This window comes from Phenylobacterium haematophilum (genome assembly GCF_014196295.1).
GTDB lineage: Bacteria > Pseudomonadota > Alphaproteobacteria > Caulobacterales > Caulobacteraceae > Phenylobacterium > Phenylobacterium haematophilum.
Map to the genome: position 1 here is coordinate 217,288 of NZ_JACIDK010000004.1, position 162,241 is coordinate 379,528.

The 162,241-nt window shown below is 67.7% G+C and carries 149 protein-coding genes, 2 tRNA genes and 1 pseudogene; 64 read left to right on the top strand and 88 right to left on the bottom strand.

Annotated elements, in window-relative coordinates:
- Nucleotides 1-70: 70 nt before the first annotated feature.
- Nucleotides 71-1,000, top strand: coding sequence for a LysR substrate-binding domain-containing protein (locus tag GGQ61_RS15190; RefSeq protein ID WP_183774405.1), 930 nt, complete (start codon nucleotides 71-73; stop codon nucleotides 998-1,000).
- Here the strand turns inward: GGQ61_RS15190 and GGQ61_RS15195 are convergent.
- Nucleotides 997-1,407 carry a hypothetical protein gene (locus GGQ61_RS15195; RefSeq protein ID WP_183774408.1) on the bottom strand — a complete coding sequence of 137 codons (411 nt, stop codon included), beginning with the start codon at nucleotides 1,405-1,407 and terminating at the stop codon, nucleotides 997-999. The genes GGQ61_RS15190 and GGQ61_RS15195 overlap by 4 nt on opposite strands.
- A gap of 256 nt (nucleotides 1,408-1,663) precedes the next feature.
- Between GGQ61_RS15195 and GGQ61_RS15200 the strand changes: the two genes are divergently transcribed.
- Entirely contained in the window at nucleotides 1,664-1,906 is a 243-nt protein-coding gene (locus GGQ61_RS15200) for a hypothetical protein (protein ID WP_183774411.1), read from the top strand.
- Nucleotides 1,907-1,995: 89 nt separating this feature from the next.
- Nucleotides 1,996-2,415, top strand: coding sequence for a hypothetical protein (locus GGQ61_RS15205; RefSeq protein ID WP_183774413.1), 420 nt, complete (start codon nucleotides 1,996-1,998; stop codon nucleotides 2,413-2,415).
- Here GGQ61_RS15205 and GGQ61_RS15210 read toward each other — a convergent pair.
- Nucleotides 2,412-2,798 (bottom strand): hypothetical protein, encoded by a 387-nt coding sequence (locus GGQ61_RS15210; RefSeq protein ID WP_183774416.1) that lies wholly within the window; start codon nucleotides 2,796-2,798, stop codon nucleotides 2,412-2,414. The genes GGQ61_RS15205 and GGQ61_RS15210 overlap by 4 nt on opposite strands.
- Nucleotides 2,799-2,887: 89 nt before the next feature.
- Here GGQ61_RS15210 and GGQ61_RS15215 point away from each other — a divergent pair, with 89 nt between their 5' ends.
- Nucleotides 2,888-3,202, top strand: a complete 315-nt coding sequence (locus GGQ61_RS15215; protein WP_183774419.1) for a hypothetical protein — start codon at nucleotides 2,888-2,890, stop codon at nucleotides 3,200-3,202.
- A gap of 35 nt (nucleotides 3,203-3,237) precedes the next feature.
- On the opposite strand, the gene GGQ61_RS15220 is transcribed toward GGQ61_RS15215, so the two are convergent.
- Nucleotides 3,238-3,567, bottom strand: a complete 330-nt coding sequence (locus GGQ61_RS15220) for a hypothetical protein (RefSeq protein ID WP_183774420.1) — start codon at nucleotides 3,565-3,567, stop codon at nucleotides 3,238-3,240.
- Between the two features lie 87 nt (nucleotides 3,568-3,654).
- On the bottom strand, nucleotides 3,655-4,110 hold the full coding sequence (locus tag GGQ61_RS15225) for a surface-adhesin E family protein (RefSeq protein ID WP_183774423.1): 456 nt from the start codon (nucleotides 4,108-4,110) through the stop codon (nucleotides 3,655-3,657).
- A gap of 303 nt (nucleotides 4,111-4,413) precedes the next feature.
- Between GGQ61_RS15225 and GGQ61_RS15230 the strand changes: the two genes are divergently transcribed.
- The 5 genes from GGQ61_RS15230 to GGQ61_RS15250 all read left to right on the top strand — a co-directional run bounded on the left by GGQ61_RS15230 (nucleotide 4,414) and on the right by GGQ61_RS15250 (nucleotide 10,241).
- Nucleotides 4,414-5,838, top strand: coding sequence for a porin (locus GGQ61_RS15230; protein WP_183774426.1), 1,425 nt, complete (start codon nucleotides 4,414-4,416; stop codon nucleotides 5,836-5,838).
- An 8-nt stretch (nucleotides 5,839-5,846) separates the two neighbouring features.
- A complete protein-coding gene (locus tag GGQ61_RS15235) occupies nucleotides 5,847-6,260 on the top strand; it encodes a DUF202 domain-containing protein (protein ID WP_183774430.1) in 414 nt (137 codons plus the stop codon).
- Nucleotides 6,261-6,363: 103 nt separating this feature from the next.
- The gene (locus tag GGQ61_RS15240; RefSeq protein WP_183774433.1) at nucleotides 6,364-7,611 is read left to right on the top strand and encodes a DcaP family trimeric outer membrane transporter; all 1,248 of its coding nucleotides are present in this window, start codon (nucleotides 6,364-6,366) and stop codon (nucleotides 7,609-7,611) included.
- A 17-nt stretch (nucleotides 7,612-7,628) separates the two neighbouring features.
- Nucleotides 7,629-8,657, top strand: a complete 1,029-nt coding sequence (gene glsA, locus GGQ61_RS15245; protein WP_183774436.1) for a glutaminase A — start codon at nucleotides 7,629-7,631, stop codon at nucleotides 8,655-8,657.
- Between the two features lie 12 nt (nucleotides 8,658-8,669).
- Nucleotides 8,670-10,241: a hypothetical protein gene (locus GGQ61_RS15250; RefSeq protein WP_221221063.1), complete on the top strand. Its 1,572-nt coding sequence runs from the start codon at nucleotides 8,670-8,672 to the stop codon at nucleotides 10,239-10,241.
- 1 nt (nucleotide 10,242) lies between these two features.
- Here the strand turns inward: GGQ61_RS15250 and GGQ61_RS15255 are convergent, their stop codons facing one another.
- The 3 genes from GGQ61_RS15255 to GGQ61_RS15265 are packed head-to-tail and all read right to left on the bottom strand — an operon-like array spanning nucleotide 10,243 to nucleotide 12,952.
- Complete coding sequence (locus GGQ61_RS15255; RefSeq protein ID WP_183774439.1) at nucleotides 10,243-11,388, bottom strand: amidohydrolase family protein; 1,146 nt, start codon at nucleotides 11,386-11,388, stop codon at nucleotides 10,243-10,245.
- A 6-nt stretch (nucleotides 11,389-11,394) separates the two neighbouring features.
- Nucleotides 11,395-12,156 (bottom strand): hypothetical protein, encoded by a 762-nt coding sequence (locus GGQ61_RS15260; RefSeq protein ID WP_183774442.1) that lies wholly within the window; start codon nucleotides 12,154-12,156, stop codon nucleotides 11,395-11,397.
- Between the two features lie 13 nt (nucleotides 12,157-12,169).
- Entirely contained in the window at nucleotides 12,170-12,952 is a 783-nt protein-coding gene (locus GGQ61_RS15265) for a DUF2092 domain-containing protein (protein WP_183774445.1), read from the bottom strand.
- Between the two features lie 228 nt (nucleotides 12,953-13,180).
- Here GGQ61_RS15265 and GGQ61_RS15270 point away from each other — a divergent pair, with 228 nt between their 5' ends.
- Together GGQ61_RS15270 and GGQ61_RS15275 are read left to right on the top strand one after the other, a co-directional pair.
- Nucleotides 13,181-15,109, top strand: coding sequence for a pyrroloquinoline quinone-dependent dehydrogenase (locus GGQ61_RS15270; RefSeq protein ID WP_183774448.1), 1,929 nt, complete (start codon nucleotides 13,181-13,183; stop codon nucleotides 15,107-15,109).
- A 67-nt stretch (nucleotides 15,110-15,176) separates the two neighbouring features.
- Nucleotides 15,177-16,589: an aldehyde dehydrogenase family protein gene (locus tag GGQ61_RS15275; protein ID WP_183774451.1), complete on the top strand. Its 1,413-nt coding sequence runs from the start codon at nucleotides 15,177-15,179 to the stop codon at nucleotides 16,587-16,589.
- A gap of 31 nt (nucleotides 16,590-16,620) precedes the next feature.
- Here GGQ61_RS15275 and GGQ61_RS15280 read toward each other — a convergent pair whose 3' ends face one another.
- Complete coding sequence (locus GGQ61_RS15280; protein ID WP_183774454.1) at nucleotides 16,621-17,439, bottom strand: MipA/OmpV family protein; 819 nt, start codon at nucleotides 17,437-17,439, stop codon at nucleotides 16,621-16,623.
- Nucleotides 17,440-17,606: 167 nt separating this feature from the next.
- Here GGQ61_RS15280 and GGQ61_RS15285 point away from each other — a divergent pair, with 167 nt between their 5' ends.
- The 4 genes from GGQ61_RS15285 (at nucleotide 17,607) to GGQ61_RS15295 (ending at nucleotide 22,250) form a co-directional block, all read left to right on the top strand.
- A complete protein-coding gene (locus GGQ61_RS15285) occupies nucleotides 17,607-18,488 on the top strand; it encodes an aminotransferase class I/II-fold pyridoxal phosphate-dependent enzyme (protein WP_221221064.1) in 882 nt (293 codons plus the stop codon).
- On the top strand, nucleotides 18,437-18,949 hold the full coding sequence (locus tag GGQ61_RS22055) for a hypothetical protein (RefSeq protein ID WP_221221065.1): 513 nt from the start codon (nucleotides 18,437-18,439) through the stop codon (nucleotides 18,947-18,949). Before GGQ61_RS15285 ends, GGQ61_RS22055 begins: the two co-directional genes overlap by 52 nt.
- A 165-nt stretch (nucleotides 18,950-19,114) precedes the next feature.
- On the top strand, nucleotides 19,115-21,310 hold the full coding sequence (katG, locus tag GGQ61_RS15290; protein ID WP_183774457.1) for a catalase/peroxidase HPI: 2,196 nt from the start codon (nucleotides 19,115-19,117) through the stop codon (nucleotides 21,308-21,310).
- Between the two features lie 262 nt (nucleotides 21,311-21,572).
- Nucleotides 21,573-22,250 carry a nitroreductase gene (locus tag GGQ61_RS15295; protein ID WP_183774460.1) on the top strand — a complete coding sequence of 226 codons (678 nt, stop codon included), beginning with the start codon at nucleotides 21,573-21,575 and terminating at the stop codon, nucleotides 22,248-22,250.
- Here GGQ61_RS15295 and GGQ61_RS15300 read toward each other — a convergent pair.
- On the bottom strand, nucleotides 22,247-22,900 hold the full coding sequence (locus tag GGQ61_RS15300) for a glutathione S-transferase family protein (protein WP_183774465.1): 654 nt from the start codon (nucleotides 22,898-22,900) through the stop codon (nucleotides 22,247-22,249). The two genes, GGQ61_RS15295 and GGQ61_RS15300, sit on opposite strands and share 4 nt — an antisense overlap.
- Nucleotides 22,901-23,043: 143 nt before the next feature.
- Here GGQ61_RS15300 and GGQ61_RS15305 point away from each other — a divergent pair, with 143 nt between their 5' ends.
- The 3 genes from GGQ61_RS15305 to GGQ61_RS15315 are packed head-to-tail and all read left to right on the top strand — an operon-like array spanning nucleotide 23,044 to nucleotide 24,752.
- On the top strand, nucleotides 23,044-23,616 hold the full coding sequence (locus tag GGQ61_RS15305) for a CAP domain-containing protein (protein WP_343056156.1): 573 nt from the start codon (nucleotides 23,044-23,046) through the stop codon (nucleotides 23,614-23,616).
- A 51-nt stretch (nucleotides 23,617-23,667) separates the two neighbouring features.
- Nucleotides 23,668-24,114 carry a c-type cytochrome gene (locus GGQ61_RS15310; RefSeq protein WP_183774471.1) on the top strand — a complete coding sequence of 149 codons (447 nt, stop codon included), beginning with the start codon at nucleotides 23,668-23,670 and terminating at the stop codon, nucleotides 24,112-24,114.
- Nucleotides 24,115-24,146: 32 nt separating this feature from the next.
- On the top strand, nucleotides 24,147-24,752 hold the full coding sequence (locus tag GGQ61_RS15315; protein WP_183774474.1) for a peptidylprolyl isomerase: 606 nt from the start codon (nucleotides 24,147-24,149) through the stop codon (nucleotides 24,750-24,752).
- On the opposite strand, the gene GGQ61_RS15320 is transcribed toward GGQ61_RS15315, so the two are convergent.
- From GGQ61_RS15320 to GGQ61_RS15340, 5 genes are all read right to left on the bottom strand, one after another.
- On the bottom strand, nucleotides 24,749-26,944 hold the full coding sequence (locus GGQ61_RS15320; protein ID WP_183774477.1) for a zinc dependent phospholipase C family protein: 2,196 nt from the start codon (nucleotides 26,942-26,944) through the stop codon (nucleotides 24,749-24,751). The two genes, GGQ61_RS15315 and GGQ61_RS15320, sit on opposite strands and share 4 nt — an antisense overlap.
- Nucleotides 26,944-27,357: a hypothetical protein gene (locus GGQ61_RS15325; RefSeq protein WP_183774480.1), complete on the bottom strand. Its 414-nt coding sequence runs from the start codon at nucleotides 27,355-27,357 to the stop codon at nucleotides 26,944-26,946. Before GGQ61_RS15325 ends, GGQ61_RS15320 begins: the two co-directional genes overlap by 1 nt.
- Before the next feature lie 116 nt (nucleotides 27,358-27,473).
- Nucleotides 27,474-29,138 (bottom strand): GMC family oxidoreductase, encoded by a 1,665-nt coding sequence (locus tag GGQ61_RS15330; protein WP_183774483.1) that lies wholly within the window; start codon nucleotides 29,136-29,138, stop codon nucleotides 27,474-27,476.
- A gap of 10 nt (nucleotides 29,139-29,148) precedes the next feature.
- Complete coding sequence (locus tag GGQ61_RS15335) at nucleotides 29,149-29,919, bottom strand: TIM barrel protein (RefSeq protein WP_221221066.1); 771 nt, start codon at nucleotides 29,917-29,919, stop codon at nucleotides 29,149-29,151.
- Nucleotides 29,920-30,195: 276 nt separating this feature from the next.
- Nucleotides 30,196-30,903 (bottom strand): terminase small subunit-like protein, encoded by a 708-nt coding sequence (locus GGQ61_RS15340; protein ID WP_183774489.1) that lies wholly within the window; start codon nucleotides 30,901-30,903, stop codon nucleotides 30,196-30,198.
- A gap of 381 nt (nucleotides 30,904-31,284) precedes the next feature.
- On the opposite strand from GGQ61_RS15340, the gene GGQ61_RS15345 reads away from it, so the two are divergent.
- On the top strand, nucleotides 31,285-32,652 hold the full coding sequence (locus GGQ61_RS15345; RefSeq protein WP_183774492.1) for an AAA family ATPase: 1,368 nt from the start codon (nucleotides 31,285-31,287) through the stop codon (nucleotides 32,650-32,652).
- Nucleotides 32,649-33,518 (top strand): DUF4435 domain-containing protein, encoded by an 870-nt coding sequence (locus tag GGQ61_RS15350; protein ID WP_183774495.1) that lies wholly within the window; start codon nucleotides 32,649-32,651, stop codon nucleotides 33,516-33,518. The genes GGQ61_RS15345 and GGQ61_RS15350 overlap by 4 nt, the downstream gene beginning before the upstream one ends.
- Nucleotides 33,519-33,778: 260 nt before the next feature.
- On the opposite strand, the gene metH is transcribed toward GGQ61_RS15350, so the two are convergent.
- From metH to GGQ61_RS15380, 6 genes are all read right to left on the bottom strand, one after another.
- Complete coding sequence (gene metH, locus GGQ61_RS15355; protein WP_183774498.1) at nucleotides 33,779-36,442, bottom strand: methionine synthase; 2,664 nt, start codon at nucleotides 36,440-36,442, stop codon at nucleotides 33,779-33,781.
- 81 nt (nucleotides 36,443-36,523) lie between these two features.
- On the bottom strand, nucleotides 36,524-37,585 hold the full coding sequence (locus GGQ61_RS15360; protein ID WP_183774501.1) for a homocysteine S-methyltransferase family protein: 1,062 nt from the start codon (nucleotides 37,583-37,585) through the stop codon (nucleotides 36,524-36,526).
- On the bottom strand, nucleotides 37,582-38,442 hold the full coding sequence (gene bla, locus GGQ61_RS15365; protein ID WP_183774504.1) for a subclass B3 metallo-beta-lactamase: 861 nt from the start codon (nucleotides 38,440-38,442) through the stop codon (nucleotides 37,582-37,584). The genes GGQ61_RS15360 and bla overlap by 4 nt, the downstream gene beginning before the upstream one ends.
- Entirely contained in the window at nucleotides 38,439-39,371 is a 933-nt protein-coding gene (gene metF, locus GGQ61_RS15370) for a methylenetetrahydrofolate reductase [NAD(P)H] (RefSeq protein ID WP_183774507.1), read from the bottom strand. The genes bla and metF overlap by 4 nt, the downstream gene beginning before the upstream one ends.
- Complete coding sequence (locus tag GGQ61_RS15375; RefSeq protein WP_183774509.1) at nucleotides 39,368-40,339, bottom strand: ArsR/SmtB family transcription factor; 972 nt, start codon at nucleotides 40,337-40,339, stop codon at nucleotides 39,368-39,370. The genes metF and GGQ61_RS15375 overlap by 4 nt, the downstream gene beginning before the upstream one ends.
- Nucleotides 40,340-40,437: 98 nt before the next feature.
- Entirely contained in the window at nucleotides 40,438-41,373 is a 936-nt protein-coding gene (locus tag GGQ61_RS15380) for a 2-hydroxyacid dehydrogenase (protein WP_183774512.1), read from the bottom strand.
- A 51-nt stretch (nucleotides 41,374-41,424) separates the two neighbouring features.
- Here GGQ61_RS15380 and GGQ61_RS15385 point away from each other — a divergent pair, with 51 nt between their 5' ends.
- From GGQ61_RS15385 to ygiD, 3 genes are read left to right on the top strand one after another with little or no spacing between them, the layout of a single operon-like run.
- Entirely contained in the window at nucleotides 41,425-41,937 is a 513-nt protein-coding gene (locus GGQ61_RS15385) for a P-loop NTPase family protein (protein WP_183774515.1), read from the top strand.
- Nucleotides 41,934-43,151: an MFS transporter gene (locus GGQ61_RS15390; RefSeq protein WP_183774518.1), complete on the top strand. Its 1,218-nt coding sequence runs from the start codon at nucleotides 41,934-41,936 to the stop codon at nucleotides 43,149-43,151. The genes GGQ61_RS15385 and GGQ61_RS15390 overlap by 4 nt, the downstream gene beginning before the upstream one ends.
- Before the next feature lie 35 nt (nucleotides 43,152-43,186).
- Nucleotides 43,187-43,978 (top strand): 4,5-DOPA-extradiol-dioxygenase, encoded by a 792-nt coding sequence (gene ygiD, locus GGQ61_RS15395; protein WP_221221067.1) that lies wholly within the window; start codon nucleotides 43,187-43,189, stop codon nucleotides 43,976-43,978.
- On the opposite strand, the gene GGQ61_RS15400 is transcribed toward ygiD, so the two are convergent.
- The 3 genes from GGQ61_RS15400 to GGQ61_RS15410 form a co-directional block, all read right to left on the bottom strand.
- On the bottom strand, nucleotides 43,975-45,246 hold the full coding sequence (locus tag GGQ61_RS15400) for a calcium-binding protein (RefSeq protein WP_183774521.1): 1,272 nt from the start codon (nucleotides 45,244-45,246) through the stop codon (nucleotides 43,975-43,977). The two genes, ygiD and GGQ61_RS15400, sit on opposite strands and share 4 nt — an antisense overlap.
- A 112-nt stretch (nucleotides 45,247-45,358) precedes the next feature.
- Nucleotides 45,359-47,026 carry an energy-dependent translational throttle protein EttA gene (gene ettA, locus GGQ61_RS15405; protein ID WP_183774523.1) on the bottom strand — a complete coding sequence of 556 codons (1,668 nt, stop codon included), beginning with the start codon at nucleotides 47,024-47,026 and terminating at the stop codon, nucleotides 45,359-45,361.
- A 160-nt stretch (nucleotides 47,027-47,186) separates the two neighbouring features.
- Entirely contained in the window at nucleotides 47,187-47,546 is a 360-nt protein-coding gene (locus GGQ61_RS15410) for a DUF8200 family protein (protein ID WP_183774526.1), read from the bottom strand.
- A 93-nt stretch (nucleotides 47,547-47,639) separates the two neighbouring features.
- Between GGQ61_RS15410 and GGQ61_RS15415 the strand changes: the two genes are divergently transcribed.
- Complete coding sequence (locus GGQ61_RS15415; RefSeq protein WP_183774529.1) at nucleotides 47,640-48,227, top strand: TetR/AcrR family transcriptional regulator; 588 nt, start codon at nucleotides 47,640-47,642, stop codon at nucleotides 48,225-48,227.
- A gap of 60 nt (nucleotides 48,228-48,287) precedes the next feature.
- The gene (locus GGQ61_RS15420; RefSeq protein WP_183774532.1) at nucleotides 48,288-48,470 is read left to right on the top strand and encodes a CsbD family protein; all 183 of its coding nucleotides are present in this window, start codon (nucleotides 48,288-48,290) and stop codon (nucleotides 48,468-48,470) included.
- Nucleotides 48,471-48,540: 70 nt separating this feature from the next.
- Here GGQ61_RS15420 and GGQ61_RS15425 read toward each other — a convergent pair whose 3' ends face one another.
- Nucleotides 48,541-50,733 (bottom strand): TonB-dependent receptor domain-containing protein, encoded by a 2,193-nt coding sequence (locus tag GGQ61_RS15425; RefSeq protein ID WP_221221068.1) that lies wholly within the window; start codon nucleotides 50,731-50,733, stop codon nucleotides 48,541-48,543.
- 506 nt (nucleotides 50,734-51,239) lie between these two features.
- On the opposite strand from GGQ61_RS15425, the gene GGQ61_RS15430 reads away from it, so the two are divergent.
- Both GGQ61_RS15430 and GGQ61_RS15435 read left to right on the top strand, forming a co-directional pair.
- Nucleotides 51,240-52,703, top strand: a complete 1,464-nt coding sequence (locus GGQ61_RS15430) for a vWA domain-containing protein (RefSeq protein WP_246370943.1) — start codon at nucleotides 51,240-51,242, stop codon at nucleotides 52,701-52,703.
- Between the two features lie 209 nt (nucleotides 52,704-52,912).
- Nucleotides 52,913-54,049 carry a glycosyltransferase gene (locus GGQ61_RS15435; protein ID WP_183774535.1) on the top strand — a complete coding sequence of 379 codons (1,137 nt, stop codon included), beginning with the start codon at nucleotides 52,913-52,915 and terminating at the stop codon, nucleotides 54,047-54,049.
- A 78-nt stretch (nucleotides 54,050-54,127) separates the two neighbouring features.
- On the opposite strand, the gene GGQ61_RS15440 is transcribed toward GGQ61_RS15435, so the two are convergent.
- Together GGQ61_RS15440 and GGQ61_RS15445 are read right to left on the bottom strand one after the other, a co-directional pair.
- On the bottom strand, nucleotides 54,128-55,357 hold the full coding sequence (locus tag GGQ61_RS15440) for an acyl-CoA dehydrogenase family protein (RefSeq protein WP_183774539.1): 1,230 nt from the start codon (nucleotides 55,355-55,357) through the stop codon (nucleotides 54,128-54,130).
- Nucleotides 55,358-55,371: 14 nt separating this feature from the next.
- Entirely contained in the window at nucleotides 55,372-56,493 is a 1,122-nt protein-coding gene (locus GGQ61_RS15445; protein WP_183774542.1) for an acyl-CoA dehydrogenase family protein, read from the bottom strand.
- A gap of 143 nt (nucleotides 56,494-56,636) precedes the next feature.
- On the opposite strand from GGQ61_RS15445, the gene GGQ61_RS15450 reads away from it, so the two are divergent.
- Together GGQ61_RS15450 and GGQ61_RS22635 are read left to right on the top strand one after the other, a co-directional pair.
- The gene (locus tag GGQ61_RS15450) at nucleotides 56,637-57,206 is read left to right on the top strand and encodes a hypothetical protein (RefSeq protein WP_183774545.1); all 570 of its coding nucleotides are present in this window, start codon (nucleotides 56,637-56,639) and stop codon (nucleotides 57,204-57,206) included.
- A 263-nt stretch (nucleotides 57,207-57,469) separates the two neighbouring features.
- Nucleotides 57,470-58,471 (top strand): LuxR C-terminal-related transcriptional regulator, encoded by a 1,002-nt coding sequence (locus GGQ61_RS22635; protein ID WP_183774548.1) that lies wholly within the window; start codon nucleotides 57,470-57,472, stop codon nucleotides 58,469-58,471.
- Here GGQ61_RS22635 and GGQ61_RS15460 read toward each other — a convergent pair.
- Nucleotides 58,468-59,115: an OmpW/AlkL family protein gene (locus GGQ61_RS15460; RefSeq protein WP_183774552.1), complete on the bottom strand. Its 648-nt coding sequence runs from the start codon at nucleotides 59,113-59,115 to the stop codon at nucleotides 58,468-58,470. The two genes, GGQ61_RS22635 and GGQ61_RS15460, sit on opposite strands and share 4 nt — an antisense overlap.
- A gap of 124 nt (nucleotides 59,116-59,239) precedes the next feature.
- Here GGQ61_RS15460 and pepN point away from each other — a divergent pair, with 124 nt between their 5' ends.
- The 3 genes from pepN to GGQ61_RS15475 all read left to right on the top strand — a co-directional run bounded on the left by pepN (nucleotide 59,240) and on the right by GGQ61_RS15475 (nucleotide 65,063).
- Nucleotides 59,240-61,858 (top strand): aminopeptidase N, encoded by a 2,619-nt coding sequence (gene pepN / locus GGQ61_RS15465; RefSeq protein WP_183774555.1) that lies wholly within the window; start codon nucleotides 59,240-59,242, stop codon nucleotides 61,856-61,858.
- A gap of 80 nt (nucleotides 61,859-61,938) precedes the next feature.
- Nucleotides 61,939-62,439, top strand: a complete 501-nt coding sequence (locus GGQ61_RS15470) for a response regulator (protein ID WP_183774557.1) — start codon at nucleotides 61,939-61,941, stop codon at nucleotides 62,437-62,439.
- A 137-nt stretch (nucleotides 62,440-62,576) separates the two neighbouring features.
- On the top strand, nucleotides 62,577-65,063 hold the full coding sequence (locus GGQ61_RS15475) for a sensor histidine kinase (RefSeq protein ID WP_183774560.1): 2,487 nt from the start codon (nucleotides 62,577-62,579) through the stop codon (nucleotides 65,061-65,063).
- Here GGQ61_RS15475 and GGQ61_RS15480 read toward each other — a convergent pair.
- From GGQ61_RS15480 to GGQ61_RS15560, 17 genes are all read right to left on the bottom strand, one after another.
- Nucleotides 65,060-65,539: a periplasmic heavy metal sensor gene (locus tag GGQ61_RS15480; RefSeq protein WP_183774563.1), complete on the bottom strand. Its 480-nt coding sequence runs from the start codon at nucleotides 65,537-65,539 to the stop codon at nucleotides 65,060-65,062. The genes GGQ61_RS15475 and GGQ61_RS15480 overlap by 4 nt on opposite strands.
- Nucleotides 65,540-65,965 carry a hypothetical protein gene (locus GGQ61_RS15485; protein ID WP_183774567.1) on the bottom strand — a complete coding sequence of 142 codons (426 nt, stop codon included), beginning with the start codon at nucleotides 65,963-65,965 and terminating at the stop codon, nucleotides 65,540-65,542. It lies immediately after the preceding gene.
- Between the two features lie 4 nt (nucleotides 65,966-65,969).
- Nucleotides 65,970-66,512 (bottom strand): RNA polymerase sigma factor, encoded by a 543-nt coding sequence (locus GGQ61_RS15490; protein ID WP_183774570.1) that lies wholly within the window; start codon nucleotides 66,510-66,512, stop codon nucleotides 65,970-65,972.
- A 129-nt stretch (nucleotides 66,513-66,641) separates the two neighbouring features.
- Complete coding sequence (locus tag GGQ61_RS15495; protein WP_183774574.1) at nucleotides 66,642-69,533, bottom strand: bifunctional [glutamine synthetase] adenylyltransferase/[glutamine synthetase]-adenylyl-L-tyrosine phosphorylase; 2,892 nt, start codon at nucleotides 69,531-69,533, stop codon at nucleotides 66,642-66,644.
- 54 nt (nucleotides 69,534-69,587) lie between these two features.
- Complete coding sequence (locus GGQ61_RS15500) at nucleotides 69,588-71,000, bottom strand: sensor histidine kinase (protein WP_183774577.1); 1,413 nt, start codon at nucleotides 70,998-71,000, stop codon at nucleotides 69,588-69,590.
- Nucleotides 71,001-71,015: 15 nt separating this feature from the next.
- Nucleotides 71,016-71,687: a response regulator transcription factor gene (locus tag GGQ61_RS15505; RefSeq protein WP_183774580.1), complete on the bottom strand. Its 672-nt coding sequence runs from the start codon at nucleotides 71,685-71,687 to the stop codon at nucleotides 71,016-71,018.
- A 25-nt stretch (nucleotides 71,688-71,712) separates the two neighbouring features.
- Nucleotides 71,713-73,302: a Do family serine endopeptidase gene (locus GGQ61_RS15510; RefSeq protein WP_183774584.1), complete on the bottom strand. Its 1,590-nt coding sequence runs from the start codon at nucleotides 73,300-73,302 to the stop codon at nucleotides 71,713-71,715.
- A 160-nt stretch (nucleotides 73,303-73,462) separates the two neighbouring features.
- The gene (locus tag GGQ61_RS15515; protein ID WP_183774587.1) at nucleotides 73,463-73,900 is read right to left on the bottom strand and encodes a cytochrome c-type biogenesis protein; all 438 of its coding nucleotides are present in this window, start codon (nucleotides 73,898-73,900) and stop codon (nucleotides 73,463-73,465) included.
- Nucleotides 73,897-75,873 carry a heme lyase CcmF/NrfE family subunit gene (locus tag GGQ61_RS15520; protein ID WP_183774906.1) on the bottom strand — a complete coding sequence of 659 codons (1,977 nt, stop codon included), beginning with the start codon at nucleotides 75,871-75,873 and terminating at the stop codon, nucleotides 73,897-73,899. Before GGQ61_RS15520 ends, GGQ61_RS15515 begins: the two co-directional genes overlap by 4 nt.
- A complete protein-coding gene (ccmE, locus tag GGQ61_RS15525) occupies nucleotides 75,870-76,367 on the bottom strand; it encodes a cytochrome c maturation protein CcmE (protein ID WP_183774590.1) in 498 nt (165 codons plus the stop codon). The genes GGQ61_RS15520 and ccmE overlap by 4 nt, the downstream gene beginning before the upstream one ends.
- Nucleotides 76,364-77,440, bottom strand: a complete 1,077-nt coding sequence (gene ccmI / locus GGQ61_RS15530; protein ID WP_183774593.1) for a c-type cytochrome biogenesis protein CcmI — start codon at nucleotides 77,438-77,440, stop codon at nucleotides 76,364-76,366. The genes ccmE and ccmI overlap by 4 nt, the downstream gene beginning before the upstream one ends.
- Nucleotides 77,441-77,510: 70 nt before the next feature.
- Nucleotides 77,511-78,902, bottom strand: a complete 1,392-nt coding sequence (locus GGQ61_RS15535) for a hypothetical protein (protein WP_183774596.1) — start codon at nucleotides 78,900-78,902, stop codon at nucleotides 77,511-77,513.
- Between the two features lie 89 nt (nucleotides 78,903-78,991).
- Entirely contained in the window at nucleotides 78,992-80,374 is a 1,383-nt protein-coding gene (locus GGQ61_RS15540; RefSeq protein ID WP_183774908.1) for a sensor histidine kinase, read from the bottom strand.
- Nucleotides 80,375-80,376: 2 nt separating this feature from the next.
- Nucleotides 80,377-81,069 carry a response regulator transcription factor gene (locus tag GGQ61_RS15545; protein WP_056015905.1) on the bottom strand — a complete coding sequence of 231 codons (693 nt, stop codon included), beginning with the start codon at nucleotides 81,067-81,069 and terminating at the stop codon, nucleotides 80,377-80,379.
- 8 nt (nucleotides 81,070-81,077) lie between these two features.
- Complete coding sequence (locus tag GGQ61_RS15550; RefSeq protein WP_183774600.1) at nucleotides 81,078-81,407, bottom strand: PepSY domain-containing protein; 330 nt, start codon at nucleotides 81,405-81,407, stop codon at nucleotides 81,078-81,080.
- A 92-nt stretch (nucleotides 81,408-81,499) separates the two neighbouring features.
- Entirely contained in the window at nucleotides 81,500-82,417 is a 918-nt protein-coding gene (locus GGQ61_RS15555) for a DnaJ C-terminal domain-containing protein (RefSeq protein WP_183774603.1), read from the bottom strand.
- Nucleotides 82,418-82,526: 109 nt separating this feature from the next.
- Nucleotides 82,527-82,991, bottom strand: a complete 465-nt coding sequence (locus GGQ61_RS15560) for a YcgN family cysteine cluster protein (protein WP_183774606.1) — start codon at nucleotides 82,989-82,991, stop codon at nucleotides 82,527-82,529.
- Between the two features lie 47 nt (nucleotides 82,992-83,038).
- Here GGQ61_RS15560 and pbpC point away from each other — a divergent pair, with 47 nt between their 5' ends.
- A complete protein-coding gene (gene pbpC / locus GGQ61_RS15565) occupies nucleotides 83,039-85,141 on the top strand; it encodes a multimodular transpeptidase-transglycosylase PbpC (RefSeq protein WP_343056152.1) in 2,103 nt (700 codons plus the stop codon).
- Between the two features lie 42 nt (nucleotides 85,142-85,183).
- On the top strand, nucleotides 85,184-86,986 hold the full coding sequence (locus GGQ61_RS15570) for an ABC-F family ATP-binding cassette domain-containing protein (RefSeq protein ID WP_221221069.1): 1,803 nt from the start codon (nucleotides 85,184-85,186) through the stop codon (nucleotides 86,984-86,986).
- On the opposite strand, the gene GGQ61_RS22640 is transcribed toward GGQ61_RS15570, so the two are convergent.
- Entirely contained in the window at nucleotides 86,983-88,038 is a 1,056-nt protein-coding gene (locus tag GGQ61_RS22640) for a surface-adhesin E family protein (protein WP_183774614.1), read from the bottom strand. The genes GGQ61_RS15570 and GGQ61_RS22640 overlap by 4 nt on opposite strands.
- Before the next feature lie 296 nt (nucleotides 88,039-88,334).
- Here GGQ61_RS22640 and GGQ61_RS15580 point away from each other — a divergent pair, with 296 nt between their 5' ends.
- From GGQ61_RS15580 to GGQ61_RS15605, 6 genes are all read left to right on the top strand, one after another.
- Nucleotides 88,335-90,404 carry an ATP-binding protein gene (locus tag GGQ61_RS15580; RefSeq protein WP_183774616.1) on the top strand — a complete coding sequence of 690 codons (2,070 nt, stop codon included), beginning with the start codon at nucleotides 88,335-88,337 and terminating at the stop codon, nucleotides 90,402-90,404.
- A gap of 74 nt (nucleotides 90,405-90,478) precedes the next feature.
- Nucleotides 90,479-91,489: an ABC transporter substrate-binding protein gene (locus GGQ61_RS15585; RefSeq protein ID WP_183774619.1), complete on the top strand. Its 1,011-nt coding sequence runs from the start codon at nucleotides 90,479-90,481 to the stop codon at nucleotides 91,487-91,489.
- Nucleotides 91,486-92,232: an ATP-binding cassette domain-containing protein gene (locus GGQ61_RS15590; RefSeq protein WP_183774622.1), complete on the top strand. Its 747-nt coding sequence runs from the start codon at nucleotides 91,486-91,488 to the stop codon at nucleotides 92,230-92,232. The genes GGQ61_RS15585 and GGQ61_RS15590 overlap by 4 nt, the downstream gene beginning before the upstream one ends.
- Nucleotides 92,229-92,987: an ABC transporter permease gene (locus GGQ61_RS15595; protein ID WP_183774625.1), complete on the top strand. Its 759-nt coding sequence runs from the start codon at nucleotides 92,229-92,231 to the stop codon at nucleotides 92,985-92,987. The genes GGQ61_RS15590 and GGQ61_RS15595 overlap by 4 nt, the downstream gene beginning before the upstream one ends.
- Nucleotides 92,988-93,036: 49 nt before the next feature.
- A complete protein-coding gene (locus GGQ61_RS15600) occupies nucleotides 93,037-93,684 on the top strand; it encodes a hypothetical protein (RefSeq protein ID WP_183774628.1) in 648 nt (215 codons plus the stop codon).
- Nucleotides 93,685-93,696: 12 nt separating this feature from the next.
- A complete protein-coding gene (locus tag GGQ61_RS15605) occupies nucleotides 93,697-94,794 on the top strand; it encodes a DUF2336 domain-containing protein (RefSeq protein WP_183774631.1) in 1,098 nt (365 codons plus the stop codon).
- Here GGQ61_RS15605 and GGQ61_RS15610 read toward each other — a convergent pair.
- The 5 genes from GGQ61_RS15610 to GGQ61_RS15630 all read right to left on the bottom strand — a co-directional run bounded on the left by GGQ61_RS15610 (nucleotide 94,791) and on the right by GGQ61_RS15630 (nucleotide 99,918).
- Nucleotides 94,791-95,813, bottom strand: coding sequence for a TonB family protein (locus GGQ61_RS15610; protein ID WP_183774634.1), 1,023 nt, complete (start codon nucleotides 95,811-95,813; stop codon nucleotides 94,791-94,793). The two genes, GGQ61_RS15605 and GGQ61_RS15610, sit on opposite strands and share 4 nt — an antisense overlap.
- 89 nt (nucleotides 95,814-95,902) lie before the next feature.
- Nucleotides 95,903-97,279, bottom strand: coding sequence for a hypothetical protein (locus GGQ61_RS15615; RefSeq protein WP_183774637.1), 1,377 nt, complete (start codon nucleotides 97,277-97,279; stop codon nucleotides 95,903-95,905).
- A 185-nt stretch (nucleotides 97,280-97,464) separates the two neighbouring features.
- On the bottom strand, nucleotides 97,465-99,063 hold the full coding sequence (locus GGQ61_RS15620) for a peptide chain release factor 3 (protein ID WP_183774639.1): 1,599 nt from the start codon (nucleotides 99,061-99,063) through the stop codon (nucleotides 97,465-97,467).
- 42 nt (nucleotides 99,064-99,105) lie between these two features.
- Entirely contained in the window at nucleotides 99,106-99,486 is a 381-nt protein-coding gene (locus tag GGQ61_RS15625; protein WP_183774642.1) for a hypothetical protein, read from the bottom strand.
- Between the two features lie 99 nt (nucleotides 99,487-99,585).
- Entirely contained in the window at nucleotides 99,586-99,918 is a 333-nt protein-coding gene (locus GGQ61_RS15630; protein WP_183774644.1) for a DUF1491 family protein, read from the bottom strand.
- Nucleotides 99,919-100,053: 135 nt separating this feature from the next.
- Here GGQ61_RS15630 and GGQ61_RS15635 point away from each other — a divergent pair, with 135 nt between their 5' ends.
- The gene (locus GGQ61_RS15635) at nucleotides 100,054-100,923 is read left to right on the top strand and encodes a hypothetical protein (protein WP_246370945.1); all 870 of its coding nucleotides are present in this window, start codon (nucleotides 100,054-100,056) and stop codon (nucleotides 100,921-100,923) included.
- Here GGQ61_RS15635 and GGQ61_RS15640 read toward each other — a convergent pair.
- The gene (locus GGQ61_RS15640) at nucleotides 100,920-102,341 is read right to left on the bottom strand and encodes a sensor histidine kinase (RefSeq protein WP_343056153.1); all 1,422 of its coding nucleotides are present in this window, start codon (nucleotides 102,339-102,341) and stop codon (nucleotides 100,920-100,922) included. The genes GGQ61_RS15635 and GGQ61_RS15640 overlap by 4 nt on opposite strands.
- 269 nt (nucleotides 102,342-102,610) lie before the next feature.
- Between GGQ61_RS15640 and GGQ61_RS15645 the strand changes: the two genes are divergently transcribed.
- Both GGQ61_RS15645 and GGQ61_RS15650 read left to right on the top strand, forming a co-directional pair.
- The gene (locus GGQ61_RS15645) at nucleotides 102,611-103,399 is read left to right on the top strand and encodes a sensor histidine kinase (protein ID WP_183774648.1); all 789 of its coding nucleotides are present in this window, start codon (nucleotides 102,611-102,613) and stop codon (nucleotides 103,397-103,399) included.
- A gap of 54 nt (nucleotides 103,400-103,453) precedes the next feature.
- Nucleotides 103,454-103,879 carry a SufE family protein gene (locus tag GGQ61_RS15650; protein ID WP_183774650.1) on the top strand — a complete coding sequence of 142 codons (426 nt, stop codon included), beginning with the start codon at nucleotides 103,454-103,456 and terminating at the stop codon, nucleotides 103,877-103,879.
- Between the two features lie 4 nt (nucleotides 103,880-103,883).
- Here the strand turns inward: GGQ61_RS15650 and mopJ are convergent, their stop codons facing one another.
- The 4 genes from mopJ to GGQ61_RS15670 all read right to left on the bottom strand — a co-directional run bounded on the left by mopJ (nucleotide 103,884) and on the right by GGQ61_RS15670 (nucleotide 107,385).
- Nucleotides 103,884-104,375 carry a motility/cell cycle regulatory protein MopJ gene (gene mopJ / locus GGQ61_RS15655; protein ID WP_281372704.1) on the bottom strand — a complete coding sequence of 164 codons (492 nt, stop codon included), beginning with the start codon at nucleotides 104,373-104,375 and terminating at the stop codon, nucleotides 103,884-103,886.
- 213 nt (nucleotides 104,376-104,588) lie between these two features.
- The gene (locus GGQ61_RS15660) at nucleotides 104,589-105,011 is read right to left on the bottom strand and encodes a Ros/MucR family transcriptional regulator (protein WP_056015959.1); all 423 of its coding nucleotides are present in this window, start codon (nucleotides 105,009-105,011) and stop codon (nucleotides 104,589-104,591) included.
- 221 nt (nucleotides 105,012-105,232) lie between these two features.
- Nucleotides 105,233-106,444: a DUF2336 domain-containing protein gene (locus GGQ61_RS15665; protein WP_183774652.1), complete on the bottom strand. Its 1,212-nt coding sequence runs from the start codon at nucleotides 106,442-106,444 to the stop codon at nucleotides 105,233-105,235.
- A gap of 56 nt (nucleotides 106,445-106,500) precedes the next feature.
- A complete protein-coding gene (locus GGQ61_RS15670; protein WP_183774654.1) occupies nucleotides 106,501-107,385 on the bottom strand; it encodes a crotonase/enoyl-CoA hydratase family protein in 885 nt (294 codons plus the stop codon).
- A 140-nt stretch (nucleotides 107,386-107,525) separates the two neighbouring features.
- On the opposite strand from GGQ61_RS15670, the gene GGQ61_RS15675 reads away from it, so the two are divergent.
- From GGQ61_RS15675 to GGQ61_RS15685, 3 genes are all read left to right on the top strand, one after another.
- Nucleotides 107,526-109,064, top strand: coding sequence for an acyl-CoA synthetase (locus tag GGQ61_RS15675; protein ID WP_183774657.1), 1,539 nt, complete (start codon nucleotides 107,526-107,528; stop codon nucleotides 109,062-109,064).
- Between the two features lie 128 nt (nucleotides 109,065-109,192).
- Complete coding sequence (locus GGQ61_RS15680; RefSeq protein WP_183774661.1) at nucleotides 109,193-109,837, top strand: hypothetical protein; 645 nt, start codon at nucleotides 109,193-109,195, stop codon at nucleotides 109,835-109,837.
- The gene (locus GGQ61_RS15685) at nucleotides 109,834-110,322 is read left to right on the top strand and encodes a hypothetical protein (protein ID WP_183774664.1); all 489 of its coding nucleotides are present in this window, start codon (nucleotides 109,834-109,836) and stop codon (nucleotides 110,320-110,322) included. The genes GGQ61_RS15680 and GGQ61_RS15685 overlap by 4 nt, the downstream gene beginning before the upstream one ends.
- 45 nt (nucleotides 110,323-110,367) lie before the next feature.
- Here the strand turns inward: GGQ61_RS15685 and GGQ61_RS15690 are convergent, their stop codons facing one another.
- The gene (locus tag GGQ61_RS15690; protein WP_183774667.1) at nucleotides 110,368-111,927 is read right to left on the bottom strand and encodes an aminoacyl--tRNA ligase-related protein; all 1,560 of its coding nucleotides are present in this window, start codon (nucleotides 111,925-111,927) and stop codon (nucleotides 110,368-110,370) included.
- A 102-nt stretch (nucleotides 111,928-112,029) separates the two neighbouring features.
- On the opposite strand from GGQ61_RS15690, the gene GGQ61_RS15695 reads away from it, so the two are divergent.
- A complete protein-coding gene (locus GGQ61_RS15695; protein WP_183774670.1) occupies nucleotides 112,030-112,479 on the top strand; it encodes a MaoC family dehydratase in 450 nt (149 codons plus the stop codon).
- Nucleotides 112,480-112,540: 61 nt separating this feature from the next.
- Here the strand turns inward: GGQ61_RS15695 and GGQ61_RS15700 are convergent, their stop codons facing one another.
- Nucleotides 112,541-113,365 carry a trypsin-like serine peptidase gene (locus GGQ61_RS15700; protein ID WP_183774673.1) on the bottom strand — a complete coding sequence of 275 codons (825 nt, stop codon included), beginning with the start codon at nucleotides 113,363-113,365 and terminating at the stop codon, nucleotides 112,541-112,543.
- 184 nt (nucleotides 113,366-113,549) lie between these two features.
- Between GGQ61_RS15700 and GGQ61_RS15705 the strand changes: the two genes are divergently transcribed.
- The 3 genes from GGQ61_RS15705 to GGQ61_RS22300 are packed head-to-tail and all read left to right on the top strand — an operon-like array spanning nucleotide 113,550 to nucleotide 116,698.
- Entirely contained in the window at nucleotides 113,550-114,035 is a 486-nt protein-coding gene (locus tag GGQ61_RS15705; protein WP_183774676.1) for a peroxiredoxin family protein, read from the top strand.
- Between the two features lie 39 nt (nucleotides 114,036-114,074).
- Entirely contained in the window at nucleotides 114,075-116,156 is a 2,082-nt protein-coding gene (locus GGQ61_RS22295) for a S9 family peptidase (protein ID WP_246370947.1), read from the top strand.
- Nucleotides 116,153-116,698: a GNAT family N-acetyltransferase gene (locus tag GGQ61_RS22300; RefSeq protein ID WP_343056157.1), complete on the top strand. Its 546-nt coding sequence runs from the start codon at nucleotides 116,153-116,155 to the stop codon at nucleotides 116,696-116,698. The genes GGQ61_RS22295 and GGQ61_RS22300 overlap by 4 nt, the downstream gene beginning before the upstream one ends.
- A 142-nt stretch (nucleotides 116,699-116,840) precedes the next feature.
- On the opposite strand, the gene GGQ61_RS15715 is transcribed toward GGQ61_RS22300, so the two are convergent.
- Nucleotides 116,841-116,914: transfer RNA gene (locus tag GGQ61_RS15715), tRNA-Gln, on the bottom strand.
- A 144-nt stretch (nucleotides 116,915-117,058) separates the two neighbouring features.
- Between GGQ61_RS15715 and GGQ61_RS15720 the strand changes: the two genes are divergently transcribed.
- A tRNA-Pro gene (locus GGQ61_RS15720) sits at nucleotides 117,059-117,135 on the top strand.
- A 79-nt stretch (nucleotides 117,136-117,214) separates the two neighbouring features.
- On the opposite strand, the gene GGQ61_RS15725 is transcribed toward GGQ61_RS15720, so the two are convergent.
- From GGQ61_RS15725 to GGQ61_RS15750, 6 genes are all read right to left on the bottom strand, one after another.
- Complete coding sequence (locus GGQ61_RS15725; RefSeq protein WP_183774681.1) at nucleotides 117,215-117,979, bottom strand: hypothetical protein; 765 nt, start codon at nucleotides 117,977-117,979, stop codon at nucleotides 117,215-117,217.
- An 84-nt stretch (nucleotides 117,980-118,063) separates the two neighbouring features.
- On the bottom strand, nucleotides 118,064-118,375 hold the full coding sequence (locus GGQ61_RS15730; protein WP_183774685.1) for a hypothetical protein: 312 nt from the start codon (nucleotides 118,373-118,375) through the stop codon (nucleotides 118,064-118,066).
- A 120-nt stretch (nucleotides 118,376-118,495) separates the two neighbouring features.
- Nucleotides 118,496-119,731 carry a dipeptidase gene (locus GGQ61_RS15735; protein WP_183774688.1) on the bottom strand — a complete coding sequence of 412 codons (1,236 nt, stop codon included), beginning with the start codon at nucleotides 119,729-119,731 and terminating at the stop codon, nucleotides 118,496-118,498.
- 159 nt (nucleotides 119,732-119,890) lie between these two features.
- The gene (locus GGQ61_RS15740; RefSeq protein ID WP_343056154.1) at nucleotides 119,891-121,294 is read right to left on the bottom strand and encodes an efflux transporter outer membrane subunit; all 1,404 of its coding nucleotides are present in this window, start codon (nucleotides 121,292-121,294) and stop codon (nucleotides 119,891-119,893) included.
- A complete protein-coding gene (locus tag GGQ61_RS15745) occupies nucleotides 121,291-124,515 on the bottom strand; it encodes an efflux RND transporter permease subunit (protein ID WP_183774691.1) in 3,225 nt (1,074 codons plus the stop codon). The genes GGQ61_RS15740 and GGQ61_RS15745 overlap by 4 nt, the downstream gene beginning before the upstream one ends.
- A 24-nt stretch (nucleotides 124,516-124,539) precedes the next feature.
- Nucleotides 124,540-125,688, bottom strand: coding sequence for an efflux RND transporter periplasmic adaptor subunit (locus GGQ61_RS15750; RefSeq protein WP_183774694.1), 1,149 nt, complete (start codon nucleotides 125,686-125,688; stop codon nucleotides 124,540-124,542).
- On the opposite strand from GGQ61_RS15750, the gene GGQ61_RS15755 reads away from it, so the two are divergent.
- Nucleotides 125,687-126,370 carry a TetR/AcrR family transcriptional regulator gene (locus GGQ61_RS15755; RefSeq protein WP_183774697.1) on the top strand — a complete coding sequence of 228 codons (684 nt, stop codon included), beginning with the start codon at nucleotides 125,687-125,689 and terminating at the stop codon, nucleotides 126,368-126,370. The genes GGQ61_RS15750 and GGQ61_RS15755 overlap by 2 nt on opposite strands.
- Here the strand turns inward: GGQ61_RS15755 and GGQ61_RS15760 are convergent.
- The 5 genes from GGQ61_RS15760 to GGQ61_RS15780 form a co-directional block, all read right to left on the bottom strand.
- On the bottom strand, nucleotides 126,367-126,834 hold the full coding sequence (locus GGQ61_RS15760) for an Lrp/AsnC family transcriptional regulator (protein ID WP_183774700.1): 468 nt from the start codon (nucleotides 126,832-126,834) through the stop codon (nucleotides 126,367-126,369). The two genes, GGQ61_RS15755 and GGQ61_RS15760, sit on opposite strands and share 4 nt — an antisense overlap.
- A 145-nt stretch (nucleotides 126,835-126,979) precedes the next feature.
- Nucleotides 126,980-127,330, bottom strand: coding sequence for a MarR family winged helix-turn-helix transcriptional regulator (locus GGQ61_RS15765; protein ID WP_183774706.1), 351 nt, complete (start codon nucleotides 127,328-127,330; stop codon nucleotides 126,980-126,982).
- On the bottom strand, nucleotides 127,317-127,532 hold the full coding sequence (locus GGQ61_RS15770; RefSeq protein ID WP_183774708.1) for a hypothetical protein: 216 nt from the start codon (nucleotides 127,530-127,532) through the stop codon (nucleotides 127,317-127,319). The genes GGQ61_RS15765 and GGQ61_RS15770 overlap by 14 nt, the downstream gene beginning before the upstream one ends.
- 205 nt (nucleotides 127,533-127,737) lie before the next feature.
- A complete protein-coding gene (locus GGQ61_RS15775) occupies nucleotides 127,738-130,767 on the bottom strand; it encodes a TonB-dependent receptor plug domain-containing protein (protein WP_246370950.1) in 3,030 nt (1,009 codons plus the stop codon).
- 311 nt (nucleotides 130,768-131,078) lie between these two features.
- Nucleotides 131,079-132,863 carry a CIA30 family protein gene (locus GGQ61_RS15780; RefSeq protein WP_183774714.1) on the bottom strand — a complete coding sequence of 595 codons (1,785 nt, stop codon included), beginning with the start codon at nucleotides 132,861-132,863 and terminating at the stop codon, nucleotides 131,079-131,081.
- Nucleotides 132,864-133,100: 237 nt separating this feature from the next.
- Here GGQ61_RS15780 and sppA point away from each other — a divergent pair, with 237 nt between their 5' ends.
- Nucleotides 133,101-134,876, top strand: a complete 1,776-nt coding sequence (gene sppA / locus GGQ61_RS15785) for a signal peptide peptidase SppA (protein WP_183774717.1) — start codon at nucleotides 133,101-133,103, stop codon at nucleotides 134,874-134,876.
- 4 nt (nucleotides 134,877-134,880) lie between these two features.
- On the opposite strand, the gene GGQ61_RS15790 is transcribed toward sppA, so the two are convergent.
- The 3 genes from GGQ61_RS15790 to GGQ61_RS15800 all read right to left on the bottom strand — a co-directional run bounded on the left by GGQ61_RS15790 (nucleotide 134,881) and on the right by GGQ61_RS15800 (nucleotide 140,978).
- Complete coding sequence (locus GGQ61_RS15790) at nucleotides 134,881-135,921, bottom strand: aspartyl protease family protein (protein ID WP_183774720.1); 1,041 nt, start codon at nucleotides 135,919-135,921, stop codon at nucleotides 134,881-134,883.
- 179 nt (nucleotides 135,922-136,100) lie between these two features.
- The gene (locus GGQ61_RS15795) at nucleotides 136,101-139,079 is read right to left on the bottom strand and encodes a TonB-dependent receptor domain-containing protein (RefSeq protein ID WP_183774723.1); all 2,979 of its coding nucleotides are present in this window, start codon (nucleotides 139,077-139,079) and stop codon (nucleotides 136,101-136,103) included.
- 222 nt (nucleotides 139,080-139,301) lie between these two features.
- On the bottom strand, nucleotides 139,302-140,978 hold the full coding sequence (locus GGQ61_RS15800) for a peptide ABC transporter substrate-binding protein (RefSeq protein ID WP_183774726.1): 1,677 nt from the start codon (nucleotides 140,976-140,978) through the stop codon (nucleotides 139,302-139,304).
- Between the two features lie 9 nt (nucleotides 140,979-140,987).
- Here GGQ61_RS15800 and GGQ61_RS15805 point away from each other — a divergent pair, with 9 nt between their 5' ends.
- Entirely contained in the window at nucleotides 140,988-141,533 is a 546-nt protein-coding gene (locus GGQ61_RS15805) for a hypothetical protein (protein WP_183774729.1), read from the top strand.
- Nucleotides 141,534-141,536: 3 nt separating this feature from the next.
- Here GGQ61_RS15805 and GGQ61_RS15810 read toward each other — a convergent pair whose 3' ends face one another.
- Nucleotides 141,537-142,436: an ABC transporter permease subunit gene (locus GGQ61_RS15810; protein WP_221221070.1), complete on the bottom strand. Its 900-nt coding sequence runs from the start codon at nucleotides 142,434-142,436 to the stop codon at nucleotides 141,537-141,539.
- Complete coding sequence (gene oppB / locus GGQ61_RS15815; RefSeq protein WP_183774732.1) at nucleotides 142,433-143,356, bottom strand: oligopeptide ABC transporter permease OppB; 924 nt, start codon at nucleotides 143,354-143,356, stop codon at nucleotides 142,433-142,435. The genes GGQ61_RS15810 and oppB overlap by 4 nt, the downstream gene beginning before the upstream one ends.
- A 105-nt stretch (nucleotides 143,357-143,461) precedes the next feature.
- On the opposite strand from oppB, the gene GGQ61_RS15820 reads away from it, so the two are divergent.
- Nucleotides 143,462-143,872, top strand: coding sequence for a TIGR01244 family sulfur transferase (locus GGQ61_RS15820; protein ID WP_183774736.1), 411 nt, complete (start codon nucleotides 143,462-143,464; stop codon nucleotides 143,870-143,872).
- Nucleotides 143,873-143,934: 62 nt separating this feature from the next.
- Here GGQ61_RS15820 and GGQ61_RS15825 read toward each other — a convergent pair whose 3' ends face one another.
- Entirely contained in the window at nucleotides 143,935-144,546 is a 612-nt protein-coding gene (locus GGQ61_RS15825) for a PEPxxWA-CTERM sorting domain-containing protein (protein WP_183774739.1), read from the bottom strand.
- Nucleotides 144,547-144,731: 185 nt separating this feature from the next.
- Between GGQ61_RS15825 and GGQ61_RS15830 the strand changes: the two genes are divergently transcribed.
- On the top strand, nucleotides 144,732-145,355 hold the full coding sequence (locus tag GGQ61_RS15830; protein ID WP_183774742.1) for a TetR/AcrR family transcriptional regulator: 624 nt from the start codon (nucleotides 144,732-144,734) through the stop codon (nucleotides 145,353-145,355).
- The gene (locus GGQ61_RS15835) at nucleotides 145,339-146,088 is read left to right on the top strand and encodes an SDR family NAD(P)-dependent oxidoreductase (RefSeq protein ID WP_183774744.1); all 750 of its coding nucleotides are present in this window, start codon (nucleotides 145,339-145,341) and stop codon (nucleotides 146,086-146,088) included. Before GGQ61_RS15830 ends, GGQ61_RS15835 begins: the two co-directional genes overlap by 17 nt.
- 27 nt (nucleotides 146,089-146,115) lie before the next feature.
- Here the strand turns inward: GGQ61_RS15835 and GGQ61_RS15840 are convergent, their stop codons facing one another.
- Nucleotides 146,116-146,277: a hypothetical protein gene (locus GGQ61_RS15840; RefSeq protein ID WP_183774746.1), complete on the bottom strand. Its 162-nt coding sequence runs from the start codon at nucleotides 146,275-146,277 to the stop codon at nucleotides 146,116-146,118.
- A 65-nt stretch (nucleotides 146,278-146,342) separates the two neighbouring features.
- On the opposite strand from GGQ61_RS15840, the gene GGQ61_RS15845 reads away from it, so the two are divergent.
- Nucleotides 146,343-147,242: an MBL fold metallo-hydrolase gene (locus tag GGQ61_RS15845; protein ID WP_183774748.1), complete on the top strand. Its 900-nt coding sequence runs from the start codon at nucleotides 146,343-146,345 to the stop codon at nucleotides 147,240-147,242.
- Nucleotides 147,243-147,245: 3 nt separating this feature from the next.
- Here GGQ61_RS15845 and GGQ61_RS15850 read toward each other — a convergent pair whose 3' ends face one another.
- From GGQ61_RS15850 to GGQ61_RS15880, 7 genes are all read right to left on the bottom strand, one after another.
- Nucleotides 147,246-147,506 (bottom strand): hypothetical protein, encoded by a 261-nt coding sequence (locus GGQ61_RS15850; RefSeq protein WP_183774751.1) that lies wholly within the window; start codon nucleotides 147,504-147,506, stop codon nucleotides 147,246-147,248.
- A 3-nt stretch (nucleotides 147,507-147,509) separates the two neighbouring features.
- Nucleotides 147,510-147,653, bottom strand: a complete 144-nt coding sequence (locus GGQ61_RS15855) for a hypothetical protein (RefSeq protein ID WP_183774753.1) — start codon at nucleotides 147,651-147,653, stop codon at nucleotides 147,510-147,512.
- An 18-nt stretch (nucleotides 147,654-147,671) separates the two neighbouring features.
- Nucleotides 147,672-148,031 (bottom strand): DUF6481 family protein, encoded by a 360-nt coding sequence (locus GGQ61_RS15860; protein WP_183774755.1) that lies wholly within the window; start codon nucleotides 148,029-148,031, stop codon nucleotides 147,672-147,674.
- Nucleotides 148,028-148,246 carry a hypothetical protein gene (locus tag GGQ61_RS15865; RefSeq protein ID WP_183774757.1) on the bottom strand — a complete coding sequence of 73 codons (219 nt, stop codon included), beginning with the start codon at nucleotides 148,244-148,246 and terminating at the stop codon, nucleotides 148,028-148,030. The genes GGQ61_RS15860 and GGQ61_RS15865 overlap by 4 nt, the downstream gene beginning before the upstream one ends.
- 58 nt (nucleotides 148,247-148,304) lie before the next feature.
- Nucleotides 148,305-148,514 (bottom strand): cold-shock protein, encoded by a 210-nt coding sequence (locus tag GGQ61_RS15870; protein WP_183774760.1) that lies wholly within the window; start codon nucleotides 148,512-148,514, stop codon nucleotides 148,305-148,307.
- Between the two features lie 241 nt (nucleotides 148,515-148,755).
- Nucleotides 148,756-149,109: a hypothetical protein gene (locus GGQ61_RS15875; protein ID WP_183774763.1), complete on the bottom strand. Its 354-nt coding sequence runs from the start codon at nucleotides 149,107-149,109 to the stop codon at nucleotides 148,756-148,758.
- 56 nt (nucleotides 149,110-149,165) lie between these two features.
- Nucleotides 149,166-151,004 carry a long-chain-fatty-acid--CoA ligase gene (locus tag GGQ61_RS15880; RefSeq protein WP_246370951.1) on the bottom strand — a complete coding sequence of 613 codons (1,839 nt, stop codon included), beginning with the start codon at nucleotides 151,002-151,004 and terminating at the stop codon, nucleotides 149,166-149,168.
- Nucleotides 151,005-151,260: 256 nt separating this feature from the next.
- Here GGQ61_RS15880 and GGQ61_RS15885 point away from each other — a divergent pair.
- Nucleotides 151,261-152,440 (top strand): annotated as a pseudogene (locus tag GGQ61_RS15885) (BaiN/RdsA family NAD(P)/FAD-dependent oxidoreductase).
- A 10-nt stretch (nucleotides 152,441-152,450) separates the two neighbouring features.
- Here GGQ61_RS15885 and GGQ61_RS15890 read toward each other — a convergent pair.
- Together GGQ61_RS15890 and pdxH are read right to left on the bottom strand one after the other, a co-directional pair.
- Nucleotides 152,451-153,953 (bottom strand): bifunctional aminoglycoside phosphotransferase/ATP-binding protein, encoded by a 1,503-nt coding sequence (locus tag GGQ61_RS15890; protein WP_183774766.1) that lies wholly within the window; start codon nucleotides 153,951-153,953, stop codon nucleotides 152,451-152,453.
- On the bottom strand, nucleotides 153,950-154,615 hold the full coding sequence (gene pdxH, locus GGQ61_RS15895) for a pyridoxamine 5'-phosphate oxidase (RefSeq protein ID WP_183774769.1): 666 nt from the start codon (nucleotides 154,613-154,615) through the stop codon (nucleotides 153,950-153,952). Before pdxH ends, GGQ61_RS15890 begins: the two co-directional genes overlap by 4 nt.
- A gap of 76 nt (nucleotides 154,616-154,691) precedes the next feature.
- Here pdxH and GGQ61_RS15900 point away from each other — a divergent pair, with 76 nt between their 5' ends.
- From GGQ61_RS15900 to GGQ61_RS15915, 4 genes are all read left to right on the top strand, one after another.
- Nucleotides 154,692-155,399, top strand: coding sequence for a J domain-containing protein (locus GGQ61_RS15900; RefSeq protein WP_183774784.1), 708 nt, complete (start codon nucleotides 154,692-154,694; stop codon nucleotides 155,397-155,399).
- A gap of 33 nt (nucleotides 155,400-155,432) precedes the next feature.
- Nucleotides 155,433-156,557: a chorismate synthase gene (gene aroC / locus GGQ61_RS15905; protein WP_183774799.1), complete on the top strand. Its 1,125-nt coding sequence runs from the start codon at nucleotides 155,433-155,435 to the stop codon at nucleotides 156,555-156,557.
- 136 nt (nucleotides 156,558-156,693) lie between these two features.
- Nucleotides 156,694-157,203: a response regulator gene (locus tag GGQ61_RS15910; RefSeq protein ID WP_183774802.1), complete on the top strand. Its 510-nt coding sequence runs from the start codon at nucleotides 156,694-156,696 to the stop codon at nucleotides 157,201-157,203.
- Between the two features lie 65 nt (nucleotides 157,204-157,268).
- Nucleotides 157,269-157,481, top strand: coding sequence for a hypothetical protein (locus GGQ61_RS15915; protein WP_183774805.1), 213 nt, complete (start codon nucleotides 157,269-157,271; stop codon nucleotides 157,479-157,481).
- A gap of 64 nt (nucleotides 157,482-157,545) precedes the next feature.
- On the opposite strand, the gene GGQ61_RS15920 is transcribed toward GGQ61_RS15915, so the two are convergent.
- Genes GGQ61_RS15920 through queC form a run of 3 tightly spaced genes read right to left on the bottom strand, consistent with a single transcriptional unit; the run spans nucleotide 157,546 to nucleotide 159,330 of the window.
- Nucleotides 157,546-157,926 (bottom strand): 6-pyruvoyl trahydropterin synthase family protein, encoded by a 381-nt coding sequence (locus tag GGQ61_RS15920; protein ID WP_183774808.1) that lies wholly within the window; start codon nucleotides 157,924-157,926, stop codon nucleotides 157,546-157,548.
- 43 nt (nucleotides 157,927-157,969) lie between these two features.
- Nucleotides 157,970-158,602 (bottom strand): 7-carboxy-7-deazaguanine synthase, encoded by a 633-nt coding sequence (gene queE / locus GGQ61_RS15925; RefSeq protein ID WP_183774811.1) that lies wholly within the window; start codon nucleotides 158,600-158,602, stop codon nucleotides 157,970-157,972.
- Nucleotides 158,599-159,330, bottom strand: coding sequence for a 7-cyano-7-deazaguanine synthase QueC (queC, locus tag GGQ61_RS15930; RefSeq protein WP_246370956.1), 732 nt, complete (start codon nucleotides 159,328-159,330; stop codon nucleotides 158,599-158,601). Before queC ends, queE begins: the two co-directional genes overlap by 4 nt.
- A gap of 455 nt (nucleotides 159,331-159,785) precedes the next feature.
- Here queC and GGQ61_RS15935 point away from each other — a divergent pair, with 455 nt between their 5' ends.
- Nucleotides 159,786-162,233 carry a TonB-dependent receptor gene (locus GGQ61_RS15935; RefSeq protein ID WP_183774833.1) on the top strand — a complete coding sequence of 816 codons (2,448 nt, stop codon included), beginning with the start codon at nucleotides 159,786-159,788 and terminating at the stop codon, nucleotides 162,231-162,233.
- Nucleotides 162,234-162,241 lie beyond the last annotated feature (8 nt).

A 162,241-nucleotide genomic window follows, 5' to 3' on the forward strand; every position in this document is an offset into this window, starting at 1 on the left:
CAAAGCGTAAATCGGACGAACGGCGCGCGATGACAAACGCATCCTCCTGCTCTATGCATTAGGAACACTTATGCCAGACATCCTCGCCACCATCCCGCTCAGCGCGATCCGCGTGTTCGAGGCCGCCGCGCGGCTGCGCAGCTTCACCCGCGCCGCGCAGGAGCTGGGCGTCACCCAGGCCGCGGTTAGCTGGCAGGTGAAGGCGCTGGAGAAACGGCTCGACCAGGCGCTGTTCCAAAGGCTGCCGCGCGAAGTGACCCTCACCACCGCCGGCGAGCGGCTGTCGCGCGCCGCCAGCGAGGCGGTCAGCGTCCTGCGTACGGCGCTGCAGGACATCGCCGAGGTCGGCGAAGGCGTGCTGTCGATCACCTCGCTGGCCACCGCCGCCAACCAGTGGCTGGCCCCCCGCATCGGCACCTTCCAGCTCCGGCATCCGTCGATCGCCGTGCGTCTGGACACCTCCACGCGGCTGGTCGATCTCGCGCACGAGAACTTCGACGTCGCCCTGCGCTCAGGCGAGGGCGAATGGCCGGGGATCGAGAGCCACTACCTGTTCCCGCACATCCATGCGCCGCTCTGCACGCCGGCCATGCGCGAGCGGTTGGGCGGCCTGACACGGCCTCAAGACCTGCTGGACGCGCCGCTGATCGGATCGCCGGACGAGTGGGCGATCTGGTTCGCCGCCGCCGGTGTCGGCCGCCAGGACGCCGCCGACATCCGCACGCCGCGGATCATCGGCGACAGCCAGACGCTGGAGGTCGCCTCCGCGCTCGGCGAACAGGGCGTGGCCCTGGCCTGCCCGTTCTTCTTCTCGGCCGATCTCGACTCCGGGCGGCTGGTCATGCCGTTCAAGACCGTCGCCCACTACGGCGGGGCGTACTGGCTGGCCTATCGGGCCGACCGCGCCCGCGCGCCCAAGATCAAGGCGTTCCGCGAGTGGATCCTGGACTGCGTCGCGCAGGACCCGGTCCTGCGCGACTATCCGCGGCGCGAGCCTTAGGACGCCACGCAGGTCGAGAGATTGACCGGGCCGGTCGGAATGCGCTTCCACTCGCCGCCGACCTTCTGGAACTCCGCCACAGCCGAGGTCGGGCGATATTCCGATCGCGCCACGTCCCAGGCTTCCCAGCCCATGGCCGCGCCGATCTTCGCCGTCATGCCGCGCGCCGCCTCGTCGGGGCTCACCTCGCGCAGCCCCTTACAGGCCACCTCGAACGCGCGGCACTGCTCGCCGTCCGGCTTGCCCTTGCATTGCGGGTCGTTGGCCTTCAACTCGGCGTGCCAACCACGGATGGCGACATCCAGGCCGGCGTTCGGGTCGCCGCTCTGCGCCCCCGCCGTCTTCTCGCCGCACGCCGCCAGTCCCAGCGCCGCAGCTGCGAGGATCGCCGTGAAAAATGCTTTCACCGTCTGCTCCGTCCAACGCACGCCCCGAAACGCAGGGCGCAATGGCGGAACGCTTAACTGCGCGAACATGGCGAGCAGATGACGACGAAAGCACAATCGCCGCCATAACCTTCACCATGGGCCGCGGCGCCCAATCAGCAGTCACCGCTCGCGCCCCAGGATCGCGGCCGCGATAAATTTTCATGACCGGGTTGAATTGACTGGATAGCCGCGCCGACTTTTCGCACAACCCCGCAGGAGGGACGGAATCTTGAAGATGACCCGGCGACGGGACAGCAAGGGTTCTGAGATGAAGGTGCTGGCTACGACGGTCTTTATTGTCGCGATCGCCTCGGCGTCCTCCGCCGAAGCGCCGACGTTCGCCAGTCGCGCGCCGCCGACCGCCGCCCAGGCCGGAACGGTGGTGGCGCTGCTCAGCGGCCCGGACTTCACGGTGGTGACCCCGCGTGGAGATCCCTGGAACGCTAGGGCCCTGCCCCGCAGCGGCGAGACTCGCTAACCCATTCAGCCTGCGTTCAGCGGGACTTTGAGATTTTATCGCCTGAACCTGGCCGCGCCCATCTTGGGTCGGGCCAGAAGGAGGCGAGCATGAAAAAGCTCCTGACAGCGACCCTCGCGGCGGTCACCGCGGCCGGCGCGATTGCAGCCAGCGCCGGCTCGGCGCAGGCCGAGCCCTACCGCTACCATCGCGGCCACGACAACAATAACGACGCCGCGGCGGCCGCCATCGTCGGCGGCGTGCTGGGCTTGGCGCTCGGCGCCGCCATCGCCGGGTCGAACAACAAGAACCGTGGCTATTACGACAACGGCTACTACAGCAACGGTTACTACAACAACGGCGGCTATTACGGCGGCCGCTCGCGCGACTATGGCGCCGGCTACTATGGCGGCGGCTACGCCCGGCCGTACGCCTATGGCTACGCCCCGCGCACCTGCGTCAGCCGCGACCGGGTCTACGATCCGTATATCGGCCGCCGGGTGACCATCGAGCGACGCTACGCCTGCTAACCGCCGCTGCGGCGTCCCGAAGCGCCGCGGGCGACCAGCACGGCCGCGAGGCCTGCGGCGCCCAGGCCCAGCGCCAATCCCAGCGAGCGGCGCCGGCGCGGCGCGACGGTGACGCGGTGGATGTGCGGGCCTTCCACCGCCCACCAGGCGCCGGAGGGCTTGTCGAAGCCGTGCTTGGCGTACCGCCCGGTCCACTCGCGGGCGAGGTCGGCGGCCTCTGATGCGGATCGCCCTGTCGCGATGAAACCGCTATCAGGGGTCGTGCGTTTGGGGTCGTCGTCGAGTCTCCAGGTCTCCCGCAGGACGTTGAACACGCGGCCAAGTGGCGCATGTGTGGAGATGGTGGGGCGACGGCGCAGGAAGCGCTCGATAGACTCCGACATGCGCCGGTTAGGCTCCTGTTCGTGGATCGGTGATTCACCGGTGCGATAGTTCTGGAAATTGGCGCCTGTTGGGCGCTTGGATAGTGTTGATGCGTGAATTTGTTGAACTCCGGGGCGCTTCGGGCGCCGCCTACCGCTTCCGGGCTTGGCCGGAGAGCGATCATCACACGCCGACGGCGGGCAATTTCGCCGTTCTGGCGTTTGAAGGGCCGGAGGTGACCATCGTCGGTCTCGGCGTCTGCAGCGACTTGTCGCGCGCCAAGCAATTGGCCCAGACGACCCTTGCCGAAGCCCAGGGTCACCTGTTCACCCGGCTCAACGTCTCGCGCGCGGTCCGCGACTCCGAGCACGAAGATCTACTCGCCGGCCAGCCGGCCGCCCGCACGCTCCACCAAGAAGCCTGACCCGCTCGGCCCCCTCCGCGATGCGGGGGGCGACGTCAGCCGCCGGCCTCGTCCACGACGATCGTCACGGTCTTGCCGCGCGAGAGCGGCTCCCAGCCGGCCGCGACGGCCGAGGCGATCGCCCTCGCCACCAGCGGCCGGGCGATCTGCGAGGCTTGCAGCTGCGGCGCGCCGAACCGGGGCTGCGGCCCCGGCGGAAACTCCACCACCGCTTCGCGCTTGCCGTCCTGGTGGCGCACGGCGATCGCCATGCCGCGCCACTTCGCAGAGTCGCTGGACCATTGCGGTCGCCGGTGGAGCCACCAGACATAGGGCTCTCCGTCGACCTCGATCTCGAACTCGTCGCTTTGTTTGGTCTTCGCCATGGCAGGCAGTTAACCCGGCAAGCGCCTCCAGGCCACCCCGCTACGCCGCCACCGCGCAAGCGCGCCGTGCGTGCGGGAATGTGAAGCCTAGCGCGCGCCCAGCGCGTCGCGGACGACGGTCTGAAAATCGAACACCGACATCTGCTGGCCGGCGATGCGCTGCGGCTTGCCCGTGCAGACCTGCTGCATCAGTTCGAACCGCTCGTCCCCCGGCGCCACGTCTTGCCATTCGCCGGGCGTTTCGACCGACCGCAGGGTCTGACCGTCCGGCGACACGAAGCGGCGGGCGATGTCGCGCGTGCGGCGCATGGCGCAGGAAAACTCCCGGAAGGTCGCCACCATGCTCGCCCCATCCATCGGGGCGGCGACGATCTGGTAGACCCAGGCCTGCGCCATGGCCCCCTCGCGCCGCACGCTTCCGACGTCGTAGACCAGGGCGCTCTGCCCCTTCTTGAAGCTGACGGCCTCGAACGGCGCGGCCTGCGCGCCTCCGGCCAGCAGCGCCAGACCCAATGCGGCCGCGGCCGCCTTGCGATAGCTCATCCCACAGCCCTCCGAGCGAGCGTGGCCCAAACGCGCCCGGTCAAACCGTTCGCGACTGGGACAGTTAACGTTCCACGCTCCCGCCGGGTTCACGATCGGCGCCACCTTCCCCGTCCGGAGCGGCGCCATGGCAAGGGCTAAACGCGACGACGACGTTCCCGAGGGCTGGTTCTCCCCCACCGCCCTGGTTGTGCCAGCGACCGCCAACGCTGCAGGTTATTCCCGCCCAGCCTTCAGGTGTTCGCCCTATGTCGCACGGGCCCCAGTTCTCCGACCCTGCCGATCCCTAGGAGGCCGGCGATCGTGTACGCCCTTGCCACGACAAGCGCCGCGCTCGCCGCGGCGGTTTCGGGCGAACAGGCCCCGGCGGCGCCCGCGACGCCGCCGGCCGCGCCGCCCGCCGACGCCCAGGCCGACGATGGCGGCTTTTCCCTCGGCTCCTTGCTCGACCTCGACTTCCAGCTCGGGCCTTGGACCTTCCACGGCTACCTGCAGTATGACGGCGCGATCTACGATCAGGCCGCCGAAGGCCCGCCGGAAGGCGACTTCCGGCGCGGCGGCGTGCATCTCGGCGATCCCCTGCGCGCGCGCAATCTCAACGACGGCTCCTATCTGCGCCGCGCCCGCCTCGGGTGGGAGGGCTCTCACGGCGACCATTTCGCCTATCGCGCCATGTTCGAGTTCGGCGACGCCGACGAGGCCGGCGAAGCCCGGATCGCCGAGGTCTGGGCCAGCTACCTTCGCAAGCCCTACTCGATCCGCATCGGCGCTTTCTCGCCGCCGACCAACATGGAGGGCGCGACCAGCTCCGACAGCAACCTGTTCCTCGAACGGGCGACCGCCGCGGACCTCGCCCGCTCGCTCGGCGGCGGCGACGGCCGGGTGGGCGTCACGGTCAGGCGCGTCGTCCCCGGCTCGATGATCGCGCTCAGCCTGACCGGGCCCCAGCTCGACGCCGGCGAGGACTACGCGCCGCGGGCGGCGATCCTCGGGCGCTACACCCGGGCCTTCAAGGGGCGGAACGACTATCGCATCCACCTCGGCGTCAACGGAACCTACGTTCTGGCCCCGGCCAGCGAGCAGGACTCCGGCCGCCCCGAACGCTTCCCGGTCCGGTTTCTCAACACGCCGGAGATCGACGTGGACGACACCCCGCTGATCGACACCGGCGAGATCGACGCCGACCGGGCCCAGGTCCTCGGCCTGGAATTCGCCGCCCAGCGCCGGAACTTCTACCTCCAGGCCGAGGGCTTCCTGTTCGGCGTTGACCGCCACGGGCCCGGCGGCGACCTCCGCTTCGGCGGCTACTATGTCCAGGGCAGTTGGATCCTGACCGGCGAGACCCGGCGCTTCGACCAGTCGCTCGCCGCCTTCTCATTCCCCAAGCCGCTCGCCCCGATCGGCAAGGGCGGCTGGGGCGCCTTGGAGCTGGCCTTCCGCTACAGCCTCATGGACCTCGACGACCACGAAGGCGCGGCCGGCCAGCCAACGCCCCTGGGCGGCGTGCGCGGCGGCCGCCAGCAGATCCTCGGCGCCGCGCTGCTCTGGTATCCGCGCCCCCGCGTCCGGGTGATGGCCAACTACCTCCACGTCGATGTCGACCGTCTCAATCCGGCGGGGATCGACGATCCGGCGCCCTTCGGCGCGCCGCCCGCGACGCCCCCGCCCGGCGTCCAGATCGGCCAGACCTTCAACATCCTCGCCGTCCGTATCCGATATTCGTTCTAGGAGGCCCGATGCCCGTCCCTCTCCCCTCCGACGCCGATGCGGTCGCCGCATTGCGGGACACCGCCCTGCGCGACGTCGAGCGCACCATGATCCAGATCGTGCAGACCTCGATCTCGCTGATCGGCTTCGGCTTCACCATCCACGCCTTCCTGCAGAACGCCGACGCCAGCGCGTCGCTCGGCGTCGACATCGACCAGATCGCGCGGCGGATCGGCCTGGCGTTGCTGACGCTGGGCCTGCTGAACCTGGGCTGGGGCCTCTGGAGCCAGTGGCGCTTTCTGGCGGTCGTGCGCCGCCGCCATCCGCTGCCGCCCGGCTCCCCGCGCGGCTACCGGATCCGCTCCACCTTCGTGGTCGCCGGCCTGCTGCTGGCGCTCGGCGCGGCGGCCTTCGGGACCATGATCCTGCAGACCTTCGGATGAACCCTCGCTCTGGTCAGTATTCGACCTGATAGTCACTCATCGGACAGGTCTTCAGAGTGCGGTCACGCTCCACAGGGAAAGAGCGACCAATGGAGGGCTGGTAATGGTGCAATTCTCAGGCATCACAGCGCACCGCAGCGCCTGCGCGGCGACAGTGGCGCTCGGATTGAGCGCAGGCGGCGTGGCGTGGGCTCAAGACGAACCCAACTTCGAAGTCTACGGATTCGCGCAGCTGGATTACGTTCAGGACTTCAAGCGGGTTCACCCCGATTGGGACGCGACCTTGCGCCCCTCGAAGATTCCCACGGTCGACGGCATCTACGGCGACGACGGCCAGGCCGTCATCAGCGCCCGGCAATCGCGCCTCGGCGTCCGGGCCAAGCAGCCGATCGGCGGGCAGGACCTCTTCGTCCGCTTCGAGTTCGATCTCTACGGCGTCGGCGACGACGCCGGGCAGACCACCTTCCGCCTGCGTCACGCTTATGGCGAATGGGGCCCGGTCCTCGCCGGCCAGACGAACAGCCTGTTCATGGACGGCGACACCTTCCCCAACACCATCGACTACTGGGGCCCCAATGGGATGGTGTTCCTGCGCAACCCGCAGATCCGCTTCACCTACAAGACCGGGCCGCACCAGTTCGCCGTCGCGGTCGAGCAGCCGAGCAACGACATCGACCCCGGCAATATCCGCCTCATCGATTCCGACATCGCCAGCGGCCTGCAGGGCGACGAAGAGCTCCCCGACCTGACCGCGCACTGGCGCTACGACGGCGGCTGGGGCCACGTCCAGGTGGCCGGCATCCTGCGCCGCGTGGGCTTCGAAACCGCCGGCACGCCGAACAACGAACCCTCCGACAGCAAGACCGGCTGGGGCGTCAACCTCACCTCGAACATCAAGCTGCTCAAGAAGGACGTCATCCACCTCGGCGCGGTCTACGGCGAAGGCATCGCCAGCTACATGAACGACGGCGGCACCGACCTGGCGCCGGAAGCCGACCGCCTCAACGCCCCTCCGCCGGCCCCCGGCCAGCCGCCGCCCATCGGCCTGCGCGGCGAGGTCGTGCCGCTGTTCGGGATGATGGCCTACTACGACCACTACTGGAACGATCAGTGGAGTTCCTCGATCGGCTACAGCCGCGTGCAGGTCGACAACACCAACTTCCAGGAAGCGACCGCCTTCCAGACCGCCCAGTACGCCTCGGTGAACCTGCTCTACACGCCCTCGGACAAGATCATGATGGGCGGCGAATTCCTCTGGGGCACCCGCGAGGACAAGGACGGCGAGGAAGGCGAGGATTACCGCCTTCAGGTCTCGTTCAAATACGCCTTCTCCAGCAACGACTTCCGCTGATCAGGGAGCACTCGATCATGCAACCCAACGCTTCCCGGCGGGACCTGGCCAAGGCCTTCGCCTTCATGGCCGCCGCCTCCGCCGCCGCACCGGCGCTCGCCCAGACCGCCGCCGGCGGCGACATCGACGCCGCGGTCAAGGCCGCCCACGCCCAGTACAAGACCCTCAACGAAGGCAAGAACGCCGACTACATCCCGGCCCTCGCCCAAGTGCCGTCCCACTACTTCGGGATCGGCCTGGTCACCCCGACCAACAAGTCGTCCTTCGTCGGCGACATCGAGCCGAAGTTCTCGATCCAGTCGATCTCCAAGGTCTTCACCATGGCCCTGGTGTTCCAGGAGTCCGGCGAGGCCCTGATCGAGAACAGTATCGGCGTCGACGCCACCGGCCAGGTGTTCAACTCGATCACCGCCGTCGAGCAGTACAAGGGCAAGGAGATGAACCCCTTCGTCAATCCGGGGGCCATCGCCACCACCGGCATGGTGAAGGGCTCCAGCGCCGACGAGGTCTGGCGCAAGATCCTCGGCATCCACAGCGACTTCGCCGGCCGCCAGCTCGACGTCGATCAGGTCGTCTACAAGTCGGAAGCCGACACAAACCAGCGCAACCGGGCGATCAGTCAGCTGATGTCGGCCTACGAGCGTTTCCCCGGCGATCCGGCCCAGGCCGTCGACCTCTACACGCGCCAGTGCGCCATCGCCGTGAACGCCAAGGACCTCGCGGTCATGGCCGCCACCCTGGCCAACGGCGGCAAGAACCCGGTGACCCGCAAGCAGGTGATCGATCCGCGCCATGTCCCCGGCATCCTGGCGGTGATGGCGACGGCCGGCCTTTACGACGACAGCGGCAAGTGGCTGTTCCACACCGGCCTGCCGGCCAAGAGCGGCGTGGGCGGCGGCATCATCGCGGTCTCGCCGGGCAAGTTCGGCATCGGCACCTTCGCCCCGCCGCTCGACGCGGCCGGCAACAGCGTGCGCGGCCAGCGCGCGATCACCGCGATCTCGAACGCCCTCGACGGCAACCCCTACTCGGTGCGTCCGGTCTAGCTGGAGAAGGTCATGCGTGGCGGGGGTGGAGCGCGTGGAACGCTGGCGGCCGGCTCGGCAAGCGCGGCCCTGCTCCTCGCGGCCAGTTGGCCGCCGTCAGCAGCGGCGGCCGACGAGGCCCAGGCTACCGCGCCGCCGCCGCCGGCGCCCGGCGCCTCGGACGCCGCGCTCGCCGACATCCGCCGGGAGATCGCAGCCCTGAAGGCGGAGTCGGCCGCCGCCAAAGCCGCCGAGGAGGCCCGCGCCCGGCGCATCGACGCGCTCTCGCGCCAGTTCAGCCTGGTGGCCGGCGATCCGGCGGCGCCGACGTCGGCCCCTGAGCTAGCGGCGACGAACGCACAGCCGAACCTCCAGTCCAGCCAACGCGCCGAGGCTCCGCCCAAGGGCGCCAAGTGGGGCGGCTTCGAGCCCGGCAAGGGCGTGATCCTTGTGCGCTCGGACGCTGGCGAGGTGAACCTCGGCCTGGTCAGTTACCTGCGCTATCTGAACCAGCACGGGATGGACCACACCTATACGAGCACCTTCGGCCAGCCCTTCGACGTCACCCCGCGCGAGGACTTCCAGCTCGCCAAGGTGCAGATCACCCTGCGCGGTTGGCTGTTCGATCCGCGGTTCGGCTACAACGCCTATGTCTGGACCTCGCAGACCAGCCAGGGACTTGGCGCTCAGGTGGTCGCCGCCGGCAACATCAACTGGACCTTCAACGAGCACTTCCGGGCCTTCTTCGGGATCCATTCGGTTCCCTCGACCCGCTCGACCAATCGGACCTTCCCGTACTGGCTTCGCAATGACAACCGCCCCATCGCCGACGAGTTCTTCCGCGGCTCCTACACGCAAGGCGTCTGGGCCGAAGGGAAGGTCGTCGACGGCCTCGAATACCGGGTGATGCTGGCCAACAACCTCAGCGCGCTGGGCGTCCAGGCCCGCCAGCTCGACGCCAAGCCCAACACCTGGTCGGCCGCCCTGACCTGGATGCCGACGACCAAGGAGTTCGGCCCGGCCAACGGGTTCGGCGACTTCGAGGAACATCAGCAAGTCGCGACTCTGTTCAGCGCCCACTACACGCGCAGCTCCGAGGACCCGCAGTCGCAGCCGGCCACCGACTCGATCGAAAACACCCAGATTCGGCTTTCCGACGGCACGCTGATCTTCAGCCCGACCGCGTTCGGGACGGGCCGGATCACCGAGGTCCGCTACCAGATGATGGCCCTGGATGCGGCCGTCAAATACAAGGGCTACGCGCTGGAGGGTGAGTACTACGCCCGCTGGCTCGACCCGCTTCAGTACGAGGGAATTCTCCCCCGGGACGACTTCTTCGACCAGGGCTACTCGCTGCAGGCCTCGGCCATGGTCATCCCCAAGACCCTGCAACTCTATGCGTCCGGATCGCAGATTTTCGGTCAGTACGGCGATCCCTGGGACCTGGCCCTCGGTCTCAACTACTTCCCGCTGCAGCGCCGCGATCTGCGGGTGAACGTCATGGGCCTGTGGGTGAAGAACTCGCCGGTCGGCTACACCGCCTATCCGATCCCCGTCGGCGGCAACGGCTTCACCTTCGTCACCGATTTTTCGCTGGCTTTCTGAGCTAACCGCCGGCGCGGCACACCGGCGGCGCGGCGTAATCCAGGTTCAACAGTCGGAAGTAGTTCTCGCCCAGCGCGATGTTGCGGAACGCCTCGTCGTTCAGCCGCCGGTTCACCCGGCTGGTGATCTCCAGTTCCTTCCAATACTGCTCGAACGGCTTCTCGCTGGCGGCGACGAAGTCCGAGCCGTTCAGGATCCGGGTCGGATAGGCGTTGAACAGATCGATGAAGTCCTGCCCGTACTGATAGTAGGCGTTGTAGATCACGTCCCAAGATATATCGAGCATCAGGTTCGGATAGGTGTCCAGCGCCTTGCGCATGATCGCCACGTGCAGCTTGGGATCCATCTTGGTGAGCTCCTTGGAGAGCCCCATGTGCGCCCAGACGATCTTGTTGTTTGGGTAGGCCTTCAGCACGTGCTGCATCAGCGGCACGAACTTGGTCGGCTCGGCGTCGTTGCCGAGGTCGGCGTGCACGGTGAGCGGGATATCCCGATCCCGCAGCACCTTCATGAACGGGCCCCAGCGGTCGATGCTCTCAAAGGTCGGCGGTTCGAAGCCGTTCTTGAGCAGGGCCTGCTTCATGACGTTCACCTCGCCCATCCAGGCGAACATGCCGGGAAACTCGCGGTCGTAGAGCGCGATGGTCTCCACCGCGCCCTCGGGATGGGCCAGGTCCACGAAGGTCATCGATAGGGTGATGTGGACGTTGTCGTGCGGATAGACCTTCACCTCCTGGGCGTTGACGAAGTCGTTCTTGATGCTTGGCCTCGCCGCCACCCCAGGACAGTTCAGATAGTAGGTGCAGTCCGACTTCATATCGAGCGACTGGCCGATGCCCATATAGGTCACGAACCGCACGCCGGCCTTGTCGAAGAACTGGAACAGGGTCGTCGGCTCGATCGCCTGGCCGCCGAACGGCCGGGGATGGAAGTGAGCGTCCGAGACGCCCGTATAGGGCTCGGTCTTGCGGTCGAAGCACTGCGGGCTTGGATTCGACTTTGCGAACGACGCCAGGCTGCGCTTGAAGGTCGGAACCGGCGGGGTCGGGTCAGGCTTCGGAACGGGCTGAGCCGCGGCCGATGCGGCGAGCCCCGCCAGGACCGCGCTCGCCGCCACGGCGGCCCACGGGATGCGCATTCTGGTCATGCTCACCTACTGCGGCGGAGGCGGCGGCTGCGCCGGATCCGGCACCGTGACATAGACGACCGTGTCGCCCTCGTAGCGCGGTTCGTAGTACATGCCGCCACAGGAATAGTACGACCCGTAGTAGGGCGAGCAGCCATAGGGCAGCGCGTAGTACATCGACCCGTAGATCGCCGCCGAGGTCACCGCCGCGGCCGTGCCGAACGCGATGCCGGCGCCGATCGGATGGTCGTCCCAGCCGCCCCAGCCCCAATCGTTGTCGCCATCGATATTGATATCGTTGCCGACATTGATGTCGCCGCGGTTGATATTGTTGTTGTTGCCGCGGTTGCCGTCGCCGCGCGCCGGGAGCTGCCCGGCGCTGGCCCGCCCGCCCTGCCCGGCGTTCGGTCGGTTCCCCGCATAGGCGCCCTGGCCTCCGGCGGGCCGATTGCCCGCATAGCCGCCTTGGCCCGCGGAAGGGCGGCCGCTGGCGTATGCGCCCTGCGCGCCGCTCGTGCGGCCGCCGGAATAGGCGCCCTGCCCGCGGCTGCCGCCATAGCTGCTGCCTCGGCTCATCGAACTGCTCTGCCGGGGAGGCGAGCTCATGCTGCGCGAGGCGCCGCCCATGCTGCCCCGGCTCATCGACGAGCCGCGGCTCATGCTGGACATGCCGCCGCCGCGCACGCCGCCGCCGCCGCGGCCGCGGGCGTAGCTGTCGAACGCCGCCATGCAGACGATCGAGACGATCGCCGTGGCGAGGGTCGCTCGATAAAGACGCGCTTTGGTCATCGCCGCATCCTCCTCAACGCGCCGCCATGAACTTGATCGGCTTGGCGTCCCCCGCGGGCGTGAAGGCGAAATCCTTCTGGGTGTAGACGGGGTTCTCGACCCAGCTCAGCCGCGCCACATAGGTCGGGCCGGTCTCGTCGGTACGGTCGATGATCACCAGCTTCTTGGGCAGCGGCTTGTCGCCCTTCGCGATCCAGATCTGCCAGTCCATGTCCTTTTCGCGGAAGGCGTAGTGCTCGGTCGGCACGCCGTCGATCGTCGCCGGTCCGACGGCGAATCCCGAGATCAGCTTGTCCTCGCGCGTCTTGTCGCCGTTCCAATGGAACAGGTCTTCGAGCGGCAGCGCGATGCCGTACTTGTCGTAGATGGCGTCCAGGGTGGCGATGTTCGTCGCCGGCGCGTCGACCGTTGCGTAGTACTTCAGCTCGGGCGCGGAGACGGTGAACGACTTCCCGTCATAGAAAAACGTCCGCTTCTTGATGTCGCTGTTAAGGTCGATGACGAAGCCGTTGGGGCGGCGGACCTTGTAGTTGGTCACTCCATCCAGTTGCAGCCGCTGACCGTCCACCGTGACGACGTCGATCGTCGAGTTGGCGGTGAGCCCGAACGTCTTCAACGTGTCCAGATAGGCACCCATGCGCTTGAGCGCCTTGAGGGCGTCCTCCTCGACCTCCTGCGGCGGCAGCTCCGCTCCCGCCGCCGGCTTCGCCGCCGGCGCAGGCTGCTGCGCTTGGGCGAGCCCGGATGCTGAAAGTAGAAGCGCTACGGAACTGGCGAGCGCCGAATGGATCCGCATGGTCGTTCTCTAAGGTTCGGCAAGGACCGGCTTGCCGATCCTCCTTGATGAGCGTGATTGTCCGCCCATCAGCCGCCTCTAACCATTGGTAGAATCCCTAGGCGGCGCCTCCCGCGAAGAACTGACTGAGGTCTATTCTTGATGGGAGGCGTCCACCGCTCGCCCCGCCACGCTCGCCGCTTGTCCCAGAGCCCTTTTCGAGGCCGGGACCGGTGCGATCATCGGACCATGATCCCGCGCTTCTCAGTTCCGGCCATCGCCGCCCTCGCCCTCGCCGCCTGCAGCCCGCAAGGCCACGCGCCCGCCCCGGCGCCGGACACCGACTGGCCCCATTACGGCGGCGACGCCGGCGGCCAGCGGTTCTCCCCCGCCGCTCAGATCACCCCGGCCAACGTCCGGGGGCTGAAGGTCGCCTGGACCTACTCCACCGGTCACATGAGGACCCACGCCGACGCGGTCCAACGCGCCGCGTTCGAGGCCACTCCGATCCTGGCCGGCGGCCGGCTCTTCCTCTGCAGCCCCTTCAACGTCGCCAGCGCCCATGCCCCCGGCACGGGCCAGGCGCTCTGGACCTTCGACCCGAAGATTGACGCGGGCGCGCGCTATCCCAACAGCTTCAACTGCCGCGGCGTCGCCTACTGGCGCGATCCCGCCGCCCCGGCGGACGCGCCCTGCGCCGAGCGCATCTTCATGGCCACGAACGACCGGCGGCTGTTCGCGCTCGACGCCGCCACCGGCAAGGCCTGCGCGGCCTTCGGCCAAGGCGGCCAGGTCGACGCCATGCCGGGCGCCCAGCTGGCGCGGTCGGGCGGCGCCCAGATCACCTCCGCCCCGGTGGTGATCGACGGCGTCGTCGTGGTCGGCTCCTCCATCGACGACAACCAGCGGGTTCGCGAGACGCCCGGCGCGGTCCACGCCTTCGACGCGGTCACCGGCGCCCTGCGCTGGACCTACGATCCGCTGCAGGCGGCCGGCCCAGGCGTCGTCGCCGGCGCCGCCAATGTCTGGGCTCCGATGTCGGCCGATCCGGCCCGCGGCCTGGTGTTCCTGCCGACCTCCAGCCCCAGCCCGGACTTCTACGGGGCGGCGCGGCCAGGCGATGCCGCCCACGCCAACTCGGTCGTCGCCGTTCACGCCGCCACCGGTCAGGTCGCCTGGGCCTTCCAGACCACCCACCACGACGTTTGGGACTACGACGTCCCAGCCCAGCCGACCCTGGCCATGCTCGCCTACCGCGGCGGTGCGCTCCGCCCGGCGGTGATCCAGACCACCAAGCAGGGCCTGGTGTTCACCCTCGACCGCGAGACCGGCCGCCCGATCATCCCGGTCGAGGAACGCCCCGTCCCCCAGGGCGGCGAGGTCGGCGAGGTGCTCTCGCCCACCCAGCCGTTCCCGGTGGCGCCGGAGCCGCTCGCCCCCAATCGCATCAGGCCTGACGACGCCTTCGGCCTGACGCCCTGGGACAGGGACGCCTGCCGCAAGCTGATCGCCGGGGCCCGCAACGAGGGGCTCTACACCCCGCCCAGCACCAAGGGGACGATCCTCTACCCGTTCACCGGCGGCGGCTCGAACTGGGGCGGCCTGGCCTTCGACCAACGCCGGGGCGTGGCTTTCCTCAACACCTCCTCGGCCCTGCACAAGGTGACGCTGATCCCCGCCGCCAAGGTCGCCGGAGAGAAGCGGGCCCATCCCGACCTGGAGATCAGCCCCCAGGCCGGCGCGCCCTACGGCATGCGCCGCGAGCTGCTGGTCTCGCCGCTCGGTCTGCCCTGCAATCCGCCGCCCTGGGGCCTGCTCACCGCCGTCGACATGACCACCGGCAAGATCCTCTGGCGCACGCCGCTCGGCACGACCCGCGACCTGGCGCCCGGCTCGCAGCTGGTCATGCGCGGGGTCGGAACGCCGAACATGGGCGGCCCGATCGCCACAGCCTCGGGCCTGGTGTTCATCGGCGCGGCCATGGACGACTACCTCCGCGCCTTCGACGCCAAGTCCGGCCAGGAGCTCTGGAAAGGCCGCCTGCCGGCCGGCGGCCAGGCGACCCCGATGACCTATGTCTGGAAGGGCCGCCAGTACGTGGTCATCGCCGCCGGCGGCCACGCCAAGGGCGACACCCGCCGCGGCGATCAGGTGATCGCCTTCGCCCTACCCGACTAAACCGCCTTGACCGCCGCAGCGTAACGGGCGGAGCGTGGCCCCAAAATTTTGGGAAGGACGCTCCGCCATGACTGCTACGCCAGACTTCAAGCTCCTTATCGGCGGCCAGCTGGTGGCCGGCGACGCGACGATGGACGTCATCAACCCGGCCACCGAACAGACCGTCGCCGTCTGCTCGCGCGCCTCGAAGGCCCAGCTCGACCAGGCCGTCGCCGCCGCCAAGGCCGCGTTCCCGGCCTGGGCCGCGACCTCGATCGACGAGCGCCGCAAGGCGCTGCTGGCCATGGCCGACGCCATCCAGGGCGCCCTGCCGGAGCTGTCGCGGCTGCTGACGCAGGAACAGGGCAAGCCGCTGCAGGCGGCGATGGGCGAGGTGTTCGGCGCGGCCGCCTTCTTCCGCTACTTCGCCACCCTCGACCTGCCGGCCAAGACCGTGCAGGACGACGACAAGGGCCGCGTCGAGATCCGCCGCAAGCCGCTCGGCGTGATCGGGGCCATCGTGCCCTGGAACTTCCCGCTGATCCTGATGGCGTTCAAGGTTCCGGCCGCCCTGCTGGCCGGCAACACCATCGTGCTCAAGCCCGCGGCGACCACGCCGCTCTCGACCCTCAAGATCGCCGAACTGGTCAAGGACCTGGCGCCGCCCGGCGTGCTCAACGTCATCGCCGACGCCAACGACCTGGGCGCTGCGATCACCGGCCACCCCGACATCCGCAAGATCAGCTTCACCGGCTCGACCGAGACCGGCAAGCGGGTCATGGCGGGCGCCGCCGACGCCCTCAAGCGCGTGACCCTCGAGCTCGGCGGCAACGACGCGGCGATCGTGCTGGATGATGTCGACCCGGTCGAGACCGCGCCGAAGATCTTCGCCGCCGCCTTCCAGAACTCCGGCCAGGTCTGCATCGCCGCCAAGCGGGTCTACATCCACGAAAGCATCTACGACGCCATGTGCGACGAGCTGGGCAAGCTAGCAGACGCGGCCGTGGTCGGCGACGGACTGGAACAGGGCACCGAGTTCGGGCCGCTGCAGAACAAGGCCCAGTTCGACAAGGTCCTGGGCTACATCGAAGCCGGCCGCCGCGACGGCAAGGTCATCGCCGGCGGCGAGCGCGCTGGCGACACGGGCTACTTCATCCGCCCGACCATCGTGCGCGACATCACCGACGGCTCGAAGCTGGTCGACGAGGAGCAGTTCGGCCCGGTGCTGCCGCTGATCAAGTTTTCCGACGCCGCCGACGCCGTGGCCCGCGCCAACGCCTCGGACTACGGCCTCGGCGGCTCGATCTGGGCCAAGGACGCCGAGCGCGCCTGGGGCCTGGCGGCCGGCATGGAGTCGGGCACGGTCTGGATCAACAAGCACGCCGACCTGCAGCCGCACCTGCCGTTCGGCGGCGCCAAGCTGTCGGGCGTCGGCAGCGAGCTGGGCGAGGAAGGCCTGAAGGAATTCACCCAGGTCCAGGTGCTCAACATGGCCCGCTGACGGCCGGGCGTCCCCGGCTCCGGCCGGGGACTCACCGTCCCAGCGTGTAGCGCGCGCTGAGGCTGATGCTGAACTGGTCGGGCGAGCCCAACTGCTCGACGATCGGGCTGTCGGCGCTGTCGCCCGTGATCCGGGAATAGGTGGCGATGCTCTCCACGCTCCAGCGCGGCGTCACCCGATACTTCGCGCTGGCCACGACGCCGGGCGACCAGGACATGCCGCTCGGCGAATAGGCGGCGAGCCCCAGCGGGCTGCGCGAAGCCTCCAGCGGGGAGACCGCAAAGTAAGTGCTGGTGAAATCGTCGTCGCCCCAATCGAGCCGCGGCCCGGCGGTCAGCGTCCAACGCTCGCCGCGCGCGACGGCGTCGGCCGCGAAGCTTCCGACCCAGGCCTCATGGCCGCCGAATCCGCGGCGCACCTCGGCCCGCAGCCGCAGCCAGTCGCTCGTCCACCAGTTGACGAAGCCGCCGGCCTCCACGGTCGGATCGATCTTGTCGAACCCACGCAGGTCATCCTCGTCCTTGCGCTCAGAGCGCCAGCGCCCGACCAGGCCGGCCGTCACCGCCCCCCTGCCCAGCAGGCCCAGGCTCACGCCGTCGTCCGGCGCCCCGGTCGGGGTCGGCGCCGCAACGCGCCGCGACAGCACCACCGCGCCGGTGAGCGACGGCTGATAGTCGTCCGATCCGAGATAGTCGGGTGCGTAGCGCACCCCGGCCCTGACACTGTCCAGCGTCCAGCCGAGGACGGTCGGCGCCTCCTGCGCCGCCGCCGGCGACGCCGCGACGGCCGCGATCACCGCGACGAGGCAAGACTTGATAAGCTGGGACGCGACTGAACCTCGAACGCCCATGGCGCACCCTCCGCCAGCTGCCGCTCACCCAACGCACAGCTTCGCCGTTCGGTTGCCGACACCGCGCCCGCCGCAGATTGTCGCCGGTGCGCTGATGCCAGCTTGCGTTCATCTCTGCGATCTAGGATCAGAGCCGTCCGAACCCTGAGTGATCGAACGGAACTCACGTGCGCACCTCCATCGTCCATCCCGGAGCCGACAACCTCCGCTACGAAATCCGCCAGATCGTGGAGGTCGCCAAGGCAATCGAGGCCGCAGGCCAGCCGATCCGCTGGGAGAACATCGGCGACCCCGTCGCCAAGGGCGAACACCCGCCCGCCTGGATCAAGGAGATCGTCGGGCGCGTCGCCCAGGACGACCTGAGCTTCGCCTACTCCCCGACCAAGGGCCTGGACGACACCCGCGCCTACATCGCCAATGAGCGGAACCTGGAAGGCGGCATCCAGATCACCGCCGACGACATCCTGTTCTTCAACGGGCTCGGCGACGCCATCTCGACGATCTACGGTGCGCTGCACCCGTCCGCCCGCGTGATCGGCCCGAACCCAGCCTATCCGACCCACTCCTCGGCCGAGGCCGCCCACGCCGGCGCGCCGCACATCACCTATCGCCTCGATCCGCAGAACGGCTGGAAGCCGGACCTCGCCGACCTCGAATCCAAGGTCGCGGCCAATCCGCATATCGCCGCCATCCTGATCATCAATCCCGACAACCCGACCGGCTTCGTCTATCCACAGGACACCCTGGCCGCGATCGTCGACATCGCCCGCCGCTACGGCCTGTTCCTGATCTCCGACGAGATCTATTCGAACCTCGCCTATCCCGGCTCGGACATGCGCAAGCTGGCTTCGGTGATCGCCAGGTGCCGGCCATCGCCATGCGCGGCATCTCCAAGGAATTCCCCTGGCCCGGCGCGCGCTGCGGCTGGATCGAGATCTACAACCGCGACCAGGACGCCGACTTCGACCGCTTCGCCCGTTCGCTGCTTGAGACCAAGATGCTGGAGGTCTGCGCCACCACCCTGCCCCAGCGCGTGCTGCCGCAGGTGATGGGCGACCCGCGCTACTATCCCTACCTGGAGGAGCGCGTCGGCGCCTATGACCGCCGCGCCAAGCGCGCCGCCCAGGTGCTGTCCGACATTCCCGAGATCACCATCCATCCGGCCCGCGGCGCCTTCTACATGACCGCAGTCTTCCGGCACGGGGCGCTGAACCTCGACCAGTCGCTGCCGGCGCCCGATAGCGCCGCGGCGATCATCGCCCCGCATCTTGGGGCGGCGCTCGACCAGCGCTTCGTGCTCCACCTGCTGGCCGCCACCGGCATCTGCGTGGTGCCGCTCTCCACCGGCTTCAACTCCGACCTGCAGGGATTCCGCTTCACCCTGCTGGAGGCCGACGAAACCAAGTTCGAGGCGGTGCTGACGGACCTCGCCGCGGCTCTGCGCGCTTATCTCGCCAGCGGCCATGCGGCGCTCGACGCCGCCGCCCGGCCCAGCGTCACGGCAGCCTGAAGCCAAGCTGCGCCTCGCCCCGCGCTATCCACGCGCGGGGCGTTTCTATGCTTTTTCCGCAACCCATTGATTGTCTCGATGGAGACGACAAAGTTTTCCCATTAGCCAGCGCGAATTCCTGGGCCTACGCTGCTCGGAAATCGCCGTTATGGGAGGACTTGGGACATGGATGACGCATCCCCGCTGAACGACCCGCGCAAAGAGCGCGGCGCCCTGCGTTCGCTGCTCGGACGCACCAATCGCGACTGGTGGCCCAACCGTCTGTCGCTGGAAATCCTCCGCACCGAAGATCCGATGGGGCCGGACTTCAGCTATGCCGAAGCGTTCAAAAAGCTCGACTATCAGGCCGTCAAGCGCGACCTGACGGCCCTGATGACCGACAGCCAGCCCTGGTGGCCGGCCGATTATGGGCACTACGGGCCGTTCTTCATCCGCATGGCCTGGCACAGCGCCGGCACCTACCGCACCGGCGACGGCCGCGGCGGGGCGGGTTCGGGCCAGCAGCGGTTCGCGCCGCTGAACTCGTGGCCGGACAACGGCAACCTCGACAAGGCCCGCCGCCTACTGTGGCCGATCAAGCAGAAGTACGGCGCCAACCTCTCGTGGGCCGACCTGATGATCCTCGCCGGCAACGTCGCCATCGAGTCCATGGGCGGGCCGGTGTTCGGCTTCGGCGGCGGCCGCGCCGACGTCTGGGAACCCGCGCGCGACGTCTACTGGGGCACCGAGGAGCTGTGGGTCGGCCAGGAAGGCAACGAGACCCGCATCCAACCTGAAAAGAACATGGTGCTGGAGAGCCCGCTGGCGGCGATCCAGATGGGCCTGATCTACGTCAATCCGGAAGGCCCCGGCGGCGTGCCCGACGCCCTGCAATCGGCGCGCGACATCCGCGAGACCTTCCACCGCATGGGCATGAACGACGAGGAGACCGTCGCCCTGACGGCCGGCGGCCACACCTTCGGCAAGGCCCACGGCGCCGGCGACGCCTCCAAGGTCGGGGCCGCTCCGGAAGGCGCCGACATCGCTCAGCAAGGCCTCGGCTGGCAGAGCGGTCACGAAAGCGGCATGGGCGACCACACCATCACCTCGGGCCTGGAAGGCCCCTGGACCCCCACGCCCATCAAGTGGGACAACACCTTCTTCCACATGCTGCTCGACTACGAGTACGAGCTGGTGCGCAGCCCCGCCGGCGCCAAGCAGTGGCAGCCGGTCGGCCAAAAGCCCGAGGACATGGCGCCGGGGGCCCACAGCCCCGACCGCCGCGTCCCGACCATGATGACTACGGCCGACATGGCGCTGAAGATCGACCCGGGCTTCCGCGAGATTTCCGAGAAGTTCCGCGCCGACCCCGCCTACTTCGCCGACGCCTTCGCCCGCGCCTGGTTTAAGCTCTGCCACCGCGACATGGGTCCAAAGGCTCGCTATCTCGGTCCCGAGGTCCCGGCTGAGGACCTGATCTGGCAGGATCCTATCCCGCCCCGCAGCGGTCCGGTCATCGACGCCGCCGACATCCAAGCGCTGAAGGAAAAGATCGCCGCTTCCGATCTTTCCGTCGCCGAGCTGGTCTCGACCGCCTGGGCCTCGGCCTCGACCTATCGTGGCTCCGATCACCGCGGCGGCGCCAACGGCGGCCGCATCCGCCTCGCGCCTCAGAAGGACTGGGAAGTCAATGATCCGCCGAAGTTGGCCAAGGTCCTGTCGACCTACGAGAACATCAAGGCCGCGTTCGACGGAGCCAAGACCGTCTCCATCGCCGACCTCGTGGTGCTGGGCGGCTCGGTCGGGATAGAAAAGGCGGCCCGGGCTGTCGGTCGGAACGTCGAGGTCCCGTTCACCCCCGGCCGCACCGACGCCTCGCAGGACCAGACCGACGTCGAGGGCTTCGCGGTGCTCGAACCGCGGGTCGACGGCTTCCGCAACTATCTGCAGGTCGCCTTCAACGTCCCGACCGAGGAGCTGCTGGTCGACCGCGCCCAGCTGCTGGGCCTCTCTGCGCCGCAGATGACCGTGCTGGTCGGCGGTCTGCGGGTGCTGGGCGCCAACACTGGCGGCTCGAAACATGGCGTCCTGACCGACCGTCCGGGCCAACTGACCAACGACTTCTTCGTCAACCTGCTCGACATGAACACCGCCTGGAAGGAGATCGACGGCCACGGCGACGAGGTGTTCCTCGGCACGGACCGCCAAACCAAGCAGGAACGCTGGACCGCCACCCGCACCGACCTGGTGTTCGGCTCCAACTCCCAGCTGCGCGCCCTGGCCGAGGTCTATGCTTCGGCCGACGCCGGCGACAAGTTCGTCAACGACTTCGTCGCCGCTTGGACCCAGGTCATGAACGCCGACCGCTTCGACCTCGCCTGAGCTCCGGCAGGTTCTGCTGTGTTCAACGCCCCCGACTCCTGTCGGGGGCGTTGATCCCTTTGGCGGCGCGTCCCTCGCGCCGTCGACCGCGTTTGGGGCCCCCGTCCACTTCGCTGGCGTTTCCCACATTCGCACCGGCGGTGTGCGCGCAGCGGCCTGGGCGCGGCGACCACCTCGCCTCGGTCCGAACGCGCCCCATTGGCTTTCGCTGCGGAATGCTGGCAGTTCTCTGCGCCTGCGCTAACGAACCCGAGCACCATCCATGCTGTTTGACGACGTCATCCTCGGCCGCCGGAGCATCCGCGGCTACAAGCCCGATCCGGTTCCGCGCAAGCTGATCGAGGAGATCCTCGCCCTCGCCATGCGCGCGCCCTCGTCGATGAACACCCAGCCGTGGAACTTCTACGTTCTCACCGGCGAGCCGCTCGACAGGATCCGGGCCGGCAACACCGAGCGCAACCTGGCCGGCGTGCCGCATTCGCGCGAGTTCCGCACCGGCGAGCCCTTCACCGGCCAGCACCGCGACCGGCAGGTCGGCGTCGCCAAGCAGCTGTTCGCCGCCATGGGCATAGCCCGCGAGGACAAGGAGATGCGCCAGGACTGGGTGCTGCGCGGCTTCCGCCAATTCGACGCGCCGGTCTGTGTGATCATCACCTACGACCGCGTCCTGGCCGGCAGCGACGACACCCCCTTCGACTGCGGCGCGGTGACCACCGCCCTGGTCAACGCCGCCTGGTCGCGCGGCCTCGGCGCGGTGATCAACAGCCAGGGCATCATGCAGTCCCCGGTGGTCCGCGAACACGCCGGCATCGCCGACGACCAGGTGATCATGAAGGCCGTCGCCTTGGGCTGGCCGGACGATGACTTCCCCGCCAACGCCGTGGTCTCCGAGCGCAAGTCGGTGGCCGAGGCCAGCGTCTTCGTCGGCTTCGACGACTAGGTCGTCCGCTCCGAGGCCTCGAACACCGCCAGCTGGTCGGCGAAGGCCCGCTGGTGGGCCGGCCGCGCCTCGCCGCGGGCGACATAGACGGCCAGGTTCGGATAGTCAGCCAGCAGCTCTGCGCCTGCTGGCCGGCGCAGCACGCTGACCATCATCAGGTCGCCCGCGCTGAACGCCCCGTCCAGCCACTCGGCCTCGCCCAAGCGGCGCGACAACGCCTCCAGCCGGCTCCGCACGCGGGCCTCCAGCATCGGCGCGCGCGCGTCGAACCACGGCTTGTCGCGCTCGACCAGCCGCGCCTGCTCGCGCTCGACGATCGGCGGCTCGACCGTGTTCAGCGCTGCGAACATCCAGCCGATCACCCGGGCCCGCGCGTCCGGATCGGCCGGCAGCAGTCCCTCGTGGCGCTCGGCCAGATGCAGGATGATCGCCCCGGACTCGAACAGCGCCAGCTCGCCGTCCTCGAAGGTCGGGATCTGCCCGAACGGATGCAGCGCCAGGTGCGCCGGCTGTTTCATCGCCGCGAACGAAACCAGCCGCACTTCGTAGGGCTGGCCGACCTCCTCCAGCGCCCAGCGCACGCGCATGTCGCGCGCCAGCCCCCGGCCGCGGTCGGGCGAAGCTTCGAATGCGGTGATGATCGGCGCCATGCAGGTCTCCTTCATTTCCCCGAGGACGAGCCGGCGGTCTGCGTTCCGACACCCTGCGCGCTTTGCCGCAGGGCGCGGCCCCCGCGAACCCCGCTAGAGCTTGGCCGGGGGACATCTATGACTGGAGTTCGTGCGTGGTCACGATGTCCCTTCGTGCGCGTCTTGTCGCGCTGCTCGCTCTGCTTTGCCTGCCGCTTTCCGCCCACGCTCGCGGCCTTGAGGCCGAGGTGCTTGCCGAGCTCAATTACGCCCGCGCCAATCCCGCCCGCTATGCCGACGAGCTGGCCCGAGGCGGCTGGGCGCTGCGGGACGAGGACCCCTATGTGGTCGACGAGGCCATCGCCTTCCTGCTGTCCCAGCGGCCGCTGCCGCCGCTGCAGGCCCATCCGGGCCTGGCCGCCGCCGCCGGCGCCCACGTGCGGGCCCAGGCCCGCCGCGGGTCGGAGGGACACGGGTCCGGGGCCGGCGGCCTCGCCGCCCGCCTCAAGAACCAGGGCGTCTGGGCGGGGATGAGCGCCGAGACCATTTCCTACGGCTACGCCAGCGCCCGCGAGGTGGTGGTCCAGCTGATCGTCGACAGCCGGGTCCCCGGCCGGGGCCACCGCAAGACGATCTTCGGCGCAGGCTACAGCTTGGCCGGCGTCGCCTGCGGGCCGCATTCGGCCCACGGGGCCATGTGCGTGATCGACTTCGCCGGGGCGCTGGCGCCGCGCTAGGTTTTGACGATGGTCTAGGCGCGTGGGCCCCGCGCGCCCTAGACTGCCGCCATGTCCCGCGTCCCCGCTCTCCTTTGCGCCGGTCTGGTCGCCGCCCTGGCGCTCGGCGCCTACGGTCTCCAGCAGATTCCCCGCCCCGTCGAGAACGCGCGCCTGATCGCCTGGCCGCAGACCGCGAGCATGCCGGGCTTCGGCGAAACCGGCGAACTCGGCCCCTCCGAGATCGCCGACCTGACCGAGTACGTCCTGGCCCTCGCCGGCGCGCCGCGCGACCAGGCCGCCGTCATCCGCGCAGTGCCGCTCTATCAGACCCACTGCGCCTCCTGCCACGGCATCGGCGGCGAGGGCGCGGAGATCCTCGGCACGCCGGACCTGACCCGCGGCCAGTTCCGCTACGCGACCGACGCCGAAGGCGTCACCCTGCAGATCTGGCACGGCACGGACGGCCGCGGACCGATGCGCGAGGCTGCGCGGACGCCTTCCCGGCCCAAAGGCTGATCTGCTATGGCCAAGATCCACCGGAGAGCCCGATGAGCGACCTTCCTCGACGCAGCCTGATCGCCGCCGGCGGCCTGGTCCTCGCCGCCCCGCGCACGGCGCTGGCCGCGCCCGGCAAGCCGCGGGTGGTCATCAAGACCCCGCGCGGGTCGATCATCGTCGAGCTCGAACCGCGCAAGGCGCCGCTCACCACCGCCAACTTCCTGCGCTACGTCGACGCCAGGTCCTATGACGGCGGGACCTTCTTCCGCGCCGCGCGCACGCCCGGCGTGCCCAAAGACGGCACCATCGTCGGCGCGCCCGACGCGAAGGTCCGGCCGTTCCCGCCGATCGCCCACGAGAGCACGACCGGGACCGGCCTCAAGCACCTCAACGGCACGATCTCGCTCGGCCGCTTCGCCCCTGGTACGGCGACCAGCAACTTCTTTATCTGCGTCGGCGACCAGCCCTATCTCGACGCCAACCCCAAGGCGGCGGGCGACAACCTCGGCTACGCGGCCTTCGGCCAGGTGGTCCAGGGCATGCCGATCGTCGAGAAGATCCTCTCCCTGCCCACCAACGGCGAGACCAAGTTCAAGGACCAGCGCGGCCAGTGGCTCAAGCCGCCGGTCCCGATCCTGACCATGCGCCGGGCCTAAAAGCCGAACTCGGCGCTGTGCTCGACGCCCTCGCGCACGGTGATCCCCGTCGTCACGCCGTTGCGGTCGAAGACGAACTTGGCCCGCAGCTCGCGCCCAGGCAGCGCCACCGGCTGGGGCGCGCCGAACAGTTCGGGTCGGCCTGACTGCGGCTTCAGGCTCTGGCTGTTCTCGACGCTGATCCCCAGGCTGTCGCGGTGGACGACGCTGATGTCCTGGGTCTGCAGCAGTCGCCGCGAGCTGTCGTTGCGCAGGGTCAGATAGACGTGCACCAGCCGGTCGTCGGCCGGCCGCTCGACGCGGTCGATCCGCACCGACCAGGCGCCGAGCCGCTTGAACGCTCCCGTCGGATCGGGGCGCGGCGGCGGCGGCTCAGGCCGCTGTGGCGGTGCGGGCTGCTGCGGCGGCGGGGCCTGCGGCTCCTGCGGCGGCGACGGCTCGGGCTGCTGCGGTTCCTCAGGCGTCTGCGGCTCCGGCTCCTGATCCATCGGCGCCTCGCCCAGCTGGCGCATGAACAGCCGCCGCCAGGCCGCGCCGCCGGCCTGCGCCAGGGTCGGCAGCGGCGAGGCCCCCGGCTGCTTGGAGGGCAGCGCCTGCCACTGGTTGCCGGCGTCCATCGATCGCACCCAGCCCAGCATCAGATTGTCCGAGCCCAGCGCCACCGCGGCGCCGCGCCCGGCCAGCGCCTTCTCCAGGTCGCGCCGGCCCTGGTCGCTGAGCAGCAGAAGCTTGGTCATCTGCAGGGTGTTGAAGGCCGGCGCGAAGCGTTCGGTCTCCCAGCGCAGCGCCGAATTTCCATAGCCGGCGTCGTCGATCTTCAGCTGCTCGCGGTTGAAGTCGGCCAGGTTCACCGTATGCGCCTGGGCCCCTCCGTGACCGCCGCCGCCCTGCCCCATCACGTCGTCGAAGTGGGCGTGCGGGCGGCTCAGATAGTCCGACCACTTGTCCAGGGTCTGGCCGGTCGCGCCCTCGACCGCGGCGTTGAGCGGCGCGCGCAGGATCTCCTCCAGGACGCCGACGAACACCTCGGGCATCAGCTTGGAGACCGTCTCGATCACCGCGGCGCTGACCTGCACCACGCCGTCGGGCGCGCCGGCCATCGAGAGCATGTGATCGCGCACATAGAGCCCCATCGCGGTCTCGGCCCGATCGAGGTCGGCGCCCGCATCGGCGAACACCAGCGACTTGGCGACCTCGTGGCTGACCGCCGGCCAGGCCTTCAGCCCGCGGTCGATGTCCTCGACCCAGGCCCGGTCGTAGGCCGCGCCCGGCCCGCTGGCAGCCTCGAACGCCGCCCGCTCCAGGCCCGACAGCGTCGCCCGCCTGGCCTCATAGGCTTCGACCCGCGCCTGCACCCGCGTGCGCAGCTGCGAGAAGATCCACGGGACCGAGCGCCCCGTCGCCTCGCCGCGATAGAGCCGGGTCGCCAGTTCGCTGCCCGGCCGCGCGTCGATCATCTCGCGCCAGATGAACTCCTCCACCCCGGCGATCGAGGTGTCCTGGCTGGTCACCGGCAGGTGGACGTTTTCGTAGCGGATACCGCACGGCGTCCCGTCGTCGGGCAGGTCGTCCTGCTTGCGCCGGTCGCACGGCCGGCCGCTGGCGATCCGCGTGGAAAACGCGTTGACCGTGCGCGGCGTCCGCTCGCCGATATAGCCCTCCAGCGTCAGGTGCTTCACCGCGTTCATCGCCGGGTCGAGGGTGAACTCGCCGCCCGCATAGTGATTGACGTAGGTGTGGGCGAACACGTCGCCGGCCGCATGGGTCAGGTAGCCGAGCGCGAAGGCGTTGACCTTCGCATCGTCGCTCTCGACGAAGCCCTTGCGGTGGATCCAGTTCAGCCAGGCGTCGCTGCCGCTCGCCCCGACGCCGCCGGGCGCCGACTCGTCGGGATGGATGATCTGCTGGCCGGTCAGGATGTCGGGATAGGCGTCCGGCCCCAGCACCCCGGCCCGGAACTGCTTGGCCCCGCCCTTCAGCGCCGCCAGCGCCTTGGGGTCGACCTCGAAAGCGCCCAGCGCCCCGGCCGGCTCGCCGGTCTGCGGGTCGACCACGCCCAGCGTCACCTTGCCGTCGAGCGCGTCGCGCATCGCTTCCTCGGCCAGGTAGACGTGGGTCTTGGGCTTCCAGGCCAGGGCCGGGCCGGCCAGGACCAGGCTCAGGGCCGCGCCCGCCAGAACATGCGCCCGCATCAGAACGTGAAGGTCGCCATGTGCTCGCGGCTCTCCTCGACCATGATCGCCACCACCTTGGCGTCCTTGTTGCGGTCGAAGACGTACTTGGCGGCGATCTCCCCGCCCGGCGGCGTCATCGGCGGCGGCGAGTCGAACAGCTTCGGATAGCCGGCGATCGGCTGCAGCCCCTGGCCGCTCTCGACCGTGACGCCCAGGCTGTCCTCCATCAGCAGCGCCACCCGCTCGGTCTGCACCAGCGGCTTGTCGCTGATGTTGCGCAGGGTGACGTAGACGTGGACCAGCCGGTCCTGCGGCGGGTTCTCGATGCGGTCGATCCGCGCGGCCCAGACGCCCAGCGGCTTAAAGTCGGTGGCGGCGGCCGGCTGGGCGATACAGACGGCGAGCGCGGCGAACGCGGCGGCGAATTTCATGAGCGGCGGCTCCAGCTAAGGTCGCCGCGACCCTGCGCTCGCCCGCTCAAGCTTGCAGCGCTGCTGCGCCCGGCCCCGGGCCCGGCGCGCCCAAGCGACCAAGCGCGCCGCTCGTCTTACGAAAACGCCCCCTGCTCGAGCAGGTCGGCGGCGTGGTTCGCGGTCCGCGCCGACAGCGCCATGTAGGTCAGCGACGGGTTCATCGAGGCGCTCGAGGCCATCACCGCCCCGTCCGAGCAGAACAGGTTGCTTACTTCGTGCGCCTGGCCCCAGCCGTTGAACACCGAGGTCGAGGGATCACGGCCCATCCGCGCCGTGCCCATCTCGTGGATGCGGTCGCCGGGCGGCGTCAGGTCGGCGCCGGCCTCCTCCCAGGGGGTGATGTCGGTGCAGCCGGCCGCTTCCAGCATGGCGGCGGCGTCGCGGGCGGCCTCGCGCATCATCACCTGCTCGTTGGCCCCGTGCGCGGCCTCGATGCGCGGCAGCGGGATCCCCCAGCTGTCGACCCGCGAGGCCGACAGGGTCACCCGGTTCTCCGGATCGGGCAGCACCTCGCCGAACGGCCCCAGCGACAGCACCCAGACGCGCCCCTCGCCGTCGGCGCGGCGGATCTTGCGCGCCCCGCCCTGCATGCCGAAGCCGCGCAGGTACGGCTTGTCGGTCTCGGTGATCCCCGAATAGCGCGGAATGTAGATCCCGGTCGGCCGGTCGGCCTGCCAGGGCTGGTCCTCGAAGCCGGGGCGATAGGTCCCGACGATCTGGCCGCAGCCGACGTGGTCCATCAGGTTGCGCCCGACCTGGTCGCTGCCGTTGGCCAGCCCGCGCGGGAACGCCTCGGAGCGCGAGTTCAGCAGCAGCGCCGCCGAATTGATCGCCGAGGCGTTGAGGAACACCATCTTGGCGTCATAGGTCGTGGCGACCTTGCTCAGCCGGTCGATCGCCCGCACGCCGGTCACCCGCCCCGCGGCCGGGTCATAGACCACGCTCTCGACGATGGCGTCGGTGATCACGGTCAGGTTGCCGGTCGCCCGCGCCGCTGGCAGCGTCGCGGCCTGGGTCGAGAACGCCGCCCCCAGCGGACAGCCGTGGTGGCAGCGCACATAGCCCTCGCAGCGCTTGCGCCCCAGGTCCATCTGCGGCTTGGCCACCCGGCTGAGGTTGGCGCAGCGCCCCATCAGGAACCGCCGCGTCGGGAACGCCGCCTCGATGCGGCCCTGGGCGTCCTCCTCGACGCTGTTGAACGGGAACGGCGGCAGGAAGTCGCCGTCCGGCAGCTGCGGAACCTCGTCGTAATTGCCGCTGACCCCTACGAACGCCTCGACGTGGTCGTACCACGGCTCCAGGTCATCATAGCGGATCGGCCAGTCGGTCCCGTGCCCGTCCTTGAGGTTGGACAGGAAGTCGTCCGGCGCCCAGCGATAGGACTGCCGCGCCCAGGTCAGCGAACGCCCGCCCAGGTGATAGCCGCGGATCCAGCGGTACGGCTTTCCCTCGGCCTGCTCGTACGGATAGTCGTGGTCGCTGGCCCAGAACTTCTTGTTCGAGTTGAACATCGCGTAGCTGACGCCGACATAGTACGGGTAGTGCAGCGCCTTCTCGTCGTCCGGGATCTGGTCGTCGCGCCAGCGCAGCCGTCCGGCCTCCTCGTGGCTGTAGTCGGTCCCGTGCTCGATGTTCGGCCCGCGCTCGAGCATCAGCACCTTCAGGCCGCGCTCGCACAGCTCCTTGGCGACCCAGCCGCCGCTGATGCCCGATCCCACCACGATCGCGTCGAACTGCATGCTCAAAACCCTACGCCTTGCCGCCCGGCGCGTCGAACAGCGCCATGGCTTGCGAAAGCGCGGCGATCGGCTCGCCGCGCGGAATGAATTCGTGGCCGACCCATTGGTCGTAGCCCAGATGGTCCAGCAGCCCGGCGATCGCGCGCCAGTTGATCTCCTGGCGGTCGTCCAGGTCGCGCCGCCCGGGCGCCCCGGCCGTATGGACATGACCGATCAACTCGAAGTTGGCCTTGATGGTGCGGCTGAGGTCGCCCTCCATCAACTGCATATGATAGCCGTCATAGAGCAGCTTCAGCGTCGGCGAGCCGACCCCGCGCACCACCTGCGCGCCGAATTCGGTGCGGTCGCACTGCTGCCCCGGATGGTCGACCTTGCTGTTCAGCAGCTCCATCAGCAGCCGCATCCCGGCGCCCTGCGCATGCTCAACCACCGGCCCCAGCCCCTCGACGCAGGCGGCCACGGCCCGTTCATCGTCGCCGTCGCCGAACCGGTTGCCCGCGAACACGATCACCGCCTCGGCCCCGCCCTCCGCCGCCGCATCGATCGTGCGGCGCACGTGGTCGCTTAGGACGCCATGCCGGGCCGGGTCGTTGAAGCCTTCCTCCAGCTTGTGTCCGGTGACGGTGACGATCGACAGCCCCAGCTCGCGGGCCAGCGGCCACAGCTCGGGCGGCAGCATCTCGACGCCCTGCGCCCCGGCTTCCGCCGCCGCGCGCAGGAACGGCGCCGGCTCCACCTCGCGCCCCGCCGTAAACGACCACCAGGCGAAACTCTGCCGCACGTCGCTCGCCTCCTCCCACGCAGCCGCGTCCACCGGCGCCGCCATCGCGCGTCAGTGTCCATACAATCGATTACACGGCAAGAGCCAATGCCAGCGACTCAAGCCGCGCGCCGGTCAGCGCCCCCTTCGGCACGATCAGGTGTTCATGGGTCCCGGTCTTGCTCCGCAAACCGGGATGACAGGCTTGACCGAGACGAGCACCCCCAAGTGTCATCCCGGTTTCGGCTGCAAGCCGAAGACCGGGACCCACCTGATCCATCCGGCAAACCCACACCCCTAAGACCCCGCCTCCCGCCAGCCCCCGCCCGGCTCCTGCACGAAGTTCACCAGCTCGATCCCGAACGGCTGCGGCCCCTCGGCCTCCTCGCCCTCCCCCGCCGGCCCCAGCATCCGCCGCAGCCCGTATTTCTTCGGCTCGATCAGCGCCACCCGCCAGCGCAGCACCTGCACCCGCAGCCGGTCGCCGCGCACCGAGTCCTCGGTCGCCTCCATCGCCACCTCGTAGGCCAGGTCGAAATGCAGGTCGGCGGCGATCTCCTTGGCGCGCAGGTACATCTCGCGGAACCAGTCCTCGCGCCGCGCCCAGCCGAAGATCGAGCCGGCGCACGGCATGTCCGGATCGGCCGACAGCGCCAGCACGCTCTCGCCGCCGGCGATCCTCAAACAGATTTCCTCGGCCAGTTCCGGCGTCAGGATCGAGACGCTGCCCCCGCGCCGCCGCGCGGGCGAGGCCTGGGCCATCATCCGCCGCCAGAGCTTGCCGCTGCCCGGCCGCAGGTCCGCCTCGCGGTCGGCCGCGATCTGCCGGCGCCGGCCCTCCAGCTTGGCGGCCTCGAACGCCGCCCCGAACTCAGGCTCGCGCAGCGCCCAGTCGCGAAACGTCCGCCGCGACGGCATCCCCGGCTCGCGCGCCAGCGCATGCTGGCTCTCGCCCGCCGCCACCCGCGCGCAGATCTCCCGCCCCAGCTCCGGCGTAAACCGCACAGACGCCCGAACCCTGGCCCGCCCCGGGCCTGGCGACAACGAAGGCATCCCGCCCCCACGACAGCAAATGAGAAGGCTTCAGTGTCTCACAGCCACGCCGAAGCGCAAGAACAAAATGGCAACACAGCAATCGAGTCAGTTTTCGGCGCATGCGAAGACCAAACGCGTGGGCATCAGATCCCGCCGGTACGCCCCGGCTCCCCGCCGCCCAGCGTCGACGCCCTCATGGCCAGACAGCTGATGTCGGTCCGAGCACCCCCGATCCGCCCGTCGGAAATCCTGCCTCTTGGCCTGTCGGTGCAAAGGCATCTTCAACAACGACGCGCCATCGTCTAGCTTGCAACTATCCCGACGCCTTCATCTCGGACATCATACTAGAACATGAAACTGCTGAATTTCGTCTGTCGAGGCCTAAATGGCTATCTCGACTTCGACCTATCGTTTCGCAAAGACGTTAGCTTCCTCATTGGGATCAACGGGAGCGGAAAAACCAGCGTCCTCAAAGCAATTATGGCCTTACTCGGACCGGATATCGACTGGCTAATGAATGCCAGATACGACTCCATTTTAGTAGACCTAGAGCATGAGGATGCTCATTTGGTAATATCGGCCATAAAGAGCAATAATAATATACAATTCTCCTTCTCTAATGGCGATGACTTCTCATCCGTTACTATATCTGATGAGATTTATAGAAACAGCCTTCGAATTAGAGAAGACCTATTGCGAGATTCCGATGGCGACTACATTCGAGTAAGGGAGTCGGTTTCCGAGATCACTGAAACGATGGCTCCATTTCAGGCCGTACGGGGACTCCCCACACCAATATTCCTGGGCCTAGACCGGACCAGCCTACCGACGAGCGCAAGAAGCAATCAGCGGCAACGCCGCGCCCCTCCCCCCAAACGAACTCACGCCACACTAAGAGCATTTCTCGACGAGAGCGTTGCCCAAGCAGAAGCGATTGCCATTGAAGCGGCAAAGCAAGCACAGGTTCTTAGAACTCGACGAGCATCTGAACTTCGGGAGCAGATTTTGCTATCTCTATTTTCAGAAGGCGCGTCACGGGGCAGCGCAGATCTTCCACGATCAGTAGATATTCGACGGTACGAAAAGGCACGAAAATCACTAAAGGCCGCCTTCACCGCCCTCGGAATAGATACAGCACGCGTCGAACAAACCATTGACCCGTTCTTTTCAGAGGTAATAGGCGTTGCAACAGCCCTAAGCAAACACAAAAACTTAGAAGTAATCATCGCAAAAAGTGACGACAATACGACCAGAAACTTTATTAGTTGGATGCGACTAGAGCCTCGCGTATCACTTATAAAGGAGATTGAGGAATTTGTAAATAACTTCAACGACGCTGAATCTGAAATATTCAGGCACACAAATCGATATTTATCTATAATGAACTCATTCCTGGAAGATTCCAGGAAGACTTTATCCTTCAAAGAAGACGCCTCACTTATCGTTAAACTGCCATCCGGAGAAATGGCGGACGTTTACCACCTGTCATCGGGCGAACGTCAACTATTTGTTCTCATAACATCATTGATGTTTAACGACGACCAACGCCGCGCGAGCGCTGTTATCATAGATGAACCAGAACTCTCCCTGCACATAAAGTGGCAAGAGATGTTCGTAGATTCATTGCTGGAAGCAAATCCAGATATTCAGCTTATATTGGCGACTCACAGCCCATCCATCATCTTGGATCGCGATGAGAATTGCGTGGATCTGGCATGATGAAGTATTCAGGAAACGCGCGCCGCGCCTACGGCCGCCTGATGCAAGCGTACAACGACATTGATGTATACGTCGAAGACGCAACCTACGTCGGCATCTATGAGCGAGTAATAAATCGCGCACTCCGAGGGCAGGCGAGCGTTAAACGAATTATTCCCCTTGGACCAAGGGAAAAAGTTCTAGAAGCCGCCATGAATGATAATACAATTGGAGGAAGACCGCGCCTATATATAGTGGATGGCGATCTTGATCTAATCTCACAACTTAGACATAAAAAGTCACCGCACCTCCACAGATTAAAAGTCTATAGTTTGGAGAATTTACTCCTGGAGGAGAGCGCTCTAAATGCGTATTGCGCTTTTGCCTGCCCAGGAAAGAGCCTTGAAGCCGCACGTGATCAGATAAATCTGAAGCATGTACTCATCGACCTCGAGATAATGATAAGCCTATACGTTGTTGCCCTTGGAGTAGCTAGACGCTTGGACCTGAGGGACGCGGCCTTTTCTATTGATTTCAAGGACCTCTTCGACGTGGAGGGAGGCAAACACATTCGAGTTAATAGACAGAAGCTGTTCACAAAAACGAACGAGGTTATAAGAAGAATTATAGTACTTACAAGTCGAACCGCCTATCGCGAAGCAAAGACCGACGTGATGCGCACCATCGAACGTCGCGGCTTATCTGGGATAGATTATGTCCCCGGAAAGGCCGCACTTTGGTACATCAACGAGAGAGCTGGGCATGCGAAGGGATTGAGCCTCGGACAACGCGCAGTTGCTTCCTATCTAGCTGACCATTGCTCGTTGGGTAAGGACAGCGTCCTGGCTGCGCGACTACGGCGAGTATCTCGCGGTGTGAAGCGCTGATCACCACATACCCCACGACGTCGCGTCGCGGGCGCAGTACAATTTTGAACATCTGTGCGCTTTTGTTCAGGCCGTTGACGCGCTGAGCGTCAGCGGTCGACCCGCCTCAGATAGTCGCGGGTGCCCGCCGACGACGAGGGCCGGGCGCCGCGAGCGTGGCGAGCGCACGCTTCACTCAAGGTTTCATCTACGTCCTCCGCCCGCCGCACGCTCCGCGGACGGACCAGACGACATGGCAGGTCAAGCGGCCATGCTGAAGCCTACCCCGGCTCGTAATTCAGGATCGGCGCCAGCCAGCGCTCCGCCGTCCGCAGCTCCCACCCCTTCCGCTTCGCATAGTCCTCGACCTGGTCCTTCTCGATCCGGCCGACGCCGAAATAGTGCGCCTCCGGGTGGGCGAAGTAGAGGCCTGAGACGCTGGCCGGCGGGTTCATGGCGAAGCTTTCGGTCAGCTCCATGCCGGTCGCCGCCTCGGCGTCCAGGATCTTGAACAAGGTGGCCTTTTCGGTGTGGTCGGGCTGGGCCGGGTAGCCGGGGGCCGGGCGCACGCCGCGGTACTGTTCGGCGACCAGGGCGTCGATATCGAAGGCTTCGTCCGGCGCGTAGCCCCAGAGCTCGGTGCGGACCTTGCGGTGCATGGCTTCGGCGAAGGCCTCGGCCAGGCGGTCGGCGAGCGCGGTGGCGAGGATGGCCGAATAGTCGTCGCCGGCGTCCTTGAAGCGCTGGGCGACCTCGATCTCGCCGTGGCCGGCGGTGACCGCGAAACCGCCGACATAGTCGGGCTTGCCGCCGACCGGGGCGACGAAGTCGGCCAGGGCGACGTTGGCGCGGCCGCCGTCCTCGCGGCTCTTGTCCTTGGGCATCTGCTGGCGAAGGCTGTGCAGCCGGGTCAGCTCGGCCGAGCGCGTCTCGTCGGTATAGAGCACGATGTCGTCGCCGTCGGCGGCGGCCGGCCAGAAGCCGACCACGCCGCACGCCTCGAACCACTTCTCGGCGATGATCTTGTCCAGCATGGCCGTGGCGTCGCGATAGAGGTCGCGGGCCGCCTCGCCGACCACGTCGTCGTCGAGGATCTGCGGGAAGCGGCCGACCAGCTCCCAGGAGGCGAAGAACGGCGACCAGTCGATGTGGCGGGCGAGTTCGGCCAGGTCGTAGGCGACGAAGCTGCGGGTGCCGAGGAAGCTCGGCTTGGGCGGCGTATAGGCCTCGAAGTCCGGCTGGAAGGCGTTGGCGCGGGCCTCGGCCAGGCTGGCGCGGGCGCGGTTCCCCTGCCCTCTGGCGTAGCTCTCGCGGACCTTGGCGTAGTCGGCGCGGGTTTCGGCGGCGATGCGGTCCTTTTCGCTCGGCGAGAGCAGGCCCGAGACCACCCCGACCGCGCGGCTGGCGTCGAGCACATAGGTGGTGGTCCCGGCCTTGTAGGCCGGCTCGATCTTGACCGCGGTGTGCGTCTTGGAGGTGGTGGCGCCGCCGATCAGCAGCGGGATGTCGAAGCCGCGGCGCTCCATCTCGCCGGCGACATAGACCATCTCGTCGAGGCTGGGGGTGATCAGGCCCGAGAGGCCGACGATGTCGACCTTGTGCTCCAGCGCCGCGTCGAGGATGCGGTCGGCCGGGACCATGACGCCGAGGTCGATGACCTCGTAATTGTTGCACTGCAGGACCACGCCGACGATGTTCTTGCCGATGTCGTGGACGTCGCCCTTGACGGTGGCCATCAGGATCTTGCCGGCGCTGGAGCGCGGCTGGCCTTCCTTCTCGGCCTCCATGAACGGCATCAGGTAGGCGACGGCCTGCTTCATCACCCGGGCCGACTTGACCACCTGGGGCAGGAACATCTTGCCGGCGCCGAACAGGTCGCCGACGACGTTCATCCCGTCCATCAGCGGGCCTTCGATGACGTGCAGCGGGCGCTCGGCGGCCTGGCGGGCCTCCTCGGTGTCGGCGTCGATGTACTCGGTGATGCCGTGGACCAGGGCGTGGCTGAGGCGCGAGGCGACGCTGGCCTGGCGCCAGGCCAGGTCGACGACCTTGGCCTGCCCCTTCTCGCCCTTGTACTTCGGCGCCAGGTCGACCAGCCGCTCGGTGTTGGAGACGTTGGTGCGCTGCGGGCGGTTGAGGATCACGTCCTCGACGGCCTCGCGCAGCTCGGGGTCGATGTCGTCATAGACCGGCAGGTCGCCGGCGTTGACGATGCCCATGTCCATGCCGGCGGCGATCGCGTGGTAGAGGAAGACCGAGTGGATCGCCCGGCGGACCGGCTCGTTGCCGCGGAAGCTGAACGAGACGTTGGAGACGCCGCCCGAGACGCGGGCGTGGGGCAGGTTCTGCTTGATGCGCCGCGTGCCCTCGATGAAGTCGACGGCGTAGTTGTCGTGCTCCTCGATGCCGGTGGCGACGGCGAAGATGTTGGGGTCGAAGATGATGTCTTCGGGCGGGAAGCCGACCTGGTCGACCAGGATGCGGTAGGCGCGCTCGCAGATCTCGTACTTGCGGTCAGCGGTGTCGGCCTGGCCGACCTCGTCGAAGGCCATGACCACCACGGCGGCGCCGTAGCGAAGGCAGGCCTTGGCCTGCTCGATGAACTTGGCCTCGCCTTCCTTCATCGAGATCGAGTTGACGATGCACTTGCCCTGGACGCACTTCAGCCCGGCCTCGATCACCTCCCACTTCGAGGAGTCGACCATAATCGGCACGCGTGCAATGTCGGGCTCCGCCGCCAATAGGTTGAGAAAGGTCCGCATGGCGACGACCGAGTCCAGCAGCCCCTCATCCATGTTGATGTCGATGACCTGCGCCCCGGCCTCGACCTGCTGCCGGGCGACCGACAGCGCGGCGCTGTAATCGCCTTCGACGATCAGCTTCTTGAACTTGGCCGATCCGGTGACGTTGGTCCGTTCGCCGACATTGATGAAGACAGGTCGCATCGCAAATTCCCCGCCGAAGCGGGGACCCAAGCTGAATCAGGTTTGGCCGAAGCCGGGAAGTAACACAGTCCGCGCGAGGACCTAGGCGAGCTCGAACGGTTCGAGGCCGGCGAGGCGCATCGCCGTCGGCCGCTCGGGCGGCTGGCGCGGCGTCAGGCCGGCGACGGCGTCGGCGACGTGACGGATATGGTCCGGCGTCGTGCCGCAACAGCCGCCGAGGATGTTGACCAGCCCCTGCTCGGCCCACTCGTGCAGTTGGTGGCCGGTCTGGTGCGGCTGCTCGTCGTATTCGCCCATGGCGTTGGGCAGGCCGGCGTTCGGATAGGCCGAGACCAGGGTGTCGGCGACGCGGGCCAGTTCGGCGATGTGCGGCCGCATCAGGTCGGCGCCCAGCGCGCAGTTCAGGCCGATGGCGAACGGCTTGGCGTGCTTCACCGAGTTCCAGAAAGCCTCGACGGTCTGGCCCGACAGCGTGCGGCCCGAGCGGTCGGTGATGGTGCCCGAAATCCAGATCGGCAGCGGCTCGTAGCCTTCGTCCTCCAAGTCGAGGATCGCCTTGATCGCGGCCTTACAGTTCAGCGTGTCGGTGATCGTCTCGATCAGATAGAGGTCCACGCCGCCGTCATGCAGCGCGATCATCTGCTCGCGATAGGCCTGATAGACCTCGTCGAAGGTGACCAGGCGAGCGCCGGGATCGTTCACGTCCGACGACATCGACAGCATCTTCGGCAGCGGACCGATCGAGCCGGCGACGAAGCGCGGCTTATGTGGCTCCTTGGCGGTCCAGGCGTCGGCGCGTTCGCGGGCGATCCTCGCGCCCTGATAATTGATATCATAGACCGCCTCGCCGCAATCGTACTCGGCCTGCGCGATGGTGGTCGCCGAGAAGGTGTTGGTCTCGGAGATGTCGGCGCCGGCGGCATAGTACTGGTCGTGCAGGTCGCCGATGATGTCCGGCCGGGTGATGCACAGCAGGTCGTTGTTGCCCTTGAGCTCCTGGGCGTGTCCGGCGAAGCGCTCCCCGCGATAGTCGGCTTCGTCTAGGCCGCGCTTCTGAATCATCACGCCCCAGGAGCCGTCGAGGATGAGGATGCGCTCCTTGGCGATCTGCTTGAGCGCGGCGATACGGTCCTGGCGGGTCATTTCGCGGCTTCCTGTTGCTTGGCGAGATCCTGGCGGAAGGCTTTTTCGCTGGCGGCGATCGTCGCCTGCAGCATGCCTGGATCAATAAAGGGGTTGGGTCCTCCGTCCGCCAGCCTGGCGCGCTTAGCGGACATGCCGAACTGCTCTGCGTGCGGGGCCAAGAAGACGTCGGCCTTCAGCCTGCGCAGCTTGGCGAAGCTCTGCTCGTAGTCGGCCACGATGCCGGGGTACTGCGGTCCCTTGGTCTTGGAGACCAGGCGATTGGCGGCGACGGAGGTGCTGCAATAGAGCACCGCCTCATGGCGCTCGCCGCCGATGGTCACCGGAAAGGTCCAGGTCGTGCAGCCCGCAGTATGCCCCGGCGTCACGTGTGCGGTCAGGGTCCCGCCGCCGAGGGTGACCTTGTCGCCGTCCTTGAGGACGCGATCAACCTTCACCGGCGCGAAGTCGAACGCCTTAACGTCTTCGGAGCCGATGTACTTGCCGCTCTCCAGCGCCTCGCGATCGCCAGCGGAGGCGGCCAGCGTCGCCCCAGTATCCTTCTTCAGCTCGGCTAGGCCGCCGGCATGGTCGAAATGGGCGTGCGTGTTGAGCAGCACCTTCACGTCCGTCGGCTTGAAGCCCAGCTTGGCGATGCTCGCCTCGATCGGCTTGGCGCTCGTCGGCATGGCGCCGTCGATCAGGATGTGCCCCTGCGGCGTCGTGATCAGGAAGGCCGACAGGCCCGCCGTCCCCACGTAATAGAGGTTGTCGGCGATCTGGAACGGCTCGATCGGCTGGGTCCAGTTGGCTGGCGACTGAGCCTGCGCGGCGCTAGCGCAGGTCAGCAGGCCCATCGCGAGAGCGAGGCGCTTCATGCCGCGGCCTCAGCCGGCTCAGTCGGGGTCTCGCGCAGGCCCAGCACCCGGCAGATCGCGTAGACTAGGTCGGCGCGATTGAGCGTGTAGAAGTGGAAGTCCGAATAGCCTTCCTCGGCCAGACGCACGCACATTTCCGAGGCCACCGAGGCGGCGATCAGCTTACGGGTCTCCGGATCCTTGTCGAGGCCGTCGAACAGGTTGCCCAGCCACGCCGGTAGAGGAATGCCCACCGGCCCCGCCATCTTCTTCAGGCCCTTGTAGTTCGACACCGGCATGATGCCCGGCGAGACCGGGATCGTGACCCCAGCCTTGCGCAACTTGTCCATGAAGAACAGGTAGGCGTCGATGTCGTAAAAGAACTGAGTGATCGCTCGGGTCGCGCCAGCGTCGATCTTGGCCTTCAGCACGTCGATGTCGTGATCGATCGACGGGCTTTCGGGATGGATCTGCGGATAGAGGCTGACGCTCACCTCGAAAGGGGCCACGGCCTTGATGCCGGCGGTCAACTCGGTGGCGTTCAAATAGCCGTCCGCACGGGGCACGTAGACGCCGCCGATGTTGCCCGGCGGGTCGCCGCGCAGCGCCACAATGTGCCGGATGCCGGCGTCCCAGTAGGCCTGCACGACCTCGTCGACCTCGGCGCGCGAGGCCTCGACGCAGGTTAGGTGAGCGGCAGGTTTTAGGGTCGTCTCCTTCAGCATCCTGACCACCGTGCGGTGCGTGCGGTCACGGGTGGAACCGCCGGCGCCGTAGGTCACCGAGACGAAGGACGGATTCAGCGGCTCGAGACGGCGGATCGCCTCCCACAGGCTCTCTTCGGCTTCGGGCGTCTTGGGCGGCGAAAACTCGAACGACACGGACGGGCGGCGCGTGTTTCCGGCGGCGGCGCGGGCGACGGGTCCGAGCGCGGTTTCATGAGGGCTCATGCGGCGCTCCTTTGCGGCAGGCGGGCGCGTTCGGCGACCCAGATTTTCACGGTGAGCCCCTCAGCCCGTGCGGGCGGCAGCGCGGTCACGCGGATGTCGGTCAGCCCCGCCTCCTCCAGCCAACGCGCCATCTCCGGCTCGGCGAACCCGAGGCGGCGATGCTGGTGCTGCTCGCGGAGGAATTCGAGGGTATGGGGGGCGAAATCGATGATCAGCAGTCGACCGCCCTCGGCGACCAGGCGCGCGGCTTCGCGCACGGCGGCGGCGGGATCGGCGAGGTAGTGCAGGACCTGATGGACGACCACCAGGTCGGCGCTCTGCCCCGGCAGGCGGGTGCCGAAGATGTCGCCATGGCGCAGCTCGAAGCCTTCAAGGCCGGCCTCAGCGACATGATTACGCGCGATGTTGAGCATCTGCTGGGAAAGGTCGAGACCGATAGCCGCCTCGGCGTGCGGCCCAAGCAGGGTCAGCATCCGACCGGTGCCGGAGCCGAGATCCACGAGCCGCTTGAACGGGCCAGGCCCGACGGCGTCGAGGATAGCCGCCTCAACAGCGTTTTCGGAAACGTAGAGCGAGCGAATCTCGTCCCATCGGGCCGCGTTGCGCGCGAAGTACTCGCCGGCCTCCGCCGAACGCTCGCCGCGCACGGCCTGCAGCCGCTCGGCGTCGCGAACGATGATCTCGTCGGTCGGATCGATCAGCCGCAAGGCCTCGTCGGCCAGGCGCCGGGCATCGCCCGAGGTCACGAGGCGATAGAACACCCAAGCCCCATCGGGGAACCGCTCGACCAGCCCGGCCTCGGCCAGCAGCTTGAGGTGACGCGAGACGCGCGGCTGGCTCTGGTCCAGCACCCGGCACAGTTCCAGAACCGCCAACTCCTCCCCGGCCAACAGCGCAAGAATCCGCAACCGCGTCGGCTCGCCCGCCGCGCGCAAAATATCCACGGCTTGACTCGTGGTGAGCATCATGAGCGCATAAAGATATCTTTATGTCTTTATGTCAAGGCGCTCGCAGTAGGGGAACCCGCCCGGATGAGCCGCTTATAGCATGCGCAGGCGAAGCGCAGTTAGACCGCGCTCATCACGGGTTCGCCGGCAATGAACAGGCGAACGTTCTCCAGCGCCTGACCGACCATTCGCGGAATGGAATCGACCGTCCCGCCCGCGCTGTGCGGCGTTAGCACCGTATTTGGGACGTCGGCCCACCGAGCGACGGGCGTCGGCTCGGTCTCGAAGACGTCCAGCGCCGCCCGACCCAGTCGCCCTTCCTTCAAAGCCGCGATGAGGGCGTCTTCATCGACGATCGAACCGCGCGCGACATTCACCAGCATGCCGTGGGCGCCGAGCGCATCGAGCACCTCGCGGTCGACCGCCTTGCGGTTGGTCTCGTCGGCGCGGCAGGCGACGATCAGGATGTCGCTCGCCTGCGCCAGCGCCGTCAGACTCGCCGCTCGTGGCCACGGCGCTTGGGGCTTCTCGCGCGGGCCCCACCAGAGGATCTCCATGCCCAGCGCCGCGCCGCGCACGGCCACTGCCTCGCCGATTGCGCCGAGGCCCATGACCCCTAGCTTGCGACCGCGCAGGCCCGGACGGTTGCCGACCCGCGGATCGTCGCGCCAGCCCCCGCCGCGCACCACCGCATCGCCGGCCACGATGTTGCGCCACCCGGCGATCAGCAGGCCGATGGCATGGTCGGCGACGTCGTCGGCGTTCAGCCCCTTGGCGTGGGTGACCTCGATCCCCCGCGCGCGGCACCACGGCACGTCAACGCCGTCGTAGCCGACGCTGACATTGGCGATGAGGCCCAGACGCGGCAAGCTCTCAAGAAACTCATGGCTGAGCGGGATTTCGCCGGCATGCACGATCGCCCGCACCTGGTCGGCCTGGCCCGGGACTAGCTCCCACCGACGCGCCACGTCGTAGCCCGCCGCCTCCAGCGCCTGTTGCACCGGCGACAGCATCTGGTGGGAAATCAGGACAAGCGGCCTAGCGGCGTCGGTCATGGGGTTCTCCGAGGTGTGGACGTCCTATAGCCAGGGTCGAGGGAGGCCGTCATGCATCGCGTGGTGATCCTTGGCAATTCGGGCAGCGGCAAGTCCCGCCTGGCGCGCCGGCTTGGCGGCGTCCTCGATCTGCCGGTGGTTCACCTCGACCCGCTCTACTATGGCCCTGGCTGGACCCCTGGTGATCCGACGGTGTTCCGCCAGCGCGTCGGCGAGGCGCTGGCCGGCGAGACCTGGATCGTGGACGGCAGCTTCTTGTCTCTCGTCGGCGATATCACCCTGCCCCGCGCCGAACTGATCGTCTGGCTAGAGCAGCCCCGCTGGCTTGCAATGACCCGGGCACTCAGACGATGCCTCGACCTCTCCGGCGCCGGGCGCGCCGATCTGCCTGATGGCTGCCGCGACACGCCCAGTCGCGAGATGCTGGCGGACATCTGGAACTATGATCGCCACGCTCGCGCCGAGATCGAGCGTCGCCTGGCGCAGCTCGCTCCGTCAGCAAACGTGCGCAGGCTGGCAGGAGACCGCCCGGTAGAGGCCTTCCTGGAAGGCCTCACGCCGTGAACTCGGCTTTCCAACGTCTTTGGGCGGCGCAGGCGATCTCGGCCTTCGGCGCACGCATCACCCGCGAGGGCCTGCCCATCATGGCGGTGATCGCACTGGGCGCGCAGGCCGCGGTCCTGGGAGCGCTGGCCGCCGTCGCCAGCGGCGCGGCCCTGGTGGCGGCGCTGGGGGGCGCGCCGTACGTCGATCGCGCCCGCCGCCGGCCAGTGCTGATCTGGGCCGACCTGCTGCGCGCGGCGCTGCTGGTCTCCATTCCGCTCGCCGCGGCGCTCGGCGTGCTCGGTCTGCCGCAGCTGTTCGTGGTCGCGGCCCTGACGGCGGCGATCAGCGCGATCTTCGAGATGGCCAGCCACGCCTATCTGCCGACCCTGGTCGAACGCGAAGGTCTGGTCGCGGCCAATTCCCGCCTGGCGGCGACCGACGCGACCGCCGAGGTCGGCGGCCCTGCCCTGGCGGGGCTGCTGTTCCAATGGCTCAGCGCGCCGATCGCCGTCGCGGTCAACGCGGCGACCTATGGCGCCTCGGCGCTGTGGCTGGCGACGATCAAGACGCCTGAGCCCGCGCCCTTTAATGGCCCGCGGGAAAACTGGGGCCGCGAATTCACGACCGGCTTACGCATGGCTTGGACCGACCGGCGCGTGCGACCGCTGCTGGTCATGGAGTCAGCGCAGGGACTGTTCGGCGGCGTGTTCAGCGCACTCTACGTGCTCTTCGCCATCCGCACGCTCGGCCTGTCGCCATCCATGCTCGGCTTGGCGATCGCGGCGGGCGGCGCAGGCGCATTGGCGGGAGCAGCCCTCGCGCCGCGCTTGGCGCTCCGGCTCGGCCACGGGCCGGCGATCCTGGCGGCGCTGACCGGCGCCGGGCTCGCCGTGCTGATCACGCCGTTCGCGCCCGCCAGTCCGACGGCGGGCCTAGCGACCCTTGTAGTCTCGCAGCTGATCGGCGACGCGCTGGCCGTGGCCGGCGTCATCCTGGCGGCGAGCCTGCGTCAGGCGATGGTTCCGCAGGCCGCCCTCGCCCGGGTCTCAGGCGCCTTCCTGGCCGGGCCGGGCGCGATGGCCGTCCTCGGAGCGCTGGGCGGCGGGGCGCTCGGCGCCGCCGTCGGACCACGTACGGCCCTGCTGATCGCCGCCCTTGGCTTCGTCGCCCTGCCGCTGATCGGAGCCCTGTCGCCGCTACGGAATTTGCGCGAGATTGACGCGGTCGATTGACCTCGCGCCAAGCGCTACCGATCTAGAAGGGCGTCATGAGCGAACGCGTCCCCCATATGCCGGCGATCTTCGTCGGCCACGGCAGCCCGATGAACGCCCTCGGCGGCGACTATGCGCGAACCTGGCGCCAACTGGGCGACAGCCTGCCGCGCCCGAAGGCCATCCTTTGCGTCTCGGCGCATTGGTACGTCGAGGAGACCGCGATCACAGCGATGAGCCAGCCGCGGACGATCCATGACTTCTACGGCTTCCCCAAGCCGCTCTACGACATCCAGTATCCGGCTCCGGGCGACGCCTGGCTGGTCGAGCGGGTCAGCGACCTGCTGGCGCCGATCCCGGTGCGGCATGACCACGACTGGGGCCTGGATCACGGGACCTGGTCGGTGCTGATGCACATGTTCCCGCAGGCGGACATCCCGGTCCTGCAACTGGCCATCGACCTGCGCCAGTCGGCGCAATTCCACTATGACCTAGGCCGAAAGCTGGCCGAACTGCGCGACGAAGGCGTGCTGATCGTCGGCTCCGGCGATTGGGTGCACAACCTGCGCCTGGCGATCCGGGCCCAAAGCGCCGAGCCGCTCGACTGGGCCGACCGCTTCAACGAGACGGTCAAGGAGCTCATCGCCGTCCGTGACCATGGGCCGCTGATCGACTGGATGAGTCTGGGGCAGGACGCCCGCCTGTCGATTCCGACCGACGAGCACTACCTGCCGCTGCTTTATGTGCTTGGCGCTCAAGGCCAGGACGACGAGGTGCGCTTCTTCAATGACGCCATCGACCTGGGCGCGATCAGCATGACCGGGGTGGTGCTGGGCCGGGCCGCCTAGGCCGCGAAGATCCACCCGGCCGGCAGGGTCGAGGCCTGCACCCCGACCAGGGTCATCTGGGCCTCGCCGACCGTGACCACCGCGTCGGCGCCCTGCTGGGTGACGGTGTAGGTCCCGCCGCCCTCGATCCGCACGCGGTCGCCCTCGGCCGACGAGAAGTCGATCACGCGGTCGACGCCCGCTCCGTCGAAGATCGTGAAGGTGTCGGCGCCCAGCCCCCCGCTCATGGTGTCGGCTCCCCGATCGCCGAACAGCCAGTCGTCGCCGGCCCCGCCGATCATGGTGTCGTTGTCCTGGCCCCCGCGGATCGTGTCGGCCCCGGTGCCGCCGTAGCAGGTGTCGTCGCCCATGTTGCCGTAGACGAGGTCGTTGCCGCCGTCGCCATAGAGCAGGTCGCGCCCCTGGCCGCCGACCACCCAGTCATCGCCGCCGTAGCCGACGACCGTGTCCTCGCCCTGGTTGCCGTGCAGATCGTCGAACTCGTCGCCGCCTTCGAGGTAGTCGTTGCCGTCCTCGCCGCGCAGCATGTTGCGGCCGCCGTAGTCCACGAGGACGTCATCCCCTGCGCCGCCGAAGAAGGTGTCCGAGCCGGTCAGACCAATGAAGGTGTTGCTCGCGGCGTCGCCCCGCAGCACGCCCCCGTGCTGAGATCCCATAAGCGACTCGATGCGGATCAGCTGATCCAGGCCGAAACCGGTAAACTGCGGCCCGGCGATATTGAGATCGATGTTGACGACGCCGGGCGCGGCCGAGAAATCGGCCAGATCATCGTCGGCCCCGCCGTCCAGGACGTCGTCCCCGGGGCCGCCGTCCAGCAGGTCCATCCCGAAGCCGCCGATCAGGGTGTCGTTACCCGCCAATCCAGCCAGAGTGTCGTCATCGAAGCCGCCGTCGATATAGTCGCCGCCTCGGCCGCCGATGATGATGTCCTCGCCGAAGGTCGCGTAGACCCGCGTCCCATAGTGGCCGAGGAAGATCGCCTCGGCGTTGAAGACCCGCACGCCGCCCGGCAGGCCTTCCTGGTTGACCCAGACTTCAAGCGGGACGGTCGCTTGCTCCAGCGAGACGAGGTCCGTGCCCGCGCCGCCGTCGATGCGGTCGAGGCCGGCGCCATCCACGATCAAGTCGTCGCCCGCGCCGCCAAAGAGGGTGTCGTCGCCGGCCAGGCCCTCCAGGGAATCGTTGCCGCTGCCGCCGGCCAGGCTGTCATTGCCCGCGGTCCCGCTCAGCGTCTCGTTGTCCGCGGTCGTAATATAGGCGACGGTCATGCCGCATCCCCCCAGCGACCTGCCCCCGCCCCACGACAAGGCCGCCCCACTGGCAGGTCACGCTGGGTTAGCGTCGCACGTCAAGGCTGCGCAATGCAACCTTGACGCAAGGTCAGCGCGTAAACTTCTGGAACTTGATCCGATGCGGGATCAGGCTGTCGGCGCCCAGGCGGCGCTTCTTGTCTTCTTCATACGCTTCGAAGTTGCCCTCGAACCACTCTACGTGGCTGTCGCCTTCGAAGGCCAGAATGTGAGTGGCCAGACGGTCCAGGAACCAGCGGTCGTGGGAGATGACCACGGCGCAGCCGGCGAATTCCTCGAGCGCCTCTTCGAGATTCTGCAGGGTCTCGATGTCGAGGTCGTTGGTCGGTTCGTCGAGCAGGATGACGTTGCCGCCGGTGGTCAGGGTCTTGGCCAAGTGGACGCGGTTGCGCTCGCCGCCCGACAGCAGGCCGACCTTCTTCTGCTGGTCGCCGCCCTTGAAGTTGAACGAGCCCACATAGGAGCGCGTGTTGATCTCGCGCTTGCCGACCGTGAGGATGTCGAGGCCCTGGGAGACCTCCTGCCAGATGGTCTTGTTGGGATCGAGCGCGTCGCGGCTCTGGTCCACGTAGGACAGCTTCACCGTCTCGCCGAGACGGAAGGTCCCCGAATCCGGCTGCTCCTGGCCGGTGATGATCCGGAACAGGGTCGACTTGCCTGCGCCGTTCGGGCCGATGACGCCGACGATGCCGTTCGGCGGCAGGCTGAACGAGAGGTTCTCGAACAGCACCTTGTCGCCATAGGCCTTCGAGAGGTTGTTGGCCTCGATGACAACGTTGCCGAGGCGCGGGCCCGGCGGGATCTGGATGGTCGAGAAGGTCTGCGCCTGACGCGAGTTCTCCTGCTCGCGCACCATGTCCTCATAGGCTGCCAGACGGGCCTTGGACTTGGCCTGACGGGCCTTGGCGCCCGAGCGCACCCATTCCAGTTCGCGGGTCATGGCGCGCTGGCGGGCCTCGGACTCCGATTGCTCCTGGACGATCCGCTTGGTCTTGGCTTCCAGCCAGCTGGAGTAGTTGCCTTCGTGCGGGTGGCCCTTGCCGCGGTCGAGTTCCAGCGTCCACTTCGTGACCTGGTCCAGGAAGTAGCGGTCGTGGGTGACGAGGATTACGCAGCCCGGGAAGGCTTCCAGGTGATGCTGCAGCCAGGCCACGGACTCGGCGTCCAGGTGGTTGGTCGGTTCGTCGAGCAGCAGCATGTCCGGCTTGGAGAGCAGCAGCCGGGCCAGCGCCACGCGGCGCTTCTCACCGCCCGACAGCTTGTCCACCGGCCAGTCGTTCGGCGGGCAGCGCAGGGCGTCCATGGCCATCTCGACGCGGCTGTCGATGTCCCACAGGTCGCCGGCGTCGATCTTCTCCTGGAGGGCGGTCATCTCCTCCATGAGTTCGTCCGAGTAATCTTCGCCGAGCTTGGCGGCGATCTCGTTGTAGCGGTCGAAGATCTTCTTCTCTTCGCACCAGGCGATGACGTTGCCCCAGACGTTCAGCTGTTCGTCGAGGTGGGGCTCCTGCTGCAGGTAGCCCATCTTCACGCCGTCGGCCGCCTTGGCCTCGCCGTTAAATTCCTTGTCGATCCCGGCCATGATCTTCAGCAGGGTCGATTTGCCCGAGCCGTTGACCCCGACCACGCCGATCTTGGCGTCCGAGTAGAACGACAGCCAGATGTTCTCGAACACCTTCTTGCCGCCGGGATAGGCCTTCGTCAGGCCCTGCATCTGGAAAATATACTGCTGCGCCATGAGGCGTCCGCGCTCGCTCTGCCGAAAAGATCAGGGAATTCGACGAGGGAGATAGCCGCCAGGAGCGGTCGGCGCAACGTGCGGGGCTCTCTGGCCTCCGCAGCGCGCAAGAAAAACGCCGCCCGCCCCGAGCAGGAAAGAGGCGGGCGGCGGGCCGCGCTTATTTCGCGGCGAGTTCCTGGTCGGCCCGGCTCTGGTCGCCCAGCCTGTTGCAGGCGGCGACGTTGCGCTCGGTCATCACGCGACCTCGGCTGTTGTAGCTGGCTAGCGGCCCGAGCGCCGTGGAGACCTTGCGGCACTCCTTCATCAGCGAGTCCAGGCCCGCGCGACGCTCGGAGACGCCCTTGCAGGTGTCGCCTTCGCAGGTCCACTCGATGTCGCCGACGACGGTCTTGGTCGGGGCGGACACCGGCGCCTGGAGCTTGGCGTTGGCGGAGAAACCGGAGCCGGCCGCGGCGGCCGGGGTGGCGATCAAAAGGGCCGCAGCAGTTGCGGCGAGGCAGAGAGCTTGAAATTGCATGTTGCGTCCTAACGACGTAGAAAAGGCACGATCGGTCACTAAGGCTAAAAAGGCACGATCGGTCACTTTTTGTCAAGCGGCGGGAGGCCGGACTTGCGCAAAGGCGACGCCACACGGGCGAGGATCCTGGAAGAGACGGCGCGTCAGGCCGCGCTCAGAGGGTTCGGCGCCGTAAGCCTGAACGACGTGGCCGAGGCCGTCGGCCTGTCGAAGAGCGGCCTGTTCAAGCATTTCGAGTCCAAGGAGGCGATGGAACTGGTCGCCCTGGAGCAGGAGTTCGACCGCTTCGTCGAGTTCGTCTGGGCGCCGGCCGAGGCCCTGCCGCCGGGCCGGGCGCGGCTCGAGGCGATCTTCGAGCGCTGGCTGGACTGGTCGGAAGTCGAGAAGGCGGCCGGCGGATGCCTGATCATGGCCGCCAGCATCGAGCTCGACGACCAGCCGGGGCCGCTGCGCGACCTGCTGCAGAAGCGCGTCCGGCAGTGGCGGCGCACGCTGTCGCGGGAAATGCAGGCCCTGCACGCCCCTCCCCTGCCCGACGAGGAGGTCGCCATGGCCGTCTTCCAGATGAAGAGCTACGTGCTCGGCCACAACGATGCGCGGCGAATGCTTGAGGACGCCGGCGCGCGAAAGGCGGCGCGGGCCGCATTCGGCGCGCTGCTGGATCGCCTCGCCCACCGCTGAGCCGCGGAACGATCGCCGCGCTGCCGCGTACTCCTTCGCACCAGTTGTGAGGAGTACGTGATGCACAAGGATCAGATCAAAGGCGCCGCCAAGGAAGCCACCGGCTCCATTAAGCAAGCCGCCGGCAAGGCGACCGGCAACCGCCGGCTCGAAGCCGATGGCGCTGTCGAGAAGACCGAAGGAAAGATCCAGAAGGGCGTCGGCGACATCAAGGACGCCGCGCGCGACGCGCTGAAGCACTAGCGGCGCCCCAGAACGAAAAAAGGCCGCGCCCAAAGGCGCGGCCTTTCTCATGCCCGATCGGCGGAGCGGGCTAGAAGTCGACCTTCACCGACAGCCAAAGGCGCCGCGGCTCCTGGTTGTTCGTGTACTCCGGTGCATAGGCGACCGGCGCGCCGTACGGCAGCAGGCGCACGAAGTCCTTGTTCAACAGGTTGTAGATCGTGGCGTTGACCGTCACGCGCTCGGTGACCTGGAACGAGCCGCCCACGTGGAACAGGCTGTAGGCCTTGAAGTCGCCGAGGGCGGCGCGAGACGGCGGATCACTGCGGAACCGCTCGCTGCGGTACTCGCCGCGCAGCCAGGCGGTCAGCCGCTCGGTGGCGTTCCAACGCAGGTCGGCATTGGCCATGTGCTCGGGCGTGTCGGTCAGCTTCTGGCCCGCCGACGCGCCGCTCTTCTGCTCGCTGTCGGTGTAGGTGTAGTTGGCGTTCAGCGTCCACGCTTCCAGGAAGCGCAGGCGCATGGCCGCCTCGACGCCACGAGTCTGAGCCTCGTCGATATTCATGCTCTGGCCGAACGTAGCGAACGTCGGGAAGAAGCCGACGTCCACGCAGCCCGACGGCCGCGGCGCACCGGAGTTGTACTGGGCCAGCGTCATTCCGGCGCTGCAGTTCGCGATCGGAACGCCGGTGGCGATCTTGTCCTTGAACTGGTTGTCGAAGATCGTGACGTTCGCCGAGAAGCCTTCCAGGCTGTCGTAGTAGACGCCGATCTCGCTGCTGGTGCTGGTCTCCGGCGTCAGGGTCGGGGTGCCCAGCAGCGGCAGGCGGCCCTGGTTGCCGAAGCCGTTGATTCCGCTGGCCAGTTGCTCCAGGCGCGGGGTCTTGAAGCCCTGGCTGACGCCGCCCTTCACCGTCCAGTGCTCGTTCGGGTTCCAGACGAGATAGGCGCGCGGGCTGAAGTGGCCGCCGAACTTGCTGTGGTCGTCATGGCGCGCGCCGACCGTCAGGGCGAGGGTCTCGGTGAAGCGCCACTCGTCCTCGGCGTAGATCGCCCATTGCTGATGCTCGAAAATACCGGGGGCGACGCCGTCGATCATCTCGGCGTCCCAGTACTGGCCGCCCACGGTGAAGGTGTGGTCGCGCCACCGCGAGTAGAGCTTGGTGTCGAAAATGGTGTTGGTCGATTCTAACGCCCGCGGGCCGCCCGCGCCGGCGACGCCAGGCGGAATGATCCGGCCCTTTGTCTCGGTGATCCCCCGCGAGATGTTGCTCTCCAGCACCCCGAACGGCAGGCGCCAATTGTGCGCCAGGGCGTACTGCTGGCGATTGAACTCCAGAGCGTTGGCGTAGCCGCCGGCCACGGTGTTGGTGCCCATCTGCCCCTTGGAATTGTCGTACCACTGGGTGCCGACGTCCGCGTCAAGCCAGAAGTCCATGCTCTCGATCGGGGTCCAGCTGACCCGCGCGCCGTAGCCGCGAATCTCGCTCTTGGTCGGGCTGCGGCCGAAGCCGGCGACCGGCGTCCACACACCGCTGACGTTCTCGAACGTCAGGCTCGAGGCCTGCCGGTCGACGAAGGAGCCGCGCAGCGTCAGGCCAAGCAGACCTGGGACCAGCGGGCCGCTGGCGTAGACGTTGCCGCCGTAGACGTCGCCGAACTCTTTATCGGACTGGATGGTGCCATCTAGGGTGACCGAACCGCCCCAGGTCTCGCCGACCTTGCGCGTGATGATGTTGACGACGCCGCCCATGGCGTCCGAGCCGTAGAGCGTGGACACCGGCCCGCGCACCACCTCGATGCGCTCGATCGCGCTCACCGGCGGCATGAAGCTGGTCGAGGTTTCGCCAAAGCCGTTCGGCGTCACGCTGCCGGCGGTGTTTTGGCGGCGGCCGTCGATCAGGATCAGCGTGTAGTCGCTGCCCATACCGCGGATGTTGATGTTGAGGCCGCCGGTCTTGCCGACCGAGCCGCCCACATCGACGCCCTCGATGGTCGAGAGCACCTCAGCCAGATTGGTCGCGCGCATCTGCTGCAGTTCGGTGCGGGAGATCACCGTCACGCTGGCCGGCGCGTCGACGATCTTCTGCTCGAAGCCGGCGGCAGTGACGACCACGCCCTCAATGTCGTTGACGTCGCTGGCCGCACTCTCTGCGCTGACCGCACGGGCGGCGGGAGCCTTGCTCCGCTCCCCGCTCTCGACCTCGGCGAAAGCAGCTTCGCCCGCGAAGGCGAGACAAACGCCCGCGCTGGTCCTTATGAGGGCACGGGTAATCGGCGCCAACAAAGCTATCCCCTACACTTAAGCTACATGCGATTTAGTCGCACTAACACGCCAACGCTCAGATGCAATCGCTCCTGAGACCTATTCTCAATATCCTGACGCGGTTGTGATGCCTCGCCCGCGTCGCGATGACGCCGACATTTCGCCGCAGCCGGCGCGCCAAGCTGTGCCATGGACTATCGAGAGGGTTCGCCATGACCGTGCAGAAGATGTTGCGTAGCGCCTCCGTCACCAGCCTGGCGGCCTTGACTGCGCTCTCGTCCCCAGCCGCGCCGCTCGCTCAACAGGCGGTCCGCGACGGTGCGCCCACGCCCGCCGCCTGCGAAGCATTGGGTTACCCCGCCCAGCCGACCGGACATGACGGCGCGCGGCCGCGACAGGCTTATCGCGCAGCCCCCATGCCGCCCCTGCCGCCTGCGCCCTCACCAGTTCAGGCGATGCCGCAGATTCCCCCGCTGCCAGTCCCGCCGGTCCAAGGGAGAATCGCGTCTCCTCAAGTCGAGGAGATGGTCGTCAGCGGATCAGCGACCCGCTCGCGTGTGGACACCGAACGCTATCCAGGCGCCCAGGCCAATCCGATCAAGCGCGTAGCGGAGGAACCGGTCTCCACCTTCTCGGTCGACGTCGATACGGCGTCCTACGCCAATGTGAGGCGGTTCCTGAACGACGGCTCGCGGCCGCCTAGCGACGCCGTCCGGGTCGAGGAGATGATCAACTACTTCGACTACGGCTACGCCCAGCCCGCCGACCGGGCGACGCCCTTCCGACCCTACGCGGCGGTCACCCCGTCGCCCTGGGCCAAGGATCGCCAGATCGTGCACATCGGCCTGCAGGGCTACGATCTGCCGCGCACCAGCGAGCCGCCGCTCAATCTGGTGTTCCTGATCGACACCTCCGGTTCGATGTGGAGCGAGGACCGGCTGCCGCTGGCGATCAAGTCGCTGAACCTGCTGGTCGATCAACTTCGCCCGCAGGACCGGGTAGCCATCGTCGCCTATGCCGGCTCAGCCGGGGCGGTGCTGTCCCCCACCGACGGCCGCAACAAGTTGAAGGTACGCTGCGCGCTCGGCGCCTTACGCGCCGGAGGGTCTACTGCCGGCGGCGAAGGGCTGAAGCTCGCCTATGACCTCGCCAGGCAGAACTTCGATCCGAAGTCGGTCAACCGCGTGATCCTGATGACCGACGGCGACTTCAACGTCGGGGTCGCCGACCCGGCCAAGCTCAAGGATCTGGTCTCCACCAAGCGCAAGGAAGGGACATACCTGTCGATCTACGGCTTCGGCCGCGGGAACTACAACGACGTGATGATGCAGACCCTAGCCCAGAACGGAAACGGGACAGCGGCCTACATCGACACGCTGAACGAGGCCCGCAAGCTGCTGCGCGACGACTTCGCCAGCTCGCTGTTCCCGATCGCCGACGACGTGAAGATCCAGGTCGAGTTCAATCCCGCGAGCGTCAGCGAATACCGTCTCATCGGCTATGAGACGCGGATGCTCCAGCGCGAGGACTTCAACAACGACCAGGTAGACGCTGGCGAGGTCGGATCCCGCGCCTCTGTCACGGCGCTCTATGAGATCACGCCCGCGGGCGTGCGCGGCTCCAGCGATCCCCTGCGCTACCGCTCGGACCGGCCGTCGGCGGCGCCGAGCGCAGCCCGCGAGCTCGCCTACCTGAAGATCCGCTACAAGCTCCCTGGCCAAGCGACATCAAAGCTGATCGAATGGCCGATCGGGGCTCGCGACGCCTTCCCGAGCGTGCAGGCCGCGCCCGAGGCGACTCGGTGGGCTTTGGCCGTGGCCGCCTTCGGGCAAATGCTGAAGGCCGATCCGCGCGTCGATGGGGCCTACGGGTGGAACGACGTCGCCGACCTTGCCCAGAGCGCCCGCGGGGACGATCCCTACGGGATCCGCGCCGAGTTCGTGCAGTTGGTGCGCGCGGCCGGACAGAGCCAGCCGAGGGCCGACTGACCGACCAGTGCGCAGGTCGGTCTGACGAGGCGGCCCTGCGCCAGTCCACCTGCGGCGCAAACGGCGAGAAACCAAATCCCTCCCCCGTTCGTTAGCCCAGGGTCCAAACATGAGGGAGGCGGCGAGTGTTCGACGTCACCGACTCGCGCTCTGAGAATCTGATACGACTCGACCCGACAGAAGCTCCACATTTTGGTGCACCGGGTCGCATGGGTTTCCACCTGATCGACACCACCATGATGTACGCGCCACGCTCTGGCGGCGTGAAGCGCTACCTGCATCAGAAGCGTGACTGGCTGGCCGCGCGCCGCCCTGACATCAGTCACACAATAGTGGTTCCGGGCGCGACCACGGGCCTTGCTGCGCATGGGATCGTCACGGTCGCCGCCGCGCGGCTCCCCTTCGGCGACGGCTACCGGATGCCCGCTTCGACCGCGAAGTGGGAAACCGTAATCCGGATGCTGGAGCCGGACATCATCGAGGCCGGCGACATGTTCGTGCCGGGTCATGCGGCGCTCGACGCCGGCGAAGCTCTAGGCGTGCCGGTGGTCGGCTTCTGCCATACCGATGCGGCCGCGCTGGCCGCCCTGCATTTCGGCGAATGGGCCGAGGCCCCGGCGATGAAGCATTGGGCGGCCACCTTCCAGCGCTTCGACCGCGTCGTCGCCCCAAGTCGGCACATCGCCCAGCGCCTGTCCGAGGCCGGCGTCGAGAAGGTCAGCGTCCAGATGCTGGGCGTCGACACCGAACTGTTTCATCCGAGCCGGGCCGACGGTGAACGACTGAAGCGTCGACTGAACTTGCCTGCCAACGCGCGACTGCTGGTGTTCGCCGGCCGGCCCGCCCGCGAGAAGAACATCGAAAGCCTGATCTGCGCGGTCGAACGGCTGGGCGCGCCATACCACCTGCTGCTGGTCGGCGCGGCCAAGGACGCCCACTACTCGCCGCGAGTGATCCCGATGGGTTACGAGCGCGATCCGGTGAAGCTGGCGGGGATCATCGCCAGCTGCGACGCCCTGGTGCACGCCAACGAGAACGAGCCGTTCGGCCTAGTAGTGCTGGAGGCTCTAGCCGCAGGACTGCCGGTGGTGGGCCCGTCGCGCGGCGGCATCTCCGAATTGATCGACGAGCACGTGGGCCAGCGCGCCGCCAGCGTCGACGCGGCGGGCATGGCCGAGGCGATCGAGGCGCTGTTCGCGCGCGATATGGCCGAGCTGAAGCGCGCCGCCCGCCGCCGCGCCGAGCAGCGTCACCGTTGGGACAACACGTTCGAGGGCCTGACGCGGCTCTATGGCGAGTTGGTCGCCCAGCGCAGCGCCGTCGAGATCGTCCCTCTTCGGGCCTGACCCGTCCAAAAGAAAGGCTCCCCTTGCGGGGAGCCTTCAAGGCCGGCACGCCTCCCAACTCGTCGGCGTCCGGTTTTCTCAACGGCCGGTGGGCATATCCTTGAACGGCACATCCTTGTCGACGCGGATATCACCGGGCAGGCCGAGCACGCGCTCCGCGATGATGTTGCGCAGAATTTCGTCCGTACCGCCCGCAATCCGCAGGCCCGGCGCAAACATCAGGGACCAGTGGAACGCCGCGCTGAGCGGGGCCAGGTCCTCGTCGCTGATGATCCCGTATTGGTCGAGCATTTCGACCGCGGTGTTGGCCAACTCCTGCATCTGCACGGCCGAGATGATCTTGCCGATCGAGCTTTCAGGGCCTGGCGTCTGGCCGCGCGACAGAGCCGTCATGGTGCGGTTGCGCGTGTGCTTCAGTCCCTCGGCCTGGACGTACCAGTCGGCCAACTTCTCGCGCAGCGCCTGATCCTGCAGCGCCGAAGCGCCATCGAGGCCGGGGGTCTTGCGCGCCGTCTCCATGAATTGGCTCCAGCCGGCGCCGGTCGCGCCGCCGACGGCGAGACGCTCGTTCATGAGGGTGACCAGGCTGACCTTCCAGCCATCGCCCTCCGCGCCGAGCCGCTGGCTGTCCTTGACCCGCACATTGGTGAAGAACACCTCGTTGAAGCCCGAGCCCCCGGACATCTGGTGGATCGGCTTGACCTCCACCCCCGGGTCCTTGAGGTCGAGCCAGAACATGGTCAGGCCCTTGTGCTTCGGCACGTCCGGGTTTGTCCGAACGATTACAATCCCATAGTCCGAAAACTGGGCGCCCGTCGTCCACACCTTCTGGCCGTTGATCACCCAGTCGCCGGAGCCGTCATCGACCCGCTCGGCCTTGGTGCGGGAGGCCGCCACGTCCGACCCCCCGGACGGTTCCGAGAACAGCTGGCTCCAAATCTCTTCGCCGCGAATGGCCGGGCCGACGAAACGCTTCTTGGTCTCCTCGTCGGCGAACGTCATCACCGTCGGAAGGCACATGCCCAGGCCGATCTGGAACGGGTTGCCAGGGATCGGGTGCTTGGCCTCCTCCTGGTTGAAGATCACCTGCTGCACCGGCGTGCCGCCCTGCCCGCCCCACTCCTTAGGCCAGGTGATGCAGGCATATCCGGCCGCGGCCTTCTTGGCCTGCCAGGCCTTGGAGGCGGCCATGCCATCGCCACCTTCAGGATCGGCCGAGCCTTCCTGCTTCTTCGGGGCGTTGGCGTCGAGCCAGTCGCGGACCTGCTTGCGGTAGGCGGCTTCTTCGGGAGTGTCGTTGAAATCCATGGTCCTGCTCTCCCTTAGGCAGCTTCGACGTTACGGCGTTCGAGGTGGCTGACGAGGCGCTCCTTCCAGACGCGCGGCGCGCCGGCCACAAGCGAGAGTTGGCGCGAGCGCCGGTAGTGCAGATGGCAGTCCATCTCCCAGGTGAAGCCGATGCCGCCGTGGGTCTGGATGTTCTCCTTGGAGCCGAACCAATAGGCCTCGCTGGCGGCGATCCGTGCGGCGCTGGCGGCGACAGGCAATTCCGGCGCGTTCGTGTTCAGCGCCCAAGCGCCGTAGTAGGCGTTCGAACGCGAGAGCTCGTTCTTGACGTACATGTCGGCCAGCTTGTGCTTGATCGCCTGGTAGGAGGCGATAACCCGGCCGAAGGCGTAACGCTCCATGGCGTACTCTTTGGCCATCTCCAGGCAGCGGTCCGCCCCGCCGGTCTGTTCAAAGGCCAGCAGCACCGCTGCGCGGTCGAAGATCTGCTCCAGCAGTTCGATTCCGTCGCCGGCGCCGCCCAGCCTGCGGGTCGCCGCGCCACTGAAGGTCAACTTGGCGGCGTCGCGGGTCGGATCGAGCGTCTTGACCGCCTCGCGCGTCACCGAAGCGGCGTTGAGATCGACGAGATAGAGGCCGGGCTTGCCGTTCTCCTTGGCCAGCACGAGGGCCAGGTCGGCGATATCGCCGTCGGTCACCGGAACCTTCACGCCGCTGAGCTTGCCGTCGACGACGCTGGCCTGGAGGTTCGAGGCGGTGACGACGCCGGGCCCCTCGGACGTGGCGACCGCACCTATGATCTCGCCAGCGGCGATCTTCGGAAGGAGTTCGGCCTTCTGCTGTTCGTCTCCCGCCAGCATAATCGCCTCGGCCAGGAAGTAGACCGTCGAGGCGAACGGGATCGGCGCGACGGCGCGGCCCAACTCCTCGGCGATCACGCAGAGCTCGAGATGCCCTAGCCCGAGACCGCCGTGCGCCTCGGGAATCGCCGCACCGAGCCAGCCCTGTCCGGCCACCGCCTTCCAGAGATCGGCGTCGTAAGCCTTAGCGTCGTCGTCGAGCACCTTGCGCACCCGCGAGGTGGGGCAGTTGGCGTCGAGGAACTTGCGCGCCTCGTTCTTCAGAAACTTCTGGTCGTCGGAGAAATCGAAATTCATTTCCGCCCATTCCGCCGTCTGTGCGGCCGGTTGATGCTTGCTTGGCGGCCACCATACGCACCCGACGCGCCTTGAAAAGATTGACCTCGCGTCAAGAAATTCAGGGTTTTATGGCCGCTGAACAAGAGCTCCGGAAGGCGCGCATGGCCAAGGCGATCTACCAGCGTAACCAGAAGGTCTGGGTTGAGAGCGTCGGCGTCTGGGCGACGATCGAGAAGATCGTACCGGTCTGGGCCAAGGGTTTTGACGAGCCGGTCCGGGTCACCTACGACGTCGGGCTGAACCGAGAGTTCCAGGCGCACGAGTTGAAGCCTGAACAGGAGAGCGGCGCCGAAGCGCTAGGCGCCGGCGCGCCGCCCTGGCGGCTCATGCGCGCCCGCAACAAGTGGCAGAGCGAAGAGGACGCCGCCCACCACCCCTATCCTGGCACCTATCCTGTGGTGGTGACCGATGCGGCCGACTGGGGCGGCTGGCGCGTGCCGGGCGCCGAGTATGATCGCGATCCGCATAAGATCGAGTTCCAGGCGCGCCTGATCGCGCGCTCCCCGTACTTGCTGGCGCTGGCCCGTGAAGTCGTGCGGCTGGTCGACGAGAGCGCCGGCGACGCGCCGCCCGAGCTGCAGCGCATCGCCGAAGAGATCGCCAAGCTGGACCGGCACTTCCGAGAAGCGCCGACGGCGAGCCCGACTCCCGCCAGGGCGGCCGTGGCCTGAGCGCAGATCCTTGGGGACAGGCTGAGCGCCGGGACGGCAGACCCTGAAGTTCGGGAAGGGCCGCGTCCCCCGACACGGCCCTTTCCTTTTCGGCGATCCGGCGCGGCGCCAACCCGCGTCATTTGAGGCGCCTAGCCCGAACCCCGCAAACCAGCAGCTGGACCGGCTTGAGCAAGTCCTCTTGCTTGTTCACAACAAGTATTGCCGCCCGCGCGCACACCCCTCAATAGTGCAAACGCCCTATGAGCGACTGGAAGGCGGCCGTGCCCGACGATATCCCGCCGAAGTCCTCCGGGCCTTCCTCAGAAGCCGCGCTCAATAGGGCGATCACCCGGATCTACGAGGGTGTCCTCACCCTGCCGTACACGGAGTTCAAGGAGCTCACCCTTCGCCAGCTGCGCGAGGCCCTGCCGTTCGACTCCGGCGTCTGGGCGTCCGGCGCGCACTCGACAAACACCATCCACAGCGTGGCCCTGGTGGACCAGGCGCCGGAAATGCTGATGAACTACGCGCTGAACTGGCAGACACACGACTTCGTGCGCGCTGCCGCCGTCGCCGAGCCCGGCGTGGCGTTCCGCAATGAGGACGTCATGGCGCTGGACGACTATCACCGCACCGCCATCTATCAGGAATTCTCCAGTCCGGCCGGGATCGAGCACGCCCTGGGCGTCGTCCACGCCGATCCGGCCGCGGACCTCGGCGAAATGCTGTTCCTGTTCCGCGCAGATCCGACCGCCGCCTATTCGGACGCCGAGCGCGACCAAATGCAGTTGCTGATGCCGCATCTGGCGACCGCTTGGCGCCAGCGCCAAGCCTTGGCCGCTCATGAGACCAGCGCGGTCCTTCCAGGCCGCAACCATGCGGTGATCGATGACGAGGGCCGACTGCAGGCGGCCGACTCCGGGTTCAGCAGACTGTTGCGCGGCGCGTTTCCGGACTGGACCGGGCCGCTCTTGCCTGCCGAGGTCCGCGCCATCCTGCAGCCTGGCCGGTCGGACCTGGCGGTCGGGGGCCTGGATTTCCACCTGATGCGCAGTCCGGGCCGCAGCATGCTGTCGGCCGACCAGCGCGACGATCAGGGGCTGACGCCAGCGGAGATGCGGGTCGCCCGGCTGTTCGCCGACGGCGCCTCGCATGGCGAGGTGGCTGCGAAGCTGGGAGTACGTCCCGCCACCGTCCGCAACCAGCTCACCTCGATCTATCGCAAGCTCGACATCCATTCGAAGGCCGAGCTTGCGAGGCGGTTCCCGCCGTCAGGAGGCTAGAACTTGTAGCCGAACCCGGCCGACACCACCCACGGATCGAGCTTCACCTTGCTCTTGAGCGCCCCGCCGTTGACCGAGGCGTCGGTCTCGAAGAACACCTTCTTGACGTCCAGGTTGGCGCTCCACGGCCCGTTCAAAGCGACGTCGACCCCCGCCTGCAGCGCATAGCCAAAGCCGTTGTCGATATCGACCTTGAAGCCGTTCTCGTCCTCGCCGCCGTAGAAGATCATGTAGTTGACGCCCGCGCCGACATAGGGGCTGACCTTGGCTTGTGGCGCGAAGTGATACTGCAGCGACACGACCGGCGGCAGCACCCAGGTTTCGTGCACCGCGACGTCAGTCCCGGGCCCAACCGCTTTGACCTCGTGTTGGGTGGTCCCGGCGATGGCCTCGATGGCAAGGTTGTCGGTCAGGAAGTAGGTCAGGCCCAGCGTCGGCATCACGTCGTCGCCGACCTTGGCCTTCAGGCCGCTGTCGGCGCCGCCGCCGGTCAGGATCGGTTCTTCTGCATCGGTGAGGACGCCGCTGATGCGGGCGTTCAGCATCAGCAGTCCCTTTTCCTTGGGCCGGAAGTCCTGCGCGGCGGCGGGCGCGGCGATGGCGAGGGCGGCCCCGAGGGCCACCGCAAAGCGAGCGGTCGTCATGAATATCCCCAAAACTCTTGTGACTATTACCTAGGGAGACATCCCGCCGATCCGGAAGCTGCGCCTTGACCGACCTCAAATCGGCGTACTGGCGGACGGCGCGGCGCGTGGCTAAATGCGCCTCATGCGCACAGACACGCCCCAGGCGATCCGGCTCGCCGACTACACCCCGCCCGCCTTCCTGATCGACGAGGTTCGCCTCGATTTCGACCTTGCGCCGAACACCACCCGCGTGAAGGCCCGCCTGAACGTGCGGCGAAATGGCGAGCACACAGGCCCCCTGGTGCTGAACGGCGAGCGCCTGAAACCGATCTCGGTGGCGTTGGACGGCCGCGTGTTGGCCGAGGACGAGCGTACGATCGACGCCGAATTTCTGACCATTCCCAACGTGCCCGACGCGTTCGTGTTGGAAACCGAGGTCGAGATCGACCCCGAGAATAACAAGGCGCTCGAAGGCCTCTACATGTCCGGGGGCCGCTTCTGCACCCAGTGCGAGGCCGAGGGCTTCCGCAAGATCACCTGGTATCCGGACCGCCCCGACGTGCTGTCGCGCTTCACGGTTCGGATCGTCGCCGACAAGGCGTTCCGTCACCTGCTGTCGAACGGCAACCTGCTCGAGGCCGGCGACCTGCCGGGCGACCGCCACTTCGCGGTCTGGAACGACCCGTTCCCCAAGCCCGCCTACCTTTTCGCCCTGGTCGGCGGCGAGTTGGACGTTCTGGAAGACAAGCTGGTCACCATGACCGGCCGCACGGTCGACCTGCGCATCTTTGTCGACACGGGCATGGCCCCGCGTGCGGCCTACGCCATGGACGCGCTGAAGCGCTCGATGAAGTGGGACGAGGAAGCGTTCGGGCGTGAGTACGACCTCGACCTCTTCATGATCGTCGCTGTCCGCGACTTCAACTTCGGGGCTATGGAGAACAAGGGGTTGAACATCTTCAACTCCTCGCTGCTATTGGCCGATCCCGCCACCGCCACCGACCTCGACTACGAGCGCATCGAGAGCGTCGTGGCCCACGAATATTTCCACAACTGGACTGGCGACCGGATCACCTGCCGCGACTGGTTCCAGCTATGCCTGAAGGAAGGCCTGACGGTCTTCCGCGACCAGAGCTTCTCGGCCGACATGCGCGGCCACGCGGTCCAGCGGATCAAGGACGTGAAGGCGCTGCGCGCGCGCCAGTTCCCCGAGGACCAGGGCCCCCTGGCCCACCCGGTGCGCCCGTCCAGCTACATGAAAATCGACAACTTCTACACGGCGACGATCTACGAGAAGGGCGCCGAGGTGATCCGGATGCTCAAGACCCTGATCGGGGCCGAAGCGTTCCGGCAGGGCATGGATCTCTACTTCGAACGCTGGGACGGCCACGCCACCACAGTCGAGGAATTCATCCGCTGTTTCGCCGAGGTCAGCGGCCGAGACCTGAGTGACTTCTTCGTCTGGTACGAGCAGGCCGGCACGCCGAAGGTGTCACTCGCCCATAGTTACGATCCCGCGGCGCGAACCCTGACGGTGGAGCTCAGCCAATCGACGCCGCCGACCCCGGGACAGCCGGACAAGCGCCCCCTGCCGGTGCCGGTGATCCTTGGCCTGCTAGACGGCGAGGGCCGCACCCTGGCTTTCGAACGGGACGGACAGGCCGTCGACGAGACTCTTATCGTCCTCGACGGCGCCTCCAAAACCGTGACCCTGACCGGCGTCGACGCCGCGCCGGTGGTGTCGGCCCTGCGCGGGTTCTCCTCGCCCGTGACGCTACGCACGGATGCGCGGGCCGCTGATCGCTACGTGCAACTGGCTAGCGACCCCGATCTGTTCAATCGCTGGGAGTCCGGCCAGGAATTGGCCCGCGCCCTGATTATCGCCCGCGCTCAAGGCGGACCGGACGAGGTCGGCGAGGAACGCTTCGCCGAGGCCCTGGGCCGCGCTCTGTCTGACCAGGCCTCCGACCCCGCGTTCAAGGCGCTGCTGTTGTCGCTTCCGAGCGAGTCCGACCTGGCCCTGGCGATCCAGCCGGCCGACCCGGCCGCCATCCACGAGGCGCGCGAAGCCCTGCGCACGCGACTGGCCCTGCACCTGACCGACGATCTCAAGCGTCTGCACATCGGCTTGCAGGAGTTGGGCGAATTCTCGCCGGACGCAGCCAGCGCGGGACGTCGCGCGTTGCGCAACGCGGCCCTGGATCTGATGGCCGCCAATCCGCGCGCCGAGATCGGAGAACTCGCCGACGGCCACTATCGTGCGGCCGCCAACATGACCGACGCCATAGGCGGCCTGTCGGCTCTGATGCTGGTCGGCGGAGAGCTCTACGAGAACGCCCTGGTCGACTTCTTCGAGCGCTGGAAGTCCGAACCGCTGGTCATCGACAAGTGGTTCGCCTTGCAGGCTCGCGATCCCGACGAGTCGGCCCTGGGCCGCGTCATGGGCCTGACCGCCCATCCGGCCTTCGACCAGAAGAACCCGAACCGCCTCCGGGCGCTGGTCTCGACCTTCGCGAACTTCAACCCGGCGCGCTTCCACGATCCGAGCGGCGCCGGCTACCGGTTCCTGGCCGACCAGATCCTGGCTGTCGACGGCTTCAACCCGATGACGGCCGCGCGCCTCGTCGAGCCGCTGGGCGGCTGGCGGCGCTACAAGCCTGAGCTCGGCGCGCTGATGAAGGAGCAGCTGGCGCGCATCGCGGCCACCGACGGGCTGTCAAAAAACGTCTACGAGCTGGCGAGCAAGGCTTTGGCCGACTAGCGCCGTGCCGTCCCCGACCGCAACGAACGGAATGTTTACGTGAATTCCGGAACGTCGGGGACAGGCTTGGAGCGCCCGTCATGTCCATGTCCCTTCACCGGCTGCGCTTCCTGATCGTCGATGACAGCACCCACGCAGCGAACCTGGTGAAGGCCATGCTGCGCGGCTTCGGAGCCAGCCAACTCGACGACGCCCAGACCATCGCCGCGGCCAAAGCCCAGATGCGCGCCGCGCCGAGCGACATCGTCATCCTCGACTACATGCTGGGCGCGGAGGAAGGCGTCGACTTCGCGCGCTGGCTACGCACCGCCCCCGAGAGCCCCGCCCCCTATACGCCGATCATCCTCCTCACCGGCCACGCGGACCGGCCGCGGATCATGGCCGCACGTGACGCCGGCGTGAACGAGTTCTGCGTCAAGCCGATAGCGCCCGCGGACCTGTTCAAGCGCATCGCCTGGGTGATCGACAAAAGCCGGCCCTTCGTCCGCTGCGACAGCTATTTCGGACCCGATCGTCGCCGGCATGATGACCCGAAGTACACAGGTCCCGAACGTCGTGCAGGACAGCGCACGAAACCCTGACGGTAAAGTTAGACGGCCCGTGACGCGACCAGCCCGCTTGCGTAGACTCATCGTTAACGTGAATCGGCGCGCAGAGGAGCGGCTGGGCTTTGGCCAAACGGGGGGGCAAAGACACGGCCGGAGCTCGGCCCGACCGCATGCGCGGCGCCCCAGCGCCGGGCTCGCGGCTGCTTGCCCACCAGGGTTTCGTACGCATCGCCATTCTGTCGACCCTGTTGCTGCTTGCGGTCTACACCGCCGTGGCCGTGGTGCGGATCAGCCGCGAGCCGCAAGCGCAGACGCTTGAGAATGCGGCCCTGCCCAGCCGCGCCGAGGCGCTGGCCGGACGCATCGAGACTGAAGGCGCAACCCTGCGCGGCGGCCTGTTGGCGGCGCGAGAAACCCTGCAGCGCCGGGCCGACCCTCCTCTGGACGCCGCCGAATCCGGTTTGACCGCCGCCTCAGGCGCCGCCACCGCAGTGGCCATCCTCGACGATCAGGGCGTGATTGCGCTGGCCGGAAAGGCGCCTGGCGTCGACTGGCGCGCCCTGACGGCCGAGATCGAACGCGGCAAGACGGCGATATGGTTTGGCGGCTCCGCCCAAGCTTCGCCAGCGATCGCCGCCTCCATCGAGGCCATGACCCCGAAAGGCCGACGTCGCATCGTCGTGATCGGCGATCCAACTCGATTGGGCGCGGCGCTCTCCCCAGACCAGGCGCTCGCCGGCGCCGACGGTCGGATCATCGCCGCGCTCGGCGCGGGGGGACTTTCGCAGGCCCTGGACGTCAACCAGGGCTTTGGCGTTTCCGCCGCCGACCTCAGCCGCGCCAGCGGCCTCCTGAAGGGAGCCAAGCCTGACGGCGCCCCGCTCGACATCGTGGCTCGCCCGGCGATGGGCGGCGCGTTGCTGACCGTGGCGGCCACGCCTTCGAGCGCCCAGGAAGGCCTGTCGGTCAGCCGCGAACTCGCCTGGCTGACCGCCCCGTTGGTGGTCGCCTTTGCGCTCGGACTGCTGCTGCTGAACCAGAGCCGCCGCATCGAGAGCGCCCAGCAGGCCTTCATCGATTCCGAGCAGCGCTTCCGGCTGGCGGTCGAGGCGGCGCGCTGCGGAATCTGGGAATGGGACCTGACCACCGACCAGATGTTCATGTCCGACGTCACTGGCGCCATCCTCGGCTGGGGCGGCGGCGGCGTCGTGTCCGGCCAGGAGGTGCTGGACCGCGTCTCGCCCGACCATCGCGAGCGGGTCCGTCAGGCGCTGTCGACGGCGGCTATGTATGGCGGCTTCGATGTCTCGTTCCGCGTGCCGTCGCTGCAGGGCGGCCGGCCGATCTGGATCGACGCCCGCGGCCAGGCTTTCGCGCGGCCAGGCCACGAAGGGTACTCGCGGATCATCGGCGTGGCCCTGGACGTCACAGAGGAGCGGATGGCCCAGGCCCGCGCCCAGGCCGCCGAGGGCCGGCTGCGCGACGCCATCGAGAGTGTCTCCGAGGCTTTCGTGCTGTGGGACCGCAATGGCCGGCTGCTGCTCTGCAACCAGAACTTCCGTAGCGTCTTTTCGCTTGAGCCGCGTCTGCTGAAGCCCGGCGCGCTACGCGACGAGGTCAGCCGCTTCGCTCAGCTTGCGATTCAGCAGGAAGGCCCGAGCCCCGACGGCCGCAAGGGCGTGCGCGAAGCCCAACTGGCCGACGGCCGCTGGATCCAGATCTCGGAGCGTCGAACGGCCGAAGGCGGCCTGGTGATGACGGCCGCCGACATCACCGCGATCAAGACCCAAGAAGCGGCCCGCCGCCTCAACGAAGAGCAATTACAGCGGGCCGTCGAGAACCTGGAACGCAGCCAGGAACAGCTTTCCGAGCTGGCTCGCAAGTACGAGATGGAGAAGGTTCGCGCCGAGGGGGCCAATAAGGCCAAAAGCGAATTCCTGGCCAATATGAGCCACGAGCTGCGCACGCCGTTGAACGCCATCAACGGCTTCTCCGAAATCATGGTCGGCGAGATGTTCGGCACTCTCGGCGACCCTCGATACAAGGGCTATGCCCAGGACATTCTGTCATCGGGCCAACACCTGCTGGCGCTGATCAACGACATCCTCGACATGTCGAAGATCGAGGCGGGCAAGATGAGCCTGAGGCTCGAGCCCTTGGCGCTAGAGGAAGTGGCCGAGGACGCCGCGCGCTTGGTGCGCAATCGCGCAGAAGCCGCCGGCCTGACGCTCACCATCGACTTCCCGCACCTGCCCGAGGTCGAGGCCGACTATCGGGCGGTCAAGCAGGTGCTGCTGAACCTCCTGTCCAACGCCATCAAGTTCACGCCGCGCGGCGGGCGCGTGACGGTGCGCGCCGAGGGCCGGCGCGATCCGACTGGCGAGAGCATCCGGGTCAGCGTCCAGGACACCGGGATTGGCATCGCGCAGGATGATCTGGCGCGTCTGGCGCGGCCGTTCGAACAGGTGGAGAGCCAGCATTCCAAGACCACGCAGGGCACAGGCCTGGGCCTGGCCCTGACCAAGTCGCTGGTCGAGATGCACGGCGGCATGCTCGACATGCAGAGCGCGCCGGGCGAGGGCACCATGGTGTCGTTCACCCTCCCCCTGCGCCGGGGTGAGGTGGTTCAGCCGGTCGGCGGGTTCGCCGCGGCCTAGCGGGGACGATCCATCGGCGGCTGCGGTCCCCGCGGCCGCTCGGTCAGGCCGCGCGCTAGAACCTTCCGATCATCCGGCGACAGGCCCGCGGCGAAGTCTATGGCGTGGTTTTCAATCTTGCCGCGCGCGTCGGCCTCTTGTGCGCGGATCTCGGCCAGCCGACGCTTGGCGGCGGCCGGATCGAACGGCTCCTTGCCGATTGAGCGCCAGGTGTCCATCCGCGCGGTCCGTGCAGCGCGCATGGCCTCACGCACCTCCACGCTCTGGTCGCGCAGGGCGCGGCGATAGGCCTGTGCCTGGTCCGGCGGCAGGGCATCCCCTGCCCGCCACAAAGGCGGGTTGGGACGCTGGGCCATGTGCGGCCGCTCAGCCCGCACCTTCTGGCCGACAACCAGCCCGCCGGCCACCGCGCCGACCAGGAACAGGTTCAGCGCCAGAGAGCCGAAGAGCGCGATCAGCAGGGATTTGCGGCTCATCTAAACGCCCTCCAACGTCACCAGGCCCGACAAGTCATCATAGTTGCTGACCGCAACGCTCACCGTGTCCTCCGAGGCTGGCGCCTGGGTCAGATCCGATAGCATCACTCCGACGACGAGCCCCGCCGCGCAGGCGGCGGCCAGACCGGCGCCGACTCCCGCGCGAAGGAACCAGGCGCGTAGTCCCCAGCGACGACGCGGGGCGGGGGCGGAGGCGATCACGCAGTCACGCAGCGCGGGGGAGACAGCTATCGGCGCCCATAGATCGAGCGCAGAGTCGAGTTTGCCTGCATCGCCAAGCACGACGCGCGCAAATTCCGGTTCGGCGGCCATCAGCATAGCAGCGGCGTCGCGCTCGGGGGCGGGCCAGCGGGCGATGTCCCCGCCATAGGCCTGGGCCAGTATCTCGAAACGTTCGTGGGTCATCCGATCAAACTCCCACCATGTCCGACAACGCCGCGCGCAAGGCGCGTCTCCCCCGTCCCAATAGGCTTTCCAGGGCCTCGACGCTGACGCCCATCATGGCCGCCGCTTCGATGTTCGAGAGCTCCTGGTAGTGACACAGTACGATCGCCTCCCGCTGTCTGTCCGGCAGGCGCCGCATGGCCGCCGCGACCCGATCCCCGACATCCTTGGCCTCCAGGCCGCGGTCCGGCGCCGGCCCGTCGTCCGGCTGTTCCGGAGGGTTGTCGGTCACAACCTCTCTGCGGCGGCGTAGTCGGTCGTAGCAGAGGTTCAGCGCCACCCGGTGCAGCCAGGTGTCGAACCGCGCACCGCCCGGACGCCAGCCGGGCGCCTGCTTCCACGCCCGTACGAAAGCCTCCTGGGCCACGTCCTCGGCCTCGGCAGGATCGCCCAGCATCCGCCCCGCCAGGGCGAGCAGCCGCGGCAGCTTGCGGGCGACGAGCGCGCGCACCGCCGCCGGGTCCCCGTCGCCCACTCGCGCCAGCAGCTCCTCGTCCGGGTCGCTCAAGCGTCACCTCGCCTGCGAGGGATGGGAGCCTGCAATGTCGTTCAATCGCCGTCACGGCCTCTGTTCTGTCGATGAGCGCAGCTCGCGCCCTGCCGACTGTTCAACGCGCCGCCCCACCTGATCCGTCGCTCACGGCCCGACAATCGTCTCGTAAGCGGTCCGCGCGCCTTTGCGGGCCGTCTCGAGCTTGGTGCGGAGCGCGCGGAAGTCCCGCACATCGCCGGCCCGAGCCAACAACGTTCGGAACGCCTTCGGCTCGTCCGAGGGGTCGGCGTTGTCGCCAAGCGCCACCTTCAACAACTGGGTGAGGTTCTGCTGCAGCGTCCAGGCCTTGCGCAGCGCCGCCAGCGCGTCGGTGGGAGCCAATCCTTCGAAGGCGGCGAGCGCCTCGGCGGTGTTCTGGCGCAGCGGCCCGCCGTCGGCGGCGTGGGCCAGTTGCAGGAACTGAGCGGCGAACTCGATGTCGACCAGGCCCCCGCGCGACAACTTGAGGTCCCACTCTCCCTTCGGCGGCCGTTCCTGCTCCAGCAGCGCGCGCATATCGCGCACGTCTGCGGCTGTGCGGGCGCGATCGCGCGGACGACGCAGGGCGGTCTCGACCGCTCCGGCCGCGGCCTGGGCGAAGTCAGGCGAGCTGGCCCAGACCACACGGGCGCGGGTCAGAGCGAGGAGCTCCCAGGTCTCGGCCTCGCGCTCGTAGTAGTCCTCGAAAGCCGTGAAGCTGACCGCCACCGGTCCCTTGGTGCCGGAAGGACGCAACTGCATGTCGACTTCGTAAAGCTCGCCCTCGCCGGTCGGGGTCGACAGGGCCGCGATCAGACGCTGGGTGAAGCGGCCGTAGAAGACGTCGGCGCTCCACTCCTTCACGGACGAGGCCGCGCCCGGCTCGGCGGCGCGATAGAGGGTCATCAGGTCGAGGTCCGACCCGGCGCTCATCTCACGCGAACCGCACTTGCCGAGCGCGATCACTGCGACCTCGCCCGGGAAATGCCCGCCCAGCCGCTCCGCCTCGGCCAGCGCCGCCGGGGCCAGCGCTTCCATGCAGATGTCGGCGAGATCGGCGAAGGCGCGGCCGGCGAGTTCGGCGCTCGCTGCGCCGCTCATCACCTGCACGCCGACGCGGAACGCTTGCTCGCGGTGAATCCGGCGCACCGCGTCCATCACCTCCTCGAAACCGTCGGCGCGGCTGACCGCGTGGGCCATGACCCTGCGGTCCTCGTCGCTGTCGATGCTGGCGAAGAAGGCTCCGTCGAGCAGCGCGTCCAACGCCGCGGGCCGCCGCGCCAGCGTGCTGGCCAACCGCGGAGCGAAGGCCATCACCTGGACCATCAGCTCGAAGAGCTTCGGCTGAGCCAGGAACAGCGACTGCAGTTGGACGCCCGACGACAGCTTGGAGAAGAACGCCTCGAATCGGGTGAAGGCCGCGTCGGGCGCGCCGCTGGCCTGGGCCGCATCGAGCAGGCGCGGCGCCAACCGCGTGAAGAGCTCGCGCCCGCGCGCCGTCCGGGTCGCCTGGATATGACCGTGGTGCCAGCTGCGGATCGTCTGCGAGATGGCGGCCGGATGTGAGAAGCCCATCCGCGCCAGCGTCGCCAACGTCTCCGGGTCGTCTTCGACCCCTGTGAAGATCAGGCTGCCGAACCGAGACGACAGCTGCTCTTCGTCCGGGAACAGCTCGCCATAGCGCCGGTTCACGGTCTTCAGGGTGCGCTCGATGGCGGTGTCGAAGCTGCGGACGCGATCGAAGCCCGAAAGCGCAGCCACACGCTTGCGTTCGCCGTCGGACTCGGAGAGCCGATGGGTCTGTTCGTCGGCCAGCATCTGGACCCGATGCTCGGCGCTGCGCAGCTGGCGATAGGCCTCGGTCAGCTCGTCGGCGGCCTGGGGCGAAACGTGACCAGCCGCCTCCAGCGCGCGTAACGCATCGAGCGTGCGCGGAGACCGCAGCTCCGGATGGCGGCCTCCCAGGATCAGCTGCTGGGTCTGGACGTAGAACTCGATCTCGCGAATGCCGCCACGGCCGAGCTTGAGATCGACGCCCTTGGCCGTCAGGCGGTCATCGACCTTGTGCACGTGGATCTGGCGCTTGATCGAATGGATGTCGGCGATGGCCGCGAAATCGAGGTTCTTGCGCCAGATGAAGGGCGCCAGCTCGTCGAGGAACGCCTGCCCCCGCTCGATGTCGCCGGCCGCTGCGCGGGCCTTGATGAAGGCCGCCCGCTCCCAGTTTTGGCCGACGCTCTCATAATAGTCGAACGCGGCGGGCGCTGGCACCGCCGGCGGCGTCGAAGACGGATCTGGCCGCAACCTAAGGTCGACTCGGAACACGTAACCATCGCCGGTCTTGTCCTGCATCATATCGGCGAGGCGATGGGTCAGACGCACCGCGAAGGCCTGGCTCTCGACGCCGTCGGCCAACGGCAGCGCTTCCGGCTCGTAGAAAACCGAGATGTCGATGTCGCTGGAGTAGTTCAGCTCGTAGGCGCCGTGCTTGCCCATGGCGATGCAGAACCAGCCGGGAACCGGCCCTTCGTCGCCCTCGCCTAGGCGCGTCATCCGGCCGGCGTCGAGCTCCCCGCGCGCCGCCACGGTGAGGGCCGAGGCCAGGGCTGCGTCGGCGAACCGGGTCAGCGAACCCGTCACCTGGTCAAGGTTCCAAACCCCGCCAAGATCGGCCAGGGCGATGAGCAGATGCGTCTCGGCCTTCAGTTTGCGAAGGCCCGCCTTGGCGGCGTCCCAGTCGGCGTCGGCGAGCGCCGCGGTCCGCTCCAGCAGGTCGTCGAAGCGCGCCTGCGGCTCGCTGTCCAGCAGATCGCGTAGCCGGCCAGGATCTCTGCGCACCAAGCCGGTCAGATAGGACGATGCGCCGAACACCGGCGCTAATGCCGGCCAGGCCCGTTCGAGCTCTGCGCTCCAGCTGTCGCGCGCCGCAGCCTCCTCCAGCACGTTTCGCGCGCGTTCGGCGGCCTTTTCGTCGGCGATCGGACCGCAGGGGCGAATGGCGTCAATCAATCGAGTCATTGAGGAACGACATTAGCCGGCCGACGTGTCCGCGCCACCCACGGCGCGGGAAGATCAGCCAGCCCGCGGCAGGATCAGCGCCACCCTCAGCCCAGGGCCCATCTCGCCCACCTTGCCCGGACCTTCCGACAGCTCAAGCCGTCCGCCGTGCGCCTCGGCGACCGCAGCAACCAGCGAAAGACCGAGGCCGGAGCCCGGTTCGCTGCGGCTATTCTCCAGCCGCACGAAACGTTCGACCACGCGGGCCCGGTCCTCGTCGGGGACGCCGGGCCCGGTGTCGGTGACCGAGAACTCGATCTCGCCCGACGAGCGCCGCCGCACGCGCAGCATGATCGCGCCGCCAGCCGGCGTGTACTTCACGGCGTTGTCGAGCAGGTTGGCCAGCGCCTGGGCCAAGAACTCGCGGTTGCCGCGGACCTGCAGGTTCTTGGCGAACTCGGCCCCGAACTCCAGCCCCTTGTCCTCGCAGGTCGGCTCATAAAGTTCGGCCAGGTCGGCGGCCAGTTCGGCCGGATCGAACAGGTTCTGATCGGGGGCCTGGCCGGCGGCCTGCAGCCGGGCGATCGCCAGCACCGCGCCGAAGGTCTTGAGGACTCCGTCGGTGTCGTCGAGCGCTTGCGCGAGGGCTTCTTCGGCGTCGCCCTTGCCCGCCTCGACGTCGAGATAGGCCGTCTCCAACCGTGCGCGCAGCCGGGTCAGGGGCGAGCGCAAGTCATGGGCGATGGCGTCGCCGGCATGACGGTGGCCCGCCATCGAGCGTTGCAGCCGGTCGAGCATCTCGTTGATGCCTTCGGAGAGCTCATCGAACTCGTCACGAGCGCCGCGCACGGCGGCCCGGGCGTCGAAGTCGCCGTTGCGGACGGCGGCAACCACGTCGTTCAGCGCGCCCATGCTGCGCGAGACGTTGCGACTGACCAGCAGGCCGCCGGCCAAGCCAAGCACGATCACCAGCGCCCCGGCCCCCCAGAGCGCGCGGGTGATCTTCACGACATAAGCTTGGTCTTCGCTGATGTCGGCGCCGACGAACAGGATTTCGCCGCCGCTCAGCCGCTCCTGGATGCCGCGGGCCGGATGTTTCACCAGCCGGCCTTGGGCGTCTGCGTCAGTCACCGAGAAGCTGGCGCGTGTGGAAACACCGACGGCCGCGCCGGCGTCCTCGATCGGCGACTCGGCGATCGAGCCGGATATCCGCGTCCCGTCCGGCTTCATCAACAGGTAGAGGAACGGCCGCTCGCTGGCCGCCCGCTCGATCAGCGACTGGTTCACGGCGTCGACGCCGGCGCGGTCGTAGGCCGCCACCAGCGAGCGCATCTCGCGCGTGATGTTCTGGTCGGTGCGCCGCGTCGCTTCGCCCGCCGTCGCAAGATAGATGTAGGCGAGGAACGCGCTGGCGGCTGCTGCGAACAGCGCCAGGAACAGCAGCGTGAGTCGAAACGGCGTGGTGCGAAAGAGTCTCGGCAGGCGCATGGCGCGCGCCCGATCCTAGGGATCGAGGCGGTAGCCCGCCCCGCGGACAGTCTGCAACATCGCCCGGTCGAAGCCCTTGTCGATCTTCGACCGCAGCCGCGAGACGTGGACGTCGATGACGTTGGTCTGCGGGTCGAAGTGATACTCCCAGACCTTCTCAAGAAGCATCGTGCGCGTCACCGACTGGCCGGCATGGCGCATCATGAATTCCAGCAACTGGAACTCGCGCGGCTGCAGGTCGATCTCCTTGCCCTGGCGGTGCACGGTGCGGGCGATGAGATCCATTTCCAGTTCGCCGACCCGCAGCAGGGTCTGGACCGATCCGGTCTCGCGTCGCCGCGATAGCGCTTCGACGCGGGCGATCAGCTCGACGAAGGCGTAAGGCTTCACGAGGTAGTCGTCGCCGCCGGCCTTCAGCCCCTCGACGCGATCGTTGATTTCGCCAAGCGCGGACAGGAAGAGCACCGGGGTCTGATCGCCCTCGCGCCGCAGCGCCTGGACCATCGAGACCCCGTCCATCCTCGGCATCATGCGGTCGACGATCATGACATCGAACTCGCCGGCCTGGGCGGCGGAGAGGCCCGCCTCCCCGTCGCTGGCGCGAACGCATTCATGACCTGCCTCGGTCAGGCCGCGGTCCATGACTTCGGCCGCTTCGAGATCGTCTTCGACAATCAGTATCCGCATCGACTCAGGCCCCCGTTCGCTCAGCCTAGCCGGATATCTTCAGCGGCAGGAAGGACGTACGGCCGCCGCGATGCACCCCGACCAGGATGCTCTGACGCCCGGCCTTCTTGGCCGCGGTGACCGCCGCCGAGAACTCGGCCGCCGTAGTGACCGGCTCGCCGTTCGCTTGAACGAGGATGTCGTCCTTACGCAGGCCTCGCAACGCCGCGTCCGAGGACTGGTCGACGCTGGCGATCAGCACGCCCTTGAAACCCGGATCGAGGTTCAGGCGCCGGCGCGAGGCTTCGTCGAGCGGAGCAAGCGCCAGACCGAGGACGACCGGCCGCTGGGCCTGGGCCTCGGGCTTGTCGCCGCCGCCGCGGTTCCCGCCGCCCTGCTGGTTGTCGTTCGCCGCGAGTTCGCGCTCGGTCGGTCGAACGCCCGAGCGGATCTCGAGATTCTTGCGCTTGCCGGCTCGCAGCACGTCCAGCCGCAATACGTCGCCCGGCTTGGCCTTGGCCACTTCGCGGGTCAGCTCGGACGAGGTCTTGACGTTGACGCCGTTCACCGAGGTGACGATGTCGCCCGACTGCAGGCCGCCCCGCTCGGACGGACCGCCAGGGGTGACATTGGCGACGATGGCGCCGCGCTGGCTCCCCATGCCTTGAGCCTCGGCCATCTCGGCGGTGAAGTTCTGGATCGAGGCGCCAATGTACCCGCGGGTGATCTTGCCCCCCGAGATCAGTTGCTTGGCGATCGAGTCGGCCACGTCGGCCGGGATGGCGAAGCCGATCCCGACCGAGCCGCCCGACGGCGAGAAGATCGCTGTGTTGACGCCGATCACGCGGCCATAAACGTCGAAGGTCGGGCCGCCCGAGTTGCCCCGGTTGATGGGCGCGTCGATCTGGATGTAGTCGACGAAGGTCTCGCCGATGTCGCGGCCGTAGGCCGAGATGATGCCGGCGGTCGCGGTGCCGCCCAGCCCGAATGGGTTGCCGACGGTGATGACCCAGTCGCCGACGCGCGGCTTGCCGGCGTTCTCGAAGTTCACATACGGAAAGCCGCTGCCCTTGACCTTGAGGACAGCCAGATCGGTCCCCTCGTCGCGGCCGACGACCACGGCGTCCAACTCGCGCTCGTCCTTGAGCACGACCTTGATCTCCTTCGCGTTCTCGACGACGTGATTGTTGGTGACGATGTAGCCGTCGCCCGAGATGAAGAAGCCCGAGCCCGAGGATTGCTGGCTGGGCAAGCGCGGCTGACCACGGCCCTGCCCCTGTTGGCCTTGTTGGCCCTCCTCGTCGTCACCGCCGCCGCCCGGCGGCTGGCGCGGAACGATGTCGAACGGGAAGTTCTCGAAGCCCGGCACTCGGCGCAGGGCCGAGGGGTCAACGTCAGAGGTGACGTTGATCGAGACCACGGCAGGCGAGACCTTTTCGAAGATGTCGGCGAAGGAGAGCGGCGCGCCCGGCGGCGGGGCGAAGATCGGCGCGGTCGACGTGCGCATCAGCAGGCTGCGCTCGACGCTGGAATCGGCACGCGGCTGGTCCGCGAGGTTAGCGCCGGCGAGAGCCGCAGTCGCGACGCCGACGCCCGCCAGCGCGCCGAGGAGATAACCGGTCTTCTTCGAGGTCATAAGCCTTCAATTTCCCTGTGGGCGCCCGGGGTCAGATAGCACGGGCACGTCCCCGACAACCTATGTTCGATGCCAAAGAGCGCAACGTCTCTCAAGTTACGTTTAGGTCACGCTCGGCTCTTCATAGCGTTCAATGTTTGGCGCAATCTTGTCACGCTGCTCAATCGCGCGACAGGTCGTCCAGCCGCGCCGCTTCTTCGGGCGATAGCGCCTCGTCGGCCGGCCGGTTCCGCAGGGTACGGAACAACAGCCACAGTCCCAGCAGCACCACCGCCAGCGGGGCTCCCCAGAGCGCGGCGTTGCCCAGCGAGAAGGCCGGCTTGAGCAGCACGAATTCGCCGTAGCGATCGGTCAGGTGCTTGCGGACCTCGGCGTCGGTCTTGCCAGCCTTTACCTCGTCGCGCACAAGCCGGCGCAGGTCGGCGGCCAGTTCAGCGTTGGAGTCGTCGATCGACTCGTTCTGGCAGACCAGGCAGCGGACCTCGCGGAAGAGTTCGCGCGCACGCGCCTCTTGCGCCGGGTCCGGCAGCCGCTCGGCCGGATCGGAGGCCGCGGCGATGCAGAGCATCGCGCCCACGATCGCCGCCAACCGCTTCATGCCGCCACCGCCTGCTGCTTGCGCCCGGCGCCCAGGCGCAGGCGGCGGTCGGAAAGAGAGACCACTCCGCCGAGCGCCATAATCCCCGGCCCGATGAAGATCAGCAGCGCCCAGGGGTTCCAGTAGCCGCGCACCAGCCAGACAGGCTCGCCGGCGGCGTCGCGACGCTCGCCGAGCACGACGTAGAGGTGGTCGAGACCGCGAGTGCAGATCGCCACTTCGGTCGTGGTCTGGCCGCCAGCTGGGTAGAACCGGCGCTCGGGCTTGGGCGTGCAGATTTGCGCATCGCCCTTGAAGGCGCGCAGCAGGCCGCGTTCAGCCTCGTAGTTAGGGCCTTCGACGCCGCGGATGTCGTCAAGCACCAGGCTGTACTCGCCGAGGTTCAGCCGCCCGCCGATCGGCAGGGTCTCGGCCGCCTCGAGCTTCCAACCGGTCTCGAAGCAGGCTCCGAGCACGAAGACGCCGAGGCCCAAATGCGCCAGGGTCATGCCCCACGCCCCCCGCGGCAGACCGATGAGCCGCCGCCAGGATTCAGCGGCCGGCGCACGGAACATGCGGGTGCGTTCGGCCAGTTCGACCAGCGCCCCGATCACCAGCCAGGCGCCCATCGCCACCCCGGCCGCCGAGAACGCCTTGCGCGGGCTGATCAGGGCGTAGGCGGCTAGGCCGCAGCCGACCGCGATCAGCGCCGCCAACCACAGCCGCTGAACGACGCCTGTAAGGTCGCCGCGCTTCCACGCCAGCAACGGGCCGGCCGGCAGCAGGATCGCCAGGGCGGCCATCAGCGGCGTGAAGGTCAGGTTGAAGAACGGCGGGCCGACCGAGATCGCCTCGCCGGTCGCCGCCTCGCGCATCAGCGGATAGAGCGTGCCCAGCAACACGGTGGCCGTGGCCGCGGCCAGCAGGATGTTGTTCAGCACCAGCGCGCTCTCGCGGCTCACCGGGGCGAAGACCCCGCCGCGGGCGAACAACGGGGCGCGCCAGGCGAACAGGGCGAAGCCGGCGCCGGCCGTGACGCCTAGAATGGTCAACAGCAGCACGCCGCGGGTGGGATCGACCGCAAAGGCGTGCACCGATGTCAGCACGCCCGAGCGCACAAGGAAGGCGCCTAGCATCGAGAAGGTGAACGCCGCCAACGCCAGGAACACTGTCCAGCCAGCCAGCGCTCCACGCTTTTCGGTAACGATGGCCGAGTGCAGCAGGGCGGCTGCGATCAGCCAAGGCATGAAGCTGGCGTTCTCGACAGGGTCCCAGAACCACCAACCGCCCCAGCCGAGTTCGTAGTAGGCCCAGAACGAGCCGAGCGTGATGCCGACGGTCAGGGCGCTCCAGGCCGCAAGGGTCCAGGGCCGCACCCAGCGCGCCCAGGCCGCGTCAACGCGGCCCTCGATCAAGGCCGCGACCGCGAAAGAGAACACCACCGACATGCCGACGTAGCCGACATAGAGCGCCGGCGGGTGGAAGGCGAGCGCCGGGTCCTGCAGCAGCGGATTGAGCGAGCGGCCCTCCACCGGCGCATTGATGACGCGGTTGAACGGGTTGGAAGCGAAGACCGTGTAGGCGAGAAACACTACGCCCAGTAGGCCCTGCACCGAGATGGTCAGGGTTTTGAGGCCCGCCGGGAGATCACGGCCGTAGAGCGCGACGGCTGCGCCGCAACCAGTCAACGCCAAGCACCACAGCAGCATCGATCCTTCGTGGCTGCCCCAGGTTCCGGCCACCCGATACAGCAGCGGCTTGGCGGTGTGCGAATTGGCCGCGACGTTGGCGACCGAGAAGTCCGAGGTCACGAACGCATACATCAACGCCGCGAAGGCGACGAGCAGCGCAACGAACGCGCCGATCGCCGCGCCCTGGCCCGCGCCGGACATCACCGGCGAGCGCCGCCAGCGGGCCAAGCCCCCGGCCAGCGCCTGAGCGACAGACAGCGCCAGGGCCAGCGCCAGCGAGAACGCCCCGATTTCGACGATCATCGTGCGGCCGGTTCCGCCGAATAGCTGGGCGCCGGCGCGCCTTCGCCGCGCCACTCGCCCTGCTCCTTGATGGCCTTGGCGACCTCGCGAGGCATGTACTTCTCGTCGTGTTTGGCCAGCACCTGCTTGGCCTTGAAGTCGCCGTCGGCCTGGAATGCGCCGGTGGCGACGATCCCCTGGCCTTCACGGAACAGGTCCGGCAGATCGCCCGAATAGCTGACCCTGGTGGTCGCCAGCTGGTCCGCAACCACGAACTCCACGCGGCCGTCGGGATGCTTGACGACGCTGCCCGGCTGCACGAGCCCGCCCAACTGGATCGAACGGCCGACCGGCGGCTTCGCCTCGGCCGCCTGGGCCGGAGTGTAGAAGAACGAAATCGAGTCCGAGAGACCCCAAAGGGTCAGGCCGACGGCGAGGCCCAACACGGGCGCGATAGCCGCGACCAGATAGAGACGTCGACGCGCTTTCGGAGATTTGGGCAGCCAGCCGCTCATCGCATCGGTTCCGTCTTCGCCGCCAGGTCCAGCGCCTTGAGGATATCGGCCTTGCCGGCGTATCGCGCCTTGGCTTCCGTCAAAGTCGCATCTCGTTTAGCGGCGTCGCCGAGGACGGCGTACGAACGGACGAGCCGCACCCAGCCTTCGGGATCGTCGGGCTCGGCCTCGAGCTTGGCGGCGAGGCTGGCGACCATGCCTTGCACGGCGGCCATCTGGTCGTTGTCGAACTTCGGCGCCGGCGCGCCTTCCGCCTCGGCGATGACCTGCTGTACTGCGGCGCGGCGGGGATCAGTCGCCGGCAGTTCCGCGGCGAGCGCACGCCAGGCGGCCAGACCCTCGGCGCGCTGGCCGCCGGCGACTTGAGCGCGGGCGAGATGGAAGCGGGCGCTGACCGACTTCGGGTCGCGCTTCACGGCCTCCTGGAAAGCGCGCTGTGCCTGCGGCGAAACCTCGCCCTGCATCTGCACGACCAGCACCTCGCCCAGGCCTTCCCATAGATCGGCGCGATTCGGAGCCAGCTCGATCGCGCGGCGCAGCGCACGCGCGGCGGAGTCGGGATTGTCGGAGGCCATCTCGGCCTGGGCCAGGAAGCTGTAGGCCTCCGGATCGCCACCGCGCTCGGCGATCAGCGACTTCAGCACCACCGCCATTTCGGGCGGGGTCAGTTCCGAGGGATCGGCGCCGCGCCAGGCGGCGACCCGCGCCTTGAACGGCTGGTCCCCCATGCCCGGGGAGCCGACGGCGAAGTAGAGTCCAAGCGCCAACAGCGGCGTCAGGGCCGCGAACGCCAGCACGGTCTTGCGTTGCGAGAGATCGACGGTCCACGGCGCGGCCGTCGCGTCAGAGGCCCCCAGCAGTCGGCGCGCGGCCTCAGCATGGGCGACGGCGCGTTCCGAAGCCGGAATCAGGCCGCGGTCGGCGAGGTCGTCGATTTCGCGAAGCTGGCGGCGGTAGACCGCCGCGGTCGGATCATCGGCGCCGGCGAGCGCCGCCACGCGGGCCGATTTCCAGAGGACGAGACCGGCGCAGAGCGCAGAAAGCACGCCCGCAACCACCCAGAACGCGATCATGGCGCGGCTTTAGCCGAAAGACGCCGGCAGTTCCACAGGTCCGATCCGCGCAGGCCCATTTCAAGCCGGGTTAGAGCGGCCGGGCGGGGTCTTCCCAGGCCGGGCGGGGCGCCGTCAGCGCCCCGAACGCGCTGGCTGCACGACGGCGAACGATCTCGCGCGCTCGCGGTTCGTGAATCAGGCCGGCGAACTCCGCGGCGATCTGCAATCTTAGCGCGGCGATTTCGCGATCCGCCTCCCCTTCCCGCACGCGGGCCAGCACGTCTTCCACGTACTGGTCGAGCGCCTCGCCAGCGGCCTCCATCACTTTTGCGCGGGTGGAGGCGAACCCGCCATAGTTGGCGCTGGCGCGGATGCCCTCGGCGAAGCTGAGCAGGCTGCGGCAACGTTCCACGTGACCTTGATCAGGCGGCGAGCCCAGCTCAGGTTCCGTGACCAGGGCCCGCGCCACCCGCACCTTCTGACTCGGCAGGGCAGCCAACTGCAGCCGCGGCAGTTCTCGAAGCCGCTTCTCGACGACTGAAGCCAGCGACTGCTTCTGCTTCTGGATCCGGCCGCCCCAGCCGCCCTCACGCCCGAGATCGATGGCGTTCTCCAGCTCGGCGACCTGCAAGGTGAGAATTTCGACCGTGGCCGCGGCGGCCTCGCCGGCGGGCGCGCCCCCGTTCAGGTCGAAGGCCGCCACAGACCTCAGGTTCGCGTCGACCGTGTCCATCAGCCGGGTGGCGAACGAGGCCAGCTCCGATCCCGACAGATAGCTCTCGGTCGGGTGATCCATGACCGCCGAGACGATCCGCAGGATGGTCCAGGGCTCGGCGAGCTGAGCGCCGAGCATCTCGAAGAATCGCGGACCAGCGTCCTCGCCCGCGCGGCAGGCGTCACGATAGGCCAGCCGCGCAGCGGCCGCCCGTTCCTGCGTCGTACGGCTGATCCAGTCGGGGAGTTTCTCCGTCGCTCGGCGCACGACCGGCGACATGACCAGGCAGGTGCGCAACGCCGCGCCGCCCCCCGGTCGGTCGGTCTCGATGACGTCCAGCGCAGCCATAATGTCCCGCTGGGTGCGCGCCTCGAGCTCCTCCACCAGTCGGGCGGTCAGTCGATCAAACGCCTCGTTCGACGTTACGCCGGGCTCGTAGTCGGCCATGGCCAGCGCCGCTGTTGCGACGTCCTCGGCCGCGACGTCGCGCAGGCCGCGCCAGAGCATCGGCAGGGCGCGCGGCGGGAAGGCCAGGCGATCGGGGTCGCCCCGTCGGTCGATGAACAACGGCGCGACCGGCTGGAGAGCCTTGTTGCGCAAGTTGCGCTCGGCCACCTCGGCCTCGACAACTCGGCGCACGCCGGCCAGGGCCGTGTCGCCCTCCGCCGCCGCCAGCGCGTTGCGCAGGCCGCTGATGACCTTGTCAGGCGCCCCGGCCACAAGGGTGCGGACGATGTCGATCTTGGCGTCGGGCAGGCCGGCCATTTGGGAAAGCGCTCCAAGCGGGCGCACTTCTCCCGCACAGCCAGACCATCGCGCCGTCGAGTTAAGGCTTTACGAAAAGTCCTGCAAAATCAGGCTTCAGCCCGCGGCAGATCCAACTCAACCAGAAGCCCGCCAAGCCGAGCTTCCCCCAACTTGAGCGAGCCGCCATAGGCCCGCGCCAACTCGTCGATGATCGACAGGCCCAGGCCCGATCCTGGCGCGCTTTCATCGAGCCTCGCCCCGCGGCGCACGACGGCTTCGCGCTCTTGCGGGGTGAGTCCCGCCCCGTCGTCCTCGACGGTCAGGCGCAAGCGCTCGCCCGGCGCCGCGTCGGCGCGGACGCGGACCTTGCCTTTGCACCACTTGCCGGCGTTCTCCATTGCGTTGCCCGCCAGCTCCAGCAGGTCCTGGCGCTCGCCGAGGAAATAGAGGTCGTCGTCGGCGTCCCAATAGATCTCGACGCCCTTGTCCAGGAAGATGCGCTCGAGAGTGCGCGAGAGCTCGTCAAGCACGTCCGCCACCGACGTCCGCTCTCCCGAGCCCTGGGTGCGGGCCGCGGCGCGGGCCCGGCGCAGGTGGTGATCGACCTGCATGCGCATCGCCTCGGCCTGGCTCTCGACCACCTCGGCCAGCGGGCCGCCGGTCTGGCGAGCCTCGGTCAGCATCACCGACAGCGGCGTCTTCAGCGCGTGAGCGAGGTTGCCGACATGGGTTCGCTGCCGCTCGACGACCTCCTGGTTGTGGGCCAGCAGAGCGTTGAGCTCATCGGCCAGCGGCGACAGTTCGCTCGGATAGGCCCGCTGCACCCGCTCGGCCTTGCCGCGGCGCACTGAAGCCACCTCGCGGCGCAGCGCGAAGAGCGGGTTGAGACCGACCCGGACCTGGATGACCACGGCGGCGATCATTCCGACCGCGAGCAACGCGAAGGCGATGGCCGTGGCGGTGATGAAGCCGCGGACGTCACGGTCGACGGGGCTGCGGTCCTCGGCCGCCATGAACACCACCGGCGCGGCGCGGCCCGGCAACTTGGCCTGGGTCGCCATCGCCCGCAGGGGCTCGTTGAGCGGTCCGAAGGTGTCGTAGGAAATCGGCTGGCCAGGCTTGGCGTCCAGGCGACCCACTATGTCCGTCGGCGACTTCAGCTCGCTGTCCCAAAGGGAGCGCGAGCGCACCAGCACGCGCAGCTTGCCGCCGTCTCCCGGCTCGGCGATCTGCCAGTACTTGCCGGAGAACGCGCGCAGAGCTCGTAGGTCAGTCAGCGCTGGCGCCACGACCTGGCCCTTTTCGGCGATGGTCGTACCTGCGGTCAGGTTGTCGATCAGTTCGGAGAGGCCCTGGTCGAAACGGCGCAGCGCGGCCTGCTGGAACAGCAGCGCCAGCACCAGCGCGCAGACGACCAGAACGGCCAGGCTCCAGCCCGCGGCCAGGATCACCAGACGCCTGACGAGCGAAGGCTGGCCGAGCGTCGGCATGGTCACGAGCCGGCCGCCCCGCCCCCCAATTCCTCGGCCGGAGCGGTCAGCCGATAGCCGAGGCCGCGGACGGTCTCGATCCGGTCTGCGCCGATCTTCTTGCGCAGACGGCCGATGAACACCTCAATGGTGTTGGAGTCGCGATCAAAGTCCTGGTCATAGAGGTGCTCGACCAGTTCGGTACGGCTGATCACCCGCCCCTGATGCATCATCAAATAGTGCAGAAGGCGGTATTCGAGGGAGGTGAGCCGCAGCGGCTCACCATTGACGCTAGCGCGGGCGGCGCGCGGGTCGAGGCGCAGGCCGCCGAGCGACAGGCTAGGCGCGGCGTGGCCCGCCGAACGGCGCAGCAGCGCCCGCAGCCGAGCCAGCAACTCCTCGGTGTGGAACGGCTTGGTCAGGTAGTCGTCCGCGCCCGCGTCGAACCCGGCGACCTTCTCGCTCCAGGCGCCGCGCGCGGTGAGGATAAGCACCGGCACAGCCATGCTCTCGCGCCGCCAGCGCTCCAGCACGGATACGCCGTCGACCTTGGGTAGGCCGAGATCCAGGATCACCGCGTCATAGGGTTCGGTCTCGCCCAGGAACTGGGCCTCTTCGCCGTCGGCGGCGTGGTCCACCGCATAGCCGGCGTCGCCGAGCGCCGCCTTGAGCTGGCGCGACAGATCCGGATCGTCCTCGACCAGTAGAATACGCATGGAACTCCTTAGCCGCCCTGGCGCGAGATGATCTGGCCGCTCTGGGCGTCGACCACGAAGATGATCACGCGGCCGTCGTTGGTCTGCCACTGCACGAAATAGGCGGGGCGTCCGCCCGCGTCGCCCTGGGTCGTGTTCAGCTGACGGCCCGGCGTGCGCGAGGCGATGTTGGCGATTACCTGCGACAGCGGCACCTGACGACCGCCGCGCACGGCGTCGCGGGCCGCGTCCTGATCGTGCCTGCCGCCATAGGACGGCCGGCCGTAGTCAGGGTACGGCTGGGCGACCGCCGCAGGGGCGGCCGCCAGCAACGCGGCTATGACAAGGAAGCGTTTCATGAACCGCAGCATTAGATCCAGATCACTGAACCGGGCCTGAATACGAGGTTTATGAAGGCCCACGCCGACGCTGTCACTGGCGGCGGCGAAAACTACCTCTTCCTGGGCGTGTACGGACGCTCTTTTCGCCAACGTTCGGCGAAGCTTTCGAGCTCCTGGTCGGGCTTTTCCGGCAGCATCAGCACGATGCGCGCCAGCAGATCGCCACGCTTGCCCCGGCTGTCCGAAAGCCCCTTGCCCTTCAGTCGGAGCGACTGGCCGCTGTTGGCGCCCTTCGGAATCGTCAGCGTGACTGCGCCGTCAGGCGTGCGCGCGTCGACCTTCCCGCCGAGCACGGCGTCGGGGATCGAGACCGGCAGGTCCATCACCAGCGCCTCGCCCTCTCGGCGGAAGATCGGGTGCGGTCGCATGACCAGTTCGATGAAGGCGTCGCCTGGGCCGCCGCGGCCCGGCGAGCCCTGACCTTTCAGCCGCAGGGTCTGGCCTTCTTCAGCGCCTTTCGGAATTGTGACGTCGATCGTCCGGCCGTCCGAGAAGGCGATGCGCTTCTTGGCGCCATGGATCGCTTCCTCCAGTTCGATCTCCAGCTTGGCCCGCACGTCGGAGCCACGCTGCGAGAAACCGCCGAAGCCGCCGCCTCCGCCGCCCCGCCGACCGAGGATCTCGCTGAACAGGTCGCCGAGATCGCCGCCTTCCATGGTCTCGGAATATCGGCCCTGGCCGCCCCAGGCATTGCCCTGCTGGCCGAACGGTCCCCCGCCGCCCCCAAACCCGCGCATGGTCTCGCGACCGTCGGCGTCGATCTCGCCGGCGTCGAACTTCTTGCGCTTCTCGGCGTCGCCCAGGATGTCGAAGGCGGCGCTGACCTGCTTGAAGCGCTCCTCGGCGGCCTTGTTGCCGGGATTGGTGTCAGGATGATGCTGCTTGGCGAGCTTCCGGAACGCCTTGCGGATCTCGTCAGCGCTCGCGCTGCGAGAGACGCCCAGCTCCTGGTAGGGGTCGCGCGCCAAGGAAGGGTCCTTTCAAACTCGGGAGATAACTACGGGGCACTCAATTAGGCCGTTTAGCGGACGGCGCAAGCCTCTATGTGACATATTTACCACAATCAAAGGGCGCGCCCTAGTCTTCGCCACGCTCCTCCAGGAGATCCCACGCCGCATATTGGATGGCGTCCTCGGGGTCCTCCAAGGTTTCCTCGCTGATGGTCTCGCCGCGGATCGACACGCCAGCCGCGTGCACGCTCTCCGGGTCGCCAGAGACCAGCGGATGCCAGGACGCCAGCCCCCGGCCCTCATTGATACGCCGATAGGCGCAGCTAAGCGGCATCCACTGCAAAGCGTCGATGTTCTGCGGCGTGAGCTTGATGCAGTCCGGCACGTGCTTCTTGCGCTCCGGATAGTTCGTGCACGTGCAGCGTTCGGAGTCGAAGAGCTTGCAGTGCACGCGGGTCGGAAAGACCTCGCCGGTGTCCTCGTCCTCAAAGCGCACCAGGCAGCAGAGCCCGCAGCCGTCGCACAGGCTCTCCCACTCGCGCACCGTCATCTGCTCGAGCGACTTCGTTTCCCAGAAAGGCCTCGAAGCCATGCTACAGGCGCCCTACACAATCCAATTCAAGCCGACCCAGATTACCCGTGACCGACGACAACAACGACCCCAACCGCGCCAAGACGCCTTTCGGCCAGCGCCGGGAGCCGCCAGAGGCTGACCTGACCGGTTCGCCGTCCAAAGGCAAGCGTAGCGGGCGGTCTCTTTTGCGGGCGGTGCTCAAGTGGTCCGTCGTCGCGATGCTGGTGCTGGTCGTCGCCGGCGTGATCGCGGCCGGCGTGGCCTGGAACCACATCAGCAAGACTTACCTGCAGGATCTGCCCCAGGTGCCGACCCGGCAGGAGATTTACGCCTCCAAGCGGGCCCCGGCGATCAAGTTCTACGACATGAACGGCCAATTCATCGCCTCGCGCGGGCCGCAGTACGGTGAGAACGTGCGGCTGGCGGCCCTGCCAGACTATGTGCCGAAGGCGTTCCTGGCGGCCGAGGACCGCCGCTTCTACCAGCACGGCGCGGTCGATCCCTGGGCGATCGCGCGGGCCGCACGCGCCAATCACAAGGCCGGCCGCGTCGTCGAAGGCGGCTCGACCATTACCCAGCAGCTCGCCAAGGGCATGTTCCTCAGTCCTGAGCAGAACCTGAAGCGCAAGATCCAGGAGGCCGCGCTCGCCTACAAGCTGGAGCAGATGCTGACCAAGGACGAGGTGCTTGAGCTCTATCTCGACCGCATCTACTTCGGGGCCAACACTTTTGGCCTGGACGGCGCCTCACGCACCTATTTCGGCAAGCCGGCCACCCAGCTGAACCTTTCAGAGGCCGCGCTGTTGGCCTCGCTGCCAAAGGCGCCGTCGCGGATGGCGCTCCATCACAACATGGACAAGGCGCTGCAGCGCCAGCGTCTGGTGCTTGAGCGGATGCGCGGCGAAAATTGGATCAGCGACGCCGAGATGCGGGCCGCCCGCGCTGCTCCGCCGAAGCTCGCCGCGACCGCCTTGGCGAACGAAGGCGACAACGGCTACCTCATCGACTACGCCCAGGCTGAGGTGCTGCGGATGGTCGGCGAGAACTCGCCCGACCTCAACGTCACCCTGACGGTCGACCCGCGCCTCCAGGCCGCGGGCGCCCAGGTGCTGCGGCGGATCATCGAGGTCGACGGCAAGGCCAGCGGCGCCAGCCAGGGCGCGATGATCGCGCTGGATTCGACCGGCGCGATCCGGACAATGGTCGGCGGCGTCGACTACACCAAGAGCGTCTTCAACCGCGCCGTCCAGGCCAAGCGCCAGCCAGGCTCCAGCTTCAAGCCGTTCATCTATGCGGCCGCGCTGGAAAGGGGCGTGCTTCCCACCGACACCCGCATCGACGAGCCGGTGAAGATCGGCGACTGGGAGCCCAAGAACTACGGCGGCAAATACGCCGGGGCCGTGACCGTCGAGTCCGCCCTGGCCCGCTCGCTCAACACCGTCGCGGTCCAGCTCGGCCAGGAAGTCGGCCCAGAGGCGATCGCCAACCTCGCCGGCCGCTTCGGCATCAGCACCCTGCCGCCGAGCCCGAACCTGTCGGTCTCCTTGGGCGCATACGAAGTCCCGCTGATCGAGATGACCTCGGCCTACCAGGTGTTCCAGCAGGCCGGGAACCGTCTGCGGCCCTACATCGTCGCGCAAATTCAGACGACCGACGGCCAGGTGATTTACACCCACCAGACCTCGTCGCCCGTGCCGGCCTACGACATCCACTGGGCCAGCATGATGGTGAAGATGATGCAGAAGGTGGTGACCAGCGGGACCGGGACGCGGGCCAACTTCGGGCGGCCGGCGGCGGGCAAGACCGGCACCAGCCAAAACTTCCGCGACGCCTGGTTCATTGGCTTCACGCCAGACTACGTCGCCGGGGTCTGGGTCGGCAACGACGACGACAAGCCGATGAACCAGGTGACGGGAGGCCAGGTCGCCGCCGCCATCTGGAAGGATTACATGGTCACGGCCCACATGAACCTGCCGAGCCGCGAGTTCGAATGGCTGCTGCCCGACCCGGAGCCGGTCTACGATGACGACCCGCGCAACGGCTTCTACGAAGGCCTGGCCTACGATTTCGAGACCGCCGAGCGCGACGTCGCCCCGTTGCCGCAGCCGATCCCGATGTTGCCGATCCCGGAAGTCGCCGAGCCGGACATCGAGCCTGCGCCGAACTGAGGGGTCGCCTCGGCGCGCGGCTCCCTATATGTGCAGGCGCCCATGAAGCCCCCCGTTCTCGCCCTCAAGGACGTCCGCCTCGCCGACGGTCCCAAGATGCTGTTCGACGGCGTCGACCTGGCGGTCGAGCCGCGCTCGCGCGCCTGCCTGGTCGGCCGGAACGGCGCGGGCAAGTCGACGCTGCTGAAGATCCTGGCTGGCCAGATCGCCGCCGACGAGGGCGAGCGCACGGTGCAGCCGTCGATCCGCATCGCCTATGTGCCGCAAGAGCCGGACATCAGCGGAGAGACCCTCCTCGACTACGTGATCGCCGGCGGAGCCGAGCCGCACCGCGGTGAAGCGGCGCTGGAACTGTTCGGCATCGACCCAACCAAGCCGACCCAGGGCTTGTCGGGCGGCGAGATCCGCCGCACCGCCCTGGCCCGCGCCTTCGCCGAGGAGCCGGACGTCATCCTGCTGGACGAGCCGACAAACCACCTCGACATCCTCGCCATTGAGACCCTGGAAGCCGAGCTCGCCAACACCCGCGCCGCCCTGGTCATCGTCAGCCACGACCGCGCGTTCCTGGAGCGCGTCACCAACCGCTGCTTCTGGCTTGAACACCGGCGGGTGCGTCGCCTCGAAAAGGGCTTCGCCGCCTTCGACGAATGGGTGGAGCGCATCCTGGCAGCCGAGGCAGAGGAAGGCCGCCGGCTCGATAAGCAGCTGGAGAAGGAAGAGTACTGGCTGCGCCGTGGCGTCACCGGCCGCCGGGCCCGCAACGAGGGCCGTCGGCGGGCGCTGATGGAGTTGCGCAAGACCAAGGTCGAGCGCATGCGCGAAGTGCGCGGCGACCTGTCGATGGGTCTGGCCTCGTCGGGCCTATCAGGCCAACGCGTGGCTGAGGTCAAGAACATCGCCAAGGCGTTCGGCGACCGCACCCTGGTCAAGGACTTCTCGACCCGGATTCTGCGGGGCGACCGCGTCGCCATCGTCGGCCCGAACGGCGCGGGCAAGACCACCCTGGTCAAACTGCTGCTGGGCGAGCTGCCGCCCGACAGCGGCTCGGTGAACCTCGGGGTGAACCTGGAGATCGCCTACATCGATCAGGGCCGCGTCGACCTGAAGCCGGAGATGATGCTGCGCGACGTGCTGACGCCGCTCGGCGGCGACCAGGTCATGGTGCGCGGTCAGCCCAAACATGTGGCGGCCTACGCCAAGGAATTCCTGTTCACCGACAACCAGCTGCGCCAGCCGGTCCGGAGCCTGTCGGGCGGCGAACGCAACCGCCTGCTGCTGGCCCGCGCCCTGGCCACGCCCGCCAACCTGCTCGTGCTGGACGAGCCGACCAACGACCTCGACATGGACACGCTGGACCTGCTCGAGGACCTGCTGGCCGATTACGAGGGCACGCTGATCCTGGTCAGCCACGACCGCGACTTCGTCGACCGGCTGGCCACCTCGACCATCGCGCTGGATGGACACGGCAAGGTCGTCGAGACTCCTGGCGGCTGGCAGGACTTCCTGTCGCAGAACCCAGGCTTCTTCAAATCCGTCGCCGACGGCGCAGCTCAGCCGGCCCCAGCGCCGAAGTCTTCTCCCGCCCCGCGCGTCGAGCCGCCCAAGCCCAGCAAGCTGTCCTACAAGGATCAGCGCCGCCTACAGGAGCTGGACGCGGCCATCGCCGCCCTGCCCGGCAAGATCGCCAAGCTCGAGGCCGACCTGGCCGATCCCAATCTCTACGCGCGCGACCCCGCCGCCTTCGCCAAGCTGAGCGCCGCGCTGGAGTCGGCGCGCCAGGAGCTTTCGGCGTCCGAGGAAGAGTGGCTGGAACTGGAAGAGCGCCGCGAGGCCTTGGCCCGCTAGCGGATGAAGCAGTCGCCCTTCAGGCCGTTGCAGAACGCCTGAGCTTCGGCGCGGGTCTGGAACCCGGTCACCAGCGCCCGGTGGAAGGTCTTGCCGTCGACGACGACGCTGCGCACGGCGGTGGTTAGCGGCGGCGTCACCTTGCCCTTGATCTTGGCCAGGGCCTCGCGCGCCTGAGGCTCGCTGGCCGCGGCCGCGATCTGTACGGCGACCTTGCCGGCGGTCTTGGGCTTTGAAGTCCGGGGTGGGGTCGGCGTGGGTCGAGCGGCGCCTTCGCGCACCGCCGCCGGGGTCAATGGGCGCAGGTCGAGCGCGGGCTGCAACGCCGCTTCCACCGATGCGGCTGCGGGCGGAATCGCCGGAACGGCAGCAAGCCCCGCGCTCGCCGGCCGTGTCCGGCGCGCCTCGACCGACGTGCGCATCGGCGCTTCTTCGGTGGGAACCGGCGGTCCGGCCGGCGGGCTCGGCGCAAGCTCGACGATCTCCAACGGCGCGCTCTTCGCAGGCTTGGCGGGCTTGGCCGGCGCAGGCCTCGGCGCGGGCTTGGAGGGTGCTGGCTTTTCCGACACGGGTGGCGCCGCGGCCATCTGCTGCGCCGGTCCGCAAACCGCGCGGATCACCTGCGCCAGATAGGCGTCGGGCGAGGGCTGCACCCAGCCGCCTGGAACATGGCGGTTGATCGCCACGCCCTTGGCCTGCGGCTCGGTGAAGACGGTCATCTTGACCACCATGTCGCGCCGCCGCACGCAGTCGACGTTTACGGTCGAGCGCATAGAGCGGTAGCCGATCACGCGTTCAGCCTCGTCCGAGATCACCTCGCCCTGCAGGACGACGCCCTCGAACACGCCGCCGCCGTCGCTCGGCGTCCCACGGTTGCGGATCGCCACCACGAGGTCCGACTTGGCATAGACCACGGAGGAAGGTGGGAGACCGCTGGCGGCGACCGCACGGCGTTCGCGCGAGTTGAGCGCGCCATCGCCCTTGTCGGCGTGCGCGCCCTGGGCCAGCGCCAGCGCCGCCAGCGTCACTCCCAACCCGAACCGCGCGCGCACCGTCCCCTCCTTGCTTCGCAACCTCGACCTGCAGGAATTCGCATAGTTCGAGGCCCCGCAACAGGGTCAGCGACGGAACCCTGCGGGGAGCCCCCACACGCTATCCCGCATCGAACTCCACGCTTGGATCCTTGGGGATGACGAGGGGCGTCGTCGCGGGTGACCGCAGCGCCGCCCTCTTGCCATGGGTATCGCCCAATTTTCAGGCGCCTGCGACATACCGTCCCGCCAAGAGCGGCCCTTAAGCGTTTGGTGGGCAAGCAGGGCGCAGCATCGCCGAGACGCGCGGGAAACCCATGACGGCTCGGACCTGGCTCTACAATCTGGCGCTCGCCAGCGGCGTGGCTTTGGCATACGGCGCAAGCATGGCGTTCAGCCTGAACCTGACCCGCGAGGGCGCAGGGATCGCGACCATCTGGTTCGCCGGCGGCATCCTCGCGGCCGGTCTCCTGTTGCTTCCGCGGCGCTGGGGGCTGGCGGCCGCAGCCGCCTGTTTCGCCCTTCAGTTCGCCTACAACCTCATGGTCGGCAACCCGCCCCTGGCGGCGGCGACTTTTCCGACGCTGACGATCGGCGAGGCGGCCGCCACCGCCTGGCTGGCGCGAAAGGTCTGCGGCGAGACGATGCGCCTGACAAGCATGGCCCGGGTGGCCCGCTTGCTCCTTCTCGCCGTCGCGCCCGCCACTGGCCTGACAGCCGTCCTCGCCGCCGATATCTTCACGCTCTACGGCCGCAGTTTCAACACGGTCCTGTCGGGCTGGTTCTACGGTCATGCGCTGGGCATGGCGATCATGCTGCCCGCCTGCCTGATGGTCGTACGGCCGGACATGGTCCGCGACTTCCGCCGGCCGGCGCTGGAGCAGCTCAGCCTCTATGGCGTGGTCGCGGCGGCAAGCTTCATCAGCGTCATACCGGTGCGTTTTCCCTTGTCGCTGCTGCTGTTTCCTCTCATGGCCCTGGTCGCCTTCAGGCTTGGACCGCGCGGTGCGGCAGTCGGCGCAATGATCATGGCCGTGGTCCTCTCCAGCCTGATCGTCACCCTGCCTGGGGCTCCGAGCGGCGTGACCTGGAGCCTGGCGGAACGAACCCGTAGCCTGCAGTTCCTGATCGCCATCAACTTCTTCACCAGCCTGGCCACCGCGATGGTGATCGCCGACCAGAAGCGGATGAAGCGACTGTGGGCGAGCCGCACCCGCATCGCCCGCGCCGCCCAGGGCCGAGCTATGGCCGCCGGCCAGGCCAAGACCGAGTTCCTGGCCACGATGAGCCACGAAATCCGCACGCCGATGAGCTCGATCGTGGGCTTTACAGAGGTGCTGCTCAAGCGCGACGACCTGCCCGAACCCGCCCGTCGCCAGCTGGCGCTGATCGACCGCGCCGGCGCTTCGCTGCTGACTGTGGTCAACGACATCCTCGACTTCTCGAAGGTCGAGGCCGGCGAGGTCGAGCTTTCGCCCACGCCGATCAGCCCGCGCAGCGTCGCTCAGGACGCCCTGGCCATCGTCGCCGAGGCCGCCCGGCGCAAGGGCCTGGATCTTCAGCTCGGCTTCATCGGCCCGGTCGAGGCGCCCGTGATGCTCGACGATCTGCGAGTGCGGCAGATTCTGCTCAATCTACTCTCCAACGCCATCAAGTTTACCGACCGGGGACGTGTGCGTCTCGATCTGCAGGCGATCGAGACGACCGACGCCATGTTGTTGCGTTTCAAGGTCACGGACACAGGACCGGGCGTGCCATCCGAACAGGCCGGGCGCCTGTTCAAGCGCTTCAGCCAGGGCGACTCCTCGGTCAGCCGCACCCACGGCGGCACCGGCCTGGGCCTGGCGATCTGCCGTGGCCTGACCGAACTGATGGGCGGCAAGATCGGCGTCGAGAGCAAGCTAGGCGCTGGCGCGACCTTCTGGTTCGAAATCCCAGCCCAAAGCGCGGCCGGCGCGGCGCGCGAGGTCGCCGAGGCCCAGACAGCGGCCCCGCTCTCCGCCCGCGTGCTGCTGGTCGACGATCACCCGATGAACCGCGAGCTCGGGACCACGGTCCTCGGCCTGCTCGGCTGCGAGGTCATCCTGGCGGAAAACGGCGAAGAAGCAGTGGCCGCCGCCCAGACCAGCGGCTGCGACCTGATCCTGATGGACGTTCACATGCCGCGCATGGACGGCTTGGAGGCGACGCGCGCCATCCGCGCCTTGGGGGGCGTCTGCGCAGCCGTGCCGATCATCGCCATGAGCGCAGACGTGATGCCCGAGATGGAAGCCGCCTGCCTGCGGGCCGGCATGAACGCGGCGGTCGGCAAGCCCATCCAGATCCAGGCCCTGCACGATGTCCTCGCCCGCTGGCTGGGCGAGGCGAGCGGCGTCGCCGCGGCCTGAACTTTAGCGTCGCGCGCCCTTGGAACAGCGCGCGCGTACGCTTAGGCTCCCGGCGCTGAAAGTTGGGGAAGTCCATGAAACTCCTGCGCCTCGCCGCCGTCGCGCTCGCGGCTCTCGCCTGCGCCTGTTCTCCGAGCCAGAAGGACGAGGCGGCCAAGGCGCCTGACGGGCGTACCACCATCCGCTTCGCCACCGACTGGCGCGCCCAGGCCGAACAGGGCGGCTTCTACCAGGCCGTGGCCACCGGCGAGTACGCCAAGCGCGGCCTCGACGTGCAGATCGTGCAGGGCGGCCCCGGCGTGAACGTGCCGCAGCTGCTCGCGTCCGGCGCGGTCGAGGCGGGCATGGGCTCCAACAGCTTCATCGTCATGAACCTCGCCAAGGAGAAGATCCCGGTGAAGGCCGTGGCGGCGATGATGCAGAAGGACCCGCAGGTCCTGATCGCTCACCCCGACCAGGGCCTGGAAAAGATCGCCGATCTCAAGGGCCGCCCGATCCTGCTGTCGGACGCCTCAGTCACCGCCTTCTGGGTGTGGCTGAAGTCGAAGTACGGCTTCACCGACGACCAGGTGCGCAAGTACACCTTCAACGCCGCGCCGTTCCTGGCCGACAAGCGCGTCGTCCAGCAGGGCTATGTCACCTCTGAGCCCTATACCATCGAGAAGCAGGCTGGCCTGAAACCGAGGGTCTTCCTGCTCGCCGACGAAGGCTATCCCGGCTACGCGACGATGGTCCTGGTTCCGGACAGCCTGATCGCCAAGAACCCGGCCGCCGTGAAGGCCTTCGTCGAGGGCTCGGCCGCCGGCTGGAAGAGCTATCTCTACGGCGACGCCGCGCCCGGCGACGCGCTGATCCGCAAGGACAATCCGGAAATGACCCAGGACGTCCTCGACCAGGCGCGCGAGAAGCTTAAGTCATACGGCATCGTCGATTCCGGCGACGCCCAGGCAGGCGGCATCGGCGTTATGACCGACGCTCGCTGGGCAGAGTTCTTCAACGTGGCGTCCAGCCAGGGGGTCTACCCCAAGGACATGGACTACAAGAGCGCCTACACGCTCCAGTTCGTGACGCCGGCCGCGAAGTGACCCTCGCGGCGCTGAAGGACGTCGAGGTCGACTATCCGGGGCGTGGCCGGGCGCTGGGGCCGATCGACCTCAGCGTCGAGGCCGGTGAGATCCTCGCGCTGGTTGGCCCGTCGGGCTGCGGCAAGTCCACTGCGTTGCGGCTGCTGGCCGGTCTCGAGGGCCCGACCCGCGGGACGCTTGAGCGCACGCCGGGCCGCGGCGAGACCGCGGTGGTGTTCCAGGCCCCGACCCTCGCCCCCTGGCTGACGGCCCAGGCCAACGTCGCCTTGCCGCTCGAGCTGAGCGGGACGCCGGCCGAGGAGGCCCGTCGGCGCGCACGCGAAGCGCTGGGGCGCGTGGGACTGTCGGGCGCCGAGACCGCGCGGCCGGCGACGCTGTCGGGCGGGATGGCGATGCGCGCCTCGCTGGCCCGCGCCATGGTCACCGAGCCGCGCCTGCTGCTGCTGGACGAACCCTTCGCCGCCCTGGACGAGATCACCCGCCGCACCCTGGCCGATGATGTGCTGAGCCTGTGGGACGCCTCGCGACCGGCGATCGTCTTCGTGACGCACAATGTCGAGGAGGCCGTCTACATGGCCGACCGCGTGGCGGTGCTGACCCGCGGCCCGGGAAAGCTGGCCGGCGTCACCCGTATCGATGCGCCGCTGCCGCGTCCGCAAGGATTCCGCACCTCGGAAGTCTTCCGCGCCGCGGTGGAGCAGGTGTCGGGCCTGCTGGCGCAGGGCATGGAGGCGGCCCGATGAGCCGCGTTCTCGCCCCTTTGGCGCTCGTGGCAGTGTTGCTCGCGGCCTGGGAGATCGCCGTCCGCGCGATGGGGATTCCAGCCTACTTCCTGCCCCCGCCGTCTGGTGTCGCGATCGCTCTCGTCGAGAACCTCCCCAGTCTGGCGGCCGCGGCCTGGGTCACGCTGTCGACTGCATTGGTCGCCCTGGTCGTCGCCAGCCTGATCGCCGTCGGCCTGGCCGTGATCGTGGGCCTCAACCCGCTGCTGGAGGCCGCCGTACGGCCGCTGGCCTCGGTGCTGCAGGTGACGCCGGTCGTGGCCATCGCGCCGCTGGTGCTGATCTGGGCCGGCATCGACCATCCCGAGCGGGCGATCATCGCCCTGGCGGTGCTGGTGGCGTTCTTCCCGATCTTCTCCGGCGCGGTGACTGGCCTGCGGGCGGCCGATCCGGACCTGGAACGGCTGTTCGATCTCTACGGGGCCAGTCGATGGCAGCGGGTCATGCGGCTGCGGTTGCCCTCTGCGGTGCCGTTTCTGCTGGAAGGTCACAAGGTCGGGGCTGGTCTGGCGATCATCGGCGCAGTGGTCGCCGAGTTCGGCGCCGGATCGGGGGGCGTGCGGGGCCTGGCCTGGCAGATCCTCGACGCCGGCAACAAGCTTCAGACGGCGCGGATGATCGCCGCACTCGTGGTGCTCGGCCTGATGGGTGTGGCGCTACACGCGCTGCTGGACCGGGCCGAGCGCATCGGCCTGACATGGTGGCGCGGACGTTAAGCTCAGCCGTTAGGCGAGCTTTAAGCGGCTTGCGGTTAACGCTGACGCCATGCGCGCCGTTCTCGCCATCGTCGTCGGCCTCGCCTGCCCGTTGACCGCCGCGGCCCAGACCGCTGGCGACCGCTATGGGCCGGCCTCGGCCGCGCACCTCAACCAGGTTTCCGCGGAGGCATATCAAGGCCGCGCGTTGAGCTGGGCGAACAAGCAGGCGACCGTCCAGACCGCCGGCGTGACCCTGCCCCAGTCGCCGACGCCGTATCGTCAGCAGCCGACCTACGCCCCCTTCCAGCCGCAGACGCCTCTGCCGCTGCAAGCGCGCGCCGTCGCCGCCCTGCCCGCGCAACCGCAAACGCAACAGCCGCCGCACCCCCCGCCGACGGCCAGCATCTACACGCCGCCGCAACAGCAGCAGCAGCGACCATGGTCCCAGGCCGCAGCGCCGGTGCAGCCGCAGCCGGCAGTTCAACCGGCGCCGCCGACACAAGCACAGCCGCAGCGCGTCGCCGCCATGGTGCAGCCCGGCATGGGCGGCCCGACCCGCCTCTACTCCGTCCACCGCGGCTACGGCATGACCCCGGACGCGATTCCGGAGCCGCCGGCCGGGGACCGCTACGTGCTGATCGGCCCGCCCGACGCCCCGCAGAGCGCCAAGACCGACGACGACGACGCGCCGGACGCCCGTCCGGGCGCCTTCTGAAGAAGACGCTAAATGGCCCGCAGCAAGCTTCACGACCTGATCGAGATGGCCAAGGAGCCGTCCAGCGAACGCCGGCGCGAGCTGCTTCGTGGGGTCACCGACCTGTTCTTCACCAGCGACGACGTGCGCGGCGGCGAGGAGTTGGAGCTGTTCGACGACGTGCTCAGCCAGTTGGCCGGCGAGATGGAAGAGGCCGTGCGGGGCGAACTGGCGCTACGCATGTCGACCGCCGCCGCCCCGCCGCGGGGGCTGCTGCGCGATCTGGCCCGCGACGTCTCGATCGACGTCGCCCTGCCGGTGCTGGCGAACTCGCGGGCGCTGACCGACGACGACCTGTTGTCGGTGGCCCGCACCCGCGGCCAAGACCATCTGCGCGCCATCTCGCAGCGACCGATCGTGTCCGAGGCGGTGTCCGAGGCCATCGTCGAGCGCGGCGACGACGCCACCCTGGGCGTGCTGTTGGCCAACGAAGGCGCGGCGATGTCGCGCGAGGTGCAGGAGATGGTCGTCGACCGCGCGGTCGAGAATCCGGCGCTGCATGAGGCGGTGGTCACCCGCAAGTCGCTCCCCGTCGACCTGCTGAACGAGATGTACTTCGTGGTCGAGGCGCGGCTGCGCGGCGAGATCCTGGCCCGCAACGAGGCGGTCGACCCGGCCCAGCTGGACGCGGCGCTGGCCGCCGGCCGCAAGCAGCTGGCGTTCCGCGACGGAGCGCTGCCCTCCGACTACGCCGACGCCGAAAAGCAGATCCGGGTGCTGCGGCTGCGCGGGGCGATCACGCCGCAGGTGCTGGCCGGGTTCTTGCGCGCGCGAGAAACGACCAAGTTCCTGGTGGCGCTGAGCGAACTGGCCGACATCGACTTTCACACCGCCCGCCGGATCCTGGAGCGCCGCGAGCTCGACGCCCTGTCGATCGTCTGCAAGGCGGCCGGGTTCGAGCGCTCGCTCTATCTCACCTTCGCGGTGCTGATCCTCGACCGCGACGCCAACGCCATGGGCCGCGCGCGCGAGTACGGCGAGCTCTACGAGAACCTCCCCCGCGAAGCCGCCCAGCGCACGATCCGCTTCTGGCGCATGCGCCGCAAGGCTGGCGACATGGCCGCCGCCTAGGGGGCAGCTCCGGCATTCGGGGCCGCGACCGCCGGTTCCTTCGGCGCTTGGTATCGAATGGGCACTGTGATCGTGCCGCCGATGGTCGGCAGACCGTCATCCGTCCACGGCCGAATCCGAAACGACTCCGAGAGCGCCAGCGCCGCTTCGGCGAAGCCAAGCCCGGCGGGGTCTTCCTTGGTGACGGCGCAGCCCTCGAGGTCGCCGCCGGCGCCGGTGACGCAGCTCATCGTCACGCGGGCTTGCTCAACGCCCGCATCCAGCGCCTTGCGGGGATAGCCGGCGCTCATCGCGTCTCCCGAAGGCAGCACTGCCCACGACGCCTTGCCAACCACCCGCTTGCCTGGATCGAGCATGTCGGGCGCGAAGACGAAAGGCACCTGGGTCAAGGTTCCTGAGATCGACTGACCGTCGGAGAACTGTGTCGGGCCTTGGAACCTTGGGAGCAGCGCTTTAGCTGCCGCACTAAACCCCATGCGCGGCGGCTCTTCGGTCAAGGTGCTGCACGTCGTCAGGCGGCCGTCGGCCTTCAGAGCGCAACGCAACGTCACCCGTCCTGCAACGCCGGCGACTCGCGCCTTCTCCGGGTAAGCGGCGGCGACGTCGGCGTAGGTCGGCGCCTGGTCCCAGACGAGGTTCGACACCACCCGGCGCGTCATCAGGGGCGTCCCACCAGGCAAATGCGAGCCCGTGGTCCGCGACGGGCCGCTGAAGTTGATCGGGATCTGCACGCCCGACACGACCGGCTTGCCGTCCCGCGTCGCAGGTTTCATCAGGAACTGCGGCGTGAGGGCGATCGCCGCGGCCCCGAACCCCATCCCCTCGGGCTGTTCGCTTTCAACCTTGCAGTCGAACAATGCGCCCTGGACGCTGATCAGGCAGCGGATCTCCGCCTTGCCGCTGATGCCCTTTTTCAAGGCCTCGGTGGGCCAGACCGCGAATAGCTGCTCGGCGGTCGGCTTCTTACGCCAGTCGGCAGCCGTCTCGCCCGCGTGCGCTGCGCCGCCGACGACAGACACCGCCAAGATAGCGGCCAATCCTGCTCGATACATGCAATTCCCCCGATTGCTCGCGCCATGCTGGCGAAAGCGACCGTGGGTTGCAAGACCTAGGGAGCGGGTCGGACAGGCACCGCGTTCGCCAACCGCTCCAAGGCGTCGGCGGCGATGACGCTCAGCGAGCGCAGGCCGAGTTCGCCGAACACGTCCAGGGCGGCGTTGAGCGCCATGGCCGCGCTCGCCCGCTCGCCGCGGTCCAGGCCGGTGATGTCCATGCGCGCTTCGTAGAGTCGGGCCAGATTGACCTGCAGCAGCGCCCAGGCGGCCGGCTCGCGTTTTGCGGAGATCGCCGCCAGCTCGATCTTGAAGGCCGCTTCGGCCGCGTCCAGCACGGTGAGGTCGCCTGAAAGCTCGGCCGAACGCGCAAGGCATAGCGCCCGGTTGGAAGCCCCGAACGCCCGCAGCGACAGTCCCGGCGTGCTCTTCAGCACATGGGCGGCGCGGTCATAGCAAGTGACGGCCTGTTCGTAGGCGCGTTCCGAAGCGCCGGCTTCGCCCATTGCCTGGAGCCCCTGAGCCAGAGAGGTCTGCACCCGCGCCCAATCGAGCGGGCTGTGTTCACGCGAGAGCTCGCCAACCACGTCGGCCAGGGCGCTGACTGCCTGGGCCAGCACGTCGACTTCGCCTGCGTTCTCGCCTTGCAGCGCCATGGCCTGACCACGCAGCGCCGCGGCCCGCGCCCAGCTCAGCGGTTCGTAGGCGGGATCCAGCCCCTCGGCTGCGCGCTCGGCCTCCTTGCGGCCGGCCGCCAGAATGTCGTCGTCGCGCAGCCGCGCGCCCCACCCGATCAGGATGTCGGCGAGCACCAGGCGCGCCTCGACCGCCAGCAGGCGCGCGGCGCGACAGCGGCGGGTCAGGCTCTGCAGGCCGGCGATCGGCGCGGCGAAACGCTGCGCCGCGGCCCGCGCGGCCAGGGCGTCGCCAACAGCCATTTGCTCGCGCGCCTCAATGGCGGCGATGCCGATGTCGGCCAGCGGCAACGAGAGGCCGCCGCGGGCGGCGGCGCGAGCCTCGCGGAAGGCGACGTCGGCCGCCGCGTTCAGTCCGTCGTCGCCGAACAGTTCGGCGCCGAGCATGGCGCAGAACGCCTGTTCGCAGCGGGCGCGGGCCCAGCCGTCCGGCCGGCGATCGCGATCGAAGGCCTCGGCGGCCGCTTCGGCCGTGGCGGCGGCCTTGCGCAGGATGGCGGCGTCGCCGGAACGGCGGGCCACCTCGCGCCAGACGATCGCGCTCTCCAGGCGTCGCTGGGCCTTGTCCTTGGCGCCGACGCGGCCGGCGGCGATGTCCGCGGCGCGGCCCTCCTCGGCGATCATCCGGAGGTCGAGCAATTCCAGCAGCGAGGCGTCGCCGCCGGTCAGCCCGTCGCGGGGGGCGTTCACGGCGTCTGCGCCGAACAGTCGCTTCAGCTCTCGACCGAACTCGAACATGCGAAGGCTCCGATCACCTCGCGACGTCTCAACACGGGACGCCTACGGAAGGTTCAGACCGGAAACAGCAAAGCCGGAGCCGAGTTCGTAAACAAGTGGTTAACGCATGGGTTATGGTTAACAATAACTAAATAAAATGTGTTCGACGCGAGACCCGTCCTGGCGCCGAACTTGCTTAACGGCTGTTAAGCACGTTCCTTGGAACGCTCGAAGCCGATCTTCGGGAAGCGCTCGCCGACATAGCCGATTTCCCAAGCGGACTTGGCCAGGAAGACAGGCTGGTCGTCGATGTCGGTGGCCATCGCGCCCTTGTGCTTGTTGGCGAAGTCCTCGACGTCGGCCTTCTCGCCCGACAGCCAGCGCGCCTCGGAGTAAGGCGCCGCCTCGAAGATCACCTCCAGCTGGTACTCGTTGGCCAGGCGGTCGGCCATCACTTCGAACTGCAGCTGGCCGACGGCGCCGACGATGAAGTCCGCGCCGATGACCGGCCGAAACAGCTGGGTCACCCCCTCCTCGGCCAGGCCTTCCAGCGCCTTCTTCAGGTGCTTGGCCTTGAGGGGATCCTTGACGCGGACGCGTTGCAGGATTTCCGGCGCGAAGTTCGGCAGGCCCGCGAAGCGCAGGGTCCCGCTTTCCGAAAGGCTGTCGCCGACCCGCAGCACGCCGTGGTTGGGGATGCCGATGACGTCGCCGGCGAACGCTTCCTCGGCCAGCTCGCGGTCCGAGGCGAAGAACATGATCGGCGCATTGACCGACAGCTGCCGGCCGGTGTTCTGCACCTTCAGCTTCATGCCGCGGTTGAACCGACCCGACGTCAGCCGCAGGAAAGCGATCCGGTCGCGGTGGTTCGGGTCCATGTTCGCCTGGACCTTGAAGACGAAGCCGGTGACTTCCTTGTCGCCCGGGGCGACGTGGGTCGGCTCCCCGCCACGCACGGCTGCGACCGCTTTCGGGGGCGGCGCATAGGCCCCGAGCCCAGCCAGCAGTTGGTCGACGCCGAAATGGCGCAGGGCCGAGCCGAAGAACACTGGGGTCATGTGGCCTTCGAGGAAGGCCTTCGGGTCGAACGGCTTGGACGCCTCCTGCACCAGCATGGCGTTCTCTTCCAGCTCGCCCTGCTCGTCCGGATCGAGATAGCTGACGATCGCATTGCCTCGGAAGGCGACTGGGGCCGGATGGCCCTCGTCGGAGTCAGAGCCCTTCTTGGCGAAGGGCACGAACTGTTCGTTGCGCAGGTCCAGCATGCCTTTGAACCGCCCGCCCGACCCTGCTGGCCAGAACAGCGGCGCCGGATCGAGCGCCAGCTTCGAGGCGATCTCGTCGAGCAGCTCGATCGGGTCCTGAGCCTCGCGGTCCATCTTGTTGATGAAGGTCACGATCGGGATGTCGCGCAGGCGGCAGACCTCGAACAGCTTCAGGGTCTGCGGCTCGATGCCCTTGGCGGCGTCCAGCACCATGACCGCCGCGTCGGCCGCGGTCAGGGTCCGATAGGTGTCTTCCGAGAAGTCTTCGTGGCCTGGCGTATCCAGCAGATTGAACATCAACCCTTCGTGGTCGAAGGTCATCACGCTGGCCGAGACGGAAATTCCGCGCTCGCGCTCGATCTTCATCCAGTCGGAACGGGTGCGGCGGTTCTCGCCGCGGGCGCGCACGGCGCCGGCGGCCCGGATCGCCCCGCCAGCCAGCAGCAGGTTCTCGGTCAGCGTCGTCTTACCGGCGTCCGGATGGGAGATGATGGCGAAGGTGCGCCGGCGCGCGGCCTCGGCGGCGGGAGAGGTGCTCATGGACGGCGCTTAGCGCAGCATGGCGCTGGGCGAAAGCCCGCGTTACGCCGCCAGGCGCCGCCAAACCTGACGATCGGTCCAGACAGTATCCAGCATCCCCTGGTCCTGGCGGCTCGACAGGCGCGCCATCACCTCGAAATCGACGTTCGCGTAGCGCAGGGTCACGTCTTCCGGCGCACAACCGTAGGCGGGGGCGACGAACAGCGCGGCGTTAATCGACGGCGCCTTGGCGATGATCAGAGTCGCCAGCCGTCTCGCACGCTCGGGCTTGTCGAAGTGCAGCAGCGGGTCCTCGGCATAGAGTTCCTGTCCCAACTTGCTGACCACGTTGAACGGCAGCGCCCGGAACCTGCGGCCCGCCACCTTCGGTGAAAGCTTGGCTCCACTCAGGTTCAGGACGACGTCGTTCAGCAGGAAGAGCATACCAAGCAAGCGCTCGCGTTCGTGGAACGCCGCTGTGTGCCACGAGCGTGCTTTCGTCCCCGTTGAGAAAGGCGGTGAATCCGCCGGTAACCGCGTCCGTTAGCTCTGTTCGACTGGTTCGATCAGGAAGTGGCGGCCTTCCCGGTCCTCGATCTCGACGACCCAGATGTCGGGGTCGATGCGGATCGCGCGCTCGATGTAGCGGTCCAGGTCGGCTTCCTGGTCGGACAGCGCCGGACGCATCCAGACCCGCTCGCCATCGCCACGTGTCGCTTCGGCATAGAGCCGGCTCGTGCCATCGCCGCGGTTCAGCACCTTGACCAGCACGCTGCCGGCCCGCGCGTCGCCCTTGCGGACCACGACCGCAAAGCCGCCGCCCAGCTCCACACGGCGGATCAGGGCCGCGACCCAGATGTCGGAGGAAAGCAGCATGATCGAACGGTGTCTCGATAACGGAACGGAAAGACCGGGCCGCTAGGCTCGGCCGCAAGATCTCGAACCTATACGAGAAAAACAGAAGGCATGACGAGTACGCGCAGAACCGCGCGGCGCGTCGTGTGTGGATGGATGGGGCTGGCCGCAGCGGGGGGGCTTCTCGCAGCGCCCGGAGTCTCGGCTGCAGCCGCCGCCGCCGACCTCTTCTACGAACGCACGGTGATGACCGCCGCCGACGCCAGGTGCGGCCTGTTCGCGCCCTCAGTCGGCGCGGCGCTGGCGGCTGGGCGTATGCAGGCGCATGGCGCGGCGATCCGCTCGGGCGCCGACAAGGCCCAGTTGGCCCAACTGGAACGTCGCGCCCGCGCCAAGGCGGCGGCGACGCCCTGCAAGTCCCCCGACATGACCCTTGCCGCCAGCCGCGTGCGCGAGGCATTCGAAGGCTACGCACAGCTGACCCGGATGACCTATCCCGGCGAGATGGCGGAATGGCGCGCCGACCGCTCCGGCGGCGTCCGCTGGCGCCTGCAGCAATCGGCCAGCTTCGGCTGGAATAAGATGGTCTTCGGTCTGGCCGGCCGCGAAGGCGCCAATGCGCTGATGGCCGTGGCCAACTTCGCCGACGGCAAGACGCCGTATGGCGCCAGGCTGGTGCTGCGCGATACCGATGCGACCCTTGGACCCTATCTCGACGCCCGCGGCCAGTCCCTGAGCAAGCTGCCGCTGGCCCGGCGCCTGCCGCCGGCCACCGCCCGAAATTCCTATACGGCGGAGGCCCGCAGCCCGGCGGGTCAGGATCTGCTGCCCAAGGGTTTCAAGTCGGGGTGGGCGTTCCGCTTCCCCGCCGCGGCGGCGCATGCCCTGGCCGAGCTCGACCCGCGCGAGGCGGTGGCCGTCGAGTTCCTCTTCGCCGGGCCAGACGGTGAGGTCGTCCGCCGCGCCTATGTGGAAGTCGGCGATTTCGCCGCCGGACGCGCGTTCCTGCAGGTCGCGGCCCGCTAGGGGGCGTTCGCCGCCGCCGGCTGGTCGATCACCGGCATGCGGACCGAAACCGTCGTCCCCTCCCCAAGACGGCTCTCGATGATCATTTCGCCGCCGTGCAACTCAGCGAACGAGCGCACGAGCGACAGCCCGAGCCCCGTACCCGCCGCGCGCTGGGCGGCGCCGCCGGCCTGTTCGAACGGCCGTCCCAGGCGTTTAACGTCCTCCGGTCCGATCCCGACGCCCGTGTCCGCGACCAGCAGCTCCATCACCGAACCGTCGCAGTGCAGCGTCACCGTCACCGATCCGCCGCGCGGCGTGAACTTCAGGGCGTTGGAAATAAGGTTGAGCGCGATCTGCTTCAGGGCCCGCCGATCGGCGAACACATCCAGCGGCTCGCGCGGCAGCAGGCCGCGCAGCTGCACCCCGGCCCTATCAGCCTGACCGCGCATCAGCCGCAGAACGCTCGACACCGCCTCGCGGCCGTCGAAAGCCTCGCGCGCCAATTCAAACCGCTCGGCCTCGATCTTCGACATGTCGAGCACGTCGTTGATCAGGTCGAGCAAGTGTCCCCCGGACTCGTGGACCAGCTCGGCGTATTCGGCGTAGCGGTCGGACAGCGGCCCGAACAGCCGCTGACGCATGATGTCCGAGAAGCCCATGATCGCGTTCAGCGGTGTGCGCAGTTCGTGGCTCATGTTCGCGAGGAAGCGCGATTTGCCGGCGTTCTGGGCCTCGGCGTCGCTGCGCGCCTGCTCAAGTTCCATCTCGCGGGCGTGGGCGGCGGCGGCGTCGCGCAGTACGCCGATCAGCCGCCCCGAGTTGGTTCGGCGCAGGCTGACCGCCAGCCAGGCTTGGGGCTCGGCCGCGGGCGCGAACGCGAATTCGGCCGCGCCGTCCGCCCGCGCCGTCGCCAGCGCCTGGCGCAGACGCGGCCGGTCGGCCTCGCTCGCCAGATCGACGATGGTCAGTCCGGTGCTTGAAACGCCGCGCGCGCCAGCCGGTTCTCGCCCCCAGGTCCGGCCGATCAGGCCGTTCTGATCGAGGGTCGCCAGCAGGAAGGGCTGCTCGTCCAGCACCTGGCGAAGTTGGGCGAGGGCCAGGCGCTGACGCCGATCTTCGCGTCCCATGTTACGCTGCAGGACCACCAGCGCGGCGGCCAAGCCAAGGACGGTCGAGGTGAGCGCGAAAGCGCTGACCACGGCCGCAGCGGCCGGGATCAGCACGTATCCGGACAGCGTCAGTCCACCGATGGCCGCCACCCCGACCGCGGCCAGCGAAACCGCAGCGCCGAGCGCCAGCCGCTCGCCGCGACCGACGCCCACGGCCGCCACCAGCGGCGCAAGACACCAGACGGCCAGCGGGCTGCCGACGCCGCCCGTCAGCGCCGCCGCGCACGCGGCCGCCACGCCGAGACCGACGATCGCAGCGATCGACACCAGGCCTGCGGACCGGGTCGTCGATAGAGTCCTGGCGGGCGGACTTTCGATCACGGGCGGGCTCGCGGCTCCTTTGGCGGGCGACTCGACAGAGGATTCTTGTCCTTAACTCTAGCGGCGCGGGCGAGTCGCTGCGAGGCCGCTCGCGCCGTGGGCGACCCGACTTGGGTACATAGATCGAGCGCCGCGCCGCCGTTCGAAACGAAATCGTAAGCGCGGACTCGCTAGGCTTCCTCCTAGTACCGGACCGCGAGGCTCGTAGTTTGCACATGGCCCATGCGGCTTATCTTCCGCCCGACGCATCACCGGCGTCGGCGTCAGAACCGGACGCCCGCACGGCGGCCCGCCAACGCCGGGAAATCATCGCGGATGAGGCCAAGCGCTCCTTCTTGCGCATGGCCAGCCACGAACTGCGCACGCCGCTGAACTCGATCCTCGGATTTTCGGAGATCCTGCAATCGGAGCTCTACGGTCCGCTCGGGGCCCCACAATACAAAGAGTATGCAAGTATCATCCACACCAGCGGCGCGCGGTTGCTGCGGCTGGTGAACCAGGTCCTTGAGATCGCCCGGCTTGAAGGCGGGGCCATGGATTTCGACCTGCGCGCTGAGTCGCTCGACCACGCGCTCGACGACGTGCTCGACGGACTGCGCGAGGACACCACGCCGCGCGGCGTGGAGGTGATCGTCCTGCAGCGCGGGTCCCTCCCTTCGGTCACCGCCGACGCCCGCGGGCTGCGCAACCTGCTGAGCAACCTGATCCAGAACGCCGTGATCTTTTCGCCCGAGCGAGCCGTCGTACGAGTCTACGCCACCCGCGTCGGCGAACACGTGGAGATCGCGGTCGTCGACGACGGCCCCGGCGTCGACCCGCAGGATATCCCACGCCTGCTGCGTCCCTTCGAGCAGGGCGAAAATGCGCTGACCCGGCGAAGCGAGGGTGCGGGCCTGGGGCTGCCGATCGTCGAACTGCTGTGTACGGCCATGGGCGGCCGGCTGCAGCTCAGCTCAGCTCCGGACCAGGGGCTGACCGCCCGCGTCCGCCTGCCCGCGGGCTGAGCCGCCGCGAAAGCCGTTGCGCTGGGCCCTCCCGGCGCCTAAGTCGCCATTGATATGAGCACGATCGACAACGCCCTGGCCGACCTGGTCGAAGAGTTCGACCTTCTCGGCGACTGGGAGGAGCGCTACCGCTACGTCATCGAGCTGGGTCGCGACTTGGCGCCGCTCTCCGACGCCGAGCGCAGCGACGCCAACAAGGTGCGCGGCTGCGCAAGCCAGGTCTGGCTAGTCACCGAGCCCCAGGCTGACGGCGCCGTGACGTTCCGCGGCGATTCGGATGCCCACATCGTGCGCGGCCTGATCGCGGTGCTGCTTCGGCTGTTTTCCGGCCGCCGGCCCGACGAAATCGTCGCCTTTGATGTGAAGTCGGCCTTCGATCGCCTGGGTCTGGCCGGACACCTTTCGGCCCAGCGGTCCAACGGTCTGGCCTCGATGGCCGCACGCATCCACCGCGACGCCGAAGCGCTGGCCGCGGCCTGAGGGCTCAGGCGGCGCGAATGCCGCTGGAAACCGTGCCGCCCTGGACGCCGACGATGGCGTCGTAGCCGAGGATCATGTCGACATCAGCCCCGTTCGAGGCCAGCGGCAAGCGCAGCCACAGGATCGAGATGTGCGCCGCCCCGCGCCAGGCCAGGCTGTGCACGCCCACCGACGGGCGGCGCTCCTCGACCACCTTGGTCAGTTCGCGGCGCCAGTAGTCGGCGGCGTTGGCGTTGTAAACCTCGGCCAGCGTACGTCCCGTGATTTCGCGGCCGTAGACGCCATAGAGCCCCGTGCCGGCGAGCCGCAGACGGAACTCGAGCGGGTCGCGTCGCACGTCGATCAGGCTGATCGTCGGCAGCAGGCGCTTGAAGTCGTCGGGGCGGATGTCGTCGCGTCCCGGCAGCCGCCCGCTGCGCCGCAATCCGGCCCAATAGGCATACAGTTCCTCGTGTGCGCGCGCGGCCGCCGCTGAAGCCCCCATCTGTGCGGCCATATTCAGATTCCTTAACAACCCCTTGGAATCACGACGAATCACTTATCGCCCAGAGGGTGATTCTCGGGCAAGGGAAATCCTAATTGCGCGGAAAGAAATCGGGCCGAAAGGTGGCGCAGCTTGACCTTGAGGCATCGGCGCAGCGACGGCTCGCACCACGAAAAACGCCCGCCGTTAGGGGCGGGCGTTCGATAGTCCGTCTTGGCCAGACGCTTACTTGGAGCGCTTGCGCGGGGCCTGCCGGCCGCCCTGCCCCAAACCCATCTGCTTGGCCAGGTCCGAACGCGCCTTGGCGTAGTTCGGCGCGACCATCGGGTAATCCTTCGGAAGACCCCACTTCGCGCGATATTCTTCCGGGCTCATGTTGTACTTGGTACGCAGGTGACGCTTGAGCGACTTGAACTTGCGGCCATCTTCCAGGCAGACCAGATGATCCGGCGTGATCGACCGGCGCACGGGCACGGCCGGCTCCTTCGGCGCGACTTCCTGAACGTCGGAACCGGTGGAAATACCGGCCAGCGCCCTATGGACGCTCTGGATAAGGTTCGGGAGGTCGGCGGCGGCGACCGAATTGTTCCCGACATAAGCGGAAACAATATCCGCCGTCATCTCAATGACTTCCGACTTCTCGTCCATATTTCTCGGTTCCGTGAGTGCGGGTGCACCAAGTTGGGGGATGACTGATTCACGACATCAGTGGAGGCGTTAATATCTGGAACCCAACTGAAGCACAAGCATACAATACGCTGCTGTTCTTCTACGAACACGATTATCGTTAAGTCTAGGCGTCGCGATGCACCGATCGGTTGTGCAACACCTACTATTGCGACGCGGCAATGCGTCGCAACCTGTAGTGATCAGCGGCCAAAGTCCTTGGAAAACGCCAGCATGGCGGCCTTCTGCGGGCCTGAGTATTCGTCAAAGCCGTCTTCGTCGCCGTCGCGTATGGCGCGTAGCAGAGCTGGCGTCAGCGCAGAAGTAAGAGACCAGTTCCAATACCTGAGCACGGTCTGCGCACGGTCGACCGCAATCATGTCGTAGACAAGCAACGCACGCTCCAGCGCACCCGAAGGTGCGCCGTCGGCTTCCGTCTCGTCACGTTTGAGGCCGCGCCATAGCGCCCTGATCGCCGACTTCGGTAGGCCGGTAGCCTTGCAGAGAATGGCCAGCGGTTCGCCGCCTGCATCGGTAAAGATCTTGGCGCCGGTCATTGGCTTGAGGCCGGCGAGGTAGGAAATCTCCTCGGCGACCTCGCGGGTCACCCCGTCGGCCGCCGCCGCGACCGCGGACTCGAGGTTGTCATAGGGACTACGCTCGACGGCCGCGCGGTTGCGCTGGCGTCGCTCGATGAACTGCAGCGCCTTGCGCGACAACGGATCCTGCCAATGCTCCGCCGCAGCCATGGCGAAGATGTCGCTGGTCGCGTCCTGCAGCACCTCGCGGGACACGGCGAAGCGTTGAAGGATCACGCGGCGCGCCTCGGCGTCCGCCCACCAGAACAGCACATAGGCGTGCGCCGGGCGCAGTTCGGGCCGCCGCAGCAGGATGGTGGTCAGCCGCGGATCACCGCGCGTCAGAGCCACAACCGCCTCGATCCCGCCTGTCGAGAACTTCGCCTCGTCGTTCTTGAGGAGGCATTCGAGCACCAGCACCTCGCCGAACTCGATCAGCACGTCGCAGACGACCTCGCTGACCCCGCGCCGCAGCGCGATCAGCCGCCGGTGCTCAAGGTTCATCAGCCGCGCGCAGTCGAGCAGGTCGGCATCCGACAGGGTCGCGGCGTTGAGCAGAAGCTCTTCGGCGATATCGACCTCGTCGCGCAGCAGCAGCCGCACCAGGCACGCAGGAATCTCGGCCAGGCCGCAGATTCGACGCGCAACCTTCTTGCGCTCTTCGGGCTCGGCCTCGCGCAGCATGTCGGCCAACAGGTCGGCGGTCATCGCCCGCTCGAAGGCGTTGATCCGCGAGATCGGCAGGCAGACCACGTCCGCCAGCCGCTTGAGCAAGTTCGCCCGCGCCCGCGAGGCAGGCGGGGCGTCGAGCTCGGTCATCGGCGTCGGCAGGTTCATGCAAGGTCCGAACGAATACCTGCCGCTATCGAATCACATGGCGCTTAACCGTGTGTTCACTTGAAGGTCGGCGCCGACCAATGCTCCCAGATGTCGGGCAGATCGCTGGAGACCTTGTTGGGGAACGACGGCGGCCGCTTTTCGAGGAACGACATCACGCCCTCACGCGCGTCGGCCATCGCCCCGCGGGCCTGGATGCCGCGGCTGTCGGCGCGGTGCGCCTCCATCGGATGGGCCGCTCCGGCCATCCGCCAGAGCAACTGGCGGGTCAGGGCGATCGAGACCGGTGCGGTGTTTTCGACGATCTCCCTGGCCAGGGCCCTGGCCGCGGGCAGCAGTTCGTCCGGCGCATGCAGCGAGCGCACGAGGCCGCGGTCGAAGGCTTCCTGCGCCGGGAACACCCGGCCGGTGTAGCACCACTCCAACGCCGTCTGGACGCCGACCAGCCGCGGAAGGAACCAAGAGGAGGCCGCTTCCGGATTTAGCCCTCGGCGCGCGAAAACCAGGCCGAACCGGGCGTCGGTCGCGGCCATGCGGATATCCATCGGCAGCTGCATTGTGACGCCCACGCCCACCGCCGGGCCGTTGATCGCGCCGATCACCGGCTTGAGGCTGTCAAAGATGCGCAGCGAGACCAGACCGCCGCCGTCGCGCTGGACGCCCTCGCGGGTGCGCGCGGCCCGATCCTCGCCGCCGCGCTTGTCGTAGTCGAACGTCTCGCCGCCGGCCGACAGGTCAGCGCCGGCGCAGAAGGCGCGCCCTGCTCCGGTGACGATGACCGCCTTCACCGCATCGTCGCCGTCGGTCACGTCGAACGCGGCGATCAGGTCCCTCATCATCTGGGTGTTGAAGGCGTTGAGCTTGTCCGGACGGTTCAGGGTGATCGTCGCCACCCCATCCTCGACGCCGTAGCCGAGGGTCTCGAAACTGTGCGCGGCCATCTGATCCTCCCTGAAATTTCGTCTAGTCCGCCCCGCTTGACGGACGGTCCGTCAAGGCCCGCATACTCGCCTTAACAACGATAACTTTGGGAGGTCGGTCGAGACGCCAGAGAGCGTCCGGCCGCCGTAAGGAAGAGTTCATGCATCCGGCCAGCCACGCCCAGACCCACCCCGACCGCGCCGCCTACGTCATGGCCGGATCAGGCGAGACCGTGACCTACAAGCAGCTGGACGAGCGGTCGAACCAGGGCGCGCAGCTGTTTCGTTCCCTGGGCCTGAAGACCGGTGACGTGATCGCCATCCTCATGGAGAACCATCCGCGGTTCTTCGAGATCGCCTGGGCGGCCCAGCGCGCGGGCCTCTACTACGCTTGCATCTCATCCAAGCTGACCGCCGGCGAGATCGAATACATCATGAAGGACTGCGAGGCGAAGGTCCTGGTCACCTCGGCCGCTGTTGGCGGGGTGGTGGACGAACTTCCAGCGCTGCTTCCCGGCGTGAAGCTGTTCATGGTCGGCCAGCCGCGCGCCCCCTACGAGAGCTTCGAAGCCGCGCGTGACAAACAGCCGGCTTCGCCGATCGCCGACGAGAGCAGCGGGGCGGACATGCTCTACTCCTCGGGCACAACCGGCCGCCCCAAGGGCATCAAGCCGCCGCTGACCGGCGCGCCGATCGACGCGCCCTACCCGCTGGCGATGATGGCCCAGATGCTGTTCGGCTTTCAGCCCGACAGCGTCTATCTCTCGCCCGCCCCACTCTATCACGCCGCGCCGTTGCGCTGGTGCATGAGCGTCCAGCGTCTGGGCGGCACCGTCGTGGTGATGGAGAAGTTCGATCCGGAAGACGCCCTGGCGCTGATCGAGAAGCACAAGATCGACGTCGGCCAGTTCGTGCCCACCCACTTCGTTCGGATGCTGAAACTGCCGCCGGAAGTGCGCGCCAAGTACGACGTCTCGTCGATGCGGTCCGCCGTCCACGCCGCGGCCCCCTGCCCGATCCCGGTGAAGGAGCAGATGATGGCGTGGTGGGGCCCGGTGATCCACGAGTACTACGCCGGCAGCGAGGGTAACGGCTTCTGCTACATCGGCCCGCAGGACTGGCTGACCCACAAGGGCTCGGTCGGCAAGGCCACCACCGCCGAACTGCACATCGTAGGCGAGGATGGCGAAGAGGTGCCGCCGCGCACCGAGGGCGTGGTCTATTTCGGCGGCGGCGCGCCGCTGACCTATCACAACGCGCCCGACAAGATCGCCGAGAACACCAACAAGCATGGCTGGACGACGCTCGGCGATGTCGGCTGGGTCGACGAGGAAGGCTTCCTCTACCTGACCGACCGCAAGAGCTTCATGATCATCTCAGGCGGCGTGAACATCTATCCGCAGGAACTCGAGAACCTGCTGATCACCCACCCGAAGGTGGCCGACGCCGCAGTCGTCGGGGCGCCGGACGAGGAGATGGGTGAAAAGGTCGTGGCGGTCATCCAGCCGATGGACTGGAGCGCTGCCGGCGAAGACCTGAAGGCCGAGCTCGCCGCCTTCTGCCGCGCCAACCTCAGCCACGTGAAGTCGCCGCGCCTCATCGAGTTCATGCAGGAGCTGCCGCGCCACCCGACCGGCAAGCTCTACAAGCGCCTGATCCGCGACGCCTACTGGGGCAAGGAAGGCTCGCGCATCGTCTAAGGGGTGAGCGCCCGCCGCAAAGTTCTTATTTTGTTCTTGTCACGCCTGCAATCTATGCGACAGTGAAATCGGCGTCCCACATAGTGACGGGGGACGCATCTCCGTTGTTGAAATCGACAGGAACCTGAATGACGACGATGCCGAAAGGGCAGCCGCGCTCCGTACCTGACCCGGAGGGCGAACTCTACGACGCCAACATGGCCGACCTTAGGAGACGGCGAGAAGAGGCTGAAGCCGGGCAAACGAAGATCGCCCGGCCCAGTCTCGCGCAATCGTTCATTCCTGTAGTCGGCCCGGCCTGGGAGGCCGTCGCGGACTATCAGGACGGGAACTATGCGGGCGCCGTCTTCAATGGAGCGATGGCCGTCGCTGACGTCTTGCCGATCGGGATCGCAGCGAAGGGTGTTCGAGCAGCGAGCAAGGGTATCAAAGTTCTAAAGGAGGGCTCCGTCTCGGCGAACGCCGCGGCCAAGCAGATTCGGGCGAAGGGCTTGGCCGGCAAGGGGCAGGAGATCCATCACACGATTCCCTTGAAGGGCCTGAGCCGCACGGCCCAGGATCCTCGCAATCACTACGCGCTCCTAAAGGTGCTGCCGGTCGAGCAGCATCGGCGCCTGACGGGAAGTTGGAAGGGAAAGCCTCGCTACGATCCGGTCCGTCGCGTTTGGTACGGCACCACCGACTGGCAGAAGGCGCTGCCTACATCGATGGCGGCGAACCTGGCCGATGGCGTACAGAACCTTGTTCAGCCGCGAGGGACACCGCGCCGATGAGCTCGTCCGACGCTGACGCGATCACCTCTGATCTTGTCGATTTCAACTTCCCGGTGATTGGCTTCACGCCCGACCGAGAGATTTGGGGCTTTCCCGATCGAAGGTCGCTGACGACGTGCGGAAGGCTGACGCGGCGCGAGGGCAAGCCTCTCGGGATGGAACTCATAGACGGCGACGGGCTTCGCTGCCGCGTGACGGCGCTCCATGACGGAGGCCGGGCGGGCCCCTTCATTCCCTGGTTCATACAGGCGATGCTGGCCGGGCCGCAGTACCGGATCGAGTACAGCCTAGAGCGGCTGGGAAAGGCGACTCTGGATGAGGTCAAGGCGCGCGCCTGCGAGACGCTGGAGGCCTTTCCAAGCGACTACTGCCTCTTCGATGAGCACGAGACGGTCCTGCTTCCCCTGATGGCGCAAGTGCGCGCCGCCAGCAGTGTGGAAGAGATCTTCAAGCTTCTAGGCCCCGATACCTTCGAGGCCTACTGAGCGTCGAGATATCGGCGAGGCGGCGGCGCCTCGCCGATTCTGCGCTTAGTACGAACGGCCGATCAGGATTTCCTCGACCCCCGGGGCGCCGGTGAAGACGCAGGGGCCGAAGCTGGCGGGCTGCTGGCTCGGCGCATTGCGCAAAGTCAGCTTCAGCGCCTTGAGGCGCTCCACCACCTTATCCAGCTCGGCGCCGGTCGGGCGGCTCCAGGGCGCACGCACCCAGCCCTTGAAGGCCGAGGTTTCCTCGTCCTCGTCCGACAGTTGGCCGAAGTACTCGGCGACCTGCTCGAAGCTCGTCAGGTCGCTGCGGATGTTGGCGTCGAGACGGGCTTTGGCCTCGTCGAACAGCGACTGCTGGATCTCGGCCAGCAGCGCCGGGGCCTCGGCGACGAACTCGTCGCGCGCCAGGGCCTGGGACTTCACCTTGTCGCCGTCGCGCAGCCGGTCACGGCGCATGAAGCTGACCTGGCCGCCGGCCGCATCGCGCGGACCGAGTTCGACGATCACCGGCGCGCCGCGGCGCACCCAGTTCCAACGCTTGTCGCTCGACTTCTGGTCCTTGACGTCCAGCAGGGCGCGGATCGGCTCGCCGAGCGCGACCTGGGCGTTAAGGTCCTTCACCAGCCCCTCGGCATAGGCCAGGACCTGAGCGTCCTCTTCCTTGCCGCGCAGCATCGGCACGATGACGATCTGGCGCGGCGCAATGGCCGGCGGCAGGCGCAGGCCGTCGTCGTCGCCATGGGTCATGATCACGCCGCCGATCATGCGGGTCGACGTGCCCCAGCTGGAGGTGTGGCAGAACTCCATCTCGCCGCTGTCGCTCTGGTAGCGGATATTCTGGGCCCGCGAGAAGCTGGTGCCGAGGTAGTGCGAGGTGCCGGCCTGCAGCGCCTTGCCGTCCTGCATCATGGCTTCGATCGAATAGGTCGCATCCGCGCCGGGGAAGCGCTCGTTTTCCGGCTTCTCGCCGGCGACCACCGGCATGGCCAGGACGTTCTCGGAGAACTCTCGGTACATCTCCAGCGCCAGCAGGGTCGAGGCCAGCGCGTCCTCGCGCGTGGCGTGGGCGGTATGGCCCTCCTGCCAAAGGAATTCCGACGTGCGGAGGAACAGGCGCGTGCGCATCTCCCAGCGGACCACGTTGGCCCACTGATTGATCTTCAGCGGCAGGTCTCGATAGCTCTTGACCCAGCGCGAGAAGGCGTCGCCGATGATCGTCTCCGACGTCGGGCGGACGATCAGCGGCTCTTCCAGCTTGGCGTCCGGATCGGGCTGCAGCTTGCCGTCGATGCTCTTCAGCCGGTGGTGGGTCACCACCGCCATCTCCTTGGCGAAGCCGTCGACGTGTTCGGCCTCCTTGGCGAAAAAGCCCAGAGGGATGAAAAGCGGGAAGTAGGCGTTGTCGACGCCCATCTCCTTGATGCGCCGGTCCATGGTCTGCTGGATCCGTTCCCAGACGCCATAACCCCACGGCTTGATGATCATGGAGCCGCGCACCGGGCTGGATTCAGCCATGTCCGCCTCGCGGACGATCGCCTGATACCAGTCGGGGAAGGTCGACTTGTTGCCGGTCATCCGGCTGACGCTGAGAGCTCGTTGCATACGGCGCTCTTTAATGTCCCTGGCGGCGGCGTAAAGGCGTTGCGAGCGCCCAGACAGGTGCTAGATCTCGAACATCTGTTTCAATTGATTTGGGAGCAAACGATGAACCCGGTGGAGTTCAAGGATCTGCCCGGCCTGGTCGGTCAGGAAGTCGGCGTGTCGGACTGGGTCGAAATCACCCAGGAGCGGGTCAACCAATTCGCCGAAGCCACCGGCGACCATCAGTGGATCCACGTCGACGTCGAGCGCGCGACGAAGGAAATCGGCGGCCCGATCGCCCACGGTTACCTGACCCTGTCGCTGATCCCGTTCCTGGGCGCAGGCATGCTGCCGATCAAGGGCGTTACCCGCGGCATCAACTACGGCTCGGACAAGGTCCGCTTCATTAATATGGTCCGCGTCGGCAAGCGCGTGCGGATGCGCCAAAAGCTGATCGGCGCGGAGCCGAAGGCCGGCGGCATGCAGCTGAAGAACGAGTGCACCATCGAGATCGAAGGCGAGACCAAGCCAGCCTGCATCGCCGAGACCATCTCGGTGGTCTACGGCGCCTAAGCGCTCCGACTGGTCGTCAGATCATGAGAACGCCGCTCGTCTCTGCGACGGGCGGCGTTTTTCATTGCGGTGAGACCGCTTCCTCGGCCGAAGCGGCGCGCGCGCCGGTCATAGTCTCGGCCCGGGCGACCGTGATCGGCGCATGCGGGTCGTCCATGAGCGCCATCGTCTCACGGATGAACTTGGCGTGGGTGACGATGCCGATCTCCAGACGCTCGTTGTTCAGCTCGACCTGCTGGGTCAGCAGACCGGCGATGAACTGGACGTCCTGACCAGCATCGGCGCCGCCGACCCGGCGATGGGCCGCCTGCGACATGAAGACCGGACCGCCCGAATTGCCCGGGAACACCGTGAAGTCGAGCAGGAAGGTCGGGAACACCTGGGCCGGCGCCACCGGGAACGAGGCGACGCGGCCCGAACGCAGGATCGGGAAGCCCGCCTGGTTCGCCGCCAGCCCTCGCGGGAAGCCGAGAGCCATCATCTCGTCGCCGGCGCCTATATGGTTCGACTGGAAGGTGTCGTCGCCAGCGAGCCACGCCATCGGAATGGCGGACTTGGCGAAGGCTTCCGGCGCCGTGATCGAGATCGCCGCGACATCGCGCGAGGGATGCTTGGTCCAAAGTTGCGCGCCGTTCACGTCCCGGATCTTCAACGTCTGGGGCGAATAACTCCAGCTGCCGTCAGGATTGGAGATGCGATAGCCGATCCGCGCTTCGGCGCCAGGCATTTTGGCCAGCACGTGATTGGCGGTCACCAGCACCGTGCGGGGCGCGCCGTCCGGCCCGGTTTCGGCGATGAGGAACCCGGTGCCCACCGTGCGCGTTCCATCGCCCAGCGGCTGCTCCAGCTGGACGGTCGCGTGTATCAACTCAACTGCAAGATCCAAGGCATTCGCCCCTAGAAACTAAAGAACTCGTACGCTCCCCGACGATGAGCGTTACTTAGTTAAGAACGCCGTTAGCGGAAAGTCCGCCGAACCGCGCCCGATTGCCGCGCGGCGCGTTCATGTGCGCAATTAAGCAGCCAGTAGCGCGGCCAGCGCAAGGCTCGCACGGAGAGTTGAGCCGAGCATGTTGAAGCGTATCGCCGCGGGTCTCCGGATCCCGCCGGCCTCCCTCGCAGAACTCCAAAACGGCGAGCTGACGGTCCTGTCGACCGAGCGACTGTTCGCGGGCAAGCGCGCCATTGTCATGGGCATGCCCGGAGCCTTCAGCCCGACCTGCGCCCAAAGGCACCTCCCTGATTTCATCAGCAACGCCGAGCGGCTGAGCTCGGCTGGATTCCAGCTGCTGGCCTGCATCACACCCAACGACCCCTGGGTCATGGACCGCTGGGCCCAGGAGCTCGACCCCGACCGTAAAATCCGCTTCCTCTCCGACGGCAACCTCGAACTGACCCGAAAGCTTGGACTCAGCGTGCGAGCCGACAGCTACCACCTGGGCGAACGCAGCGCCCGCTACACCATGATCCTCAAGGACGCGGTGATTGAGAGGCTGGCGGTCGAGAACACCATTGAGGAGTTCGCCTGCACGGCAGTGGACGCGGTTCTGCTCTAGGTCTTGAGACGCAGGCCGCGGCGGCGCATTTAGCTTGCCATGAGCGCACCCAAGCCCCCCGCCGCCGCCCGCGTCCCCAAGGTCATCGAACAGCTCGGACGCAGCCGCACCGACGACTATGCCTGGATGAAGGACGACAACTGGCGCGAGGTGCTCCGCGATCCCAAGGTCCTGCGGGCTGACATCCGCGAGCACCTCGAGGCCGAGAACGCCTACACCAAGGCGCTGCTTGAGAAGACCGAGGCGCTGCAGGCCCAGTTGTTCGCCGAGATGAAGGGCCGCATCAAGGAGGACGATTCCAGCGTCCCCACCCCCGACGGCCCCTGGGAATACTATGCCCGCTACGAGATCGGGGCCGAGCACCCCGTCCACGGCCGCTGCGCGCGCGGCGGCGGCGAAGAACAGGTGCTGCTGGACGAAGACGCCCTGGCGAAGGGCAAGGCGTTCTTTCAGGTCGGCGCCGCAAGCCACAGCCCCGACCACAAGCTCTACGCCTGGGCCGCCGACGAGCAGGGCTCGGAGTATTATACCATCCGGGTCAAGGATCTGGAGAGCGGCCAGACGCTCGAACACACCATCGACAGCGCCTACGGCTCGTTCGTGTTCTCGCCCGACAGCGAATGGATCTTCTGGATCTGGCGCGACGAAAACGCCCGCCCCTCGAAGGTCTATCGGCGGCCAGTTCGCGGCGGGGAGGACGTGCTTGTCTACGAGGAGACCGACGAGGGCATGTTCCTGGGCGTAGGCCTGGCCTCGGACCGCAGCCACGTGCTGATCCACGTCGGCAACCAGGAGACCACCGAGCTGTGGCTGATCCCGGCCGCCGATCCGACCGCCGCACCGGTTGTCGCCGAGCCGCGCCAGGAAGGCGTGAAGTACGAGCTCGACCATTGGTCGGACCGCTGGGTGATCCGCACCAACGCCGACGGCGCGGTGGACTTCAAACTCGTTCAGTCGTCGGCGCCCGTCCCCGCCCGCGCGACCTGGACCGATTTCGTGGCTCATGAGCCCGGCCGCTTCATTACCGGATTCGCCGCCTTCGCCGACTTCCTGGCGCGGCTGGAGCGAGTGAACGCCAACGACCGCATCGTGATCATGGCGCGTGACGGCGCAAGCCACGAGATCGCCTTCGACGAGGAGGCCTACGCGCTCTCGCTGGAAGGCGGGCTGGAGTACGACACCACGCTGACCCGCTTCGTCTATCAGTCGCCGACGACGCCGCGGCAGTGGTTCGACTACGACATGGCCAGCCGTGAGCGGACGCTGCGCAAGACCCAGGAGATCCCGTCCGGCCACGATCCCGCCCGCTACGTCGCGCGCCGCCTCTACGCCACGGCCCACGACGGGGCCCAGGTGCCCATCACGGTGCTGATGCTGAAGGACACACCGCTCGACGGCTCGGCGCCGCTGCTGCTTTACGGCTACGGCTCCTACGGGCACGCCATGGAGCCGACCTTCTCGATCCGCAACCTCAGCCTCGTGGACCGCGGCTGGATCTGGGCGGTGGCGCATATCCGCGGCGGCTCCGATAAGGGCTGGGGCTGGTTCCTCGATGGCCGCAAGGAGAAGAAGACCAACACCTTCACCGACTTCATCGCCTGCGCCGAACACCTGAGCGCCAACGGTTACGGCAAGGCGGGGCGGATGGTCGCCTATGGCGGCTCGGCCGGCGGCATGTTGATGGGCGCTGTGGTCAACATGCGTCCGGACCTCTGGAGCGGCATCGTCGCCGCCGTGCCGTTCGTCGATGTGCTCAACACCATGAGCGACACCACCCTGCCCCTGACCCCGCCGGAATGGCCCGAATGGGGCAATCCGCTGGAGGACGCCGAGGCCTACGATCGCATCGCGAGCTACAGCCCCTACGACCAGGTCGCAGCCAAGCCCTATCCGCCGATCCTCGCGACGGGCGGCCTCAGCGATCCGCGCGTCACCTACTGGGAGCCGCAAAAGTGGGTCGCCAAGCTGCGCGACAATACGACCGGCGACGCTCCCATCCTGCTCAAGATCAACATGGAGGCCGGGCACGGCGGCGCTTCGGGCCGTTTCGACTTCCTCAAGGAGATCGCGCTCGACTACGCCTTCGCAATCTGGGCGCAGGAACGGGGTTGGGAACAGTGATCGTAAGGGCTTCGACGACGGAGGACGCCACGGCCTTGGCCGAGATCTACGGCCATCACGTGCTGAACGGCTTCGGGACCTTCGAAGAGGTCCCGCCCAGCGTCCAGGACATGGCCGCCCGCCGCCAGGCGATCGTCGAGCGCGGCCTCCCCTATCTGGTCGCCGAGGACGCCGGCCGCATACTGGGCTTCGCCTATGCCGGTCCATTCCGCCCCCGCGCGGCCTATCGCTACACCGTCGAGGACAGCGTCTACATCGCGCCCGACGCGCTCGGCCGGGGCGTCGGCAAGGCGGTCCTTGGGGCGGTGATCCAGGCCTGCGAAGCGTTCGGCATCCGCCAAGTCGTCGCGGTGATCGGCGACTCGGAGAACGCCGGCTCGATCGGCCTGCATCGGTCGCTCGGGTTCGAGCACGCCGGGGTCGGCAAGGGCTTCGGCTGGAAGAAGGGACGCTGGGTCGACATCGTCTGGATGCGCAAAGCGCTCAACGGCGGCGACACGAGCGCGCCTGACGCCGCCGGCATGGTCCTGGGCGGGGCCTAAGCGCCCCTTGCCAACCGGCCGGCCTGGCTGGCCCTGCCAGGCCGCCACAGCTCACCGAGCGACCGTGCGGATGAGGCCGTCACGGCAGGCGCCAGACGGGCGGCGTCGTGGCGTCGGACCTTCGCTCAATTTCAGGAGGATATGGCTGGGGAACTAGGACTCGAACCTAGAATGACGGTACCAAAAACCGCAGTGTTACCATTACACCATTCCCCAGCAGGAACGGCTACGGAGGATATGTCCCCCGCGGCGAGGGCGTGGAGATAGCCCAACAGTTCGCAGGATGCAACGCCCCAAAAAAGGTCTTTCTGACCCGCTTGCGGTGCTGAACGATCGCCTCTATAAGGCGCCCTCCCAAGTCGGAGTGTGGCTCAGTCTGGTAGAGCACCGCGTTCGGGACGCGGGGGTCGCAGGTTCGAATCCTGCCACTCCGACCATTTTTCCCGCCCATCCCGAGGGCGACCCGAGCACGGCGATGGGACGCCGTGACACATGCGCCAAGCGCGCTTCACCTGCTCAGCGATGCGCGTACGGGAAGACGTCGATCGGCCCGCCGGCGACGGTGTCCGATGCGTCTACGCCCGACGCGCCGGTGGCGGCCAGTTGCGAGCGTGAATCGTCCTGCGGCTGGAAGTCCAGGAAGACCTGCTCCAACGAGCGGGTCTCCGGCAGCACATAGACAACGCCCTTGGTGCTCTTGAAGGTCGGCAGCACGATCTGTTGGTAGAACTCGACCGGCACATTGATGCAGCCGAACGTGATCCGATTGTCGTCGGCGCCCGGCGACCGCAGCCGCTGCAGGCGGTGTTCCCGCGGATTGTTGGTCACCACCTGATGCAGCGACACCGCAGTCTCGTAGTCCACCCAGAAGATGTCCTTGTCTCCCGGCTCCTCGCCGAAGCCCGCGACGAATCGGCCAGCAGGCGTCGTGCGTTCCTCGGGCGGAATCTTGGCGAGTTCCTTCTCGCCGATCCCGGGCGCCGAATCGTCGCCGCGCGCCAGCCCCAGCAGGGCGGGCGCCACGCCGCGAAGGCGGCCGTCAGCGCCGAACACGAAGACTTCGGCCGACACCTTGTCGATGATGATGAACGGCAGGCCGTTGTAGTCGCCGGAAGCGATCACCCAGTCGGCGAGCCGCACGACCTCTTTCGAGGCCGGCGTCTGCGCCTGCTCGGCCGGGACTTCGGGCGTCGCAGCGGCTGCGGTCGAGGCTGCAGAAACCCCGACCGACAACACGCCAAGCGCCCAGGCCGCCAACAACGCTTTCAAAGGATCGCGCATGGAATTCGTCCCACCAACCCAACGCCGCAACCTGCGGCGCAAAGAACGAACGTGTGACGGCGCAGATCGTCGAAATTGGGACGATCAGTTTCTCGGCATCTTTGTGGGACGCGCAGCGGCCGCCTGCTCGACCCGGTCCACCCGAGCGGTCAGTTGGTCGAGGCGCTGATTCGCGTTGCGGGCGTCGCCGGCGGCGGCCTGGGCCGCACTATTGGCGGCGTCGGCACGCTGAATCGCATCCGTCGCCTTGGCGTCGACAGCGTCGATGCGCCCGTTCACCGTGGCGATCTGCTGATCGACATAGTCAGTTGTGGCGCAGCCGCTCAAAGCCAACCCGCCTACCGCCAGGAGCGAGACGAACCGTACGCTCGCCCAGGGATTCTTCAGTCGGACCATTTCGCACGTCCTCTATGGTTGAGAAGGAATGGTCGCCCAAACTGCTGAGCGCCTATACCCGGCGAATCCCTTAGTTCGCGTCCGCTTGTCTGCTGATGCCGCCCGCGGCTGCGCCCCCGCCTAGTCGGCCTTGGACTGCCCCTTTGCGCCCGCCTCGGCCGCCGCCAGGACGCGCAGGAAGTTCCCGCCCCAGATCGCGTCGACCTGCTCCTCGCTATAGCCGCGCGCCAGCAGTTCGCCTGTCACGTTGGGGGCGTCGGCCTCGTCCCGGAAGCCGGGAATGCCCGAACCATGGTTGAAGTCCGTACCGACGCCGACGTGGTCGGCCCCGATGCGCTTGGCGATGTAGTCGATGTGATCGACGTAGTCCTTCAGCGTCGCCTGGGGCGACAGGGCCCGGTAGGCGGCGAAGAACGCGTCGCGTCGCTCCGCCGGCAGATCGTCCGCCCCCTGGTAGCCAGGCTTGTCGGCGGCTAGCCCGTATTGGGCCCGCAACGCCTTCAGACGCGGCGCATAGTCCGCCGGCGAGGGCAGCAGATAGGCGTTGAACGGCACGACCTGCACCACCCCGCCGTTGGCCTTGATCGCGTCGAGCTCGGCGTCCGAAAGGTTGCGGGTGTTGTCGGCCAGGCCACGCGCCGCCGAGTGGGTCGCCACGACCGGCGTGCGGGTCAGTTCCAGCGTCTGGAACACGCCCTTAGGCGTCAACTGCGAGATGTCGATCAGCATCCCCAGGTCGTTCAGCCGTCCGACCGCCGCCTTGCCAAGCGGCGACAGCCCGCCGTGCTGCTCGCCCGCCCCCTGCTGCGGCCGTGAGGAATCGGCGAAGGCGTTGTTGCCGGCGTGGTTCAGCGCCGCGACCCTCACACCGTCGGCCTTCAGACGATCGAATTCAGCGACGTCGGGCTGCAGCGAGTAGGCGTTCTGGAAGCTGATCAGCACCGCGATCTTTCCCTGTCCGACGATCGTGCGCACGTCCTCGGCGGAAAGGGCGATCGCGATGTCGGCGGGATGGTCGGCCGCCAACTTGCGGATCGCCGCCAGCTTGACGTCGGCCTCCGCGCGAGCGGCCGCATGGCCCTCGGGCGTGTCCGGCCCGGTGGAGACAGCGACCGCATAGACCAGGGCGTCGACGCCGCCGGCCTTAAGCTTGTCGAGCTCCGTATAGGACCTGCCGTCCGGCGCGTAATAGCGCGCGTTGGTCCCTGACAGCAGAACGTCGACGTGGCCGTCGAGCACCAGGGCCCGCCCGTGGACGGCCGAAACGTCCGCGGCGACCGCCGGGACCGACATCAAGGCCAGCATCGCCCCCGCGGCCAGCAGGGTGTGACGCGCCAGGCGCACGTTCGAGATCATGATCTTCTCCAATGAAACCGGCGCCGCCCCAGCGCGATCGCCGCTATATTCCCACACTGTTGATAGGAATTATTGTCTCAACGGAGATTTTCTGCCGCAGCTAGGAGCTAGGCCGCAGCGGGGCGACAAGGCGAGGGACGCGCCCTCGCCTTGCACAGGTCATTCGCCGCCGGCTTCCCAGCCACCGCCCAGCGCCTTGAAGAGGGCGATCTGGCTGGTGGTCACCTGGGCGTCGGACTGGGCAAGCTGGGCCTCCAGCGAAGCCAGTTGGCGCTCGGCCACCAGCACGTTCAGCAGACTGTCGACGCCGGCTTCATTGCGCAGCCGGGCCAACCGCGCCGCGGTCGCGCCTTCGTCACGGGCGCGCTTGAGCGCGGCGCGGCGATCAAGCTCGCGGGCGTACTGGGTCAACGCTGTCTCGGTCTCCTGCAGCGCGGTCAGGTTGGCCTTCTCGAAGTTGGCCAGCGCCGCCTCGGCCCCGGCGCCTGCCTGCTTCACGCGGGCGCGGGCGGCCAGGATGTTCGGGAAGCTCCAGTTGATCAGCGGCCCGACATTGAAGGTGTAGTCGTCGCCGAGATCTCCGGTCCGCGCGCCCGTGGTGGCGATGCCGCCGCCAATGGTCACGGACGGGTAGAGCGAGGCGGTCGCGATGCCGATCCGGGCGGTGGCCGCGGCGAGCTCACGCTCGGCTTGGCGCACGTCCGGACGCCGGGCGAGCATGCCCGCGCCGTCGCCGACCGGGATCGCCTGGACCACCTGCGGGGTGGTCTGGCAACTCAGCACCGCCTGGGGCGCCTCGGCCGGCGTCTTGCCGGTCAGCAGGGCCAGTCGGAACAGCGCCGCCGACCGCTGGGCGTCGAGAGACGGCAGCACCGCCTTCGAGGTCTCCAGCTGCGTCGCCGCCGCCGAGGTGTCGGCCGCGGTGCCGCGTCCGGCTTCGAGCTGACGAGCGGTCAGGTCATAGGTGTTCTGCTGCAGCTCGATGGTACGCCGGGTCACCGCGATCTGGGCGTTGGCCGCACAGATATCGGCATAAGCCCGGGCGGTCTCGGCGGCGACCGAGACCCGAACCACGTCGAGCGCCGCTTGCGCGGCGGCCACGTCGGCGCGGTTGGCCTCTAGGCTGCGACGCACGCGGCCGAACAGGTCGACCTCGTAGGACATGTCGAAGCCGGCCCGGTACTGGTCGCCGTCGGCGAACTGGCCCGTCACCAGGTCCTGGCCCCGGACCCGCTGGCCCGAGGCCGAGATGGTGGTCGACGGCAGCAGCCCCGAGCGGGTCTCGTTCAGCACCGCCCGCACCCGGGAGAGGTTCGCGGCGGCGACGGCGACGTCCTTGTTGGCGACCAGGGCCTCCTGAACCAGACCATCGAGGGTCGGATCCTGGAACAGCCGCCACCAGTCGCCGGGCGGAGCCTCGGCCGCGGCGATCCCCGGTTCGGCCGAGATGAACGTCCCCTGCCCCGACGCGACCGGCGCCGGGACCTTGTAGTTCGGTCCGGCGGCGCAGGCGGTCAGCGCCGTGGCGCCCAGCAGCGCAGGGATCATCTTAAGGCGGATCACTTCGCGCCTCCTTCGTACTCGAGCGGGTGGTGCGGCGTGCCGCCCCCGGTGGTCGGATAGGTCTTCTCTTCCTTGCCCTTGGCCTTCGGCAGGCGCGCGGCCAGCCAGCGACAGAGCACGTAGAAGACCGGCGTGAAGATCAGGCCGAAGATGGTCACCCCCAGCATCCCGAAGAACACCGCCGTGCCCAGCGCCTGACGCATCTCCGCCCCCGGCCCCGTCGCGATCGCCAGCGGCAGCACGCCCAGGATGAAGGCGAACGAGGTCATCAAGATCGGCCGCAGACGCGTCCGGGCCGCCTGAATGGCCGCGTCGAACCGATTGGCGCCCTCGTCTTCTTCCGCCTGCTTGGCGAATTCGACGATGAGGATCGCGTTCTTGGCGGCGAGCGCGACGAGGACGATCAGGCCGATCTGGGTCAGGATGTTGTTGTCCTGGCCACGCAGGTTCACCCCGAGGATCGCTGCGAGGATACACATCGGCACGATCAGGATGACCGCCAGCGGCAGGGTAAAGGCCTCGTACTGGGCAGCCAGCACCAGGAACACGAACACCACCGCGAGGACGAAGATCAGGGCGCCGGAGTTGCCGGCCGCCTTCTCCTGGTAGGCCAGTTCCGTCCACTCGTAGCTGAAGCCGGCCGGCAGCACCTTGGCCGCATGCTGCTCCATCGCCGTGAGCGCATCGCCCGAGGCGACCCCCGGAGGCGCGCCGCCCTGCACTTCTGCGGCGGGGAAGAGGTTGTAGCGGACCACGCGGACCGGACCGGTCTCGTCCTTCACTGTGGCCAGCGAGCCCAGCGGAACCATGCCGCCGGAAGCGGAACGGACCTTGATGCCGGCGATGTCGGACGGATCGTCCCGCGCGTCGGACTCCGCCTGCGCGGTCACCCGGAAGGTGCGGCCGAGCAGGTTGAAGTCGTTGACGTAGGTCGAGCCGAGATAGGTGCTCATGGCGTCATAGATCGCGCCGGGCTGAACCCCCATCAGCAGAGCCTTGTCGCGGTCGATCTCGGCGGTCACCCGGGGCGAGCCGGTGTTGAACTGCGAGAAGACGCCGACCGTGCTCTGCGGGGTCTGCGAGGCGGCGCCGACGAGACCGTTGGCGGCCTGCTCCAGCGCGGCGTAGCCGGCGCCCGAGCGGTCCTGGACCATCATCTTGAAGCCGCCGGCATTGCCCATGCCCTCGACGGGCGGCGGAGCCAGGAAGAAGATGTTCGCTTCCTGAATGCCCGACAGGCGACCCATGACCATGCCCGCCATGTTGTCGGCGCTCATTTCCTTGCCGCGCTTGGACCAGTCGTCGAGCTTCACGAAGAACACGCCGCCGTTGGACATGGCCGAGAAGCTGGCTCCGTCGAGGCCGGCGAAGGCGGAGACGCCCTGAACGCCAGGGGTGTCCTGCACGATGGCCGCGGCTTGGCGGACGACAGCATCCGTACGCTCGAGCGAGGCGCCCGGCGGAAGCTGGACGACGCCGATCAGGAAGCCCTGGTCCTGCTGCGGGATAAAGCCGGTCGGAGTGGCGGTCAGGCGCCAGCCGGTCAGCAGGATCAGGCCCGCATAGATCACCAGCACGATCATGCTGGCGCGCACCAGGCGGGCGGTCAGCGCGCCGTACTTGTCGCTCAGCCAATCGAAGCCGCTGTTGAACTTCTGACCGGCCATCTTGATCGGCCGCATCCAGCGCGGGCCGGTGTCGAGAGAATGCTCGACGTGCGGCTTCAGCAGGAGCGCGGCCAGGGCCGGCGACAGGGTCAGTGAGGTTAGCAGCGAGATCACCGAGGCCGCCGAGATGGTCACGGCGAACTGGCGGAAGAACATGCCGGGGATGCCGGGCATGAACGCGGTCGGCACGAACACAGCCAGCAGCACCAGCCCAATGGCGATCAGGGCGCCGGACACTTCGTCCATGGTCCTGAAGGCCGCCTCCCTGGGCGTCATGCCTCGACGTATGTTCCGCTCGACCGCCTCGACGACGACGATGGCGTCGTCGACCACGATGCCGACCGCCAGCACGAGGGCGAACATCGACAGCGAGTTCAACGAGTAGCCAAGCGCCAATTGGACCGCGAAGGTGCCGACCAGCGCGACCGGGATGGCGAGGATCGGAATGATCGCCGCGCGCCAAGTCTGCAGGAACACCATGATCACGACGACGACGAGGATCACCGCTTCGAACAGAGTGCTCTGCACCGACGAGACCGACGCCTCGACGAATTCGGTCGGGTTGTAGGGGATGGAGTAGCTCACGCCTTGAGGCATGGACGGCTTGAGTTCCTCGACCGCCTTCATGACTTCGGCGGCGGTCGACAGAGCGTTGGCGCCCGGCTGCTGGATAATCGCCAGGCCGATGCCGCGGTTGCCGTCGAAGTAGCCGCGCATCCCGTAGTCCTGGGCGCCCAGCTCGACCCGGCCGATGTCGCGTACGCGCGTCACGCGTCCGTCGGCGTCGGTGCGGATGACGATGTTGGCGAACTCTTCCGGGTCGGCCAGACGGCCCTGGACCTGCACCGGCAGCTGGAAGGCCGCGCCGGTGTCGTTCGGGGCCTGGCCGAGAGCGCCGCCCGCGGCCTGGACGTTCTGGGCCCGAAGCGCCGCCACGATCTCGTCTGAGGTCAGGTTGCGCGCTGAGGCCTTGCCGGGGTCGATCCAGACCCGCATCGAGTAGAAGCCGCCGCCGAACACCTGCACGCCGCCGACGCCCTTGATGCGCAGCAGACGGTCGCGAACCGTCGAGTTCGCGAAGTTGCCGATGTGGTCGAGGTCGGCGTTCGGGTCCTCCGAGGTCAGGGCGACCAGCAGCAGGAAGCCGGACAGCTGCTTGTTCACAGTGACGCCGACTTGGCGCACCTGCTCTGGCAGGCGCGGCGTGGCGAGCGCCACCCGGTTCTGGACGAGCACCTGCGCGGCGTCGAGGTCGGTGCCCGGCTCGAAGGTCACGGAAATCGTCGCCATGCCGTCGGCGGTCGACGACGAGGTCATGTAGAGCATGCCCTCGACGCCGTTGATTTCCTGTTCGATCGGCGCGGCGACAGTCTCGGCGAGAGTCTCGGCCGAGGCGCCGGGATAGACGGCGGTGACCGCGATGGTCGGGGGCGCGATGTCCGGGTACTGCGACAGCGGCAGTAGCGGCAAGGCGAAGGCCCCGATCAGGGCGATGAACACCGACAGCACGCCCGCGAAGATCGGGCGGTCGATGAAGAAGTGCGAGAAACGCATGGATTCCGGTCCTGGATCGGGCCCTTAGCGGGCGCCGACCGGCGTGGCGCTCGAGGCCACGGGAATGGTGACAGTGGACGTAGCTTGCGCCGCGGCCTTCTTGGGCTCGATCGTCACGACCTTGGCCTTGACCTTCATGTTCGGACCCATCAGGCGGACGCCGCCGTTCACGATGACCCTGTCGTCGGGCTTGATGCCGCTGCGGATGACCCGCAGGCCCTGGGTGGTCGGGCCAAGCTCGACCGGCTTCAGGGTCACCGAGCCGTCGGCGGCCACAACATTAACCGCCTTGCGGGCGCCGTCGGCGACAATGGCGTCTTCCGGCACCAGCAGCGCGTCATAGGCTTGGCCGCCTTCGACCTTGGCCTTGGCGAACATCCCCGGCTTCAGGAAGCCGTTCGGGTTGGGAACCACGGCCCGCATGCGGATGGCGCCGGACTGGCCGTCGATGCTGTTGTCGGTGAAATCGACCTGGCCGGTCCATCGGTAGTCGGCCTCGTCCTGCAGACGGATCTGCACCTTTCCGCCCTTGCCCGTCGCCCTCTGATCCTTGAGCAGCTGGGCTTCGGAAGCGTCGAACAGGAAGTGGATCGGCGTGGTGGAGACGATCGTGGTCAGCACGTCCGCACCGGCGCCGCCGCCGGAGATGACGTTGCCCGGATCGACCCGGCGGTCCGAGACGACGCCCGAGGTCGGGGCGGTGACGCGGGTGAATTCCAGGTCCAGGGCTCGGGCCTGCACGGTCGCCTGGGCGACCTCGCTGGCGGCGCGCTTGTTGTCGTACTCCTCGCGGCTGATGGCCTGAACCTTCAGCAAAGTTTCGGCGCGGGCCAGGTCGGCGGCGGCCAGCTTGGCCTGCGCCCGGGCTGCGGCGAGCTGCGCCTCTGCCGGACGCGGGTCCAGGGTGAACAGCAGTTGGCCCTTCCTGACGAACTGGCCTTCGCGGAAGTGAGCGGCTTGCAAGTAGCCGCTGGTGCGGGCGCGCACATCGACGCGCTCCGGCGCTTCGAAGCGTCCAGTGAAATCGTCCCAATCGACGACCGATTGCCGCAGCGGCGTGGCGACGGACACTTCCGGCGCCGGCATCTGCGGCGGGCCCTCTGGTTTGCCGCATCCGGCCAGAACCAATGCAGCGGCGGCCGTTGCGACGAACGGCGCGAAAAACTTACGCATGATTTATCCCACGGGCGGGGGAGCGCCCAAGTCAACGGTTGATGACTTTTACATCGACACGGCGTACATATGTCAACAGCCGATGACAACAAGGGAGCGAACGGCGAAAATGGCCGAAAATGTGGCGCCGGTGCGTGCGCGCAACGCGGCGGCGACGAGACAAGCGATCCTCGATGCGGCGAAAAACCGTTTCGCCAAAGAGGGTTATGACGGCGCGAGCCTCCGCGAGATCGCCGCCGAAGCCCGCGTCGACGCGGCGCTCGTCTCGCGTTATTTCGGCTCCAAAGAGGAACTCTTCGTCGAGGTCCTGAACTGCGGACCTGACGCTACGGAACTCTTTCAGGGCGAACTCAGCCAGTTCGGCGAGCGCGTCGCCGACAAGCTCCTCGATGATCCTGACCGCCAGGACGGCCTGGACCACCTCCTGATCATGCTGCGTTCGGCCTCGTCCCCGGCCGCCGCAGAGCCGCTTCGCCGTTCCATGCGGATCTGGTTTCACGACCCCTTCGCGGCCTTTCTCGGCGGCCCCGAGGCCGACGTCCGCGCCCGCCTGGCCGGCGACCTGATCATGGGCGTCGCGATCTCCCGCGCCATTACCGACGATCATGATCTCGACGTCGAAGGGCGGGCCGCTCTGCGCCGCAGGCTGGCGAAGGTCATCCAGGCGGCGATCGACCCCTAGGTCAGCGGGATCGCGGCGCCGAATTTCACGCGCCGCCGCACGAACACCGTTTCGAACCGCCCTACGGACGGATGGTCGGCGATCTCCGCGTCGACGAACGCATTGAACGCACCTATCGTCTCGAACACCGTGATGCACATCAGGTCGTAAGCGCCTGATAGCTCCATTACGACCTGGACATAGGGCGAGCGGCTTAGCCGGGCCCGTACATCGGCGACCCGCGCAGGCCCTTGCTGGGACAACTGGATCATCACCATCACCGAGATGTGGTCGCCCGCCAGCCGTGGATCGAGAACGGACACGTCCGCTGCGATGACTCCATTGCTGCGATAGCTGCGAATCCGGCGCTGGATCGCTGAAGGCGAGAGCGGCACGTGACAGGCCAGCTCATGGGCGCTGGTCTGGTTCGAGACCTGCAAGGCCGACAGGATTTTGAGGTCCAATCGGTCGAGTTGCATCTCCATCGCCATCTCCTCCAGTCGCACATCTCGAATGGAGCAGCGGGCCGACCGGGTCATTGGAGTCGCGACAAACCACGCCTCCGGCGCGCCAAAGACGCGGCGCCAGCGGCGGACCGGTTGATTCCACCCACGAAAGCAGTCCGGACCGTCAGCGCGCGATGATCTCGTCGAGTTGCTCGCGTACGGCGCGCCCGGCCGCGGTCAGATGCAGGACTCTGCTACGCCCGTCGTTCGGATTGAGGAACGCCTCCACCAGGCCGCAGGCCGGCGCCCTCGCCCACTCCGATCCCGGCGGCCCGAACGAGCGGATGCTGCGCGAGGCGGTCGGCTCGGTCATTCGGGCCATATCCGCCAGTTCCTGGATGGTCAGGCCCTCGTTGTCGCAAGCATGCAGGAACGTCGCGATCTCGTTGACGGTGATCGTTGGATTGAGACTCCGAAACAGCGCGAGGGCTTCGACGAGCACGCGCCGCGAGCGCGTCGCGTCAACGCTCGGCATGACGGCCGACCGCCAGCTCCGCCGGAAGCGCGCGTACGGCCGGCGTGGGCCGGCGCTCGCGGCGTTCGCGCATCTGCAGCTTGGCCCCGGGATAGACCGCCCGCACCTGCGCCAGCAGAGCCTCCAGCCGACGTTGGTGCTCGGCCGCCTCGACGTAGTCGCCCACGTTGAGCTCGATCGAGATCAGACCCCACAGCTTCACGGCGCGCCTCCAAAACCAATTGCCTCGTCGTCGCTATCCCTAACCTCGCGCGCACGCGGTTTCGCCGCGTTGTGGCGGCCTTGAGCGCGGCCGTGCCGCGATGATCCCCGAAGGTCGCCGCTGCGCCGCGCGACGCCCAAAAGCAAACCGGCCGGTCCCTTTGGGAACCGGCCGGCGCTTGGTCTTTCGAGTACTCCGCCTGTCCCTAGAAGGACTTGCGGACGCTCACGTACCAGTAGCGGCTGTAGGGCTGGTAGAGCGCGCCCAGGTAGCCGTCCGACGCCAGCGGCGGCTTCTCATCGGTGATGTTGCGGACGCCGACGCGCAGGCGGGTGTTCGACGCCAGGCCTTCGGTGAACTCGTACTGACCGTAGAGGTTGGCGGTCAGCTGCGAGTCGACGACCCAGGGGGTGCCGGCCGAGTCCACCAGGGCGGTGTCCTCGACGTCGCCGATGTACTGAGTGAACGCGCCGACCGTCCACTGGTCGTAGCTCCAGGTAGCCGAGGCCGACCACTTCCACTCCGGACGACCATCCTGGCGGACCAGGTCGCCGCCGCCGCCGATGAAGATGGTCGGATCGATGCCGCCAGCCGCCTGAGCGGCCATCAGCTCAGCCACGCCCGGAGAGGGCGAGCGGTAGAACTTGATGAGGTGGGCGGCATTGAAGTTGACGCTGAAGTCGCCGTACTGCGTTCCGCGCAGGTTCCACATCACGCCGATGTCCAGGCCGCGCGCCTCTTGCGGCAGCAGGTTCTGGTACTGATCGGTGATGTAGAGAATTTGCCCAACCGGAGCCAGGCCGGTGCCGGCGAAGGCGGCGATATCGTCGGCGGTCGGCGCGGCGCGAACAACGTTGGCGTACGACGAGCCGTTCAGACGCGCATAGTAGTCGGCGGTGATGGCGTTGCCGCCGCCGAACAGGCCGACGATGCCGTCCTGCTTCACGCGCCAGTAGTCGACGGTGAAGGTGAAGCGGCCGAAGTCGTCGGGGATGAAGCGCGGTTCATAGACCACGCCCACGCCCCAGGTTTCCGACTCTTCGGGCTTCAGTTCCGGGTTGCCCGAGCGGCGCTCGGCCGTGGCCGGGGCGGCGCAGGCCTGCAGGGTGGCGACGCGGCCGGCGCGTCGGTCGGCTTCGCAGCGGTACCAGTCGCGGCGGTTGTTCGAGCGGGTCACCAGGGTGGCGTTGACCTGTTCGAGGTTCGGAGCCTTGAAGCCCTGAGCCCACGAACCGCGGAAGCGCAGACCGTCGATCACGTCCCAGGCCATCGCGACCTTCGGCTTGGCCACGTCGCCGGCGTCGCTGAAGCTCTCGTAGCGGCCGGCCACCTGGGCTTCCAGGTTATAGACGAACGGAATGTCCATCTCCGGCGAGACGAGCGGAATCGCGAACTCGAGATAGGCCGAGGTCACGTTGCGCGAACCCTTGGTGTCGGGCGAGGGGCTCGAGCCGACCAAGTCGTTGGCGTAGGTCACGCCGGTGTTGGCGTTGGTGAAGTTGATCGTACCGTCCAGGCGGGCGTCACGGTCGTCCTTCTGGGTTTCGCGGCGGTATTCGACGCCCGCAGCGAAGCCGACGTCGCCGGCCGGCACTTGGAACAGGTCGACTTTCGAGACCTTGAAGTCGGCCATGGCCAGCGAGCTGGTGTTCTTGCGGACGGTCTTGACCCGGATGGCGTCGATCGCCGCCTGCGAGCTCGGGCGGTTGTCGCCAATGCTCGGATTGTCCAGGCTGCCGCCGCTGAACGGGTTGTAGGCGTCCGGAGTGGCAAGGGCCATTTGGCGCTGCAACGCGGTGGCGCTGATGCCGTCGGACGTGTCCTCGACCGAAGCCTTCGAGTAAAGCAGCGCGCCTTCCCAGTTGAAGCCGAACTTCTCGCCCTTCAGGCCGGCGAGGAAGCGCCACTGTTCGTTCTCGACGTCGACGCGGTTCGGGCCCACGTCCACGAAGTTGTAGGCCGCCATGGTCGAGGCGACGCCGGCGGCGCCGATGCTCAGGCCGGGCAGGCGGTTCGGGTTGGCTTGGCCGTTGATCGTCGTAGCGCCGAACGGGTTGTAGTAGTTCGAGGCGGCGATCGCGATCGGCAGCGTGCTGAGGTTGGTGGTCGAGGTCTGCACCGCGTGCGTGGTGGCGGTGTAGTAGCCGACTTCACCGAACGCGCGCAGGTCGTCGCTGATGTCGTACTTGCCGGTCAGGAACAGGTTGACCCGTTCCAGCTCGGGCATGACCGAGGTGTTGAAGGTGCCGGTATCGAAACGCAGATTGCGGTCTGCGCCGGTCGCCGAGTTGGCCGCCGCGCCGGTAGCCAGGCAGATGCCGCCGCCCAGCTGCGCCGCGCAGGCCGAGTTGGTGGAGGGCTGAATGTGGTACGCGCCGGCCGTCGAGGTCAGCAGCGCGCCGTTCTGGCGGACCGCGGTCAGCGCCGTCAGGCTGGCCCACGGCGACGCGGTCAGTCGGTCGTCGAGGGTGACGTTGCCGGCGTACGAGGTGCCGGCGAACAGCGGCGTCTTATCCGACGACGAGGTGTAGTCCTGGTCCCAGGCGTTCAGCGCGGTACGGTTCGTGTAGTTCGCGAACAGGCTGATGTTGCCGCGGCCTTCGTGGAAGTTGCGGCCAGCCTGAACGTTGAACTCGTATTCGCGCATGTTCGTGCCTTCGGCGGCGCCGTACTGGGCGTCCACCGTCAGGCCGTCGAAGTCGTCCTGCAGCACGGTGTTGACCACGCCGGCGACGGCGTCCGAGCCGTACAGCGCCGCGGCGCCGTCACGCAGAACTTCCAAGCGCTTCAGGCCGTTCACCGGAATGGCGTTGGTGTTGTAGGTCAGCACCGGCACCAGGTTCTCGTCGGCGCGGCTGGTCGGGTGGGCGACGACACGGCGGCCGTTCAGCAGCACCAGGGTGTTGCCGACGCCAAGGTTGCGCAGGTTCACCGAACCGACGTCGCCGCGGGCGCTGTTGCTGGAGTTCGGCAGGTAGCTCGAGTTGAAGCTGACGTCGCCCATCTGCGGGATGGAGCGGAAGAGATCGTCGCCCGAAGTCGCGGCCACGTTCGCCAGTTGCGCCTGATCGACCACGGTGACGGGGAGAGCCGCCGTGACCTTCGCCCCTTCGATCTGCGAACCGACGACGACGATTTCTTCGACCAGATCGCCATCCGTCTGAGCGTTGGCCGCGCCAGCGATGGAGAAGGCGCAGAGCGCCGAGGTCGCGAGCATGGCGTTACGCCAAGACATGCGAGAATTCATTGAGATTATCCCCTCAACCCATAAGTGTATTGCGTCAATTTGCAGCCGCGGCAGCAAAGATCAACGTTGGCGTGACAAACACCTGATCATCGCCGCCGCGTCACCCTTCTCGCTTTGACCAAGCGAGAAATAACGGCGTCTGTGGCATTGCAGCCACCGATCCGATGCGCGACGCAGCCACTATTCGCCATAACTGAATGGAAACTTAAGCCATCGGCGCCGAACCGCGCAGCAGAACGCACGCGGCGGCCGGGCCGTCGCGTGCGCTCAGTCACCAGACGCAGTGAAGACTCAGATCCTCAGTAGAAACTGACGTTGTCGATCTCGAGCCACATCTTCTCGCCGGCCGGGCGGCCGCCGTCGACGGTGATCTCCAGGACGTCGTCGCCGGTCCAGGGACCAGTTCCAGCGCCCCGCCCGCTCGTCCGCTTAAGCGCACTGAACGGCACCTCGACCGTCGTCCACTCCGTGGCCGAGGCGACTTCGGCGATCCAGCGGCCGTTCTGGGTGTTGACGCCGAGGTCGTAGGCCTTGCCGTCGCCACGCAGCTCGAACCGCACGCCCTTGTAGGCGCGCACGTCCACCGGTTCGACCGACCCGCGGCTGAGTGGAATGATCACTCCCGCGTTGGCGTCGTCCTTGGCCGACATCCGAGCGGCGATGCTGAGCGCATGATCAGCGGCGGTGCGGTTGATCACCTGAGCCACTTGGACGGTGCGGTCGATCCCGCCGTCCATGTCGTCCATGCGCAGGGTGTCGTAGTTCGAGCGGGCGCTTTCGAAGTCGTCGATGACAGGGCCCTTGGCCTTGATCACCGGCATCGACTTCTGGCTGTTGGCGGCCGGCAGCTTGGTTCCCGGACCGTGCACCTGGACGCCGTCCACGAACACGCGGTCGGTCTTGTAGACATCGGCGATGTTGCTCCAGGGCTGGCCGGAGATCAGCACGATGTCGGCGCGCTTGCCCTTTTCAATGGTGCCGCGATCGTCCAGTTCGCCCAGCACCTTGGCGCTGTTGGCGGTGCCGGCGATCAGCGCCTGAGACGGCGTCAGTCCTGCGCGGACGAGCAGTTCCAGCTCCTTCAGCGTCGAGGTCCCATGCGGCGTGCCGGTCATGCCCGCGTCGGTGCCCAGCGCGATGGTCACGCCGGCGTCGTGCAACGCCTTTACGTTGTGCAGCGCGTAGCCGAACTTCTGCTCGCTGCGACGGCGGGCCTCCTCGCTTTGGGCCGGGCCGGTCTTGCCCGGATCGTAGACCGCCAGGGTCGGCGCGTACGCGGTGCCGCCGGCCTTGATCGCGTCGATGGTCGCCTGATCGACCTCGCGGTCCTGCAGGCTGTGGGCGATGACGTCGACCTTGGCGCGGCCCGCGATCGCCCCGCGGTCGACGGTGACCGTGTGGGTCAGGACCTTCAGGTTGTTGCGGTGCGCCTCGTCGACGAGCGCGCTGAGCGTGCCCTCGTCCATGCTGGTGTTGTCAGCCGACGCGCCATAGCGCCAGCCGTCGGCGAAGGCCTTGATGAAGTCGGGCTTGTAGGGAACCAGCGCCTTCACTTCCATCCGCGCGCCCTGGGGCGAGTTCACCCACTTGGTCGTCGCGCGGTCGGCCCAGTCGGCGCCGTGGCCGCCCGGCGTGCTCATGCGCGCGACGAAGTTCACATGCGGCGAGGCCATCGAGGCGATCCACCGGCGACGCGGTTCGAACGATTCCGGCTGCTGGTGGAAGTCGTTCACAGTGGTTACGCCGGCGGCGATATAGGCGTTGGCGATCTGCGGCGAGATCCGCGGGTCGCCGGCCGGGGTCCAGTGGGTGTGGACGTCGAAGAAGCCGGGCAGCAGCGCCTTGCCCTTGGCGTCGATCACCGCCGCGCCGCGTGGCGCCTTCACGCCGGGGCCGACCTCGGCGATACGGCCGTCCCGGATGACGACGTTGGCCAGATGCGGGGCTGCGCCCGTCGCGTCGAACACCGTCGCGCCGATGATCGCCACTGGACGCCCCTGGGCCTGCGCCGCGCCGGCGAACGCCAGAATTCCGCCCGCCGCGACCAAGCCAGCGGCACGCCAACTGTTTCGAACCACGCTCACCTGAACCCCCGCTACTCGTCACTTGCACTTACGGGTCGAGCCTCGCTCATTCCCCGAAGATGTCCAGTTAGGCTCAGCTCGGCACGAAAGCGATTCATATCGCCGTTCCGAGGGATGAATTTGCCCGTTACCCGCCCACGGCGGGCGTTCTCCAAGTCCTGACAACGTCTTCATTTGAACGCAACGCGTGCGCATATAGCCTGCGCATCGAACACTCCCTCCCTGGCGACCTCACCTATGAAGCAATTCCTCCTCACCATGGCCGGCGTCTTCGCGGGTCTGGTGCTGTTTCTGATCGGCGTACCGTTCCTGCTGATCGTGATGGCCGCCGGGGCTGCGAAGCCCGCGCCGACGCCTGCGCACACCGTGCTGGCGCTCGACCTGCGCGATCCCCTGACGGACCAGGACCCGGTCAATCCGTTCGCGTCGATCGGCCGCCGCTCGATGTCGGTCATGTCGGTGATCGAGACGCTGGATCGCGCCGGCAAGGACGGCAAGGTCAAGGCGGTGCTGGTGCGCCTGCCGGAGGGCGGGATGCCGCCGGCCGCAGCCGACGAGATTCGCTTGGCGCTCAAGAAGTTCCGCGCCTCGGGCAAGCCGGTCTTCGCGCACAGCCAAGGGCTCTACCCGTCCGGCGTGATCACCTCGACCTACATGCTCGGTGCGGCCGCCGACGAATTCTGGATGCAGCCCGGCGCCTCGCTGCAGGCGACCGGCCTGGCCTCCGAGGACGTGTTCTTCAAGCGCTTCTTCGACAAGTACGGCGTGAAGGCCGACTATGAGCAGCGCTACGAGTTCAAGAACGCGGTCAATCCTTACCTCTACAGCGACTACACCGCCCCGCACCGCGAGGCCCAGCTGTCGTGGATGGGCTCGGTCTACGGATCGACGCTGGTGAACGCCGCCACCGACCGCAAGCAGACCCCCCAGGTTCTGCGCACGAACCTCGAGGCGGGCCCATACATCGCCGAAGACGCTCTGAGGCTGAAGCTGATCGACAAGGTCGGGCAGGTGAAGGACATCGAGAGCGCCGTCCTGGCCAAGGCCGGCAAGGGCGCCGAGTTGGTCGAATTCGAGAAGTACATGCGATCCAGCCGCGAGCGTGTGCCGCGGCCCGGCCCGGCCATCGCGATCGTCGAAGGCGAAGGCGCGATCGTGACCGGCCACGACGGCACGGCCAATCCGTTCTCTTCGTCCTCGGCCATGTACTCCGACGACATCGCCGAAGCGCTCTACGACGCCATCGAGGACAAGGACGTGAAGGCCATCGTCTTCCGCGTCTCCTCCCCCGGCGGCTCGGACACCGCGTCTGAGCAGATTCTCGCCGCAGTGCGGGCCGCGAAGGCCGCCAAGAAGCCGGTCGTCGTCTCAATGGGCACCTACGCCGCATCGGGCGGCTACTGGGTGTCCAGCGAAGCCTCGGCGATCGTCGCACACCCCACCACCCTGACCGGTTCGATCGGCGTGTTCGGCGGCAAGTTCGCCCTCGGCCCGGCGCTCGAGAAGTTCGGGGTCGACATCCGTCAAATCGGGGTCGGCGGCGAGTACGCTGGTGCGTTCGGCATGGGCGGGGAGATGAACCAAGCCCAGCGCGCCGCTTTCTCCGGCTGGATGGACCGCATCTACGGCAACTTCATCGACCGCGTCGCCGAGGGCCGCAAACTGCCCCCCGAGCGGGTGCGCGAGATCGCCAAGGGCCGGGTCTGGACCGGCGCCCAGGCCCGCGAGATCGGCCTCGTGGACGAAGTTGGCGGCTTCTATCAGGCGGTCGACAAGGCCAAGTCGCTGGCCGGCATTCAGGGCGACGTACGCCTCAAGCGCATGACCACCCAGGTCTCGCCCTTCGAGGCCCTGGAGGGCGCCCTGGGCGTTTCGGCGAACTCGGCCCGCACGCTGGCCGCCGCCGCCTGGATCTTCGGCGATCCGCGCGCCAAGGGTCTGCTGGACGAGATGGCCCAGGAGCGTATGCGCAGCCAGGGCGCGATGGTGCTGTCTCCCACGCCGGTGAAGTAGACGGTCAGGTCGTCGGTCTCCGTCGCCGCGGGCTTCCCGAAGGCAGGGTGAAGATCACCTGCCGGCGCCCGTAGTCCAACGTGATGGCGTCGAACTGGCGCATGGCGTCGGCGCCGATCAACAGGCTGGGCTTGGCCTTCAGGTCCCAGATGTCGAAGACGTGCAAGTCGGCGAACACCGTCGTCAGCCGCAAGATGTCGAGCCCGCCGATCCGCAGCAGCGGCAGCACCGCCATCTCGCCCTGGGCAGTCTGGCCCGTGGCGCTCAGCACCGGCACGAGGTAACGCGGCGCGCGCAGCTCCGCCGTCCCGATGACCAGCTTGTGCAGCGCCTCGTTGCCCACGGTGCTCTGCGATCCGGAATCCAGGAAGGCGGTCACCGGGCGCCCCGCCACGTCTGCTCCGATGATGATCAGCTGGCCGAAACGGTAGCGAGCCGGGACCACCACCTGGCGAGACGAGGCCGCATCGCCGCTCGGCAGGCGGCTGGCTGCGGCCGCACTAAGTCCTAGAGCGCTCGTCGGCGCGCCCGGACCGCGCGACGGCGTGATCCGGAACTCATTGTTCAAGAAGTCGACCGTCACGCGACGGCCGCGCAGGACATCGACCCCCAGCAGGCCATCGGCGCCGAGGCGCTCACGGCCGAGGGTGGGGGCGCGGATGGATCGGGTGGCGACCGCGTCGACTTGCAACAGGTCGATCGTCACGGTGTTCGACGGCTCGACCCCCGCCACGCCATGTACGTCGGCCGGTCCTGCGTCGGGCAACCCCAGCTCGGCCGCCAACTCCCGGGTGATGACCGTGCGATTGGCGCCGGTGTCGACGACGAAGTCGAAGGGCCCCTGCCCGTTGATCCGCACCGGCGCGGTGACTCTGCCCGACATGTCGGCGTCGGTGACCAGCGCAGCGCCGTCGTCGCCGGCGGCCGCGGGCGGCGGCGGCGCGTCGGCCATGTTGATCATCACAGGCTGCGGCGCTGGCGGCGAGGCGCAGCCTGCAAGCGCCAGCAGGCTCAGCCCGACCGTCCGCCTGTCAAAAGACTGCACCCGATCCTCCCGCGCGTCCGTGGCCGGACATCCAACACTGTATAGGAATTGTGGGTGGGCCGACGGCCTGTCCAGGGCGGCCGCGTCCAATTCCGCCGCACAAGCGACCGACATCCGCACAAAGAAAAAGGGCGGCGGATTGCTCCGCCGCCCTTCGCCTCCCCTTACGGGAATGCGTCTTAGAAGTTGGCCGTGAAGCCGATGAACATCTTGCGACCCAGCAGATCGTAGGTCGGGTAGGTGTTCGGCAGACCGGTGCCGGCGATACGCGAGTTCACCAGCGGCGGGTCTTGGTCGAGGATGTTGTTGATACCAGCGCGCACCGTGAAGGTGTCGTTGATGTTCCACACGCCCGACAGGTCGAGGTAGCTGCGAGCCGGCAGGGTGTGGTTGAACGCGTTCTGCGAACCGGTGCCGATGGTCGGCTCCTGAGTGTCGGTTTCCAGCTTCACTTCGCCGATGTAGCGCCAGGCGGCCGAGAACGTCATGTCCCACGGAGTGGTCCAGTTGACGCGCAGCTGGTGACGCCACTTCGGGTTCACGGTCTGGCACTGCGGGCCGAAGAGGCCGGCGCAGTCGTATTCCGGATCGCCCGGCAGCGGGATGGTGGTGCTCTCGATCAGGTAGGCGCCGTTCAGGGCGACCGAGACGCGGCCGTAGTCTTCCAGACCGATCATTTCGATCGGCAGGTTGTAGTTGACCTGGACGTCGACGCCCGACGTGGTGCCAGCACCGACGTTGACGTTGGCGCCGTTGATGTAGCCGCCGGCGGCGACGTCGTCGCCGAACAGAGCGCCGTTGATCGGGTTACGAACGATCTGCGAGCAGAACGCTTCGTCGCCGGTCTGCAGGCAGCGTTGCATGATCACGCCCAGCGGGATGTTCCCGATCGTGCCTTCGAGGTCGATCGTGAAGTAGTCCAGGCTGGCGGTCAGGCCCGTAAGGAAGGTCGGGGTCAGGGTGAAGCCGACCGAGAAGGTCTTGGCTTCTTCCGACTTCAGTTCCGGGTTACCGCCTTGCAGGACCGAGCACTGACCCGAGGGGCACTGCGGAATGTTCAGGTACTGGGCCGCGGTGATGCCGGTGTTCAGGCAGGCCGCGAGGCTGGCCGGGGTCGGAGCGCCCTGGGCGCAGGGGTCGACCGACACCTGGCTGGTGTTGGTCACCGACTGCGGGGTGTAGAGTTCGAGCAGGTTCGGCGCACGAATGGCTTGGTTGTACGACGCGCGGAAACGGATGTCGTCGGTCGGCGCCCACTGCAGAGCCACCTTGTAGGTGTCCGCGGTGATGCCGGTCGAGTAGTCCGAGTAGCGGTAGCCGAGGTCGAGGACGACATCCTTGGCCCAGGCCATGTCCTGAATCAGCGGGATCCGGGCTTCGCCGAACCCTTCGGTCACCGCGATGCTCTCGTCGATCTTCACCGAAGCGCCGCCGGCGCCCGACAGATCGCCGCTCAGCTGAGCGACGTCAGGGGCGTATTCCAGGTGCTCACGACGGGTCTGGAAGCCGAAGTTGACCGCAACGCTGTCGTTGGCCCACGGCGACTTCACGCCGTATTCGCCCAGGTCGCCGGTGATGGTGCCTTCGACGATCCGCTGGCTGACCGCGCCGCGCGAGGTGCCGGTGATGTCCAGGTAAGCCAGGGCTTCCGAGGTCACGCCGCCGTCTTGGAAGATGTTGAACGGCACGCAGCCGTCCGACTGGTCGATACAAGCCGGGCCGTTCGGCGTCTGAACGACTTGCAGGGCCTTCTGGATCTTGGAGATCGAGAGGTAGTTCTGCGAGGCTTGGTACAGGCTGGTATAGTAGTACGAACCGTACAGGTCGTAGGTCCACGGACCGGCGATCTCGCCGCGCGAACCCAGGACGACGCGGTAGTTCTGGTGCTCGTAGAAGCCGTTACGACCGCCGCCTTCGATGTTCCGGCGACCGATGTACATGTCGACGTCGTTGCCAGCAGCGACGTCGGCCGGCGTACAGCCGATGGCGCCCTGTTGCTGGGCGCTCATGAACGGGTTGTTACAGTTGACCAGGAAGCCGCTCGTCGCAGACGGGCCGCTGCCTTGGAACAGGCCGGTCGGCGCGATCTGCACGTTCGTGCGGTCGTTCATGAACGAGAAGTCGGAGTACAGCTTGAAGTTATCGTTCACGTCGTACTTGGCGAAGAAGCCCGCGGTGTAACGCGTGCTCTGCTGCATCAGGTACGAGTATTCGTTCGAGTTGAAGAACGGCGGCGGCGTCGTACGCGCGCTGTCGCTCCACGGAACGAATTGGTTGCCGACAACGGCGAGTTGGCCGCCTTGGCCGTCAGCGCGGAACCACTGGTTCGAGTTCGGCGAACCGGCGCAGCTGGCGACGCCAGCGGCCGAGGCGACGACCTGACAGGCCGACCAGTCGCGCTTGCCTTGGGTGACCGGCTCTTGGTCGTGGTAGGTGAAGAAGGCGGTGACGTTGCCGCGGCCGTCTTCGGTGTTGGCGCCGTAGACGATGCTCAGGTCACGCGACGCGCCGTCCCAGGTGTTTTCCTTCGGCTTGGCGACTTGGCGCGGGCCGAGCAGGCTCTGGACGAATTCGTTGTGCTGGTTGTGCTGATAGATGCCCCAGTTGCCATCGATCTGCAGACCTTCGAAGTCGCGCTTCATAACGAAGTTCACGACGCCGGCGATGGCGTCCGAACCGTAGGTCGCCGAAGCGCCGCCGGTCAGAACGTCAACGCGCTCGATCAGCTGGCTCGGGATCTGGTTGATGTCGGGCGAAGGGTTCGGGTTGCCGGTGTTCGGGTCGCCGATGCCCAGGCGACGGCCGTCGACCAGCACCAGGGTGCGGGTTTGGCCCAGACCGCGCAGGTCGATGGTGGCGACGCCGCCCGGACCCGACAGCGGGTTCGAGGTCGACGACAGGCCAGTCGCAGCGTTCTGCGAGATTTGCGGCAATTGGTTCAGGAAGTCGGCGGTGACCGGACGGCCGCCCAGGGTGACTTCTTGCGAACCGACGACTTGGACCGGGCTGACGCTGGTCAGGTTCGGCTGCGGAATGCGCGAGCCGGTGACGACGATTTCGGAAACTTCCGACTCTTGGGCGACCGCTTGGCCGGCGCCGAGAGCGACGATTCCGCAAATCATCGACGACGCCAGCAGGCGTCCACGTTGCGTAGTCATTTTCAAGGTCTAGATCCTCCAGCGGCCCGCCCACCCAGACGGTGGCGATCCCGCTCCCCACAAAAGGTTCGGTCCCGGATTCGAATTCGAACCCGGTTACCTTGGAGTTACGGGGCTTACAGCTAGAGGGTCAACGCAGTTTAGCCGCCCGCAATGTTGTGGACGCCAACCTGTCGCATTCTGGTCACAGATTGTGCCCGAGCGGCGCTGTCGCGCACGATTTTACCCTTTTGGCGCAACGGAATTCCTCGCACCAGGCGTGCCTTTCGCAACACACCAGTAACGCGCGCGATGCTGGTCCACGATATTGTCGACAAAGCCGGTGACCTTCGGCGAGACGAGATTCTTGTTCACGTAGAAATAGATAGGCGCAACCGGGGCGTCGTCGAGCATCAGCGCCTCGGCCTGCGCGAGGTAACCGGCGCGGACCTGCGCATCGACTTCGGCGTCAGCCTTGGCCAGCAGCGCGTCATAGGCCGGATTGCGATAGTCACCATAATTTTGCGGGCCGGTCGCCGACTGTTGCAGGTAAAGGAAACTCATGGCGTCGTTGTAATCGGCGATCCAGGCCGCGTCGGCGACGTCGAAATCTCGGGAGCGGAAGGCCGCATAGGCGATCTGGGCTTCATTCTGCACTAGGCGCGCATCGACCCCGATCTCCTTCCAGTCGGCTTGGATGGCCGGCATGAAAAGCATCGGATCAGGTGTGTTGCGGTGCTTGATTTCGAAGCGCAGCGGGTTCTTGGGACCATAGCCGGCCTGCGCCAGCAGGCGGCGCGCCTCGGCCTGCCGCTTCTCGAGCGGCCAGGACGCCCACGCCGGCGGCGGCGCAGCCGTGTAGTTCGCGACGCCAGGGGGCACGAAGGTATAGGCCGCCTTCTGCCCGCCCCGCAGGAGCTTCTCGGTGATGAAATCGCGGTCGATGGACATCGCCAGGGCCTGCCGTACGCGCTTGTCCTTGAAGGCCGGGACGTTCGAGTTGAACGCCAGATAGGTCACGCCCAGGAAGGTGTGGGTGCGCACGTAGCCGGGCATGGTTTCGCGCAGGAAGGCGATGCGGTTCGACTGGATGTCGGCGTTCATGTCCAACTCGCCGCGCGCCACCCGCCGCTCGGCCATGGCCGCATCCGGCGTCGGGTACAGATAGATCTGGTCGACGCAGACCTTGTCGGCCTCGTAGAAGCGCGGGTTCTTCACCAGCCGCACATAGTCGCCGAGTTTCCAGTCGGTGACGATGTAAGGGCCGTTCGACAGGTAGTTTCCCGGCTGCACCCACTTCTCACCGACCTTGTCCAGCAGGTGCTTAGGCACAGGCGACATGGTGTGGTGCTTGGCGAGTTCAGGCAGGTACGGCGCCGGATGGTTCAGGGTGATCTCTAGCACCTTCGGCGAGATCGCCCGCACGCCGAGCGCTTCCTTGGGCGCCTTGCCTTCGTTCACGGCCTGGGCGTTCTTGATCAGATAAAGGACGGAGGCGTACTCCGACGCGGTTTCGGGCAGCAGGATCCGCCTCAGGGAGTAAACGAAGTCGTCCGCGGTCACCGGCACGCCGTCGGACCAGTTCGCATCGCGCAGGTAGAAGGTCCAGACCAGGCCGTCGGAGCTGGTCTCCCAGCGCTCGGCCATACCCGGGACCGCCTCGCCTTTCTCGTCGGAATCGGTCAGTCCGATCAGCAGGTTGGCGATGATCCGGTCTTCCCAGGTCCCGGTCGACTTGTGCGGATCGAGCGTCACCGGCTCGGAGACGTTGCCCGCCTGGATGCAGACCTGGCCGGCTGGGCATGGCGGTCTGGAGGGCCCCTTGGGCGCGCAGGCGGCGATGGAAAAGGCCGCCGCGGCCAGGATCAGCGTATTGCCGAGCGCCCGGAGCGCCCTATCAATGCGGGACGTCGAAACCATGGGTCACGGATGACACACTTTCCCACGCGCTCAAAGCTGACCGCCCTCGCTCTCCTGGCCGCCCTCGTCGCCGGGGGCCAGGCCGCCGCCCAGGCCAGGCCCGAAGGCCGCGCCGCGGTGTTGCAGTCTCTGCTCGACTGCAAGACCAAGAGCGACCCGACCGAACGCCTGGCTTGCTATGACGCCGCCGCGGGCGCCATCGACACCGCCGAGCAGAAGGGCGACATCGTCGTCGTCGACCGTGAGCAGGCCAAGGCCGCGCGCAAGCAGGCCTTCGGCCTCAGCCTGCCGACCCTGGACATGTTCAACAAGGCCGAGGCGACCCCCGAGGAAGCCAATCGCATCGAGGACACCGTCGAGCGCGCCTATCGCGGCGGCGACGGCAAGTGGGTGTTCGAACTGACCGGCGGCGCGATCTGGCAGTACTACGACGCCGCCGATCTCGGCCGTCAGCCGAAGAAGGGCAGCAAGGTCGAGGTCCGCAAGGGCGCGGTGGGCGGCTACTTCCTCAGCCTCGACGGTCAGTCCGGCGCCCGCGCCAAGCGGCTGCGCTAGGGCTCAGCGGTCCTTCGGGTCGATCGCGTCCCGAAGGCCGTCGCCGATGAAGTTGAAGCTCATCAGCGTCACGACCATGGTCAGGGCGGGGAAGATCAGCAGCCAGGGGGCCAGTTCCATGTCCTGCGCCCCGCCCGCGATCAGAGTTCCGAGCGAGGCCATCGGCGGCTGCACGCCGAGACCCAGAAAGCTGAGGAAGCTCTCTGCCAGGATAACGGCAGGTATCGTCAGGGTCACATAGACCACCACCGGCCCCAGCAGGTTGGGAATGATGTGGCGTGAGATGACGCCGCCCTGGCTGAGCCCCGCCGCGCGCGCGGCCTCCACGAACTCCTTATGCTTCAAGCCCAGCGTCTGGCCGCGGACGATGCGGCTCATCGTCAGCCATTCGACGGCGCCGATGGCGACGAAGATCAGGATGATGTTCGACCCGAAGGTCACCATCAACAGGATCACGAAGAAGATGAAGGGCAGCGAGTAGAGCACGTCGACGACGCGCATCATGATCTCGTCGAGCACCCCGCCGACATAGCCGGCGACCGCGCCCCAGGCGATGCCGATGACCAGCGACACCAGCGTCGCCACCAGCCCGATCGCCAGCGACACCCTAAGGCCGACAAGGAGTCTGGCCAGCAGATCACGGCCAAGCGAGTCGGCGCCCAGCAGGTGGCCGGCGGTCAGCGGCGGCGCCCAGACGTCGTTCTTGTTGATCTGGTCGTAGCTGAACGGAACCAGGTGCGGCCCGACGATGGCGACCAGCACCAGCACCGCCAGCACCGCCATGCCGCTGACCGCGGCCCAGTTGCGGAACAGGCGGCGCACCGCATCGTCCCACAGGCTGCGGCCTTTCACAGCCTTTTCCATGACTTGCGCGCCGGCGCGCGAACCGGGAGCCAGGATCACGACAGCCTCACGCGGGGATCAAGCGCCGCATAGAGCAGGTCGGCGATCAGGTTCAGGACTAGGATCAGGGCGGCGTAGAAAATCACCATGCCCATGACCACGGTGTAGTCGCGCTGGAGCGCGGAAATGACGAAAAACTTGCCTAGTCCCGGCAGGTTAAAGATCTTTTCCACCACCAAGCTGCCGGTGAGCAGGCCGGCGCACGCCGGGCCAAGATAGCTGACCAGCGGCAGGATCGCCGCGCGCAGGGCGTGTTTTCCGACAATCCTGTGTTCCGGCAAGCCTTTAGCTCGGGCGGTGCGGATGTAGTTCGAGCGCAGCACTTCGATCATGCCCGCCCGCGTCAGGCGCGAGATGATGGCGATCTGCGGCAGGGCCAGCACCGCTACCGGCAATATCAGGTTTGGGAGCGCCCCGCCGTTCCAACCGCCAGAAGGCAGAAGCTGAAGTTTCGACCCGAATATCAGCACGAGCAGCGGCGCCGTGACGAAAGTCGGGATGCAGACCCCGATGATGGCCACCGCCATCACACCGTAGTCGATGAGCTTGTTCTGCCGCAGCGCGGCCAGCACCCCAAGGGTCACCCCGACCACGCTGGCCAGGATGATCGCCGACAGTCCGAGGACCAGGCTGACCTTGTAGTTCTCCTGCAGGATCTGGAGGACGCTCTTGTCCTTGTACTTCAGCGACGGGCCGAAATCGCCGCGGGCCACGTCGCGGAGATAGTTGAAGTACTGCTCGTGCAGCGGCTTATCCATCCCGTACTTGGCCATCACGTTCCGCTCGATCTCGGGCGAGAGCTTGCGGTCCATGTCGAACGGGCTGCCAGGCGCGGCGCGCATCATGAAGAATGCGACAGTCACCACCAGGAACAGGGTCGGGATGGCCACCAGCAGGCGGCGGCCGATAAAGCGGAACATCAGGGGCTCGAGGTGGCGGCCGATCGTCGGCCGGGCGTTGCGAAACTTTCACCGCCCCCCGATGATGTCAAACGATCGCCCCTCCCCCTCCTAGCGGTATTGCAGATGACTGACTTCCGACGCGTCACCGACCAGCTCTCGGTCGCCCCCCAGATCTCGACCGCCGACCTGGCGAGCGCGGCGGCCCAGGGCTTCAAGCTGGTGATCAACAACCGGCCGGACGGCGAGGACCCGGCCCAGCCGACCAGCGCCGAGATCGAGGCGGCCGCCAAGGCCGCGGGCCTCAAGTACATGCACATCCCGGTGCGCGGCGGCCCGACCCCTGACCAGATCGAGGCCAACCATCGCGCCGTCGAGGCGGCCGGCGGGCCGGTGCTGGCCTTCTGCCGTTCGGGCACCCGCTCGATCGTCACTTGGTCTCTCGGCCAGTTTCAGGCCGACGAGCGCTCGGCGGACGAACTCGTCGAGCTGGGCGCCCAGGCCGGTTACGACCTTTCGGGCGCTTTCCCGCGCTAGACACGAAGAGGCCCGCCCCCGGCGTCGGGAGCGGGCCCTTAATCGTTCGCGATGCAGCGGCCTTAGGCCGGCGTGAACGCGTTCCGACGGCGCGAGGAGCGCACCGCGCTGCCGACCGCGCCGAAGCCGATGATCATCATCGCCCAGGTCGCGGGCTCCGGGACGGCGCTGCCGACGTCGCCAAGCGTGACCTGGAAGCTGGCCGTGCCGCCGGTGAAGTTGAAGGTCTGCTGCCGGGCGTAGTCGATGTTGATCGAATTGCCGGTGAAGCTGAACGACGGGACGACGCCGCCGGTCGTGAGATTGTTGCTCAGCAGCGAAATGCCGGTGATCGTCTGGGCGCGGTCGAACAGGACGTTGCTGATCGCCAGGCTGTAGGTCTGGAAGTCCCAGGTGTCCTGCGAACGCAGGGTGATGATGTTGGTGACCGCGTCCCAATCGACGAACACCACGCCGCCGCCCCAGCCCGACGGGTTGGAGACGAAGTCACCGCCGTCCAGCTCATAGCCGGCGCCGAGCACCGCGCCGGTGTTCTGGTAGAGCTTGCCGCCGCTGGAGCTGTAGTCCGGCAGGTGGGACTCCGAACGGAAGTCAGCCACCGTCACGGCGGCCGCGGCCGGCAGGCCGAACATCAGGGTTCCGGCGGCGATCGCGCCCGCAATCAGCTTCTTCATAGTCTCAAGCCCCAACTGTGCGGCCACAGCGGCCGCGAATTTCGCCTGTCCCATTCCGACCCGTCTGGGGCGAATGCGACTCTCTTCAGACGGGTGCTTGCAGGAGCCGTGCCAGCCGCGCGGCTCTCGGCGGGACGCGAAATAGGTACTTTACGTACTGATTTTACGTCGGCAATCTGGTACTCATGAGTACCGATACCATCTCGACCGGCCCCGGACGTCCGCGCGACGAAGAGGCCACCGCCGCGATCCTCGCTGCGACGCTGCGCCTGCTGGCCGCGCGCGGCTATGCCGGGACCAGCACGGCCGACATCGCCACCGCCGCCCGCGCCAGCAAGGCGACCGTCTATCGGCGCTGGCCGAGCAAGCCGGCACTGTTCGCGCAGGCCATCCAGCACGGCCTACGCCAGGCGCACGAAGCGCCGGCCCGGACCGGCGACGTGCGCGAGGACATCGCCGGCGTGCTGGCCGCCAAGATGGCCGCCTTCGCCGACGGCCCGCTCGGCGGCGCCATCCGCGCCGTCGTCTCCCATGCGGCGCACGAACCGGAGCTGTCGCGGGCGATGACCATGGTCACCCAGGGCGCGCGCGAACACGGTCCCCTGCGCGGCCTGGTCGAGGAGGCCAAGCGCCAGGGCCTGGCGCCCGCACATGCCGACACCGGCCTGCTGCTCGACCTGCTGCTGGGAGCGCCGTTCTTCCAGCTGCTGGTGCTGCAGGTCCCGCCCGATCCCGCCACCGCCCGCGCCCTGGTCGACCAAGTGTTCGGGCTTGCCGAAAAGGACGCCCCCCGTGCAACTGCGAGATAGAACCATCCTGGTGACCGGCGGGGCGCGCGGCATCGGCCTGGCGCTGACCCGCCGCTTCCTGGCCGAGGGCGCCGTGGTGATCGCCGCCGGCCGCGACGGCGAGCGGCTGGCCCGGCTGCACGCGCAGCATCCGCGCCGGGTCACGGCCTGGCCGGTCGATCTCGCCGATCCGCAGCAGACCGACGTCTTCGTCCGCGAGCTGCCCCGCCGCCATCCGGAGCTGTCGGTGGTGGTCAACAACGCCGGCGCCCAGACCCTGACCGACTTCCTGGCTGACGACGTCGAGGCGCTGCGCCCTGCCCTGCGTCGCGAGATCAGCCTGAACCTGGACGCGGTGGTGGCGATTTCGACCGGCCTGCTCGACCATCTGCGCCGCCAGCCCTCGGCGGCCATCGTCAACGTGACCAGCGGCCTGGCCCTGGCCCCGAAGACCTCATCGCCGGTCTACTGCGCGACCAAGGCGGCGGTGCGGAGCTTCACCAAGGCGCTGCGCTATCAGTGCGAGGACGGCGCGCCGAACGTACAGGTGATCGAAGCGGTGATGGCCCTGGTCGACACTGACATGACCGCCGGACGCGGCGCGGGGAAGATCACCCCGACCGAAGCGGCCGACGAAGTGGTCGATGCGATCCGCGCCGGCCGGCGCGAGGTCTATGTCGACCGAGCCAAGCTGCTGCCGATCCTCATGCGCGTGGCCCCCGGCCTCGGCGAGCGGATCATGCGCCGGGGCTAGCAGACAGTATTCGACGCGTAGCTCGGCCTATGGCTTCCGATCGAGTTGCACCCGGGCGGCGCCCATGGCTACCTGCTCGGGTTCGCAACTCGCGACGGCCAGCACCAGCTGGGCCGCGACGAGACAGAGCAGCGCGAAGGCCACCCTCTGAAGCCGTTTTGATACATAAATCGCCGTGTCCGTCGCCATGACCGACCTCGCACCCCAAGTTCGAGGACAAGACAGCAAGACGGGCGCCGCCGAAGGACTTTTCGATGATCCCTTATGTTCGTGAGATTCAGTTCGAGTACGGCGCCTGCGACCAGGTCTCGCCCCTGATCCGCCGGGTGGTGGCCAACAATCCCGGCCCGTTCACCTATCTGGGCACCGGCACCTACATCATCGGCAAGGGCCAGGTGGCGGTGATCGATCCCGGTCCCGACCTGCCCGAACATCTCGATGCGCTGATGGCGGCGCTGGAGGGCGAGACGGTCACCCATATCCTGGTGACGCACCACCACTCCGACCACTCCCCCCTCGCCGGCCCGCTGCAGGAGAAGACCGGCGCAAAGATCTACGGCTGCGCGGTGGGCGCTAAAGCCGGCGACTCGACGGTGATCACCGAGGCCGGACACGACCTGAGCTTCACGCCCGACATCGACATCTGCGGCGGCGGGGCGATCTTCGAAGGGCCGGGCTGGACGCTGGAGGCGATCGCGACGCCGGGCCACACCTCCAACCACATCTGCTTTGCGCTGAAAGAGGAGAACGCGCTGTTCTCCGGCGACCACATCATGGGCTGGTCGACGACGGTGGTGTCGCCGCCGGACGGCGACATGACCGCCTACATGCAGAGCCTGGAGCTGGTGAAGGCGCGCAAGTTCGACATTCTGTGGCCGACGCACGGCCCGCCGGTGCTGAAGGTCGAGCCGTTCATCGACGGCTATATCGCCCACCGCCGCGCCCGCGAGGCGCAGGTGGTCAAGGCGGTCAGCGAGGGCCATGGCAAGATCAAGGACATGGTGCCGGTGCTCTACGCCGAAACCGACAAGCGGCTGTGGCCGGCGGCGGCGCGATCAGTGCTGGGCCACATGATCGACCTGACCCGCCGCGGGGTTGTCGTCAGCGACGACGCCGACCCCGGCCTCGACAGCGAGTACCGGCTGGCGGGGTGAGCCTCAGCGCGCGGCGCCGGTTATTTCCTTGATGGCCGACTGGACCGAGGCCTTTTCGCCCGCGCCCCAAAGGTTCTTGAGGTAGGCGAGCGTGTTGCCGGCGGGACCATCAAACCGCCACTCGCAGTCCTGGAAGCGGCAGTTTTCGAAGATTGGCGGCTCGCCGCCGGCGAAGATCAGACGGGACTTGAGGAACTCGCAGTCGGAGAAGAACTGCCCGTCGAGACTGACCGTCTCGTGGCTGTAAACGACGCTGGTCGACATGGGCTATTTCTCCTCTTCCGGCGGGGCCGAGAGCGCCCGCGCGCGTTCGCGCTCTTCGCGTTTTTCCGCCGCCTTGGCCGCAGTCTTGTTGGCCTTCTGGCGTTCGCGCTCCATGCGCTCGAACTGGTAATTCGGCTTCCTCGCCATCGGTGCTCCTGCGATTGACTACTGGCGGGCCTTGCGGGCGGCGTAGCGCAGGTCGCGCTTGGCCTTCTGCTCGGCCTTGGTGAGCGCCTTGCGCTCCTTGCGCTCGCCGCGCTTGGCGTCGAGCGACGCCGCGGCTGCGGCCTCATCGGCCTGCCGGACGGCTTCCTGAGCGTCGGCGGCCGCCTGCTGCTTGTCGGCCTTGGCCTGGCGACGGGCGGCGCGGACCTGTTCGAGCTCGGCCGCGCGCGCGGCGGTGCGGTCAGGAGCCTGAGCGGCGATGACCGTCGGCTTCGGTCGAAGTTTGGCCAGCAGCGCGCTGCGCGCTTCGGCGGCCGTCTTAAGGCGTTCGGCGAATTCGGTGCGTTGAGTTTCGTTCATTTGTACTTTCGGTTGTCCGCGGGTGGGGCGGCCTGCGGGGGCTTGAACGCTGCGACGCAGATGGCCTCGAGGTGACGGCGCAAGGACCGCGGCGCGAGCAGGGCCTCCACGGCGCGACACCCGTCCGCCTCAAGACGAAGCTTGAGCGTGGCGATGTCGCGCACCTGACCCGAGCGAGCGATCTGGAACGCGCGCTCAATAGTGGAGGTGATCATAGGCGTTTCCCGGCCGAGCCGGTCGGAGAAACCAGGGCCCAGGCGGAAGGCAAGGCGCTCAAACGGCTTGCAACTGCACAGCGGTCATCTTGCCGCTGCGCGAGTCCAGTTCCAGTTCGTAGGCGAGCTTTTGGCCCTCCTCGAGCGAGCCGAGGCTGGAACGCTCGACGGCGCTGATGTGCACGAACACGTCGGCCCCGCCTTCATCAGGCTGAATAAAGCCAAAGCCCTTGGTCGGATTGAACCACTTAACCATGCCGGTCGTCATAATCGTCACCTTTCGGGCGCAAGATTTCGCGCGCCCAATACGAGGCGGCGGATCAAATTTTCGGAGAAGGTTGAGGTCGGCTCGGGCCGCTTTCTAAAGAAAAAGCGATGAGAACAACCGAACCAAAAGCGATCTTCGATTTCGACTTATAGCAAAAATGCAGACTTTGCGCCAGATGCAATTGTGGAAGCGCTGGAAAGCGCCCGGAGACCGGGCCCAACCCAGGCGAGCCGGTTCCGCCTCAGCGGAGCGCCGCCTGCACCTCGGCTGTGGGCTGGCGCCCCTCGCGGTCCCAGACATAGGCGAACAGGGTCGCGGTGGTGATGGCGAGCACCAGCAAGGCTCGCAGCCAGAATTTCGAAAAGCCGGCCAGCATGGCGACCAGCACGCCGAAGAAGCCCGCAGCGACGCTGGCCAGAGCGACGTGAGGCGCCCATTCCATGGCGACAAGGCCGACCCCGACGCCCTCGCTCATCAAACCGAGCTTGGGCGCGATCACCCCTACGGCGACCAGGCAGGCCGGCGCCAAAGCGACCAGGGTCGCGCCATGCAGATAGAGTTCGGCGAAGCCGTGCGAGACGGCCGGCTGACGCACCAGTACGGATGCGGCCGGCCGCCCCTGTGCCAGCGCGAGCGCCGGCTCAGACGCGGTCAGCTCCGCCGAAAAGGGCGCACGGCGTCCGCCGGGGCCTCCGGCGGCTGCGGGTCGGCCGTTGAGGGGACACGCATGGCGGAGCGATCAACGGTCTGGTCTGGGCCAGGCGTCCACTGCAGCCAAGAGCCGTCGTCCGACGCCGGGGCTTCGGGTTCAGGCGCGTAGATCTTCGGCTCCGGCGTCACGGCCAGCGCCGCCGCGCCGCCGGCGGCCGCGGTCGGCAGGACGTAGTCCTTCATCCGATCGCGGATCAGCTTCTTGTCGATCTTGCCGGTGGCGCCGAGCGGGATTTCGTCGACAAAAGCCACGTCGTCCGGCGTCCACCACTTGGCGATCTTGCCTTCGAGGAACTGCAGGAACTCTTCCTTGGTGGCCTCCTCGCCGGCCTTCAGCTTGACCAGCAGCAGCGGCCGCTCGTCCCACTTCGGGTGGGCGACTCCGATGACCGCGGCCAGCTCGGCCTTGGGATGGCCGGCGGCGATGTTCTCGATCTCGATCGAGGAGATCCACTCGCCGCCCGACTTGATCACGTCCTTGGCGCGGTCGGTGATCTGCATGAAGCCGTGCTCGTCGAGGGTGGCGACGTCGCCGGTATCGAAGAAACCGGCCTCGTCGAGGATGTTTCCGCCCTCGGACTTGAAGTACCGGCCGACCACGAACGGGCCGGCGACCTTGAGCCGGCCGAAAGTGGCGCCGTCGTGCGGCAGGTCCTTTTCCTCGTCGTCGACCAGCTTGAGCTCGATGCCGAGCGGGGCGCGGCCCTGCTTCAGCTTGAACTGCAGCTGGGTCTCGGCGTCCATCGCGGCGATGGCGGCGTTCGGGGTGGCCTGGGTGCCGAGCGGCGAGGTCTCGGTCATGCCCCAGGCGTGAGTGACGTCGACGCCGAACTCGTCGCGGAAGCCGCGGACGATGCTTTCGGGCACCGCCGAGCCGCCGATGACGACGCGCTTGAGGGTGGTCAGCTGGCTCTTGGTGGCGCGCAGGTGCTGCAGCAGCATCTGCCAGACGGTCGGCACGGCGGCCGAGAAGGTGACGCCCTCGGTCTCGAGCAGCTCGTGCACCGAGGCGCCGTCGAGCTTCTGGCCCGGCATGACCAGCTTGGCGCCGACCGCCGGAGCCGAGAAGGCCAGGCCCCAGGCGTTGGCGTGGAACATCGGCACGACAGGCAGCACGGTGTCGGTGGCCCGGATGCCGAGAACGTCGCCGCCCATCGTCACCAGGGTGTGCAGGAAGTTCGAGCGGTGCGAGTAGAGCACGCCCTTCGGATTGCCGGTGGTGCCCGAGGTGTAGCAGAGGCCCGCCGCGGTGTTCTCGTCGAAGCCGCCCCAGGTCACGTCGGGCGAGGCCTGCTCGATCAGGCTTTCGTAGGCGAGCGCGCCCGGCAGCTGGTCGCCGAGGTGCGCTTCGTCCGAGAAGACGACGAAGTGCTTCACGCCGGGGATCTGGTCGCGGATGCCCGCCAGGATCGGCAGGAAGGTCAGGTCGGTGAAGATGACCTTATCGTCGGCATGGTTGATGATGTAGACCAGCTGCTCTGCGAACAGGCGCGGGTTCAGGGTGTGGCACACCGCGCCGATGCCCATGATGCCGTACCAGGCCTCGATGTGGCGGCCGGTGTTCCAGGCCAGGGTGGCGACACGGTCGCCGGGAACCACGCCCAGCGCCTTGAGCGCGTTCGACACGCGCTTGGCGCGTTCATGGATCGCGGCGTAGGTGGTGCGGACGATCGGCCCCTCGACCGAACGGCTGACGACCTCGCGGCCGCCGTGCCAGGCCTTGGCGTGGTCGAGGATCTTGTCGACCGTCAGCGGCCAGTCCTGCATCAAACCTTGCATACGCTTATCTTCCTCCCGACGACGCCGCCCTCTCTGGGGCTGGCGCAAAGCTAGATTCACCAAGTCCTTAACGCAACGCGGCTCGGTGAACAGGGACTTGTGGCCAAACCACGCTGCGACATGGTGTTTTGCCCAAGAATAGGGGCCGCGACGTGGCGCCTGTCCGAGAAGGAAGCGCGGCGAACCGCCGGTTGACTTCCGGAGGCCGGTCCTATCGAAGGGCCGACTTTCCTTCATGCAGTTTGCGAGGCCCCAGGTGGATCAGTTCGACGTCGTGGTGATCGGCGCCGGGGCGGCGGGCATGATGTGCGCCATCGAGGCCGGCAAGCGCGGTCGCCGCGTACTTGTGATCGACCACGCCGCCGCGCCGGGCGAGAAGATCCGCATCTCCGGCGGCGGCCGCTGCAACTTCACCAACATCAACGCCGCGCCGGCCAACTTCATCTCGGCCAACCCGCACTTCGCGATCTCGGCGCTGCGCCGCTACACGGCCAAGGACTTCATCGCCTGGGTCGAGCGCGAGGGGATCGCCTATCACGAGAAGACCCTGGGCCAGCTGTTCTGCGACAACTCGGCCAAGGAGATCATCGCCATGCTGACCGGCGCGATGCGCCAGGCCGGCGTCACCCTGCGGCTGAAGACCACCGTCGAGCGGGTCGAGCAGGAGGACGACGGCTTCTCCCTGGAGACCAGCGGCGGACGGGTGACCTGCGACGCGCTGGTCATCGCCAGCGGCGGCAAGTCGATACCGAAGATGGGGGCCACCGGATTCGGCTACGACATCGCCCGTCAGTTCGGGTTGAACGTCGTCGAGACGCGGCCCGCACTGGTCCCGCTGACCTTCGAGGTCGGGATGCTGGAGCGGCTGAAGCCGCTGGCCGGCGTGGCGGTCGACGCGGTGGTCTCCTGCGGCAAGACCAAGTTCGCCGAGGCGATGCTGTTCACCCACCGGGGGCTGTCGGGCCCCTCGATCCTGCAGATTTCGTCCTACTGGCGCGAGGGCCAGGCGATCACGGTCGACATGGCCCCCGGCGTCGACATCGCTGCGACCTTGAAGACCGCGCGCCAGACCCGCGGCAAGCAGGCGGCGATCACGGTGCTTTCCGAGCACCTGCCACGGCGGCTGGCGCAGCTGATCCTCGACGAGGCGGCCGCCCCGTCCAACGCCGGCGACCTGTCGGACAAAGCCATCGGCCGCATCGCCACGGCGGTGAACGCCTGGACCGTCAAGCCGGTCGGTTCGGAAGGCTATCGGACGGCCGAGGTCACGCTGGGCGGCGTGGACACCAACGGGCTGGAATCCAAAACCATGCAGGCGAAGGCCGTTCCCGGCCTCTTCTTCATCGGCGAGGTGGTCGACGTCACCGGCTGGCCTCGGCGGGTATAACTTCCAGTGGGCCTGGTCGTCGGGCTGGGTGGCTGGGCAGGCGGTTTGAGCCGCCGCACCTAAGGCAGCGGCGAGCCGCCGTGCTCGATCGACCAGGCTTCGGCGGCGTCCTGGGCCGGGCCGGAGGCGTCGACGCGGACCCAGTCGATCGGGCCGACGTCGCGGTCGAGCTGCATGCGCAGGGTGGCGACGGTGGCGTCGGAGGCGTCCCCTTTCCGGCCCTCGATGCGCTGGGCCAGGACTTCGGGCGCCGCTTCCAGCCAAACGCCATGGAACGGCACGCCGGCCTCGCGGGCCAGTTCCTGCACGCGGCCGCGCAGCTCGGGCTGGATGAAGGTGGCGTCGACCACCACCGCGCGTCCGGCGTCCAGCAGGGCGCGGGTCTCGGCGAAGAGGGTGTCGTAGACTTCCCGATAGAAGGCCGGCGAGTAGACGCTGGCCGGCAGCGAGGCGTCCGGCGCGACGCCCAGCAGGCGCTTTCGGATCTCGTCGGTGCGCAGGACCACAGCGCCGGGCGAGGCGCCCAGGCCCGGCGCGATCAGCCGCGCGAAGGTCGACTTGCCGGACCCTGAAAGCCCGCCGACCGCGGTCAGCTTCGGCGGCGGCGGCGACAGATGCGCCAAGCCGGCGTCGAGATAGGCGCTCGCGCCCTCCAGGTCGCCGCTGTGGGCCTGGACGTGGGTGCGCACGGCGGCGCGGACCGACATCATCAGCGGCAGGGCGGCGAGGCCGTCCAGCAGGTCGGGGCCGAAATGGCGGCGGCCCTTGTCGACATAGGCCGACAGAACCCGCACGGCGGCGTCCCGGCGACGGCGGAAGTCGAGGTCCATCAACAGGAAGGCCAGGTCGTACTGGACGTCGATGTCCGACAGGATGTCGTTGAACTCGATGCAGTCGAACAGCACCGGCCGGCCGTTCTCGAGCAGGATGTTCCCGAGGTGCAGGTCGGCATGGCAGAGGCGCGCGAAGCCGGAGTCGCGGCGGGCGTTCAGCAGCGCCTCGTGACGAAAGAACTCGGCGTCGGTGGCGGCGATCAGCGCCTCGACGCGGGTCTCGCCGAGCTTGGGGGCCAGCTCACGGATCAGCTTGGCGTTGGAGTCGATCGTGTACTTCAGCGCCTTGCCGCCGCCGCCCTGCGGGCGCAGCTCGGCCTTGGCGTGGAAGCCCGCGACCTCGCGGCCCATGGCCTCGGCCAGCGGGCCGTCGACCGCCCACGGCCGGGCGGCCAGCACGAAGCTATCGTCGAAGCGGCGCATCTCCAGGGCGTACTCGACCACGGCGCCGGGGCCGTCCAGCTCCAGCCCGCCGCCGCTCTTGCGGGTGATGGTGCGCACGGCGCGGTAGATGTCCGAGGTGGCGGCGCGGTTGAAGCGCAGCTCGCGCTCCAGCGCCCAGCGCCGCAGGTCCAGGGTCGAATAGTCGAGGAAGCCGAGGTCGACCCGCTTCTTGACCTTGAAGGCGGTGTCGCCGGCCAAGAACACCCAGGCGCAGCCGGTCTCGATCTTGGTCTGCGCCTCGCCTTCCAGCCAGGCGACGACTTCGGCCTCTTCGGCGTCGGTCAAGGATAGAGGCGCTGGGTGGTCCAGCCCTCCCCCACCCGTTCGAAGACCAGGCGCTCGTGCAGGCGGAACGGCCGGTCGCGCCAGAATTCGATCGCCTGCGGCTTCACGCGGAAGCCGGACCAGTGCGGCGGGCGCGGCACCTTGCCGAGGCCGAACTTCAGGCCGATCTCGGCGATGCGCTTTTCCAGGGCCAGGCGGTCTGGCAGCTGCTGCGACTGATCCGAGGCCCAGGCGCCGATCTGGGCCGGGCGGGCGCGGGTCGCGAAATAAGCGTCGGCCTCGTCGGGCGTCACCGGCTCGATCAGGCCGCGAACCCGAACCTGGCGGCGCAGCGACTTCCAGTGGAACAGCAGCGCAGCCTTGGGATTGGCGGCCAGCTGGCGCCCCTTGGCGCTGCCGAGATTGGTATAGAACACGAAGCCGTCGGGGCCGGCCTCTTTGAGCAGCACCATGCGCACGTCGGGCAGGCCGGTCTCGTCCACGGTGGCGAGCGCCATTGCGTTGGGATCGTTCGGCTCCTTGGCCGTGGCGTCCTTCATCCATTCGGCGAACAGCTCGAACGGATCCTGGGCCGAAAGCAGCGGCGGCGGTTCGGCCGCAGTCACCTGGCGAACGTAGTCGTCCTCGCTGGGCGAGGGAGGAATTGCGGCCTTGTCGCTCATGTCGCCGATATAGCGCCTTGGCGCGCGCTTGCCATGCTTAACGCGCCGTTGACCATGTGCCGTCCACAGTCGCCGGATGGCCGCGCCCAAGTCACTCGTGCTGGATAGGAAGCGGGCGCGCGCCGTGCTGGGCGCAGCGCCGGGCGCGACGCCGGCCGACCTGCGCCGCGCTTTCCGCGAGGCCGCCAAAGGCGCCCACCCCGACCGGCCCGGCGGCGACGCCGAGCGGTTCCGCGAGGTGGTGGAGGCCTACCGCCTGCTGAGCGAACCGCCCTCGACCGAAAGCATCATTCAGCCGCCCGCCACCGTCAGGAAAAGCGCCCTGGACGACAGGATCCTGCCGATCACGCCGCTGCTCGCGCTGAACGGCGGGGTGGTGCTGCGCGAGACCGCAGACGGCCGCAGCCTGAAGATCACCCTGCCCGGAGGCCTGCGCTCAGGGGACCTGCTGCGGGCCGGCGCCGACATGTTCGAGATCGCCGTGCGGGGCGACGCGCAGATCATGGTCCGCGGCCACGACCTTTGGATCACCACGCCGCTGCATCCGCACGTCCTGGCCCAGGGCGGTCGAGTGGCGGTTGACACGCCGCTGGGACGCCGCGTCGTCTGGATCACCAAGAAAGCCGGCGAACGGGGGCTGGTCCGGCTGGCCGGCCAGGGACTGCCCGCGCGGGGCGATCATCCTCAGGGGCACCTGTTCCTGCGCCTCACGGAGCAGACCCGGGCCACCGACACCGCCACGCGCACCCTGCGCCGCCGTTTCGCCGCCGCCTGGGCGGCCTAGCCTTGCGGCGGCGCCGGCTTTAAGAACGCCGCCATGTCGCACAACACCTTCGGCCATCTGTTTCGCGTGACCACCTGGGGCGAGAGCCACGGGCCCGCCCTCGGCTGCGTGGTCGACGGCTGCCCTCCGGGCATCGGCCTGACCGCCGAAGAGGTGCAGGTGTGGCTGGACCAGCGCCGTCCCGGCCAGGGCAAGTTCGTCACCCAGCGCCAGGAGCCGGACGCGGTGAAGATCCTGTCCGGCGTGTTCCAGGACGAGCGCACCGCCGGTCAGGTGACCACCGGCACGCCGATTTCGATGATGATCGAGAACGTCGACCAGCGCTCGCGCGACTATGGCGAGATCGCCACCCAGTTCCGCCCCGGCCACGCCGACTACACTTATTTCGCCAAGTACGGCGTTCGCGACTATCGCGGCGGCGGCCGGGCCTCGGCGCGCGAGACCGCCGCGCGGGTGGCGGCAGGCGCCGTGGCCCGCAAGATCATCGAGGGCGTCACCATCCGCGCCGCCGTCGTGCAGATCGGCCCGCACGCCATCGACCGTAGCCGCTTCGACTGGGACCAGCGCCACGAGAACGGCTTCTGGTGCCCCGACGCGCAGACGGTTCCGGTCTGGGAGGAGCACCTGGAGAAGGTCCGCAAGTCCGGTTCCTCGACCGGCGCGATCGTCGAGGTCGAAGCGCTCGGCGTGCCCGCCGGCTGGGGCGCCCCGATCTATGGCAAGCTCGACGCCGAACTGGCCGCTGCGCTGATGTCGATCAACGCCTCCAAAGGCGTGGAGATCGGCGCCGGGTTCGCCAGCGCCGCCTTCTCGGGCGAGGAAAACGCCGATGAGATGCGGATGGGCAACGACGGCGAGCCGCTGTTCCTGTCCAACAGCGCCGGCGGCATCCTGGGCGGCATTTCGTCAGGCGCGCCCGTGGCGGCGCGCGTAGCGTTCAAGCCGACCTCCTCGATCCTCACCCCGCGCCGCAGCCTGAACGAGGCCGGCGAGGAAGTGGAGCTGCGCACCAAGGGGCGCCACGACCCCTGCGTCGGCATCCGCGCGGTTCCGGTGGTCGAGGCGATGACCGCCTGCGTCCTAGCCGACGCCTATCTGCGTCACCGGGCCCAGACCGGCGGCGGCGCCTATGTTCCGGGCGGTTCCGACCGCCGCTGACCCTGTGCAGCCGCCCGAATTTCGACACTCACAAATCGCTGTTTTCTGGCATTGACCGTGCAACTTTCGCGCAGCTAATCAGCTGCTATCGCGGAACGAATCATCGCGAGTCGGCTCCACAGTCAGCGCGGTGAACGTGCGCCTCGATCGCCTCAAGGTCCTGATCGTCGACGACAACAAGCACACCCGCGTGCTGCTAGCCCAGATTCTGCGGGCGCTCGGCATCACCCAGACCATCGAGGCCAGCGACGGCGTCGAGGGCCTCGCCGCTCTGCGCAGCCACGCTGTCGACATCGTGCTGACCGACCTGGCGATGGAGCCCATGAACGGCATCGAGTTCGTGCGCTCGCTGCGCACTGGACCAGACAGCCCCGGCCCAATGCTCCCCGTAATCATGATCACCGGCCACGCCACGATGAAACGGCTGCAGGAGGCGCGCGACGCCGGGGTCAACGAATTCATGGGCAAGCCGATCACCGCCCGAGGGGTGATCGAGCGGCTGGCCCAGGTGGTCGACCACGCCCGCCCATTCATCCGCACCGGCGACTATTTCGGGCCCGACCGGCGGCGACGCAGCGATCCGAGTTTCCAGGGCCCCTGGCGACGTGCGGGCGACCACCGCACCGTCCGCGCCATCGAGCTCTAGCGTTCGCCACCATTTGGTGATCTTCGGCCGCTAGGCAGGGAATGTCCCCGTCGGAGAATCCCTGCATGCGCGCCCTTCGCCTTCTCGCCCAGCTGTCGCTGCTGGCGGGCGCGGTCCTGACGCTGTCGGGCTGCCTGGCGGTCGCCGCCACCGGCGCGGTGGTCGGAACCGCGGTCGGCGTGACCGGAGCGGCGGTCGGCGTCACCGCCAAGGGCGCGGGTATGGCCGTCGGCGCGATCATCCCCGACGGCGACGACAAGGACGACAAGCGCAAATAGCGCCCGGGACCGCCCCTGCGTTGCCGGGCGTGGCCCGGCGCGCTCGCCCGGATCGGCGGCCGCCTCAGGCGCCCGGCACCGCCATCGCACAGCTCTCGCCGATGGTCGGGCGCGAGACGACGATGCGCGACAGGCCCGGAAACTTGGGCTGCAGCCGCTCAGCGAAATAGAGGCAGATGTGCTCGAGCGTCGGACGCTCCAGACCCGGCTTCTCGTTGAGCAGCCCGTGGTCGAGTTCGGCGGCGACGGCCTTCAGCTCGCCGTCGAGATCGGCCAGATCGACCACCCAGCCCACCGGCTCCTGCGGCGCGCCGCGGACGGTCGCCTCGACCTTGAACGAGTGGCCATGCAGGTTGTTGTAGGGCCGATGCTCGGGCCCTTCCGGGAAGTAGTGCGCCGCGTCGAAGGTCGCGGCCTTGGTGATCTCGAAAATCGGTTGGGTCATCTGGGAGGGGTCTTGGGCCGCCCGGCCGCGCTTGGCGCGCGTGTCACGGAATGCCGAGGTACTTGTGAGTCTGGACGCTTAAACGCCACCGCGGGTGTGCAAGGCAATAGGCGATCGCCGCCTGGGTGTTTTCGACGCGCGCCGGGCCGTCCATCGGCTGGAGCAGGAAGCGCTCGAAATCCATGTGCTCGAAGCGTGAGGGATGGGCCAGCGCCTGGGGGAAGACGAGCTTCAGCTCCTGGCCATGGGTCTGCACGACCTCGGCGTCGGCCTTGGGGCTGACGCAGATCCAGTCGATCCCCTCGGGAACAGGCAGGGTGCCGTTGGTTTCGAGCGCGATGCGGAAGCCACGGGCGTGCAGCGCCGCGATCAACGGCGCATCGACCTGCAGCAGCGGCTCGCCGCCGGTGCAGACCACCAGCCGGTGATCAGGACCGCCGGTCCAGGCCGCCTCGATCGCCGTAGCCAGATCGTCGGCGCCGGCGAAGCGTCCGCCCCCCTCGCCGTCCATGCCGACGAAGTCGGTGTCGCAGAAGGTGCAGACCGCCTTGGCGCGATCCTCCTCACGGCCCGACCAGAGGTTGCATCCCGCAAAGCGGCAAAACACCGCCGGCTGGCCTGCCTGGCCGCCCTCGCCCTGGAGGGTCAGGAAGATCTCCTTGACGGCGTAGCTCATGGCGTCAGTTCCGGGCGGCCGGCCTCGACCCACTCGGCCCACCCCCTGGCGCGCAGGTCGCAGGCCGGGCAGTCGCCGCAGCCATGTCCCCACTCGTGCAGCGCTCCGCGGGTCCCCCGGTAACAGGTGTGGCTGTCGCGAACGATGACGTCGACCAGGTCCTCGCCGCCCAGGCCCTTGGCCAGCGCCCAGGTCTGCGCCTTGGTCAACCACATCAGCGGGGTCTCGACCACGAAGTCCTGGGCCATGCCGAGGTTCAGCGCCCGCTCCAGGGCGTCGAGCGTCTCGCGGCGACAATCCGGATAGCCGGAGAAGTCGGTCTCGCACATGCCGCCCACTAGAAATTTCAGTTTGCGGCGATCGGCCAGGGCGGCCGCATAGGTCAGAAAGACGAGGTTGCGGCCGGGCACGTAGGTGTTCGGCAGCCCCTTTTCGGTGATCTCGAAGGCCCGTTCCTGGGTCATGGCGGTGTCGCCGACCGCCCCGAAGCCGGTCAGGTCGAGGACATGATCCTCGCCCAGCTTGCCCGCCCATTGCGGAAACCGGGCGCTGATCGCCTGGCGAACCACAGAACGCTGTTCCATTTCCACCGCATGCCGCTGGCCGTAGTCGAAGCCGACGGTCTCGACATGATCGTGCCGGGCCAGCGCCCAGGCGAGGCAGACGCTGGAATCCTGGCCGCCCGAGAACAGGACCAGGGCGCGGGACTGCGGAGAAGCTTGGCTCATCGGCCCCATATGCGCGCGCGCGGCGCAAATCGGAAGCCCGCCGCATGGCCCGCGCGCGCCCGTCGCCATACCCGCGAATCTAAAATGCTATTTGAAACAACGATTTCGCAGGTGCAGCATCGCGAATACAGGCACACGTCAAGCTTACGCCCCGGAAACCCCCTCACGACCACCTATAATTGAAATAAATCACGCCCATGCATTTCAGCAACAGCGCTTGATTAGTTTTGTCGTGAACGTCGATAACTTAACATCGTCACGTTGACAGACTCCATAACTGAGCGCGAGCCTGCTGGTCGGGGAGTGGCCGCCACCCCCTTGACGAATTCTCGTGCGGCGCAAGGTGACGCACCAGGCCGGTTTGTAGAGAGCCGTGGGCGTCTTGGGAGGAACCTGGAATGTTGAATGCTCTGCATTTGCGGAGCGCGCTGATCGTTGGCGCGTCCGCTGTAGCTTTGAGTTCAGTTGCGTCCCCGGCCTGGTCCCAGAACGTCATTCAGGAACTGGTGGTCACCGCCCAGAAACGCGAGGAGGCGCTGCAGGACGTGCCGATCGCGGTGTCGGCGTTCAATCAGGACACGCTGGAGAAGGCCAAGATCGACGGCGGCCCGAACCTGGTCATCGCCGTTCCGAACGTCAACTTCTCCAAGGGGAACTTCACCGGCTACAACTTCCAGATCCGCGGCATCGGCTCCAAGCTGGTCGCCGGTTCGGGCGACGCCGGCACCGGCATCCACCTGAACAACGCGCCTCTGCTCTCCAACAACCTGTTCGAGACCGAGTTCTACGACGTCGAGCGGGTCGAAGTGCTGCGCGGGCCGCAAGGCACCCTCTACGGACGCAACGCCACCGGCGGCGTGGTCAACATGATCACCGCCAAGCCGATCGACGAGTTCGAGGCGATGATCCGCGGCGAGGTCGGCAACTACAACACCATGAAGCTGCGCGGCATGATCAACGTGCCGCTGGGCGACCAGTTCGCCCTGCGGGTCGCCGGCTCGTGGCTGAAGCGCGACGGGTTCGGCGACAACCTGGTGACTGGCAACGACGCCGACGACCGCGACCTGTTCGGCACGCGCGTCACCCTGGCGTTCAATCCGACCGACACCTTCCACGCCTACTTCCTGTGGGATCACTTCGACGAGGACGATAACCGCTCGCGGATCGGCAAGCAGTTCTGCACCAAGGACCTCGGCCCGTCGAACGTCGGCGGCCTGGGCTACTCGGCCGCGGCCGGCGGGCTGATCGGCCAGATCCAGCGCGGCCTGTTCAGCCAGGGTTGCTCGGCGACCTCGCTCTACTCGGCCGGGGCGCTGGGCACGGTGAACTCGCAGGCGACCCTCGGCGGCCTGTTCGGCGCCCTCGGCGGCTTCCAGACCGGCGACGCCTATGCCGGCAAGATGCAGACGACCAACGTCCGCGACATCGAGTCGACCTTCGACCCGATCTACCAATCGACGACCGACATCTATCAGTTCAACGTCGACTGGGACCTTACCGACGAACTGCGGCTGACCTGGCTGACGTCCTACACGGACTTCGACCTCTATACGCGCCAGGACTACAACCGCTATGTCCCGAGCACGAGCTTCAACACCACGCCGAACCCGGTGAACGCCTTCGCCGGCGCGGTGCCGGGTTACGCCGCCATCTATGCGGCGCTGTTCCCCGGCGGCGTGATCAACGACGCCCAGAACCGGCCGTTCAACCGCTTTACGACCAGCGACATCTCGTCAGCCTACACCAAGGGCTGGAGCCAAGAGCTGCGACTGCAGTCGGCCTATGACGGCCCGTTCAACTTCAACGTCGGCGGGATCATGGTTCGCTACCAGGCGACCGGCGACTACTATGTGATGTTCAACACCGGGACCGGCTACTACCAGATCAACAACCTGTTCAGCACCGGCAACCCGAACTGCGTCGGCGCGGCCCCGTGCGTCTCTATCGATCCGAACTACGAACCGACCCGCGTGGGCCGCAACTACTACGACGCCTACGGCCCCTATGACCTGCGCTCCCACGCCTTCTTCGGCGAGCTCTACTGGCAGGCGACCGACACCCTGAAGTTCACCGGCGGCCTGCGCTACACGGTCGACGACAAGGAGGTCGAGAACCACCAGGTCAACCTGGGCATTCCGGGCGTCGGCATCGCCGGTCCCATCCCGGGCACGCCCGACATCCTGCACGTCGAGTTCAAGGAGACCACCGGGCGCATCGGCTTCGACTGGAAGCCGGATCTCGACTTCACCGACGACACCCTGATCTACGCCTTCTTCTCGCGCGGCTATAAGGCCGGGGGCCTGAACTCTCCGTGCAGCGGCGGGCAAGGCGTGATCTGCGGTCCGCCGACCTTCGATCCGGAATTCATCAACGCCTACGAAATCGGCACCAAGAATACGGTGCTGAACGGCACGATGACGCTGAACCTGACCGGCTTCTACTATGACTACCAGGGCTATCAGGTCTCGAAGATCGTCAACCGCGCCTCGACCAACGAGAACATCGACGCCAAAATCAAGGGCGTCGAGCTGGAAAGCGTCTGGCAACCGCTGGAAGGCCTGCGCCTCAACGCCCAGATCGGATGGCTCGACACCGAGATCAGCTCGGGCACCTCGATCGACACCTTCAACCGCACGGGCAGCGACCCGAACCTGGTGCTGGTGAAGTCGAGCGCGGCGTCGAACTGCGTGGTCAACATGGCCGCGGCCCAGACGGCGCTGGCGGTGTCGAACGCTACCAACAACCCGTTCGCCCTGCTCGGCGTCTGCACCCCGGTCTCGACCGCCGGCGCGGGCACCAACATCGGCAGCGGCGCGCTAGGCGGAATCGACATTCAGCGCAGCCAGATCATGGTGGCGGCGAGGTGTACGAAGCCTAGGAAGTGGATGGCCCTGCGGTCGTAGCGGGTGGC

Excerpts from the sequence above, each read along its gene's own strand:
- GGQ61_RS15480 (WP_183774563.1), bottom strand. The coding sequence starts at position 65,539 with ATGAGCCGCAAATCCCTGCTGATCGCGCTCTTCGGCTCTCTGGCGCTG.
- GGQ61_RS15200 (WP_183774411.1), top strand. The coding sequence starts at position 1,664 with ATGACCCGGCGACGGGACAGCAAGGGTTCTGAGATGAAGGTGCTGGCT.
- GGQ61_RS15190 (WP_183774405.1), top strand. The coding sequence starts at position 71 with ATGCCAGACATCCTCGCCACCATCCCGCTCAGCGCGATCCGCGTGTTC.
- GGQ61_RS15755 (WP_183774697.1), top strand. The coding sequence starts at position 125,687 with ATGATTTATCCCACGGGCGGGGGAGCGCCCAAGTCAACGGTTGATGAC.
- GGQ61_RS15870 (WP_183774760.1), bottom strand. The coding sequence starts at position 148,514 with ATGACGACCGGCATGGTTAAGTGGTTCAATCCGACCAAGGGCTTTGGC.
- GGQ61_RS15760 (WP_183774700.1), bottom strand. The coding sequence starts at position 126,834 with ATGGAGATGCAACTCGACCGATTGGACCTCAAAATCCTGTCGGCCTTG.
- GGQ61_RS22295 (WP_246370947.1), top strand. The coding sequence starts at position 114,075 with ATGAGCGCACCCAAGCCCCCCGCCGCCGCCCGCGTCCCCAAGGTCATC.
- GGQ61_RS15605 (WP_183774631.1), top strand. The coding sequence starts at position 93,697 with ATGGCCCGCAGCAAGCTTCACGACCTGATCGAGATGGCCAAGGAGCCG.
- GGQ61_RS15515 (WP_183774587.1), bottom strand. The coding sequence starts at position 73,900 with ATGAAGCGGTTGGCGGCGATCGTGGGCGCGATGCTCTGCATCGCCGCG.
- ccmE (WP_183774590.1), bottom strand. The coding sequence starts at position 76,367 with ATGAGCGGCTGGCTGCCCAAATCTCCGAAAGCGCGTCGACGTCTCTAT.
- GGQ61_RS15585 (WP_183774619.1), top strand. The coding sequence starts at position 90,479 with ATGAAACTCCTGCGCCTCGCCGCCGTCGCGCTCGCGGCTCTCGCCTGC.
- GGQ61_RS15360 (WP_183774501.1), bottom strand. The coding sequence starts at position 37,585 with ATGACCCGCCAGGACCGTATCGCCGCGCTCAAGCAGATCGCCAAGGAG.
- GGQ61_RS15210 (WP_183774416.1), bottom strand. The coding sequence starts at position 2,798 with ATGTCGGAGTCTATCGAGCGCTTCCTGCGCCGTCGCCCCACCATCTCC.
- GGQ61_RS15855 (WP_183774753.1), bottom strand. The coding sequence starts at position 147,653 with ATGGCGAGGAAGCCGAATTACCAGTTCGAGCGCATGGAGCGCGAACGC.
- GGQ61_RS15485 (WP_183774567.1), bottom strand. The coding sequence starts at position 65,965 with ATGACCCACGAACGTTTCGAGATACTGGCCCAGGCCTATGGCGGGGAC.
- GGQ61_RS15795 (WP_183774723.1), bottom strand. The coding sequence starts at position 139,079 with ATGACTACGCAACGTGGACGCCTGCTGGCGTCGTCGATGATTTGCGGA.
- GGQ61_RS15300 (WP_183774465.1), bottom strand. The coding sequence starts at position 22,900 with ATGGCGCCGATCATCACCGCATTCGAAGCTTCGCCCGACCGCGGCCGG.
- GGQ61_RS15595 (WP_183774625.1), top strand. The coding sequence starts at position 92,229 with ATGAGCCGCGTTCTCGCCCCTTTGGCGCTCGTGGCAGTGTTGCTCGCG.
- GGQ61_RS15385 (WP_183774515.1), top strand. The coding sequence starts at position 41,425 with ATGCATCGCGTGGTGATCCTTGGCAATTCGGGCAGCGGCAAGTCCCGC.
- GGQ61_RS15320 (WP_183774477.1), bottom strand. The coding sequence starts at position 26,944 with ATGCGGGCGCATGTTCTGGCGGGCGCGGCCCTGAGCCTGGTCCTGGCC.
- GGQ61_RS15735 (WP_183774688.1), bottom strand. The coding sequence starts at position 119,731 with ATGATCTCGAACGTGCGCCTGGCGCGTCACACCCTGCTGGCCGCGGGG.
- GGQ61_RS15545 (WP_056015905.1), bottom strand. The coding sequence starts at position 81,069 with ATGCGTATTCTACTGGTCGAGGACGATCCGGATCTGTCGCGCCAGCTC.
- GGQ61_RS15570 (WP_221221069.1), top strand. The coding sequence starts at position 85,184 with ATGAAGCCCCCCGTTCTCGCCCTCAAGGACGTCCGCCTCGCCGACGGT.
- GGQ61_RS15920 (WP_183774808.1), bottom strand. The coding sequence starts at position 157,926 with ATGACCCAACCGATTTTCGAGATCACCAAGGCCGCGACCTTCGACGCG.
- mopJ (WP_281372704.1), bottom strand. The coding sequence starts at position 104,375 with ATGGCCGCACAGATGGGGGCTTCAGCGGCGGCCGCGCGCGCACACGAG.
- GGQ61_RS15475 (WP_183774560.1), top strand. The coding sequence starts at position 62,577 with ATGCGCGGCGCCCCAGCGCCGGGCTCGCGGCTGCTTGCCCACCAGGGT.
- GGQ61_RS15270 (WP_183774448.1), top strand. The coding sequence starts at position 13,181 with ATGATCCCGCGCTTCTCAGTTCCGGCCATCGCCGCCCTCGCCCTCGCC.
- GGQ61_RS15680 (WP_183774661.1), top strand. The coding sequence starts at position 109,193 with ATGACGACGATGCCGAAAGGGCAGCCGCGCTCCGTACCTGACCCGGAG.
- bla (WP_183774504.1), bottom strand. The coding sequence starts at position 38,442 with ATGAAGCGCCTCGCTCTCGCGATGGGCCTGCTGACCTGCGCTAGCGCC.
- GGQ61_RS15535 (WP_183774596.1), bottom strand. The coding sequence starts at position 78,902 with ATGGCCGGCCTGCCCGACGCCAAGATCGACATCGTCCGCACCCTTGTG.
- GGQ61_RS15275 (WP_183774451.1), top strand. The coding sequence starts at position 15,177 with ATGACTGCTACGCCAGACTTCAAGCTCCTTATCGGCGGCCAGCTGGTG.
- GGQ61_RS15630 (WP_183774644.1), bottom strand. The coding sequence starts at position 99,918 with ATGCTGCTTTCCTCCGACATCTGGGTCGCGGCCCTGATCCGCCGTGTG.
- GGQ61_RS15430 (WP_246370943.1), top strand. The coding sequence starts at position 51,240 with ATGGTCGTCAGCGGATCAGCGACCCGCTCGCGTGTGGACACCGAACGC.
- GGQ61_RS15880 (WP_246370951.1), bottom strand. The coding sequence starts at position 151,004 with ATGCAAGGTTTGATGCAGGACTGGCCGCTGACGGTCGACAAGATCCTC.
- GGQ61_RS15650 (WP_183774650.1), top strand. The coding sequence starts at position 103,454 with ATGAGCACGATCGACAACGCCCTGGCCGACCTGGTCGAAGAGTTCGAC.
- GGQ61_RS15470 (WP_183774557.1), top strand. The coding sequence starts at position 61,939 with ATGTCCATGTCCCTTCACCGGCTGCGCTTCCTGATCGTCGATGACAGC.
- GGQ61_RS15900 (WP_183774784.1), top strand. The coding sequence starts at position 154,692 with ATGGCCGCGCCCAAGTCACTCGTGCTGGATAGGAAGCGGGCGCGCGCC.
- GGQ61_RS15350 (WP_183774495.1), top strand. The coding sequence starts at position 32,649 with ATGATGAAGTATTCAGGAAACGCGCGCCGCGCCTACGGCCGCCTGATG.
- GGQ61_RS15510 (WP_183774584.1), bottom strand. The coding sequence starts at position 73,302 with ATGACCTCGAAGAAGACCGGTTATCTCCTCGGCGCGCTGGCGGGCGTC.
- glsA (WP_183774436.1), top strand. The coding sequence starts at position 7,629 with ATGCAACCCAACGCTTCCCGGCGGGACCTGGCCAAGGCCTTCGCCTTC.
- GGQ61_RS15730 (WP_183774685.1), bottom strand. The coding sequence starts at position 118,375 with ATGGTCCGACTGAAGAATCCCTGGGCGAGCGTACGGTTCGTCTCGCTC.
- GGQ61_RS15825 (WP_183774739.1), bottom strand. The coding sequence starts at position 144,546 with ATGAAGAAGCTGATTGCGGGCGCGATCGCCGCCGGAACCCTGATGTTC.
- GGQ61_RS15580 (WP_183774616.1), top strand. The coding sequence starts at position 88,335 with ATGACGGCTCGGACCTGGCTCTACAATCTGGCGCTCGCCAGCGGCGTG.
- GGQ61_RS15615 (WP_183774637.1), bottom strand. The coding sequence starts at position 97,279 with ATGTTCGAGTTCGGTCGAGAGCTGAAGCGACTGTTCGGCGCAGACGCC.
- queC (WP_246370956.1), bottom strand. The coding sequence starts at position 159,330 with ATGAGCCAAGCTTCTCCGCAGTCCCGCGCCCTGGTCCTGTTCTCGGGC.
- GGQ61_RS15915 (WP_183774805.1), top strand. The coding sequence starts at position 157,269 with ATGCGCGCCCTTCGCCTTCTCGCCCAGCTGTCGCTGCTGGCGGGCGCG.
- GGQ61_RS15635 (WP_246370945.1), top strand. The coding sequence starts at position 100,054 with ATGGGGCTGGCCGCAGCGGGGGGGCTTCTCGCAGCGCCCGGAGTCTCG.
- queE (WP_183774811.1), bottom strand. The coding sequence starts at position 158,602 with ATGAGCTACGCCGTCAAGGAGATCTTCCTGACCCTCCAGGGCGAGGGC.
- GGQ61_RS15460 (WP_183774552.1), bottom strand. The coding sequence starts at position 59,115 with ATGACGACCGCTCGCTTTGCGGTGGCCCTCGGGGCCGCCCTCGCCATC.
- GGQ61_RS15265 (WP_183774445.1), bottom strand. The coding sequence starts at position 12,952 with ATGCGGATCCATTCGGCGCTCGCCAGTTCCGTAGCGCTTCTACTTTCA.
- GGQ61_RS15250 (WP_221221063.1), top strand. The coding sequence starts at position 8,670 with ATGCGTGGCGGGGGTGGAGCGCGTGGAACGCTGGCGGCCGGCTCGGCA.
- GGQ61_RS15865 (WP_183774757.1), bottom strand. The coding sequence starts at position 148,246 with ATGATCACCTCCACTATTGAGCGCGCGTTCCAGATCGCTCGCTCGGGT.
- GGQ61_RS15850 (WP_183774751.1), bottom strand. The coding sequence starts at position 147,506 with ATGTCGACCAGCGTCGTTTACAGCCACGAGACGGTCAGTCTCGACGGG.
- GGQ61_RS15445 (WP_183774542.1), bottom strand. The coding sequence starts at position 56,493 with ATGAATTTCGATTTCTCCGACGACCAGAAGTTTCTGAAGAACGAGGCG.
- GGQ61_RS15345 (WP_183774492.1), top strand. The coding sequence starts at position 31,285 with ATGAAACTGCTGAATTTCGTCTGTCGAGGCCTAAATGGCTATCTCGAC.
- GGQ61_RS15450 (WP_183774545.1), top strand. The coding sequence starts at position 56,637 with ATGGCCAAGGCGATCTACCAGCGTAACCAGAAGGTCTGGGTTGAGAGC.
- GGQ61_RS15325 (WP_183774480.1), bottom strand. The coding sequence starts at position 27,357 with ATGAAATTCGCCGCCGCGTTCGCCGCGCTCGCCGTCTGTATCGCCCAG.
- GGQ61_RS15560 (WP_183774606.1), bottom strand. The coding sequence starts at position 82,991 with ATGGCTTCGAGGCCTTTCTGGGAAACGAAGTCGCTCGAGCAGATGACG.
- ygiD (WP_221221067.1), top strand. The coding sequence starts at position 43,187 with ATGAGCGAACGCGTCCCCCATATGCCGGCGATCTTCGTCGGCCACGGC.
- GGQ61_RS15660 (WP_056015959.1), bottom strand. The coding sequence starts at position 105,011 with ATGGACGAGAAGTCGGAAGTCATTGAGATGACGGCGGATATTGTTTCC.
- GGQ61_RS15330 (WP_183774483.1), bottom strand. The coding sequence starts at position 29,138 with ATGCAGTTCGACGCGATCGTGGTGGGATCGGGCATCAGCGGCGGCTGG.
- GGQ61_RS15295 (WP_183774460.1), top strand. The coding sequence starts at position 21,573 with ATGCTGTTTGACGACGTCATCCTCGGCCGCCGGAGCATCCGCGGCTAC.
- GGQ61_RS15620 (WP_183774639.1), bottom strand. The coding sequence starts at position 99,063 with ATGAGCACCTCTCCCGCCGCCGAGGCCGCGCGCCGGCGCACCTTCGCC.
- GGQ61_RS15435 (WP_183774535.1), top strand. The coding sequence starts at position 52,913 with ATGGGTTTCCACCTGATCGACACCACCATGATGTACGCGCCACGCTCT.
- GGQ61_RS15280 (WP_183774454.1), bottom strand. The coding sequence starts at position 17,439 with ATGGGCGTTCGAGGTTCAGTCGCGTCCCAGCTTATCAAGTCTTGCCTC.
- metF (WP_183774507.1), bottom strand. The coding sequence starts at position 39,371 with ATGAGCCCTCATGAAACCGCGCTCGGACCCGTCGCCCGCGCCGCCGCC.
- GGQ61_RS15675 (WP_183774657.1), top strand. The coding sequence starts at position 107,526 with ATGCATCCGGCCAGCCACGCCCAGACCCACCCCGACCGCGCCGCCTAC.
- GGQ61_RS15220 (WP_183774420.1), bottom strand. The coding sequence starts at position 3,567 with ATGGCGAAGACCAAACAAAGCGACGAGTTCGAGATCGAGGTCGACGGA.
- GGQ61_RS15685 (WP_183774664.1), top strand. The coding sequence starts at position 109,834 with ATGAGCTCGTCCGACGCTGACGCGATCACCTCTGATCTTGTCGATTTC.
- GGQ61_RS15260 (WP_183774442.1), bottom strand. The coding sequence starts at position 12,156 with ATGACCAAAGCGCGTCTTTATCGAGCGACCCTCGCCACGGCGATCGTC.
- GGQ61_RS15400 (WP_183774521.1), bottom strand. The coding sequence starts at position 45,246 with ATGACCGTCGCCTATATTACGACCGCGGACAACGAGACGCTGAGCGGG.
- GGQ61_RS15550 (WP_183774600.1), bottom strand. The coding sequence starts at position 81,407 with ATGAAACGCTTCCTTGTCATAGCCGCGTTGCTGGCGGCCGCCCCTGCG.
- metH (WP_183774498.1), bottom strand. The coding sequence starts at position 36,442 with ATGCGACCTGTCTTCATCAATGTCGGCGAACGGACCAACGTCACCGGA.
- GGQ61_RS15375 (WP_183774509.1), bottom strand. The coding sequence starts at position 40,339 with ATGATGCTCACCACGAGTCAAGCCGTGGATATTTTGCGCGCGGCGGGC.
- GGQ61_RS15305 (WP_343056156.1), top strand. The coding sequence starts at position 23,044 with ATGTCCCTTCGTGCGCGTCTTGTCGCGCTGCTCGCTCTGCTTTGCCTG.
- GGQ61_RS15495 (WP_183774574.1), bottom strand. The coding sequence starts at position 69,533 with ATGACTCGATTGATTGACGCCATTCGCCCCTGCGGTCCGATCGCCGAC.
- GGQ61_RS15380 (WP_183774512.1), bottom strand. The coding sequence starts at position 41,373 with ATGACCGACGCCGCTAGGCCGCTTGTCCTGATTTCCCACCAGATGCTG.
- GGQ61_RS15600 (WP_183774628.1), top strand. The coding sequence starts at position 93,037 with ATGCGCGCCGTTCTCGCCATCGTCGTCGGCCTCGCCTGCCCGTTGACC.
- oppB (WP_183774732.1), bottom strand. The coding sequence starts at position 143,356 with ATGTTCCGCTTTATCGGCCGCCGCCTGCTGGTGGCCATCCCGACCCTG.
- ettA (WP_183774523.1), bottom strand. The coding sequence starts at position 47,026 with ATGGCGCAGCAGTATATTTTCCAGATGCAGGGCCTGACGAAGGCCTAT.
- GGQ61_RS15205 (WP_183774413.1), top strand. The coding sequence starts at position 1,996 with ATGAAAAAGCTCCTGACAGCGACCCTCGCGGCGGTCACCGCGGCCGGC.
- GGQ61_RS15695 (WP_183774670.1), top strand. The coding sequence starts at position 112,030 with ATGAACCCGGTGGAGTTCAAGGATCTGCCCGGCCTGGTCGGTCAGGAA.
- GGQ61_RS15750 (WP_183774694.1), bottom strand. The coding sequence starts at position 125,688 with ATGCGTAAGTTTTTCGCGCCGTTCGTCGCAACGGCCGCCGCTGCATTG.
- aroC (WP_183774799.1), top strand. The coding sequence starts at position 155,433 with ATGTCGCACAACACCTTCGGCCATCTGTTTCGCGTGACCACCTGGGGC.
- GGQ61_RS15520 (WP_183774906.1), bottom strand. The coding sequence starts at position 75,873 with ATGATCGTCGAAATCGGGGCGTTCTCGCTGGCGCTGGCCCTGGCGCTG.
- GGQ61_RS15690 (WP_183774667.1), bottom strand. The coding sequence starts at position 111,927 with ATGCAACGAGCTCTCAGCGTCAGCCGGATGACCGGCAACAAGTCGACC.
- sppA (WP_183774717.1), top strand. The coding sequence starts at position 133,101 with ATGAAGCAATTCCTCCTCACCATGGCCGGCGTCTTCGCGGGTCTGGTG.
- GGQ61_RS15310 (WP_183774471.1), top strand. The coding sequence starts at position 23,668 with ATGTCCCGCGTCCCCGCTCTCCTTTGCGCCGGTCTGGTCGCCGCCCTG.
- GGQ61_RS15840 (WP_183774746.1), bottom strand. The coding sequence starts at position 146,277 with ATGGCGACGGACACGGCGATTTATGTATCAAAACGGCTTCAGAGGGTG.
- GGQ61_RS15805 (WP_183774729.1), top strand. The coding sequence starts at position 140,988 with ATGACACACTTTCCCACGCGCTCAAAGCTGACCGCCCTCGCTCTCCTG.
- GGQ61_RS15665 (WP_183774652.1), bottom strand. The coding sequence starts at position 106,444 with ATGAACCTGCCGACGCCGATGACCGAGCTCGACGCCCCGCCTGCCTCG.
- GGQ61_RS15255 (WP_183774439.1), bottom strand. The coding sequence starts at position 11,388 with ATGACCAGAATGCGCATCCCGTGGGCCGCCGTGGCGGCGAGCGCGGTC.
- GGQ61_RS15625 (WP_183774642.1), bottom strand. The coding sequence starts at position 99,486 with ATGCTCTTCCTGCTGAACGACGTCGTCCTGAACCTGAGTGGAGCCAAG.
- GGQ61_RS22055 (WP_221221065.1), top strand. The coding sequence starts at position 18,437 with ATGCTGGAGGTCTGCGCCACCACCCTGCCCCAGCGCGTGCTGCCGCAG.
- GGQ61_RS15215 (WP_183774419.1), top strand. The coding sequence starts at position 2,888 with ATGCGTGAATTTGTTGAACTCCGGGGCGCTTCGGGCGCCGCCTACCGC.
- GGQ61_RS15830 (WP_183774742.1), top strand. The coding sequence starts at position 144,732 with ATGAGTACCGATACCATCTCGACCGGCCCCGGACGTCCGCGCGACGAA.
- GGQ61_RS15440 (WP_183774539.1), bottom strand. The coding sequence starts at position 55,357 with ATGGATTTCAACGACACTCCCGAAGAAGCCGCCTACCGCAAGCAGGTC.
- GGQ61_RS15705 (WP_183774676.1), top strand. The coding sequence starts at position 113,550 with ATGTTGAAGCGTATCGCCGCGGGTCTCCGGATCCCGCCGGCCTCCCTC.
- GGQ61_RS15725 (WP_183774681.1), bottom strand. The coding sequence starts at position 117,979 with ATGCGCGATCCTTTGAAAGCGTTGTTGGCGGCCTGGGCGCTTGGCGTG.
- GGQ61_RS15505 (WP_183774580.1), bottom strand. The coding sequence starts at position 71,687 with ATGCGGATACTGATTGTCGAAGACGATCTCGAAGCGGCCGAAGTCATG.
- GGQ61_RS15765 (WP_183774706.1), bottom strand. The coding sequence starts at position 127,330 with ATGCCGAGCGTTGACGCGACGCGCTCGCGGCGCGTGCTCGTCGAAGCC.
- GGQ61_RS15800 (WP_183774726.1), bottom strand. The coding sequence starts at position 140,978 with ATGGTTTCGACGTCCCGCATTGATAGGGCGCTCCGGGCGCTCGGCAAT.
- GGQ61_RS15745 (WP_183774691.1), bottom strand. The coding sequence starts at position 124,515 with ATGCGTTTCTCGCACTTCTTCATCGACCGCCCGATCTTCGCGGGCGTG.
- GGQ61_RS15420 (WP_183774532.1), top strand. The coding sequence starts at position 48,288 with ATGCACAAGGATCAGATCAAAGGCGCCGCCAAGGAAGCCACCGGCTCC.
- GGQ61_RS15845 (WP_183774748.1), top strand. The coding sequence starts at position 146,343 with ATGATCCCTTATGTTCGTGAGATTCAGTTCGAGTACGGCGCCTGCGAC.
- GGQ61_RS15240 (WP_183774433.1), top strand. The coding sequence starts at position 6,364 with ATGGTGCAATTCTCAGGCATCACAGCGCACCGCAGCGCCTGCGCGGCG.
- katG (WP_183774457.1), top strand. The coding sequence starts at position 19,115 with ATGGATGACGCATCCCCGCTGAACGACCCGCGCAAAGAGCGCGGCGCC.
- pepN (WP_183774555.1), top strand. The coding sequence starts at position 59,240 with ATGCGCACAGACACGCCCCAGGCGATCCGGCTCGCCGACTACACCCCG.
- GGQ61_RS15645 (WP_183774648.1), top strand. The coding sequence starts at position 102,611 with ATGGCCCATGCGGCTTATCTTCCGCCCGACGCATCACCGGCGTCGGCG.
- GGQ61_RS15315 (WP_183774474.1), top strand. The coding sequence starts at position 24,147 with ATGAGCGACCTTCCTCGACGCAGCCTGATCGCCGCCGGCGGCCTGGTC.
- ccmI (WP_183774593.1), bottom strand. The coding sequence starts at position 77,440 with ATGATCGCGTTCTGGGTGGTTGCGGGCGTGCTTTCTGCGCTCTGCGCC.
- GGQ61_RS15410 (WP_183774526.1), bottom strand. The coding sequence starts at position 47,546 with ATGCAATTTCAAGCTCTCTGCCTCGCCGCAACTGCTGCGGCCCTTTTG.
- GGQ61_RS15820 (WP_183774736.1), top strand. The coding sequence starts at position 143,462 with ATGACTGACTTCCGACGCGTCACCGACCAGCTCTCGGTCGCCCCCCAG.
- GGQ61_RS15670 (WP_183774654.1), bottom strand. The coding sequence starts at position 107,385 with ATGGCCGCGCACAGTTTCGAGACCCTCGGCTACGGCGTCGAGGATGGG.
- GGQ61_RS15225 (WP_183774423.1), bottom strand. The coding sequence starts at position 4,110 with ATGAGCTATCGCAAGGCGGCCGCGGCCGCATTGGGTCTGGCGCTGCTG.
- GGQ61_RS15500 (WP_183774577.1), bottom strand. The coding sequence starts at position 71,000 with ATGCGCCTGCCGAGACTCTTTCGCACCACGCCGTTTCGACTCACGCTG.
- GGQ61_RS15775 (WP_246370950.1), bottom strand. The coding sequence starts at position 130,767 with ATGTCTTGGCGTAACGCCATGCTCGCGACCTCGGCGCTCTGCGCCTTC.
- GGQ61_RS15235 (WP_183774430.1), top strand. The coding sequence starts at position 5,847 with ATGCCCGTCCCTCTCCCCTCCGACGCCGATGCGGTCGCCGCATTGCGG.
- GGQ61_RS15860 (WP_183774755.1), bottom strand. The coding sequence starts at position 148,031 with ATGAACGAAACTCAACGCACCGAATTCGCCGAACGCCTTAAGACGGCC.
- pdxH (WP_183774769.1), bottom strand. The coding sequence starts at position 154,615 with ATGAGCGACAAGGCCGCAATTCCTCCCTCGCCCAGCGAGGACGACTAC.
- GGQ61_RS15540 (WP_183774908.1), bottom strand. The coding sequence starts at position 80,374 with ATGCCGACGCTCGGCCAGCCTTCGCTCGTCAGGCGTCTGGTGATCCTG.